Below are 230,686 nucleotides of genomic sequence, written 5' to 3'. Positions count from 1 at the left end.
TGCCGTAATGCGTGGCGGGTCGCCTGAACAGATTCATGAGCGGTCACTTTCGGAGAGGTTGACGGAAGAACCGGAGCCATGGCCGTCGCCGGAGCGCAGGGCGTGGGCGGCGGTCTGGACGGCATGGCTTGCATGGCCGGATCGGCGCGTTCGCTGCGCCCAGCCAGGCGGCGTCCCCGTGGCCTGTGAGGATGCGGAAGCACTGTCGTCCGTGCCGGCGACCGTGCCCATGGTCGATGAGCCGCCGGTTGCACCGAAGCCAGATTTGACGCCATCGGAGAAGCTGGATTTGACGCTTCCAGCGGCACGGCGAAGCGGCGATGTGGCCGCGCCGCCGGCAGCACGCGCAATGCCACCGAGACCGGAGGCAACACCGGACGCGCCGGACTGGCCGAACGAGCCGAGGCTGTAGGCGGCGGACGCAGCGCCGGCTGCGGTCGCGCCACCGCGCACGGCGGCTGCGCCTCCAGACAATGCGGCGGCTCCGCCTCGCGCGGCCAGCATTGCGCCGCCGCCGGCTGCAAAGGCTGCACCGCCAACGGCAAGGCCCGTTCCCATCACCGCGCCCGCGCCAAGCTGCGGGCCGCCCGAGACAAGGCCGGATGCGATGCCAGGTCCAAAGATGCCGAGTCCGACCAGCGAAAGTGCCGCCAGCACGATTGCCATGGCGTCGTCGATGGTCGGCGTGACGCCGCCAAAGCCGCGCGTGAACTCACTGAACAGCGTCGAGCCGATGCCGATGATGACGGCGAGCACCAGAACCTTGATGCCGGAAGAAATCACATTGCCAAGCACGCGCTCGGCCATGAAGGCGGTCTTGCCGAACAGGCCGAACGGGATGAGAACGAAGCCGGCCAGCGTGGACAGCTTGAACTCGATCAGCGTCACGAAAAGCTGGATCGCCAGAATGAAGAAGGCGAGGATGACCAGTGCCCAGGCGAACAGCAGGCACGCGATTTGGATGAAATTCTCGAAGAACGCGACCCAGCCCATCAGGTCGGATATGGATTCGAGCAGCGGCCGCGCCGCGTCGAGGCCGGTCTGTGCGACCTTGCCGGGGCGCATCAGATCCTGCACGGTGAAGCCCGTGCCGCTCGCCTTCAGGCCGAGACCGGCGAAGCTGTCGAAGATGATATGCGCCAGGTTGTTCCAGTTGCCGATCAGGTAAGCGAACACGCCGACGAACAGCGTCTTCTTGACCAGCCGCGCAATAATGTCGTCGTCCGCGCCCCAGCTCCAGAACAGCGCGGCCAAGGTCACGTCGATGACGATGAGCGTCGTGGCGACGAACGCAACCTCGCCGCCGAGTAGGCCGAACCCACTGTCGATGTAGCGCGTGAACGTGCCCAGAAAATTGTCGATGACGCCGGAGCCGCCCATCAGCGTGCCTCCGTCGTCGTGTTCGCCGCCGACGGCGCAGACGTGCGACCAAGAAAGCGGTCGCGCGTCTTTGCCCATGTGCGCAGGCATTCGGGATCGTCGGCCGCTTGCTGGCCAAGCTGCTGGCACCGGCGCTGGCTCTCGCGCAGCGGATCGCGTTCCGGCTCAAGGGCGTGCGCCGATGGCGATGCCGGCGCGTCTTCCTTGCGCGTCATCTCGACCACGGTTGCCGTGATCGCGATGGCGATGAACACGACAGCGCCGAGACGTGCCAGCATCTTGCCGTCCATGACGTTGCTCCCTTCTGGCCCTCAGTTGCCGAACATGCGGGCGTTGCCGGGCGTGTAGCCCGCGCCCGGCGTCAGGAAGCGGCGGCGCTGCTCGCGGCCCTGTTCGGCCGCAGCCGCGCGTTCGGCCTGTGTCAGCGCATCGGCGCGGCCGTTGGCGGAGACCAGCGCCACCAGATCGGAGAGCTGCTGCGATTGCAGGGCGAGCAACTGGTTGCCCGCCTGCGTCGCTTGCAGCGCGCCCGTTGCGCCCTGGCTCTGGCTGACGAGGTTCGATATTTGCGTGCGGTTCGTGTCGATGTTGCCGACGACACCGGCCTGCACGCGCATGGCGTCCTGCAAGCCGCCAACCGTGTTCTGCCAGCGCGAGCGCGCGTCAGCAACAAGCTGCCGGTCGCTCGCGGACATGGAGACGTTGGCGTATTTTTGGGCAAACATCTGGTCGATCTTCTGCACGTCGAAGCCGATGTTCTGCGCCTGATTCAAAAGCTGCTGCGTCTTCTGCACCGACTGCTGAAGCTGCTGGAGCGAGGAGAACGGCAGGCTCACCAGGTTGCGGGCCTGATTGATGAGCATCTGCGCTTCGTTCTGAAGCGAAGTGATCTGATGGGTGATCTGCTCCAGCGCCCGTGCCGCCTGAATGACGTTCTGCGCATAGTTCGACGGATCGAACACGATGAGGGCGTGAGCGGGCGTCGCCAGCATCGGTGACAATGCGATGGGCGCGGCAAGCATGGTCGCGGCCATGAGAATGGCGCGCGAACGGGAATGACGGATCATCATGGTTGAAGCTCCTCTTCTGTCAGGGGGGTGAGCGTTGAAAAGTTCGGAAGGAGATCGACCGCCCAACCGGCATCGCGGGCGGTGAGCCAGGCCGTCAGGAATCCCTCGCGGCCGTGTTCGGCAACGATTTGCGCAATCAACGTCTGGTCGGATTTGGAAGACGCGGCGCAGAGCGCGAGGCCCACTTCCGACAGGCCCAACTCGAACAGGCGATTGCCGCGACGGCTCTGGCAGTAATAGTCCCGCTTCGGCGTCGCCCGCGCCAAAATCTCGATCTGGCGGTCATTGAGGCCAAAACGGCGATAGATGGCCGTGATCTGCGGTTCGATCGCACGTTCGTTCGGCAACAGCAGCCGCGTCGGGCAGCTTTCGATGATCGCCGGCGCAATCGCGGAATTGTCGATGTCGGACAGGCTTTGCGTAGCGAAGATGACGGAGGCGTTCTTTTTTCTGAGCGTCTTCAGCCATTCGCGGAGCTGGCCGGCGAAACCATCGTCGTCCAGCGCAAGCCAGCCTTCGTCGATGATGAGCATCGTCGGGCGGCCGTCGAGCCGATCGCCGATGCGGTGGAACAGGTAGGCGAGCACGGCGGGCGCTGCACCCGTCCCGACAAGGCCCTCTATCTCGAACGCCTGCACTTCCGAACTGCCGAGGTGTTCGGATTCAGCGTCGAGCAAGCGGCCGTAAGGACCGCCAACGCAATACGGCCGCAGCGCCTGCTTGAGATCGTTCGACTGGAGCAGCACGCACAAGCCGGTGATGGTGCGTTCCTCAACTGGAGCCGACGCCAGCGAAGTCAGCGCCGTCCAAAGGTGCTCTTTCACCTCCGGCGTGATCGCGATGCCTTCACGCATGAGGATGGCGACGATCCAGTCGGCCGCCCAGGCGCGTTCATAGGTGTCGTGGATGCGGGCGAGCGGCTGGAGCGAAACGGAGAACTCGTCCCCTTCGGTCAGCCCGCCGCCGAGGTCGTGCCAATCGCCGCCCATGGCGAGCGCAGCGGCGCGGATCGAGCCGCCGAAGTCGAAGGCGAAGACCTGCGCATCGGCGTAGCGGCGGAATTGCAAGGCCATCAACGCCAGCAGCACGCTCTTACCCGCGCCGGTCGGGCCGACGACGAGCGTGTGGCCGACGTCGCCAACATGCAAAGATAACCGGAACGGGGTGCTTCCTTCGGTCTTGCCGTAAAGCAAGGGGGGCGCACCGAGATGTTCATCCCGTTCCGGCCCCGCCCACACGGCGCTCAAGGGGATCATGTGGGCGAGATTGAGTGTCGAGATCGGCGGTTGCCGGACATTGGCGTAGGCGTGTCCGGGCAGACTGCCGAGCCAGGCGTCCACCGCGTTGACGGTCTCGATCATCGCCGTGAAATCGCGGCCCTGAATGACCTTCTCGACTAAGCGCAATTTCTCCTGCGCCAGACGCGGATCGGCATCCCAGACCGTGATCGTCGCGGTGACGTAGGCCATGCCCGCTACGTCGGCCCCAAGCTCTTGAAGGGCCATGTCGGCATCCGCCGCCTTGTTCGCCGCATCCGTATCCACGAGAACGGATGCTTCGTTCGTCATCACTTCCTTGAGGATCGCGGCAACCGACTTTCGTTTCGCGAACCATTGCCGCCTGATCTTGGTCAGCAGTTTCGTCGCGTCGGTCTTGTCGAGCAGAATCGCCCGCGTGCTCCAGCGGTATGCGAACGCCAGCTTGTTCAAGTCGTCCAACAAGCCGGGCGTCGTCGCGGTCGGGAATCCGACGACGGTGAGGACGCGCACATGCTGGTCGCCAAGGCGCGGCTCCAGCCCGCCGGTCAGCGGCTGATCCGCCAGTAGCGCGTCAAGATAGACCGGCGTTTCCGGTACGCGCACGCGATGGTGCTTCGTGGAGATGCAGGAATGCAGATAGGTCAGCGTCTCGGCGTCATCGAGCCACGCGCATTCCGGCATGAAGCCGTCGAGCAGCGCCAGCACGCGGTCGGTGCGGTCGGTGAACGCACGCAGGATTTCATGCGGATCGACGCCGGATTGCTCGCGGCCCTCATAAAGCCAGGTTTCCGCGCGCGCGGCTTCCTCGGCCGGCGGGAGAAACAGGAAAGTCAGGAAGTAGCCCGACACGAAATGCGCGCCCGCTTGCTCGAAATCGGCTTTGCGCTCGGCATCGACGATGGCCGACGCCGGATCGGGAAAGATGCTGTTCGGATAGGTCGAAGCCTCATGCCGCTGCGCCTCGACAAAGATGCTCCAGCCGGAGCCGAGACGGCGGAAGGCGTTGTTGATGCGTCCGGCGACGGCGACCAGCTCGGCCGCGACGGCGGAATCCAGATCAGGACCGCGAAACCGCGCCGTGCGCTGGAATGAGCCGTCCTTGTTGAGCACGACGCCTTCGGCGACGAGCGCGACCCAGGGCAGATAATCCGCCAGCCGTTGAGCATTGCGACGATATTCGGCGAGGTTCAGCATGGCTTACGCTTCCCTCAGACCGACAGATGACCGGGAATGCGCAGATGCCTGCGCCCGACTTCGACAAAGAGCGGATCGCGCTTCGCCGCCCACACCGCCGCGAAATGACCGATCGCCCAGATCAGCAGCCCGACCAGCCAGAGACGAAGGCCAAGGCCCACGGCCCCGGCCAACGTGCCGTTCAGAATCGCGATGGAGCGCGGTGCGCCGCCAAGCAGGATGTGTTCCGTCAGCGCGCGATGCACCGGGATCGAATATCCCGGCACCGCGTCGAGCTGTTCAAAGGCGGTCGCCATCAGACCAACGCCCCGCCGCCGAACGAAAAGAAACTCAAGAAGAACGAGCTGGCCGCGAACGCGATCGACAGGCCGAACACGATCTGGATCAGGCGGCGGAAGCCGCCGGACGTGTCGCCGAAAGCGAGCGCAAGGCCGGTCGCGATGATGATGATAACGGCGACGATCTTGGCGACAGGCCCCTCGATCGACTGGAGGATTTGCTGAAGTGGCTGTTCCCACGGCATCGACGAGCCGGAGGCATGAGCGGCCGGCACCAGCATCATGCTGATGGATACGGTGGCGATGGTCGTGGTGATGTAATGGCGGATACGCAAGGCACGATGGCTCATTCGGGTTCTCCTGTCGGGTTCTCTGTTGCGGGGGTGATGCGGTAGTCGCCGTTCGGGCCGAGCCCTTCGACGCGGGCGAGTTCGGCCAGCCGGCGCGCGGAGCCGCGGCCGGAAAGGACGGCAACAAGGTCGATCGTCTCGGCGATCAGCGCGCGCGGGACGGTCACGACGGCCTCTTGGATGAGCTGTTCGAGCCGGCGCAGCGCGCCGATGCCGGTGCCCGCGTGAATGGTGCCGATGCCTCCGGGGTGCCCGGTCCCCCATGCTTTGAGAAGGTCGAGCGCTTCAGCGCCGCGCACCTCGCCGATGGGAATGCGGTCGGGCCGCAGTCGCAGCGAGGACCGCACAAGATCGGAGAGCGTCGCCACGCCGTCTTTCGTCCGCATGGCGACAAGGTTCGGCGCTGAACACTGAAGCTCGCGCGTGTCTTCGATGATGACGACGCGATCCGCGCCCTTCGCCACTTCGGCGAGCAGCGCGTTGGTCAGCGTGGTCTTGCCGGTCGATGTGCCGCCCGCGACGAGGATGTTGGCGCGCGAGGCGACGGCCGCGCGCAACGTCGCGGCCTGGTCGGCGGTCATGATGCCGGCCGTCACATAGTCGTCGAGTGTGAACACGGCGACGGCAGGCTTGCGAATGGCAAAGGCCGGTGCGGCGACAACCGGCGGCAACAGGCCCTCGAACCGTTCGCCGGTCTCGGGCAGTTCGGCCGAGACGCGCGGCGCGCGGGCGTGAACCTCCGCGCCGACATGGTGCGCGACCAGCCGCACGATGCGTTCGCCATCGGCGGCCGTCATCGTCTCGCCGGTGTCGGCCAACCCCTCCGACAGCCGGTCCACCCAAATCCGGCCATCGGGATTCAGCATCACCTCGACCACGGCCGGGTCTTCCAGAAAGCGCGCGATCGCCGCCCCCAGCGCGGTGCGCAACATGCGCGCGCCGCGCGCTATCGCTTCCGGTTTCTGGTGTGATGATGACATTCCGGCCCCGTTTCTTGGCGGGGCGCGACAGACGGTCCCCGCAGCGGGGTCGATTAAAAGAGCCCGAAAGCAGTCCGGTTCAACAAGTATTTAGGTGCGTGCGGGGAACGGTGGGGATCGGCGGCGAATAGGATGGGTCGAATACTCAGGCGAGATCGCCACTCGTCGTTGCATCATCACTGGCCTTGTTCTCGAACGAGTCGATGTCCCGCGATAGCTCCTTCAAGAACCTGTCTCCTGTCGCCAAACGCTTGCCAAGAGTGAGCATGAAGCCCTTGAACCGCTCCGCGCCTTTTGCCTTGGCGGATGCTTGCGCGCCATCCGGGACAGGCGGAGTGACCAAGAGCCAGAATTGAACGAACAGCGAGACGGTCTCGCCGAGCACGGCGAGATCTTCGTCGAGCGCATCGACCTGACGGCCGAGCTTGTCCAGGCGGCGCGACATGGCCGCCTCCAGCTTCTCAGCGGAATCGCCGGACAGGAAGGATGCAACAGCGGCTTCGACAATTGCCGACTTCGACACCTGCCGGCGAAGCGCCAGCGCCTCGACCTGGGCGAGCAATTCCGGAGTGAAATAGACGTTCATGCGGGCGCGGGCCGTCATGCGCGCCTCCTAAAGCTCGATGCCATCGCCAGGGTCGAGGGACGCTTGCCGTGCGACCAGACGGATATGCGAACGCAGCGCGCGGGCCTTCGCCGCGTCGATGTCGGGCTCGTCGTCCAGAAGATCGAACTCCTGCTCCGGCGGGCGCGGCGGCGCGACGATTTCCTCATGCTCAGGCAACTCTGGTTCGCGGCGAATGCCGGCATTGGCGGGATCGCCGTCACCGCCGACGGTAGCGCTTGTGGCCAAAGCGTTGGCGGCGGTGACGACACGGCGCGACCAGTCATCCGACCTTCCATGCACTGCTTCCGCTGGTCGAGTTGCGGGATCGGGCGGCGGCAGAATGCGTTCCTTGAAGCGCGCATCCTCATAGTAGCGGGCTTTGGTCGCGCGGATCGGCGGCGTGCCCGCCACCATGACGATTTCGTCGGCGGGCGGAAGTTGCATGATCTCGCCCGGCGTCAAAAGTGGCCGCGCCGTCTCCTGCCGCGACACCATGAGATGCCCCAGCCACGGCGACAATCTGTGCCCGGCGTAGTTGGTGGAATCGCGCAGCTCCGTCGCCGTGCCGAGCGAATCCGATACGCGCTTGGCGGTGCGCTCGTCGTTGGTCGCGAAGGCGACGCGGACGTGGCAGTTGTCGAGGATGGAATTGTTCGGGCCGTAAGCGCGCTCGATCTGGTTGAGGCTCTGCGCAATCAGGAAGCTTTTGATCCCATAGCCGGCCATGAAGGCAAGCGCCGATTCAAAGAAATCGAGCCGGCCGAGTGCGGGAAACTCGTCCAGCATCAGCAGCAGGCGGCGGCGCTTGCCGGAGGTTTTCAGTTCTTCGGTTAGTCTGCGGCCGATCTGGTTGAGGATCAGCCGAATCAAAGGTTTCGTGCGGTTGATGTCGGAAGGCGGGACCACGAGATAGAGGCTCACCGCCTCACCGCTTGCCACCAGATCGGCGATGCGCCAGTCGCAGCGCGCCGTGACGCGCGCCACGACGGGATCGCGGTAGAGGCCGAGAAAACTCATAGCTGTGCTCAGCACACCGGAGCGTTCGTTCTCGGACTTGTTCAACAGCTCGCGGGCCGATGACGCGATAGCAGGATGAACACCGGCCTCACCGAGATGCGGCGTGTCCATCATCGCGCGCAAGGTCGCCTCCACCGGCCGGCGCGGATCGGACAGGAAGTTTGCGACGCCCGCCAGCGTCTTATCCTTCTCCGCGTAGAGGACATGCAGGATCGCGCCAACCAGAAGGGAATGGCTGGTCTTTTCCCAGTGGTTGCGCTTGTCCAAGCTCCCTTCCGGATCGACCAGAATATCCGCGATGTTCTGCACGTCGCGAACTTCCCATTCGCCCTGCCGTACTTCCAGAAGCGGATTGTAGGCCGATGACTTAGCGTTGGTCGGATCGAACAGCAGCACGCGGCCGTGCTTCGCGCGGAAGCCGGCCGTGAGATTCCAGTTCTCGCCTTTGATGTCGTGAACGATGCAGCTTCCCGGCCAGGTCAGCAGCGTCGGCACAACGAGGCCGACGCCTTTACCCGATCGCGTCGGTGCGAAGCACAACACATGCTCGGGGCCGTCATGGCGCAGGTATTCGCGTTCAAACCGGCCAAGCACGACGCCATCGGGGTCGAGCAGTCCGGCGGCGCGGATTTCCCTGTTCTCCGCCCATCGGGCAGAACCGTAGGTCGCGACGTTGCGGGATTCGCGCGCGCGAATGACCGACATGGTGATGGCAGCAACGATGGCGATGAAGCCGCCGGACACCGCGATGAACGATCCTTCGGTGAAGATCGACGGCGCGTAGGCGTCGAAAGAGAACCACCACCAGAAGAAGGCCGGGGGATAATAGACGGGCCAGCCGACCAGTTCGAACCATGGATTGCCAAGCTGCGCCTGAAAGCCGAGCCGCCACGCCGTCCATTGCGTTGCCGCCCACGTCATCACCAGGGCAATGGCGAAGACGACGACGATCTGACCCCAAAGGATTCGGCCTCCGCGCATACGTGCTCCATTCGGCAAAAGGGATGGAGCCGCTCAGAGAGTAAGCGTTTGCATGATAGGCAACAGGAAAGAAGATGCGGGAGGGCTGCCGGATACTATCGGCGGCAAATAGGACCATTGCAGCCCTAGCTCAAGGCGTCAGTTCAGAAATCTCAAGTTTTGAGACAAAATCGGGAGAGCGTGACATCTCCCTTCACCTACATCGGAGTAATGGCGGGCTATTCCCACGGAAGAACTCATGGGGTGCGAGCACCTCGGCTCATCTGGTTTGCGAGATCGAGCAGATTCCTTAGAACCGCACTGCGATTGTGCGGCGACCAGACCCCTGAGAACGGCACCGGCTCCGGCTCATCGAGGAACGGCAGGAATACGACGCCGGGAGGTCGAATAAGTGTATGCGCGCTCCCAGCGATCGTCACGCCGTAGCCTTGCGCAATCATCGACAGCAGCGAGCCGCGCTCGACAGCAAGGCGAAGGATCGACGGAGAGAGCCAGCGCCCAGCCAAACGCAGCAGGATATGGTCATGTACCTGCGGTCCCGTGCCGCCATAGCGGACTAGAAAGGCTTCACCCGCCAGATCGGCCCAGGTGATACCATTGCGGTCGACGAGCGGATGGTTGGCCGGCAGCGCGACCACCAGCGGCTCGGTCCAGATGCATGTCGAGTGTAAATCGGGATATTCTGGCGTGCCGGCGACGAACGCCACGTCGAGACGACCGGCGCGCAGTTGGCTCACCACCTCGGATGCCGTCCCTTCGGCGATCTCCACGTCGACGTCGGGATACTGCGCGTGATACTGGCCGATCACCTCGGTCAGAAAGCTGCCGGGAATGAGCGCATGAACACCGATACGCAACCGGCCACGGTCGCCCCGCGCCATCATCCCGATCGTTTTCACGGCATGGTCGAGCTGCGCGACGCTTATCGCCACCCGCTCGACGAAACATCGTCCAGCATCGGTTAGCTTAACGCCGCGAGCATGACGCTCGAATAGCGGGATGCCAAACGTGTCTTCAAGAGCTTTGATGCGCTCGCTGATGCTCGACTGACTGACGCCCAGTGCATTCGCCGCATGGCGGAAATTCAGATACTCGGCGACTGCTAGAGTTTGAATTAGCGCCGTCAGCGTGATGCGCGACCCGAGCGGCGAACCACCCCGCGCGAAACTTTCCTGAATCGATATTCGATTCTGTTCTCGCGGATTTTGAGAGATCGAAGTTTCAGAGCGCTTGGCGGACTCATCACCGTCCGCGAGCCTCGACCGCTCATCGGCATCAATCCCTTTCCCTACCCACTCGTTGTTCGACGACGGAAAACCACCAGCACCGAAATTTGTCGTCGTCTCCGGTTTACGGGCATTGGAGACGTCAGTGAGGGCGACGGATATAGCGACGACAGCCTCGCCCATATTCTCGTAGACCGGATTCACCGATACGAGAAAGTCCCGTCCGCGAAACGTGATCTTGTGTTTTTGAATGCTTTTACCGGCATCGAACGCGCTGAAATCGCGACGAGCGTTGGCGACCAGTTCAGGTGAGCAAAAATCTAGCATTGATTTGCCGGCGACGGCATGAAGGGGTGCGCCGCAAAGTTTTGCGTAGCTGGGACTTGCCGCGAGATAGCGCGTCTCCCGGTCCAACACGCAAATTGGAAGCGGTGAAGGGTCAGCCTGGTTAGTCATCGAGCTTGTTTTGACGCGCTTGCTCACTTCGGACTCACACCCTCATGGAACGAGCACTAAGCTGCCGGTAGTCTTCCCGGAGAGCGCGTCGGCTGTAAGCGCAGCCATTCCCGCCTGGACCGGCGGACACGGCACCGACCCATACGAGCAGAACACACAGCAATCGCCCGTTTTTGGTTTCAGCCGTGCACCGCATCCCTTGCAAGGATAACAAAATTGACATGCATCTGTCGGCATCGCCTCGAGAGCCAGATGCCCGCACTCCGGGCAGGTGATCGTCGATTGCAATTCCATCGGACAAGACCTTCTTGATTTGCGCATCTCAACATCAGCTTTCGATGGTTTTGGCGATTTCGTCGGGCGCGGCAAAAATCACAGATGCACGATCGCCCATCGTGCTCCGCAGGCATGATGGCCGACGCGTCGGCTTCCCCCATGCTCGGCATTTGAGACCGGGTAATCCGCTCGGAGGCGGCTCCGGGCTTCGTTGTCTCTTTGAGGAATGATAGCCGCCTGCCTTGCGACCCCAAAGATCGGAGAGGGTCGGCCCTGTCATGTTGCGACCCGGTTCAAACGAGTGGTAGGCAACGCATGTCCTGAAGTCGCGCTGTCCCGATCGACGGCACCGGGTTGCGCAGTCGCACCGGAAGCGCCAACGACGCCAGCGAGCACCAGCTTCCACAGACGCTTCATCGATCTCTTTCCGCGTTGCGCGAGACTAGATATTTAACGAGCGCGGCCGCTGTGAGCAGCAGAATAATCACCACCAACAGCCCAACGAGCCCCATTTCCCACATTATCCCCGAGGCTATGTTGTGCATTACGGTTCACCCGTTCGGCGGGCTCCGGAATGCGCGGGCGTCGTTTTGCGAGCCAAATCTGGCACGTCGCGACCCTTAGCGAATTCAGCTTACCTACTCGCCTCCGGAACGTTCGATGCGCACGCCGCATAGAACTTCTTTTGAAATCAATTCAACGAAGGGTTCTGTTGTTAACGAAATCGGACGTTCGTTCGCACGACCACATGCCAGTTTTAGGTCCGCCGCGATAGTTGCAAGCTTTCGAGCCGATATGCCGAGCAGCGACCCAGTTCTCTGGCGAGACTGCGGGCGTCATCCGCTCTGCGGGCGTCGTCCGAGAAACAGAATCGATCTTGGCCACATGTGCGAAGCTTGGCGATGTGGAAGCGATTAGGAACAGCGACAGCAGTGCTACCCGGCTTGATTTACCCATTTTTCATCTCCCGCCTCGGCTTGAGGGTCATTGTATGGACCTCATGCAGATGAGTTCGAACGTAAGGTCCGGCAGGTTACAGGTCACGACGATGTGAGCGCGATTTTGCATACTTGCAGCCGAGTGGAGCGGTGATCGAGATATGTCCGGTTTTCGACCCTCCGCATTTTCCCGGCCTCCATGGTTGATTTGTCCCGCAACGCCCGACGACCGAGTCCGTCGCTGCATGGCCACCATCATCCGGAACGCCCAAGATACCCGATGGCGAAAGACGGAGTTGCGATACCGCAATTTGCCCCGACGAAAAGCACGCTATAATTGCGGGTGAGGTACCGAAGTGTTGAATGATTTGATCGATGCACCCATGTGCTCCTCTTTTGTGACTTCTCCTGAACTTCGCCCGTCGCAGCCGCCTACACTCACGATCTCGTGAGTCTGTAACCACGGGCATTATCCGTTCGAATCCAACGAGGGAGAGATGACAAAGGAATCGGACCTCAAAGCGCTCATGACGGCAGGTCTCGAAGGCGACTCCAATGCGCATCGATCGCTGCTGACGGCTTTGAGCGGCCATCTGCGGAGCTACTACAAGAGCAGACTTTTGCGATCCGGACGCACGGCCGAGGAAGCCGAAGACCTCGTGCAGGAGGCCTTGATCGTCATCCATACGCAACGTCACACCTACGATCCGGAGCAGCCGCTGACGCCGTGGGTATATGCCATTGCCCGCTACAAGCTTATCGACCATTTGCGACGCACTAGGACCACGACGGCGAACGTACCCTTGGAAAACGCCGACAACATCCTGGCATCGGACGACAATGCTGCTGCAGAAAGTCAATTCGACCTTTCCAAGCTCTTGGAAAGGTTGCCGGAACGAATGCGACTTTCGCTCCAATACGTGAAACTCGAAGGCTTGAGCGTGGCCGAAGCCGCCGATCGTAGCGGGATGTCGCAATCCGCCGTCAAAGTGAACGTTCACCGTGGGTTAAAAATCCTCACCGCGTTGATTACCCGGGAGACAAAGGCGTGAAAACCAACGAATTGATTTCCATGCTCAGCTCGCAGGTCGATCCGGTTGATACGCGGGAAGTCGTCCGGAACGTCCGGATTGCAATCTTGATCGGAGCCGCGGCATCCCTGCTGGCGGTGGTTTTTGTCCTCGGCGTTCGCACCGACCTCAGTGAGATGCACGCCCAAGTCTTCCTGGTCGCGAAACTGGCCTTCAGTTTGTCGGTCGTGATTTTGGCCTCGCATTATCTGGTCAAGTACATTCGCCCCGGCGGCGAATTCCGGGTCCGGTTCGCCCTCACCGTCCTGCCGTTTCTCGCGGCAATGATCATCGCAGCCATCAGTCTGGCAACGGCACCGCGATCACACTGGGAGACCATGGTATTCGGCAGTTACTGGCTCGAATGCCTAATCGCCATCCCCACGGTGGCGGTCGTGCCGTTCGCCGCAATCATGGCGGCAGTCCGCCTCGCGGCCCCGACGGATTTGATCCACACCGGTGCGCTGGCCGGGCTGGTCGCCGGCGGCGTCAGCGCGACCGCTTATGCTTTGCATTGCATGGATGACCTGCTTCCCTTCATTGCGCTCTGGTATGGGGGCACGATCGTGTTGTGCACGGTCGCCGGTGCCGTGCTCGGCCCCAAACTGCTGCGTTGGTAGGCTGGCATTGGGTGCACTCGGCATTGCCCGATGGAAAGACCAAATTCCTCTACACCAACATGAGTGCTGAAAGTCGCGGCGGCGCCAATGAGCGCAGCCACGATGGAAGACGGCACACCACCGGTTTGTCCGCGCCGAGAGAACCGCTCCTCCGGTCGATCTCACGAGGGCGTGAGCTTTTGTAACCGGCATGCGCCCCTTCGCGAACTAACGGATGACGCTCGCGCTCTCTGAAGCGGGCGCCCGAAGTGCAGGTGTCGTGCATGACAGGGAGACACGACCATGACGTGGTTGACGTCGGCGTTGGATCGACGAGATCTGCGCCGTTGGATTCCCGGCACGTTTGGCTTCCGCAGGCGCACGCCGTGGCTGGTTCTGGCCACGGCGACGTTGCTTGCCGGAGCCACGCTCGGCTGGCCGTGGCTCGTTGCATCGGGCATCGGACCGTTCCTGCTGCCCGCGCTCCCTTGTCTGGCGATGTGCGCCCTGCACCTGTGTTCTCGTGGCAATGCCTCGGGATGCGACCGACGTGAAGCGTCGCAGTCTGCACCAAACCGCACCTCGCGTTGACCATTGACGCGAGCCATTCTTTGGAAAGGCAACAACATGAAAATCCCCGCTCTCATCCCGCTCGCATTGATGGCGTCCGTGGCGGCGTCCGCCGCTGTCCAGGCGGACGAGACGTCGACGCCACCGAGAAACCCGACGGAAGCCAATCAACCCATGATGGGCAACGGCTCACAAGGAATGATGGGCATGATGAACATGATGGACCAAATGCAGCAAATGATGGAAAGCTGCAATCATATGATGAAATCCAGCAACGAGCGTCACGACAAACACAATGCGCCGCAACAGAAGGACGGTCGCGGATGAAAACAGCCGCGGTGGACGATTCGTCAGCCGCCCTATCGTTTCGCTGCACAAAGGACCACTTGGGCGAAGCTTTCACGTCGTCGTGACCCTGTAACCGGTTCGGCATGCGGCGCGAACTAATCGGTGGTTCGTCTGCAAGCTCGTCTTGCCTTGCCGACGAACCACCTCGAGTCCGGGCAATGGTTCGTCGGGATTGAAGGATCGTCAGATCATCCTAGGGGACGGCTCGCTCGCGATCTCCTTCCGAAGGCGATCTTTCGGCGAGCGGTCGCCAGAGGGTTCAATTGCATTCTTCCGCGCAAGCCGCGTCAGGGGCACACTATTGATGGACAAGTTGACGGATTACCGTCCATTCGAAAATGGACATATGACGCGCCGCGCCCGCACCGGAAGATCGACCGCGAAACGGATCGCGCTCCTTGCATTCGCAATCTGCGCGCTCGCTGCGACGCTGGGACTTGGCTATCGTCTCGGGCACTCCAATCCGGGATTGCCAGACTGGATCCCGCCGCGCCTCGCAGCCATGCTCGGATCCCATTCCAGCCACCCCGCGGGCACCGGTCCGGTCATTTACTACCGCGACCCCGACGGCAAGGCGCTTTATTCAAGGGACACCAGGACAACGCCGGACGGGCGTCCGTATGTCGCTGTCTATGCCAGCGAAGACGTCAGCTTCGACAATCCCCCGGAAACTGCGGCGCCAGCCCAGGACGCCAATTCCGGAGCCAAGCGAATCCTCTTCTATCGCAATCCAATGGGTCTTCCCGACACCTCTCCCGTGCCGAAAAAGGATTCAATGGGGATGGACTATATCCCCGTGTATGAAGGTGAGAACGACGCCTCCACGATCCAGATTCCACCGGGCAAACTGCAGCGCACCGGCGTTCGATCGGAACCAGCCTCCTTGCGGGTCGTGACGCGCCCTGTCCGCGCGCCCGGAACGATCAAACTTGATGAACGACGCGTGGCTGTGGTCTCGTTGCGGGCCCAGTCCTTCATCGAAAGCGTCGAGAACGTCACGACAGGCGATCACGTCACCAAGGGACAACCCTTGCTGAGACTTTATTCGCCAGATGTGGCATCTGCGGGCGCTCAGTATTTGTCCATCGTTGGGGACAACTCTGGTACAGCCAACCTCGCGGGGCGCAAACAACTGATCGACGGCGCGCGGCGGCGGCTCGAAAATCTGGCGGTGCCTGCCGACGTGATCGCCGACATCGAACGCACCAAAACGGTCCCGCTGACCGTGACCTGGACGGCCCCTCGCGACGGCGTGATCCTAGAGCGAACGGCGGTCGAAGGCATGCGGGCACAGCCCGGCGACGTCCTGTTTCGGCTGGCCGACACCTCCGTGATCTGGGTGATCGCCGACGTCGCCGAACAAGATATCGATGCGGTGAAAATCGGCGCAACGGCGACCATCAAGCTCCGCAGCCTATCCGGTCGGGAGTTCAAGGGATCCGTCGCCTTGATCTATCCCCAGGTCAACATCGAAACCCGCACCACCAAGGTGCGTATCGAACTTCCCAATCCGGACGGCGTGCTTCTTCCCGACATGTTCGCGGATGTCGAAATCGCGTCGGGGGCGGAAAAGCCCGTGGTTGCGGTACCCAATGGCGCGGTGATCGATACGGGAGCCCGGCAGATCGTTTTCATCGACAAGGGCGAAGGCCGTTTCGAGCCGCGTGACGTCAAGGTCGGTACGCGCGGCGAGGACTACACGGAGATCCGCGACGGCATCGGTGAAGGCGATCGCGTCGTTGTTGCCGCCAACTTCCTGATCGACGCCGAAAGCAACCTGAAATCCGCGTTGCGTGCGTTTACAGACGGAGAGAAATCGAAATGATCGCCCGCCTGATCGCCTGGTCGGCGCGGAATCTGATGCTCGTCCTGATCGGAACGGTATTCGCGGTCACGGCGGGCATTTATGCATTGCGCACCGTGCCGCTCGACGCCATTCCCGATCTCTCCGACGTACAGGTCATCGTCTACACCGAATATCCCGGGCAAGCGCCGCAGGTCGTCGAGGATCAAGTAACTTATCCGTTGACCACCGCGATGCTGACGGTGCCGAAATCGAAGGTGGTGCGGGGCTTCTCGTTTTTCGGCGTGTCCTTCGTCTACGTCATCTTCGAGGACGGCACGGATCCCTACTGGGCGCGCAGTCGCGTGTTGGAATATCTGAATGCGGCCGCGCGACGACTGCCGACCGGCGTAACCCCAAGCCTCGGCCCCGACGCTACCGGTGTGGGCTGGGTCTACCAATACGCCGTCGTGGCCAAGAACATGACCCTTGCCGAACTGCGGTCGGTGCAGGACTGGATCGTGCGGTACGGCATCTCCAAGGCCGGAGGCGTCGCGGAAGTGGCCAGCGTCGGCGGCTTCGTCAAGCAGTACAACATCGTCGTCGACCCGCAGAAACTGCGCGCCCAGGGTATCTCGCTGGACAAGCTCCGCAATGCCGTCCGGGCGAGCAACACGGACGTCGGCGGACGCACCGTGGAGCTGTCCGAGTTTGAATTCGTGGTCCGCGGCCGCGGGTATCTGAGAGGCATCGAAGATATCGAGAATATCGTCCTGAAGACCGACGCAGGTGCCCCGCTTCGGCTGCGGGACGTCGCACGCGTCGAACTCGGTCCGGACGAGCGGCGAGGAATTACCGAACTCAACGGCGACGGCGAGGTCGTCAGCGGCATCGCATTGCAGCGGTTCGGCGCCAACGCCCTCACCGTTATCGACAACGTCAAGGCGCGCCTCGCGGAGATCGCATCGAGCCTGCCCAAGGGCGTCGAGATCATCCCAGTCTACGATCGATCCGAACTGATCAAGGCGGCCATAGAGACGCTCAAGGGCACCCTGCTCGAAGAAAGCATCATCGTTGCGTTGGTCTGCTTTGTCTTCCTGCTTCACCTCCGCAGTGCCCTCGTCGCCATCCTCATGCTTCCCGTCGGCATCCTGATGGCCTTCGCCGCCATGAAGTTCATGGGATTGGGCGCCAACATCATGAGCCTTGGCGGCATCGCCATCGCGGTCGGCGCCATGATCGACGCGGCGATCGTCATGATCGAAAACGCCCACAAGCACCTAGAGCGCGCGGAGCCTGGAACGCCGCGGACGCAAATTCTCATCGATGCGGCGAGCGAGGTCGGACCGTCGTTGTTCTTCAGCCTGCTGGTGATCACCGTCTCGTTCCTGCCGATTTTTACCCTGGAGGCCCAGGAAGGCCGCATGTTCGGGCCGCTCGCCTACACCAAAACATTTTCAATGGCCGCGGCCGCCCTGCTCTCGATCACGTTGGTGCCTGCCTTGATGGTCCTCTTTGTTCGCGGGCGGATCATCTCAGAACACAAGAATCCCGTGAACCGGTTCCTGATCTGGGTGTACCGACCGGTGATCCGGTGGGTTCTCAACGCCAAGACATTGACGATCATGCTTGCGCTGGTTGCGCTTGCGGTCACGATCTGGCCCGTCCGCCAGCTCGGCAGCGAGTTCATGCCGAACCTCAATGAAGGCACCTTGATGTACATGCCGACGACGCTGCCCGGCCTGTCCGTCACCAAGGCGGCAGAGCTGTTGCAGACTCAGGATCGCATTATCAAGTCGTTTCCCGAAGTTGCATCGGTCTACGGCAAGGCGGGCCGCGCCTCGACAGCCACAGACCCGGCGCCGACCGAAATGTTCGAGACCATCATCAATCTGAAGCCGAAGTCGGAATGGCGGCCCGGCGTGACGATCGACAGCCTCAAGGCCGAGATGGACAAGGCGCTCCAATTTCCGGGAGTCTCGAACGCCTGGACGATGCCGATCCGCGCCCGCATCGACATGCTGTCGACCGGAATACGTACCCCCGTCGGGATCAAGATTTTCGGCAAGGATCTTGGGGAAATGGAGAAGATCGCCCGCGAAGTCGAAGGGGTGGTCAGATCGGTGCCCGGTACCTCGAGCGCCTACGCCGAGCGCGTGATCGGCGGATACTATTTGGAGATTATCCCTGATCGTTTAGCGTTGGGCCGCTATGGGCTGACGATCAGTGATATCCAGGACGTGATCTCGACGGCGCTCGGCGGTGAAACCGTCACCACGACGGTCGAGGGCCGGGAGCGTTATGCCGTCAACATCCGGTATCCGCGGGCGTTGCGCTCCAGCCCACAGACGATCAGCACCGATGTCCAGGTGCCGCTGGCATCCGGCGGCAGCGTCCCGCTCGGCCAAGTCGCCAGCGTGAAATTGACCCGCGGCGCCACGTCGATCCGTACCGAGAACGGTCAACTCGCGGTTTACATCTACGTCGACATTACCGGTCGGGACCTCGGAGGCTACGTCGCCGAGGCGCAACAGGCGGTCGCGCAGAAGGTCAAGTTTCCGCCGGGGTATTACGTCTCCTGGAGCGGACAGTTCGAGTATCTGCAACGTGCCGAAGCGCGGCTCAAGATCGTCGTGCCGGTGACCTTGCTGATCATCTTTCTGCTACTCTACCTCAATTTCCGGAAACTCGCCGAAACCCTGATCGTGATGCTGTCGTTGCCGTTCTCGCTGGTCGGCGGCATCTGGTTGATGTGGTGGCTGGGATTCAACATGTCGGTCGCGGTCGCCGTCGGTTTCATCGCGCTTGCGGGGGTCGCGGCCGAAACCGGCGTCGTCATGCTGATCTACCTCGAGCAGGCCATGGCCGAATTGAAGGCGGAACGCACGACCACGGGCGAGCCATTCACGCGCACCGACCTCTACGACGCGATCATGGTCGGCGCGGTGGACCGGGTGCGGCCCAAGATGATGACCGTCGTCGCGATCATGGCGGGCCTGGTGCCGATTCTCTGGAGTAACGGCACCGGTTCGGAGGTCATGCAGCGAATCGCCGTGCCGATGATCGGCGGAATGGTTTCGTCGACCGTGCTGACCCTGGTCGTCATTCCCGCGATCTTCGCGGTGGTCAAGGGTGTTGGATTGCCCGCCTCGCCTTGGCAGGACAGCGACGAAAAAGGTGCCGGACATCGCGGCCCGACGCGAACGCTCGAACTGCACCGTACCGAGAATGTGCAGTGATGGCGAAACAGTTTCACAAGAATTGCGCGCCGGAAACGGCGGCAATGGGTGCGAGGACGGTCCTAGTGGATCGGTTCATTCGCGCCAAACCTTGCGATCCACATCTGCCGTGGCGTCTACAAATCGTCATCCCAAACAGGAGAATATCTATGTATTCCGTCGATAAACACTACAGGGTCACGCGTGCCGGCGCTCTCGCCGCCGCGCTGCTCGGCGCGGCATTGACGCTGCAGGCGGGCGCCGCTTTCGCTCAGGGAAGCACGGGCATGTCGGACATGAAGGGTATGAAGGACATGCAAAAAACAGCGCCGATGAACGACACGAAGGCGGCAAAGACCGCGACCGCCTCCGGCACGGTCACGGCGCTAAACGCCGCGAATCACAAGATCACCTTTGATCACGGTCCGATTCCCGCCATCAACTGGCCCGCCATGAAGATGGAGTTCGCCGTTGCACCGTCCGTCGATCTCGCCAAGGTGAAGGCTGGCGACAAGGTCAATTTCACCCTGAGCGGCTCCGGCGACACCTATACCGTCCAGTCGATCACGCCGGCGCCCTGACGCACGCGGCGGACGGAATCGGATCGCACAAACCCATGGCCGCAACAGAGGCGACGTAATCGAGAAACTGCGGCCATGACTGCGGTTGTCGAAAACCTGCTTCGATTAGAGGCAGCAAATTGTGACGATCGCTCGAAGTCAGGAACGATGCTGGTGCTGGAAAGCCTAAAGTAAATATTTGGCAAATGACTACCTGAACAGGCGTGCCTTCAATTCAACCTTTCAGAAATGCCTGTCGGTTAAGGTTTCAGCGGCGCTCGGTCATCGCCTTTCCGACGAGAAAGGTCGGAGACCCGCTTCCGATCCGGTCTCCTAGCCTCGCTCGGTCCCCGTAGATTCATACCGTTGGCGCGCTCCTTGCTGATGATTGAAGCGGCAGTTCATGTCGTAACGATCCGGCACATCACGCCGCTCAAATAGGTGGGAAGATGGCACTAACCCGTGTCGGAGACATTCTTGACCCGAAACAGAACAACTTTACCCTGTTACGTCTCCTGGCCGCCTCGTGAAGCGGCCCCTTAATTGACCGGACACGTTCTCCCACTTCGATAAGAGGTAGGAGTAATGTCGTGTCTATGACTAGCAGCGATTTTAAGAGTGAGGTCCTACAGGGCCCGGAACGTCGTCGGCGCAGGACACCGGCCGAGAAGCTGGCGATCGTGGCAGAGACCCAGGAAGCCGGCGTCACGGTCAGCCTGGTGGCACGGCGACACGGTATTGCGCCGAACCAGCTGTTTCTTTGGCGGCGGCTCGCGTCCCAGGGTGCGTTGACGGCGACGCAATCCGAGGAGCCGGTGGTGCCGGCTTCTGAGTACCGTTCGCTGCAGGGCCAGGTTCGGGAGTTGCAGCGGCTGCTTGGCAAGAAGACGATGGAAGCGGAGATCCTCAAGGAGGCTCTCGAGTTCTCCTCGGGCTCAAAAAAACATCTGTTGCGGTCGCTGTCGTGGCCGAAGGACGGTTCCCAATGAAGACCGTCTGCGACGTGATAGGGGTCGCCCGATCGAACATCGCTGTCAGCGTCAGGGCGCCCATCGCCAAGCCCCTGGGGCGGCCGCCTCAGCCTGAGGCCGATCTGCTCGACGAGATCAAAGCCGTGATCGGAGAGATGCCTACCTATGGCTATCGTCGCGTCTGGGCTGTTCTGCGGCGCACCGCCGAGGCTCAGGGCCTTCAACCGCCCAACCACAAGCGCGTCTATCGGATCATGAAAGCCCACGGCCTGCTGCTACAACGTCATGCCGGCGGTGCTGAGGAGCGACGCCACGACGGGCGCATCGCTGTCGACCGCTCCAATCTGCGTTGGTGCTCGGACGGCTTCGAACTGGGCTGCGACAATGGTGAGAAGGTCCGGATCGCGTTCGCGCTCGATTGCTGCGACCGCGAGGCCATAGGCTTTGTCGCCACCACCGAAGGCATCAAGGGCGAGGACGTGCGCGACCTGATGGTTACGGCTGTCGAACACCGGTTCGGTCGGGTCAATCGACTGCCCGTCACCATCGAATGGCTGACCGACAACGGTTCCGGGTACGTCGCCCACGACCCCAGGCGCTTTGCTCGTGACATCGGTTTTGAGCCTCGCACGACTCCGGTCGAGAGCCCTCAATCAAATGGAATGGCAGAAGCGTTCGTGCGCACAATGAAGCGCGATTACGCCCGCGTCTCTCCGCTTCCTGACGCAGCCGCGGTGATGCGGCAGCTGCCCGCCTGGTTCGAGCACTACAATACGGTTCACCCGCATCGAGCTCTCAGCTATCGTTCACCGCGCGAGTTCATTGCCTCGCGCTCAAACCGGGAGAACATGTCCGATCTTTAAGGGGCAACAACACCTCGGCCGTGGTCATTTCTCATGCAGTCTTCTTACACTCTGGCCACAAGGCCGACGAAATCCTTTCCAGCATCACCTACTTCAATCTGGGTGATCACGCCGTAAATGTGTTTTTCGTTCTATCCGGCCTAACGGTTGCCGGAAGCCTCGCCAAATCGCCCTCCATCACTGAGTTTATGGTTGCGCGCGGCCTCAGAATATTTCCTGCACTCGCGGCCTGCGCACTGCTCCTGGTCCTCGTAGGAGCGATCGTTACGACTTGCACACCGACGCAATTTCTTTCGGACACCCGTGTTTGGCGATACGGCATGAGCACCCTGCTTCTGGGTTCCGCGGCCATAGGTTTGCCCGGCGTATTCGGCGAAAACCCTCATCCTTCCGTCATGAATGCGTCGATCTGGACACTGAAGTATGAAGCCGCGTGCTATGTGTTGCTCGCATTTGTTGGATGGCTTGGGTTTGTAACCGAACGTCGGTTTGCTTGGCTGCTCGGCCTCTCGTGGACCATTGCGGGGGGAATTCTGTTCGTTCATTTCGGACACGACACAACCCCACTCGATCAGGCGGCGCGCTTCTGGTTGTGTTTTTCTCTCGGCGTCGGGTTTTACGTTTTCCGGCGCCAGATCGTTTTGTCTGTCTTCGGCGTGGCCGCAGTATCTGTTTTATTTTGGTTCACGATTGGATCACCTCTCGAGCGCATCGTTTCGCTTTTTGCGACAGGGTACGCAATTGTCTGGCTTGGCAAGCTGCCCACCGGTCATCTGCGCGGTCTCACCAATCGCATCGATCTTTCCTATGGCATTTACATATTCGGCTGGCCAATCACACAAACATTGATGTTAGTGCAACCAAGTATCAGCGTTTGGTTACTAACACTGCTTTCGCTTATGTTGGCCATGGCTGTCGCACTTCCATCGTGGCTGCTAATTGAGCGGCCTGCCATGCGCGCGCGCAAAGTCATCTCGATCTCGATTGAAGCGCGCATTGACCGTCTGCGTCAGCGATTGAAATCAAAACCCATGCATGAGATGGCACAACATACAAGGTCGATGCAGCCAATTACCGACAAGTAGGTCAGCTTAGTTTTTGACAGCTCGCACCACTTCACCCGACCGGACGCACGCCTTCGAATTCCATGTAGGCGCGTCGACCGTCCGGCCCGAACAGAATGACGGCATATCGTTCGGGCGTGCCGTCCTCCATGCCGGGCGACCCCACCGGCATTCCCGGAACCGCCACGCCTGTGGCGACGGGACGCTCCTTCAGCAAGCGCTGAATGGCCGGCGCCGGAACATGTCCCTCAATGACGTATCCATCCGCCTCGGCCGTATGGCATGCGGCGAGATCGGTCGGGACGCCCAAGCGCTTTCGAACGCCCTGAAGGTTTCTCTCTTCTTGAACCGCGACGCCGAACCCCGCAGATTCAAGATGCCGCACCCAGCCTGAGCAGCAACCGCAACTCGGATCCTTGTGGACACGAATGACGGGGGTCTGTGCAGCCTCCGAAACCGTTGGAGCGATCACCGCCGCCGCGACAATTCCGAGTGCGCTCCGCCGCGATACGTTACCTGTGTTCATCTTGAGCCTCCTTCCAAGCCGATCATCCCTTTGCGTGATTCCATTGTCGCTACCCGGCGGCCGGCTGCATCGTGCCGAGGATGCTGACCGCCAGGAGAACCATCCATCCCAAGAACTGCTCTCCGAGCACATGGTTGCGCAGCCTTGCGGACGACCTCGCTAATCCCTCGGCCGCATCCGTTCGAATCCTGCCCAGCGACGGAACGAGCCAGAACCGGTTCGCGAGCGCGAGCGCGAGCATTCCACCGAACAGGGCAAGCTTTCCGAGAAGGATTTGGCCGTACGGCGTGTTCAACAACCCGGACGGCGATCCGACCAGGAACCAGCCGTTGACGAGGCCCGATCCGATCAACGCGGCGACCGCGAGATATCCCATGCCGGAGAACCGGATCAGAATCCGATCCACATCCTTCGATCCGACGTTCAGGTCGGTTCCGAGATAGCGATGCAGGATCAACGCCAATGGAATGAGGCCGCCAAGCCAGGCTCCGGCGGCAAGTAGGTGCACGGCATCGGCAACGATGTGCATGACGCCGGCCCAGCCTTGCTCGATCTGGGCGTGACCCGTGCCGGCCAACGACGCCAAAAGGATCGCGGCCAGGAGCGGCGTCATCCAATTCTGGTGATGCGCCGCCACCTTTGAACGGAGACCCCATGCCGCCACGCCAACCGTGAGGACCGCAAGGAGCATGCGCATCGTCCAAACGGTACCGAAATCCGTGTCATGGACGACCGCCCACGTCGTCTCCGCATCGACGAGATCGGTCATGCTGCCGCTCATGTTCGCGGCCGCAAACGCAAACCAGCATAGGCCGCTGAACAGCACCGCGACGGCGGTCCAGAAAAGCCAACGTTGCCGCCAGCAGCCCAAGACGTCCGGTTCGGCTCCCGCGTATGCATAGAGCGGAAACAACGATATCCCCGCGAGGGCCGTTGTCGCCAGATAGTGCAGGAACCGCGCGACGATCAGTCCAAACTCGATCATCAGCGGGTCACGCTGAACGAATAGGTCCCCTTGACGCGATGGGTATCGTCCGAGACAGCGTGCCAATCGACCTTGTACTCGCCGGGGACCAATTCCTCTTTCAGCGGCACCACCAATCGCTTCTTGTCGGCCGGATCCGTCTGGGATTTTCGGGTCGCAATCGGCCGGCCCGCCTGGTCCTTGATTTCGATTCCCGAGAATTTCGGTATCACCGCTTCATTGAAGGTGATCCTGATTTGCTTGGGCGAAGACGTCGCCGCGCCTGCGGCAGGTTCGGAGGTCTTGAGTTGCGGATGAGCGAGGGCTGCTCCGCTTGAAAAGATTGCTGCGGTCAATGCAATGACGATCGTTGAAGTCTTGGACATTTGTTTTCCTGTTTGCGGTGAAGCGGAAGCTCATTTCACGTCGAGGACGAGCATTAGGCCTCCGCCGCCCTGCTGCTCGACATTGTTGTTCGCCGTGTGATGCGGGATGTGGCAATGCACCAGCCATTTTCCCGGCTTGCGGGCGGTCCAGACGACGTCGTAACGCTGGCCCGGACCGAGGTTGACGGTGTCCGCCTGATACCGAGCGCTTTGGTTCAACGTCACGCCATCGACGGCCACGACTTCGAAAGGCCCACCATGGACATGCATCGGGTGCACGAAATTGTTGTTGGTGCCGATGAATCGCAGTTTGATCGTCTGGCCGACCTTCATGGCGACGGTGTCGGTGGACGGATATGCCTTGCCGTTGATGGTGAAGTAGTTGGGCAAGGCTCCCTCCATCAGCATGGCCGGATAGGTCAGCCACTCGCGTTTCAACCATTCCTGCAGCTGGATCGTATAGTCGAAGTCGGCCTTGACTTCCGCGCCGGGATCCTTGGGCGCGATCAACAGCGCACCGTAGAGTCCAAGCGCCTGCTGGCGATCCGGATGGTCGTGGCTGTGATAGAAATACGTACCGCTCTGCCCGACGGTGAATTCGTAAGTGTACGATCCGCCTGGCGGCACCGGCTTCTGGGTGATTTTCGCCGGGCCGTCCATTTCGTTCGGAAGGATCAGCCCGTGCCAATGAACGGTCGTGGTTTCCGGAAGCGCGTTATGGAAGTTGATGCGGACGTGATCACCCTCGGTCATTTGAAGTCGCGGTCCGGGCACCTGGCGATTGTAGGCATAAGCCTCGACCGCGACGTCTGGCAGAATGTTCCATTGGATGATGGAAGCTTCGATATCGAATACCTTGACCCCGTCTTCGATGCGCGGTTCGAGCACACGATCGCCCCTTGCATCGGGCGGCGCTTTGTAGAGGACCTGTCTCGGCTTGACCGCCGCCATGTCCTTCATGGCCTCTCCCGGAAGATCGAAAGTGTTGATCATGCCCGGAGGCATGATGGCACCGTCGACGTCGCGGGCGCTCAGACTCAAGTTCACCGAAAATCCCGGCACCACCATTCCGGAGATCAGAAGAAACGAAGTCACCCCGGCCAACGCGACCAACTGCGGGACGGTGGCCTCGCCGCCCATCCGGTGATCGCTCCCACGCTGGATTCCGCCGCCATGATGTCCCGTATCACCGTGTCCATGCTGATGCGATTGCGAGGCCCCGGCGGCCTTGCCTCCGGTCCGCTCGGTCATTAGGCCGTGCTTGATCTTCTTCTTCACCATCCAGACGTTGAAGGGGTATGCCGTTGCAAACCCGACCATGACGCCGAGCGACATCACGCCCCAGAAGACCAATTCGAGCGGGTCCATGGCGCGCATGTCGCGGCCCATCATCAGAAAGCTCATCGTCGGCGCCATGCCCGCCATCATGGCGTTCATGCTGATGAATTCGGGCATGAAACTCTTGCGCACGTTCTCCCAATACGTTCCGCCCATCATCTTCTTCATAAACAAAGACTGGAAGATGAACAGACCGAACGAGAATCCGGCAACATACTCCACGATCAGGTCGATCCACATCGGAAGGCCCATGAGCGCCGTCACCGCCGCCGCGAGGATGATCCCCGTGGCGTCGCCGGCGACGCAATGGATGGTACTTCCGATCCCCTGCTTCCACAGCGGCGACGTGAATTGCTCGTGCTCACCGGGACGCGGCTCCTTGTCCGCCAGCACGTAGAGCAGCAGACCGAACGGCCCCATATAAAGCGTGACGAGGATGAATCCCCATTTCATCACTGTTGGTTCGGGATTCCCGTTGAATTGGTCGAACGCAACGTAAGCCGTGGAGGCAGTCGCGAGCACGAACCAGACGATCAGGAAGTAGTCATAAGGAAGGGCAATCATGAAGACCTCGTTCAAGCCCGGTCGCCGTGCATACTAATCCGCATCGATCGCAGGCTTATTACCGGTTGCCCTTTAAACGACTGAGACGTCGCATCGTTCTTCCCGACAACGGCGCCGACGCCGAAAAACGCGATAGTCCGTCGGTTCGTCATTCATTCTCCCCTTTCGACCCGATTGCGACGGGCGTGACCGATGCCTTGGGGGCGCGGGCATCAAGCGTGCGGGACCATGTCCGATAGAGCGCGACGGCCGTCATCAGCACCACGCCGCCAACGCTCACCCCGATCTGGGTGATCAGGCGGTCTGAATACATCTCCAGAATGAAATGCCCAACGAACGACAGGAAAATCCCTATGCAGAACACCTCCAGCGATCTCTGACCGCAAACGATGACTGGACGAGCCAGTTTTGAATCGAGACCTTTCCAGTCTCGCGGAACGAGGTGAACAACGAACACAGCAAGCGCCAGAAAATGAACGATCCTGTAGGGTGCAAGATTGGTTTTCTCACTGAGAACATCGAACACGGGCGACAATGCGGTCGATAGACCAAAGCGAGCACCGATCGTTACGACGAATGCGAAAACCACGAATGCCACGCTCGCAATCAGGACCGTTCGGGACCGGGCCAACGCCTGTGCCCGGGCGGCGCCTCCCAACGCCGCCCATGCCCCCATCGTGAACAGAAGCTGCCATGCCAGCGGATTGAAATACCACCCGCCGGACGGATGTGCAGGGAAATTCGAGCCAAAATGACGCGCCAGCACGTAGACCATGATCGACGCGGCCAGCGCCGCATCCGGAGCTCTCATCATCAGGATTAGAAACGGGGCAAAACCCGCCATCAGCACGATGTACAAGGGCAGGACATCCAGATTGAGCGGCTTGAACTTGAGAAGGAGCCCTTGCGCGAGCGTTGCCACCGGTTGTTCGATCAGTCCGGCAACGTTGAACTCGTCCAGGAGGTGAGAATGTCCGTAGTTTTGCGCCACGTACCCGATGGCTACGGCGTAGAACACGAACAACAGAATATGCGCCACATAAAGTTGCCAGACCCGGCGGATCAGCAGGGCCGTCCCCGCGAGATATCCCTGTGCGACCATCTTGCGTGCGTAGATGAACGCGGCGGTGTAACCGGAAATAAACACGAAAACGTCCGCGGCATCGCTGAATCCGTAGTTTCGCGTGGTCACCCAGGCGACCGCATTGTTCGGGATGTGGTCCAGGAAGATCGCCCAGTTCGCCAGGCCGCGGAAAAAATCAAGCCGGAGGTCGCGCCTGGCGGGTGATGTTTCCTTTGCCATCGCTCTCTCCGTTACCGTCAGCACGGGCGGGTGGATTTGCATTGAACGATCATCCGGCATGGGAAGGCTCAATCGTGGCTCTTAGGACCTGCCGCGATTTCATTCTGTTTCGGCTCCGCTCCGGCGGAGCGAACGAACCGAACGATGCCGTCTCAAGGCTCATCACAAATTCAATCTGAAAAGGAGACTTCCGCCGACATGAGGAAGTTCCGGATGCCACGGTATCTTTGCCCTGCGGACGCTTCGGAAGCCGAGCGCGCGGTAGAAGGCGATGGCGCGCGCGTTGTCGGCCCAGACGTGAAGCGTGATCGACCGAAAACCTTGTAGCTTCGCCTCCGCGATGACGGCTTCGACCAGACGAATGCCGACGCCTTTCCGGCGCCAGGCCGGATCCACAGCGATATTGTTGAGCAAATAGCTTCGCGGATCGTTCAATCGGGTCCGCGCTTCCAAATATTCCTCGCGCGCCGTCGGTTTGGTGTGGCGCTGTTCATTCTCAATGGCACGCGCCGGAAATGCATTCGCAAGGCCAACTAGTTTGCCATTGGATTCGGCCGCGAAACAGTTTTGGTATGAAAAGAGACCGGTCGCGGTTGCGATCATCTTGCGATAGATCGCCCGGGCATCCGCCGTTGGATCGATCCCCCTCGCAATGAACGCCAGCGTCTCTCCTCCGGCGATATCCGCCAGGATGGCAAGTGCTTCGCTATCGGCTGCTTGCGCCTTCCGGACCACGAAACTGGAAACGTCCCCTGCCCCGCAACCTTCGACGGCGCCTTCGTTGAACGAACCTGCATTCAGTTCGCGCCGGATGTCGCCCTCAATCATCGGCAAATCCATCGCGCGGACTGCAATCGGTCTTCCCAGATCGGGCTTCGCGTGCCGAAAACGTTGTAGCCGACCCAACGATATCGCTTCACCCGATCCAATACCGCCGGGCCGTCGATCCGAACGAAACGCCAAGCGGCGGGGTCGAAGATGTAGAGGCTCAACGCCGCGTCTTTCATCAAATGACGAGAGACACCGTGGGTCGGATCCGATCCGTGATCCTCACAGATCAAAAGCGAATTGCCGGACAAACAGGCCTTGGCGCCTTCGATGGCTTCAATCTCGACGCCTTCGACATCCAGTTTGATGACCATCGGTGCTTGTGCATCGAGATCGTCCTTAAGAAGACCGTCGAGCGAAACGCGTCTCACCGCTCCAGGATCGTCATCCTTGACCGCATAAGTCGAGAACGCCTCGTGTCGTCGTCCCGCGACACGCACGAAACCGCCGGTTCGGCCGCCGATGGCTGCGTTCATGCAGCGATACCGGTTGCCGTTCAATCCGGCGTTCAACGCGAGCCGCGCGGCGTTGCCGGGCGAGGCTTCGATCGCCAGGGCGGTCTGGCGGCCGAACGGCGCGCTCGATGCGAGAACCGACCAGTAGCCGAAATTGGCCCCGCAATCGACGAAGGTGTATTTGATGTCGGCGACGCTTCTCAGAAACGTCTCGATCTCTTCTTCGTAGTAATAGCGGCTGTTGAGGATTCGGCTCCAGTACCGATCACAAAACGGTATCGCAAATTGAACGTCAGGATTCAATCGAACGACGATATCGCGTTGCGCGACGGCGCAGGAGACCATGTCGCAGCCCCATCCGCAGCCACGGTGTCCGAAGGGCTGCGTCACGACGGAGCCGACCTGCAGTGCGTAGACCGCCATTTGGTCGACCAGGCCCGCCCCGCTCAGCCTACCGCTCTGACGGTCGTAGAAAAACTCGGCATCGGCCGCATCGTTACGACGCAACGATCCCTCCATCCGAAACTCCTGCGTGCTACCTTTCTCGACGCCATCGAACGAGAATGTCCGACGGCGTCGAAAATCCGGGTGCTATTTCTGCTTTTCGATCTTGGTGACGGTGATGCCAGCCGTTGCCCGTTCGGCCTGGAATTGCACCTTGTCGCCGACCTTGACCTGTTTGAGCATCGCCGGATCCTGGACGCGGAACACCATCGTCATGCCCTCGTCCATGTCGAGGTTCTTGATCGGGCCGTGCTTCAAGGTGATCTTGCCAGCGGCCTCGTCGATCTTCTTGACCTCGCCCTTCGCCATATCGGCCTGCGCCATGGCAGCGGCAGACCACAAGGCGAAGGCGATTGCGAAAATTCCCGCCATAAAGTTGCGTGTCTTCATTTTCACTCCTCTTCAGTTACTGCGCCTTCCCTCGGAAGGCCTTCTTTCACGCTGCCAGCGCTGGATTCTGTTGCGCGCGTCGCGGAGGGCAAACAGTCCTCCCACAACCACGCGCGCGGTCACATCGGGGCAGTAGTGAAATTCCCGGACCGCAAGCAGAACGCCTCGTTTGCCCGCGAGTCCCTTTTTGAATTGCCGAATTCCCGGATCACCGGGACCGCCGAGTTCGTACCAACGCACCTTCGCGTTCTCCCGCAGCCAGCGCATAACGTGCCATTGCAGGACGTATCCGGCGTTCAGCGCCGTCGCCTCGTCGCTCGTCGCACCGAAAACGTAATAGGCGAGATCGCCCACCACGCTGAAGGCGATGCCGCCGATCGGCCTTCCCTCATGATGTGCCAAGGCGATGCGCATCTTCATTCGTTCCGGAAGCTCCATCAGGTTCGGAATAGATGCAGGCAGATCGACGCCGGGATAGTTCAGGTTTTTGCGCCGAACCATCTCGGCATAGATGTCCTGAAACGTCTTGACGTCGGCCGGAGCGTCGCCGATGCGAACGTCGAGACCATGCGCAAGGCCTTTGCGGAGATTGTAGCGCCATCGCTGATCCAGACTCTTCTGCTGCTCGGCCTCAGCGAGCGATGCGTCGACGAAGTAGCGGTCAAGCATCGATGACGCGGAGCCCGCGAGGCCCATCTCGGTCAGGATTTTCGCTTCGATCGGATAGAAGTCCGGATGCGGTCGCGGACGAAGGACGAGGTAAAGCTTTCGTCGACGGCAGTATTCGTCCACCAGCGCCGTCACCGCTGCCCGATAACGGTCCGGGTCGGGAGTAACGTCGAAGGGGCGCCAGAACGGCGCGAAGCGCACGAGCGCCATGCCGCGGCCGAGATAAGGCACGAGATAGAGACCGATCCGGGCCCCTGCGACAGGAGCGCTCTCGCGTCCCAGCAGAATATGGCTCGATCGTTCGCCCCGTTGTCCGGAGCCGTAAATCGCCGTCTGTTCGTAGTGGACGTCGGCAAACGCGCCCATCGCTGCGTGCCAGCCGTCGTCCGGCACGCAGTCGATCTGGCAGTCGTCCATGGCACCCACTTGCAGGGTAAATGTCATGAGTTCACTTGACGACGACCGTACCGATCATTCCGGCTTCGCGGTGGCCGGGGATCAGACAGGAATATTCAAACGTGCCGCGCTTGGTGAACTTCCACACGATCTCGCCGGTCTTCTTCGGCGCCAGGCGCGTGCTGTTCGGATCATCGTGTTCCATGTCCGGGTTTTTCTTCATCGCTTCGGCGTGCTTGAGGTTGTCGGCCGTGGTCGCGAGGATGAATTCGTGATCGAGTTCGCCGTTGTTGCGCAGGACAAACTTGATCTGCTCGTCCTTCCTGACCTCGACCTTGTCCGGCGTGAACGTCATCTTGCCGTCGGATTCACCCATCGTGACCTGCACGATCCGCGCAGGCTTCTTCGCATCGCCGGGTTCACCGGCGGAGAATGACTCGTCGTGGCTGTGCCCGGTCGGACCTGCGCCCGCCCATGCCGATGTGCAAATAGCGGTTGCGCTGATCACTGCGATTCCTACTTCGCGCCATTTCTTCATGTTTCGTCTCCTCGGGTTTGTTCGGACCAAATTTGAGGCTGATGCCTCGGGACCTTCGGCGGGGCTACATGCCCTTCATTCCCTTCATGTTCATTGGTTTCTTAGATTTCTTGTCTTCCGGCTTGTCCGTCGGCCTCGCGTCGCCTTGCCGGGGCGCTTGGCCGTTCGGGGCATCGACCTCGTAGGCGACGGTACCCGCGGGAAACTTGTACGGACCGGGATCGCTGTAGTCGTCGCGCGCCATGCCTTCGCGGATCTTCATCACCGTGAACATTCCGCCCATTTCGATCGGCCCGAATTGTCCGGTACCGGTCATCATCGGCAGCGTGTTGTCCGGCGCGGGCATTTCCATTTCGCCCATCGCCATGCCGGTCGAACCCATCACCATCGCGTCCGGAGCGAGTTTGCCGACCGCTTTCGCCAAATCCTTTTTCGACACACCGATCAAATTGCGCACGTCGTGCCCCATGGCATTCATGGTGTGGTGCGATTTATGGCAATGGAACGCCCAGTCGCCGGGATTGTCGGCGATGACGTCGAAGGCGCGGATGGCCCCGACCGGGACATCAATCGTCGTTTCGGGCCACTGCGCGCTCTCCGGCACCCAGCCGCCGTCGGTGCAACTCACCCCGAAATGGTGCCCGTGCAGGTGGATCGGATGATTGGTCATGGTGAGATTGCCGATCCGCACCCGGACCTTGTCTCCGAGCCGCACGGGCAACGGGTCGATTCCCGGAAACACCCGGCTGTTCCAGGTCCACATGTTGAAGTCGGTCATCTCGTTGACCTTCGGCAGATAGGTACCGGGGTCGATCAGGTATGTGCTCATGACGAAGACGAAGTCGCGATCGACCGGACGGAAGGATGGGTCGCGCGGATGCACCACGAACATCCCCATCATCCCCATCGCCATCTGCACCATTTCGTCGGAGTGCGGGTGGTACATGAATGTACCGCTGTGCTTCAGTTCGAATTCGTAGACGAAGGTCTTGCCCGGCGGGATGTGCGGCTGCGTGAGGCCGCCGACCCCGTCCATGCCACTGGGCAGGATCATGCCGTGCCAATGCACCGTCGTATGCTCAGGCAACTTGTTGGTGACGAAGATGCGGACCTTGTCGCCTTCAACCGCTTCGATCGTCGGTCCCGGGGATTGTCCGTTGTAGCCCCACAGGTTTGCCTTCATGCCTTCGGCGAACTCCCGCACCACGGGCTCGGCGACGAGATGAAATTCCTTCCAGTCGCCGTTCATCCGCCAAGGCAGCGACCAGCCGTTGAGGGTGACGACCGGGCGATAGTCCGGACCGCTGGTCGGATGCAGCGGCGGCTGCATCGTCACCTTGTCCATCATCGGCGCTTCCGGAATGTTCGCCGCCTGCACACGGCCGCTGACGGCGCTGGCGCCGACCAGCGCGGCCGTTCCCAGAAATCCTCTTCGCGATAGCATGTTGGTCTCCATCAATGGCCTCCGCCGCCGCCAGCTTGGGCGGTCGTCGTCGGACGGGACTCCGTTGGCGTTTCTCCCGAGCCGCCGCCGTTGACGGCGGTCTGCAGATCGGATTGGGCGAGCCAGAAGCTTCGTTTGGCGTCGATTCCGGCGCGCATCGACGCGATGCGCTGTCGTGCTTCGGTCAACAGTGCGAAGACGTCGACCTGCATGCTCGAGAAGCGCAGTTGCATTTCCTCGGTGATGATCTTCCGGAGCGGCAGCACCTCGCGCTCGTACTGCCGGGCGATCTCGTAGCTCGAACGATACGTCCGGTACGCGTCGCGTGCTTCCGAGCGTACGTTGATCGCCTTCTCGGTCAGGCGATTGAAGGCCTGGTTGTAGGTCTCGGCCGCTTGCCGCACCCGGACCTCGCCGCCATCGAAGATCGGGATCTGGAACTGGATGTCGAAGCCGCGTTCGCGAAACCGGGAGCCATCGGGGTCCTTGGTGGTCTTCGCAATGCCCGCGATATCGAGCAGCGTGACGAAACGGCTCGCTTCCGTGAGGTTGAGCGCCTTCGCCAGCGCCTCGAGTTCGATGCGAGCGATCTGAAGATCGATCCGGTGCGTCACCGCATCCACTTCGATCGACGGCAACGCAGAGGGCCGCCGTGGCAACTGCGGGAGCATGTTCGGAAGACGGAACGTGAGGTCGCCATCCCAAAGCCCCATCAATCGCGCGAGCCGTTCACGCGAACTGGTCGCCTCCTGACGCGCCGAAGCGAGGTCAGCCGTCATCTCCGCGTAGAACACTTGCTCGCGGGCCTGATCAAGCTTGTTGAGCGAACCGGTTTCACCCAGTTTCGAAGCAAGCTTGGCGGTCGCTTCCGCCGTGGACTTGGCGTCGGTCAGAAGGCCAACCATCTCGTTGGCGGCAACAGTACGGTAGTAGGATCGCCGCACATCGGACGCGAGCCTCAAGGTCTCCAATGCGGCCCGCAATTGCGCCTGATGGAATCGTTTTCGCGCGATCTCGGAGCGGAACGGCAACGTCGCCAACGCAAGAATGTCGCCGACGACCTGACGCTCGATTTCGACCGCGCCACCGCCCGCAATTCTCGAAATCGAAAAGGTCGGATTGGGCGGGAGGCTTTCCTGGACGAGGTCGGTTTCCGCCAACGCCAATTCATTGTAGGCGGCCTGCAAGCCACGATTGTTGAGCAGCGCGACCTGGACGGCGGTATCGACGTTGAGAGCGCGGCGCAGCAGTCGCTTGACGGCATCGTCCGCATGCTGGGCTTCATCCACGGAGCGGATCGCGACCACGTCCTTCTTGATCGTATGGCCGGCGATATCGGACACGACTCCCATTCCTCGATCCGGCGAGAACGTCGCACAACCGGAAAGAAGAAGGGAAACGGCGAGCATCAGCGCCGGCCGATGACGTCGGAGGGGACTCTGATGTGACGGCACGCCATTGATGATTTTCATGACGTGCTCCTAATGCTCATGTCCGGATTTCGGTGACGGCGTGACGCTCTGGTTCTGCTCCTTCCAGCTGGAGGGCGTCGTCGGGCGAAGGCTGGCATAAGGGGCGATGGTCGACCGATAGCCGACGCCCGCAACCTTGGCCCCGGGATCAGCGGGGTCCGTGCCGACGAGCGGCGCAAGCGGGACCGAGCAGCCGCCTAAGGTCATGACCGCCAAAGCCACCCCTGCGAATGTCCCAAGTTTTTTTCTGAATATTCCGCGCACCACCCAACCAACGGTGGCGACAGTCGCCCCAATTTGCGCTGACATAAAAATCCCCTGAACTGACGATGGACCACGGGCGCACGTGCCCGGCACGGGCACGGCACCGCGTCATGCTGTGGTCAGGTCAGGAATTGGGGGGACGATAGAGCCGAGAGGGCGCGTTGTCCGCCAGCTTCCGATGGTTGTCGGATACGCGGACGGCGTTCGGCACGGGCGGCTTTGCCACCGTGACGAGGGTTGCGGGAAGCGCGGTGACGCACGTCAGGCCACAGCACTTTCCATCCGCCGCATGCGGCGCTTTTACCGGACCGGCGTCGCTCTTCAGCGCAACCGGCTTCGCATCATGGTCCGCGGAGGAATCCGCGTGGACCTGGACGCCGGAATGATGATGGGCATGTCCATCCTTGTGGACGTGCATGGCGCCTTCATGATGGTCGTGGGCCATGCCCGGCACGTGATCCTCGTCGGTCAGGCAATAAGGCGTAGCCTGACTGCCGGGCAAGGCGATGGACAGCGTCGGCGCCAACACGCAAAACAGATACGCCAGGGCGACGAACCACCCTGCTCTCCGTCGTTGCGTTCTGGTAAGTCCGACCAACATCAATGCGTCAATGCTTTCGATTTGCCGCCCGAATTCGGAATCATAGTCGCGAATCTTCGTATCGCCAAGACGGAACCGGGACATTCATCGTTCCGCACGTCCCACCACTGCCATCAATTCCGCGATTTTGCGGCGCTGATCCGCCTTGTCGCCGCTCGCGATCGCGTGCTCGACGCAGTGGGCGACATGATCCTTCAAGACCTCCTCCTCGACGCGGCGCAGTGCGGCGCGAACGGCGGAGATCTGCGTTACGATATCGATGCAATAGCGGTCTTCCTCCACCATCCTGGCGAGGCCGCGCACCTGTCCCTCAATTCTGCTGAGGCGCTTCTGGCACGACGTCTTGATGTCTTTTCGCATCTGTCCTATATACCCCTACTGGGTATCGGTTACAAGCCTATGAGGAGACCTAGATGACCGGGGCGCGAAACGCAAGTTCCATGGGCCAGCCCATCCGTTCCTCGACGGCAACTCCGGGACATGAGACCGGATCGGCTTGCTGCGGCGGTCATGGCGGCCAGGCCCACGGCGATCATGAACATGATCAACCTCCTGCGGAAAGCGGCAAGGTTCTTGACCCGGTTTGCGGGATGACCGTCGACCCGGCAACGAGCAAGCACCGGTTCGATTACCAAGGTCGCACCTATCATTTCTGTTCGGCCGGCTGTCGCACGAAGTTCGCGGCCGCCCCGGAAACCTACCTCGACAAGTCCAAGACCGCACCGAAGGAGCCTGTTCCGGAAGGCACCGTCTACACATGCCCGATGCATCCAGAGATCAGGCGGATCGGTCCCGGCAGTTGCCCCATCTGCGGCATGGCGCTGGAGCCCGAAGTGGCAACGCTGGACGCTGCACCGAATCCCGAACTGGCGGACATGACCCGGCGGTTCTGGATCGGCCTCGTGTTCGCCTTGCCCGCGGTCGTCCTCGAGATGGGCGGGCATCTGGTCGGCGGCCATGGCTGGATCGACCCAACATTGTCGAACTGGATTCAGCTGGTCTCGGCGACACCGGTCGTGATCTGGGCGGGCTGGCCGTTCTTCGTGCGCGGCTGGCAGTCGCTGGTGACCCGCAACCTCAATATGTTCACCCTGATCGCGATGGGGACCGGCGTCGCTTACGTCTACAGCGTCGTCGCCACGGTCGCCCCGCAGGTCTTTCCGCCCGCGTTTCGCGGCCATGACGGCGCCGTCGCCGTCTATTTCGAAGCGGCCGCGGTGATCACCGTCCTGGTTCTGCTGGGCCAGGTGCTCGAATTGCGTGCCCGCGAGGCAACGTCGGGCGCGATCAAGGCTCTGCTCGACCTCGCGCCGAAGACGGCGCGCCTCGTTGCCGAGGACGGCACCGATCACGAAGTCCCGCTCGATGGTTTAGACGTCGGCGACAGATTGCGCGTCCGTCCCGGCGAAAAAGTCCCGGTCGACGGCGTCATTCTGGAGGGGCGTTCATCGGTCGATGAATCCCTGGTGACCGGAGAGTCCATGCCCGTCACCAAGGAAACCGGTGCCAAGGTGATCGCCGGAACGCTTAATCAATCCGGAAGTTTCGTGATGCAGGCCGAAAAGGTCGGCCGCGATACGGTGTTGTCGCAGATCGTGCAGATGGTTGCGCAGGCCCAACGGTCGCGGGCGCCGATCCAGCGCCTCGCCGATCAGGTCGCGGGCTGGTTCGTGCCCGCGGTGATCGTGGCCGCGCTCGTCGCCTTCGTGGTCTGGGCCATGGTCGGCCCCGAACCTCGTCTGGCGTTTGGTCTCGTCGCGGCCGTCAGCGTTCTGATCATCGCCTGTCCCTGCGCCCTCGGTCTGGCGACCCCGATGTCGATCATGGTCGGCGTCGGGCGTGGCGCGCAGGTCGGTGTCCTGATCAAGAACGCCGAAGCGATCGAACGCATGGAAAAGATCGATACGCTCGTCGTCGACAAGACGGGCACCCTGACCGAAGGCAAGCCAAAGGTCGTCTCCATCGTGACTTCTCCCGAATTCGGGGAAGAGGATCTGTTGCGTTTCGCAGCGAGCGTCGAGCGCGCCAGCGAGCATCCGCTGGCCGACGCCATCGTTCGCGCCGCCAAGGAGCGCAATCTGGTGCTGGCGAATGTGGAGGAATTCGACTCGCCGACGGGCAAGGGCGTGACGGGCAAAATCGACGGCAACAATGTGCTGCTCGGCAATGTCGGTTACCTGCAGTCGCTGGGCGTCGAAACCCGATCGATGGAAGCGCAGGCCGAAGCGCTCCGCGGCGACGGCGCCACCGTCATCAATATCGCGATCGACGGAAAGCTCGCTGGGCTCTTCGCCATCGCCGATCCCATCAAACCATCGACGCCCGATGCCTTGAGGGCGCTGGCCGCGGACGGCATCAAAGTCATCATGCTGACCGGAGACAACAGGACCACCGCCAATGCGGTCGCGAAGCGGCTCGGCATTTCGGAGGTCGAAGCGGAGGTTCTGCCGGACCAGAAGAGCGCGGTTGTAAGCAAGCTACAGAAGGCTGGCCGGATCGTCGCCATGGCAGGCGACGGCATCAACGACGCCCCTGCCCTCGCCGCGGCCGAAGTCGGGATTGCGATGGGCACCGGCACCGACGTCGCCATGGAGAGTGCCGGGGTAACCCTGTTGAAGGGTGATCTCGGCGGCATTGTTCGCGCGCGCCTCCTGTCGGAAGCGACGATGGCCAACATCCGCCAGAACCTGTTCTTCGCCTTCATCTACAACGCCGCCGGAATCCCGATCGCGGCGGGCGTGCTGTATCCGATGTTCGGGCTGTTGCTATCGCCAATCATCGCCGCGGCAGCCATGGCGCTGTCGTCGGTGAGCGTGGTCGGAAACGCGCTGCGCCTGCGAATGGCGAAACTGGAGGTTTGAACGATAGGCTCATCATTCTCGGGTAAATACCCTCCGTAATTTCCACGTCGATGTTGGTCGCGCCAGACCGATTCAGAACAGTTACCGGCCCGGCTACAGCCCCAAGCCCCGTTGCCGCCCGAGCTGCCACGACACCGATCCGCTCTGAACCACGCCCATGACCTCACGGCCAAGCTGACGGTCGATGACCGGCCGCCATGGGACAAGCGTAAACTCGTGGCTCTTTTCCACGATGGCGAACTTTCCACTGGATAGCTGGACGGTGCCTGTGAACTTGCCGCTGACAGTCTCGCCATCGGTGGCCGCGCGGAACGGCAGCGCCTTGGCCGTCGCCATGTCCGCCCCGGCGCGAGCGATCTCGCGCCCGCGCAGCGTGGCGAGCAGATTGCGGCGGTAGGCAATGCGCCCATCCGACTGTTGTGCTGCATCGCCGTGGTCGACATGATGCTCGCGCCGCCGCTCCATGGCCTCGCGCACCTGTTGGCCGAATCCTGCCGGCGCAAGGTCGGATGCGTCGGGGGACACCAGCCGCCGGTCTAGCCAGGTCGCGCCGTCCGCCGTGATCTGGCTTTCCAGATCGAAGGTGGTGATGATGCGGATATTGGCCTGACCGCCGCGCCCGGCGTCGAACGCCTTGCTGCGTTTCTCGAAGTCGTCGGGAATGCGCCATTGGTCAGCGTGGATCCGTTCGGCAATCCCGGCGCGGCGCAACGCCTCCAGCCGCCGCACATGGGCATCGACAAAACCCTCATAGTCGCCGCCGGGAACGCGGCCCTCGAACCTGGCCTGCTCCAGATGGCGGCTCGGCCGATAGATGCCGTCCTCGGCGATCGCGGCAATGGCGCGGTCGGATGGCCGGGCGCTCGCCTCGGCCCGGCCGATCTCGATGACGCTGCCGATCCGGGCATCATCCAACTGCCTCGGGTCGATGTTGGAAATGTGGTGCATCCGGCCGTCTATCCCGTCCACAACGACGGTGAGATTGTCGCCCAGCTCGTTGGCGAGATATTTGTCGAGCACCCGGCCGGTGACAGGCTCGGCGGGCACCGCCTTATGAATGTGGAAGGTCAGAGGATCACGCTCCAGCCCATCGGCGGCGAGCGACTTTTGCATGGTGCGGATGATGTCGCCGCGTTCGCCTAGTTCGCGCAGGGTCGGCTCCAGCCGCTCATTCAATTCCCAGACGCCCGGCGCATGTTCGGTGGCGAGGCCCATCCGGCCCAGCTTGGCGAGCCGGCGCAGGCGAAGCGTGCGCTCGAACTGCGGCTTCGGCTCTCCCGGTTCGTGGCGCAGGTCGAGGAATCGCGCATCGGCTTCCTCTGCCATGGCGCGGTCGATGCGGGTGAAACGGTCCTGATCTATCTCGGCGGTGAGCCTGCGGGTCTGCTCGATCTCGCTGACAGGGCCAAGCTCCAGCGTCGCCAAGGCGCTGGCGCGCTCGCGAACACCATGAACGATGTAGTCGCCGTTGATGACCAGATCCTCGCCCAGCTCGTCCTTGCCCCGGACGATGACATGCACATGGGGATGGCCGGTGTTGTAGTGGTTGACCGCGACCCAATCGAGCTTCGTGCCGAGATCGGCTTCCATCTGGCTCATCAGGTCGCGGGTGTAGGCCGTGAGGTCGGACAACTCCGCGCCGTCTTCCGGCGAGACGATGAATCGGAATTGGTGACGGTCGTCCTGGCCGCGCTCAAGGAAGGCGTCGCCATCGGCGCGGCCCTCGCCGGCCGAATAGAGCTGCCCGCGTTCGCCGTCGCGCGAGGTGCCGTCGCGCTGGATATAGCGCAGATGGGATTGTGCCTTCCGGTTTTGGCCGGGACGGAGAATGTAGCGCTGCTGGACCATGACGCGACGCGCGCCGGGTTGCCGGTGCTGCCATCCACCGCCGCCGAGATTGCGGGAGCAGACGAAGACCACGCCGCGCCCGCGCTTCACACCCTTGCCGCTCGATAGCACCAGATGGGGACCGGCCGGCGTTGCCGGCGTGAACGCCGCCGTTCCGAAATCGACACGGGGCGACGTGCGGCGCTGCTGGCGCGCGATCTTCTTCGCCTGCGTGAGAAAACTCTTGGTCTTGCCCGCGCGCGGCGTGTCGGAGCGGATGCGGCCCGGCTTCGGCCGGAAGCGGTTTTCGTCGTCGGCTCTCATGGATGCGCCTCCGGCCGAAACCGGCGAAAATCGTACAATCGGCGGCCATGGTGCCGGACGAAATCCAGCAACGCCAAGGCGTTGCGCGAAATCGCGGCACTCCACCCCTCAAAGCAAGAGTGCCGGAATCGGCCGCCCAACCAGTGTGCAGACAATGACAATTTCGGAAACCGGCCCGACATGGTGCCGGTTTCTTCAATCTTGCCCTCCGCTTTTTTCGCCCTTCCTGCCCTTCCTGCTCCGAATGCAGCCAGGCGCAAACCTCCCTGCCTGCACACCGGAAAGCGCGCTGCGGAACGCGGGAACGCCGTCCTCATGGCGTTCTTCCATCGCCCGCACGCGCGACGAACATGCTGCCGTCCTGTGGCTCCGCATCGCTGCGAGAGCGCGCCGGAACGGTCGCGCGACCGCTGCCCGAGGTATCGCCGCGCCGCACGGGATCGGCAGCGCGTGTGTCGATCGCGCGCCCCACGAACAACGGTGCCGCGCGCCAATCCGTCGGTGGTGCGGCAGTCTTTTGCAAATCGGCAGGAACAGCGCCGCCGATCAGCGGTGCGAGCGCGGCGACATAGGCGCGCGTTTCCGCCGGCAATGCTCTGCCCGTCGAACGGTATTCGTCATAGCGGTTCGGCCCGGCATTGTAGGCCGCGAGCATCGCGACGACATTGCCGTAGCGGTCCCACATCTCGCGCATGTAAGCCGTGCCCGCGAGGATATTGTCGCGCGGCTGATACGGATCGCGGCCGAGACCGTGGCGATCGCGCAGGGCCGCCCATGTCACGGGCATGATCTGCATCAGCCCGATCGCGCCCGCCGCCGAGATCGCGCGCACGTCGCCCGCGCTCTCCGCGCGCAGCACCGCCCGAATCCAGTGCTCGGGAATGCCGAAGCGCTGCGACGCCTCGGCAATGTGCGTTGCATAAGGATCAGCGACGACGCTGCGCGCGGCCGGCATGGATTGCGCGATCGACACGCCCGGTCCCGCGCAGAGCGCGAGCGTGCCGATGAGGACAAGAACAGCATGTCGCCATGCTTGCCTTTCTCCGCCACGCCGCCAGCCTGCCAGCGTGCTCGCTACGGTCAAGGGTACGCGCGAAGCGCCGGCCGATGGCCGCCCTTGACCTGCGCTGCGCGCGCCGGCCGTCCGGTCGACGAGCGGGACGAAGGGATGAGACGGCTTTTTCGCGAACAAAGGGATGGGGATTTTGAGCGCGATGATGGCGGGATCGCGCATGGCCTCAGTCCCGCTCGTCGCGCTGTTTCGGACGGCTCCAGTGCAGCGACCATGACGTCTTGTCGCTGCCGTTCTGGAACAGGTTGGCGCGGATCGGCTGCGGCAAGGCCGGATCGTCGAGCAGCACGGAAAGATACTCGCCGGCCTTCTCGCCGGTGCGTTTCCAGGCCGCGCCGACTTCCGGGCCATCGGCATCGCCGCGATGGACGCGGTAGTCCGGCGCGTTTTCGGTGTCGGATTCCTCTGCGGGAACGATGGTGAGTTCCTGCGCGAGCGTGAGCGTGTGAACGGAGCCGACGAAGTTCTTTTTCGCGGCGGTGAATTGACCGATCTGCGGCATGGATAGTCTCCTTCTGTTGCGGCGGTGATGAAGCGGACGACGCGCCATGCGCCGCCCGTCGCGCGCTCACCGCGTCGGCGCGCGCCATTCAAAGCGGCCGTCGCCTTCCTCGTCGGTCCACAACGGGACCGCGCGGCCGACGATTTGGTCGGTGGAGATCAGCCCGAAATACCGGCCGTCCAGGCTGTCGCGGACCTGCCAGTTCATCAGGAAGATTTCGCCGGTATGGATGCGCCGGCATCCCTGCCAGACGGGAAGCTCGCGACCGGCGCGGTCGCGCTCCAGCGCTGCGCCGGCAATGACGCCATCGACCGTGACGACGTGGCCGCCTCTGCAAACGGTCTGCCCGGAAACGGCGCGCACGCGCTTCAACAGCGGCACGCCCTTGGGCAGATAGCTGCGCTCGGCGAGGAAGGTGGCGAGCGGTTCGGGCGTGTCCACGGCGACCAGATCAGTCACCTCGAACGGGCCGGCGAAGTCGATCGTGTAGAAGCCGATCGGCGCGCTGGCGGATGCGTTCCAGATCAGCTTGACCGGCATCGGCGTGAGGCCGGGATAGCTGACGCCGAACGCGGCGAACGCGGTCGCGAGCATGAGACCGGCGCGCGTCATGGTGCGATCCTGCGGCGGCGCAGCCATGCCGCATGACGTTCCGGCGTGTAGGCGTGCGGCTCCTGACCGGCCACCAGACGGTTGTGGACGTGCCGCCAGTGATCGGGCGACACGTCGGACGCATCGAGACCGAGCGCTTCCACGGCGTCGATCGCCTGCAACACCCTCTCGACCTTCGCCCACGTGTCGAGCCGCAACAGGATGTCGCCGCCGGGACGCACGAACGGCAATGTCTGGAACGGCTCGCCGCGGCCGATGGCGCGCACGATGTCGATGCGCGAGATGATCGTGCCGTGTTCGCCGGCCGCCCAGCGCACGAACGCAAAGATGCTGTTCGGAGCGAAGCCGACGACGCTGCGGCGGCGGTCGAGAATCTTTTCGTAGCTCTTGCGGCCGAAGCGTATCCAGTGCTCGACCTTCTGTTTCTGGAAAGTCAGTTCGACCAATGTGGTGAAGGGCTGAGGCTCGTCCGGCAGCGGACGGCCGTGCGCGCGGCGTGCCGCGTTGCCGGTCATGGCTGGTCTCCTTCGGTGGTGGGAAATTCGCGGGCGAGCAGATCGCGCAGCATGTCGGCGACGGTGATGCCGCGCCGGAACGCTGCGACCTTGATGCGGCCGCGCAGCTCCGGCGTGATGTCGATAGTCAGACGCGCGGTGAATGAGCCGGCGTCGGTCTTGCCGTCCGGCTGTCGTTCGCCGGCCTTGATCCAGCCTTCGGCGTCGCCCGGCCGGGAAGCGAAGCGGCGTCCGTCGCGCCGGCTCATAGCGCGGCCCTCCCGACGCGAAGCCGCTCGATCTCGGCGGCAAGCGCCATGATCTCGCGCGCGGCCGGGCTGTCGCCGTCGATCTCGCTGGCGAGCCGGCCGGACTGCGCGGCATCGGCGAAGACGACGCGCTGGCCGACGGTGGCGGCGAGCACGGGCGGATCGTGATCGGCCAGCGTCTCGGCCGTCTCGCGCGCGATGACGGTGCGCGCGGCGCAACGGTTGAGCACGAAACGGGCGACCAGCTCCGGCCGGTAGATGCGCGCTTCGCTGAGAAGCGCCAGCATCTCGGCCGATGCCCAGCCGTCGAACGGCGACGGCTGCACCGGGATCAGCACCAGGTCGGCGGCGAGCAGCGCGGAGCGCATGAGACCGGCGACACGCGGCGGTCCGTCGATGACGACATGATCGGCATCACGGGCCAGCTCGGGCACTTCACGGTGCAGCGTGTCGCGCGCCAGACCGACGACGGTGAACAGCCGGGGCATGTTCTCGCGCGCCCGCTGCTGCGACCAGTCGAGCGCGGAGCCTTGCGGGTCGGCGTCGATCAGCGTGACGCGGTGGCCTCGCTGCACCCAAGCGCCGGCGAGGTGGAGCGCGAGCGTGGTCTTGCCGACGCCGCCGTTTTGGTTGAGCAGCGCGACGATCATGGCACGCGCCTCGATCGTTTCGCGGCACCATGCTCGTCATGTCCACGCGCATCAGAATCTAAGTTAGATACACTGTTAGATAAGTTAGGCGCGCGGCTTTCGTTTTGAGGCCAGAGATTTAGCTGCGGTTCGTGCGCCTGATGTGCCGATAGTTCTGCGCCTGATGTGCTGATACCCCGTGCGCCTGATGTGCCGATGGTTTGCACACCTTTATCAACAGGCACTGTGGACGAGTTAGCAGGCCGGATGCGCAGCAGCTCGCGGCCATGATTACGCTCGATCTGGAGCCGGTAGCCGGGCAATGGCTGACGCGCCGTGATGCGGCGCAGGTCGAGCGCGAAGTCAGAGACGCGCGCGAGACTGCCGGACTTCACATGCAGATGGGCAATCTCGAACAGCCAGCCGTGTCGCTGGTGGCCGGCGTGCTTGCGCGCGACGCGATAGAGCCAGCGTTCGATGCCGCCGGTCAGCCGGAAATACGTCGGGTCGATCGTCAGCACCAGCGAGCGATCGACGACGCTGTTGTAGAACCACTCGGGCAGCACGAATTCCATGCCCTCGACGCGGCCGGCGCGCGTTGTCATCTCCTCCCACTCGTTGATCCACGAGAATTGCCGACGCCGCCAATGCGGGCCGTTACGGATTGTCGTGGCGATGACGGTGGATTGCAGGCGCGCGAGCGCGGCCTTCAATAAGACGTACTGACGATTGCCGGTCGGCCGCCCGATGGCGCGCAACAGATGGTAAGGCGTAAAGCGGAAGAACCGCGACGTGGTGAGGCCGTTGTTCTCGGCCGCCACGATCTGCGAGGCGGCCCATATCAGCACGTCGGCGTCCCAAATGGTCGCCATGCCGTGCTCGGGCATTCCGAGCACCTGCACTTCGACGTCGGCGGTCTTGTAGAGAATCGGCTTGGTGCGCGGCGTCTTCGCGAGCGAGAAGAACGGTCGCTCCATCAAGTCGCGCTGGTCGCGCGGCGGAGCGTCGCCGGTCGCGACCACGAAGGGGGCGAGGCGGCTGCGCTCGCTGGCGGGCTCCGGGTGTCTGTTTTGGTTTTCGCGCAGCATTCAGCGCTCACCCCGTTCTTGCGGGGTCAGCGGGCGAGCGGGAAAGACCGTGCCGGCGTTCTCGTCGTGGGTGGATTTGCGGGCACCAATTGCGGACCAGTCGAGCAGGTCATCAACCGCATAGACGACCCGGCCGCCGATCTTGCGATAGGTCGGCCCGGTCCCATAGGTCCGGTGCTTCTCCAGGGTGCGTAGCGAAATGCCGAGGAAGCGCGCGGCTTCTGGCGTGCGCAAGAGTCGTGGCGGCAGACCCGCCAATGGGTCGCGCATGGGATCACCTCCGGTTCGCTGTTGCGTGAGGCTGTCGGTGGCGACAGCGGGCTACGGCGAACCATGGCGAGGGATCGGCACCTTGTAGCGTGCCGTATTTGCGCGTGCGCGCTGGCGGCACCCCTTTCAATTCGGGGGAAACGCTATCATCGGAGCGGCATTTGCCGCCCGAGATCAGATAGGCGAAGACATTCCCCGCTGTTCTGGCTAATACTAGACGCGGAACAGACGCGCTGTTCCGGGGCGTAGTAACCCCTCATGACTAGGCTGGTGCTGCCGAACCGGCACCACTCTTCGACCTATGGTCGGGGAGCCTGCGGCGTATGCAACAGGTTCTCCGAACTAAAGGCCGTGGGGCCGTGTCATGCGGTTACTAACTCCCCGATCACCAGAGTCAGAGAGCACCGTTTGCGGGGGCGCACCGCAGACAATCCCTCTCGGATACGGGGAGCGATCATGCAAGTACCCGTCGAACTCGATCCGGATGTGGCCGACGAAGCGCCAAGTGGGCCGACGATCACGGCCTACGACGAACAGCACTACGTCACCTACATGCGCCTGCTGGATGCCAGCCGCGACGAGGCAGATTGGACCGAAGCTGCTCGGATTATCCTGCACCGAGATCCAGCGACCGAAGAGGCGCGCACGCGGCATTGCTGGGAAAGCCATCTCGCGCGCGCGCAATGGCTGTCGAAGGGCGGCTATCGATGGATATTGGAGCAGGCTATTCGGAAAGGCTTATAAGCCGATGCTCAGTCCGACTTGATCGGATAGTGCAGTAGCACCCGGTAGCCGCTGCGCATCATTTTCAGGCCGTTGCTGACAAGACGGCGAACCTGATTCTTGCGCGGGTCGCCTTCCCAATCCTCTTTCGATCCACGGAAGCCGAGCAGGATTTCGGCCATGCCGCGATAGCTCTCGCCGCGCTGGCTCGCGTCGAGCGCGCGCAGCGACTGAACATGAAAGCGCCGGAGCTGCGCCGGCATAGCACGAAAATCGCGGCCAGGCGGACGGCCGCAGAGCGCGCGACGAAGCCTTTGGGCGGCATGACAGCGCAGATCGTGAAAAGCATCCATCACATCAAATGATCCGTAGAGTGCTGGCACATCGGGGGCGGCGTTGCGAAGCCAGAATTGGTGCGTGACGCCATCGACTTTCCAGACGCCGTGCCAGCCGTCTACGGCATGTCGAAGATCGACACCATCGAGACGAGCGAGTGTCACGATGGGCTCGGTCGCGCCGTCGCGGTGTTCGACAGGCTTCAGCTCGACAGCTCGCGGCTGGAGCGAAGGAATCCAGAACAGCGCTTGCCTATCGGGTTCGTTTTCGGGGTCGCAGGGGAAATCGCAACCCCCAACGCTTGGAAAATTCGTCCAGGCGCTCCGTCGAAAGGTTTTTGATGTTGGCGATGTTCTGGAAAGCGCGATGATAGTCGTCGTCGCGTCGGAGATATTCCCAGGCGAAGCCGGCGGCGGGAATGTGTTCCGTATACTCATACGCCGCAGGCGAACGCCAATCGATGCTTCTAAGCATGGCGTCACCCCACTATTCCGGGCAATGCAACACCCGGAAAGGGAGCTTGGCGGATACGGAATACTGCGAGTAGCCGGCAGATTCCGATATCTTGAACGGTTCGACCGATCGTTTTTAGTTACTTCATTCTTAACATTGCTGCTGTGTTTTCGCGAGCCGGGCGCAGCCCGGCGAGCGGCGGCCGTGTTCTGCGCACGGCCGCGCCGCCGATCCGCAACGCCGGATCGGCGCGAATTTTTCCGAATGTGCGAAACCTGAAAGGCGGAAAGCCGCGCAACCAGATTTCCCGGCTGCGCAGCTCTGCTGCTTATGCGGCCTTTTCCAGCAAGGTCTTTGCCTTCGCCTCCAGTTCAAGGCGGCTATCCTGATGCGCCTTGGTGCGGGCGTGCGCCGTCATGCCCTGCACGAAATCGAAGATGCTTTCCGGTGGGCGGCCTTCCTCGGAAAGCACGGTCTCGATGATCCTGCCGGTTTCGGCCTTGCTGAAACCGCGCTTGCGCAGGAAGGTTTCGCGGTCCTCATCGGTGCGGGCGACGATGCGCTCCCGCGCTGCCTTGATCCCGGCCACGAATGGGGCGGGCGAGGAATTGGCGAAGCTCGTCAACGCGGGCGCGGCCTCATGGACGAAACGCTGCGCGGCAAACTTGCTGTGCCGGATGCTGATTTCCTCGAAGTTTTCCACGCCCCAAAGATTGCGGTTCATGCAAACCGCCCGGAGATAGAAAGAGGCGATGCCCAGCGTCTTCGATCCCACTTCGCTATTCCAGCAATAGAAGCCCCGGAAATACAAATCCGGCTCTCCGTTCGGCAGGCGTCCGGCCTCGATGGGGTGCGTATCGTCCACAAGGAAAAGAAACACGTCGCGGTCGCTCGCATAAAGCGTGGTGGTGTCCTTGGTGATGTCCACGAATGGATTGTGCGTCATGGTCGCCCAGTCCAGAACGCCGGGCACCTTCCACATGGTATCGCCGACGCCATTGCCCGCGATCTTCATCACGGCGGCGACAAGCTCATGGTCCCAGATGCGGCCATAATCCGGGCCGGTGACGGCGCGCAATTCAATGCGCCCGTCTTCGGCCTCCAAAGTCTTCACAAGCTCGGCCCGGTGCGACAACAAACCATGCTGTAGATTGATGCCTGCGAGCGGCGCGGGAAGCTGGCGCATGTAGGTGGCCGGTGCGCCGACAAGGCTGCACAACTGGCCGAAACTCCAATGCGTCGGGGCGATGGGCTGCTCCTGTCCGGGCACGATCAGCGAAAGCCGCTCGGCATTGTCGCGGCTCGCTTCTACGCGGACGGCGCGGCTCTCCACCGTGCGGGCCTTGGCGCGATCCGCGCGCGTCTTCACGGCGTCGTAAAGCTCGGTGAGCGACAAATAACGCTCGTCGTCGGGCCGGGAAAACCATTCCGACGAAACGCGGCCGATATTCTGCCCGCGCGAAATGTCCACGCGATACCCCTTGGAAACCGGCTGGCTGGCGTTGATGGTCATGACGTTCATGGTCTTTCTCCTCATGGGCTTGGGTTGAAGCGCAGCGCTGCGCTGCAACCCTGCCCGTCGGCGAGACCGGGGTAGCAAGGTGCAAGGGCGGACGGGCCGGAGGGGGATCACCCGGCCTGCACAAGCGGATGGAGGTTTGGCGACAGTGCGCAAGCACGTATCCGCGCGGAAGGCTGGGGAGACCGGCCCGGCCGAGCGTCAGCGATCCCTTGCACCGCGCGAGGGCGGAGCCATTAGCAAAACTGTCCGGCGGGAGCGTCAGCGGATGCCGGGTGCAAGATCCGATCGGGATCATGCAAAACCTGAAAACCGGAAAGCCGTGCATCCCGATCTCCGTATTTCCTGAAAGGCGGCGGACATGAGCATGAAGAAGCCCCGCGCTCGGCGGGGCTCCTTGGGCTGAGCGGACCTCAGTCGCCGCTGCGGCGGGACCAGATGAGGTTGTGGCCGCTGCCGTCCTCGGCTTCGACCAGGCTGGCGTAGATCGGCGCCGGGAAGCTCGGATCGTCCAGCTTGACGGAGAGATATTCGCGCTGCGTCTCGCGAGCGGTCTTCTTCCACGCCGCACCGAATTCCGTCGCTGCGGCGAAGATGCGGAAGTCGGGACCGCGTTCGCTGTCCCCCTCGGTGGGGACGAACTTCACGGTCTTGACGTTGAGGGTCAGGGTTTTGACCGCGCCGGTGAAGCCCACGCCGTTTTCGTTCTTGGTGAAGGTGCCGATGGTCGCCATTGTCGTATTCCCTTTTCCTGTCGGGCCGCACCATTGCGACCTCGATGCGGGTCGTGAGACCGGGGGCGATCGGCCCTGCACCCATCGGGCTGGAACGAAGTGGAAGACGGCGGGCGACAGCTTTTTTGGATCGCGATGCAAAGCCGAAGGCGGCGGAAAAAAGCTGGCGACGGACGTTGCGGGAGACGGGCGAGGCGAAGCCGTCCTTCGGTCAGACCCATGCCGATCGAGGACGCGGATGGAGCGCCCGTCTCAGGAAATCGAGTGGAATACGGCGATAGTGACTATCCCTACGCATCACCATTCGATAACGGAACGTGCGCGCTCACGGGTTCATGCTCAACAGTCCTGACTGTCAATGTCAGTTCGGGCAAGTATTCCCATCGACGGCTACGAACATACGGTCCTGCTTCTGCTCTGTCGCTGCGCGACTCCGCTGACGTGGCCGAGGGACCGTTGCCGCGACGCTGCACGATCCTCGGCAAGCCGAATGCTATCCGTGTTTCACGGTGTTGATCGCGGCCTTGGTTGGAGCCGAGGACGGCAGCGGTCGCGCCTTCCGACTCCGCTTCTTGGCGTGATGGCCAATTGACTAAGGAGTCCCGCCCAGCGTGGGGCTATTGGCGAAATGTCCGCCGCCGCTCTTTGCGTTGGCGATCGAAGCCGAATGGCGGAAACATGTCGCAGGCGTGGTTCCGGCGAAGCCGAGAGCGCGGCCCGAAGGGCAACGCCATGCACCTATCTTGCAAACCGCGTAGCTGGCTGTCCCTTCGCCAGAGCTACGGCCGTTTCCTCAGTAGCCCCGAGAGTAGTCTGAACGTCAGGGCGGACGCCAACGCCACCCCAGTTGCCGTGCGTGATCGGATTTTCAGCCCTGCCGGTCGGCACAACAACAAAGAGATCGGAGCCAAGATCGTTCAAACCGCCCGGATTCGCTCCACCGCGCGTCGTTTCTCCAACAATCGTTGCGCGCTTGAGCACTTGAAGGTCGTAGGCAAATTCCTCTCCCGCCGAATAGGTCTTCGGACCAACCAGCACATAGACCGGCTTATCGAGATAGCGCACCGGCGTCGGCGAACTCCAAAACGATTCCGTTCTGAAAGTCGAAGTCCCCCGATTGCGCCAGATGAGGTCGTTGATATGGACACGCTTGCCCGGATCGAGAAAGAAACTGGCAAGGTAAGCGACGGATGCCGGATGCCCGCCGCCGTTGTCGCGCATGTCGATGATGAGCGCGGTGGTGTCCGAGAGCTTGCGCATGGCGTCGTCCGCCGCCGGATTGAAGACACCGGGTGGAACGAACCGCGCCAAGTGGATGTATCCGACATTGCCGTTCAGCCGCTTCACCTCAAAGCCAGCATCTTGTGGTGCGGATGGCGGAGGCTGGTTACGGAATGGCGATCCAAAGATCACCCTCATATGGCTGTCTTTGGTGATCGTCCGAAGTTGTTCGGTTAGTTGCGTCGCAAACTTGCTTGGGTCGGTGATGCCGGCATAGGCGTTCTCTGTCAGCGCCTTCTCCAGCGCATCCGCTGCCTGCACGCCCTTGTCAGGGAACACATAATCTTCGCGCAACTTAACGGCGATGCCGTCGATCACCTTCTTGACCGTTGACTGATCCAAAGAGACGTTCTGCGTCGTTCCAAGAGCCACCTCAGCTTTGGTTGCAGTTGGTCCGACTATCAGCGCGGAAATCGTCGCAAAGCAGACGCCTAGAAACTGTGCTCGATAGTGTGACATATGCCTCTTGGCCTTTTGGAGATCACGCACCCGACAAAACGATGCGTACTATGTCCATCCACTCTTGAGTTATACGCACCATAACCGTTGTGAATATCGCGGGCGGATTAATCCGCGCCCCGCTGTTTTTCCACGCCCAGCACTATCGAACAGGCGCAGCGCCGCCCGGCAAAGGTGCTGCCAGCCGCACCAAGGCGGAAATGCCGACGAAGCCGCCGCCGACGATGCAGAAGATTTGCCGCCAGATTTCGGACGGCACGGATTCCTTGGTGACGCCATGGACCAGTGCATATCCGGCGATGGCGGCAGGCGCGGCGAACACCAGCGCCACGATCAGGCGCAGGATCGGGGAGCGCAGCGAGTCGAACAGAAGCGCCAGAATACCGAACGCAGCGCCAGCGGCGACAAGGCCGACAAGCCCTGCGCCGATCAAACCGGAGCCGGTCTGGTAGGCGAATTGCGCGGCGGTCAATCCGAGCATGAACGGCAGCGCATAGACGGCGAGCGTGTAGGCCAGGACGCATAGTCCTGCGATCAACACCACACTCATCAACATCACCGTGACCATGATCCTGCTCCTTGACGGCTGATGGCCGTTCGCCGCTGTCTCCCTTGCCCCGATGCGATGTGCCGATAATGGGCTTCCAGTGCCACGTTGTCGATCATCGACATGGTTCCTGACCTGTTGACCAGTCGAGGTTCCGGCCGCGCGGTGAAGCCGCGCGGCCGCGATTTTTTCGGAAAGAGAAGCCGGGATCGCTGGTGCGATCCCGGCTCGCCGGTCATTCCGCCGCGACCGCGAAAGGCTCATCCGCCACGGCTTCGGCGCTGTCGGCCTTCGTCATATCTTCGGTCATGGCGGGAATTTCCGGCTGCGCCTCGATCAGCCATGCGGGCCGCTCGGTGCGCAGCAACGGCGGGAGCCAGCCGGTCCCGGCCAGAAGTTGCTCGGCAGCTTCCGCCATTTCCTGCTTCTTCTTGTCCGCGATCCGCTCGGCGGCCTCGTCGTCAACGGCCTCGCACACGGCGGCAAGGATTTGGGCTTTCGTGACGCGCCCGAGAAAAGCCCGCACGGTGGGCGTCCAGTGCGCCGTCATGTCGAGCGCAACCGCCGTCGCCAGCTTGTCGACGGTTGCGTGGGCATGGCGCTTGTTCTGCTCCCACGGCAGTTTGAGAGCATTGACGGTCTGCGAGGCGCAATGCGCAAACAGCGCCATGACGCTCGCATGGTCCAGCCCGGCGATGAAGCCCCACAAGTCAGCCACGTCGCGCGGTATGTCCGCCGCCCATCCCGCGTGACGATCCGCCAGCGCCTTCGCTTCCGCCGTGTCTTCGATGCCGTCCGCATGTCCGCCAAGGCTGGCGCTGATGGGACGGATTTCGAGGCAATGGGCTTCGCCGCCGCCGCGATAGAAGGTCTGCGAAGCGAGCGCATGGGTGACGGCGATCAAGGCCATGTCCGGCTGCTCGCCAAGGGCGAGACGCAGGGCAAGGGTGCGATGCGCGGTCAGGTCGCGGATGAGCGAGTCCGACAGCGGCTTGCCGTCTTCCTCCGCTTCCTCGTCCTCACGTTCGAGCACGGAAACATCGTCGTCGCTCTCGTCGCCATCCTCCATGACTTCGCCATCGCCGTTGACGCGAACGCCGTCGATGACAGTTTCTCCGTCCTCGGCTTCCTCCGGTTCGGGGGCCTCGTCCTCGGCCCGGATGAAACCGCGCTCGATGCGCACTTCCCCGTCATGGGACAGCACAACGAACACGCCACCGCGCGCAACCTCGTCGGGATCGTAGGCACGACGCTTTGCGTTGATGCGCTCGATCTCGGCTTCAAGCTCCGCGAAACGCTGGTCCACCTCGTCGGGAAGGTCAACGTCCGCGTCCTCCCATTCCGCCGACAGGCGCTCAAGCTCGTCCTGCGCGGCGTCGTAAGCGGCGGCGTCTCCCTCGGAAAGCTCTACCGGATGCGGATAGGCGCGGCGCATTCCGTGGGCATGGGGCCAGTCGATATAGGCCGAAACCCACTTCCAGCCCTCAGCCTGCTGAATCTCGGCGGCGACCTTTTCCAGCTTGTCGATGACAAGCCGGTCCAGCAATGCGGCATCCTCGTAGAAACCGCCGCGATCTTCCGTGAACAGGTCGCGGATGATATTGCCGCCTGCCTCGGTGTAGGCTTGTGCGCCAACAAAGATCGCGCGCCGATCCGTTGCCGCCACGTTGGCCTTGGTCAGATCGCGCCGGATGGTGGAAGCGTCACGGTTCCACGACAGGTTCGCGTAAACCTGCTCCTGCCGCGCGTGATCCTCGGTGATGGCGAAGGCCATCAATTGGTCGAGGGTCAGTTCGCCGTCACGATAGACCTGCATCAGCTTGGGGCTGACAGCGCCGAGGCGAAGGCGCTGCTTCACCACATGGGCGGTCACGCCGAACCGGGCGGCGATTTCCTCCGCACCCCATCCGCGATTTTCCGCAAGCTCGCGGAAGCGCTCGAACTCGTCAGCGGGGTGAAGGTTCTCGCGCGTCACGTTCTCATCAAGGCTGATCTCGGCGGCATCGTTCGCCGTGTCGATGACGCAGCGGATCGGCTCCGTCTTCTTGATCTTCTTGCGCTTCACGCGCAGCATCTGCGCCAGCCTGCGGCCTTCACCGATGCTGACCAGATAGCAGCCGGTCGGCTCGCCTTCACCGTCAAGCTCCGGCTCTACGACAAGATTTTGCAGGATGCCCTTGGCGGCGATGCTCGCCGCCTTCGCCTCGATTGACGCCTCGCTGTGCGGGGTCTTGCGGGCGTTCTTTGGGTGCTTCTTGAGCTTGTTGAGCGGGATGAAAACCGTTTCGCCATTTTCGGGAACGGTCGCGGTCTTCGCATTGGTCGTCATGATCTTTCTCCTAATGGGCTTGGGTTGAAGCGCAGCGCTGCGCTGCAACCCTGCCCGTCGGCGAGACCGGGGGGGGCAAGGTGCAAGGGCGGCCGGGACGGAGGGGGATCACCCGGCCTGCACAAGCGGATTGAAGCTGTCGGCGAGAATGAGAAACACGCAACCGCGCGGAAGGTCGGGGAGACCGTCCCGGTCGAGCGTCAGCGATCCCTTGCGCCGCGCCAGGGGGCAGCGCCCCCAAGCATCGACCCGGCTTGAGCGGAGCGGTGGCCGGGTGGAAGACCGGATCAGGATGTGTGAAGCCGGAGGAGTTGAAATCCTGGCATCCTGATCGCCGTAGCTGTTCCAAGTATATATTGCGCGGCCGTGCGCGTCGCCGTGGATAAACCAGCACTAGCGCTCGGCAATAAAGTCAAGTGTACCATGGTCCTGCTCACGCTTTGAACTCAAAGCGCAGCAGCCGTAAGGCGTTTGCAGTTACCAAAACGGTCGCACCAGTGTCGGCTAGGATCGCCATCCAGAGCGGTGTTGCGCCGAAAAGCGTGGTGACGAGAAAAATGCCCTTCAGGCTGAGCGCGAGCGTGATGTTCTGCCAGATATTGGCGAGCGTCGCGCGCGATAGCGCGATCAATTCGGCAACGCCGGTGACACGGTTTTTCAGAAGCGCCGCGTCCGCAGTCTCCAATGCCACGTCCGTGCCGCCTCCCATCGCGATGCCCACCGAGGACGCGGCAAGCGCGGGCGCATCGTTGATGCCGTCGCCGACCATGGCGATAGGGCCTTCGCTCTTATAAGCTGAGATCGCGTCGAGCTTGGCGTCCGGCAGCAGTTCGGCCCTGATATCAAGTCCGAGTGCGCCGCCGATCGCAGTCGCCGTGCGGGCATTGTCGCCGGTCAGCATGACGGCGCGTATGCCAAGAGTGCGGAGCTTCGCAAGGCCGTCAGCAGCATCCGGACGCGGCTCGTCACGCAGCGCGATCAGTCCGACAAGTTGCTTACCCTCGCTGACCACAACCACGGTCTTGCCTTGGCTTTCGAGCTCCTCGATCTGTTTCCTGACTTCCTCGGGCACCTCGCCTTGTTCGCTGGCGTGGCGTGGCGATCCGACCGAGACGAAACCAGATTTGAGTCGCGCCGTTACTGCTTTGCCGGGCGTCGCGATCCCGCCGCCGAAGGCTTTGGGGATATCGAGACCGCGCCTTTCGGCCTCGGCGACAATCGCCGCTCCCAGCGGATGGCTGGAGCCACGTTCGACGGCAGCGGACTTCGCCAGGATATCGGCTTCCGTGCCTTCGACCACGACAACATCGGTGACTTGCGGGTGACCCATGGTCAGCGTGCCGGTCTTGTCGAAGGCAACGGCTTTGACCTTGCCGAGCGTTTCCAGTGCCGCGCCCCCTTTGATGAGGAGACCGCGTCGTGCGCCACTGGCCAACCCTGAAGCGATCGCAGCCGGGGTGGATATCACCAGAGCACAGGGACACGCGATCAGCAGCACCGCCAGCCCACGATAGATCCAGGTGAACCAGTCGGCGCCGAACAGCAGCGGCGGAACGAGGACGACGAGCGCCGACACGGCCATGGCGGCCGGCGTGTACCAGCGACTGAAGCGGTCTATGAAACGAGCCGTCGGCGCCTTCGAGCCCTGCGCTTCCTCGACCATATGGACGATCCGGGCAATTGTGTTATCGGCGGCCGTCCGGGTGATCTCGACACGCAACTCGCCATTGGCGTTGATGCTGCCGGCATAGACCGTCGATCCGGGTTCCTTGCCGACCGGGACAGATTCGCCGGTCACCGGCGCCTCGTTGACCTCGGATACGCCCTCGATCACGGTCCCGTCGGAAGGTACTCGGTCGCCCGGCCGGACAACCACGGTATCGCCGATGGCCAGATCTTCGACTGGTATCGTTTCCACGTTGGAGCCGATCTGGCGGCGCGCAGTTCGCGGTACGAGATCGATCAACGCTTTGATGCCGGCGCGTGCCCGCCCGGCAGCGACGCCTTCCAGCAGTTCGCCGACCGCGAAGAGGAACACGACGACGGCGGCCTCTTCTGCCTCGCCGATAGCGACGGCGCCGACTGCGGCGATCGACATCAGCATCTCGATGCTGAATGGCGTGCCCGATAAGGCGCCGGTGAGCGCACGCCGGCCGATCGGAATTAGACTGACCAGAGTGGCGGCGATGTAGGCCCAGTTCGACCAGGCCGGCTCGACATACGACACCGCGAAAGCGAGCAGCAACAAGGCCCCGGTGCCGATGACCAGCCGTCCTTTCGACGATGACCACCACGTACCTTCCGCCGTATCGCGATCCCCATCACGATGACCCGCCGACATGACCTGCTCGGACGGATCCACAGGTGCATAGCCGAGCGCCCTGATCTTGGCCTCGATTGTGCCGCGGGATGTGCGGTCTTCGTCGACCGCCAAGGAGAGCGACTGCAGGCTGTAGTTGACGTCGATATCGCTGACACCCGGCAGCCGCTTCATCGCGTTCTCGATTTTCGCGGCGCAGGCACCGCAATCCATCCCTTCGATACGCAGCTTCAACGGACTCGCGGTTGCCATGGGTCACCTCGACAAGTTCGACATGACCACCCATATGGACCCTGTAGTAACTATAGGGTCAAGACGATGACAGGCGATTTTCTCGCCATCGGCGAGTTGGGGCGAAAGACGGACACCAAGGTCGAGACGATCCGCTATTACGAGCGGATTGGACTGCTTGCCGCGCCGCGCCGGACGCCGGGAAACTACCGGGCCTATGGTCCAGAGCACCTCAATCGGCTGAGCTTCATCCGGCGTTCGCGAGATCTTGGGTTTTCGCTCGACCAGGTGCGCGCATTGCTCGGCCTGGCCGACCAGCGCGATCGATCTTGCGACGCCGTCGATGCAATCGCCAAAGAGCACCGAGCCGAGGTTGATCGAAAGATTGCCGACTTGCGCGCGCTGCGTCGCGAACTCGACAGCATGATCGATCAGTGTCGCTGCGGCACGGTTGCCGACTGCCGGATCATCGAGGCGCTATCGCCGACGGCCCCAGCCGCTTCATAAGACAAGACTTAGGATCTGGTCCCGCAGCAGTCGGACTGATTTTCTTGAATCGGCGGGCAAGATACGTCTGCGTAAGAGCAGTAGACGCAACAATCTCCGGGCTTGGGCTTCAACACGACCCCACACGACCGACATTCGTAGAAATACTGGCAGGCATTTGTTGGCATTGTCTCCTTCGATGTTGTGCCGCATTGCGGGCAAGTGATGGTCGCCTCCAGGATAGCCATGGGCTTCCCTCCATTGGTGCCTTGAGATTAGAGAGCCTGTGATCCGCGATAGCGCGCGAACACGCGCTGTTGTCCCTGTCCGAACAGAACCACCTCGTAAGTCTCAGGCAGCGTCCCTGAAACCTCCATGCCCGGAGAACCGATGGGCATGCCGGCAACGGCCAAGCCCGTCGCTCGCGGACGCTCCACGAACAGCCGCTTGATCGCATTGGCCGGAACATGCCCCTCGACGACATAGCTGTCGATTTCTGCTGTATGGCAGGAGATCAGGGCATCGGGTACGCCGAGCCTGGCCTTGAGCGGCGCGAGGTCTGCCGCCTCGATCACCTCGACCGGAAATCCGGCTGCCTTCACATGAGTAACCCAACCGCCACAACAGCCGCAGTTCGGATCGCGGGTCACGGTCATCTTGGGCAGTGTCTCAGCCCATGAACGTCGCGGTAGCATGAGCGTGGCTGTTGCCTGTATGGCGCCAATCATCAGCGCCCGCCGCGTTGCGAACAGCTTCGTTGTCATGGTGTTTCTCCTTTCGTTGGCTGCTTCCTCGCGTCCGGCCTCCAATCGAAGTTGTGCCTAACGCACCTCACCGGAAGAAGACGTATTTCACGAGAGCAGCGATCATCAGCACCAGAACAACGAGGCCGATCACGCCGGCGAGACCCATGCCCCATCCCATGGCTCCCATCATGTCGTGCATCATTGGAATCTCCTCTCATTCGGCGGCTGCCTTGAGGCCAGCTAGCCCTTGTTCGATCGCTGTCTCCTCGGAGGAGATGCTTCGCGGCAGCCGCCATCCCTTAATCAACCCATAGACGGCTGGGATTACGACCAGCGTGAGTACGGTCGAGGAGACCATGCCGCCGATCATCGGCACTGCGATGCGCTGCATCACTTCCGAACCGGTTCCGGTGCTCCACAGGATCGGAACGAGGCCGGCTGTGATGGCGATGACGGTCATCATCTTCGGCCGCACGCGCTCGACGGCGCCGAGCATGATCGCTTCATAGAGATCTGTTCGGGTAAAGGACCGTCCTTCCGCCTCCCGCTCGGCCCTCAATTCCGCCATTGCCTGTTCGAGATAGATCAGCATGACGACGCCGGTCTCGGCGGCGACGCCGGCAAGCGCGATGAAGCCCACTGCCACGGCGACCGACATGTTGAAACCGAGCCACCACATCAGCCAGATACCACCGACCAAGGCGAACGGCAGCGACAGCATGACAATGAGTGTCTCGGTCAACGCCCGGAAGTTGAGGTAGAGCAGCAGGAAGATGACGAGCAGCGTCACCGGCACGACGATCTTCACTCGCGCCTCGGCGCGTTGCAGATACTCAAATTGGCCGCTCCACGAGACATAGGTGCCGGGTGGCAGCTTGACTTCGTTCGCCACCGCTTGCTGTGCCGCGGCGACATAGCCGCCGAGATCGCGGCCCGTAATATCGACGAAGACATAGACCGCGAGCTGGCCGTTCTCGGTGCGGATCGAAGTAGCGCCGCGCGTGAGTTCGACATTGGCGACTTCGCCGAGCGGCACCGTTCCGCCTCCCGGCAGCGGTACTTGCACGTCGCGAGCGATCGACTGCGGATCACTCCTGAAAGCGCGCGGATAGCGGATGGTGACGGCATAGCGTTCGCGGCCCTCGACGGTAGTGGTCACCGTCTCGGCCCCGAGCGCGCTTGCGATTACGGCCTGGACGTCGCCGATGGCTAAGCCGTAGCGACCGAGCGCGTCGCGATCCGGTACAATGTCGAGGTAGTAGCCGCCGATGACCCGCTCTGCATAGGCGCTTGATGTGCCCGGCACTGATCTCAGCACCCGCTCGATCTCACGAGCCGTCTGCTCCATCTGAGCGAGGTCCGTTCCGAACACTTTGACACCGACGGGCGTGCGAATGCCGGTCGCAAGCATGTCGATGCGAGCGCGGATCGGCATGGTCCAGGCATTGGAGACGCCAGGAAATTGCAATGCGCTATCCATTTCGGTCTTCAGGCTGTCGATGGTGACACCGGGCCGCCATTCGCTCTTCGGCTTCAGATTGATGATTGTCTCGAACATCTCCATCGGCGCCGGATCGGTGGCGGTGAGCGCACGCCCCGCCTTACCATAGACCGAAGCCACCTCCGGGAAGCTCTTGATGATTCGGTCCTGCACTTGCAGAAGCTCAGCCGCCTTGGTCACAGAGAGTCCCGGCAAGGTCGTCGGCATGTACATCAGCGTCCCCTCGTCGAGGCTTGGCATGAACTCCGAACCGAGTTGGCGTGCCGGCCAGACAGTCACGCCGAGGGCAATAAGTGCGACGAGGATGGTGAGAGTCTTCGCCTTCAGCACGCCGCGGATGATCGGGCGATAGACCCAGATCAGGAAGCGATTGATCGGATTGCGGTGCTCCGGGATGATCCGACCGCGCACGAAAACCACCATGAGTGCCGGCACCAGCGTCACCGACAGCAATGCCGCGGCTGCCATCGCGAAGGTCTTTGTGAAGGCGAGCGGACCAAACATCCGGCCCTCTTGCGACTCTAGTGTGAAGATCGGCAGGAAGGAGACGGTGATAACGAGCAGGCTGAAGAACAGCGCCGGACCAACCTGGCTCGCTGCTTCGATCAGAATTTCGACGCGCGGCTTGTCGGGCGGTGCGCGCTCCAAATGCTTGTGAGCATTTTCGATCATCACGATGGCGGCGTCGATCATGGCGCCAACGGCGATGGCGATGCCGCCGAGGCTCATGATGTTGGAACCAAGCCCGAACGCCTTCATCGCCGCGAAGGCGATGAGGATGCCGACCGGCAGCATCAGGATCGCGACCAGCGCGCTGCGCAAATGCAGGAGAAACACCACGCACACCAGCGCGACGATGATGCTCTCTTCGATCAGCGTGCTTTTCAGGGTTTTGATCGCCCGGCCGATCAATTCGGAACGGTCGTAGACCGGTACGATCTCGGCGCCCTTGGGCAAGCTCGACGCAATCTCTGCAAGTCGCGCCTTGACGTTCTCGATCACGGTCAGCGCGTTGGCGCCGAAGCGTTGCAAAACGATGCCGCTTGCGACCTCGCCTTCGCCATTGAGTTCGGTGATACCACGCCGTTCGTCTGGGACGATCTCGACGCGAGCAACATCTCTCACGCGCAGCGACACGCCGCGGTCGGTTTTCAGCACCACATTCTCGATGTCGGCGACGCTTCGGATATAGCCGCGACCACGTACCATAAACTCGAACTCGGAAAGTTCGACGGTGCGGCCGCCGACATCGGCGTTGCTGGCCTTGACGGCGTCTCGCACCCGGTCGAGCGAGATACCCAACGCCCGCAGCCGGTTCGGATCGACCACGATTGAGTACTGCTTCACGAAGCCACCGACGCTGGCGACTTCCGCGACACCCTCTGCCTTCGAGGCGCCGAAGCGGATGACCCAGTCCTGCAGCGAACGCAACTCGGCGAGCGTCATCTCCTTGGCGACGACGGCATATTGGTAGACCCAGCCGACGCCGGTCGCATCCGGTCCGAGGGTTGGCGTCACGCCCGGCGGCAACCGCTGGGCAGCAGCGTTGAGATATTCAAGTACGCGGCTTCGTGCCCAATAGGGATCGGTGCCATCCTCGAAGATCACATAGACGAAGGAGACGCCGAAGAAGGAGAAACCGCGCACGACTTTTGATTTCGGCACCGTCAGCATCGAGGTCGTCAGCGGATAGGTGACCTGGTCCTCGACCACCTGCGGCGCCTGGCCCGAATACTCAGTGTAGACGATGACCTGCACGTCGGAAAGGTCCGGAATGGCATCGAGCGGCAGGGTCTTCAGCGCATAGAGTCCGGCGGCAACGGCGAAGATCGTTCCGACGAACACGAGCACAAGATTGCGGGCCGACCAGCCAATGAGTCGGGCGATCATGGCCGGGCCTCCGGCGGTGTCAGGTCGCGGAGCGCCGCCTTTAAATTGCTCTCGGCGTCGATCAGGAAGTTCGCCGCGACAACGACACGATCGCCCTCCGCAATCCCCTCACGGATTTCGGTGAACCCTTCGCCACGCAAGCCGATCTTCACGTCGCGCGGTTCGAAGCGGCCCTCTCCACGATCTATGATCACGACCTGTCGTGTGCCGGTGTCGATCACCGCGCTGTCCGGAACGGCAACCACAGGCACGGCATTGCCGGTGCCGATCTCCACTTCGGCATACATATTGGAGAGCAAAACCCCGCTGGGATTGGCAATTTCGATCCGTACCCGCGTAGCTCGCGTCGCTTCACTAACCTGCGGATAGATCAGAGACACACGTCCCTCGAAGGTGCGACCCGGTAGGCTTCGGATTCGTATCGTTACCGGCGCTCCAATCCGAACGGCCGCAAGATCGAACTCCGGCACATCCGCCAACACCCAGACAGTCGAAATATCCGTGAGGCGGAACAGCACATCGCCCGGCGCCACCTTCATGCCTTCAACGACATTGCGTTCAAGCACGACGCCGTCGCGCGGAGCGCGCCAAGTGATCGATAGCGGAACCTTGCGGGTACGCTCGATCTCGGCGATGGCCTCGGGTGGCACTCCCAGATTTTCCAGGCGCTGGCGAGCACCGCCGATGGCGCTGTCGCGACCGCCACTATTGAGATCACTGAGAAACAGCGCACCCGCGGCAGCGATGTCAGGTGAGTAGAGTCGGACCAGTATCTGGCCTTTCGTGACCCGGTCTCCCGTCGTGACGTTCGCCACCTCGTTGACGAAGGCATCGCTCCGGGTTGCGACCACCGAGACTCGCCGCTCGTCGAGCTGAATGGTTCCCGGTACTCGAACAAGTCTGCCGACGGTCCGCCGCTTGACCAACTCGGATCGCACACCAGTTCGCTGCAATTTGCCGAGCGACACCTGCACGACTGAGCTGCCGTCGTCCTCTCCCTCGTAGACGGGGATATAGTCCATCCCCATCGAGTCTTTCTTTGGCACAGGCGAGGTGTCAGGCAGCCCCATCGGGTTGCGGTAGTAGAGAATGCGCTGCGTGCCAGTCTGCCCCGCCGGCTCGGCTGGTGTCGGCAACTTGTCTTCGAAAGTCACATCCTCGCTGGCGCGAACGGCGCGGAAAGCACGGCCGTCCGCGGTTTGGCGAGGTATTGCCGAGTAAGCTGGCTTACCGTCAGGATCCTGATAGTAAATCGCCGCTCCCGTGCCGAGTGGCTTCGACGCCGCCAAGGTTGCCTCGACATAAAACCATTTTGTAAGGCCGGTGAGCGGAAGACCCCGAACACCCGCCCAATAGCCTCCGACCCCCGCCGCCAAAATGGCGGCGAGGCCGAGGCCCATGAGAGCGAGCCGTTTCATGGTGTCGCTTTCAGGACCAGTTTGTTCTCGATCGTCCCGGTCTCACCCTGGATCTTGGCGCCCAGCGAAAGCCGCCAGCCACCAGCCATCGTCAGGTTGGTCTTGAAGCGATAGACACCCGGCTCGGTCGATGGCAAAGCCTCGATCGGCGCCGCCATCGTCTCCATGCCATCAGGCGCCATGTCGATCCGCGTCGCGAAGATGACCGCGTCCGGAACCGCCTTGCCGGATCGTTTTTCGACGAGCCGGACGGCGACGATGGCGCCCTTGCCGTGCTTGACCTCAGTTTGAACGAGTCGAAACTCATAGTCCGTGATATCGGCTTTAGCTGCCGAGAAGGCCGTCACAGAAAGCGCGGCCGCAAGCGCCGCCGTAACGGCGTGCTTCATAAGAGCGGTTGTCATAGTTTGATGTTCCCAGTTTCATCGGAGCCGCCGTGCGCATGGCCAGGCGTTGCGCGGCCTAGGCCACGCGCTTTCGACCGCCCGAGCACACGCTGGGGCGGCGCGAACCGGCACCGAAGTGCCGGCGATGTTCTAGGCTCTTGGAGGTCGAGCTGGAGGTTCTACAGCGAGCGCATCGCGCACGACGTCGTTGCCTGGAGAAAGGGAATCGCTTTGATCCCAAAAAATGAAGGCAAGGCTCGAAAGCGTCGGCGTGACTGAGAAGCACTTGGCCATACAGGTCGCCATCAACGGGCAGGACTTCTGGCAATCCGGGACAGCCGGCTTCTCATGCGGGCAGCAGGGCATATCGTCCGGCATTGATGCCATGGACATATCAGAGGCGGCCGCCACCATAGCTCCGCTCACCGATGCGGTGAACGGTCCGGCAATAAGCCCCACGATCGCAAGGATCGGGAGCAACCTGCGGAGCCAGATGCCTACCCTCATGATCGGAAAATGGCACAGGCTTCGCGTTCTGGGAAGGTGGGGGAAATGACCCTTTCGTGAAGAGTCGCGGAACGACAGATCCCGTGTCGGGTGGCTTTTTGGCTCATTTCAAGTCGTTGCATTCCATCTCAAGAGGACACCGCCGACAGGTTCATCCGCCGCATCGGAGCTTCTCCACTTTCCTTGCGCTCGAAGTAACGGTCGGTGAGATAAGCCGACACATCGCGCGTCAGCAGCGTGAACTTGACCAGTTCCTCCATCACATCGACCACGCGGTCATAATAGGACGAGGATTTCATCCGGCCTGCTTCGTCAAACTCGTGAAACGCTTTTGCGACGGACGACTGGTTGGGGATCGTCACCATCCGCATCCATCGGCCGAGCACGCGCATCTGGTTGACCGCGTTGAAGCTCTGCGAGCCGCCTGACACCTGCATGACGGCAAGCGTTCGCCCTTGCGTCGGCCGGAGGGCGCCGACCGACAGAGGAATCCAGTCGATTTGCGCCTTCATCACCGCGCTCATGGCGCCGTGCCGCTCCGGGCTTGTCCAGACCTGGCCCTCCGACCAGAGCGATAGCTCTCGCAGCTCTCGCACCTTCGGGTGATCGATTGCCGCTCCATCAGGTAACGGCAAATCATGCGGATCGAAGATGCGGGTCTCCGCGCCGAAGTGCTTCAGCAGGCGCTCCGCCTCTTGGGTCAGAAAGCGGCTGTATGACCGCTCGCGAAGCGAACCGTAAAGCAACAGAATGCGAGGCGGATGGGTCGAAGGTGTTGCCCGCAGTCGATCAATATGTGGCACAGCGATGCAATCCGCATCGACATTAGAGAGGTCTAGCAAGGTCAATGGTTGGCCTCCACGATAGCCGCGCCCTTACTGTCGCGCTCGTACCAACCCTTGGAGCGGTTCACGATCCAGACGACGGAGAGCATAACCGGCACTTCGATCAGCACCCCGACAACGGTCGCGAGCGCCGCGCCGGAGTGAAAGCCGAACAGACTGATGGCAGCCGCAACAGCCAGCTCGAAGAAATTGGACGCACCAATCAGAGCCGAGGGGCCAGCGACACAATGTTGCTCACCTGAGATCCGATTGAGCAGGTAGGCGAGCCCGGAATTGAAATAGACCTGGATCAGGATCGGCACGGCGAGCAGCACGATCACCATCGGCTGCGCGATGATCTGCTCGCCCTGGAAGCCGAACAGCAGCACCAGCGTCGCCAGCAGCGCCACCAGCGAGACCGGCCCGAGCTTCGCAAGCAGCCGGTCGAGTGCTGCTTGCCCGCCATTCGCCAGAAGGCTGCGGCGCACGATCTGCGCGACGATTACCGGGATGACGATGTAGAGCACGACCGACAGGATCAGCGTGCCCCACGGCACGGTGATCGCTGACAAGCCGAGCAGCAACCCGACGATAGGGGCGAAGGCGATAACCATGATCGCGTCGTTGAGCGCCACCTGACTCAACGTGAAATGCGGCTCGCCCTTCGTGAGATTCGACCAGACGAACACCATTGCCGTGCAAGGCGTGGCGGCGAGGATGATGAGACCGGCGATATAGCTGTCTATCTGTTCGGCGGGCAGCAGCGGCCGGAACAGCCAGCCGATAAGGAGCCAACCGAGCAGAGCCATGGAGAACGGCTTCACCGCCCAATTGACGAACAGCGTCACGCCGATGCCGCGCCAGTGACGGCCGACCTCGCCGAGCGCGGCGAAGTCGATCTTCAGGAGCATCGGAATGACCATGAGCCAGATCAGCACCGCCACCGGCAGGTTGACCTTGGCGATTTCCGCTGCGCCGATCGCGTGAAACACGCCCGGCATGACATGGCCGAGCGCGATGCCGACGACGATGCAAAGCGCGACCCAGAGGGTGAGATAGCGTTCGAAGGTGGACATGGTTTTCCTCAAGCCGTCGCGATGCGGCGGCCTTGTTCGTCGATGACGCGCTCGCCGTCTTCCTTGATGAACTCGCCTTGCTGCTGCGGCAGCAGGTCGAGAGCTTCTTCAGACGGCCGGCAGAGTTTCACACCCTTGGGACTGACGACAACCGGCCGATTGATAAGGATTGGATGCGCCATCATGGCGTCGAGAAGCTGGTCATCGGTTAGCTCTGAATCGGCAAGGCCAAGCTCTGCGTAGGGTGTGCCCTTTTCACGCAGGAGCGCCCGGACGGAGATGCCTATGCGCGCGATGAGTTGCGTCAGCAGCGCGCGCGACGGTGGCGTCTTGAGATATTCAATGACATGCGGCTCGACGCCGGCGTTGCGTATCATCGCCAACGTGTTACGCGAGGTGCCGCAGTCGGGATTGTGATAGATGATGACATCCATGGCCCTGCCTCACGCCGCGCTGTTGCGAGGCGAGGACGCGCCGTCCGATTGCCCGATTTCTACGAGCTTCGTGCGCAGCGATGCCTTGTCGAGGCTCGATATCGGCAACGCCGCAAAAACAGAGATGCGGTTCCTCATATAACGAAACGCGGCAACGAAGGCGGCTTCCTTCTGGATGTCGGAACCTTCCATCGCAGCGGGGTCTTCTATGCCCCAATGCGCCGTCATCGGCTGGCCCGGCCAGACCGGGCAAGTTTCGCCGGCGGCGTTGTCGCAAACCGTGAACACGAAATCCATGACCGGAGCGTCAGGCCCCGCAAACTCCTCCCAGCTTTTCGAGCGGAAGCCATCGACGGGATAATCGAAGCTCCTCAGCACCTTCAACGCGAAGGGATTGACCTCGCCCTTGGGCTGGCTGCCTGCGGAAAAGGCACGAAAGCGGCCGGCTCCATCCTTGGCGAGAATACTTTCGGCAAGGATCGAGCGAGCCGAATTGCCGGTGCAAAGGAAAAGGACATTGAAGATGCGGTCTGGCTGATCTGCATCAGACATCGGAAGCACCTTTCGCGGGTTCGCAACAGGAGGACAGCGCGGCGACGGCCGGATTGCACACCTCGGGATGGCCCTGGCAGCAATCGCGCATGAGGAATTCAATGAGGCTGGAGAGCGTCACCAGCGCCGCGCTGTAGATGATCGAGCGTCCTTCCCGCCGAGACTCGACAAGTCCGGCCTGCTCGAGATGGCCCAGGTGAAAGGACATCCGCGAGGAGGATGCGCTGTCCATGGCCTCGCCGATGGCGCCGGCCGACATCCCTTCGGGACCGGCCGTGACCAAATGACGGACGATACGGAGCCTTGTTTCCTGCGAAAGCGCGGCGAAGGCGTCGAGGGCCTGTTTTTCGTACATCAATATCTCAATATCTCAAGAATCATTGAGGTATTGAATACACCAAGAATTCGTCTCGCGCCAGTCCGCGAAAAGCGATTTTGGCGTCGAGCCCTCTATGACGGTCTTGCACGAAGGCGGTGCGCGACGAGATAACATTAATTGATGACGGCAAAAGATCAGTCAGCTTTACGCTGTAGTGTCATCAGCGCCCCATGCTTCGATTACGGTTTTCAAGGGGAACGGCGTGGTATCTTTTGCCCACTCGTAGAACGGTGCTGCGGTCTGGCTATATGGACCAGGCTCGGCTCGGTCGAGCTGCACCCGCGTCGGGATATGAAACGCACTCCCAAACACGATCGCTTCACCCGAGGACAGTATTGTTACCTGATCGAGCAGACGCCGCGCCTGCATGGGAATGATGCGGCGGAAATGGTCAATATCGTCCGGGTTCTGCAAGCGATGACTGATGAAGTTGGCGCATTGGCTGATGATAGTCTGGCTGATCTCGCTAGGCCGCTGGCTTGCGATCATAAGCGACAAACCGAACTTCCGCCCTTCCTTGGCGATACGTTCATAGGCTAAACGCGCCAGCCGATGGCCGCGATCTTCGTCCGTCCTCGCTGGTCGTGCATAGTTATGCGCCTCCTCCAAGACGAGCACCCATGGATGCTTGTAACGCGATGCCGCTGGCAATCGCTCTCTTGCCTCCAACAACAGCCGGCCAATGACAGCGCAGGCATAGGGAAGAATTTCATTGCCCAACATCGAGAGGTCGAGCACCGACACCTTCGGCCCAGTGGCTTTGCCGAGGCCGAAACGCGCAAACCAAGATTCCAGATTTGGAATTTTGGTCGCAGCATCTTCGTAGTTGAGGAACGAGTGCCACCGCCGGTCGTCGAGCCGCGTCTTCAATCTCAATTTCAGAGTTGTGAGATGTGCATCGACGCGGATGGTATCCTCTTTCGATACCGCGCGATTGATGAGAGACGGGTCTGTCAGCGTTGAACGCGATATGGGCAGCGGAGAATCGGCGGTTCGCGCGGCCTGCTCTCCGACGTAACTGCCTCCGACGATCTTTGCTCGGATTTCGTCCTGAATTTTTCGAGCCTCAGCCTGGATTTGGGCCGCGTTCGCTAGAACTTCCTGATTGAACCCCGTAATGGCTTTGTGGGATGCGAACAGTCCCTCAAAGGTGTTCGTGTCGATACCGGAGCCTACCAGATATCCAACGATCAGATCGCAATATGATCCTGCCGATTTCCGCTGTATCTTCTGAAGATCGGCAAGCAGTTTTTCGATAGAACTCAGCGCACTTTGAAGCGTGTTTAGGTTTGCTACCTGTCCCGCATCACCGCCTTTGGCGATCGCCCACCAATCTTTCAAGACTGGCTCCTGGGTCTGCTCCGCAGCGCTCAACCACGAGCAGATTTCCTCAGCGTTTAGGAACCAAAGCGGAAGTCCAAACTCCTCGCCGTTCAGATAAATGCGATCAGGTAAGCGAGCGGCAGTTTTTCCCGAAGGAAATGCCTTCTCGTACTCGCCGTTGATGTCGAGGATGAAAACATGGGGTTCCTCAGTGGCACCGTCGAGCGCTTTCATCGCCTTCTGAATAAGGCTGGAGACCGAATAGGATTTGCCGGAGCCAGTGTTCCCCACAATGGCGAGCGGGCGTGAGAACAGATCATTATAGGAAGCGCGAACGACGTTCCGGGCTTGCCCCGTTGGAAATCCGATCTTCAGATCGCAATCGAAGTCCTTTTCGTCATACCCTTCCGGTTTGTTCCGACGCGGCGGAATCTCGAAGACCGCTCTTAGCACGTCAGGCGACCCGATTTCCGCCGGCGTGTCGAGGGTCGGCAGGACCGATATGCCGGGGCTGAACGAGGGATCATCGTCCGAATGCTCGATCGTGCCCAACAACTGCACGCTAGCTACGCGGCGGGGCTTCATAAGTTCAAGACTCAGATCGTCCCCACTGGTCGGATCAAAACTTTCGCGCGCTTCAAGGTCTGTAATGATCCCGATGACGGTTTCGCCGGCCCCCAGCGAAAATGTTAGATAGGCGTTGATTGCGATAGCGGCCTGTACGCCGTCTAAAGTTGCACGCAATGCCGAACGAGTTTCAGGGAGGAGTTCGACTTTGACTCTGAACCCCTGAACGGCAACGATATGTCCAACGAGACGAGGGTTATCCATCTCATGCCGCCGGGTCGGGATCAGAAGAAGAAGCCGATGAAGCGATCTGCTTTTCAAACCGCCGCAAGCGCAAGAAGTCGTCGAGCCATTGAACGTCCGGCATCACTGATCGGGCAAAATCATCAAACGTCGCGTGCTTGAATTTGGCAGCGGCGAATGCGGCGTTCGTCGGGCACAACACAAAGGCACGCTTTCCGAGATCTTTGTAGTCACGGATTCGCTTAATAACCGAGCTGGCAGGATTCGGCTCGACCACAAGCATCACCAGCGAGGGATTCATCAGCGCGTTCTCGATAATGCGAGTGACGTGATCGTCACCAAAACCGTAGCCGAGAATGAGCAGAAAGGTTTGTGGAACGCCGAGCCGAACCTGAAATGAGCGGAAAAGATGCGCATAGGGCATCGTCAGGGTTTGGGCGAATTTATTGGCGGTTGGGAGAATGCCGACGGAGGGAACGGCACCAGATAGCTTGGTCAGCAATGCGGCTTTTTCGTCGGGCTTCAGGTCCGCATAACCTTGAAAGGGCGTGAGATTGGGATGGCGCGCGCGCATTTCGCCATCCCGTTCGAACCAATGGATGGACCCGTGCAGTTTGTAGAAATGCAGAAATTTATCGAAGCGACGGACACGGCCCTCGGCGACCTCGCCTGGGTAGTAGATATCCAATCCATAGACGGAGGGATCGAACCGCGCAGCCGCCCGACCAGTAAAGCCATCGAAATACTGGATGCCCAGCAACTCCAATGCCTGCTCGAAAAGGGTATCATAGTTGAGCGTGAAAAGGTGGGCACGCCCTAAATTGCTATCGCGCGCCACCAGCTTGGACAGGAACGCGAGTTGCGGAGCAATCTCACTCGCGGACTTCGCTACGGTCGTATTCGGAAGCGTTAGCGCGCACTCCGCAAAAATGGAGGTGCGCAGCCGGTCAACGAACCATTGAAGCTCTTTGACGCTTGGCGCGGGGGTCGTGGACCATGTTACGCCGGAAAACGGTGTCTCTTTCGAACCTGCAATGACGAAAGCGTTGGCGACAAACGAAAGCCACGCCTCAAACCCAATCCCATCGCCGAGCACATCAAGATCGACTGCATCCTTCCTTGCCTTGATGATCGCCGCTATCGACGGTGGAAGATCGGACAACGCTTCAATCGTCGCGAAGACGGCCTTTTCAAGATCGGCCATCGTCTTGCCCTTGGCCGAAACCGACGTTCCCGAGCCCGTCAGAACGACAAGGTTCTCCATCCGGAGCCATTCAGAAATCAACGCCTGAAGACGAATACGCCCGGCTTTCTGATCGAGATCTTGCAGGAGATCGCCAGCGCTGCCGTCTTCAGTTTGACCGATGAGCTGATATTCATTCGGCGGCGTGGATGCAGTTGTCATCATTTCTCCCCCAAGCCGCAGGATCCCCCATAGTATTTTCCCTTGCAATCAGGACTTTAACTATCTGCCACGGCATCGCTATTTCTTCGCAGTCTCAAACCGCTCCCGCATCGGATTGATTATCTGAAGGCCGACAAAATCTTTCTCGTTATCCGTCACCACGACGCATTCGTTGGCGGCAGCGACGGCAGCAATAATCATGTCCAACCCGCTTTTCGGTCGGCCGGCAATTTTCCCCTTCGCCATGAGGTCCGCCCAGATCAAGCCCGCCTTGTCGTCAAATGCCAGGATGCGACCGGCGAACAGGGCCCGCGGCCCTTCGGGCCCGTTAAACCAAGCGTCGAGCGTGTCGCGCTTCTTGCCCCGCGGCTTTTCCAGAATGCCGCGTCGGATTTCAGCTATTGTCAGGGAAGCAATGAACAGATCATCGTCCTGCTGCGCGGCCATCCACGTCAAAAGAGCCTCCGAAGGCTTCGGCTTGATGACGTTGCTGATGATGTTGGTGTCGAGCAGATAGCGGGTCAAAGATCGACCTTGCGCCCTTCCTCGCGCTGCCGGCTAAGGTCAAGGTCTGCACCGACAAGCGGCGATCGGCGGAGAGCGGCGAGGATGCCCCCCTTCTTGGGAGGCTCGCCAGCAACGGCTTCACCGACTATGGCGCGCAATTTCGATGCTTCGGCATCATCCTCGGCAAGCCGGCGTGCCAAGGACCGGATTAGATCGCGATCAGCGTCACGGGCAAGCACCTCGAAGCGCGCAAGGCCGCGCTCGCCCAAGCGGGTCCGGTAGTTCTGAATGGCTCGACGTTGTGAGTTTCCCATCGGGGTCTCCACGAGATTTCCAGTAATATATCCAGAGACAGGCGATTTGCAAGGCGTAGCCAGCGGTTTCGGTCAAAATGACGCCGGGTCATTGCGCCCTGAACGCCATACTCGTCCCGATTCCACGCTAAAGCATCCGATTTCTACGCTCCGCTTAGCGGCCGTCTTTCCAATGGCGCGACGCGCGACGATCTTCCTCCGTGAGACAGCATGAGGGAATGTGCGCGCTCGTGAGAGGTAAGCTGCCGATCTCGCAGCGCCACATCGATCGAAGGTCTCTTTCAGAAGTGCGGACGTTTGGAGCGCGCACGCCTAAATCGCGAGGAGCCGAAATGTCAGAATCAAAATTTCTAACACCAGAGGAAGTGTCCGAACGCTATCGCGGCGGCATCACGGTCGGCACGCTCCGGAATTGGCGGGGTATGCGGATCGGCCCTTCCTTCGTTAAGATTGGAAAGACGATCCTCTATCCGATAGAATCATTGGCTGAGTGGGACCGCGCAAACATCGTGACGTGCCGTGCGCCAAAAGGACTCACCATGAATGCCGGTGAAGATGCGGGTTGAACATGGAGATGCCCGTCATACACCTTGCCGCGACTACTGTGCGCGATAGCGATGCGACGCGTTGATCGCCGCGCGGACGCGTGTCCTCTACCCATCACGCGACCTTGACGCTTGGGACGAGAAGAACAAAGTGACGTGCCCTACGTCAGCGCGATTCATGGTGCAGCCAGATGACGCTAAATGAGCGACTGCCCTGGCCCGATCACGCGCATTCGGCCTCAAATTTCTCGAGCAAAGACGCCGCCAAATCTGGCCCTTCCAGGTACAGGCCGATTTCATCCAGCGGGTTGTCCTCGAGGCCTGACTGCGAACCCCAGTTCAAACTGCTGACCACGATATGATTGCTGTCCCAGACCAGAAACTTCGCATGTAGCTGCGGCTCGGGTACCCCGATGAGTTCGACTATTCCATGGAGCCGTTCTCGATGTTTCGTCACATGTCCGCGTTTCACCGGGCCAGAACGGCGCGAATAGTAGATCCGGACATCGCTCAGCCGCCTTCCTGCCACCTCAGCTGGATCGAACAGCGCCGGAACCATGTTAGCCCCGACCTTGTTTGTACAGCAAACGAAGCGTTGCTGCGCATCGTGAGCAGCAACTCGCAGCAGGCGCTCATGGTCGGCGGCATGCAGAATTGTCAGCTTGGCAGCTGGCGTCTCCTCTTCTTCCGAGTTCGACAGCATGTTTCGCTGACGACGCAGTTCGGATGCCATGAACTGTAGCGTTTCCACGGATCGGCTTGCACTGGCGAGTTTGGAGACAATCTCACGGAGCAAATCCAACCCTTCTGCGACCGCATTGGCCTCTCTGAATTCGGCCGAGACTTCAACTGCCGAGAAGGGGGAGTGGAGCCAATTGCACGAACCCATCAGCACAACCGCACCATCGTGACCGTCGTCGGCTGCTAGGAACTTGGCATGACTGCCAACAGGATCCCTTTGCACCTGCAGATAGCCCCTTGTTTGTCTCGCGGCGGACAAGCGAAGATACAGTTCTTGCATGGCCGCGGCGTGCTTGGCGCGATCGAGCGATGTGCCGAAAAAGAGGTGGCATCTGACACCCCGTTCGCACGCATTCTCCAATGCTCGCACGATGCGTTCCCGGCGATCCCTGCCTTTCTCGTCGGACTGCGCGGCCACGAAAGTAGATAGAACAAATACGTTGGATTTGGCGGCGCCCACAATCTGCTCGAAGCGCTGCAAATGCTGCTCGGCGCCGACGATAAGTTGATCGGCGTCAAAGCGCGTCTCGATTGATACGGGACGCTCCGGTGGCGGAGACGTGGTTCTTGGTAGAATCCCGGTCTTGATCGTCCCCTTGAGGGACTCAACGAGTTGATCGCTTGAACCTTGCGGAAACACACCGGCCGCGACTTCGTCGAGGTCAAGCACCAAAAATCTCTTCTCGAGAAAAGAGCTGTTGGCCTGAACGCCTCGCAGCCATTCACCCGGTCTGAGCATACCCACCATAAACTCGTTGACGCGCTGCATCATCGAATAGTGCGTCTCTGGCGGCTCTCCTTTGGGAAAGGTGATGATTGCACCTTTGGCGGGAAGTTTGGTGACGGGGATTGTGTCAACGTCCCTTGTCCTGAACACGGATAGTCCGACCTTCTCATAGACGACACTGATGCCGATCTCACGATCGGCAGTGCGTTCCGGAAGCGCATGCCCAGTGCGGATGAAGTCGTGACCGACGCTGCTTGTGGATAGGACCGGTTGCGGCGACAACCGGACTTCAGCAAGCCCGAATTGCATGAGTCGGGCGACAGTAGAGCCGACTAGCTGTCGGGGAATTTTCAGAATCTTGGAAACGTCCTCGATCGTTCCCGGACTTCGATCCAGTGACAGCAGGATCATTTCCTCGACCGGACTCCAGCCCCAGATCCGCTGGACGATGCCGGGCGCTCGATAGTGCCACGCCGGGATGTAGATGTTTTTCACCGGGAGAGCCTCCCCTGCTCATCGACAGGGACGACGCAGGCACCTTTGCCGACCGACGGAAAGTCAGCCTCGGACAAGCGCTCGACTTCGTTGAGCATGATCCGCAGAAAGTTGAGTTCATCACTGATCGCGTCGGGGTCGATACCCTCCACCGCATTGCGGATGAACTGACGGCTGGTTGCGAGAACCAGCTTATGCTTGGCGCGACTAAGCAATACGTTCAGGCGCTGAGGGTTCTTCATGAAGCCAAGAGCCCTTGATCCGACGAGGACGTTATTGCGAACAAGGCTAGCAAGGACAAGGTCGGCCTCGCCGCCCTGAAAGCTGTCGCTCGTGCAGACGAACTTTCCATCGCCCCGCGGGCTGGCGAAGCCAAACAGAGTGCCAGCGGACACATCAATCAGAGGCTTGATCAGTCGTTCGAGATGATTGACCTGCGCAAGATATGGAGACAGCACGATAAGGGTCGGCACCGGTTCGCCCTCACGAAGTATAGGGCGCAGCTTCGCCATAGCGGCCAGCAGGGCTGTCGCCTCGACCTCGTTGCGATAAGAGCGCCTTACCGTTTGTTCGAATGCCCGCCTCTTGACCACGCTAAGCGAGGGCACATCCAGAATGACGACTGGAGAACTAGAAAATCCCTCGGTGCATTCTACGGCTTGCTTGCGAGTCTTCGCTCTGTCCGAGGATGCAAGCTGTCGCTTGTAGAACGTGTTGGAAACCAGCTCGCATATCGCAGGATGCATACGGCTCTGCTCGCGTAGCATGTCGGCGATCATGCTGGGGCGCCCGGTCTCCCTAGCCCTGATCTCTTCTCTCTCGGCAATCGATTTGAATGGCTCTTCAAGCCGAGACGCGATGGCAAGGACGTCGCCGAGCAGAAATTGATCTGCCTTCAGTGCATTGAGGGCAACCTCCACCTCACCCGGCAGGTCAGGGATCGCGGACAGTTTCTCCTTTGCACCCCGCAGAAGCTCGCTAGCCCGGCTGGCATCGTAGAACTTCTGACGATCCGCCGCATCGAAGGGCGATAGCTGATTGTGATCGCCGATCATCACCCGCCGGTTTCCTAGGAGCAGGGCACCGATCAGTTCGGCACCGTTAGCCCGCGCCGCCTCCTCGATAAAGACCCAGTCGAACTGTTCGCCATCGGCAATCATCTCCTCAAGAATATGCGACGACGTAGTAGCCAGCGTCACATCCGATGATCGCAGCATCAAATTGTCGGTATCGCGGAGAGTGCGATCCGCAATCGACTGCTCCGAGGTATCTACAGGTCTGAGTGCCTGGATGATTTGATTGAGCTGATTGGCCATGATCGCGGCGCTAGCCGAGTCAGGTTTCGACACGGAGCGTAGCAGAGAATGTGAACTCCGCCTCAGCGTGCTCTCTTTTTCGCTGGAGCGAGATCGCTCGACGCGAACGACGATGGTGGAAGTTGCGGGGAGGAACTTGCGAAGCTCATCCTCCATGTGACCAAGCGTCTCGTGGTTCTGAGATGACACGAGGATTCTTGCATCAGGCGTTTTGTGCAGGATGCTCTTCACGAGGTGTGAGATCAAAAAGGTCTTGCCCACACCCGGTGGACCGACAACCACATTGATGGATCTGCCAGCGACGATTGATTCCCAGGCCTCGATCTTGGATCGTTCCATATCGGCATCGGCTGGTGGCGGGCTGGGCGAGGCGATGTCGCGCAACACTTCATCCATGGCAACCTGGGCCGGATCGTCCAGCGCCCTCAGCAGTTCGACATTGGACCTCGCGGCCACAACATTCTGCAGCCGTCGCCGGATGGCCCGCTCGGCACCAGTGTCCTTGCGAGGGCGCAGGAAAAGCCGTTGCCCTGCTTGGATCGACAGGTTGCTTCCGAAAGCAAACGCCGTCTTTCCCTTGACGAGGCCGTTGCCTTCATAGCTGAGTTCAGGCACACGCTCGCGGCCCATCGCGAGGCCCGCCGTTTGCGATAGTGTCCAGTTTGCTTTTCCGTCGTCATACTTCAGTTCGCGCCTTAGCGCCTCAGCTGCTGGGCGCAGCCCCACCGTTTCGCGTTGGGCATCACGCTCTGCGTCATCACTTGGCGCTAGCCAAACGACGTTCGCCTCTGCGTTAGTTGGAGCAAGTACATCGACGGGATAGAGGCGAAACTGCTCCCTCAGCAGAGTGAAGGCTTCGAGAAGGATGAGAGCGAACCATATTGGAACATCAGTGGTGCTGTCAGCAGACCGGACAGGCTCCAAGAGGTCGCGCCAACGCTTGGCGCCTGGCCCGAGATTTCGAACCCGCTCTTCGGCGTTCGCTCGATTTCTTGAGAGGTGCAGTCGATGAACGATGTCCACCGCGCCATTCATCCATTCGTTTGCGCGGCGCTGGTGCGCCCCTTCGATCATACCGACAGAGTCGCTCATGATTCGTATGTTGTAGATCGCGAGGTCGGTCATGAGGCGCGCCGTATCCTGTCCGGCTGGGACAAGGCGAGCGCCGGTCGAAAGCAAATCGTCGGCGACAAACTGCATGATCGCGGCACTGTCGGCTGCGGGTATGGTGCCCGAAGAGAGAGCCGGCAAATCACTCTGAGCGACACTCCTCGATGGATAGAGAATTAGTTCGCCGTCCGAACTTGAGCCAACCCTGTCAAGTTCGGTGACGACATTTCGCAGCTCGTCGAGGACAACCGCTCCATCAAAGAGCTGAAACTGCGGCGGACTGGCAAGCCGTTCAAGCATTCGGCGTTCGACGGACAGAAGCGCGGGAGGTGTGTCACCGTCTAGGCCAAGGAGCGCGCCGGCAACGGCAGCCAGATCGATCCAGTCCTGCCGGAAAGAGATCACGGCGGAAGCGCGCAGTAGGTGCCCGTTTGCTTCGAGATCGCCATCCGAGATATGGACGCAGGCCTCGACACCGCCGAGACGATAATCAGCGCTTTTGTCTCTATGCGAAAATATCGAATGCGGGCTGACGCCACCATGCACGATGCCGGCGTCGTGACACAGCGCTAGTGCTTCTGCGACGCGAACCATGTTTCGCCAGAAGACACCACGACTTGCGCTCGCCAGATAGCGCCCCTCGCTCGTGCTGCGACGGTGCAATGCTCTGGAGATCGGCCCCCCAGGGTCGACCATGACAATAGCCAGCTCATGCTGGTCTTCCGCGATTTCGAGAACCTCGACGAGAACGTCTCGAGCACGACGTGATGAGAGCACTCGTCGTATCCGTCGCAGTCCGCGGGCGACAATTGCCCGCAGATCATCGTCGAGCGCTGTGCCTGTTTTCTTGAACAAGCGCACAAGATACGCCTCGCCATCCGCGACGCCGATAGCAGTGCGCAGGTGAGAGTCCCACCCTCCCGACAACCGCGCAAAAGAGTCTTCTGCAAATTTGAAACGCGAATCTAGCGGCGCGGTACTCTTTTTCTTATCTACAGCCATTTGGTTCGAGTCCGTTGATACCTCGCGATTAGCAGATTCGCAGCCAGCTTGCCGCTCGAGTTGGCAACAAGGTGGGGATCAAACCAAAACACGGGCGTTGAGTTCGGCGTAGGGAGGTGGGGCGGCGGTATTGCGTCGGGCAGCATAGAGGCGTGCAACACCATCCCGTAGGGAATCGACCTGCGGCTCGAAGAGGTGGGGCATAATGTCGGTCAGCCTCGGCAATTCCGAAATGCGATGCCGATGCAGATAGGCGGCTGCCTTTTCCCGCGGCGGACCAGAGGCCCATATGGTGGTCCTAAGATCCGCGACGTGCGTTTCCTCCATGATACCTTTGATCCAAAGCCATGGCGCTAAGCGCTCGGCACGATCGTTCGAAATACGCCACAACGGCAAATAATCGCGCGAGAATGGGACTTCCGATCCGTCGCTCAACTTCCACACCCCGTAGGGTAACCAGATTCGCGAGGGCACGAAGTCTGGGAGTGGTGAACGTGGGGTGACCACCTCGAAGTCGGCACGCTCGCCAAATCCCGTGTCGAAAAGCAAATACGTCGGACGGCCGGGATAGCGAAGATAGGCCGGGGTATTCGAATTATAGGCTCTGTCTCTCACCACGGTTCCAGACTTGCCACGACCGGCGGTGCCGAAGACACGCTGCCTCCAGATAGAGGTACGCATTAACATGTGGTCATTAATGGTCCATGGCGTCGCTCGAAGCAGCCGGGCTTTCGACACCGCGTGCTGGACATCAGCTTCGGGGAGGACCAGCGCGTCGGCCAGATCGAGAATGATGTTCACGGCATCCTCGATACTCGGCTGTTCGGTTGCGGCGAGATTATTCAGCCGCGCAGTTATCGAGAGCTCATGCCAATCCCGGTAACCGAGCGCCCGCGCAAGCGCCTCATGCACGATAGCGAGGCTCAATTCAGCCCCAGCGCGGGTAAGATATTTCGCGGCCTGTTTCGGCCGATTGAGATCAGAAAACTGGATTCGCATGAAACCGCTCCGACGGTGCTCGCAACGGCGTGTCCACTTGGCCCGCGCACCTTGGGGAGAGGTTCATACGGGATGATTGCTCGTTCCTGCCCGCGGGCTTCACCAATGTGGACGGCAAGGCCGGATCAGCCTTTAGCCATTATAGGCGATTCGAATTGATCGGTAAGCCAAGGCAGCTCGGACATTACGAACGCCGCGGAAGGGATGCCGACAATGTGTGCATCAGCACGCAAACCTTCGCTTGAGGGACTGCGGGCTCCAGCGGTATTTTAAGGGTTTAGCGGGGGTTACAGATACCAGTTACCGGCACCACTTCATCCCGGACAAGAAATAAGATATTGAAATATCTCTGTTTTTCTATGGCTAGCAAGTTGATGCACAATCACCCCTCCGGCGACCCGACGCCCTCGCAGGCCGACATCCAGATGACGAAATCGATCGTCGCGATCTCGGCCCCGCTCGGCATTTCCGTACACGATCACATCATCGTCGGCAAGAACGGCCATTCGAGCCTCAAGGGCATGAGGCTGATGTAGGTGATGAACGTATCCCGGGCGCGATGCGGCGTTCTTCACGCCGCGTCGCAGATCCGGGATCATAACAAGCGTTCATCGTCGGAACGGTCCCGGATCTGCAGCGCAGCACTGCGTGCTGCACGGCATCCGGGACATGGAGCCACTACTGCCGCACCATGATGAACGGATCGGCGCTGTCGGGAATGCGTCGCCATTGCGCGTGATCGTCGGCACCGAAGCGCCAGACCTCGCCACTTGCGGAGATCAACAGCATCTCGCCACGCTCGATCCGCCACATGCTCGGCGCGAAGCGGCCGACGGTGGGGTCGCATTTCGGCTTGAGAAAGACCTGAAAATTCTCAGGGCCATCCGCTTCATTATTGGTCAGCGTCAGGCCGCAGATCGGGTTGCCGTTGCTGCGCACCATCACCCAATCGCCGATCATCTGATCGCTCGATTTCGACAAGGCCCGCGCCGCAACGAGATTCTGCAGAATGTAGACGCCCTCTCCGGTGCGCACGCCCTCGAGAATGCCGCCCTCCACCTCGGTGACATCGATCACCGGTTCGCCGCGCTCATCCTGAAAACGGACGAGATCGAGCCCCTTCACCGTCCATGATGCAATCGCGCCGGTGAACGGCAGCACCTCCTCGCAGCCTTTCTCAAATTCGACCTTCATGCCGAGCGGGACCGGATTGTTGCGCAGCGTCACCACGCAGGCGCGGTCACGCCCCGCCGTGGCAAGCTCCCATTGGCCGACCATCTCGTTTGCAAGCGACCGCGGAGTTTGCGCGGCCGCCTTTGCCGCAGGCCAAAGGCCCGCGACCAAACAAACGACAAAGAGGCCAAAAGGAAATTTCATTCGCGCTTTCCGAACGGCGTCTCGGCCACCGGAGTCAGCGCCGGCTGGCCGGAGAACCAGTTCAAGAGATTGTCGACGACGAGTTGATCCATCGCGTCACGCGTCGCGATCGAGGCCGAGGCGATATGGGGCAGCAGCACCACATTGTCCATCGTCCAGAACTCCTTCGGCACGTTCGGCTCATGGGCAAAAACATCAAGCCCCGCCGCGAGGATCGTTCCATCCTTCAAAGCCGCGATCAGTGCCTCTTCGTCGACCACCGAGCCGCGCGCGACGTTGATGAACACGCCACGCGGCCCGAGCGCCTTCAGCACCTCGGCGTTGATCATTTTCAGCGTCGATGCCCCGCCGGGCGTGATGGCGATCATCGTATCGACATCCTTCGCCATCTCGATGAGGTTCGGATAGTGGCGATACGATATGCCGGGGGCAGGATTGCGCGAATGATAGACAATCGGCACGCCGCAAGCCTCGACGCGACGCGCGATCGCTCTGCCGATGCGCCCCATGCCGACGATACCGACGGTGCGGTCTCGCAGCGAGCCCGGGCTCAGACGGTAATCCTTCTGCGGCCACTTCCCTTCGCGGACATAGCGGTCGGCGGTGATGAACTCGCGCAGCGTCGCAATCAGGAGGCCGATGGTGGTGTCGGCGACTTCCTCGGTCAGCACATCCGGTGTGTGGGTCACGACGATGTTATGCGCGGCCGCATAACGGAAATCGACGTGGTCGTAACCGACGCCAAAACTCGCGACGATCTCGAGTTTCGGGAAACGTGCCAGCATCGCGGCGTCGGTCTTGACGAGCCCGGTGACGGCGATACCGCGGATGTTGTCCACCACCGCGGGCGGAAGCTTCTCCAGCTCTTCCGGGCTGTGAATGACATGGACGTCGAAGCGCTCGGCAAGCCCCCGTTCGACCAAAGGCTTTTTCGGGCCATGTACCAGAATTCCGGGCTTTGCCGCCTCGTTCGCCATCGTTCTTATTCTCCTTCCAACGCGCTTTCGTGCCAGCGCCGCAGCACAAGCCGCGACAATGCCGACAGCCCGGCATAGATCACAATCCCCGCGGCCGACAAGAGCGCCAAGGCCGCAAACATCCGTGGAATATCGAGACGGTAACCCGCCTCGGCGATCCGGAACGCAAGGCCGGAGCCGGAGCCGGCCGATCCCGCCGCGATTTCCGCGACCACCGCGCCGATCAGCGACAAGCCGCCGGCAATCCGCAGGCCGCCCATGATGTAGGGCAGCGCCGAAGGCAGACGCAGCCGCCACAACTTCTGCGCGGGCGAAGCATCGTACAGCGCAAACAGCCCCGCGAGATTACGGTCGACCGATTTCAGCCCGAGCAGGGTATTCGACAGCACTGGAAAGAACGCAACGATCCATGCGCACGCCACCACCGCCAGATGCTGCGGAAGATAGACGAGAAGCAGCGGAGCAATGGCGATGACCGGCGTTACCTGCAGGATCACCGCATAGGGCAGGAACGCATCTTCAACCCATTTTGCGCGGCTGAAGAGAAGCGCCAACCCGATACCGCCGACAACGGCGGCGAGAAAACCTTCGAGCGTCGCCCGCAACGTCGCAAGGAGCGATGCGAACAGAAGCGCCCAATCCCTCACCAGCGTTTCGAGAATGAGGCTCGGGGCGGGCAGGATATAGGGTGGAATCTCGCGCAGACGGACCACCGCTTCCCAGATACCCGCCACGACCACGAAAACGACGAGCGGCATCAGAATGCGCAGCATCCTTTGGGGCGAGCGGCTGGGCATATCCATCGTCCCGACCCTTATCCAGCGACCATATCGTGTGGCGCCACGCTCGCTCGCGCTAACGCCGCGGAGACCTCCCGGCAATAGGCGGCATAGGGCGCAGAGGTGCGGAAACTCTCGTCCCGTGGTTCCGGCGCATCGATGCGGTGCTCTGAACTGATCTGGCCGGGGCGCGCGGTCAGCACGACCACGCGCTGGGACAAAAAGACGGATTCGAAAACCGAATGGGTGACGAACACCACGGTCTTGCCGAGGTCGCGCCACAGCGCCAGCAGATCGTTGTTGAGGCGAAAACGGGTGATCTCGTCGAGCGCGGCGAATGGCTCGTCGAGCAGCAAAATATCGGGGTCCGTCACCAGCGCCCGCGCGAGCGATACCCGCATCTTCATACCGCCGGAGAGTTCGCGCGGGTACGCCTCGGCGAATTCGGCCAGGCCGACGCGCGCGAGCAAATCATCCACCCGTGCAAGGCTTGCCGCACTCATGTCGTGCGTGAGCCGCAGCGGCAGGCGGACATTGTCGCGCACGCTCGCCCATGGCATCAGCGTCGGCTCCTGAAACACAAAGCCGATGCCGCCGGAGGACGGCCGCGTTCGCGTGCCGATAACGATCTCTCCCGCGCTCGGGCGCTCCAGCCCGGCGATGATCCGCAGCAAAGTAGACTTGCCGCATCCAGATGGGCCAAGCAGCGAGACGAACTCGCCCTCGTCAATCGTCAGGCTGACCGGCCCAAGCGCATCGACGCCGCGCGGATAAACCTTCCTGATTTCGCTGCAGCGGATCGCCGTCATGGCGCGGGCCGCAGATTGAGTCCGACACCCTTATTGACGAAGCGCAGCGTGTAGGCCTTGCGGAAATCGATGTCGCGGCGAACCACGCCCGCACGCACCATGGTCGAGAAGAAATCCGCCATCCGCTCGTCGCTCATTGCGCCGATTCCGTTTTTCACCGTATCGCCGGAATCGACGATGCCATGGTCCTTCATCCGGGCAACGGTATAATCGAGCAGCGCATCCGTCATTTCCGGATTCATTTTCTTGATAAGTGCATTGCCTGCGCTGTTGTCGCCATAGAGGTAACGATACCAGCCGACGATCGAGGCATCGACGAAACGCTGCACAAGATCGGGGTTTTTCTCGATGAGATCGGCGCGCGTCTCGATGAAGGTCGAATAGGCGTTGAAGCCGTAATCGGCGAGCAGGATCACGGTCGGCTTGAACTTCGCTTTCTGCTCGATGGCGAACGGCTCCGAGGTCACATAGCCCTGCATCGCGCTGTTTCGATCCGCAAGAAAGGGCTGCGCGTTGGAGGTGTAGGGTTTGACGTGATCCTCGCTGAAACCGTACTCGCTCTTGAGCCACTGGAAATAGGTCGGCATTCCCTCTTTCGAGACGAACAGCGTCAGCGGCTTCAGATCCTCGAGCTTGGTCACCTTGGCCTGCGGATGCGTGATGAACACCTGCGGGTCCTTCTGGAAGATCGCGGCGACAGCGACCACCGGCACCTTGTTTGCGACCGCATCGAGCGATTGCAGATTGTTGGCGGCGATGTCGAAATCGAGCTTCTTCGACAGCAGCATGATCCGGTTGTTGACGTTCGGCCCGCCCGGCACGATCGTCACATCGAGGCCGTAACTCTTGTAGGTGTCGTCGGCGAGCGCCTGGAAAAAGCCGCCATGCTCGCCCTCCGCGAGCCAGTTGGTGCCGAACGAAACCTTGTCGAGCTTTTGCGTGTCCTGTGCCTGCGATGGTACCCCGAAAGAAAGGACAAGGAGCCCCGCCGCCGTTAACGCTCGCAACGAAAGGGGGCACCGCATGATTGGACTCCGCTGGTCGTTCTGGCCCATGATGAGGGAGAAGGTTCCGAAAAGGTACCTTCGCCTTCTAATCGATCAGCCCGGCCTCATCCAAAGATATCTTCGCTCATGAGCTCATTGCCCCTCCGCGACTGGACCACGATCCATTGGCCGGACGTCGATCCCGCAACAGCATCGCAATGGATTGCCGTGCTGCCGCTCGCTGCGACCGAACAGCACGGGCCGCATCTGCCACTCGGCACCGACACGATGATCGCGGAGGCCTATCTCGCCGAGGTGCAAGCACAGCTTCCGCCAAATATTCCAGCATCGTTCCTGCCCGTTCAAAGCGTTGGGTTCTCGATCGAACATATCGATTATCCCGGCACGGTGACGCTGCCTTACCACGTTGCCATTCGCCACTGGATGTCGCTCGGCGAAAGCGTCGCCCGCAGCGGTGTCAAAAAGATCGTGATGGTGACAAGCCACGGCGGCAACAGTGCACCAATGGCGATTGTCGCGCAGGAGCTACGCTCGCGCGTCGGCATGCTCGCGGTCTCCACGAATTGGCACCGCTTCGGCACACCGGAAGGGCTTTTCCCGGAGGAGGAAGTCACTCACGGCGTGCATGGCGGCGCAATCGAAACGTCGATCATGCTTGCGGCGCGGCCGGACCTCGTGCGGAAAGACAAGATCGCAAAGTTCGAGCCATCCAGCGTCGCGATGGCCAACGAATTCCGCTGGCTGTCGCCCCACCGCCCCGCGCCCTTCGCATGGGCGGCTCAGGATCTGCATCCGAGCGGTGTTGCCGGCGATGCCACACTCGCCACCGCCGACAAAGGGCGGCAGCTTCTCACACACGGCGCAAAAGCCTTCTGCGAGCTTCTGGCTGATGTTCACGCGTTCGATATGGCCCGGCTGGCGAACAGACCCACACCCTGACGCTTCGCGTCTGCAGTTTTCATTTTCAAAAGTTCCGCCGATCCGCCTGCCCCGTCAGCGACATGGGGGGCAGTCTCATGCGTTCAGGCAGTTCTGCGGTCGCAAACGTAGCGACACCGAGCAGCCGAAAGATCTTCGGCCTCACATGCACATTCATCGGAAGGGAGCACCCATGCCTGGTTCGAATAATCCTAATGCTATTGACAATCATTTGCAATTAAGTTTGTTTGCGCAGCATGAAACGCCTCTGTCTTTTGCCCGCCCCTCATGACGGCCTCACGACAGTGAACGCCGCGACAGCACCGGTAGCGCCGCTACCAGCACCATGGCACCTGTGATTGCGATGACTGCGATTCGCCGCCCACATTCGCTCCGAAGGCCTGCGAGGTACACGCTCGCGGTGGTGATGACGGCCGCGTTTCCGGCGCTCAGCGCGCAAGCCGCGGATCTGCCGCTCAAAGCTCCCGCGATCCCCGCCTACGACTGGAACGGCGCTTATGTCGGTGCGCATATCGGCTACAGTTTCGGCACGGCCCATGGCGAAGTGATCGATGGGTCTGCGTTCCCGACTCACCATCATTTTGGCGGTGCGATGGCCGGCTTCCATGCCGGCTACAACGTGCTGCTGCCCTCGCGCATCCTGCTCGGCGCGGAAGCCGACATCAGCTTTCCGAGCTATTTCGAATCCAACGCTCTCATCGCCACGACGCCAACCGCTGGCAATATGCTGACCGAGCGGCTCGACTATGCGGGATCACTCCGTGCGCGGCTCGGCTACGCCACACCGCAATGGCTTCTTTACGTCACCGGCGGCTTTGCGTTCGCGGGCGAGCGTTTCGAAAACGAACTCGCACCGTTCAAGGACAAGAGAATCGCCTATCGCACCGGATGGACCGCGGGTGCCGGCATCGAATACGCCATCGCACCGCTATGGAGCGCACGGCTCGAATATCTCTACAGCGATTTCGGCCGCACCAGCGTCGTAATGAATTCCGGCCTGCAGGCGACAAGCGCTCTCGACATGCACAGCGTGCGGCTCGGGCTCAGCCGCAAGATCGATGCGGCCGGCTTTGGCGCGAACGGCGGCGAGCTTGGCGCAGGCGCGCCGGCAGGCTGGGAGATTTCCGGACAGTCCACCTACATCGCGCAGGCCTATCCGCAATTCCGCTCGCCCTACTCCGGCCCCAACAGCCTCGCGCCGACCGGACAGGCGAAATCGACCTGGAGCACCAGCCTCTACATCAACGCGCGCCTGTGGGACGGCGGCGAGGTGTATTTCAATCCCGAATTCGCGCAGGGCTTCGGCCTCAGCGACACCGCGGGGCTTGCCGGCTTCTCGAACGGTGAAGCACAGAAATCGAACTTCCCTTATCCGCGCTTCAATCCATCGCGCCTGTTCGTGCGCCAGACCTTCGGCTTCGGCGGCGAACAGGAGACGCTTGAAAGTGGCCCCACGCAACTCGGCGGCAAGGCCGACGTCTCGCGCCTCACTCTGCAGGCGGGCAAATTCGCGGTGCTCGACGTGTTCGACGGCAACAGCTACGCCAAGGACCCGCGCAAGGATTTCATGAACTGGTCGCTGTGGGCGCCAGGCGCATTCGACTACGCTGCCGACAAGGTGGGCCTCACCTACGGCGCCACCGCGGAGCTCAACCAGAAAAACTGGGCGGTGCGCTTCGGCTACTTCCTGATGGATGCCGAATCCAATTCGGACAATTTCGACATGCGGCTGTTCCGCCGCGGCGAATATGTCGCCGAACTCGAGCAGCGTTACAAGCTGTTCGGACTGCCGGGCAAGCTGAGGGCGATCGCATGGATCAACAGCGCATTCTCCGGCAGCTATCGCGCGACGCTCGACAATCCCGCACTCAACCTCGATATCGCGGCAACGCGACAGGGCCGCATCAAGTACGGTTATGTGATCAATCTTGAACAAGCATTGAGCGACACGGTCGGCCTGTTCGGACGCTGGAGTTGGAACGACGGGAAAACCGAAATCATGGCCTTCACCGACATCGACGCCAGCCTCTCCGGCGGGCTGTCGATCAAGGGCAAATCATGGGGCCGGCCCGACGACACCATCGGTCTCGGCGGCGCCATCAACGCGCTGTCGCGCGATCATCGCGATTTTATCGCAGCCGGCGGGCTCGGCGTTCTGGTCGGCGACGGCCGGCTGAACTATCGGCAGGAGCGGCTGATCGAGGCGTATTACGCCTATGCCATCACGCCAAAACTCACAGCGACGGCCGACTATCAGTTTATCGTCAATCCCGCCTACAACGCCGACCGCGGGCCAGTCTCGATCTTCTCCGCGCGGCTGCACGGCGAGTTTTAGAGTCTTGTTTTGACGCGCTTTGTTCACGCGAACCGGTTTCCACTTCGCTTGAAAACGCTCTCAACCTCACACTTTCGGTGCGAACGTCGCGGCCTGCGCCAACGCCCAGGCTTGTGCAAAGCGTGCATCTTGTGTGCCAGACAACAACTCGCCCGGTTCGAGCGGGGGATAAAGCTCGGCGAACGACACCACCTCGGTGCTCGAGATGCGGTGCGAGAAATGGATCGGCCTGATCTCGTTCGGATGTTCGAGCCCGGCAGCGGCGACGAGTTCGGCAAGCCCGCGCAAGGTCGCGTCGTGAAAATTCGCCACGCGCACGCGCTTGTCTTCCACTACCAACGCGCGGGCGCGGATCGGATCCTGCGTCGCGACGCCGGTCGGGCAGCGGCCCGTATGACAGCTCAACGACTGGATGCACCCCAGCGAGAACATAAAACCACGCGCCGAGTTGCACCAGTCCGCGCCGAGCGCCATCGCGCGCGCCATGTCGAAGGCGGTCGCGATCTTGCCCGCCGCGCCGATGCGAATGCGCTCGCGGGCGTTAATACCGATCAGCGCGTTGTGGACAAAATTGACGCCCTCACGCATCGGCACGCCGATATGATCGGCAAACTCGATTGGCGCTGCGCCGGTGCCTCCCTCCTTGCCATCGACCACGATGAAATCAGGATAGATGCCCGTCTCGAGCATCGCCTTGCAGATCGCGAGAAATTCCCAGCGATGACCGATGCACAACTTGAAGCCGGCGGGCTTGCCGCCCGACAGCCGCCGCATCTCGCCGATGAACTGCATCAGCCCCACGGGTGTTGAGAAGGCACGATGATAGGCGGGCGAGATGCAGTCCTCGCCCATCGCAACACCACGTGCGAGCGAGATTTCCTCGGAGACCTTTGCCGCCGGCAGAACACCGCCATGGCCGGGCTTCGCGCCCTGGCTGATCTTGAGTTCGACCATCTTGATCTGGTCCTCGGAGGCCACGCGCGCGAACGCGTCGGGATCGAACTGCCCGTCCGGCGTACGGCAGCCGAAATAGCCAGAGCCGATTTCCCAGATGAGATCGCCGCCGTTCTCGCGGTGATATGAACTCACACCGCCCTCGCCGGTGTCGTGCGCGAACTTGCCCTGTTTTGCGCCGGCGTTGAGCGCGCGGATCGCATTCGCGCTCAGGGCGCCGAAACTCATCGCCGAGACATTGAAGACGGAAGCCGAATACGGCCTGGTACATTCGGTACCGCCGATCACGATGCGAAAATCGGAATCGGCCGCGGGCTTCGGCACCACCGAATGGTGCATCCACTCATAGCCGTCCTCGTAGACATCCTTCTGGGTGCCGAACGGGCGCTTGTCGAGCGCCACCTTGGCGCGCTGGTAGACGACGGCGCGGGTGTCGCGGCTGAACGGCTTGCCGTCCTTCTCGCTCTCGAAGAAATACTGCCGCATCTCCGGGCGGATCTGTTCGAACAGAAAGCGGAAATGCCCGGAGATCGGATAGTTGCGCAGGATCGCATGGCGCGCCTGCAGCAGGTCTCTGATGCCAAGCCCGGTGAGCCAGCCGAACAGCGTGAGCGGCATCCACAGATAGGTCGGGCCTCCGGCCACGATCGCGGCCGCAAAGGCGAGCGCGGCAAGCGCGCACAAGGTCAGGACGATGAAACGCGGGCGGAAGAGCAGCAGCAGCGTCTGCATGAAAACCTCAGACAAATCGCCGGTATGCGGGGCAAGGAACGCTACCCCATCGCCGATCACAGCATCACGACAAACCTCAACTGAGGCGTACGACTGCACGGCCCATTTCTGCCGGGCCGTATGCGGAAGGCAGGGGTATGCCTCCGATTCGATGGCGATCCCGGGAAGACTCGAACTTCCGACCTACGGTTTAGGAAACCGTCGCTCTATCCGGCTGAGCTACGGGACCGACGGGGCTGTACATAGCAGAGCGGCGCCTGGGAGGCTATGGTGGCGGCCCGATGAGCTCGGCCTTCACGGCTAGGCTGGCCACCGCCGACCTTGCCATCCAGTCGTTTTTCGCCCTTCATTCCGGAGGTGACATGATACTCACTGTCGATGCGCTCGACCATCTCGTCGTCAATGTCTCGAACGCGGAAGCCTCTGCGCAGTGGTATGAGCGCGTGCTCGGTATGACCCGCGCCGTGTTCGACCCTGGTGCCGGCAAAGCCCCGCGCATTTCGATGCGGTTCGGTCAGCAGAAGCTCAACCTGCGCCCCGTTGCGACCGACAAGGTGGAGTGGTTCACCGCCGATCATGAAGCCGCGGGTAGCGACGACCTCTGCTTCCTCACCTCGGCGTCTCCGGAGACCGTTGTCGCTCATCTCAAGACTTGCGGGATCGCGATCGAGGAAGGGCCGGTGAAAAAGCAAGGCGCACGCGGCACCCTCACTTCGGTCTATTGCCGCGATCCGGATGGCAGTCTGATCGAAATCTCATCATACGACGGATAACGCCTGCGCAGCGATCGATTGACCCGGCCGCACGCCCGTATCTTCGCGGCGCGGCAGCGCCCTATGCAAAAAACTTGAAAATAATGCGACGAACTCCCCCCTTTCTCCGGGGTTGGCGCATCTGACATCCTCCCTATATTCTTGAGTTCTTGCACCGGAGCCGACCGAGGTTTTCCCGCTTTTGTTGCGGCCCGACGCAAGCCATATTGCCCCGCAGAATGGGGAAACCGCCCACAACCCGCTCATTGCAGGAACCTGTCATATGATTCGCTTTCCAAGAACTTTGCCGGGTGCCGCGGCCGCCGTCGTATTGGGTGCGATGATGTTGCTGCCGGCCTCGACCAGCCATGCACAGAGCGGAGGCGCGTTTGCCGACTACGCCGGCCAGTGGTCTGGCAGCGGCAGCATCACGATTGCCAACAACAACGGCACAGGCAGCGAGCGGATTCGCTGTCGGGGTAAATATACCACCAGCGGCGGCAATAACGTTCTGAACATCAATCTGCGCTGCGCGAGCGACAGCTACCGCTTCGATCTCGCAAGCGAGGTGCGTTCCACGGGCGGCGAGCTCAGCGGAAACTGGACGGAGGAGAGCCGCGGCGTCAACGGCACAGTGGAAGGCCGCGTCTCGGGCGGCCAGGTCACGGCCCTGGTGCAGACCGCCGGCTATGCTGCGACGTTCAACATCTCGACCCGCGGCAACAAGCAGACCGTCGCCATCGCCTCGAAGGGCGAACTGCGCGCCGTGAACATCTCGCTCAGCCGCTAAGCTCTGTCTCCGTGTCAAAAAACCTCCGGACATCTGGTCCGGAGGTTTTTTACATTCTCACAGAATCGATCTGACGCCCTTACTCAGCAGGCTTCGGATCGCGTCGCCACGCGCCGCGCAGCCGGTGCGAGAGGCTGATGAGGAACATCGCGGTCGGCCGCAGGATGAACAGGTCGGCGACCAGCGCTGCAATCATCGCGAACGCGCTGAGCCAGCCGAACAGCCGCAGCGACGGCAGGTCGGAGAACACCGTCACCACCAGACCGCAGGCCAGCACCACCGTCGTCAGAATAAGCGCCGGGCCGACCAGCACGGTCGCGCGCTCGACCGCAAGCCCCTCATCCACGCCGGGCTGTTCCTCGAGCCGCAATCGGTTGAGGAAGTGAATCGTCGCGCTGAGGCCGAGGCCGAATGAGACGGTGAGCGCCACCACGCTCGCAAACTGCAATCCCTCGCCCAACAGCCACAACACGGTGCCGGACAGCACCACCGGGAAGATGCCCGGCAGAATGCTCGCGAACATCACCGTCACCGAACGGAACGCCAGCCCGATGAACGCCGCGACGAGGCCGAACTCGATGGTCAGGCCGTGGTTCAGCTTGCTGATCATGCTCGCGCTGTTGCGGGCAGCGATCGCCGAGAGGCCGGTGACAGAAATCCGATAACCCGGATTCGCCTGCCGCACCGCGCCCATCGCCGCATCGAGTTTCTCGACCGTCGGCAGTATCTGACTGGAATCGAGGTCCGGCACGCGGCCCGAGACAACCACCGCATCCTGATCGGCGGAGATAAAGCGGCCGGACAGATGCTTGGGCAACATGTCGACATATTCCTTGAGCGTCGCGACATCGGTGCGCCCTGCCTTTTCCGCAAGCCAGCGCCGCAGCGTCTCCAGCGACCAGACGTTGCCGACGCCCGCCTGCTTCTCGATGATGCTGTGGACGTCCGCGATCACCTTCAGCGTCTCCGGCGAATAGAGGTTTTCGCCCTTGGGGAATTCGATCAGCACATCGATCGGATTCGCGCCGGTGAGCTTCGCATCGAGCCGCCCGCTCGCCTCGACCGCCTGCTTCTTGTCGGGCACCTGATCGGCGAGCCGATAGCGCGGCTGCAGATTGGCGTAGATCACGCCAAGCCCGACCACGATGAGCAATGCAATCAGGCTGAACAGCCCCGGATGGCCGACCATGCGCACCGCGATCCAGCGGCAGAACGCGCGTAGCGCCTCGACGCCCGCGTCCGCACCCTTGATCCTGGTGACGAACACGCTCTCCTTGCGCACGAGAAGCACGCCGAACACCGGCACCAGCGACAACACCGCGACGAGCGCGATGATGGTCGCCATCAGCCCCGCTTCGCCGAATTTCCGGATCAGATCCGAATCGGAAAACTGCAGCGCAATGAACGACAGTGCCGCCGTGCCGTGCGTCAGCACGCAGGCTGGACCGACGACGAGCACCGCATTGCGGAAGGCCGTGTATTTGTCCTCGCCAGCAATCAGGCGATCGCGCGCCGCGAACGTGAGCTGCATCGAATCGGCGAAACTGATGACCATGATCAGCGGCGTCATCACGTTCAGGAACATATTGAGGCTGAAGCCGAGCCAGCCGAGCGCACCAAGCGACATCAGAATCGCGAGCAGCGGCGGGAATGCCGCGGCAACCATGAACGAGATGCGCCGGAAGAACACGATGGCGATCAGACAGCCCGCAAGGATGCCAGCGATGTTGTAGGTGAGGCCGTCGCGCTCGACCGCGTTGCGGATTTCAAGCTGCATCACCGGCACGCCGGATAGCTGGCTCGTGAGGCCGGTGCCGGCGAGATCGTCCTTCATCAGGTCGCGGACTTCGCCGATCGTCTTGCCGAGCCCCTTGCTGCTGACAACCTCCGGATCGAGCGCGAGCACAACCAGCGCCAGCGTGCCGTCATCGGACAGGAGCTTGCCGCGGATCACCTCATTGCCACGGACCTTGGCGATAAAATCCTGATACGCCTGTCCCTGCGGCAGCGTCTCGGGAAAGAGCGGCGCCGGCAGGTTGCCGTTTTCGGGCGGCTGACGCGCCGAGAACAGCGAGATGATGCCGCGAGTACCGTCGACAAGTTGCAGGTCGGTGACGAGATCGCGCAGCTTCTCCAGCGAATTGCGCTCCAATAGCGTCTTGCCCTCGACCACCACCAGCACGTCGTATTCGGCGGACGGGAAGCGCTTCGTCACTTCCTCGTACTGCTTGTATTCGGGAGTCTCGGAACGAAAAAGCTGGCTCAGCGAATCATCGATCTTGATGTGCTGAAGCCCGAAGATCGCGATTACGCATAGCGTCATCAGCACCACGAGCGACACCACCGGCGCCCGAATCGCGATCAGGCCGATTCGCTCCAGCCCGAACGCAATCGAGAAATTGCGCTTGGGGTCGACCGGAACGGCAGAATCATTGGGCGGAGGAACTGTCATGAGCGATCCGGTGCGGTGAGATGATTTCAAACGCGGGCGATCGAGATTATGCGGGCGGCTCCGACCGCCGGAGGCGCGTCGCGAAGCACATCCAAACAATTATCAGAGCGGTTCCGCTCTCGCCAGCACGCCTCCCGTGCAACGGCCAACCTTATCTCCTGGTGAGGCCGCGGTGCGGCAACTTGGCGACCGAATCTGGAACCGAACGGACGCCCGCAGACTTTAACTCCACCAGAAGGGAGCTCACGATGGCGAGAAAGTATTCCAAGAGCGCCGGCCGCAAGGTTGAGCGCGCGATGAAGAAGCGCAAGGCCGGCACGCTCAAGAGCGGACGCAGCGGCAAGAAAGTGAAGAGCCGCAAACAGGCCATCGCGATCGGACTCTCCGAGGCGCGCCGCGAGGGCAAGAAGGTCCCGAAGAAAAAGACGAGCCGCACCAGCGCCGCCAAGAAGAAGACAGCGCGGAAAAAGACCGCGAAGAAGACCACGAGTTCACGGAAAACCACAAAGAAAACAACCAGAAAGACCTCCAAGACGACACGGACGAGAAAGACCGGCGCGCGCAAGGCAAAACGCAAGACGCGCCGCACCAAATCTCGCTCCTGACGCCTGCCAAAGCGCCAAGGCGGCTGTCATGACCCGCTGTCTTGAAGGCGTCACAGTGTCGTGACGCTGTAGTGAGGAAGTTGTGTTCACACGCTGCCTTGAGAGACGCGCCGCACGCGCTATTCTTGCAAGCGGATCGAGTACAAATGGAGGCTACCATGGGTTTGTTTGATGTTCTCAACGGGATGCAGAACGGGCCGCGCGGCCCGAAAGACGCCACCGCATCCGGCGGCATGTCTCCCATCACCATGGCGATCCTCGCGCTGCTCGCCTACAAGGCCGTCAAGCATCTCTCCGGCTCGACAGGAACGGCGACTGCGCCCACGGGCGGCAGCTCCACGCTGCCCGGAAGCACCACTGCACCGACCGGCGGTCTGCCGACAGGCGGCTTGAGCGGTGGCCTCGGTGGCCTGTTGCAGGGCAATCTCGGCGGCTTGCTGGGCGGCCTTCTCGCAGGCGGCGCAGCCGGCAGCGTGCTGAGCGGCGGTCTCAACGATCTCCTCAAGCAATTTCAGGAGGCGGGCCACGGCGATGCCGCAAACTCCTGGGTGAGCCCCGGCTCCAACAAGCCGATCACCTCCGATGATCTCGCAAGCGCGCTCGGCGCCGATCAGATCAACACCCTGACCTCGCAGACCGGACTGTCACGCAACGAACTGCTCGACGGGCTCGCGCAGCAACTGCCGGAATTCATCCACCAGCTCACGCCGGATGGGCGGCTGCCGAACGAGCAGGAAGCCTCGCGCTGGCTCTAAGAGCGAGCGCTTCATTTTCAAAAAGGATTTTTGCAATGCTCTATGTTCTGCTGGTCGGCTTCGTCGCCGGCATTCTTGCGCGCCTTCTGTCTCCGGGCCCGAACAATCCGAGCGGGTTCATCCTGACCACCGCGCTCGGCATCGCCGGTGCCTTCCTCGCAACATGGATCGGCCAGGCGATCGGCCATTACGGACCGAACCAGGGCGCGGGCTTCATCACCGCCACGATCGGCGCGCTGGTGGTGCTGTTCATCTGGAACAGGCTTGTCGCGCGCCGCGCAATCTCCGATCCCGGTAATCGGTGATGCACATCCGCGCCGGCGTATCCATGATTCGCCGGCGCGCTTTTCTGATCCTCCTCACGACATGGATCGTACCTCTTACCGCCAATGCGCAGGCGGCGTGCGAGCCGCCGACTGTTCTCGGTGAGAGCAAGATCGCGGCGATCCTCGATGCACGCACACTGCGACTTGTGGACGGACGCGAGATTCGCCTCACGGGAATCGAGATTCCAAAATCAGCGGAAGCAGACGGCGCCACCTGGCTGCGTGACCATGCACTCGACCGGACCGTCACGCTACGCGGCACGGACGAGACGCCGGACCGCTACGGCCGGCAACATGCTTTTGTGCTGATCGCAGGCAAGCCAGACACGCTTCAAAGCGCGCTTGCGGACGCAGGCTTCGCCGTCGCCTCGGGAACCGTACGGGATGAGTCTTGCGCGCGAGAGTTGAGAAGCGCGGAAAGCCGCGCCGAAAAATCAAAGCGCGGGGCGTGGGCGACGCCAAACTTTATTGAGAGCGGTTCCAACCCGAGTTCCATTTTGAAACATATCGGAAGGTTTACACTTGTGGACGGTACAATATTATCTGCACGGCAGGCCGGCAGTACGCTTTATCTCAATTTCGGCAGGCGGCGGATTCAGGGCTTTGCCGTGACCATTTCCCGTCGCATGATGCCGGCCTTCGCGGCGGCGGGAATAAATGCCGCGACACTAGAGGGCAGGCGCATTCGAGTCCGGGGATGGATCGAACGCCACGGGGGACCGCGCATCGAGGCGCGCGCTCCCGGTCAGATCGAATTCATCGGCGGGAAGGAAACGGCTGCGGCCGGGGACAAATAGCGCGTGAAGCAACAGGTGACGAGGGATCATCACGCGGCCGGGCGTTTCGCCGGGATTGTGGTGGTGTGCCTTGCGCTTGCCTGCGGCGCCTGTTCGGACATGAGCCGCTTCCAGTTGGCCGGTACGCCGCCCGCGCCGCCGACCATCAAGATGACGCGCCCCGCGCCGGCAACCAACGCGACCGACCGCGAGCATCAACGAATTCTCGCCTCCTATGGCGGCTCCTATGACGATCCGAAACTGCAGGCCTTGATCGTCAAGGCGGTGGACCGGCTGGTCGCCGCCTCCGACAGGCCGGATTTTTCCTATCGTGTCACGATTCTGAATTCGGGTGCGGTCAACGCATTTGCCCTGCCGACCGGCCAGCTTTACGTCACCCGCGGACTGCTTGCGCTTGCAAGCGATACCTCCGAACTCTCGAGCGTTCTCTCGCATGAAATGGCGCATGTGCTCGCCAAGCACGCCTCGATCCGCGAGGAGCAGGCGAAGCGCGCAGCACTTGTGAGCCATGTCATCACCGAGATGGGCGGCCAGGACGCCAACATGCAGGCGCTTGCGCTTGCAAAGACCAAGCTGACGATGGCGAGCTTCTCCCGTGCGCAAGAATTCGAGGCCGATGCGATCGGCGTCGCTCTTGCCGCGAAGGCGAATTTCGACCCCTATGGCGCGTCGCGTTTCCTGTCCGCGATGGAACGCAACGCTGCGCTGAAAACCTCGCCGGTCGGCGACCCGCGCTCGCAGGACTTTTTATCCTCGCACCCGGCAACGCCCGAGCGTGTCGAATCCGCCGAGAACAGCGCCCGGAAATTTGCGGCATCGGGAGCCAACGAGCGCGACCGCGAGGCCTATCTATCCGCCATCGACAACATTGTCTTTGGCGAAGACCCGAGCGAGGGCTTTGTGCGTGGGCGCCGCTTCCTGCATCCCAAGCTCGGCTTCACCTTCCTCGCGCCTGACAGCTATGTGCTGGAGAATACGGCGCAGGCCGTGGTCGGCGTGCGTGAAGGCGGCGCGCAGGCGCTGCGCTTCGATGTCGTGCGCGTACCGCAAGAGACTTCGCTGTCGAGCTATCTCAATTCCGGCTGGATGGAGAATGTCGACCAAGCCTCCGTCGAGGAGACCACCATCAACGGCACGCCTGCCGCGACCGCAACCGCGGGCAGCGATCAGTGGCAATTCCGCATTTATGCGCTGCGCGTCGGCGGCGATGTCTATCGTTTCATCTTCGCCGCGAAGAACAAGACAGCCGACGCCGAGAAGTCATTCCGCGACACCGTGCATTCTTTCCGTCGCCTGACGCTTGGCGAGATTCAGGCGGCGCGGCCGCTGCGCATTCGTGTCGTCACCGTCAAGCCCGGCGACACGGTGGAATCGATGGCACGTCGGATGCAGGGTATTGACCGTCCGCTGGAGCGCTTCCGGATTCTCAACGGTCTCGACCAGCACGCTGCGCTCAAGCCCAATGAGCGCGTCAAGATCGTGGTGGATTGAGCTGCGCGACGGTTCCTGCAGCACGCCAAAAACAAGCGCGTATTAAAATCATCCACGCATGAAAAAACCCGGCCGAGCCGGCCGGGTTTTGAAATCGATCGAAAGCTGGCAAGCGAAGATAGGTTGCTTACGCCGCCTCGTCTTCGCTCAGCGAATCGTCGTCTCCATCCTCATCATCGGATGCTTCACCGGTCGCATCCGCGGCCGCATCGGCATCCGCCTTGGCCGCACCACGGCGCGGGCTCTTGGCGAGGTTGGCTTCGACTTCCTTAATCGCTTCGGTCTCGGTGATGTGCTGCACCACCGCAATCTCGCGCGACAGGCGATCGAGCGCCGCTTCATAAAGCTGCCGCTCGCTGTAGGACTGCTCGGGCTGCGATTCGGAACGATAAAGGTCACGCACCACCTCGGCGATCGCAACGATGTCGCCGGAGTTGATCTTCGCCTCATACTCCTGCGCGCGGCGCGACCACATCGTGCGCTTGATGCGCGCGCGGCCCTTCAGCGTGTCGAGCGCGCGCTTCACGAGCGCCGGATCGGACAGCTTGCGCATGCCCACATTGATGACCTTCGCGGTCGGCACGCGGAGCGTCATCTTGTCCTTGATGAAGCTGATGACGAACAGCTCAAGCCGCGCACCCGCGATCTCCTGCTCCTCGATCGCCAGAATCTGACCGACACCGTGCGCCGGATAGACCACGAACTCGTTGGTCTTGAAGCCCTGACGCTGGGTCAACGGCTTCTTCGGCTCCTCCACCTTCGGCGCAGGCGCCTTGGCGAGGGGCTTGGTGGCCGGCTTCGCCGCTGCCTTCGCGACCGGTTTCACCGGCGCCTTGGCAGCCGGCTTAACAGGCGCCTTCGCGGCGGGCTTGGTCGTCGTCTTGGCGGCCTTGGCAGCGGGCTTCGCCGCTCCCTTCGCAGGTGATTTCGCGACGGGCTTGGTGCTCTTCTTTGCTGGCATTACACTTCTTTTGCTTTTCGAGGTGCCGGCGGCCGCAACGGCCGCCTTCTTGCCGGAAGTGCCGCGGACAGCGGCCTTGCCGGAGTTCTTATCCTTGGTGGATGCTTTGGTTTTGTTCTGACGCGATTTGTCTGCCACGGCGCCTTGCGTGGAACCGCCACGCCCCCTGATACGGGTTGTCGAATGGGTTGCCCTTCAACGCTCCTCATCCAGGAGCGGACGGAGCGTGAACAACCGACGGAATGTGCTCATAATAGCACATTTTCCGCAAAAATCAAAGGTTTATGGCCGTTTCAGGTGTTTCAGTACCGCCGCGAGCGGGCGCGCCGTCAACTACGGTTAAGAGGAATCCGAAATCCGCCTCAGTCGCCGGTGCCGGGGTTCGGTGAAAAATATTGATCGAACTTGCCCTCGGCGCCGTCGAACTCCTTGGCGTCGTCCGGCGGGTCCTTCTTCTGGGTAATGTTTGGCCAGGTTTTCGCGTATTCGGCATTCACGCCGAGCCACTTTTCCAGATCCGGCTCCGTGTCCGGCTTGATCGCTTCGGCGGGGCACTCGGGCTCGCAGACGCCACAATCGATGCATTCGTCCGGATGGATGACGAGCATGTTCTCGCCTTCATAGAAACAGTCGACGGGACACACCTCGACGCAGTCCATGTACTTGCACTTGATGCAATTCTCGGTGACGACGTAAGTCATCCATCTCTCCGGAAACGTTCTAAATTTGGGTGCTGGCCTAGCGCAGGATGCACAGCGCCGCAAGAGAAGCGGGCTTGTGCTGCCGCAGATAGTTACTCCGGATCGCCGTGCAACTCGTCATAGAGGGTCTGCGCAGATTGCGCATCACCCCGGCGCTCGCAGAAGGCCTTGACCCGCAGCACGCGGACCCGCGCATCAAGCGCGACGGTCAGCACATCGCCGGATTTCAGGCCATGTCCCGGTGCGCGCTGTCGCTCTCCATTGAGGCGAACCCGACCGCCGGCGACAAGCTTGGCGGCATCGGTGCGGGTGCGCACCACGCGCGCGTGCCACAGCCATTTGTCGAGGCGCTGCCGCTCCAACCGTCAATCTTTACGGGTGCCGAGCTGTTCCTTGAGCGCGGCCAATTTTGCGAACGGCGAATTCGGATCGGCAGTGCGTTCGCGTTCCCGCGGGGCGCTGGTTGCGAAGGTGCGGAACGCGGGACCACCATCCTTGCGGTCGCGGCCGTCACGCTTGCCTTCGAACTTGCCCCGGCGGCCCTTCGCGCGCTCGCGTCCTGCCTCGTTACGCTCGTCCTTCGGGCCGCGCGCCTGCGCACCCTCTCCCTCCGGCCGCTGGCGGCGATCCTCGCGGGAACGATCGTGCCGCCGCGCGGGGCGTTCCTTTTTCTCGCCGCCTTCAGCCGCTGCATCCGCTGCAGCAGCAGACGCTGCCGACCCATGGCGGTGATGCCGGCGATGGCGCTCATGCCGTCCGCGACGTTCATCGTGGCGGCCCGCAGGACGCCACACCTCGACAAGCTCGGGCTCCGCAGGCGCGGCAACAGCGTCTGCCGTTTCCGTCGCGGTGTTTGCCGATGCAGCTTCAGCGGAAGGAGCGTCGGTGGAAGCAGCCTCGTCTGGGGAAGAAGATTCGGCGGAAGGCGCGGGCTCAACACTGGAAGCCGCCTCCTGCGCAGGAGCCTCAGTCGGTGCGAACTCAACGTCAGGCAACTTCGCTGCGCTGGAAGCCTCAACGCTTTCAACGTGAGCATCCGCAGCCACCGCAGCCTCATCAGATGCAGCAGATTCACTTGCGGTAGCGGACTCGCCTGCGGCGGCTTCGGTCGAAGCTTCAACAGGTGGCGTGCTCTCGGATGCAGCCTCCGCAGAAGTCGTCTCAGTGGAAGCAACTTCGGTAGATGCTTCCGGCTTCGGTTCTTCCGGCAGCGGCGCACGGCGATCCATACGATAACCGAGCGAACGCAACACCGAGGCGAAGTCCTCACCCGCCGAACCGGTGAGCGAGGTCATCGCCTGCGTCACGGTGAACGAACGGCCGTCGAACGCACCTGCAGGCTTCTCCATGCCGGTGCCGGGCCGCCACGCCAAAGCGGGACGAATGAGATCGGCGAGACGCTCGAGAATATCGACGCGCACCACGCGCTCGCCCGCGAGCCTGTAACCCAGCACGCGATAGGCATCGTTCGACAATGTCTTGTCGGCTGGGAACGAGGTGCGGCCGCTCGCTGCGAGATGCTGCGCGCCGCCGAGCGCGTTCATATCGACATTGTCCTCTTTCAGCGCCCACAACAGCGAGGCGAGCGTGCGCGCGCCGGGCTTGAGCAGCGCCGGGAAGAAGATGTGATAGGCGCCGAAGCGCACGCCGTATTTACGCAAGACGGCGCGTGAGGGCTGATCGAGATCCTTCATCTCGGCCGCAATCTTTGGCCGCTCCAGAACGCCGAGCGCCTCGACGAGCTGGAAGGCAATGCCGCGCGCAATGCCGGTGACGTCCTCGGCCTTGGAGAGCTCGAACATCGGCCCGAGAATTTTTTCGATATGCGTCTTGAGCCAGAGATCGAGCCGCGCCTGCACGGCGTCACGCGAAGCACCGGTGAGGCGCTCATCGGCGATAATGCGGATGCGCGGATGCAGCACCTCGTCGGCGGCGACAAGCTTGCCGACCGCATCGCCGGTCCAGCGCAGCGTGCCGTCGGAGGCAAGCGCGAACTGATCGTCGGCGGCAGCAGAGAGCTTCTCCGCGCGCGCGTCGATTTCCCCGGCCAGCGCCTTCAGTGCAGTCGCCTGCAGCGCCTTCGCTTCCGAGCCTGCCTCAGCGGCATCGGGGGCGAACATAAATCCGTCGAGACGGCCGATGACATGGCCCTCAACAGTGACTTCGCCGGTCTTTCCAATTTCAGTCGTCAGCATCATGTTTTCCCGCAAGCGGCGCATCAATACACTGGTCCGGCGATCAACGAAACGCTCCGTTAGCCTCGAATGCAATGCATCCGACAATTTATCTTCCACCGCACGGGTCGTTTCCTGCCAATGGAGTGGGTCGGACAGCCAGTCCGGCCGGTTTGCGGCAAAGGTCCAGGTCCGGATCTGTGAAATCCGCGCGGACAGGGTGTCGATACCGCCATCCACCCGATCCGCCTGCGCCACCTGCGCCGCAAACCATTGATCCGGAATCCGGCCCTTTCGCATCAGGAACGAGAATAGCGTTGTAACCAGCTCAGCATGTGCCGCCGGTGACAGCTTGCGGTAATCGGGAACCAGGCAGGTTTCCCAGAGCCGTTCGACCGAGGCGGAATCCGTCGCCATATCGCGCACATCTGGGTCGCGCGCGGCGTGTTCCAGCACGCGCTGATCCTCACCAAGCGGCGCGCGCGTCAGCGCCTGATGCTCCGGCGCGAGCGCAAGCGACACCTGCAGCGCCGCGAGCGAGGAAAAGTCGAGCGCCGTATTGCGCCATTGCAGCATCTTCACGCTGTCGAACAGGTGGTTCTGCAGTGCGTTGACGAGTTCGGGCTCGAACGGCGCGCAGCGTCCCGTGGTACCGAACGTGCCGTTGCGCGTGGCACGGCCGGCGCGGCCTGCAATCTGCGCGAATTCTGCAGGCGTCAGGCGACGGAATTGATAACCGTCATATTTATAGTCGGATGCGAAGGCGACATGATCGACATCAAGGTTGAGGCCCATTCCGATGGCGTCGGTCGCGACGAGATAATCGACATCGCCGGACTGGAACATCTCCACCTGCGCATTGCGCGTGCGCGGCGACAACGAGCCCAGCACCACAGCCGCACCGCCGTGCTGGCGGCGGATCAATTCGGCGATTGCGTAAACCTCATCGGCAGAGAAGGCGACGATCGCCGTGCGGCGCGGCTGGCGCGTGATCTTGCGGTCGCCCGCAAATTCCAACAGCGACAGACGCGGCCGCGTCACGATATTGGCGCCGGGCAGAAGCCGCTCGATCAAAGGCCGCATCGTCGCGGCGCCGAGCAGCAGCGTCTCATCGCGGCCGCGCCGGTTGAGAATGCGGTCGGTGAAGACGTGACCCCGCTCAAGATCGGCGGCGATCTGGATTTCATCGACGGCGAGAAACGACACGTCGAGTTCGCGCGGCATCGCCTCGACGGTCGACACCCAGTAGCGCGCATTCGGTGGCTTGATCTTCTCCTCACCGGTGATCAGCGCGACCTGCTCCGCGCCCGCGCGGGCGACGATCTTGTTGTAGACCTCGCGCGCCAGAAGCCGCAGCGGCAAGCCAATCAGGCCGGAGGAATGCGCAAGCATCCGCTCGATCGCAAGATGCGTCTTGCCGGTGTTCGTCGGGCCGAGCACAGCAGTGACACCCGCACCCGGTGCACGATCGCTTCGACTGGAGATTGAAGGGAGCTGGTGTTTCACAATGCGACGCTTTTTCGCTCAGACTCTCTGCGCGATTTTAAGGATTGGAACGAGTCCGGAACGAAAGCGGCCCGAATCGCTGACTCATGTCGTATCTGGCTTCGTTCACCGCAAGATATCGTGCATGCTGACCTATCATGCCACCAGATCGCGGCTGTTGGTGGCGTTTTGAGACCGCTCTGACAAGCGAATTCTTTAATGCACGGAGGACTCCGTTTGGCTCGCGAGTCAAGCCGACCACCGCTCCGATCTAATTGCTTCGCCTCGCGGCCTGCGGCTGCGCGGTGGTGCTGAAATCGGTCGCCATTACCATGCCGAGCCCGAGCGGGGTCGGAATCCGCACCCGCAGCGGCACCAGCACGCGCGTTCCCGCGATCGGAGCGAGGGCAACGTCGATATCCTGCCGCGCGGTGAGATATTTGATCGCCACCCGAGACGGCACATAGCCCGACAGCGGCTTGAAGCTGACCGCGCAGACCACCGCGGGCACCCTGGCGCCGCTTGCAAGCGTCAGCGTCTCCATCGCCTTGAAGGCCAGTTCGAGGTCGTAGCGCATCCGGCCGTCGAAGATGGCCGCTTTGGTCCCGCACGCCTGCGGATTCGGCAGATCCTCGCGGCCGGGCGCAATAAACAGCACTCCGGACATCGGATCGCTGACGCTACGGCGGTGCGCATCCAGCACGGGTATCCGCCCCGCCGTCGGAGGCGGCTCCGGTTCGATGGAAGATGCCGTGATGCGCTCGCCGGTGAAGGCAATGCGGATCGTTTCGTTCTTTTTGCCGTAGAACACCGAGCTCAGATACGTCTCCGGGATGGGCTTCCCGGCCAGCACCCTGCCCTTCACCGAACCCGTGCCGTGGCCGCCACCGATGGCCTTGACGAGGCCCGTGGTGCCGCCGGAGGTGGCGCTCGAAAAGTCCTTATCGCCGACGGTGACGGTCCAATCCCCCTTGCCGATCACGAGCCCGCTGAGCGTTGCCTGATACTTGGCGTCCAGGTGCCCCTGCGCGGCGGCCGGGGCCGCGAGAAAGGAGCTCGCGAGGGACAACGGCAGGGCGCAGAGAAACCCGCCAAGCGCATGCTGGAGACCAAAATTCATCAAATGAAAAACCCCGATCGAAGCGGGCGGCGCGGCCTCAAAACTGGAACCGAGCGGAGCGCCGCGCTGTTTCAAGCCTGATTGTGCCGATTATATGTTGGGAGGCATTTTTACGAAGGGAAGCACTTGGCTTCGTTCATAAAATCGCTATTCTGCCGACGTTTTCGAGCTCTTTGACGGCCCCGCCGCCTTGACGCTTGGCCGCCCTCCGACTATACGTCCGCGGTTCCTGAAATGGACGGTAACAACCCCCGCGCGGGCCTTCTCGGCCCCGGGAGACACAAGGATTTCGCCATGTCACGGCGCTGCGAATTGACGGCCAAGGGGCCGCAGGTCGGCCACAAGGTCAGCCATTCCAACATCAAGTCCAAGCGCCGGTTCTTGCCGAACCTGTGCAACGTCACGTTGATGTCCGAGACCCTCGGCCAGTCGGTGCGGCTGCGCGTGTCCACCAACGCGCTGAAGAGCGTCGACCACAACGGCGGTCTCGATGCCTTCCTGCTCAAGGCCAATATTGCGAACCTTTCGCCCAAGGCGGCTGACCTCAAGCGCCAGATCGAGAAGAAGAAGCTCGCTGCTGCAAGCTAAAGCGCGAGCACGAGACCGGCGCTGACGCGCGGGTCATCACGCTTCACGAATAACAAGACAAATAAAAAGCCGGATCTTTCGATCCGGCTTTTTTGTTTTTCGAGTGAGCCGCCTGACCCACGCCACCCTGAGGCAGATGCCGCAAGCGGCGGCCTCAGGATGCGGCGGTCTGCTTGGGAGGACAGACAGCCGTTGCGGGTCGCGACGGTTAAGTCGCCATAGCGATCAGGTTGCCGCCTTCGCGGGCCGGCGCAGCTTGGAGATGCCCTCCGAGATCACGCCCCAGAACAGAGCGATGAGGCCGAGCACCATGATCGTCGACACGAGGCCGTTCGAGAAGAACACGCCGAGGTTGCCGCCCGAAGACAGCAGCGACTGACGGAACGCCTCTTCGGCCTGGTCGCCGAGCACGATGGCCAGAACCATCGGCGCCAACGGGTAGCCGGTCTTCTTCATCGCGTAACCGACAATACCGAACACCGCCATCAGGATGACGTCGAAGCTCGAGTTGTTGACGGTGTAAGCGCCGATCGCGCAGATCACGAGAATGATCGGAGCGATGATCGAGAACGGGATGCGCAGGATCGCGGCGAACAGAGGTACGCAGGTCAGCACCAGGATGAGGCCGACGAGGTTGCCCATGTACATCGAAGCGATCAGGCCCCAGACGAAGTCCGGCTGTTCGACGAACAACAGCGGTCCCGGCTGCAGACCCCAGATCAGGAGGCCGCCGAGAAGCACCGCAGCGGTCGGCGAACCGGGGACGCCCAGTGCGAGCATCGGCAGCAGCGCCGAGGTACCGGCGGCGTGAGCCGCGGTCTCCGGCGCCACCACGCCCTCGATCTCGCCGTTGCCGAAGTTATGGCCACGCTTCGAGATGCGCTGGGCGATACCGTAGCTCATGAACGACGCAGGCGTCGCACCGGCGGGCGAGATGCCCATCCAGCAGCCGATCAGGCAGGAGCGCAGCGACACCATCCAGTAGCGCGGCAGTTCGAGCCAGGTCTGCAGCACTACCTTCGGGTTGATGCCGGCCGCCTTGCCCTTGAACGCGAGGCCTTCTTCCATGGTGAGCAGAATTTCACCGATGCCGAACAGACCGATAACCGCGATCAGGAAGTCGAAGCCATTGAGGAGTTCGGTGAAGCCGAAGGTGAGACGCAACTGACCGGTGACGCTGTCGAGGCCGACGGCCGCGAGCACGAAGCCGATCATCATCGAGGCGAGGGTCTTGAACGGAGGCTCCTTGCCCATGCCGATGAAGCTGCAGAATGCGAGGAAGTACACTGCGAACTTTTCGGCCGGACCGAACTCAAGCGCGAAGTCTGCGACGAGCGGAGCGACGAGGGTGATGACGATAACGGCGAACAGCGCACCGACGAACGAGGACGTGAAGGCCGCTGTCAGCGCTTCACCGGCGCGACCCTGCTGAGCCATGGGATAGCCATCGAATGTCGTGGCCACTGACCATGGTTCTCCAGGTATGTTGAATAGCACCGACGTGATGGCGCCGCCGAACAACGCTCCCCAGTAAATACAGGAGAGCATGATGATCGCGCCCGTAGGCGACATGCTGAAGGTGAGCGGCAACAGAATGGCGATACCGTTGGCGCCACCCAGGCCGGGCAGCACGCCGACGATCACGCCGAGCAAAATGCCGATGACCATCAGCAAGATGTTGGAGGGCTGTAACACGACCGCGAAGCCGTGAAACAGATTGGCGATATCTGCGAGCATGGACGTTTTCCTACCTAAACTCTTTTATTTTCAGCTCTGGGTCTGGATGCGCAGACGCGTCACAGTCCGAGCCAATACTCGATCGGGCCCTTCGGCAGCGGGACCAGGAACCACTTCTCGAACATGACATAGAAGGCTGCCGGCACGGCGAAGCCGAGAAAGACGGCCTTGTACCAAGTGTACTTGCCGATCCAGATCATGAAGCCGGCGATCAGGACGACCGAGGCAACGTAGATGCCGGTGTACGGCAGCACGACCGTATAAATCGTGGTCGGCACGATCACCTTGAGAACCTGACCGAGCTGCGGCCAAGTCGCAAACTGACGGACCGTGTCGATCGACATGGCACTTTTCAGGTTCATCAGGCTCGACAGCACAATCAGGATGCCGAGATAAAACGGAAAGAATCCGGAAAGCGGACCGGAGGGGCCCCAGCCGATGCCGACCTGCAGGCTGCCGATAATCGTAATGATGCCAAACAGGGCGCAAGCAATAGCAACGCCCATTTCGACGGAACGGTGAGCCGGGCCGTCCGACTGCGCGTGTGATGCTTCTTCGGTCATTGAATTTGAATCCTTGCACGGAATGGACGTCACCCGGCGAACGGTGAACCGTTCGCCGGGCTTGTCGTCGTGTTACTTACTTGGCGGCTACGAAGCCGGCTTCCTTCATGAGGGTCTCGTGCGTCTTTTCAGCCGCATCGACCCACTTGAGGTACTCGTCACCGCTGATAGCGGTCTGGTTGAAGGCGCCGTCCTTCATGAGCTGTGCCCATTCCGGGGTCTCACGCACCTTCTTCATCAGATCGACGTAGTAGGCGACCTGGTCCGGCTTGGCGCCGGGAGCCATGAAGAAGCCACGCAGCATCAGGTACTCGACGTCCAGGCCCTGCGACTTGCAGGTCGGGATGTCGGCCCAGGTCTGATCACCGGCCACCTTGTCGGTGTAGGCGAGCTTCTTGCTGTCGAACACGCAGAGCGGACGCAGCTTGTTGCCACGCCACTGCGCCACAGCCTCGATCGGGTTGTTCACGCTGGAGTCGATGTGGTTGCCGACGAGCTGAACCGCGACTTCGCCACCGCCCTTGTAAGGGATGTAGGTGAGCTTCTTGCCGGTCGCCTTCTCGAGAGCGACGGTGATGATCTGGTCTTCCTGCTTGGAGCCCGTGCCGCCCATGCGGAACTGGCCATCAGGCGCAGCCTTGATCGCGTCGATATATTCCTTCGCGGTCTTGTACGGCTTCTCGGCATTCACCCAGAGGATGAATTCGTCGAGGGCCATCATCGTGACGGGGGTAAGATCCTTGTAGGAGAAAGGAATACCCGTCGCGAGCGGCGTGGTGAAAAGGTTCGACAGCGTGATGATCAGCTTGTGCGGATTGTTGCGCGAGCCTTTCACGTCGAGGAAGCCTTCGCCGCCTGCACCGCCGGACTTGTTCACGACGATCATCGGCTGCTTCATCAGATTGTGCTTGCTGATGATGCCCTGAACAACGCGCGCCATCTGGTCGGCGCCGCCGCCGGTGCCCGCCGGAACGATCAATTCAACAGGACGCGTCGGCTCCCAAGCAGCCGTCGCAGATACCGGAGCCAGCCCGAAAGCAGCAGCACCAAGAAATGCAGCAAAGGCATAACGCGTCTTCGTAGGTACACTCATGCATATCCTCCCTGAAACACCAATCCGGTCTTTAACGCCGGGTTATTATGAAGCGGCAGATCGTCACTACCGCGATAGGGATCGTGCAACGGCTCGGGGCGTTTGCACATATCGTCAAGGGGCTACTGAGACGATTTGACGCATGACGTCCTGTCGCACTTTGCGGAAATTATATTGCATTGCAATATTTTGTTGCAATTGCTCACTAGACGAGGTTACGGCTCGACGAGCGTGAACTGCAACGCCAGCGTCCGTTGCACAAGATTAAAATTATCATCTGATATCAATGTTATAACGGTATCGCCCGCAGCCGTTGTATGACTCGCAATACCCTCGAAGTTGTCAATTTCGTATCCGAGGTCGGCCGAAAAGATCACCGGGCCGTCGACCACGCGCCCAGGGGCAACTTCTGAAACTGGTATACGGCGTACTTGGATGCCAACTCCGCTGACGAAGGAAAACTTCCGTTCCAGCAACAGAAGATCCCCTGTTTTCAGCAACGTCGCATCGCTGATGTCGAAGCCGTTCGAGCGCTTGATACGAAGCATGCCGGGTGACGGGCCATCGATCAAGAACGCAAAAATATCGCCTTGCGTATCGAGCGCCCGCTCCGAGATAGCGAGCAATGTTCCCGCAAGTGGATGACCACTTCCGATATAAACCAGCGCTTCCAGACCAAGGTTGTAAGGCAGCTTTGCGATTTCCGCAGGAAGCGCGATTTCTTCGCCGCGCGCGAGAGCGCCGCCTTTGGCGAAGTCGAAACGCAGGATCTTGTTGACGCGTTCGATGCCGACATAGGCGATTGATCCATTGAAGGTGAGCGACTCCGTATCGAACCAGCCTTTCGCCGCGATCCGGTTGCCGCTGCGGTCGCGCATCGGAGCCGACTTCACATCGGCAAGACCGCGCAGCGCGGGTCCGTCATAGACAAAGCGGCCGGTGAACCAATCGCCCTTGTCGCTCGCCATCACGAAGTTCTCGCCGGCCGCATCGAGATGCAGCGACGAAAGTCCACCGAACTTGCGGAACGGCGAGGTCAGCATCAATCCGCTGCGGAACTGAAACGAACCGAACCGGACATGCGAGGGATCGCGCAAATCGAAAGACGAAAGCGCGCGTGCATTGACCTCGACTGCAACGGGCTCATCAGCCGTTGCCGCCGCACCTTGTGCAAAAGCGGAAATGGGTGGGGAGAGCGAGGCAAGGGCAAGGCCGCCGGCGGCCCCTTCTAGAAACGCACGGCGGGAAAGGGGCGCCGCCACGAGACGACTCAGTTGCGCTTGCGGCGACGGTCCACAGCCGGCGCGGTCCCATGCGTTTCGCTGAACAACTCGGCGAGCTTTTCGGTGATCGCGCCGCCGAGCTCCTCGGCATCCACGATCGTCACCGCGCGCTTGTAGTAGCGCGTCACGTCGTGACCGATGCCGATCGCGATCAGTTCGACCGGTGAGCGGGTTTCGATCTCCTCGATGATCCAGCGCAGGTGCCGCTCAAGATAATTGCCGCTGTTCACCGACAGCGTCGAATCATCGACCGGCGCACCGTCGGAAATCATCATCAGGATCTTGCGCTGCTCGGGACGCGCGAGCAGGCGCTTGTGCGCCCAATCGAGCGCCTCGCCGTCGATATTTTCCTTGAGAAGCCCCTCCCGCATCATCAGGCCGAGATTCTTGCGCGCGCGCCGCCAGGGCGCGTCCGCCGACTTGTAGACGATGTGGCGCAGGTCGTTGAGACGGCCGGGATTGGCCGGCTTGCCGGCCGCAAGCCACGCCTCGCGCGACTGGCCGCCCTTCCAGGCACGGGTGGTGAAACCGAGGATCTCGACCTTGACGCCGCAACGCTCCAGCGTGCGCGCCAGAATGTCGGCGCAGGTCGCCGCCACAGTGATGGGACGGCCGCGCATCGAGCCGGAATTGTCGAGGAGAAGCGTCACCACCGTGTCGCGGAAGGTCGCTTCCTTCTCGTTCATGAACGACAGCGGATGGAACGGATCGGTCACGACGCGGGAGAGCCGCGCCGGATCGAGCGTGCCTTCCTCGAGATCGAATTCCCACGCCCGGTTCTGCTGCGCCATCAGGCGGCGCTGCAGGCGATTGGCGAGCCGCGCAACGACGTGCTGCAGATGGGCCAGCTGCTTGTCGAGATAGCTCCGCAGCCGCGCGAGCTCCTCGGCATCGCACAGGTCCTCGGCAGAAATCACCTCGTCGAACTTCGGTGCGAAGGCGTGATATTCAGGGCCCTTCGGCTCGTTACGGCCGTGCGGGCTCGGCCGCGTGGCGTCACCGGGCGTATCATCCTCACCCATGTCGCCTTCGTCGTAATTCTCACTCGAGGAAATCTGGGAGGCGTCGATCGAATTGTCGGAGGCGATTTCCTCGCTCGAGGCCTGCGACTGATCGGCGGAGATTTCGTCGCTTTCGTCCTTGTCGGCCTCAGCCTCCTGGCCGGACTGACCCTTCTCGCCGCCGCGCTGATCTTCGTCCTCGTTATCGTCTTCGTCAGGCTCGGAAATCCGCTCGTCGCTGAGCTCCAGTGCCGTCAGCACTTCCTGAATCGATTCGCCGAACCGGGCCTGATCCTCGGCGAAACGCTCGAGTGAATCGAGCCGATGACCGACCTTCTCTTCCAGAATTGGACGCCACAGATCGACGATGCGGCGGGCAGCCGCCGGCGGCGCCTGCCCCGTCAGACGCTCGCGAACCAGCATGGCCAGCGCGTCCGACAGTGGCGCATCGGCGCGATCAGTGATCTCGTCGTATTTGCCGCGATGAAAATGATCGTCGAGCATGGCGTTGAGGTTCTTGGCCACACCCGACATGCGCTTTGAGCCGATCGCCTCGACACGAGCCTGCTCCATCGCCTCGAACACCGCGCGCGCCTGCTGGTTGCCCGGCACGAGCTTGCGGTGGACTTTCGGATCATGACAGGCGAGCCGCAGCGCGATCGAATCTGCATGGCCGCGCACGATCGCGGCATCCTTGCGGGTCAGCTTCCGCGACGGCTCCGGCAATCGCGCCTTGCCCGGCGCAAGGCCCGGCCGTTCCATCGAGAACGTCACGTCAAGCTCGCCGTTCTGGGCAATCGCCTTCAGGCACGACGTCACCGCCCGCTTGAACGGCTCCGTCGGCGATTCCTTCGACGACGTCTTCAACTTGACGGTCGGTGCGCTCATGCGGCTTAGCTCAGCGCGACGTTGACGGCGCTCTCCGGCAGATCGACATTGAAGCAGCGCTGATAGAACTCAGCCACCAGCGGCCGCTCGAGCTCGTCGCACTTGTTGAGGAACGTGACACGGAAGGCGAAGCCGAGATCGCCGAAAATCTCCGCGTTCTCCGCCCAGGTGATCACGGTGCGCGGGCTCATCACGGTGGAGAGATCGCCATTGGCAAAAGCATTACGCGTGAGGTCGGCGAGCCGCACCATCTTGTTGACGGTGTCACGCCCGGCCTCGTTGCGATAATGCTGCGCCTTGGCGAGCACGATTTCGACTTCCTCGTCGTGCGGCAGATAGTTCAGCGTGGTGACGATCGACCAGCGGTCCATCTGGCCCTGGTTGATCTGCTGGGTGCCGTGATAGAGGCCCGAGGTATCGCCGAGACCAATGGTATTCGCGGTCGCAAACAGGCGGAACGCCGGGTGCGGCTTGATGACCTTGTTCTGGTCGAGCAGCGTGAGGCGGCCGGAAACCTCCAGCACGCGCTGGATCACGAACATCACATCCGGGCGGCCGGCGTCGTATTCGTCGAACACCAGTGCGATGTTGTTCTGAAGCGCCCACGGCAGGATGCCGTCGCGGAATTCCGTGACCTGCTTGCCATCGCGCACCACGATCGAATCCTTGCCGACAAGGTCGATGCGGCTGATGTGGCTGTCGAGGTTGACGCGCACGCACGGCCAGTTCAGCCGTGAGGCGACCTGCTCGATATGGGTCGATTTTCCCGTGCCGTGATAGCCGGTGACCATGACGCGGCGGTTGCGGGCGAAGCCCGCGAGGATCGCCAGCGTGGTCGCGCGGTCGAAGCGGTAATCCGGATCGACGTCCGGCACATGGGGATCGACCTCGGAATAGGCAGGGACTTCGAGATCGCTGTCGATGCCGAAAACCTGGCGCACGGATACCTTCATATCCGGCAGTCGCGCAGTCTCCTGCGTTTGCAAAGTGGCGGCAGTCATCATTCCTCCGTGGTCTCGGATGCTCCCGAAACCAGACGTGCATTGTTCGCGCGGGTGGGATGCGGGGGAGAACCTAGCAGAGAGCCGCAGACGGCAGAAGCCTCGCGGCATGCTAAAAGTTCTATCGTAACATCAAAAAGATAGTCCATTTCCCGGGCTTGTTGAAGGGCTGTCGAGCGGCAACTTTGCCGCCCGTGGTCTGCAGATTTGCAGCCCGCGCGCTTCAGCCGCCCGCCTCCCTTACCTATAGCCGCCCGCCCCGCGTCTCAACCCCTATCGGAACCGATGTAGTGGCCCGGTGTGACAGGTCGTTTGGCGCTCGGCGGCTTTCCGGAAAACTTCTTCTTATTCGCGTGCTCATCAATCGTTGGACGAGATCGCCGCTCCGCCAAAACGCGCGCGGCACAAGCGTAAAAGCAGCCTACGACCGCACCACGGTCTTCAGATAATTGTAGGCCTTGATGATCTCGATCAGCCGATCCTCGGTCGAACGGTCGCCGCCATTGGCATCGGGATGATGCTGCTTCACCAGAAGCTTGTATTTCGCCTTCACCGTCTCGAGCGTGGCGTCGGTGCCGAGGCCCATCACCTCGAGCGCCCGGCGCTCGGCGTTGAAGACCTTTCGCGTCTCGGTCTTCGTCTTGGTGCTGGTGTCAGGTCCCGGGCGCCAGCGGCCACGGCCGTTCATTTCCTGGAACATCGCGAACGGATCGAGCGCGCCCTCGAACTCATCCTCGACACCGGGCTTACCCTTCCCCTTGGGGCCGGTGTTCGCACCCATTTTCCAGGTCGGGCGATGGCCGGTCTGCGCATCCTTCTGGTAGCGCGCGACCGCCTCGTCACTCATGCCCGAGAAGAAATTATAGGACTGGTTGTATTCGCGGACATGGTTGAGACAAAAATGCCAATACTCCCGCTCGCGGCCACGCCCCTTCGGCGCGCGATGCGGCGCGACGTTCTTGCAATCCGGCCATTCGCACATCACTGCTTCTTCCTTGACGCGGGGCTTCCCCTTCGCGGCAGGCTTGATGCGAATCTTGTCGAAGTATTTGTTGGAATCGAAGGACATCAGCTCGGACAACATGGCTTAAGAGGGCAAGGCAAATCGCGAATTTCGCGAACCGCGGAGTATACATCGCCGCAACCGCCGACCGCAAATCATAAGGGTCGCAGGTCGGGCGTGTTCATCCTGCAAATGGATTGACGGCAATCAATAACGCACGATATTGCGCATATCATGACCGCCAGAGACACCATTGAGAAAAAGCTGACCGACGCACTCCATCCGGAGAGCATCAGCGTCATCGACGAATCGCATCTGCACGAAGGGCACGCCGGACATCGACCCGGCGGCGAGACTCATTTCCGCATCCATATCGTGGCGCGCGCCTTCGAAGGGAAGAGCCGGATCGAGCGGCACCGGATGGTGAATGCTCTGCTCGCGGAAAGCTTCGCCGGCGGCCTTCATGCCCTCGCCTTGAAGGCGCAAGCGCCCGGCGAATAACGCGCAGAAACCACTGCGGCGGGACGCCTCTAGAAAAAGCTGAATGCCCGGCCCGCACGGCGCGGCAACGCTTCTTCCGCCGCTGGCGGAAGCGGGAAAATCCGCAACGCCGTGATGCGGTTGCGCTCGCGGCGAAGCACGCGGAAACGGAAGCCGTGGAAGGTGAAAACCTGGCCGCGATCGGGAATCGAACGTGCCTCGTGAATCACAAGGCCAGCAATCGTCGTTGCTTCCTCGTCAGGCAATTTCCAGTCCATCGCGCGGTTGAGGTCGCGAATCGGCACCGTGCCGTCGACGATCACCGAACCATCCGGCTGAACGCGCACGCCTGCGACGACAACGTCATGCTCGTCGGAGATGTCGCCGACGATCTCCTCCAGAATGTCCTCCAGCGTGACGAGGCCTTCCACCTCGCCGTATTCGTCCACCACCAGCGCGAAATGCGTCTTGCGGCGGCGGAACGCCTTGAGCTGTTCGGACAGCGGGCGCATTTCCGGCACGAACCACGGCGGCAGCACGATCGCGTTGACGTCGATCTTCGAGATGTCGCCCTCGCTCGCGCGGATCGCGCGCAGCAAATCCTTGGCGTGCAGCACGCCGATGATGTTTTCCGGCTTCTCGCGCCACAGCGGAATACGCGTGTATTCCGTGGCAAGCACCTCGCGCACGAGCTCTTCCGTCGGCAGATCAGCGTTGATCATCACCATTTCGGTGCGGTGGACCATGACGTCGGAGACGTCGAGGTCCTTGAGGTCGAGAAGACCCCCCAGCATGTCGCGGTCGAGCTTCTCCACACCCCCCTCATGATGCATAAGATCGACCGCACCGCGCAGCCGCTCGTACGGCGACAGCAGGTTCTGCTTGGTGCCAAGCGGAATATGAAGAAGCTTCAGCAGAAGTCGCACCACCACATCGATCACGGTGAGGATCGGGCTCAAGACCACGAGAACCCACCGCATCGGGCGCGCGACCAGAAGCGAAATACGATCCGGCGCGTTGATCGCGACCGTCTTCGGCAGCACCTCGGCGAACACGATGACGAGCACCGACATCACCGCCGTGGCATAGAGAACGCCAACATCACCGAACCAGGCTGTGAGCACACCGGTCGCAAGCGCCGATGCGCCGATATTGGCGAGGTTATTGCCGACCAGAAGCGCACCGATCATGCGCTCGCGCGTTTCCAGAAGCCGGGTGACGATGCTCGCCTGAGCGTTGCCCTGCGTCTTCAGCCGCAACATGTTCGCGCGCGACGAACCGGTGAGCGCGGTCTCGCTGGCCGAGAAGAAGGCCGAGACCACGAGGCAGGCAACTACGATCGAAAAAGTAAGCCAATCCATGTGCGGCTATCAGTTGGGTTTCTGCGACAGTTTCTCGCTCAGGAAATCGCGTACCGTCGCGGGATCGACATCATTGACGATCACCGCACGGCCGAGCTTTTCGAGAAGAATGAAGGTGAGCCTGCCGCGTTTCACCTTCTTGTCCTGAAACATCAGCGCCAGCAGCGAATCCGCGTCGCCCACGCCTTCCTGCGTGAAGCCCGCGATGTCCTGCAGCCGCGTCGGCAGACCGGCGGACACGAGATGCGCCTGCACCCGCGCCACATCATCCTGCGAAATCATTCCGCGCCGCGCGGAGAACTCCGCGGCGAGCGTCATGCCGATGGCGACACCCTCGCCGTGAAACAGCCGATCGGAAAATCCGGTCGCGGCTTCCAGCGCATGCCCGAAGGTGTGGCCGAGATTGAGAAGCGCGCGCTCGCCGGTCTCATACTCGTCGCGCGCGACGATGCCCGCCTTGGCCTGACAGCTTGTGGCGACCGCATGTTCGCGCGCGGCGTTGCCGGCAAAAATGCCCTGATGATTTTTTTCCAGCCACTCGAAGAACGACAGATCGCCGAGCAGGCCGTATTTCGCGACCTCCGCGTAGCCCGCGCGAAACTGGCGCGGCGACAGCGTGTCGAGCACGGCCGTGTCGGCAAGCACCAGAATCGGCTGGTGGAACGCGCCAATCAGATTCTTGCCCTTCGGCGAGTTGATACCGGTCTTGCCACCGACGGAAGAATCGACTTGCGCCAGCAGCGAGGTCGGCACCTGCACGAAATCCACGCCACGGCGCACGATCGCGCTCGCAAAGCCGGCGAGATCGCCAACGACCCCGCCGCCCAGCGCGACCACGAGATCGTTGCGTTCGATCTTCGCCGCGATCAGCGCTTCGCTGACCTCTTCGAGCACGCCGTAGCTTTTCGAGCCTTCGCCATCCTCGACGATGATCGGCTCGGCCGCGGCAACGCCGCCGGCATCAAGCGCCGCCATCGCAGGCTGCAGCCAATGCCGCGCCACGGTGCGGTCGGTGACGACAGCCACCCGCGCGTTCGGCCGCAGCGCCTTGATGCGCGCACCGAGCGAGGACAACAGCCCGCGGCCGATGGCAATCGGATAGGAGCGCGCGCCAAGGCCCACCTCGAGCATCGTCGGGGCGTCGGGTTGAGGCTTGGTTTCAGCGGCGGCTGGCATAGGAATCCTATTTAGGTCTTGTTTGCGAAAGCGACAGGCGCGGCGGCGCATAAAAATCCATGCAGCGCCTCGATACATTCATCGACGATGCGCTCATGTGGCACGTCGCGGGACACGATAGTGAGGTCGGCGAGGCTGTAGAACGGCTCACGCGCGGCAATCAGACGTTCGATCGTCGCCGCCGGGTCTTCGGTCTGCAGCAAGGGGCGATCGGAACGCCGCTTGACCCGGCGCAGCACGGTCGCGCCGTCCGCCTTCAGCCAGATCGACACCGCCTTGGAACGGATACGCTCGCGGGTATCGTCGCGCACGAACGCGCCGCCGCCGGTCGCGAGCACCTGCGCGCCGCCATCGAGCAGCGCCGAGATCACCTTGGCTTCGCCCTCACGGAAATACGGCTCGCCATGGGTCGCGAAAATCTCGGTGATGGTCATGCCGCCGTGGCGCGTCTCGATTTCCTGATCGGCATCGACGAACGGCAGCCGCAGCCGCGCCGCAAGCCGCCGGCCCACGGTCGACTTTCCGGAGCCCATCATGCCGACGAGCACGATCGCCCGCGTCCCGAGCGCCGCGAGGATGTCGGCAGTCTGGTTCTGGATAACACCTTGCCGGGCAAGGTTTTCGGGCATCTCGGCAGGCTCGTCGGGGCTCATAGGCCGCCATCTTACCGCCTTCGGCCGCCTTGCCATAGGGGTGAGGCGGGAAGGCTTGCTGAAACCGCCCGAACATGGTGGATGTCGTTAACGCCCCGCAGCCGGGGCGGTTGGGTTGGGACCAGCGGACGACGATGCCGAGCCTGTTTCGCTTCCTGAGCGTGATCGCGATCATCGGCGGCCTCGTTTACGGCGCCATCTATTCGCTTGCGAATTTCGTCAACCCCACGCCTCGCGAGATGTCGGTCAACATCTCCCCGGACAAGTTCCAGAAGAAGTAACGCAGGCCGAGGGCAGGCAATGGCCGCATCCTCCGACGCAACCACGATCGAGCTGTTTCTCGACATGCTCGCCGCCGAACAGGGTGCCGGCGACAACACGCTCAACGCCTATCGCAGCGACCTCGAGGATCTGTCTGCTTTTCTCGCACACGCCAAGACAGACTTTGCGCGCGCCGACACGCAGGCGCTGCGCGACTATCTCGCCGATCTCGACCGGCGCGGCTTCAAATCCTCCAGCGTTGCGCGGCGGCTATCATCGACGCGGCACCTGTTCCGCTTTCTCCTGAACGAGCGCAAGCGCAGCGACGATCCTGCTGCGATTCTCGCAGGTCCGAAACGCGGCCGCCCTTTGCCCAAGGTGTTGTCGATTGCCGACGTCGATCGCCTGCTCGGCAAGGCGCGCGAGTTCGCCGATCAGGAGCAGGCACCACTGCAAAAGCTGCGCGCGATGCGGCTGTGGTGCCTGCTCGAAGTGCTGTATGCAACCGGCCTGCGCGTCTCCGAACTGGTGGCGCTGCCGCTCTCGGCGGCCAAGCGCGATGCACGCATGATCGTGGTGCGCGGCAAGGGCGACAAGGAGCGTCTCGTTCCGCTCAATCAAAGTTCGCGCGAGGCGATGACCGCCTATCTCGCCGCAACTGAAGCCGCCAAAACCGACAAGACGAAATCCGAACCGCGCTCGAAATGGCTGTTTCCCTCGTCAGGCGAGAGTGGCCATCTGACGCGGCAGCATTTTGCCCGCGACCTCAAGGAACTGGCGATGGCAGCCGCCATCTCGCCGCGCCTCATCAGCCCGCATGTGCTGCGCCATGCCTTCGCAAGCCATCTGCTGCATAACGGCGCGGACCTGCGCATCGTGCAGACGCTGCTCGGCCACACCGATATCTCGACGACGCAGATCTATACCCATGTCGTCGAGGAGCGCTTAAAGAGCCTGGTGCGCGACCTGCACCCGCTCGCCGAAAAATAATAGCCCTGTCATTTCAGACGTTTATCTTTCGTTCCAGCGCGCTTGACTTGGACAGGCCCGGAGTCCAGTTTCCGGCCGCCGAGGCAAGCCTCCCAACCAGACCCTATATTTCCTTTCATGGCCGATCCGATCCGCAGCTATCTCGACTTCGAAAAACCTGTCGCCGAACTCGATTCGAAGATCGACGAATTGCGTGCCCTCGCTGCGAACGGCAGCGACATCAGCGAGGAAATCTCGCGGATCGAGGACAAGGCAAAGGCCGCGCTGCACGAGCTCTACGCCAACCTCACGCCGTGGCAGAAAACGCAGGTCGCGCGCCATCCGCAGCGGCCGCATTGCATCGATTATATCGCGGGCCTCATCACCGAATTCACCCCGCTCGCGGGCGACCGCAAGTTCAGCGACGACGACGCGATGATTGGTGGCTTCGGCCGTTTCCGCGGCGAAAGCGTTTGCATCATCGGGCAGGAAAAGGGCTCCACCACCGAGAGCCGTCTCAAGCATAATTTCGGCATGGCGCGCCCGGAAGGCTACCGCAAGGCCGTGCGCCTGATGGACATGGCCGATCGTTTCGGCATTCGCATTCTGTCGCTCGTCGACACCGCGGGCGCCTATCCCGGCATCGGCGCGGAAGAGCGTGGCCAAGCCGAAGCCATCGCGCGTTCGACGGAGGCGTGCCTCAACCTTACGGTGCCGAACGTCGCCGTCATTCTCGGCGAGGGCGGCTCGGGCGGCGCGATCGCGATTGCCACCGCGAATCGCGTCATGATGCTCGAGCACGCGGTCTACAGCGTGATCTCACCGGAAGGCGCGGCCTCGATCCTGTGGCGCGACGCCACCAAGGCGCAAGAAGCCGCAACCAACCTCAAGGTCACCGCGCAGGACCTCGCGCGGTTCGGCATCATCGACACCGTCCTCAAGGAACCGCCGGGCGGCGCCCATCGCGACCCCGCCGACATGATCGCGCGGACAGGCGATGCCATCGCACAGGCGTTCAGCGACCTCGCACCGCTCGATCCCAAAACCGTCCGCACCCAGCGGCGGCAAAAGTTCCTCGATATCGGTCGCCGTCTCGGCTGAGAGATGCCCGCCGCGATCGTGGCTTTTTCGTGAAATTTGATTTAACTTTGTTTTCACTATGGGGCGGGTTCTTGTGACCCGCTCACCTTGCGGCTGAGACTTCTTTAAGGATAATAATCGGGAATATCCGCTCGTTCAGGTTCCGTCTGCCGCGGCGGCGTGCCGTGGAATCCGAAGCGCAGGGTTTATCTTGATCAGTCGTCCCGTCATCCGCGCATTGATGGTCTCCGCCGCTCTCGCGACGAGCGTGCTTCTGGCCGGCTGCAATGGCGACACGCTCTCGCGCAGCGCCAAAGCCAACAAGCCGATTCCTGAAAAGCTTCTGTCCGATATGGAAGCGAAGAACATGGACAAGGGCTCACCGATGCTGGTGCGCCTGTTCAAGCAGGAAGCCGAACTCGAAGTCTGGAAGCAGGATCGCAGCGGGCGCTTCGCGCTTCTCAAGACCTATCCGATCTGTCGCTGGTCGGGCGATCTCGGGCCAAAAATTCGCGAAGGCGACCGTCAGGCGCCGGAGGGCTTCTACTCGATCACGCCCGCGCAGATGAACCCGGCCTCTGCCTACTATCTCTCCTTCAACATGGGCTATCCGAACGCCTATGACCGCGCCTGGGGCCGAACCGGCTCGCAGCTCATGGTCCACGGCGATTGCTCCTCACGCGGCTGCTATGCGATGACCGACGAGCAGATTTCGGAAATCTATTCGCTCGGCCGCGAATCGTTCTTCGGCGGGCAGACCGCTTTCCAGGTGCAGGCCTATCCGTTCCGGATGACGCCGCAGAACATGGCGCGCCATCGCGACAACCCGAACATGGCATTCTGGCGGATGCTCAAGGAAGGCAACGACATCTTCGAGGTGACGCGGACCGAGCCGAAGGTCGACGTCTGCGAGAAGAAGTACGTCTTCGACGCCGAGCCGGTTCCGGGCGGCAGGCCGCTGTCGTTCAGCCCCACCGGCAAGTGCCCGGCCTATCAGCTTAACCCCGCCGTCGCCGAAGCTCTGCAGGAGAAGGATCGCACCGACCGCTCCAAGCTCGCCGAGTTGATCTCCCGCGGTGCGCCGGTTGCGAAGTCGCGCGCCGGCATCGATGGCGGCATGCATCCGGTGTTCGCCACCAAGCTGCCGGATGCGCAGTCGATCGCGGTGAGCGACGTCAACGACTATGCCGTATCGGCGAACGCACCCGCGCCGGGCACGATCCCCTCTCACGTCAACCCGCCGAAGGCTCCGGAAGGTTTTGTCACGGCAAGCACGTCGTCGTCCGATTCCGACACGACGCCGGAAAGCGATACCACGGCACCGAAGACCAACATCTTCTCGACGCTCGCCCGCAAGGTCGGCATCGGCCGCGACGAGCCGCAGCCCGCTCCAGTGCGCGCTGCGCCGACACCGAAGCCCGCACCCAAGGCCAAGGCTGTCGCAAAGAACACCACCGTGACATCCACGCCGGAATCGAAACCGACCGCACCGCGGATCATCCCGCTGAGCCGCACGGCGCAGGCAGGGGCTGCCGCCAAGCCTGACGCGCCCGCATTCCCGACGCCGCCCGCCGCGATCGCTCCGGCGTCGCAGCAGACTATTGCCGGCGCACAGCCCGCCCCGTCGGCATCCTTCAACAGCCGCTGGTCGAGCTTCCAGTAAGAAGCGCACCGCGGGAGTTAAACAAACGCCGGTCGAAAGACCGGCTTTTTTATTTCAACTTCCTCAGGCCGCACCGCGCTTATGAGTTTTTTTGCGCGACGCTCCCTCATAGGCCTCGGCCGAAGGGAGAACAGGCGCGCGCCGAACGTCATGCCCACACAAGAGCATGCAGCGCCTTTCCATCCCTACCCGATACGAAGGCCGCCAAATACGACAGCCTCAGGCGCACACCGCCTCCAACAACACGCCATGCGTTTTTGAGATAACCGCCCTCCTCCACGCACAGGACAGGTCGACGCCAGATGCGAGCGCTAACGACAGATGCCTGCTCAGGAATCAGCCGCGAATTGCGCTTGATCAACGAAACGAGGTCCCGTCCAGGCTATCGTTTCTGGTCTTTTCAGCTCATCACCATTCTGATATATCATTGGTTGACTACGAATATATCTTGAACGCTGCGGAGGATGCCATGCACAACAACCTGTCTTTTTCGGCAGTCAAGTACTGGACCGACCATCTGCGCCGGTTTGGGGCACTTCACGAGATTCGCGACGACGTCGAAGCCGGCCGCATCGCGCACGACATCGGGCTGTCGGTCTCGGAGTTGCGCGCACTGGTCGCCAAGGGACCGGAGGCCGCGCAACTTCTGCATGCGCGCATGCACGAGCTCGGCCTCAACGAGGCCGATAAAACAAGCGCCGGCCCCAAGGCCATGAGCAACATGCAGTTCCTGTGCGCGACCTGCAAGAATCAGCGCCGTTGCCATGACGATCTGCAGGGCGCGATCCAGTCAGACGACTGGCTCCTTTACTGTCCGAACTCGATGACGCTGGAAGCGATGCGCAAGACGCACGCAGAGGCCGCTCCGGCTTCGGCCTGACCTTAAACAGGCGAGCCCAAATAAAAACGCCGGTCCTTCGACCGGCGTTTTGCATTTGAAGCTTAAGAGCCTGCCGTTCAAGCGTAACGGCCGTGGCAGTGCTTGAACTTCCGGCCCGAACCGCAGGGGCAATCCTCGTTGCGCCCGACCTTACCCCAAGTCGCAGGGTTTGCAGGATCGCGCTTGGCGGGTGCCACCGGTGCAAGACCGCTCTGCGCCTGCGCAACCTGATCCTCGCCCGTGTTGGGGTCGAGCTTATGCGCCTCCATTGCAGGCATCGGCGGCTGCTCGTCCGGCGGCACGATCTCGACCCGCATGAGCTGCGCTGTCACCGCCTCGCGCATATGCGAGATCAGCGATTCGAACAGCTCGAAGGCTTCGGACTTGTATTCCTGCAACGGATCACGCTGGCCGTAGCCACGCAGGCCGATCACCTGACGCAAATGATCGAGCATGATGAGGTGCTCGCGCCACAGGTGATCGAGCGTCTGCAGAAGAATGGTCTTCTCGACGTAGCGCATCACCTCGGGGCCCCACTGGGCGGACTTCGCGGCCATGTGCTCGTCGACGCGCTGCTGGAGACGCGACAACATCTCCTCGTCAGCAATGCCCTCTTCCTTCGCCCAGTCCTCGACCGGCAGGTCGAGACCGATCACGCGCTGCAGTTCCTCACGCAGGCCAGAGACGTCCCACTGCTCGGGGTAGGCATGTTCGGGAATGTGCTTGGCAACCAGCCCCTCGATCAGGGTGTGCCGCATATCGGTGACGGTTTCGCTGACGTTCTGGTCGCGCATCAGATCAATGCGCTGCTCGAAGATCACCTTGCGCTGATCGTTCTGCACGTCATCGTATTTCAAGAGGTTCTTGCGGATGTCGAAGTTGCGCGCTTCGACCTTCTGCTGCGCCTTCTCGAGCGCCTTGTTGATCCACGGATGGATGATCGCCTCGCCTTCCTTGAGGCCGAGGCGCTGCAGCATGCCTTCGAGACGATCCGAGCCGAAGATGCGCATCAGGTCGTCGTCGAGGGAGAGATAGAACTTGGTGCGGCCGGGGTCGCCCTGGCGGCCGGCGCGACCACGCAACTGATTGTCGATGCGGCGGGACTCGTGGCGCTCCGAACCGATGATGTAGAGACCGCCCGGCTTCTTGATCGTCTTGCCGCCAGGCTTGCCGGGCTCAAGCTCGACCGTCTCCTCGGCGGCGAGCACCATCTCCTTGAACTTCTCGATGTCGGCCTTGATGCCTTCAACGATCTTCTGCTTCTCGGCCTCGTCCTCGATGCCGGCAGTCGCGGCCGCCGCACGCATCTCGAGCGAGCCACCGAGCTTGATGTCGGTGCCGCGGCCCGCCATGTTGGTCGCGATCGTGATCGCGCCCGGCACGCCGGCTTCGGCGACGATATAGGCTTCCTGCTCGTGGAAACGCGCGTTCAGCACGGCGAACAGCTTCGACGGCTTACCGGCCCGCGCCGCGTCGTAAAGCTTTGCCATCGATTTCGGGTTGGCGAAGTCGATCTGCTTGTAGCCGTGCTCTTTCAGAAAATCGGCGAGCACTTCGGACTTCTCGATGGACGCCGTGCCGACCAGCACCGGCTGCATGCGCCCGTTGGCGCGCTCGATCTCGGCCAGGATCGCCGCATACTTCTCGCGGGAGGAGCGATAAACTTCGTCGTCCTCGTCGAGACGCGCGATCGGCAGGTTGGTCGGGATCTCGAGCACTTCAAGCTTGTAGATGTCGAAGAACTCGTCCGCCTCGGTCGCCGCGGTGCCGGTCATGCCGCCGAGCTTCTCGTACATGCGGAAGTAGTTCTGGAAGGTGATCGAGGCGAGCGTCTGGTTCTCAGGCTGCACCGGCTGGTGCTCCTTCGCCTCCAGCGCCTGATGCAAGCCTTCGGAATAGCGGCGGCCCGGCATCATGCGGCCGGTGAACTCGTCGATGATGACGACCTCGCCGTCACGCACGATGTAATCCTTGTCGCGCGTGAACAGCCGGTGCGCACGCAGCGCCTGATTGACGTGGTGCACGACCGAGACGTTCTCGATGTCGTAGAGCGACTCGCCCTTCAGCAGCCCGGCCTCGCGCAGCATCTGCTCGAGCTTTTCCATGCCGCCCTCAGTGAGGGTGACCGTGCGCTGTTTCTCGTCGATCTCGTAATCGGCGGGCTCGAGCTTCGGAATGAAGGTGTCGATGGTGTTGTAGAATTCCGAACGGTCATCGAGCGGGCCGGAAATGATAAGCGGCGTGCGGGCTTCGTCGATCAGAATCGAGTCGACTTCGTCGACGATCGCGAAGACATGATCGCGCTGGACCATGTCCTCCAGACGATACTTCATGTTGTCGCGCAGATAGTCGAAACCAAATTCGTTGTTGGTGCCGTAGGTGATGTCGCAGGCATAAGCCGCCTGACGCTCGGGATCATCGAGGCCGTGGATGATGATACCGGTGGTGAGGCCGAGGAAGCTATAGACCTGGGACATCCACTCGGCGTCGCGCTTGGCGAGGTAATCGTTGACGGTGACGACGTGGACACCACGGCCGGTCAATGCGTTGAGGTAGACGGCGAGCGTCGCAACGAGCGTCTTGCCTTCGCCGGTCTTCATCTCGGCGATGTCGCCCTCGTGCAGCACCATGCCGCCGATCAACTGAACGTCGAAATGGCGCTGGCCGAGGGTGCGCTTGGCAGCCTCGCGCACGGTGGCGAAGGCCGGGACCAGAATGTCGTCGAGGGTCTTGCCGCTCGCGAGTTGCTGCTTGAACTCGGCAGTGCGCGCCTTCAGCGCCTCGTCGGAGAGGGCGGCAATCTCGGGCTCCATCGCATTGATTGCATCGACCCGCGCCTGATATCCCTTGACCCGCCGGTCGTTGGCGGAACCGAATATTTTGCGGGCGAGCGCACCGATCATCGTTTAATCCCGTCCGTCAGTTTGGTTTGCGACCCCAAACCCGGATCGTTCACAAAGCCACTCGTCATCGAGACTGCACGCATGAAGACTGTGCACATGGCGTTTTTGCGACCGGTCCTCGCAGGCGGATGCCCGCGGGTGGATGAAGCAGCAAATGCTGAAAATGTCCGGCCGCGGACGCGCGGTAAAATACCCGCGCCAAAAGCCGGTCGCCGGCAGAGATATGAGCCCCCTCGGGCCTTGTCAACGCGCCAACCTCTCAAGGAATTCATGATTTTGACGGGTTTTCGCGTTGCCATCCGCGGGATGTTGAGCGAGTGTCCCGCACCCTCGCTACCTCCGCTTTTGACCAGAAAAGGACAATCCATGACCCTTTCGACCCGTGCGACGCCGGCCGTGCGCTCCAGCCGTGTGTTGGGCCTCCTCTCCGGCGCCGCCTGCTGCCTCGCGCTGACCCTGATGGCTGCCCCGCTGCGCGCCGACGACAACCAGGTCATCGCCAAGGTTAACGGGGCCGAGATCCGGCAAAGCGACGTCACCGCCGCGGAAAAGGACCTTGGCCCGAGCCTTGCGCAGCTCGACCCGGCCTCCCGCCAGGACAGCATCGTCCGGTTCCTGATCGACCTGAAGATCGTCTCCAAGGCCGCTGAGGACAAGAAAATCGCCGACAGCGCCGATTTCAAGCGCCGCCTCACCTTCAGCCGCGACCGTCTCCTGATGGACACCCTGCTCGATAACGAGGGCAAGGCCGCCCTGACCGACGAGGCCCTGAAGAAGGTCTATGAGGAAGCCTCGAAGCAGATCTCCGGCGAGCAGGAAGTTCACGCCCGTCACATTCTGGTCGAGACCGAGGATGAAGCGAAGGCGATCGTCGCCGAGTTGAAGAAGGGCGCGGACTTCGCCGAGCTTGCGAAGAAGAAATCCAAGGATCCCGGCGCCTCCGACGGCGGCGACCTCGGCTACTTCACCAAGGACCAGATGGTGCCGGAATTCTCGACCGCCGCTTTCGCACTCGAGACCGGCAAGATTTCCGACCCCGTGAAGTCACAATTCGGCTGGCACATCATTAAGGTCGAGGACAAGCGCGCCCGCAAGGCACCGCCCTTCGAACAGGTGAAGCCGCAGCTTGAGGCCTTCGTCATCCGCAAGGCACAGGCCGACTACGTCGCGAAACTGCGCTCCGAGGCGAAGGTCGAGCGACTCGATCAGAAGGACGATGCGGCCAAGCCCGCCGATCCGAAGGCCGCACCGGCAGCGCCCGCGAAGAAGTAACATTCTGATCTTCCTGCCCGCAGGGTAGGAAATCCAAATGCACCACGGGCGGACAACGTCTTTCGTTGCCCGCCCGTTTTGCGTGACGGCGTATTCATAGAGTTTGCCCTTTTCTTCCCTCTCCCCTTGTGGGAGAGGGTGGCAAGAATGAGCGAAGCGCATTCGAGCCGGGTGAGGGGTATTGTGACAAACACAAACCCCTCACCCGCTTCGCGGCGCCGCCGCTCAGCACCCTCTCCCACAAGGGGAGAGGGACAAGTTGAAGGCTCGCTCCGCATGTCCACCACCGTCTCTCCTCTCGCGCCCGCATCCGTTCCCACTCTGCCGGTCATTGCCGGCGTGAGGCTCGCCACCGCCGCCGCCGGTATCCGCTACAAGGGCCGCACCGACGTGCTGCTCGCTTTGTTCGACGAGGGCACCACGGTCGCTGGTGTCTTCACCAAGTCGAAATGCCCAAGCGCAGCCGTCGACTGGTGCCGTGAGCGGCTTGCAGGCGGCAAATCATCCAAGGGTGGGCTCGCCCGCGCTCTGGTCGTCAATTCCGGCAACGCCAACGCCTTCACCGGCAAGACCGGCAAAGCTGCGACAAAGCTCACTGCCGACATCGCCGCACGCGCCATCAAGGCAAACGCCGGGCAGATCTTCCTCGCCTCGACCGGCGTGATCGGCGAGCCGCTCGACGCCACCAAGTTCAATGGTGTGCTCGACGACCTCGCCTCGCGTGCGGCGCCGGAGAGCTGGGAGGAAGCCGCGCGTGCGATCATGACCACCGACACCTTCCCGAAGCTCGCGACCAAGACCGTGAAGCTCGGCAAGGCCCGCGTCACCATCAACGGCATCGCCAAGGGTGCCGGCATGATCGCACCCGATATGGCGACGATGCTCTCCTTCGTGTTCACCGACGCGCCGATCGCCGCACCCGCGCTGCAGGCGCTTCTGAAAAGCGGCGTCGAAGATACCTTCAACGCGGTGACGATCGACGGCGACACCTCGACCTCTGACACACTGCTCGCATTCGCAACCGGCGCCGCGAAGGATGCCCCGCGCATCAGCCGCGCCTCCGACCCGCGCCTCAAGGCGTTCGCCAAGGCGTTTCGTGAGGTGCTTGCCGATCTCGCCGAACAGGTCGCCCGCGATGGCGAAGGTGCACGCAAGCTCGTCGAAGTCTTGGTCGAGGGTGCGGTATCGAAGGCGTCTGCTCGCAGAGTCGCGATGTCGATTGCGAACTCGCCGCTGGTGAAAACCGCAATCGCCGGTGAGGACGCCAACTGGGGCCGCGTGGTGATGGCGGTGGGCAAGGCCGGCGAGCCGGCCGACCGTGACAAGCTCGCGATCTTCTTCAACGGCGTGCGCGTTGCCTACAAAGGCATGCGCGACCCCAGCTATGACGAGGCCGAAGTGTCGGCGCTGATGAAGCAGCCGAAGATTACCATCAAGGCCGCGCTCGGCCTTGGCAAGGGCCGCGACCGCGTGCTGACCTGCGACCTCACCAAGGAGTATGTCGCAATCAACGGCGATTACAGGTCGTGATCGTTGCAGCTTTCAATCCATCGTCATGGCCGGGCTTGATCCGGCCATCCACGCCTTCTCTTTCCTTATCACACGATTCAAAAGACGTGGATGCCCAGAACAAGGCCGGGCATGACAAGTCAGTTGTGTCACGTTGTCGGGAAACATCGTTATGAAACTCACCCTCGTCGTCGCCTGTGCGCTTGTCGACACCGACAACCGCGTACTGATCGCGCAGCGCCCGGAAGGCAAGCAACTGGCCGGGCTGTGGGAGTTTCCCGGCGGCAAGGTCGATGCTGGCGAGCGGCCGGAGCCTGCGCTGATCCGCGAGTTGAACGAGGAGCTTGGCATCACCGTGCGCGAGTCCTGCCTTGCGCCGCTCACGTTCGCGAGCCACGCCTATGAGACGTTTCATCTCCTGATGCCGCTCTACATCTGCCGGCGTTGGGAAGGCACCGTCAGCGGCCGCGAGGGCCAGCCGCTCGCCTGGGTGCGTGCCAACAAGCTGCGCGACTACCCGATGCCACCCGCCGACATTCCGCTGATCTCGCATCTGACGGATTTGCTGCTGTAAACTAACAACTCGTCATTGCGAGGAGCATCGCGACGAAGCAATCCAGTAACCGTCATGCCCGGCTTTATGCCGGGCATCCACGTCTTCCCTTTCAGCCAAGGCGTGGATGGCCGGGACAAGCCCGGCCATGACGAAGAGACTGGGGTGCTATTTCTTGCTTGCCTTCTTCACCGCTTCCTCAAGCGACATCTTCGCTGAGCCGGGCTTCAAAGGTTTCTGCTGGCTTTCATGCGGCGACCAGCCTGCCATCCAGACGATATCGAACGTCGCGCGGATGCGGCCATCCGCATCCGCAAAACGCTCTGCATAGACTTCGGCAGCACGCATCAGTGTCGTACGGCGCAGCGGCGCGCGGCGGCGCATCGCCAGCATGTTGGTCGCGCCCATCCGTCGCAGATCGCGCATCAACGCAAACATATTGTCGTATCGCACCGTGACACGATCGACATCCGTCACCGGCAGCGCAAAGCCCGCGCGCTGCAGCAACGCGCCTGCATCGCGCAGATCGAGCATCGGGATGACGCGCGGCGACAGCCCGCCGTCGAGTGCGACTTCCGCGTCCGCAAAACTCTGCCGCAGCTCGGTCAGCGTGTCGCCGCCCACTGTTGCAGCGAGGAAGTAGCCATCAGGCTGCAACGCCCGGCGCACCTGCGCCAGCACGCCCGGCAGATCGTTGACGAACTGCAGCGCGAGCGCGGAGATAACGAGATCGAACGAGTTTGCCGTGAGCGGCAGCGCCTCGCGCTCGCCCGTTGGCCAATCGACATGCCGCGCCTGCTTAGCCACGGCAGCAAGCCGCGCGAATGCGCTCTCACCCGGGGAGCCGAGATCGGCGGCATTCTGAAACTCGCGCACCACGGCGCGGAGCCGCTCGTCGAGTTCCTCGACCACCCGGTCGAGAAGAAATGTCTCCGCCCCGGCACGCGCCGCCCGCGTCTGGCGCTGGCGCAGCAATGCAAGGTCGAACACGATCGGCGGGGTGGGGGGTGTCGTCATGGCCGCTTGTTACGCCCAAGCCCGCTGCCGTTCAATCGCGCCACGCGAATGCCTTGAGCACGACCCGGTGCAGGGCTAGGGTCGTTCCATGGCGATGCAGCCTGTGCCGACGCAACCTTTGCCGCTGCCGAGGATTCGGGTGCATCTGCACGCCACCCTCCGCAACGTTAGGGCTGCGTGCTGCAAAGCCGGGCAACACACGGCCCGCCTCGCCCTCGACGTCGCGCTGCCGACCCAGTGCCTCGCCTGTCGCGAGCCGGTGGCGGGCGAAGGGCTGTGCCCCGCCTGCTGGTCGAAACTGTCGTTTATCGCCCCGCCCTACTGCGCCCGGCTCGGCATTCCCTTCGTCTACGATCCCGGCCCCGGCGTACTGTCGATGGAGGCGATCGCGGCACCGCCGGCCTATCATCGCGCGCGGGCGGCGGTGCGCTACGACGAAGTCGCCAAAACGCTCGTTCACGCGCTGAAGTACGAGGATCGCACCGATCTGGCGCCGACCATGGGCCGCTGGATGACGCGCGCCGGCACTGAGCTCTTCGCGGAAGCGGACGCGTTGATCCCGGTGCCGCTGCACTGGAAGCGCGGCTGGGCGCGGCGCTACAACCAGTCGGCGGCGCTCGCTGCCGTCATCAGCCGCGTGACTGGCATTGCGGTCGAGACCGACCTTCTGCGCCGCATCCGTCCCACTCCCCAACAGGTCGGGCTGTCGCGGGCCGAGCGCGCCCGCAACGTGCAGGGCGCGTTCGCGGTCGAGGCAGATCAACGGGCCGCAGTCAAAGGGCGGCGCTTCATCCTCATCGACGATGTGCTGACCTCGGGTGCGACCACACAGGCCTGTACCCGCGCGCTGCTGCGCGCCAAGGCCGCTTCCGTCGACGTGCTGGTGTTCGCGCGGGTTGTGGAGCCGTTCCGGCCTCCCATATAATCAGCCACACTTTTTCACGATGGAAGGCACGATGTCGGCGGCTGTCGAAATCTACACAAGGCCCGGCTGCGGCTACTGCTCGGCAGCGAAATCGCTGCTCGCGCAAAAGCAGGTCGCGTTCACCGAATTTGACGCGAGCAAGAATCCGGATTTCCGTCAGGAGATGCTGGCCCGCGCCAATGGCGGCATGACCTTTCCGCAGATCTTCATCGACGGCTTCCATGTCGGCGGCTGCGACGACCTCTACGCGCTCGAGCGCGCAGGCAGGCTGGATCCCCTGCTGAACGGACAGAAAGAACCGACATGACCACCGCTCCCGCCCCCTTCAAGGCGGCGCTCGTCCAGCTCCGCAGCGGGCTCATGCCTGCCGACAACCTTGTCGAGGCAACGCGGCTGATCCGCGAGGCGGCGGCGCAAGGCGCGCAGTACATTCAGACGCCCGAAGTCACCAACGTCATGCAGGAGAACCGCAAGGCGCTGTTCGAACTGCTGGCGTCGGAGGCCGACGACGCTTCGCTTGCGGCCTATCGCGCGCTCGCGGCGGAACTGAAGGTACATCTGCATATCGGCTCATTGGCGCTGAAGGCTTCGCCTGAGCGCGCCGCCAACCGCTCGTTCCTGATCGGGCCGGACGGCGACATCCTCGCGAGCTACGACAAGATCCACATGTTCGACATCGATCTTGAGAACGGCGAGAGCTATCGCGAATCCGCGAACTACCAGCCGGGCGAAACTGCGGTGCTTGCCGATCTGCCGTGGGGCACACTCGGCCTCACGATCTGCTACGACCTGCGTTTCCCCTCACTGTTCCGCGCGCTTGCCGAAGCCGGCGCGTCATTTATCGCAGCACCCGCCGCCTTCACCCGGCGCACTGGCGAGGCGCACTGGCACACGCTGCTGCGCGCCCGCGCAATCGAGAACGGCTGCTACATCTTCGCAGCCGCGCAGGGCGGCCTGCATCAGAACAAGCGCGAGACCTTCGGCCACTCGCTGATCGTCGATCCGTGGGGCACGATCATCGCCGAAGGCGGCACCGACCTCGGCGTCATCATGGCCGAGATCGATCCCGCGCGGGTCGAGGCCGTCCGTAAAAGCATTCCGTCGCTGCAGCATGGCCGCCGCTTCAGCATCCGCGACACCCGCCGCCAGCCGGGCCACCTGCACGCTGTGAGGGGCTCGGCATGATCCGCTATGCGCTCCGCTGCGAGTGTGGCCACAGCTTTGAAAGCTGGTTTCAAAGCTCCGCCACCTATGAGAGCCAGCGCAAGCGCCGCCTTGTGACCTGCCCGGCCTGCGACTCCGCCAAGGTGGAGAAGGCGATCATGGCACCGCGCCTTGCGGCCAAGGACAAGACAAGCGAGCCCGAGGTAAAGGCGAGCGAGACCTCCACGCCGACGCTGATGATGGCCCCGCAAGAACGCGAACTCGCCGCAAAGTTGCGTGAACTGCGCGAGCATGTCGAGAAGAATGCCGAGAATGTCGGGCGGAAATTTCCGAACGAGGCGCGCAAGATTCACTATGGCGATTCCGAGCATCGCGCGATCTACGGACAGGCCACCGCCGAGGAAGCCCACTCGCTGCTCGAGGAAGGCGTCGAGGTGATGCCGCTGCCACTCCTGCCGGGCGAGCGGAATTAAAAGCGCTTCACCAACAACCGCGTCTAAACTTCAAGCGCACGTTTCGCCGCGATTCTTTCGTTAGCCCAGAAGCAGCAGCCCGACCCCGAACAGGATCAGCACGATGCCGGCGGCCTCGCGCGCGGTGATCCGCTGCTTCATGCCGTAATGCGCAGCCCCTTGCGCGATCAGCACCTCGACGAGATTGAGCGTGCGCACATTCGCGACCGGCGTCAGCGCGAACGCGAGAAACAGGAAGAACGAACTGAACGCGCCGGTGAAGCCCGCGAACAGCGATGGCTTCCACAGGCCGAGAATCGTAGTCATCACGCCGGGCTTGCGTGCCACCAGATAGGCCGAGAGCACGATGGATTGCAGGAGAAGCGCGCACGTCAGCGTAAAGCCAGCAGCCGTTACGAACGAGACACCTTCGACATTGAGGATCGCGCCGCGATAGCCGACCGAGGATAGCGCCATAAACGCCGCCGCGCCGAGCCCGAACAGTATCGGGCGCAGCCGGCCAAAGCCGCGCACGCCGGGCTGCAGCGCCGTCAGCATTACACCGACGGTCGCGATCATAATGCCGGCAACCTTCATGACGGTCAGATGGTCGGCCAGAAAGACGAAGCCGAACGCCGCCGTCTGCAGCGGCTCGGTCTTGAGATAGGCGGTGGTGACGACGAAGGAGTGCTCGTTCATCGCCGCGAGCATCAAGGCCGTGCCTGCGATCTGTGTCAGACTACCGACGAGCAGCCACGGCAGAAATCCCGGCGCAGGCCAGCCGATGCGATCTCCGGTGACCAAAAGTATCGTCAGCAGAAACAGCGCCGCGAACGGAAAGCCGAACAGAAAGCGGATATGCGTGGCGCCGAGCGTGCCGAGCGGCCCGGTGAGGCCGCGCTGCATGGCATTGCGCGCAACCTGACCGACGGAGCCGACCAACGTCAGCGGAATCCAGAGCGATGTCAGATCGGTCATCGAGCGCTCGCGCTGCAGGAAAATCGCCGCCGCAGAGGCTCATGGAAGGGAGTGCCGGTCAAGTCTCCGACATGCAAGGCACGCCTGCATCCGGCAGCTACAGCGCCTCGGCGACCAGCATGTAGTTGACGTCCATGTCGGACGACAGGCTCCAGCGATCCGCTAGCGGGTTGTAGACGACGCCGGTCTGTTCGGTGACGCCGAGCTTGCTTGCTTCGAGATAGTTGGAAAGTTCTTCGGGCGTGACGAACTTGTCCCAGCTATGGGTGCCGCGCGGCAGCCAGCGCAGCACATATTCCGCGCCGACGATGGCGAGCGCAAAACTTTTCCAGGTGCGATTGAGCGTCGAGACGGTCATCAACCCGGACGGCTTCATCGCACTCGCGCAGCGCGCCAGAAATGCGCCGACATCGTTGACGTGCTCGACGACTTCCATCGCAAGCACGATATCGAAGCGCTCGCGCATGTCGATGGCCTCGACCGTGGTCGCCCGGTAATCGATGCTGAGATGGCCGCGTTCGGCATGCAGCTTCGCCACCGCGATGTTGGTTTCGGAGGGATCGATGCCGACCACCTCCGCGCCGAGGCGCGCCAGCGGCTCGCAGAGCAGCCCCGCACCACAACCGATATCGAGCACCCGCAACCCGGACAGGCAGGTGAGACTTTTCGGGTTGCGGCCGAATTTGCGGCAGGCAGCGTCGCGGATATAGGCCAGCCGCAACGGATTGATCCGGTGCAGCGGCTTCATCCGGCCGTTCGGGTCCCACCAGTCGGAAGACAGCTTCGAGAAGCGGGCGATCTCGGCGGGATCGACGCTCGGAGACGAGGTCTGGGCAGAGGTATCGGTTATAGGCGCGGTCACGGTTTTGGCTCGCTGTCAGTGCGCGGTGATGTGATTACGGAATTGCAGCGGCGCGGCGATCATCTTCATTCTCTTGTGTCCCTCGCCCACCCCTTTGACCGTGACATCGCCGAAGCCGAGAACCCGGCCCAGAATACTCTGGTCGACATCAACGCTCTCGACCTTATCAAGGCTCATCTCAAAGGTGTTGCGCTTGATGAAACCTTCCTTGTGGACGACGCGCAGGCTGGTGACATCGGTTTCCGTGGTCCAGCGGCGGAACCACGCACCCGCGAGCCAGAACAGCCCGATTGCCGCGCAGACCGCCGCAACCGCGATCAGGATCGCGACCCAGGCGCCGTCGAGCGTCGCCCACGCCCCGGCGAGCGCGGCCGCCGCCAGCGCGAGGCAGAAAAACCCCGGCGCATAGACGATGCCGTGGACGGTCGTCGAGTAGCGAAGCCGCTCGCCGGGCTGCAAAATCTCGTCCACATAACGGCCCATCGTGTCCCTTTGTCCGGCTTGCGGAACTCATGGCTTGCCCCCGGCGGCGCAGCTATGTATAGCCGCGTTTTCGGAGCGGCGCTGCGGTTTTGAGCGGAACCGCTCTCCACCCTGAACCAGCAACAGGACCGCGCCACTCCATGGGCCGCCTTGTCATGAAGTTCGGCGGCACCTCCGTCGCCAATATCGAGCGTATCCAGAACGTCGCGCGTCATGTCAAACGCGAGGTCGATGCCGGCCACGACGTTGCCGTCGTCGTTTCCGCCATGTCGGGCAAGACCAACGAGCTTGTCGGCTGGGCGAAGGAAGCCTCGTCCCTTCATGACGCCCGCGAATACGACGCGATTGTCGCTTCTGGCGAGCAAGTGACCTCGGGACTGCTTGCGATCGCGCTGCAGGCGCTCGGTATCCAGGCCCGCTCCTGGCAGGGCTGGCAGATTCCAATCCTCACCGACGACGCCCACGCCTCTGCCCGGATCGAGGGCATCGACGGCAGCGAACTCATCCGCCGCTTCGAAGCCAGCAAGGAAGTCGCGGTCGTTGCGGGCTTCCAGGGCCTGCATCAGGAAACAGGGCGCATCACCACGCTCGGCCGTGGCGGCTCGGATACCTCCGCAGTTGCCATCGCTGCGGCGATCCGTGCCGAGCGCTGCGATATCTATACCGACGTCGACGGCGTCTACACGACCGATCCGCGCGTTGTGCCGAAGGCAAAACGTCTCGACAAGGTTGCCTTTGAGGAAATGCTGGAGATGGCCTCGCAGGGCGCGAAGGTGTTGCAGGTCCGCTCGGTCGAGCTCGGCCTCGTGCACAACGTGCCGGTGTTTGTCCGCTCCAGTTTTGTCAAACCGGAAGATATCGACCCGCACGGCACGCCGCCGGGAACGCTGATCTGCAGCGAGGAGGAAATCGTGGAAAGCCAAGTCGTCACCGGCATCGCCTTCTCCAAGGACGAAGCGCAGATTTCCGTGCGCCGCATCGAAGACAAGCCAGGCGTCGCAGCCTCGATCTTCGGCCCGCTCGCCGACGCCAACATCAACGTCGACATGATCGTGCAGAACGTCTCCGAGGACGGCCGCTACACCGACCTCACCTTCACGGTCCCGGCATCCGAGTTCACCCGCGCCCAGGACGTGATCGCGAAGGCCAAGGACAAGATCGGCTACGAGCGGATCGACAGCGCAACCGACGTCGCCAAGATTTCTGCGATCGGCGTCGGCATGCGCAGCCATGCGGGCGTCGCCGCGCGCGCCTTCGCGGCGCTGTCGGAGCGGAACATCAATATCCGCGCGATCACGACCTCGGAAATCAAGTTCTCGATCCTGATCGACGCCGCCTATACCGAGCTTGCGGTCCGCACGTTGCATACTCTTTACGGACTCGACGCCAAGACCTGACCGGGCCAGACTCCGGGAAACCGGATTTGGCGAGAATCAAGGCGCGCCCAGCGTGAACAACATTGCAGAGATCGTGAATGCGTTCCTGCTGGTTTATGCGGCGCTCTTTCCCGTGATCAACCCGGTCGGCGGCGCGCCGATCTTCCTGCGTCTGACCAACCGCACCCCGAAAGCGCGCCTACCCTCGCTCGCGCGCGGCGTCGCGATCAACAGCTTCGTCCTGCTGCTGTGCTCGCTGTTCATCGGCTCGCATGTACTGGTGTTCTTCGGCATCACGCTGCCGGTCCTGCGCATCGCTGGCGGCCTCGTGGTCGCAGCGCTGGGCTGGAGGCTTCTGCATCAGGGCGACGATCTCGAGGGCCGCGACCAGCCCGCCCCACGGGAAAAAGAGGTCGACGCCTTCTACCCGCTCACCATGCCGCTCACGGTCGGTCCCGGCTCGATCTCGGTCGCAATCACGCTGGGCAGCCAGCGGCCATCGTCCGCGGTCGACCTTGCCCAACTCGCGGCATTGGGCGGCGGGGCCGCGACCGGACTCGCCGCGATCGCGGCGACGATCTATGTCTGTTATCGCTTTGCAGGAAACATCGTCACCGTGCTCGGCGAGCGCGGCACCAATGTGATGATGCGGTTGTCCGCGTTTCTTCTGTTCTGCATCGGCATTCAGATCATCTGGGGCGGGCTGCGCACCCTGCTGCCCCAGTTGCCAAGCTACGTGGCGCTCGCCCTGCCCTTATAACCCTTCCATACCCCCGACATGGCAGGCCTTTTGCTTGGCAAAGGGAGGGGCGATTCGCTATAGCCTGTAAGGGTGGGTGGAAACGCCCCCAAGCCATTGAGAAGCGAGGATCGAGCGGATGCGCAGCGCGCTGGGAGGCCCCCGCGTCTTGTTAAGGCGGCTGCGCGAAGTGATGGCCGAGCAGGTCAGCGCACAGGACCGCCTCGACAAGATCGTGGTGCTGATCGCTGCCAACATGGTGGCGGAGGTCTGCTCGACCTATGTGCTGCGCGTCGACAACACGCTCGAACTCTACGCCACCGAAGGCCTCAACAAGGACGCCGTCCACAAGACGGTGCTCGATGCGCATGAAGGCCTCGTCGGCCTCGTCGCAAGCGAGGCCCAGCCGCTGAACCTCTCCGACGCGCAGAGCCATCCGGCTTACTCGTATCGTCCAGAGACCGGCGAAGAAATCTATCACTCCTTCCTCGGCGTGCCGATCCTGCGCGCGGGCAACACGCTTGGCGTGCTGGTGGTGCAGAACCGCGCGCGGCGCACCTATGTCGAGGAGGAGGTCGAGGCGCTGCAGACCACCGCGATGGTGCTCGCGGAAATGATCGCGTCGGGCGAATTGTCCTCACTCGCCGAGCCCGGTGCCGAGCCCGCCGCCCGCATCGCCGTTCACAAGTCCGGCACCATTCTCTCCGACGGCATCGCGCTCGGCCATGTCGTGCTGCACGAGCCGCGCGTCGTCATCACCAACTATATCGCCGAGGACGTCGCCCGCGAAGTGAAGCGGCTCGACATGGCCGTCACCAAGCTGCGCGCCGACCTCGACAGCATGCTGGAACGCGGTGACGTTGCCGAGGGCGGCGACCATCGCGACGTGCTCGAAGCCTATCGCATGTTCGCGAACGACCAAGGCTGGCAACACCGGCTGCGCGAGGCGGTCGCGACCGGCCTTACCGCCGAAGCTGCCGTCGAGCGCGTCCAGTCCGACACCCGCGCGCGCATGCTGCGCTCGACCGACCCTTATCTGCGCGACCGTCTGCACGATCTCGAAGATCTCGGCCATCGCCTGATGCGCGAGCTCGTCGGGCGCGACCACGCGCCGTCACGCGAGCAACTGCCCGACAACGCCATTCTGGTCGCCCGCTCGATGGGGCCGGCGGCACTCCTCGACTACGACCGCAACAAATTGCGCGGCCTCGTGCTCGAGGAAGGCACCGCCAACTCTCATGTTTCGATCGTGGCGCGCGCGCTCGGCATTCCCGCGGTCGGCGAGGTTGCCAACGCTCCCGGCGTTGCCGACCCGGGCGATGCCATCATCGTCGATGGCACCTCGGGTTCGATCTATGTGCGACCCTCGCAGGAAATTCAGGCAGCCTATGCCGAGCGTGTGCGCTTCCGCGCCCGCCGGCAGGAGCAGTATCGCGAACTTCGCAACAAGCCGTGCGTGACCCGTGACGGCCAGCCGGTCGAGCTCATGCTCAACGCCGGCCTCGTCATCGACCTGCCACACATCGAAGACGCAGGCGCGGCCGGTATCGGCCTGTTTCGCACCGAACTGCAGTTCATGGTGAGCACGAGCCTGCCGCGCACCAGCGAGCAGCTTGCGCTCTATCGTACCGTGCTCGACGCCGCCGGCGGCAAGCCGGTAACGTTCCGTACGCTCGACATCGGCGGCGACAAGGCGCTGCCCTACATGGACACGATCGTCGAGGAGAATCCAGCGCTCGGCTGGCGTGCGATCCGGCTCGGCCTCGACCGTCCCGGCCTGTTGCGCGGCCAGATCCGTGCGCTGCTCCGCGCGGCGGCGGGACGCTCGCTGCGCATTATGTTTCCGATGGTCACGGTGGTGCGCGAGTTCGATCAGGCCAAGACCATGGTCGAGCGCGAACTCACTTATCTGCGCCAGCATGGCCACACGCTGCCCGAGCGCATCGACGTCGGCACCATGATCGAGGTTCCGGCGTTGCTCTATCAGCTCGATGACCTGTTTGAGCGCGTCGATTTCGTCTCGGTCGGCTCCAACGATCTGTTCCAGTTCCTGTATGCGGTCGATCGCGGCAATGCGCGCGTTACCGACCGCTTCGACACCATGTCGGCGCCAATCCTGCGGGCGCTTCGCCACATCGCGCGCAAGGGCAAGGAAGCCGGAAAGTCCGTCTCGCTGTGCGGCGAGATGGCGTCGCAGCCGCTCGGCGCGATGGCGCTGATCGCGCTCGGCTATCGTTCGATGTCGGTGAACGCCACCGCTCATGGCCCCGTCAAGGCGCTGATCCTCGATCTCGACGCCGCCAAGGCCGAGGCCGCGATGGCGCAGTGGCTCGATACGCCCTATGACCGTGTTCCGATCCGCGAGCGGCTCACCGCTTTTGCCGAAGCCGAAGGTCTGCCGTTGTAGGAAGGCACCTGCCCCGCCTGCACCGCCCTCCTGCTTTCGTGAGACGACCCAATGCTTCCCGACGCCAAACTCGACATTCTGCTTGCCCGCCACGCCGCCCTCGAAGCGGAGCTGCTCGGCCAACTTAATGCCGAGGCTTACGTGCGCGCGACACGTGAGCTTGCCGAACTCACGCCGGTGGTCGATGCCGTGAAGGCCTATCGCGCCGGCGCATCAGAGCTCTCCGATCTCGACGCCATGATCGACGATCCCACGACCGACGCAGAGATGCGGGCGATGGCCGAGAGCGAGCGGCCCGTGCTGCAGGAGCGGCAGGAAAATCTCGAGCAGCAGATTCGCATCGCCCTTCTGCCGAAGGACGCGATGGACGAGCGCAACGTCGTACTCGAAGTCCGCGCCGGCACCGGCGGTGACGAAGCCTCGCTGTTCGCGGGCGACCTGTTCCGCATGTACGAGCGCTTCGCCGCGCTGCAGGGCTGGAAGGTTGAGGTGATCTCCGCGAGCGAAGGCACCGTCGGCGGCTACAAGGAGATTGTTGCCCAGGTACAGGGCCGCGGCGCGTTCGCGAAACTGAAATTCGAATCCGGTGTGCATCGCGTGCAACGCGTGCCCGACACCGAAGCCTCCGGCCGCATCCACACCTCCGCCGCGACGGTGGCGGTGCTGCCCGAAGCCGAAGAGATTGATATCGACATCAAGGATACCGATCTGCGGATCGAAACCATGCGCGCGCAGGGCGCAGGTGGTCAGCACGTCAACAAGACTGAATCCGCGATCCGCATTACGCATATTCCGACCGGCATCGTCGTCATGATGCAGGACAGCCGCTCACAGCATAAGAACCGCGCCTCGGCGATGAACATCCTGCGCTCGCGCATTCTCGACGCCGAACGCCAGCGCGCCGCATCCGAGCGCTCCGCCGACCGGCGCGGACAGGTCGGCTCCGGCGACCGCTCCGAGCGCGTGCGCACTTACAACTTCCCGCAAGGCCGCGTCACCGACCACCGCATCAATCTCACGCTCTACAAGCTGCCGCAGGTGATCGCAGGCGAAGCGCTCAACGAACTGATCGACGCGCTGACAACCGAGCATCAGGCGGCACTGCTCGCCACCGAGACCTCGGCGTGAACCTCGCCGGGCACACCCTCGACGAAGCGCGGCGCGCCATTGCTACCCAGCTGCGCAAAGCTAAGATCGAATCACCCGAACTCGATGCACGGCTTCTTCTTGGCGACGTGCTGCAGCTCGATCTCACCGGGCTGATCACAGCGGCCACGCGCAGGCTCGATACGAGCGAGGCACAACGGCTCGAGGATGTCATACGACGTCGTATTGCGGGCGAGCCTGTTGCGCGCATTCTCGGCCGCCGGGAATTCTGGGGCCTTACCTTCGCACTCTCACCGGCAACGCTGGTGCCGCGCCCGGACACCGAGACGCTAATCGAGGCCGTGCTCGACATCCTGAAACGCGAAGGCCGCACGGCTGCGCCACTCCGCATCCTCGATATCGGCACTGGCTCGGGTGCGATCCTCCTCGCGCTGCTCTCGGAATTACCGAATACGACCGGCATCGGCACCGACATCAATCCCGCGGCAATCGCGACTGCGGCGGATAACGCTGCGACGCTTGGCCTCGCCTCACGCGCGACCTTTGTCGCCTGCGATTATGCGGGCGCGCTGCGCGGGCCGTTCGACATCGTCGTCTCCAACCCGCCCTACATTCCGACGGCCGACATCGACCATCTCGATCTCGAAGTGCGCGCGCACGATCCGCGCCTCGCACTCGACGGCGGCGCTGACGGGCTCACCGCCTATCGGACGATCGCTCCTCTCGCTTTTGCGTTGCTGGCACCAAGCGGAATTGCTGCGGTCGAGATCGGGCAGCGCCAGGCGCACGGCGTGGCGACCCTGATGGCCGAAGCAGGACTTGCCGTGCCCGCCCCCGCAAAGGCCGATCTGGGCGGCGTCCCGCGGGTCGTGACAGCCCGAAAAACCTGACTTTTTGAGGCCTGAGCCACGAAAAAATCAGCAAAAAACCCTTGGCGATTGGCCCCGGAGCGATTAGGTTTCAGGCACATCGGTCAGGCCCTCGGTTCCGTCAAGCGGATAGAGGGGCCAGCGTCCTCAAGGGAAAGAGGACCGCCGACAGGGGTTCCGAAAGCGGATTGTCGCTGATTGTCTTGGGCGCGAAGGACGACGAGCCGCGCTGCCCGCTTCCAGCCAATGAAAGCTGTGCGCTTGAACATTCAAACATGACATCGGCGCCTGCCCGTTCTGCGTTCCGGGCGGGAATTGGGGTCAATCGCCATTCGAGGTCATCCACCCTGGCGGCGCGTCAGGGCATTGAGAGGTATGGCGCACAAACGGTGTGCCGTTGAACGCGACGGACGCAGGATGAAAACCTGCACTCTGCAATTGACGCGACGGCGCACCGCTACCGGAACGGGACGAAACGCAGAAGAACTCACTTCGATTAATGGCTCCAATTCGATCAACACTATCGAGGATCGGTAAAAGGCACGACATGAGGAACGGTCAGAACAACAACAAGCGCATGCGCGGTCGTAGCGGCGGCAATCACGGCAACAACCGGCGCGGCCAGAATCCGATGACCCGGGTGTTCGAGTCCAACGGTCCTGACATCAAGATCCGCGGTACCGCCTCCCACATCGCCGAGAAATACGTCCAGCTTGCGCGCGATGCCCGTTCCTCCGGCGACCCGGTTGCAGCGGAAAACTACTACCAGCACGCCGAACATTACTTCCGCCTGATCGCGGCCGCGCAGGAACAGCTCCGCCAGAGCCAGCCGCAACAGCAGCAGCCTCCGCGCGCCGAGGGCGAATCCAGCGAGGATTTCAGCGAAGAAGATAACTACTCGAACTTCGGCGCCGAGCCGGGCTTCGCCCCGCAGCCGCAGCAGTTCACCCAGCGCGAGCAGTCGCAGCCCTACCCGCAACAGCGTGAGCAGCCGCGTGAATATCGCGAACCGCGCGAGAACACCCGCCAGCAGCAGACGCAACCGCAGGATAGCGGCGCGTCCGGACTGCCCTCCTTCATCACCGGCGGTGCACCGCAGCCTGCAGCCCCGTTCGAGGGTGGCGGAGCGCCGCAGGGCGAGCGTTTCGCCCATCGCCGCCGCCGTCCCCGCACACCGCGTCCTGAAGGACAGACGGCTGCCGTGCCGCAGGAGAGCGGCGATCTCGCAGGCGAGTAAGCCTCACGTAATATCGCCCGGCTGGTGATCAGGGGTCCTGCCGCTGCAGCGGCCTTGGCACCAGCGCAGGTTCGAGCGCCGGAATGAGGCGTGGCCGTTCGCGCTTCGCCGGCAGGCCGCGATAGACCTGCTTCGTCGCCTCAACGAGCAATACGCCCGGGAACGGCGACGACAGCGCCGATCCCACTTTCTCCCAGGCAGGGGCCGAGCGCAGCATCCAGCCCTTATCGACCGGCGGCATGAACAGCGCCTCGCTCCACGCCACCGGCGTGAACCACGTCTGCCGCAAAAGCTGAATCAGCTGCGTGCGCGAATAAGGCTGACCGTGGCCGAACGGCGTGTTGTCGCCGCGCGCCCAGACCCCGCGACGATTGGGCACCACGACCATCAACCGGCCTGACGGCGCGAGCACGCGCCAGATCTCACGCATGAAATTTTCCGGATCGTCCGACATCTCGAGCGCATGCACGAGCAGGATGCGATCGAGCGCCGCATCCGGCAGGGGCAATGACAGTTCATCGACGAGCGTGGAGAGCGTTGGCCGCGCGGTCGGCCATTTCAGCACGCCCTGCGTCGCCGGCATGAATGCAAGACAGCGCTCGCAGCTATCGCGGAACAAGCCGAGATACGGCGTCGGATAGCCGAAACCAAGCACGCGCTGCCCGGGCGCGTCCGGCCAGTGGTTCTGAATGCCGCGCCAGATCATACGCCGCACAACTGTGCCGATACGCTGGGAATAGAAGCCACGAAGATCGATGACGTCGACGGTCATGGGGCCTTTTACCACGCACGCAGCGTCTGCATAAGGCATCGCTGTCGCGGCGCGGGGTTTAACCCTGTCGCATGGACATGCTAAACAGCGAGCATTCTCGACAAAGTGGAGCGACCATGGCTGCTGAAATCCGTGTTTTCCCGTGCCTCAGCGACAATATCGGCTATCTCATCCACGACCCCGTGACCAAGGCGACGGCGGCCATCGACGCGCCGGACGCGAAGCCGATCATCGCCGCGCTGGAGCGCGAAGGCTGGCGGCTGACGGACCTTCTCATCACCCATCATCACGCCGATCATACCGACGGCATCGCCGAGCTGAAGGCGAAGTACAAATGCCGCGTCGTCGGCCCCTACGAGAAGGGTGTGCGGATCGACGGGCTCGATGTTCACGTCAAGGAGGGCGACACCGTCAAGGTCGGCAATCTCGTCGCGCGGGTGTTCGAGACGCCCGGCCATACGCTCGATCACATCAGCTACATGTTCGACGACGCGCATGCGCTGTTCTGCGCCGACGTCATCTTCTCGATCGGCTGTGGGCGCGTCATTGAAGGCACCTATCCGATGATGTGGGAGTCGCTCCTGAAACTGCGCGCGCTGCCGAACGACACCCGTGTCTATTGCGGCCACGAATACACCGCCTCGAACGTCAAATTCGCGCTGGGCATCGAGCCGAACAATCCGGCACTGAAGAAGCGCGCCGAGGAAGTGACGAAACTGCGGGCGGAAGGCAAGCTCACCATTCCCTCACTGATGCGCGACGAGAAGGAAGCCAACGTGTTCCTGCGTGCCGACGTGCCTGCCGTTGCCGCCGCGCTCGGCATGAACGGCAAGACGCCGGCAGAGGTGTTTGGCGAAATCCGCGAGCGCAAGAACCGCGCCTGATGAGCGGCGCATCGCTCACGGCGGCCGAGGTGATTGCCCGTCTCGGCCTGACGCCGCACCCGGAAGGCGGGCATTTCTGCGAGACCTTTCGCGACGCCCGCACCGATGCGAACGGGCGCGCTTTATCTACTGCGATCTACTTTCTGCTGGCCGAAGGCGAACATTCGCACTGGCACCGTGTCGATGCGGTCGAGAGCTGGCACTATTACGCGGGCGACCCGTTGACGCTCGGCATTGTCGAGAACGGCACCCGCCGCGACATCCTGCTGGGTGCGGACCTTGCGGCAGGCGAAATGCCGCAAGCCATCGTGCCGGCAGGTGCATGGCAGGCGGCGCGGCCGCTCGGGAAGTGGACGCTGGTCGGTTGCGTGGTCGCGCCGGGATTTACGTTCAACGGTTTTGAGTTAGCCACACCGGATTTCGATCCGCTCGCCTGACTCTGACGCACTTCCTGCACACCAGTCTCTAAAATTTATCTCGTATTACGACTTAATCGCGCATCCCATTTGGGCGGACCAAGGTACCAATCTTTCCGCTTGCCATGTCTTGTGAGCAAGGGTGCCTTGAGAAAAATTTGGTGCTGCAACGCGATTTCACTCACAATCGCGTGTGACGTTCGCGCTTTCCGACAACCGCCTTGCCACACACTTCACACGGCATGCAGACTTTTGACGTGGACACTCCACCGCAGGCTGGGGATGTACCGCGTTTCAAATACGTCGCACCATGTGAGGAGAACCAATGAAAAAAGGATTGGCTGTCTTGTCCATCATGGCCTTGGGTTGCGGGAGCGCAGCAGGCGCTCCATTCACGATCGAGGAAGCGTCGATTGCATCGATCCATAACGCCATCCAGACCAAGGAGACCACCTGCGCGGCGATTGTCGATCAGTATCTGGCGCGGATCGAAGCCTATAACAAGAAAGGTCCGGCGCTCAACGCCGTCATCACCATCAATCCGAAAGCGCGGGATATCGCCGCAAAGCAGGACGAGGAGTTTGCAAAGACCGGCAAGCTCGCGCCCTTGGCCTGCATCCCGGTGGCGGTGAAAGACAACTACAACACCACGGATTTGCCGACGACCGGCGGCAACCTTCTGTTCAAGGACACCATTCCGTCGCAGGAAAGCGCGGTCACCAGCAGGCTGCGCGCTGCAGGCGCGATCATCCTCATGAAGACCAATCTGCATGAATTCGCGTTATCCGGCACGACGGTGAGTTCGCTCGGCGGCCAGACGCTGAACCCTTATGATTTGACGCGCACGCCGGGTGGCTCGAGCGGCGGCACCGGCGCGGCCGTGGCAGCGAACTTCGCGGCCGTCGGCCTTGGCACCGATACGGTGAACTCGATCCGCTCGCCTTCGTCCGCCAACAGTCTTGTCGGATTCCGGACCACGAAAGGCCTTGTCAGCCGCGCGCATGTCATTCCGGTCTCCAGCACGCAGGATGTCGTCGGCCCGATCGCGCGCTCGGTTTCCGATGTCGCTGCGATGCTCGACGTACTTGTTGGCTACGATCCGGCTGATCCTGTCACGGCGCGAGCCATCGGCCATATCCCTTCCTCTTATACGGAAGCCCTCAACGCCGCCGGACTGAAAGGCGCGCGCATCGGCGTGCTGAAATCCTTCGTCGGCAAGGAGCCGATCCATGCCGAGGTGACGGCTGCTTTTGACAAGGCGGTCGAGGCCTTCAAGGCTGCCGGCGCAACGGTCGTGGAGATCGACGATTCGTTCTTCGATGCCGGTACCTTCAACCGCGATTACGACGTCCAGAAATGGGAGTTCAAACCGCTCTTCAATGCCTACCTCGCCTCCCTCGGCGATCGCGCGCCGGTGAAGAGCCTTACCGATCTGATCGCTTCCGGCCAATACGACAAGCAGACGCTGGAGAAATTTCTCACCGCAAGCAACGCGATCGAAAATCCCGGGCAGGAGAAGGATTATCTCGCGCGCCTTGCGAAGCTCGACGATCTGCGTGATCGCCTGCTCAACCACATGGCGAAGAACGAACTCGACGCTGTGATCTATCCTGAGCAGATGCGCCTTGTCGTTCCCATCACCGAGACCAATCAGGCCGACCGCACCGGCATTCTCGCGGCACTGACCGGATTTCCGGCGATCACGGTGCCGATGGGATTTTCCAAGCCCGGCCAGAACGCGCCAATCGGGGTGCCGATCGGTCTCGACATGATCGGGCGGCCGTTCACCGAACCGCTGTTGATCAAATACGCCTATGCTTTCGAGCAGGCGACCAAGGCGCGGCGCCCGCCACAGAGCACGCCGCCGCTTACGAAATAAGGTACGCAGGAATCTGAAGCCCTCGCCGCTCAGCCTCGCGGCGAGGGCTTCTTCCAGAGCGCATCCTTCGCTGCAAGAAGGCCGCCACCCGCAATCAGCAGCGCAGCAAGGCCGAGCGATGAGGTCGGCTTGGCATAGCCTACGACGACCAACAGCAGCGTCGACAGCAACGGTGTTGCATAAGACGCCGCACCGAGAAGACGGATGTCGCCGCGCTTCATGCCGATATCCCAGGCATAGAAAGCAAGGCCGACCGGGCCGAGACCTAACGCAAGAATCGCCAGCCACTGCGTGGCCGTCTCCGGCATTACTGTTTTCTCAATGACGATATGCGTGAGTGCGGCCAGCACCGCCGTCACCGCACAGAAGCCGGTGACGGCATCGGTCGGCACCTGGCCAAATTTACGCGACAGCACCGAATAGGCGGCCCAGACGAACGCTGCCCCAAGCGCGACGATAAAGCCCGGCGCATAGCGACCCTCCAATGCGCCGCTGAGATCGCCATCGAACAACATCACGACACCCGCGAATCCGAGAAGGGCGCCGGCCACGTGATGGAGCGCGAGCCGTTCGCCCGGCAGCCACGCCGACATCAGCACGATGAGAAGCGGCCATAGATAGTTCAGAAGGCCGGCTTCCGCCGGCGGCGCAAGGCGCAGCGCCAGAAAGTAGAGCGCGTGATAGCCGAACAACCCGCCGATGCCGACGAGCCATACCACCGGCCGCTGGCGCAGGGCGACGATCGCAGAAGGCCGCGCGATCCAGCCTGCCATGCTCGCAAGCGCACCGATTGCAAACGTCATGGCGAGGAGTTGAAACGGCGGGATCGTCCCGGTTGCCACCGTGAGCGCCGCGAGTGCCGACCACAGCACCAGCGCGACAAGGCCGATCAAAGTCGCAGTGGAAGAACGCATGTCTCACGCAGGCGGCATCGCCGCAGTTCAATCAGCAATGCCGCCGGTGGCGCGCTTTCATTATGCGAGATATTGCCCGCCGTTGACCGACAGTGTCGAGCCGGTAACAAAACCCGCATCGTCGGATGCGAGGAATACCACGGCGCGCGCAATCTCGCTTGGCTCACCGAGCCGGTTCGCCGGAATCAGCGGCAGGATCTTCTGTTCGAGCACATCCTTCGGCACCGCCTGCACCATCTCGGTGTTGATGTAGCCAGGGCAGATCGCATTGACAGTGATGCCGCCGCGCGCGGTCTCGAGCGCAAGCGCCTTGGTGAAGCCGATGTCGCCTGCCTTCGAGGCCGAATAGTTGACCTGGCCGAACTGCCCCTTCTGACCATTGATGGAGGAGATATTGATGATGCGTCCGAACTTGCGTGCACGCATGCCCTCGATCACCTGCCGCGACATATTGAACAGCGATCCGAGGTTGGTGTTGATCACGGCATTCCATTGATCGAGCGTCATCTTGTGAAACGGCACGTCACGCGTAATGCCGGCGTTATTGACGAGCACGTCGATCGGCCCAACTTCGCTTTCGACCTTCTTCACGCCGTCGGCGCAGGCATCGAACGACGCGACATCCCATTTGTAGACGGCGATCCCCGTCTCGGCCTTGAACTTCGCGGCCGCCTCGTCGTTGCCGGCATAGCTCGCCGCAACCTTGTAACCGGCCTCTTTCAGCGCCTTGCTGATAGCCGCTCCGATGCCGCGGGTCCCGCCCGTCACCAATGCCGTGCGCGTCATGACGTCCCTCCGAATCCAACTTGCGTTACGCTACCCGATCATCACGACAGCCCGGCGATCAAACGTCAAACCAAAAAAGAATGCCCGGCTGAAAAACCGGGCATCCTTTGGTCGACGCAATGCCGCGCAGACAGGCGGCATCTTGTATGCCAGAGATCAGTCGCGCTCCACGCACATGGCAATGCCCATGCCGCCGCCGATGCAAAGTGTCGCGAGCCCTTTCTTGGAATCGCGCTTCTGCATCTCGAACAGCAAGGTCGTCAGTACGCGCGCACCGGATGCACCGACCGGGTGGCCGATCGCGATGGCGCCGCCATTGACGTTGACCTTCGAGGTATCCCAGCCGAGATCCTTGTTGACCGCGCAGGCCTGTGCGGCAAACGCCTCGTTCGCCTCGATGAGGTCGAGGTCCTCGATCTTCCAGCCGGCTTTCTGCAGCGCACGGCGCGAGGACGGGATCGGCCCGGTGCCCATGATCGAAGGATCGACGCCGGCCTGCGCCCAGGAGACGATGCGGGCAAGCGGGGTCTTGCCTTCCTTCGCCGCCCGCGATGCCGTCATCAGGACAAGAGCGGCCGCGCCGTCATTGATGCCCGACGCATTGCCTGCGGTGACGGAGCCTTCCTTCTCGAAGGCCGGGCGCAGCTTCGCCATCGCCTCAAGGGTCGCGCCGTGGCGCGGATATTCGTCGGTGTCGACGGTGATCTCGCCCTTGCGCGACTTGACGATGAACGGCACGATCTCGTCCTTGAACCGGCCGGCTTTCTGCGCCGCTTCCGCCTTCTGCTGAGAGGAGACGGCGAATTCATCCTGCTGCTGGCGGGTGATCTGATATTGCTTGGCGACGTTCTCGGCGGTGGTACCCATGTGATAGCCGTTAAAGGCATCCCACAGTCCATCCTTGATCATGGTGTCGATCAGTTCGGTGTTGCCCATCTTCACGCCACCGCGCAGATACTGCGCATGCGGGGCCATGCTCATGGATTCCTGGCCACCGGCGACGGCAATTTCGGAATCGCCGTTCTTCAACGCCTGATAGCCGAGCGCGACCGCCCGCAAGCCTGAGCCGCAGAGCTGGTTGATGCCCCAGGCCGGGCTTCCGACCGGAATGCCAGCCCTGATCGACGCCTGACGCGCCGGATTCTGACCCTGCCCCGCCGTGAGAATCTGACCCATGATGACTTCTGAGACCTGCGAGGGGTCGACGCCCGCGCGCTCGAGAGCACCCTTGATTGCGACAGCGCCGAGTTCATGCGCCGGCACAGTGGCAAACGCACCGTTGAACGAGCCAACCGGAGTACGGGCGGCGCTGACGATGACGACATCGTCTGACATGGGCAATCTCCTTGACAATGAAGCACGAGGCTAGGACCGAACCGGCGCGGGCGCGCCGGGTTATCCCTTTAGCTTATCCCTTTCCGGCGGAACGGCCAGACGCCAGATCGCAACTTTGGTCGAGAATGAGCATTTGCGGGCCATGGCCCACATTAACCGGCGGGGAACAAAACGGTAGCCGAGCCTTTCCGAACGTGCTTACTTTCGGCCCGCATCCTTTAGCCCTGCGAGAGTTCCTGGCTTTCATTCCTGCAGCGTGTGAGTTCATGGCGAAATCCGACCACCCGATTACGATCAAAAAATACGCCAACCGGCGCCTCTACAACACCGGCACCAGCACTTACGTCACCCTCGAAGACCTCGCGAGCATGGTCAAGGACGGTGAAGACTTCCTCGTCTATGACGCCAAGACCGGCGAGGACATTACCCGCTCCGTGCTCGCCCAGATCATTTTCGAACAGGAAAACAAAGCGGGACAAAACCTTCTGCCGACCACCTTCCTGCGCCAGTTGATCCGCTTCTACGGCGACAGCATGCAGATGGTGGTGCCGAAATATCTCGAACAGTCGATCGAGACGCTGACGCGAGAGCAGGAAAAATTCCGCAAGCACATGACCGACACTTTCAGCGGCACGCCGTTTGCGCCGCTCGAAGAACACGTCCGCCGCAACATGGAAATGTTCGAGCGGACGTTTGCCATGTTCAAGCCGTTTGCCGCGCCGACCCGCAATGCGAGCGAGACACCGACCTCATCCTCGCCCGAGCAATCGTCGGACAATACCGACATCGATGAGCTCAAGCGCCAGATGAAGGAAATGCAGGAGCGGCTCGAGCGGATGTCGAAGCCCTCGGGCGAGTCGAGCTGACGCCTTTCTTTCACTTGCCGATATTTTCAAGATTGATGCAAAGGCCGGGACAACCCCGGCCTTTTTTTGCGCGGCGTAATAGCGGCCGAGGTGACGCTCGGCAAAGGGGCAGGCTAGTCTCGCTTTGAGCGATTCGCTCGATCACCCCTCCGGAGCCTCCGATGCACAACCCCGGCCGCAAGCTCGCCTTTGTTCTCGCCTCCTCGAGCCACGGCACGATGATCGTGAACCGGATGGACCGCCATATGGTCAGCGCCGATGCGGGCTACGGCGTCGGCTTTCAAATTCTGGAAACCGGCGCTTTCGATCCTGGGGAGGTCAACCTCGCGCTTCAGACCCTGGCTCTGCGGCGGCGCCATTACGGCGACGGCGTCGTTGCCCTCGATTGCGGCGCCAATATCGGCGTCCATACCATCGAGTGGGCGGCAGCGATGACCGGCTGGGGATCGGTGCTCGCGATCGAAGCCCAGGAGCGCATCTTCTATGCACTCGCCGGCAACATCGCGATCAACAACTGCTTCAACGCCATCGCCATCAATGCGGCCGTGTCGTCGGAGAGCGGCACAATGCAAGTCCCCAACCCGGACTATCTCACGGCGGCAAGTTTCGGCAGCCTCGAAATGCGCCAGAGCCCGACCAATGAATTCATCGGCCAGCCGATCGACTATTCACCAGACGCCACCGTCGAGGTGCGCAAGCTCGCGATCGACGGCTTCAACCTGCCGCGACTCGACTTCATCAAGATCGACATCGAAGGTATGGAGATGGAAGCGCTGGAGGGCGCCGCTCAGACGATCGGCCGGACACATCCGATCCTGTTGATCGAGTCGATCAAGACCGACGGCGCGCAGTTGCATGCATGGCTCGAGCGGCAGGGTTACGTCATCACGCCGGCAGGCATCAACGTGCTGGCGATTCACAGCTCGGATAAAACGCTCGGCGATCTTCGGCGGGAATAGCGCGCCGCGAAAGCTGCTGCGGGGAAACTTACGTCGTCTCCCACGGCCTCTGCGTCGAAGCGAGGCTGGTGAGCCGGCCCTGGATGTAATCGCAGCCCCAGCCCTGCAGCAGGGCAGCCGCCTCTTCATCTTGCACCCATTCGGCGACGGTCTTCAGCCCAAGCCGATGGGCAAGATCGACCATGGTCTGCACGAAGGCGCGATCGTCGGCCGAGCGTGCGATATTTTGCACAAACGCGCCGTCGATCTTGACGATATCGACGCCAAGCTTGCGCAGGTTGCGGAACGAGGTGTAACCCGCACCGAAATCGTCGATCGCAATGCGGCTTCCGAAATCCTTGAGGCGGGTGACAAACCCGCGGACGTCGTCGATATCCTGAATCGCGACCGTCTCGGTGATCTCGACGATCATCCGCTCGGCCACGCCGGGATGCGCATGAAACAGCGTATCGATGCTCGCCCACCAGTCCGGATCAGTCGTGGTGTCGGGCGAGATGTTGAGACTGAGCTCGACCTGAGGCGAGCGCGCCAGTTCGTCTACGACAAGTTCGAGCACCCGATGATCGACAAGCCGGATCAGACCGAGCTTTTCGGCGACCGGCACAATGTCGGGTGCGAGCGAAGCTTCGCCGCCGCTCTGGCGCAGACGCACCAGACACTCGTAAAAGGCCGGCTTGCGCGAGGCCGTCTCAACCACCGGCTCGAACGCCATGACGACACGGTTCTCGTTGAGCGCGGTGACGATTTCATCGGTGACGCGGATATTGGCGCGGCGCTGCGCATCGCGCTCGACATCGGGATGCCAGACGAGGAACGAGCCGTGGCGGCGCGCCTTCGCAGCCTCGAGTGCTTCCTGTGTTCGGCTCATCGCCTCATCCGCAGTACGGGCATAGCGCGGCGCGGAGATCGCGCCGATCGAAGCCGTAAGCGACACCGGGCCTGAGGCCGTCGGTACCACCTCGTTGCGGATGCCGGCAAGAAACCGCTCGGCCGCGATCTGCATTTCGTCGGCGCTGCAGTTCTTCAGGATGAGCCCGAACTTGTTGCCGGAAAAGCGTCCCAGCACATCGCCGCCACGCAACCGCGCGCGGAGCCGCTGCGAGACTTCGCAGATCACCTCGTCGGCGACATCGAAGCCGAACGCTTCATTGAGACGCGCAAGGTGATCGATGCCGAGCAGCATGAAAGCAAACGAGGTGCGAAACCGCGACGCCTCCTCCAACGCCTCGGCCAGCGCCGCGACCAGATGCGTGCGATTGAGATCACCCGTCAGCGGATCGTGCTGCGAGAGTTTGCGCAGTTGCTCATCATGGGCATGACGTTCGTTGTTGAGGCGCAGGATGCCCCGCACATAGGCCGGGCTGCCATCGGCGGCCGCGAACCACCGGCCGGTCTCCTCGACCCAGATCACCGGCGCCGACATCCGCGCCCGGATCCCATATTCGATCTGATAGTAGACGCCCTGCCCCTGATCCTGCCCCGAACCGCCCATCACCGCCTCGCGACGGACGTGCGGATGCGGCTCAATCAGTTTGGCGAATTCCGATCCCCACGCGAGCGCCTCCACCGGCACCCCCGGCAGGACCTCCTCGATGTTCGCGCTCCACGACAGCGAGTCTCCCACGATGTCCCAGGTGAACGTCGCCTGCCCCAGACACGAGAGAACCGTATCGACGGCATCAGACTGGCCGCGAGGGCCAGCCCCCGGCAGGGAGATCGCAGATGATGTTTGAGCTGCGGACACCGTGCTTCGATCCGGAACAACCTGAATGATTCGTTGAAGAGCATAGAACTTTAGGTGGGCCGGAGCCTAGGCGCCGTTCCTAAACAAGATGCAAAAACAAAGCCCGGCATCGTTCCTTCCCAGCCGGTACGACCATGATGCCCCGTCAGGCATAATCCTTGCGAGGCCCTGATCGAGGCGGCTTTCATGTCTCATAACGGGACAGGCCGCGCGATGGAATCGCAACAATGGTAGCGGGGATTTCACCACGACAGGAAATAGCGGGTGCCCCGCGCGCCGCAGCCCGCCCGTCGTCCGCGAATGCCCCGGCCGCATCGGCCACGACGGCGCTGGTGCCGACCACCCCGCCATCGCGTGAACTGCCTTCGCGTTATGCAAGGCCACGCCCTGAGGCGCCTTTCGTGATGCATCTGATCGCAACCGCAGACCACGCACCGCAGACGCGGCGACTGCGGCAGGCAACGCCAGGCGAGGGCATCGCACGATATACCGCCACGCGTGGCGCGCTGACGCCTGCCGCCGCGAATGGATCGCGGCTCAAGGATATCGTCTGACGTTTGCTGGGATCAGTCCCGGCGCGGGATGATCGGTGGCGGACTCGCCGACGTGTCCGGCTTCGGTGACGGCTCGACCTTCAACACCTCTCCGACATCGGAAAGCGTCGCCGTATCCAGTGACTCCGCCTGCGGTGCGCTGTCGATCGCGGGCGTAATGACTTCCATCTGCGGGTGATGCGAGGGCGACGTCTCGTCGCGTGACGGCGCCCGCGTCTCCACATGCACGGGAGCAGGCGCGGGTGCGGGCGGTGGTGAAGATGGTTTTGCGACCGGAGCCACCACCATGCCATCCGCTTCAGCGGCCCGCCGCATGGCACGTCGCGCCGCGCGATGGCGAAGCCCGAGCGTCAGACCACTCAGAAAGTCCACTGCGGCAAGCACAACCAGCAGGAAGAAGGCCGACGTGCCGAACGGCGCAAGCCAGAGGAATTCGGCGGCAGCGGCCACGAGCACGATCAGCGACAGAAGGTGATCCATCGCGTATTTCGCGCCGGGCCGCGAGGCACGCGCAAATTCGAACATCAGAAGGAAGATACCGAGCGTCAGCACGAGGTCGTTGAAGCTGACGTCCCACGCGACGCCGGACAACAGCGGCAACGTGAAAAGCGGCGCGGTGAAAACCGCGCCGGGCATCAGGAAAACAACGATGTTGTAGATCGCGATCGGGATGAGGAGCAGCGGGAAACCGATCGTCGGCATCGGCAAAGCCTTCTGTGGCGCAAGCGGCCCCAAAACGGGGCCCCGAAACCGGCCGCCTTACATCCCCACGGCCAACAACCGCGGCGCGTGCGCCGCGATTGGAATCCTAGCCTTAGTCTTCCTTCTTCACCTTCAAAACCTGACGGCCCTTGTACATGCCGGTCTTCAGGTCGAGGTGATGCGGACGACGCAATTCGCCGGAATCCTTGTCTTCAACGTAGGTCGGCTTCTTGAGCGCATCGGCCGAGCGGCGCATGCCGCGGCGGGATGGCGAGGTTTTTCTGCGGGGAACGGCCATTGTCGTCGTCCTTCAAGCGAAAGCAGACCCGCCCTCGGGTGCCTTCGGGAAATTTCGGTTGAGGCCGCGCTTATAGAGGATGCAGGCCGCGGATGCTAGGCCCGGAGCGGCTGAAAATGCTCGGAAATCAAGAATTCCGGCTCCAGCAGGCGGAAATCGCGGCCGAACGAGCCCGCGCCGTATAGGTACCCGCCAGACGGCGGATATGGGCGCTGGGCGCGCGGGCGCTCCGGGTTACCGGATTGGGCAAGGTCGCCGCGAGAAGCGCGGCCTGATGCGGCGAAAGCGCTCCCGCTCCCTTGCCGAAAGCATGGCGGGCGCCCGCCTCGGCGCCGAACTGCCCATTGGGTCCCCATTCGGCAACATTCAGATAAAGCTCAAGAATCCGCTTTTTCGGCAGAATAAAATCGATCCACAGCGCCAGCGGGAACTCAAGCGCCTTGCGCACGTAGCTGCGCCCCGGCCACAGAAATAGGTTCTTGGCGACCTGCTGGGTGATAGTCGAACCGCCGCGCGCTACCTCGCCGTCCTCGGCATCCTCCAGAATGTCGCTGATCGAGCCCCAATCGATACCGCGATGGCTGCAGAACCGCGCATCCTCCGCCGCCACCACGGAGCGCGGCAAGGCCGGCGAGATCGCCTCGATATCGACCCAGGTCCGCGTGACCGGCGCGCCGGTCAGATAGCGGCCGACCATCAGGAGCGACACCGGATGGCCCACCGAGTAGACCGGCACCAGAACATAGGGCAGCAGCAGGATGGCGAGAGCCAGCAGCAAGACCGCTCGGATCGGGTGTCTGATCGGGAATTTCATGGGCGGCTGCAGACCCTCAAAGCCGCGGAGGTGGGGACAGGCGGACCTTCCCCATAGCAGACGCGGCAGAGGGTGCCGAATCCCGCTCCTCCCCTATCCTCGGAATTGACGCGACCGCTTTCATGCAGGCATGGTCCCGCCAAATTTTGGAGTTTTCGATGACCACGGCCCCGACCCAGACCGCCCCAACCCAGGATTTCAGCAAGCTGCTCGACGCCACCGCAGCCGACACCGAGGCGCTGCTCGACCGGTTGCTGTCGGAGCGGCCCGAGCAAGGCGAGATCGAGCGGCCGCACCGGCTGATCGAGGCGATGCGCTATTCGAGCCTCAACGGCGGCAAGCGGCTGCGGCCATTTCTCGTGGTGGCAAGTGCTGCGATATTCAACGTCCCGCGCGAGGGTGCGCTGATGGCCGGCGCAGCGCTCGAGTGCATCCACTGCTACTCGCTGATCCACGACGATCTGCCCTCGATGGACAATTCCGATCTGCGGCGGGGACGGCCGACCTCGCACAAGAAGTTCGACGAGGCGACCGCGATCCTCGCTGGCGACTCGCTGCTCACACTCGCGTTCGACATCATCACCCGCGATGAGGTGCATCGTGACCCGACGGTGCGGCTGTTGTTGACACGCGCGCTCGCACGCGCCGCCGGCATCGGCGGCATGGCGGGCGGTCAGATCATGGATCTCGCGGGCGAAGGCCGCTTCGGTGACAAGGAGCCGCCGGATGTCGCGAAGCTCCAGCAGATGAAGACCGGCGCGCTCCTGAAATACGGCTGCATCGCCGGTGCGCTGCTCGGTCAGGCATCAAAAGACCAGTACGCGGCACTTGACGCCTATGGTCATGCGTTTGGCGAGGCCTTCCAGATTGCCGACGACCTTCTCGACGTCGAGGGCGATGCGGCCGCGCTCGGCAAGCCTGCCGGACAGGACGCGGCACTCGGCAAGACCACCTTCGTCACCCAACTCGGCATTGACGGTGCGAAGCGCCGCCTGCAGGACCTGCTAAGCCAAGCCGATGCGGCGCTGGCGCCGTTCGGTGCCAAGGGCGATACTCTGCGCGCCGCCGCGCGCTTCGTCGCGGAGCGTCAAAACTAAGGGTTATATGGCGCAAAACAAACCCGCCCCCGGCACCAGAAGCGCGCCTCGCGACGACGATCGCCTTGCCCGCTTCCGGCGCATGCCGAAGGTTGTGCGGATCGTTTATGCCCGGCCGCGCTTCTTCATCGCATTCGCCGTCGGCCTTCTCGCCGTATTTCTCCTGCCCGCCGCGCTGCCGTCGACCACGCGGCTGCTGATCGGCTGGGACATTGCACTCGCGCTCTATCTTGCGCTCGCCTACACCACGATCTGTCTTGGCGCGCACACCAACATTCGCCACATCGTCGCGAGACAGGACGACGGCCGCTTTCTCGTGCTGGCGCTCACCTCGATCGCCGCCTTCGCAAGCCTCGCCGCCATCGTGTTCGAGCTTGCCGCGCCCCATCGCGGGGCGATACAACTCGCGCTGGCGGTGACAACCATCCTGATGTCGTGGATCGCGATCCACACCACCTTCGCCTTGCATTACGCGCACGAATATTATCGTGGTGAGAAGCCCGGCGGCCTTGCGTTTCCGGGCGGGCACGATCCGGACTATTGGGATTTTGTCTATTTCTCGTTCGTGATCGGCATGACGGCGCAGGTCTCCGATGTCGGCATCACCGACAAGATGATTCGCCGTACGGCAACCGCACACGGGATTACATCGTTCTTGTTCAATACCGCGCTGCTTGCGTTGATGGTGAATATCGCCGCGAGCGCGCTCTGATCGGATAGCTGACTTCAGTGACCCACACCTTCCTGACGTTCCTTCTGGTCCTCAGCGTCCTTGCGGCCTCGGCGACGGTGGCGCGGCGCCTCGATCTCACGCCCGCGATCGTATTTCTTCTGGTCGGCATCGGGTTGGCGCTGGTGCCGGGATTTCCGCCGATCCAGATGGAGCCCGAAGGCGTGCTGCTTCTGGTGCTGCCGCCGCTGATCTATTCGGCCGGCGTGTCGATGAGCTGGCGTGAGTTCAAGTGGAATCTGCGCCCCATCGCGCTTCTCGCGATCGGCTGCGTGATCTTCACGACCTGCGCCGTCGCCATCGCTGTGCACTTCGCACTCGATCTGCCGTGGAGCATCGGCTTCCTGCTCGGCGCCATCGTCTCCCCGCCTGACGTGGTCGCGCCGCTCGCAATCGCCCGCAGGCTGCACCTGCCACACCGCATCCTCGTGGTGCTCGAAGGCGAAGGCCTCGCGAACGACGCCACCGCGCTCATCCTCTATCGCTTCGCGCTGCTTGCGGTTTCGACCGGCACGTTCTCATTGCCATCCGCCACTGTCGCCTTCGGCATGATTCTGGTCGGCGAGGTTCTGTTCGGCCTTCTCGTCGGCTGGCTCAGCCTGCGGCTGCGGCAACTGGCACACGATCCGCGTGTCGAGATCACGTTGTCGCTGCTCACGCCTTATCTTGCCTTCTGGGTGCCCGAGCACGCGGGCGGCTCCGGCGTGCTCGCGACGGTCGTCGCGGGCCTTTACGTGAGTTGGAACGGCCCGCTGCTGATTTCCGCAGCCACACGCCTACAGGGCATCTTCTTCTGGGATTTCGCGATCTGGCTGATCGAAGGCGTTCTCTTCCTCATCGTCGGCTTTCACACCCGCCTTCTGATGGAAACCTCGAAGACACTGCAGATCGGCACAGTTCTCTCCGCAATCGCGATCACGACCAGCATCGTCATTCTTGCCCGCTTCATCTGGGTGTTTCCGGGCGCCTATCTGCCGCACCTCCTGAGCTCGCGCATCCGCAAGCGCGAGGAAATCCCGCACTGGCGCGGCATCACCATCATTGGCTTCACCGGCATTCGCGGTGTGGTGTCGCTCGCAGTCGCGCTGGCGCTGCCGATGACGCTCGCCAATGGCGATCCGTTTCCGTATCGCGACCTCATCCTTCTGGTGTCGTTCGGTGTGATCTTCATCACTGTCGTCGGGATCGGCAGCACGCTGCCCTTCGTCGCGCGCACGCTCGGCGTCGCCGAATACGGACATTTCGAAGCGAAGCACGAACGCGAAAAGGAAATCGCCGCGCGGCGCGAGCTTGTTACGGCCTCGCGCAAGGAGCTTTCCCGGATCATCAAGGAGCGCGAGCTACCCGAGAGTCTCGCGCGCTTCCTTGAGGTGCGGCACGAAATGCGCGTGCGGGCCCTGCCCGATGCGCCGCCCAAGGAGGGAGAGTTCACACCTGCGACGCGAGGCGCAATTATGGTGCGGGAGATTATTGCGATCGAGCGCAAGCAACTGCACAAGCTGCTGCGCGAGGGGAAGATCACCGACGAAACGCGCCGGCGCATCGAGCGTGACCTCGATCTCGAAGAAGCCGTCGTCGATAATCGCGAGAACAATACGCCGCTATAGAGAGCCGGCGTCATTCCGGGGCGCGAGCCACGCGAGCGAACCCGGAATTTTTTGGCCCATTTACAGATTCCGGATCGGCGCGCGGCGCGAGCCATCCGGAACGACTGTGAGCGGCTTATTCCGCCGCGGTGACGGTCGATGGCTTGGCCGGCGCGCCGCCATAACGCTGCTCGATATAATCGATCACCAGCGCCTTGAAATCGGCGGCGATCGTAGCGCCGCGCAGCGTGCGGAATTTCTGACCATCGACGAACACCGGCGCTGCCGGCGTTTCGCCGGTGCCGGGCAGCGAGATGCCAATATCGGCGTGCTTGGATTCGCCGGGGCCGTTCACGATGCAGCCCATCACCGCAACGTTGAGCTGCTCGACGCCGGGATAGCGGTTACGCCACGCCGGCATTTCCTCGTTGATGAACGCCTGAATGTCGCGCGCGAGCTCCTGGAATACGGTCGAGGTGGTGCGGCCGCAGCCGGGGCAGGCCGCCACAAGCGGTACGAAGGTGCGGAAGCCCATGGTCTGCAAAATTTCCTGCGCGACCTTCACTTCCAGCGTGCGATCCCCGCCGGGCTCAGGCGTCAGCGAGACGCGGATGGTGTCGCCGATACCCTCCTGCAGCAGAATACCGAGCGCGGCTGAGGATGCGACAATACCTTTCGAACCCATGCCGGCCTCGGTGAGGCCAAGATGGATCGCGTAATCGGAACGCGCCGCGAGTTCGCGATAGACCGCGATCAGGTCCTGCACGTTCGAGACTTTCGCCGACAGGATCATCTTGTTCTTGGGCAGGCCGATCTCTTCGGCGCGTTGCGCCGACAACAACGCCGACTGCACCATGGCCTCGCGCGTCACCGCGCGGGCATCGATCGGGTTCGGCGACTTGGCGTTATCTTCCATCAGGCGCGTCAGCAGTTCCTGATCGAGCGAGCCCCAGTTGGCGCCGATACGCACCGCCTTGTTGTTCTTGAGCGCGATCTCGACGATCTCGGTAAACTGGGTATCGCGCTTGTTCTTGAAGCCGACATTGCCGGGATTGATGCGATACTTGGCGAGCGCGGCCGCGCAGGCCGGATATTCCGACAGAAGCTTATGGCCGATGTAATGGAAATCGCCGATCAGCGGCACGTCGACGCCAAGCTTGTCGAGCTTCTCACGAATGTGAGGCACGGCCGCCGCCGCCTCTTCGCGGTCGACCGTGATGCGAACCATTTCCGAACCGGCACGCGCGAGCGCCGCGACCTGCTTCACGGTCGAGTCGATATCGGCCGTATCGGTGTTGGTCATCGACTGCACGACGATGGGTGCGCCGCCGCCGACCTTGACGTTGCCGACCGTGACCTGAACGGTCTGGTGGCGGCCTTTCGGCCCGGCCGGGATTTCTTTCATGCCCTCCTGAGGGCGGGCTCGCAAATCGACATCGGTCATGGCGTTGAAATATCAGCTTTGTGTGACGGCCGGCCAAACGCCGGCGCAGAGGGATTGTCTATCAGAAAAGCCCCGGCGATGACCAGTGAAGGCCCTTTCAGGAGTCGGCCGGCTTTTTCTCCGATCTTTCCTAGATGGGCGCCAAAAACGGCTTTGCAAAGGAGGATTTGGCAAGCCTGGCGCGGTTTTCAGGCACGCGGCTGGCAATGGCCGCACAAACCGGTGATCTCCACCACTGAGAGTTTTGGTGAAAATCCGGTTCCCTCGACTACCTCGGCGACACCCTTGACGATCGGCGCCGCCGGAATCTCGCCCACCGCCCCGCATCGCTCGCAGATCAGGAGCGCCACCACGGGAGATGCCTCATGGTTATGGACGCAAGCGAGGAAGGCATTACGGCTCTCGATGCGATGGACAAGCCCATTGTCCATCAGGAATTCCAGCGCCCGGTAGATGGTGATCGGCGCCGGACGGGGCATCAGGCGGGCCAATTCGTCGATAATCTCATAGGCGCCGAGCGGTTTATGGCTCGCGAGCAGCGCCTGCAGCACCTGCCGGCGGATCGGGGTGAACTTCTGCCCCCGCGCAGCGCAGTGCTGCTCGGCATGGGCCATCGCGGTCGAGGCGCAGTGGTCGTGATCGTGATCGGGGGCCGGAAAGGCAGACTTGAGCGACATGGCGGCGCCTTTATTGCAGCCATGCTGCGCAGCATAGCTATATATTTCAATATGTTACGATAGCTCAGGCGCCCTCATCTGCGTCCCGACCAGAGGTTCCTATTGCATCGCAACATAGCGGACCTAGCTTTTCGCTGACGATCGCAACGCTGCGGTCATGTGGACCATATAGTACTCGCTCGGAACACAGGAAGCAGGCCCGTGACAACAACCCTGAAATCCTATCTCGACACCCTCGCCCCCTGGGTTATCGCCGGCGGCAAGCCTGCCGAGGCGACCACCAAGAAAATCAATCTCGCCCTACAGGGTGGCGGCGCGCACGGCGCCTTCACCTGGGGCGTGCTCGACCATCTTCTCGCAGACGGGCGACTGGAGATCACCGGGCTCTCCGGCGCATCGGCCGGCGCGGTCAACGCGGTGATGCTGGCTGATGGCCTCGCGCGGGGCGGGCCGGAGGAGGCACGCAAACGGCTCGGCGAGTTCTGGCGCGCGGCAAGCGTCGGCGGCGACCTGCCTCCGGTGCAGCGCGCCATCACCGACCGGCTGTTCTCGATCTTTCCGTTTGCGAGTTCGCCGGTGCAGAACTGGTTCGAGACCATGTCGCGCTATTTCTCGCCCTACGATTTCAACCCGCTCAACATCAATCCGTTGAGCGAACTGATCGCGCGCTTCGTCGATTTCGAGGCGATCCGAAAAAGCGGTATCGCCCTCTACGTCTCCGCAACCAACGTGCACACCGGGCGGCTCAAGGTGTTCTGCCGCGATTCGATCGACGCCGATGTGGTGATGGCCTCCGCCGCGCTGCCTTACCTGTTTCGTGCTGTCGAGATCGACGGCGTGCCGTACTGGGACGGCGGCTACATGGGCAATCCCGTGATCTTCCCGTTCCTGCAGGCGACCGACAGCGAGGACGTGCTGGTGGTGCAGATCAACCCGGTGTCGCAGGACTTCACGCCAAAGACCTCCGCCGAGATCGTCAAGCGGCTGAACGAGATCACCTTCAACTCGGCGCTAATTTCGGAATTGCGCACCATGGACTTCGTCAATCAGTTGATCGACGACGGCCGCCTGCCGCGCGGCAAGGGCCGCAACCAGTACCGGCGGCTCAACGTCCACCGCATCGACCTCGGCGCGTTTGCCGCCAATCTCGACGGGCAGAGCAAACTGAAGACCGACTACGATTTCTTTGAATCGCTGCACGAGGAAGGCGTTCGCGCCGCCAAGGCGTTTCTCGATGCTCATTTCGACGACATCGGAGAGCGCGGCACGCTCGATCTCACCGCGGAATCCGGCGTGGAATGGGCTTAAACGCCTGCGCGGAGCGGGGAAAACCCCGATTCCGCCGCCGTTCCGGGTGTGAAGCCAGCCTTCAATTTTGCTAGCGTGCGGCATCATGACGATGCACGCCCCATACCCCGACACGCCCGCAACACCAGAGCCGAAGGACACGGCGACCGCGCGCGTCACGCCGATGATGGAGCAGTACCTCGAGATCAAGGCCGCCAATCCGGGGTTGTTGCTGTTCTACCGGATGGGCGACTTCTACGAATTGTTCTTCGAGGACGCCGAGACCGCATCGCGCGCGCTCGGCATCATGCTCACCAAGCGCGGCAAGCATCAGGGTGAAGACATCCCGATGTGCGGCGTGCCGGTCGAGCGCTCCGACGACTACCTGCATCGCCTGATCGCACTCGGCCATCGCGTTGCGGTGTGCGAGCAGATGGAAGACCCAGCCGAAGCGCGCAAGCGTGGCGCGAAGAGCGTGGTGCGGCGCGACGTGGTGCGGCTCGTCACGCCCGGCACGTTGACAGAAGACAATCTTCTCGACGCCAAGACCAACAATTACCTGATGGCGATCGCACGCACCCGCGCCTCCAACGGCGACGATCGTCTCGGCCTCGCGTGGATTGACATCTCGACCTCGGAATTCACCGTCAGCGAATGCAGCGCGAGCGACCTTGCCACCACGCTTGCGCGCGTCAATCCCAACGAGATTATCGTGCCGGACGCGATCTTCGGCGACGAAACGCTCGGCCCGACCTTGCGCGAGCACACCGCGGTGACGCCGCTGACGCGCGACGTGTTCGACAGCGCAAGCGCCGAACAGCGACTGTGCGATTACTTCGCGGTCGCCACAATGGATGGGCTGGCCACCCTGTCGCGGCTCGAAGCGACTGCTGCGGCTGCGGCCGTGACCTATGTCGAGCGCACGCAGGTCGGCAAGCATCCGCCGCTCTCGCCGCCCGCACGCGAGGACGCCGGCACGACGCTTGCGATCGACCCCGCGACGCGCGCCAATCTCGAACTCACCCGCACGCTTGCGGGCGAGCGGCGCGGCTCATTGCTCGACACCATCGATCTCACCGTGACGGCTGCCGGCTCGCGCCTGCTTGCACAACGGCTTGCCACGCCTCTCACCGACATCGCCGCCATCACACGGTGCCACGATGCCGTCGCGGCGTTTGTCGCTGACACCGCCGCGACTCACGACTTGCGCACGATCCTGAATGCCGCGCCTGACATGTCGCGCGCGCTGGCGCGGCTTTCGGTTGGGCGCGGCGGCCCGCGCGATCTCGCAGGATTGCGCGACGGCATTCTCGCTGCCGATGCCGCGATTGCCCGGCTCGCCCAGATGAACTCGCCGCCGCAGGAAATCACAACGGCAATCGCCGCACTGAGGAAGCCTTCGCGCGATCTTGCTGAAATCCTCGCCCGCGCACTCGCCGAGCAATTGCCACTGTCAAAGCGCGACGGCGGTTTTGTGCGTGAGCGTTACGACGCGACCCTCGACGAGACCCGCTCGCTACGCGATGCCTCGCGCCTCGTCGTCGCATCGATGCAGGCGCGCTATGCCGAAGACACCGGCGTCAAGGGCCTCAAGATCAAGCACAACAATGTGCTTGGCTATTTCGTCGAGGTCACCGCGCAGCACGGCGACAAGCTGATGGCCGCGCCGCTTAACGCGACCTTCATCCACCGGCAGACACTGGCGGGGCAGGTCCGCTTCACCACCTCCGAGCTCGGCGAGATCGAGGCCCGCATCGCCAATGCGGGCGACCGTGCGCTCGGCCTCGAGCTTGAGATTTTCGAGCGGCTCTGTGCCGAGGCCATTGCCATCGGCGACGATCTGCGCGCCGCTGCTCACGCCTTCGCCGTGCTCGATGTTGCAACATCACTGGCGCGGCTTGCCGTGGAGCAGGATTACGTTCGCCCCGACGTCGACGACTCGCTTGCGTTCAGTATCGAAGGCGGCCGTCATCCCGTCGTCGAGCGCGCGCTGAAGCGCGACGGCCAACCGTTCATCGCCAATAGCTGCGATCTGTCGCCCGCGCCGTCGCAGGCCAATGGCCAGATCTGGGTCCTCACCGGCCCCAACATGGCGGGCAAATCGACCTTCCTGCGCCAGAACGCATTGATCGCCCTGCTCGCGCAGATCGGCAGTTTCGTGCCCGCGAAGCGCGCGCGGATCGGCGTTGTCGATCGCCTGTTCTCACGCGTGGGCGCGGCCGACGATCTGGCGCGCGGCCGTTCGACCTTCATGGTGGAGATGGTCGAGACCGCCGCGATCCTCAATCAGGCAGGTGAGCGCGCGCTGGTGATTCTCGACGAGATCGGGCGCGGCACCGCAACCTTCGATGGCCTGTCGATCGCCTGGGCCTCGATCGAGCATCTGCACGACGCCAACAAATGCCGCGCACTGTTTGCGACGCACTATCACGAACTCACCGCGCTCTCGGCAAAATTGCCGCGTCTGTTCAACGCCACAGTGCGAGTGAAGGAATGGCACGGCGATGTCGTGTTCCTGCACGAGGTATTGCCGGGCGCGGCGGATCGATCCTACGGCATTCAGGTTGCGAAGCTTGCAGGCCTGCCGCCTGCAGTGATCGCCCGCGCCAAGACGGTGCTTGCCAAACTCGAGGCGCAGGACCGTAGCTCCGGCGCACAGACCTTGATCGACGACCTGCCGCTGTTCGCAGTGACCGCACGGGCAAGCGAAAGCGAGGAAGTCTCCTCGCCCAAGGACACCGCGCTAATCGAAGCGCTCAATGCGATCGAGCCGGACGAGTTGACCCCGCGCGAAGCATTGGATGCGCTCTACGCGCTGAAAGGGAAGCTGCCGAAACAAGGCTAAAGCGTTTTCAAGCGAAGTGGGGACCGGTTCGCGTGAAGAAAACGCGTTGAAACAATAACTAGAGTCCCGCTTTGATTCCATCAAAGCGGAAAAGCCTCTAAAGCGGCACACCGGCGCGACGCAGCAACAACGTCGCCGCATTCCACGATATCGAAAACAGAAACGCGAGACACAGCGCGAGCGGTGGGCCGATCGGCACCGCCGCCAGATTCAGTACCGCCATGCACAGGCCGAAGCCAAGCAGGCCGACGAGGCTGTGCGCCATCACCGCCGCTGTCGCCTTGCCGCCAACCCGGCGGTGCAGGATTAGCATGGTGGCCGTGAAGGTCGCCGGGAACGACGCGAGGATTCCCGTCTTCTCAGGTCCGATAGTAAAGCTCAGCGTCACCACCGCCGCGATCAGTACACCGACCAAGACAGCGCGCAACAGAAGATCGGACCATCGCATCGGCAGGCGCGGCATCGGCGCCTCGCGAAACGCGCGCACGAGGAAGAAAAACGCCGCGACCACTACGACATTGGCCGCGATGGCCGGCGTCAGTGTCCATGCCGTCTGGCTGAAGAGATAAGTCATCATGAACCAGACCAGCAGACCGACAGCGACGCTAAGCCATGGGCCAAACCGTTGCGCCATGATGACGAAGGTCGCCGTGTAGAACGCGGTCGGGACGTTGTTGTAAACGCTGGTCAGCGCCGCCCGCGCCACGAAGGATGCCTCGTGATCGAGGGCGATGAAGATATAGGCTGGACCGGTCGAGACCGGCAGCGTCACGATCAGCGAGCCGATGAACGCCCCGGCACGCTCGGCAATCACCGTTGCCACGATGACAAATCCGGCGGCGACAACCACTTTCAGTGCGAGCGTTAAAAGGAAATACCCGTCGGCGGGCATTATGAAGCGCCCGTCACACCCTCTGCATCGAGACGTGGAAAGCCTTCGGTCCGCTCTTCACGGTTTGATACACGACGCAATAGCGCTCGGTGAGCTTGAGGAGTTGATCGAGCTTTTCCTGCGGCGCGTCGGTATCGACATCGAAGCGCAGGCGGATTTCAGCGAAGCCGACTGGAGCTTCCTTGTCGACGCCAAGCGTGCCGCGGAAATCGAGATCGCCCTCGGCGCTGACGAAGCCTGCCTTGAGCGGAATATCGATCGCGGTCGCAACCGACTTCAGCGTCACGCCGGCACAGGCGACCAGCGCCTCGAGCAGCATGTCGCCCGAGCATAACTCGAGACCAGAGCCGCCGGTCGCCGGATGCAGGCCAGCCACCGCCAGCGCACGCCCGGTCTCGACCTTGCAGGCGATGCCTTCATTGTCGATCGAGCCCTTCGCCTTCAGCGTGATGTAGGCGGACTTCGGATCGGCCTTGTAACGCTCCTTGATCGGCGCCTGCATGGCGCGCAACTGCGTCGAATCCATCTCTCGGTCTCCGGGATATGCGGGAATCGTCAAAGCGATGTTCGGAGGCGCTTTACCACCACATCGCAGCGCCTGTCACGGGCTGTTCGCCCGCCGGCGGTGCACGATCAAGCGAGCGGTCGAGCGCATTCAGAAGGTCACGCTTGACCGCCTCGAACAGCGGCGAGGCCCGGTCGCGCGGACGTGCCAGCTCGACCTTGACCTCCTCGAACAGGCGGCCGGGGTGCGGGCGCATCACCATCACCCGGTCGGCCAGCACCACGGCTTCCTCGACGTCATGCGTGACGAGAAGGAGGGTCGGCTTGGTGTCGGCCCACAGATCGAGCAGATGATCCTGCAGGTCGGTGCGGGTAAACGCATCGAGCGCAGAGAACGGCTCATCGAGCAGCAGCACCTCGGGGCGTGGCACCAGCGCGCGCGCGATCGCGACACGCTGCGCCTGCCCGCCTGACAGTTCGCGGGGCCAGGCGTCCGCCTTGTCGAGCAGGCCGACGCGGTCGAGCGCGGCCTCGGCGCGCTTGCGCCGCCGCGCTCGCGTCTCACCCTCGAGTCCGAAGGCGACATTCTCGATGACGCTGAGCCAGGGCAGAAGCCGCGGCTCCTGAAAGATGATGCCGATCTTCTCATGCGGCGCGGCAATAGTTTCGCCGTCGAGCGTGATGGTGCCGGAGGTCGCGGTACCGAGGCCCGCGATCGCCCGCAGCAGCGTGGACTTGCCGCAGCCGGAGCCGCCGATCACGGCCACGATCTCGCCGACCCCGATGCGCGCGGAGAAGCCCTGCAGCGCATCGACGCCGTTCGGATAAACCTTGCCGACGTGATCGAGGACGAGCATCGCTTACGCCTTTCCGCCCTGCGAGGAGAAGGCGTCCTGCCAGCGCAAGAGCGGCGCAAAACCAACCTGAATCAGCCAATCGGTGAATTTTCCAAGCAGCGCGAACACGATGATCGCAGCAAGAATTTCCGCGGGCTTGCCGAGTTGCTGGCCGTCGATCAGGAGATAGCCAAGGCCCTCCGAGGCGCCCATCAGCTCGGCCGCCACGACGAACATCCAGCCAAGACCAAGGCCGGAGCGCAGCGAGACGACATAAGACGGCAGCACCGCGGGCAGCAGGATGCGCCGGATCATCGCCGGGCCGGAAAGGCGGAAGGTGCGCCCGACCTCGACGATCTTGCGGTCAACACCGAGCACGGCACCCATCAGGCCGAGATAGATCGGGAAGAACACGCCGACCGCGATCAGCGCGACCTTCGACATCTCGAAGATGCCGAGCCACAGAATGAACAGCGGCACCCAGGCGATCGAGGGGATCGCCCGCAACGCCTGCAGCGTCGGATCGAGAAGCCGGCGCGCCAGGGCCGAATAACCGCACACCGCACCAAGCACGGTACCGAACAGCACGCCGAGCCCAAAGCCCGCGCCGACGCGCCAGGAGGTAATGAAGATGTGGCGCCACAGCTCGCCGCTGCGGGCAAGCTCCTCCATCATCTCGAAAATCTTGCTCGGCGGCGGAACGAGGCGGCCGTTCGAAAGGCCGACAGCAACCGCAAGCTCCCAGCCGACCGCGATCACGACCGGTACGATCAGGCCGAGCGCCGGCTTCGCCCAGCGCGACCACCGTCGCGAAGGGGCCGCAGCCACGTCAATGGCCGGAGCCGAGGAGGTTTCGAGTGTCATGGCCATAGCTAAGATCGTGTCTCTGCCCAAAATGCAAGGCAGTTTGCGCTGCGCGGGCCTCCTTTATAGAGGTCGCGCAACGCCCGTTTCGTCGAGGGGCTTAAAAATCCGCGTGCGGCCCTGCCCATCGAGCCACGGCGGAAAGACGCTTACTCCGGAAGCGGGACTTCGACGAGCAGGTCGTCGACGTTCTTCTTCACGTCGGCGCTGGCGGCGATCACACCGGCCTTCTGCAGCGCAAAGCCGGCTTCGAGGATCGCCTCACGCTGCTGTGCGCCGATCTTGCTGAACGACAGATCGGTACGCTCCTTCAACTGCTTGTCGACCACGACGTCGGGCAGCTTGGTGACGCCGATAAAGTCGGCCTTCAGCTCGTCGTAGTGAGCGATGGAATATTTCCGCGCCACCTCATAGGTCGCGAGCACACGGCGGACGATCTCCGGATTGTCCTTCAGGAACTGTTCGCGGACGTTGAGGATGCCGAAAGTGTTGGCCTCGGGCTTGCGATAGAACAGCCGCGCACCGTCCTCGATCTCGGCCTGCGCCATCATCGGATCGAGGCCCGCCCACGCATCGACGTCGCCACGAACAAGCGCGGTCTTGCCATCGGGATGCTGCAGCAGCACCGGCACGATATCTTTCTCGGTCAGGCCTGCATCGAGAAGCGCGCGGACGAGAAAGATGTGCGGATCGGTGCCGCGGGTGACCGCGACGCGCTTGCCCTTGAGATCGGCGACGGTCTTGATCGCGGTATCCTTGCCGGTGACGAGCGCCGTCCATTCAGGACGCGAATAGGTGTAGATCGACTTGATCGGGTTGCCGTTGATGCGCGCAACGAGCGCCGCCGAGCCCGCGGTGGAGCCGAAATCGAGCGAGCCTGCGTTGAGGAACTCAAGCGCCTTGTTGGAGCCGAGCGTCTGCACCCAGACGATCTTGATGCCGTCCTTGGCGAATTCCTTTTCGAGAAGGCCCTGCTTCTTCAGGACGATGGCGACGGGGTTATAGGTCGCCCAGTCGATGGCGATCTGCGTCGGCTTGTCGGCGGCGCTTGCCGCTCCCGACGCCACGATCGCAACCGCAGCGCCGAGGGTGAAAGCGCGCCGAGACAAGGTGGTCATGAGTCACTCCAATGCGATGATTTGTGCAAATGGCTAAGGATTGCGCTTGTTCTTCAAGGCGTTATCATCAAGAGTCAATCGGAAAAATATTTGCTTCGGTCCCTGGCCGGATGGGAGAATGTTCTTGTCCTTGTTGCGGCTTCGCCAGTTCAATTGTTTTGCAGTGACACGCTCATGAGCACGATGCCGCCTCCCGTCCCCGCAACCGCTTCTCCTGACGAGGCTCGCGAACGAAGCAGCGAAGTCATCCTCGGCTTCGATGCCGCCAAGGTAATGGTCCGGATCGGAACGCTTGCTGAAAAGCACAGCGGGCGGGACGAAGCCTTCCGCTCGGCGATGGCGCAGCTTCTCAAGAGCGAGCTCGTCCACGCCCGCGAGGTGGCACAGACTGAACTCCTTGCCGAGCGGCATGGCCGACGCACCGCCGAACGGCTCTGCGCCTTGCACGATGCAATCATCCGTATCCTCTACAACGCCGCGACCTGGTATCTCTATCGTTCTCCGACACCATCGGATTCCGAGCGGATGTCGATCGTCGCGACCGGCGGTTACGGCCGCGGCCTGATGGCGCCGGAGTCCGACATCGATCTGTTGTTCGTGCTGCCCTACAAGCAGACAGCGTGGGGCGAGCAAGTCGCCGAAGTCATCCTGTATTGCCTCTGGGATATGGGGCTCAAGGTCGGTCACGCGACACGCACCGTCAGCGAATGCATCCGTCATGCGCTCGGCGACATGACGATCCGCACCGCGATTCTCGAAAGCCGCTATCTGATCGGCGACCTTGCTCTCTACACTGAGCTAATCGAGCGCTTCGACAAGGAGGTCGTACAGGGCACGGCATCCGAATTCGTCGCCGCCAAGCTCGCCGAGCGCGAGGAACGCCTTACCCGCGCGGGACAGTCGCGCTATCTCGTCGAGCCCAACATCAAGGATGGCAAGGGCGGCCTGCGCGATCTTCATACGCTGTTCTGGATCGCGAAATACGTCTATCGCGTCCGCGATACGCGTGAACTCGTCAAGCGCAACGTGTTCGACGCTGCGGAGTATCGGACCTTCCGCCGCTGCGAGGATTTTCTCTGGTCGGTCCGCTGCAACATGCACTTCCTGACCGGCCGCGCGGAAGAGCGGCTGTCGTTCGACATCCAGCGCGAGATTGCACAGCGGCTCGGCTACACCTCACACCCCGGCATGCAGGACGTCGAGCGCTTCATGAAGCACTATTTCATGGTGGCGCGGCAGGTCGGCGGCCTCACCGCCATTCTCTGCGCCAAGCTCGAGGAGCAGGAGGCAAAGCCTGCCCCGATGCTCAACCGTGTGATGGAAAGGCTGCGGCCACACAAGCGGCGCGGCAAGATTGCAGGCACCGAAGATTTCATCGTCGACAATGCACGCATCAACCTCGCAGCACCGAACGTCTTCAAACATGATCCAGTCTCGCTGATCCGCATCTTCCGCCTCGCACAGAAGAACAATCTCGATTTCCATCCCGACGCGATGCGCGCGGTGACGCGTTCGCTCAACCTCATCACACCGCAAGTGCGCGAGAATGCGGAAGCAAACCGCCTGTTCGTCGAAATCCTGACCTCGCCAAATGCGGAGACGGTGCTGCGGCGCATGAACGAGACCGGTGTGCTCGGCCAGTTCATCCGCACCTTCGGCAAGATCGTGTCGATGATGCAGTTCAACATGTATCACCACTACACCGTGGACGAGCATCTGATCCGCTGCGTCGGCATCCTGCAGGAGATCGAAGCCGGCACCAACGAGGAGTTCGTGCTCGCCAACGATCTCTTCAGGAAGATCCGGCTCGATCACCGCGCCGCGCTCTACATGGCGGTGTTCCTACACGACATCGCCAAGGGCCGGCCCGAAGATCATTCGATCGCGGGCGCCAAGGCCGCGCGGCGGCTGTGCCCGCGCTTCGGATTCAACTCCGCCGATACCGAGCTCATCGCCTGGCTGATCCGCGAGCATCTCACCATGTCCACGGTCGCGCAGTCACGCGACCTCTCCGACCGCAAGACCATCGAGAATTTTGCTGCCGTCGTGCAGTCGGTCGAGCAGATGAAGCTGCTTACGATTCTCACCACCGCCGACATTCGCGGCGTCGGCCCCGGCGTGTGGAACGGCTGGAAGGCGCAACTGCTGCGCACGCTCTATTACGAGACCGAGCCTGCGCTTACCGGCGGGTTCTCCGAAGTGAACCGCGCCCGCCGCGTCGATGCTGCACTGGCCGAATTCCGCAACGCCTTCACCGAATGGCCAGAGGCGGATGTCGAGGCTTATCTCGGCCGGCAATATCCGGCCTACTGGCTCAAGGTCGAGCTGCCGCAGAAAATCCGCCACGCCCGTTTCATCAAGAACGCCGATATGAGCGGCAAGAAGATCGCGATCGAAGTCGGCTTCGACGAGAGCCGCGCCGTCACCGAACTCACCGTGCTCGCACCCGATCACCCCTGGTTGCTTTCGATCGTGGCCGGTGCGTGCGCCGCCAATGGCGCGAACATCGTGGACGCACAGATCTACACCACGACCGATGGCCTCGCGCTCGACACCATCGCGATCTCGCGCGAGTACGACCGCAACGAGGACGAAGCCCGGCGCGCGGCGCGTATTGGCGAACTGATCGAGCAGGTGCTCGAAGGCAAGGTGCGCCTGCCGGAGGTGATGGCACGCCGCACCCAGTCACGGGCCAAGACCAAGGTATTCGTGGTCGAGCCGGAGGTCGTCGTCAACAACCAGTGGTCGGAGGTCTACACCGTGATCGAGGTGTCCGGCCTCGACCGCCCCGGCCTGCTCTATCAGCTCACCACCGCGATCTCGAAGCTCAGCCTCAACATCGGCTCGGCCCACGTCGCAACCTTCGGCGAGCGCGTCCGCGACGTGTTCTACGTCACCGACCTGATGGGGGCGCAGATCACCGCGCCGACCCGGCAGGCCGCGATCAAACGGGCGCTGGTGCATCTCCTCTCAAACGCAGACCCCACGCGGGGCGCGGCCTAGCGGTCCGGCCCAGCAGAGAGTGAATGTCAAATTCGCTCCACCAGGGCGGAACCGCTAACGCGCGTTAACCAGTCGGTAACCTGCCCTTAAATCGCCGCCGTTAGCTTCCACCCCGGCAGCGAAGGAAGGCACGGGCTTTAAGCGGATGGCGCGGAAGAAATCAGGCGGGCGCCGCGAACCGAAATTCGAGGGGCGATCGTCCCTCGACGGCTTGCGCCTGAGCCGCACCGACCGTGTCGGCGATTCCAACGATTATGAAGACGAGGACGAGCCGCCGGTGCGCACCAGCCGCCGTGAGAAATCCGAGCCGTCGCGTAAAGGCAGGCCTCGCAAGGGTCGCGCCGCTGCCAAGACCTCGCTCCGCAAGCGCTTTGGCCGCGTCGCCTATTGGAGCGTTGTGCTTGGCCTGTGGGCGATGATCGCCGCCGTCGGCGTGGTGGTATGGGTCGGCGCGCATCTTCCCTCAATTCAGTCGCTGGAAATTCCGAAGCGTCCGCCGACCATCCAGATCGTCGGTACTGACGGCTCGGTGATCGCAACGCGCGGCGAGATGCCGGGCGCCAACGTCGCGCTGAGAGATCTGCCGTCCTATCTGCCGAACGCCTTCATCGCCATCGAGGACCGCCGCTTCTATTCGCATTTCGGCATCGATCCGATCGGCATCGCGCGCGCTGCGCTCGCCAACGTCCTTCACCGCAGTGTCGCACAGGGTGGCTCGACGCTGACGCAACAACTCGCGAAAAACCTGTTCCTGACGCAGGAGCGCACGCTGCAACGCAAATTGCAGGAGGCCGAGCTCGCGCTGTGGCTTGAGCGCAAATACAGCAAGCAGGATATTCTCGAACTCTATCTCAACCGCGTCTATTTTGGCTCCGGCGCTTACGGAGTCGAAGCCGCCGCGCAGAAGTACTTCGGCAAGCCCGCGAAGAATGTGACGCTGTTCGAGGCGGCGATGCTGGCGGGCCTCGTCAAATCGCCATCGCGGCTTGCGCCGAACCGCAATCCCGAAGGCGCGGAGAAGCGCGCCGATACCGTGCTCGCGGCGATGGTGGATGCGAAATTCATCACGCCCGCACAGCAGAAGACCGCCGCCGCGCATCCGTCGTTCGCGGTGAAGCCGACCGGCGCCGGCACCATCAATTACGTGGCGGACTGGATCGGCGAAGTGCTCGATGATCTGATCGGTCAGGTCGACCAGAATATCGTGGTGGAAACCACGATCGATCCGAAGCTGCAGAGCGTCGCCGAAGCCGCGATCATCGATGAACTCGCGGCCAAGAGCGTGAAGTTCAATGTGAGCCAGGGCGCGCTCGTTGCGATGACGCCGCGTGGCGCGGTGCGCGCCATGGTCGGCGGGCGCAACTATGCCGAAAGCCAGTTCAACCGCGCGGTGACGGCGAAGCGCCAGCCCGGCTCGGCGTTCAAGCCGTTTGTCTATCTCACCGCACTCGAAGCAGGACTGACGCCGGACACCGTGCGCCAGGATGCGCCGATCGACATCAAGGGCTGGAAGCCCGAGAACTATAGTCATCAGTATTTCGGTCCGGTGACGCTGACGCAGGCGCTCGCGATGTCGCTCAACACGGTCGCGGTGCGGCTCGGCGTTGAAGTCGGCCCGCAGAACGTGGCACGCACCGCGCATCGCCTCGGCATTGCCTCGAAGCTTGCGCCGAATGCAACGATCGCGCTCGGCACGTCGGAAGTCTCGCCCACCGAACTCGTCAGTGCTTACGCGACCTTTGCCAATAACGGCGGCGCCGTGTCGCCGCATGTCATCCTGCGCATTCGTGCGGCGGATACCGGCAAGGTGCTCTATGTGCGTCTGCCCGATCCCGGCTCGCAGGTCATCGACCCGCGCTATGTCGCGATGATGAACGCAATGATGCACGAGACGCTGGTGATCGGCACCGCGAAGAAGGCGGACATTCCCGGCTGGTATGCCGCAGGCAAAACCGGCACCAGTCAGGATTTCCGTGACGCCTGGTTCATCGGCTACACCGCACACCTCGTCACGGGTGTGTGGCTCGGCAACGACGACAGTTCGCCAACGAAGAAGGCAACCGGCGGCGGGTTGCCGGTCGAGGTGTGGACGCGCTTCATGAAAACGGCACACGAGGGCGTGGCGGTTGCAAACCTCTCGGTGCCGCAGGCGAGCAATCCGATCAGCGACTTTTTCCAGTCGTTCTCGCGCGAGACGCCATCAGCGCAACCGCTGGGCCCGGCTGCGTCGGATCAGGCGACCTATGCGAGGGAACCGTCTCCGGGTGCGGGCCGCTACGGCCAGCCCGCCTATCCGGCGCGTAGCGGCAATACGCGACCGCCTCCAACCCAAGCCTCCGGACGCCCGGAAGCCGATGCAGGCCTTTCCGGCGGCGGCTGGCTGATGGATCGCTTGTTCGGGCGATAGAGCGCTTCTTATTGAAGGCGCTGTCTCGAAGCGAACCGGTCCCGCTTCGCTCGCTCGAAAACGCTTTAATCCCTCACGCCGTAGCGGTGCAGGTTGTTGCCGTGGACATCGAGCCATTTCTTGGCGCGCTCGGTGTGCGGGCAGATTCTCCCGACCACCCTCCAGAACCGCGGCGAGTGGTTCATCTCGACGAGATGTGCAACCTCATGGGCGGCGAGATAATCGAGCACATAGGGCGGCGCGAGGATCAGCCGCCACGAGAACGACAGCGCGCCCGCCGAGGTGCATGATCCCCACCGGCTCGACTGGTCGCGGATCGAAATGCGCGTCACCTTGACGCCAAGCATTTCGGCGTAATGGTTCGACACGCGGGTCAGTTCGCGCCTTGCCTCGCGCTTGAGGAAATCGAGCACGCGGCGCTCGACATGCTCAACGCCGCCCGCCACGCACAAAATCTTCTCGCCGCTGTCGCGCGTCTCGGCCCAGACCGTCCCGCGCTCACCGGCGCGATGCACGATCTTGTGTGACACATGACGGAGCGGCAGCAACGTACCGGCCGCAAACGGCACCGCCTTCGGCAGACCGCCGAGGCGCGCTGCAATCCACGCGCCATGACGCTCCGCAAACTCCCGTGCATCCGAGAGATTGCCGCGCGGCGGCATTGTCAGGATGGCTTCACGGCGGCTCGGATGGATGCGCAGGGTGTATCGCCTCGCGCGCCGATGCCTTCGCAATTGAACCGCATAAATCGCGGAGCCGATTTTGACGGCCAGCGTGCGGGGTTCGGTGGGACGGCGATAAAGAAGGGCGCGAAAAGCCATGGCAGAGGACCCAAGGGCGAGAAGGAGGCCCGGATTTTGCCATATCCGCCGCCCTGGAAATCCATCCTGGCTAAAACAAATCATTTGCCCAATATCTCGTGGGGCTTAGCTGCAGTCAGCCTAGATAAGGCGTGCTGGAACAGAGATTCGCAATTCATTTCTATCACAAAATGTCTCGCGCTTCAGAGGTACTTTCGTCACTTTGATGCCACAAAATTTATTGTCGAAAACAATAAATTTTCCAACGGTTTAGCCCAGACCTGGCATGACTGACGATACTCCGGCCGCAGAAAGGTCGAAGATTCAGGCACTTGTTGCGAATCCTGCTCGCAAGTCGGCTATTCAGCCGCCGCGCTGGTCTCCCCGGCCGCCTCGACGGAAGCGATGAAATCCGAGATGCGCGGCAGGATCTCGGCACGAAACCGCGAGCCGTTGAAAACGCCGTAATGGCCGACGCCTTTCTGCATGTAATGCACCTTCCGCTCGGCCGGAATCGAGGTGCAGAGGTCATGCGCGGCCTCGGTCTGGCCGATGCCGGAGATATCGTCGTTCTCTCCTTCGACCGTCATCAGTGCGACGCGGCGGATCTTCGAGGGGTCGACCAGAGCGTCGCGATGCTTCAGTTCGCCTTTCGGCAGCGCATGCTTCACGAACACCTCGTCGACCGTCTGCAGGTAGAACTCTGCCGTGAGGTCCATAACCGCGAGATATTCGTCGTAGAATTCGCGATGCTTCTCGACGAGGTCGCCGTCGCCTTTCACGAGGTTATCGAACAGCTTGCGGTGCGCCTCGAGGTGACGCTCGAAGTTCATGCTGACGAAACCGGTCAGCTGCAGGAAGCCGGGGTACACATCGCGCATGAAGCCCGGATGCGGAAACGGCACCTTGCTGATCACGTTGTTGCGGAACCAGTCCATCCCCTTCTCGGCCGCGAGCGTGTTCACCGCGGTCGGATTGCGCCGCGTATCGATCGGCCCGCCCATCAGGATCATCGATGCGGGCACGAACGGATCATGGCGCGCCTCCATCACCGAGACTGCGGCAAGAACCGGCACCGATGGCTGGCAAACGCCAACAACATGAACGTGGCCGCCAAGCGCATGCAGCATTTCAATGACGTAATCGACGTAATCGTCGAGATCGAAACGCCCCATCGCGACCGGCACCATGCGGGCATCAACCCAGTCGGTAACGTAAACTTCGTGATTGGGAAGGAAGGCTTCGACCGTACCGCGCAACAGCGTCGCGTAGTGACCGGACATCGGCGCCACGATCAGCACGCGAGGCTGCGTCTCGCGCAGCGGGCGCAGGAATTTGCGACGGAAGTGCAGGAGCTTGCAGAATGGTTTCTCCCAGACCGTTCTCACTTCTACCGGGGTCGAGACGCCGTTTACATCGGTGCGGTCGATGCGCCATTCGGGCTTGCCGTAGCGACGAGTGGTGCGCTCGAACACCTCGCAGCTCGCCGCAACCGATTTGCCGAACTCGGTGGTGGTGAACGGGTTGAGCGGGCTCTGGAACATCAGCCGCGTGGCATCGGCGAACGCACGGGCCGGCGTAAGCGAGGCTTGCCCCAGTTCATACATCCAGTACATCGGGGAAACGACAGGCGCGCCCTCGTGATCTGGTAAGGACGGCGGCCGTCCAAATTCCCCAATCGGCGGCATTCGCGAATCCCCCTTTAGATTTTGCACTGCGGCAGCATGAGGGCAGCATTGCGCTGCGTCAATCCGCCCTATGGAGTGGAGATAGGGTTTCTCAACGGCGGCATCATCGTAAGCTATCGGAATATTCTGCAATTTAAGGTTGACGTATACATGCTGGTCATGGGCGACACGCTCCACTCCGATTTCCGCCACCCGAGGCCGGATGTGCGTCTGCACACCATCCTGCGACTTCGGTGGCTCGCGGTGCTGGGGCAACTCACCGCCATCTTCGTGGTGGCGCAGGGATTCGATTTCGAAGTTCCCATTCTGGCCTGCCTCACCGTCATCGGCTTATCGGCAGGTCTGAACCTCGCGCTGCAGATTGCGTTCGCACCAACCCATCGGCTCGACCCGGTATTCGCGGCGGCGCTGCTCGCGATGAACATCATCGAACTCGCCGCGCTGCTGCTGCTGACCGGCGGACTGCAGAACCCGTTCTCGTTCCTGTTTCTCGCTCCGGTACTGATCTCCGCGACAGCACTGCCGACCCGCTACACCATCGCGCTCGGCCTGCTCGCCGCCACCTGTGCGACGATCCTCGGCTTCTTTCACATGCCGCTGCCCTGGAACGGCGACGAGCCTCTGGTGCTGCCACCGACCTACATGATCGGCGTCTGGCTCTCGATCATCATGGTGCTTGTGGTGACGAGCCTCTATGCCTTCCAGGTCACCGAAGAAGCGCGCAAGCTCTCGGACGCGCTCGCCGCCGCCGAACTCATTCTCACGCGCGAGCAGCACCTCACCCAGATCGACGGGCTCGCCGCCGCCGCCGCGCACGAACTCGGCACGCCGCTCTCAACCATCGTTCTTATCTCCAATGAATTGCAGAAGGCCGCCCAGAGCCGCTCGCCGGACGATCCGCTGATCGGCGATCTCACCGCGATCCGCGAACAAGCGATGCGCTGCCGCGACATCCTCGCCAAGATCACGCAATTGTCCTCCGGCGGCGCGCCGTTCGACCGGATGCCGCTGACCAGCCTGATCGAGGAGGTGGTCGCCCCCCATCGCGAATTCGGCGTCGCCATCCACATTCGTATCGCGGCCGGCAACCCGCCCGAGCCGGTCGGGTTGCGGAACCCGGCGGTGCTCTACGGCATCGGCAATATCGTCGAGAACGCCGTCGACTTCGCGGGGGAGACCGTGGCGGTGCAGGCGGGGTGGAACTCCGAGCGCGTCGATATCGTCATCTCGGACGACGGCCCCGGCATTCCGCCCGACCTCCTGAAACGGATCGGCGAGCCTTACCTTTCGCGCCGCGTCGGCAGGGACAGCCGCAGCGACCATCGCGGCCTCGGCCTCGGCGTGTTCATCGCCCGCACGCTCCTGGAACGTACGGGGGCCAAAGTGAGTTTTGCCAACCGGCCGTTCCCGAACCATGGCGCGGTGGTCACCATTTCCTGGCCACGCGGACGCTTTGAAACCGGCATCAGCGGCCCCACTTAAGGAGAGATCATGCGGAAAGTCCTTTAAGGAAAAACCGCAGTGAGGCACTCTGCCGCATAGGCCCGACATATTGCCGGATCAATTTGGAATAGGATGAACATGGACAAAGGAAAAGCCATGTACGCAGCCACCCAGTCATCGTCTTATCAATTGCCTGTTGAACCCGCGCCCCGCACCTTGCTGATCGTCGAGGACGACAAAGCCTTCCTCGAACGCCTGTCGCGCGCGATGGAAACCCGCGGCTTCACGGTTACGAGCTGTGACAACGTCCCCGAGGGCCTCGCCTGCATCGAGCAGTCGCCGCCGGCTTTCGCCGTGGTCGATCTGCGGGTCGGTGACGGCAACGGGCTCGACGTCGTCGCTGCGCTGCAAAGCAAGCGGCCGGGCGCTCGCGCAATCGTGCTGACAGGCTATGGCAACATCGCCACCGCCGTGACGGCGGTGAAGCTCGGCGCGGTGGACTATCTTGCGAAGCCCGCCGACGCCGACGAAGTCGCGGCCGCATTACTCGCGGTTGGCGGCGCCAAGTCGGAACTGCCGCAGAACCCGATGTCGGCCGATCGCGTACGCTGGGAACACATCCAGCGCATCTACGAGATGTGCGACCGCAATGTTTCGGAGACGGCGCGGCGGCTCAACATGCATCGCCGCACGCTTCAGCGCATTCTCGCCAAGCGCGCGCCGCGCTAAGCAAAGCGGCAACCGATAAAATATCGTTCCGGCTCGCCTCAAGCGGGCCGGAACTTTTTTGTGCGGCCCTGCGTTTCTCAGGCAAGAGTTAACAGACGCAAACAGGAGGCGCGGCCACGCCGCGCACGATATGAGAAAAGCACGGCACATCGACATTTCGACGCGGCTCGAAGCCACCAAGCGCCTTGGTCTGCTTGAGGATTATCGCGTGGATTGGGACAAGCCACTCGGCGCGCCGCGCGTTACTGTCCGCGGACGTCCCGCCTATCCCGCCCAGATCACCAAGAATTATATCGCCGACCTTCTCGGCGAACTCGTGCCGGCGCGCGAGATTGTGGTGACGCGGGCGCGATCAGGCGCCTGAGATTTTGCGAGCGGGTCATGATCATCGATCTCATCCGCGATGCCACCCGAACCTCCCACCGGCGGCTTGACCTTGCCTTGTCGTGGCTCGACCTCAGCAAGCCGCGTTATTACGCGGCCTTCCTGCGCGGGCAGGCAGAGGCACTATTTCCGCTTGAAGCAGCACTTGAGCGCGCCGGCATCACGCACATCCTGCCGGACTGGCCGCAGCGGGCGCGCACGGCCGCGCTTGAGGACGATCTGATCGCGATGGATATCGGTTGTGCGCCATTAGCTGAGCCACAATTCGATGGTGCCGCCGAAATGCTCGGCGCAGTGTATGTGCTGGAAGCAACCCGCGTGAGTGCGCGCGCGATGCTGTCGCGCCTCGCGGAATATCCCGATTCAGATTCGATCGACGCAACGAAATATCTGCGCCACGGCTTCGGCAAGAGACTATGGCCGAGCTTTCTCGATGTGCTCGAAACGCATCCGGCCACGCTCGCCGATCCGCCCGCCGCGGTGCGAGGTGCCAAGATCGCTTTCGGCATGTTCGAGAATGCGCTGGTGCCGATCGTCAGCACCGCCGCCGAATAATCACTCGTCGATCAGACCGTGGCCCTGTGGATCGATTAGCCGGCTCATCCGCCCCGCGGCGGCCAGACCAAAGCGGATCATCATCACCTTGCGCGTCGGCGCCGCCAGGCGATGCTCGGGCGCCTCGCAATGCAGGAACGCGCCATAGCCGTCCGCAACGATGAGGCCGGTTTCCGGCGGAAATAGCTCGCATGGCAGTTCGCTCGGAAAAGCAAAAAACAGCCGGTCGCAATGGGCGCGGTAGCTTTCCCATTTGCCGTCGGCCCGCAGATCCGCGCGCGAGGACTTGATCTCGACGATCCAGATCTCGCCCTTCGGATTCATCGCCACGAGGTCGGCGCGGCCGCCCGAGGGCAACGGCAATTCCGCGACGCAGGAAAATCCAAGTGAGGCAAGAAACCGCGACGTGCCGCGCGCAATTTCGCGCGCCGTCTCCGACTGACGGCCATCGGCGGGACAGATCACGATATCAAGGGACGATTGAGGCATCGCGCTATCCTAAAACAGACCGGCCGCGCCGCCCAGTGAAGATCGACTTTCGCGCGGTCTTTCTGCGGAGGCCCTTCCACTCCACCTGAAAATTCACTTGGCCCCGGCAGAAAAATGCGCTTTCTGGGCGCGCATGAGCGAAGAGACGAGCCCTGAGGCGCCGAAAGCAGGCGCCAGCATCATTCCCGTAACGCCGTTCCAGCAGAACTGCACGCTGCTGTGGTGCGAGACGACCAAGAAGGCCGCGGTCATCGATCCCGGCGGGGACGTGCTCGACATCCTCAATGCGATCAAACAGGCAGGCGTCAAGGTCGAGCACATCTGGCTCACCCATGGCCATGTCGATCATGTCGGCGGCGCGGCGGAGCTGCGCGATCACCTCAAGGTGCCGATCACCGGCCCGCACATCGCCGACAAATTCCTGCTCGACAACGTCGTCGAAACTGCCCGCAACTACGGCCTCACGGGCTTGCGTGACGTGACGCCCGATAACTGGCTCAATGAGGGCGACACGGTGAGCGTCGGCGAACTGACGTTCGATCTCTTGCACTGCCCCGGCCACTCGCCGGGCAGCATGGTGTTCTTCAGCAAGGCGCTGAAATTCGCGATCATGGGCGACGTGCTGTTCAACGGCTCGATCGGCCGCACCGATCTGCCCGGTGGCGATCACGCCACGCTACTTGCCTCGATCCGCGACAAGGTACTGCCGCTCGGCGACGATGTCGGCTTCATCTGCGGCCACGGCGCTGGCTCGACTATCGGCCACGAGCGGCGGACCAACCCGTTCCTCAACGGCTTGGCCTGACGCTTCACACTATCGGCGTCTTGCGTGCGGCGGCGCGGAGACGTCAAATCGGCGGCACCAAATCGTGCAGCTTTCTCTCCGGCCACTCCATCCCATCAACGATAGCGAGACCACGCGTGAGTGAACTGTTCACACCTTGGCAGCTTGGATCGCTTGCCCTTTCCAACCGCATCGTCGTCGCGCCGATGTGCCAATACTCTGCCGAGGACGGCAGTGCCACCGACTGGCACATGATCCATCTCGGCCAGCTTGCACTGTCGGGCGCCGGCCTTCTCGTTCTGGAAGCTTCGGCAGTCAATCCGCAGGGACGCATTTCGCCGCGCGATCTCGGCCTCTATTCTGACGCCAACGAAGCGGCGCTCGCGCGCGTGCTACGCGCCATCCGCACCTACTCGCCGATCAAGGTCGCCATCCAGTTGGCACATGCCGGGCGCAAAGCCTCGACGAACGTGCCGTGGGAAGGCGGCGGCCAGATCGCGCCCAACGCGCCGACCGGCTGGCAGACCGAAGCGCCGTCCGCGCTTCCTTTCGAGACCAGCGATCATCCGCCACTCGCACTCGATGCGCAGGGCCTCTCGCGCGTGCGCGATGAGTTTGTTCGCGCAGCCCGACGCGCCGCCACTCTCGGGTTCGAGGGCATCGAGCTGCACGGTGCGCACGGCTATCTGCTGCACCAGTTTCTCTCGCCTCTGTCCAACACCCGTACTGATGCCTATGGCGGCAGCCTCGAGAACCGGATGCGATTTCCGCTCGAAATCTACGACGCGGTGCGCGCTGCATACCCGCAGGACAAGCCTGTCTGGATTCGTGTCTCGGCGACCGACTGGGCGGACGGCGGATGGGACCTCGAAAGTTCGATTGCTTTCGCAAAGGAATTGAAGGCCCGCGGCTGCCCGGCCATCCACGTCTCGAGCGGCGGGCTCACGCCAGCGCAGCAGATCAAGGTCGGGCCGGGCTATCAGGTGGAATTTGCCGCGCGGATTCGCGCCGAGGCTGAAATTCCGACCATCGCGGTTGGGCTCATCACGGGGGCGCAGCAGGCCGAGGACATCCTCGTTAAAGGACAGGCGGATGCGATCGCGCTCGCGCGCGGCATTCTGTACGATCCGCGCTGGCCGTGGCACGCCGCGGCCGAACTCGGTGATCATGTCCACGCCGCGCCACAATATCTGCGCTGCACGCCGCACGGCCATTCCGACTTGTTCAAGGCAGAGTGAGCGGCCTCATCGCGGACCACAACGAAGCCGCAGGAGCGAGCTTCATGACGAGCAAAACCTATCGCCTGCTCGGGCCTGACGGCGCATTCTATGACAGCGCCACACCAGGCCTGTTCGGCGGCCATGCGAAGCAACGCATTTACGGCCGCCTCGACTGCCGCGCCGCTGCTCGCGCACTGGCGAAAGGCGACACCTATCGCAGACACCGCGTGTTCTTCGCCAATGAGGCCAGCGCGATCGGAGCGGGCTATCGTCCTTGCGCGGTCTGCCTGCCGACCCAATATCGAGCGTGGCGCATCACCGCGGGGTGACGCGTGCCCGCGCTCACTCGAGCCGGGGCAACGCAGACCACGAGAGCAGCACGCATGGCTCCGGTTTCGCTTTTCCTGAATATTCTCTGGATCGTGCTTGGCGGCTTCTGGATGGCGGTCGGCTGGATGATCGCGGCCGTGCTGATGGCCATCACCATCATCGGCATTCCGTGGGCGCGCGCCGCGATGACGATCGCCGGCTACACGCTGTTTCCGTTCGGCCAGCGCGCCGTTTCGCGCGAACTTGCCTACGGCCGCGGCGACATCGGCACCGGACCGCTTGGCATGATCGGCAACATCGTCTGGTTCATCCTCGCAGGCTGGTGGCTGGCGCTCGGCCACCTCGGCACCGCGCTTCTGATGGCGATCACCATTATCGGCCTGCCATTCGCCTGGGCCCACCTCAAGCTCGCCGGCATCGCGCTGTGGCCGATCGGCAAGACCATCGTCCCGGCGTGAGCCTCAGGTTCGCGTTGCCGGACGCCGCGCGATCCGATAAAGGGACAGGAGGCACCCGTAGCTCAGCTGGATAGAGCGTTGCCCTCCGAAGGCAAAGGTCACACGTTCGAATCGTGTCGGGTGCGCCAGTAATAACATGCTGGAATTACTAACTTCTCGGCTCGAAGGCGACTGTTTCCTGAATCTCCGCAAGGCCAATTCGTCACAGCATTGTCACAGCTGGACGGAAAAGCATGCCAACTATCAGAAAACGAGGCGCGACATGGCAAGTCCAAGTTCGCCGCTCAGGATACCCCTCTATCTCCAAATCATTCCCTACTCGCGCGGACGCTCTCGCTTGGGCGCGAGAGAAGGAGCGAGCCGTTGATCGGTCGGAACTGCCACTCAACGTGAGGCAGTTGAAGCTAACCACTGTCGCTGACCTCCTTACGCGCTATGCAAGTGAGATTACACCCGCAAAGCGAGGGGCCGTCTCCGAACGCTCGCGAATAAGAACGATGCTCACCCACAAGCTTGCGCAGATGAGCTTGAATAACATGTCTGGGGCTATCGTCGCGCGGTACAGAGATGATCGATTGAAGCACGTGCAGTCGGCGTCTGTGCGGCGAGAGCTGATAATTCTCCGACATGTATTCGAAGTAGCCATACGTGAGTGGGCAATACCTTTGGCGAAGAATCCATGCAGCCAATTGCGCTTTCCTCAAGATGCCCGGGCGCGCGAACGTCGCTTGCTCGGCTATGAGGAGAAGCAATTATTCGATGCGATTGGTCCTCGTACCGCGTGTTACATGCGAGCCTTGTTGACGTTATTGGTAGAAACCGGGATGCGACGTGGCGAGTTACTATCTATCTGCTGGAACGATGTTGATCTGGTCAATCGTACTGTTCGGATACTCAATACAAAGAACGGGCATCCCCGCCGCATCCCGCTTACTCCTGTAGCCACCAGCACTCTCGCCGCATTGACAAGAGCGAGTGACGACAGACGGGTTTTTCCTCTCAGCTCAAACGCTGTGCGACTAGCTTGGGAGCGGCTTAGGAAGAGAGCGAGTCTTCCGGACTTGCGGCTTCACGATCTACGCCATGAAGCTGTATCGCGGTTTTTTGAGTACGGCCTTTCCGTGCCAGAGGTGGCTCTCATCAGCGGTCACCGTGAACTCAAGATGCTTAGCCGCTACACGCATCTGCAACCTGAAAGAATAGCAAACAAGCTAGCGCAAATTAGCCAGTTGGATGCGAGCCATGTTGCCTGAAAAACAGCGCCCTAACGGAGAGTCGGGTTTGGATTTGCTCTCTGTTACAATGGGCTGGGGTCTAATGCTGCTTTGTATGGTTCAAGTCGTCCTGCCGCCCCTATTCCCAATCGTTGTGGTGGCTATCGCTATTAGGTGTGCCTTCATAGTGGTTGGCTGTCTCTATCAACTAGCGACAACGATTAAATCGAAGGTCCGATTTCGTAAGCAGTAGATCAGAAATTGCAGTGGGCTACGGCTCGGCAAAGAAGCTGCTCCTGCTATGAGCGGCCACGGTCGTTCCCCGGACCTTGAACCCGGGAACGACTACCATCTGCAATGGCGAATGCCGAAGCAGCGGAAGTTAACGACTGCGCCAATCTGCGAAAGCCAACGGTCCCATCCCGGAGGTAATTATGCCATCGGCAACCCCAGAACTTGCCTGAATCTGAGTGACCGCCCCCATCTGCAATAGCAAAGCCTAAAAGCACATCCAAAAATAGCAGAAACGAGTTCTGCAACCTTAAGGATGACCCCTCCCATCTGCAATAGCCGAACGTCATCGGCATTGAAGGGGCAACTACGTCCATCTGCAATCATAAAAGCAGCCGGTCGGAGCTGCGCGTTCGTGTGATGGTGGGTATTTGTCAGGTCTACCATTGCACATCCCGTACACCTACCGATCAGTATTAAGCGGCACCCACAACCATGAAAGGACCCCATGAACGACCACGCCCGGAGCAACCGGGTTCACTACCGTGAACGCACGACCGACCCGACTACCAAGAAGGGACATATCCTCTCAGTCCGTGTCGACGAAGAAACTTTTCAGAAGCTGACCCACCTCAGGAAGTTGCTTGCCAGCAGGATCGGTGTTCGTGAGACCACCATGTCTACCGCGGTAGCCTACTGCATCACCACGGCCAAGGCAGACTGAACCGAACCATAAACGTCCTTGGAATGCTGGTCTCTTATAGCATTCCAAGGCGGTTTTTAAACGACTTCCACTGACTGCATCTGTCCCGCCGCGTCAGGGAGGTCACATTCCCCACACCCAAGTCACCTGCATCCTGGCTCACAAGTGAGACCGGGCAAATGGTGCTTGAATCAACATCAATAGAACCGGTCATGAATGAACAACTCAAAGATGCCTACTTCGACGCTCTCAAGGAACAGATCGAGTGGCGAAAATTCGAACACGACCAGAAGAAGGGCGCTCAAGACTTTCACAAGATTAAGCACCGCCTGACCCCGTTCGACAACGAGGTCGCTGAATGCATATTCAACGCTGGCACCCTCGCCATGCAGGACAGCGAACAAGGTATAGCGCAATATCGAGTCGTCTCCGCGCCCACGGGAAGCGGTAAGTCGAGCTTCGCTCAAGCCTTCATCAAGGGCTATCTCGCAACAAACTACGACGCCTCCGTTCTATATCTAGTAGAAACAATCGATCAAGCCGAGGATGTCTTCAATGAAATGAGTAACCTACTTGACGAAGATAGCGTTGCTGTCTGGACGTCGGCCCACGATTGGAACGCCAACACTTCCGAAGACCTTATGGAGGAGTACGGGTTCATCCCAACGATGCGTTTTAAGCTCGAAGAACTGGGCAGTTATCCTGTAGCGATCGTCACCCACAACTTCTATCGAGGATCTCGCGCCGATCAGGCCGTTGTCTACAAGGGACGAGATCGGAAGCTGATCTTTGTCGATGAGAAGATGGCGGACGTCTCGCTTTATGATGTCGATACCGGCCTAGTGAAAACCGTGCGAGATGGCTTTGCTGAAAGCTATTCAGCAAACATCGAAGGAGTTGCCCAACTTACAAGGCTGCATAACCATTTAGAAAACATCTGGCAATCGGCTGACAACAAACGACCGTACGATGTAATAGCCCCAGCGGAACTGAGCTGGTTTCTGTCCGACGCGGCCAAGAGATACCTTCTATCACCGGATGATCGAGTAAAGAGCGTGTTTGGGTTCGGCAGAGCTTTGGCGCAGGGCTTCGCATTTCTCTCCCGTTACGATCAGAACGGAAAAGGTGCTCGTTTCATCGGTTATGAAATGACGATGCCGTTGAGGCCCGGCACCATTCTGTTAGACGCGACAGCAGACATCGACGGGGTTTCACTTATCGCAAACAACCGCGAGCCAGTGCCTGTCCCACAAGTCGATTTTCGCAACCTCTCGATTACACATATTGATCCGCCATTCTCAAAGAATGCGAGGATCAGTCAAATCGTCAAGGACGCCACAAAAGCGAAGGCCTATGCGGAATGGATTTGGAACACCGTTATTGAGAACACTGAAGTTGGTGAGAGGGTTCTCGTTGTCGTTCACAAAGCCATGCTCGACTTGGAGTTCTTACCTCATCTCGATCTTGGATTTGACGAGGCCCCACTAATAACTCACGGCGCTCGGCAAGTGCGGCTCATAAACTGGGGGAGCGGCATCGGATCAAATAGATGGAAGGACGCCGATGCCGTGTTCTTGTTTGGTGATTTTCATCTACCGAAGCGGGCAATCATCGGAACTGCACTCGGCCTAAAGGAGCAGCGAGCCGACAACGAAGCCTTGGCTCAGTTCCAGAGTCCGAAGTCGCAAGCCAGCGAACTACTCATGCTTGGTGATGGCCACCTCTGTCGCCATCAGAAGCAGCTGGCTATGCGCGGCAACGCTCGCAACATCAGCTGGGACGGCACGTGCGGCGTTCAACGCCTCTACATTACAGGTGCACTAAAGCGCCTCATTCGCTACAAGGACGTACTGTTTCCTGGGGCCACAGTAAAGGTACGTGAACCTGAGAAACGCTTAAACCGAGGCGGGAGGGACGCACTCGTAGCGCTTCTCTACGGATCGACGAATGACGTCATCACCACGATCGATGTGAAATATTTGACCGGAATTGATCTAAGAAAGAACAAGAACTGGTATCTGGAATCGGCCGAGGTGGTGGAAGCAATGAGACAGCAAAACTGGCACTTCCAGCCTGGAAAAGGCGGCAGAGGCAAGACGGGACAGTTCGTGCGCCTGACAAAAAACGCAGCATGATCGAGGCATAACCTCACATAAATCGGGAGCAGGGATTTTCTCTCTGCTCCCGTAGCGGGCTATTTGGCTCAGTCCTAGGCCACCAACATCGTGCTTTTCTGGCTAAGTAGTGAAACTGACTGCTATGACCTGCTCATTCAGCTCAGATGTCGCGCGAGGTTTATAATATTGATTTCCGATAAACTCATTCACGATCGAGCCAATAGTCAGACCTGCCACAATACGTGAAGAGTTACGCTCAAGTTTGCCGATGCCCACAACCTTACGTACGCGTCTCCCGTAACGCTCTAGAATAGCCTTATTCACCAGCATCGAGCAGATACCGGCATGGCTTGTCAAAATCTCCGAGAGTTCCGCGCCCGCAGCATCAACACAGTCGAGCAACTCGAATGGATGGGTTTTACCTCGCGCCTTATGACTCCATACCTTCTGCATATTTTGCAAATCAGCCGTTGCTAAAAATTTGGAGACACGCAAGCAGACTGCCTTTACATCCTTTCCAACGGAACTAGGAAGATTTTTGATTACATCCCGCTCGAAGCCTTGACCTAACCTCAGATCATGAATCGACTTAGAGCTTCCGAAATAAAAATTTATGAGCCAGTTTGTACCGCGAACACTGTGCGCGTTCACAAGCTCAAATCTAACACCGCTTTTCAACCGAAGACTTGGTACTGCAAAGCGAAACGTTCTCGACGACGGGTATTTCGATCCAGGCTTTTCTGGTCGAGCACTCGGAGCCTCCACCGGCTTTTTGAGTAAGAGCTTTGCTCTAGCCGCTATTGATGGAATCCTTCGAACAGACGTTCTCTTGATCGTATGACCAACATAGAAGGAAAATAGCGGCGGAAGCGCATTACCCACCAATTTTAACTTCTGCGCATGGGTTCTGCCGCAGAACTGATAGGTTATTGGGAATCCTTGAAGGCAAGCCCTCTCCCTCACTGTAAGACGCCGCACTGCATCAGGCGTCACGGAATCAGGGATTACGATACTTTCCCGCGATACACGGGTGCAGGTAGCGGTAATCGTTCTAACGCTACGATTAAGCGAATCCGGGAATGGCATCTGATTGTAGACTGGATGCGCAGTCTTATTCGCTCGATTGATTCGAGTTTCTTCGTCGTTGAGACAATCTTCGATAACGTGGTCGGTCAGCGATGCTTTTGAAAGTTGAATTTTATATATTGGATCTATCACACTATCATTCGCGAGCGCTTCAACAATCTCTCCCAGAGTTCGCTTGGTTGCGTTAGCGGAAAACGCGTGAAGCAGATCAAAATCGAAATTCCCTGCAATACACCGCAATCTCCGTTGCGGGAGTCCAAATTCTTCCATGTTAACGACGCGCGCTTTGATGCCGAGGTGATGGAAACGTCGCAAACGCCCACCGGGTCTCAGCTCTGCTTCGATTATCTGAGCTACGCGCGGAACGTTTTCCATAGCCCACACTTTCGGCTTCACATAATCAACGATCTTTAAAAAGCAGACGATGTCTTTCAAGCCATCTTCAATATCACCCTTGCCACCACGATTCGCATACGAGAACTGAGTACAGGGCGGACTACCAACCACGACGTCAACATTTTTGGGAAGGCTCTTAAGATCGATCTTCCGAATGTCTACGGTCGATGTCGGATGAGAATTATTGAGGTCATTCGTTTTATTGGCAAACTCCGACAACTCGTAAGATGCGATGACGTCGATCCCCGCCAACCTAAGCCCAAGAGACCATCCGCCAACCCCGGAATAAAGGTCAATTGCCGTAATCCTCTTAGCCGCTTTCCGCATGGCCGCACTTTCGAAGAATGGATCGCCTACCCTACAGAGACTCCTTGAGTAGATCTACAGAACGTTTGAGATTTCAACTCGATTTTTGATAAGGTTGGCTTAGCCACTAACGTGGGTGATCAAATGAGCTCTTTTATCGATTTCAGGAACGAAGAAGATGCGAAATACGCTGCGGCGGAACGCTTTGTTTGCTGGCTTGAGCAGAAGGCAATAAAGGATGCCAGAGGCGATGATTTGTTCGCATCGGAGGTCAATCCAACGGGCCGATTTTGGCTCGGCCGGCTGGGTCCTAAAGATGAAGTAACTAGGCTTGACGGTCGAGCGGATCGACTAGAGCCGTGCGCTATCGGCCTCCGCGTCAGGCCAAAGGAATTCTCTGGTAATTTTTCAGTCCGCGTGAGCTGTGTTCTTTGGCTCCGCGACCGCGCCACAGAAGGCGACCATCGCTGGAAATGGACCAAAACGAATCCGATAGTCAGTGAGATACAAGTAACAATTCCGGAAGATTCCACTGAAAAAATATTTGGGCAGGAAACGATCAGCGCCTCCCTTTCTGCTGCATCTGGACAATCATTAAGCGGTGAGGTGCGAATCCGACGGACAACTCGTTCCGTTCCCGGGGTCGAAATCACTTTCGTGAATTCCACTACTCCTGCTGACGAGCTGGTCGCAGTTGCGGAAGGAAGATTTTTCGAATGCTCCTTAACCGTGCAAAATCTGGAGAGAGAATACTTTGAACTCGACTCGCTACCCGATAGCTTCCGGTATGATCGCAAAGTTGAGGCATTCGGAATCAACTGTGGAATTCATGTATCGGGTCTGGAGATAAGCACTTGCGATAGTCTTTCTCGATCTCGTTTAAGGCCAAGCTATTGGGCGGGGGAAAATGCCTGCCCGGATATGGAGTTTACAGAGCTCGCGAAGAACCCGCTGCCTACTTGCAATCAGCTTGCTGCTGAATTTGAAAAATGGGCGATATCGTCATGGTCCGAAGAAGCACTTTCCGCCCGCGCCAGCGCTGAGGGCTGGTCCGCAGCAATGCAACAAGAAGCCAGCACAGCCGCATCTGACTTCAACGAGGAACTCCAGCGTGTAAAGCGGGGTGTTGAAACTTTAGAGAGCAATTCTCAACTTTTGTACGCGTTCAAACTAATGAATCGGGCAATGAAAATATCCGCCCGGGGAAAATACAGCAGTTGGCGTCCCTTTCAGCTAGCTTTCTTACTTTCGAATATCGACTGCCTTGTCGATCCTAAGAAAGAATCTGAAGTTGTAGATATAGTATGGTTCGCAACAGGTGGTGGAAAGACTGAGACTTACCTTGGACTGTTGATCACCGCTGCGCTTCTCGATCGCATTCGAGGCAAGCTGTCGGGGATTACGGCGTGGTCAAGATTTCCTCTAAGACTTCTGTCCCTTCAGCAAACTCAAAGATTCGCCAATGCGCTTGCCGCCGCAGAAATTGTTCGGCGGGAAGAAACCATAGAAGGCGATCCTTTTTCACTCGGATTTCTTGTGGGTGGAGCAGCAACGCCTAATCGAATTTTAAAAGAGAATAAGCGGGAAACAGACTGGGATGCTGATCGCGTAGAGGATTTACAAAATCCATTTCGTCTTTTGGACGTCTGCCCATTTTGTAGAGAGCGATCGGTGTCCACTAATTTCGATCGTAGAAATTGGCGACTAATACATACTTGCTCGACCTCAGGATGTGAGAGTCAGGGTGAGCCGCTTCCCCTCTTCGTAATCGATGACGAAATTTGGCGCTTTCTTCCAACCATTGTGGTCGGCACATTGGATAAAGCCGCCAATATAGCGCGACAGCCTGGCATGCGAGGACTTGTCGGTTCGCCTTGGGGCATTTGTAGCCGACCGGGTCATGGCTACACCTATGCGAAACGCTACAATTTTCCAAATGGGTGCCTCGTTCCAGATTGCAAAGGAGGCAATCCCTCGCCGCTTCCAATCGAAGCGAATCTTTATGCGCCGTCCTTTCGCTTACAAGACGAACTTCATCTCTTGCGTGACAGTCTCGGCGCAGTGGACGCCCATTATGAAGCTATTCTTGACGGACTCCAGCACGAGCTTACTGGATCGAAGCCGAAAATACTTGCTTCGTCTGCAACCCTCGCGGGCTATCAAAAGCAAACGTCGGTCTTGTACAGGCGGTCTGCTCGCGTGTTCCCGCAACCAGCTCCTCGCGAAGGCGCGGGATTCTGGGCAAAAGACTCTGAGCTCCTTATGCGACGTTATATTGCGCTTGCGCCGCGACGTTTGACCGTCGAATTTGTAGTAGATCGCCTAATTGTGACTCTTCAACAAGCCATTCGTTCTCTCAACAACACACCGGCGCTTGTTTGCGAAGAGCTAAATATCGATGTTCGTTTTGCATCCTTCCTAATCAATATTTACGGAACAAACGTAATTTATGGAAATACTTTGCAAGACTTAGATGCAGTGGTCCGGTCATCTGAAACCCAATACACCGGCATTAATCCCCCGCCCAATATCGAGACGCTAACAGGGCGAACCGAATTTGAAGACGTCCGTGCAACGCTCGATCGCTTGGAGCATCCAGAGGAGAACTTCGATGAACGAATACATTTAATTGCCGCATCATCCATGATGTCTCATGGGGTTGATATAGATAGGCTCAATATTATGGTGATGCTTGCTTTCCCGCTAGGTGTCTCGGAATTCATTCAAGCTACTGCGCGCGTGGGTAGACGATGGCCCGCCCTAGTTATTGTCGTTCCGAAAATGACTAGAGAACGTGACGCAAGTCTCTATAGAGCCTTTCCGGAATTTGTCTCTCAGGGCGACCGGTTCATTGACGCTATCCCTATCACCCGAAAGAGCCGAAGAGTTTTGGAACGGACAATTGCGGGGATGGAACTCGCACGGCTTGCTAATATTCATGAGCCAAATTCAACACTACCTCTCACAACTCCGCGCAACTTGAACGCCTATGTGCGAGATAATCCTGACGTGCTTGAGTCGGATCGTCAGGCTATTTCGCGGAATCTTGAACTCGACGAAATCGACGAGTTTTTGCTTGAAGAAATGGCACTTTGGTTCGAGGGCTTTCGCCGAAATCTTCGTGAGCCAACAAGTGACGCTAAATTTGTCTCGGATTTGTCACCTACAGGACAACCGATGCTTTCACTGCGCGATGTAGAAGAACAAGCACCCGTGAACGGGGACAACGCTTCATGAAAGAGCGGCGAAGCACATCTCAAATTTTATTTGGCCACCTTCCGGAGCAGACCGTTGACGTTGGAGGAGGCATTTGGAAAGTCCGCCGATGGACCGATCCCATCACCCAGAATGCGATCGACTCGGACGCATTACGAGAAGAACTCATTCGCGCAACTATGCCGTGGTCGGAGCAGAACGAGGATGGAGGATTTGTCTCTGATCTGATGCGAAATAGGCCGGTGAGAGTTAAATCTTTAAATCGCGAGCGAGGGATATGGTGCGAGCCATTTCCTCGGCTGTACATGTGTAACCGCTGCAACCGATTGCACGACGAGCAACGCAGCAGATGCCAGTGCGGATCCACTGCTCGTCGCGGGCAGTTACCATTTGTGGGCTTTCACCAAGCTTGTGGATCGATAAAGACGCCGTTTGTGCGGAAGTGCCCTACACATCAACAGCGAGCTGTCAAATTACCTGGAACGGCGTCGGCCGTCGAAATCGTATTTTATTGCCCCGTCTGTAACGTGACCATTCAGAGGGGATTCGGCGCGAACTGTGATTGCGATCAAGGAGGGGTGTTATCCTTCACCGTTCACAGATCGGGGTCGGTCTTTAAGCCGCGCGGCGTTGTACTAATCAATCCACCTCGTCGCGAAATCCTCCGACAAGTGGAGGCTGCTGGCGGAGGTGAACGAGCTTTAAACTGGATAGTCAATGGAATGCAGGGCCGCAGATTGACCGACGCGCCCACCAATGCAGGGGCAGACTCCATCCGAATGGTGTTGGCGGAACGGGGTTTTGATCAAGCGACCATTGATGCGATGGTAGCAGCAATGCCACCTCAATCGATACCTGACTCTGGTTTCCATAACGTAGATGATCAGGTCCTGACGAAAGCAAAACAGCAAGCTCGCCAAATTGCGTTAGCTAACTTCGAAAGTCGGCGGACGATCTCTGATCTTGAAATCGCGGCATCAGGCGAGCGCGCAAGAGCGCTTTATCAAATCCATTATCCAGAGTCTCTTCGACTCGCGGGCATCGAACGTGTTGAGCTAGTAGACAGATTCCCGGTACTCACGGCGCAATACGGATACACTAGAGGCGATGCGGTTCCAGGCAGTAGCCGACTAAGAACGTACCGGGAGAAAAACGGCGAATACACCGCCTACGGTGAGTTGATCGAAACCGAGGCGCTATTCATCCGTCTCAATCCTGCGATGGTCCATCGTTGGCTGAGTATGAACGGGATCGATTTAGCGCCCGCGTCGGACGCTCGCGCCGCCTCGGCGGCTATCTTGGAGGCACTAGCGGTCCACCCAGACGGAACCGAAGACGAAGCAACTAAGCAGCTGATCACCCTTATTCATTCATACTCACATGCATTTATTCGCAGAGCTGCCGTATACGCGGGCATTGAACGTAGCGCTCTATCGGAACTCGTACTGCCCTACTGTCTAGGCTTCTTTGTCTACGCCGCCGCTAAGGGAGACTTTGTCTTAGGCGGCCTTCAGGCTCTCTTCGAATCGGACCTGCACAGCTTGATCGATGGCTTAGTGCAAGATGAACACCGTTGCGCTTTAGATCCAGGGTGCACCGATCACGGAGCAGCTTGTGGCGTGTGTTTGCATCTTGGAGAGCCCTCTTGCAGGATGTTCAATATGCATCTCTCTCGTCTATCGCTTGCGGGACGCGCTGGATATTTTGACCTTTGTTCCAACTGAATCTAGCCCCAGTTCAAAGCTGATCGTAAGCGGCTGTTTGCTACTACGACCAACACGCTTCTAGCTCGGCTAATTCCGACGTAGGCTAAGGTCTTTTGAAAATCTTCGTCGCCCTGTTCTTCTAAAACAACCACTGCTGCTTCAGCTTCAAGCCCTTTGAAGCGACCGATTGTCTCGACAGGAATGCCGCGGCTTCCCCATTTACCAAAAGAGAACGCACCCACAGTTGCTTGTCTTAATCTTTCAACGAGCGCTGGTGAGCTGCAAAGCACGGCCAAATTACTGGGCCCGAAGCCATCCTCGACAAGGCGCTCCACTACCGCCATCGCGTCAATATCGGGACGCTTGACGTCTCGAATATCACGCCACATAGGCGCAGGTCCGCCAATTTTATGGGAAATATCTCGCTCGTTGAAGATTGCTAGAACTCTTTTCGCAATAGGCTCAGTGTTTCGAAGATTTTTGCTAAGCGCATACTGAAACGGCCATTTTTCTTCACTCAACCACTCTCGGCCATACAGTTCCTGCCTGGGATCTGCAAACGCATAGAAGGGAGCATCACTACGATTACTCATCAAGCACCGTAACGATTCTATCCAGGATGGTTCAAAGTCTTGCGCCTCGTCGACAACGATAGCGTCAAACTCGACCCCACTCTCAGCGCAAGCAGACACTAATAATTCCGGCGCATCGGTGGACCACCAAGAGCTCGTCAGCTGGTTAGGAATCTGCAGCTTGGCTCGCCGAGCCTGGCGAAAGCAAAGCGAATGATACGTTCCAGCCACTAGTGATGGGTGTTCAGCAAATTGCTGCGACAACGAAGAACCCAACAACTCGTTGAAACAGACAAATATTGTGCGAAACCCATCTGCCGCAAGCTGCTGAGCTCTAGCAAGAGCGAGCACAGTCTTCCCGGTTCCTGCTCCGCCAAGGATCAGCCCACCTCGACTTGACCTTAGACCCGAAAATGCTTCGATTTGATCTGCCGTCAAATGTAAAAGGGCTTCACTGGCAACAGTCGACGACCTAAAAAGAGCTCTTCTGACGCTGACAGTCGGAGCCAACAGAGAACAAATCCGAGTGATTTCTTCGGACGAAAGGCTGCACTTCATTTTCCAGTGCTGAGCAATTCGCTTAATGTTCTCTAATGGCGTTAGTAAGTCCGACTTAGTCCAAGTAATTTCCGGTACTGCCGACAAACCAAGATGCGGCATTTCATCGATGTGAGGGAACACAACCGCATGGCCTACCGGCACACGCGCGAGAGCGGCGTCCTTCTCTAACCATTTATGCAAGGCATGCTTGGATGCAACAGCTTGGTCGTAGGGGTTTTTTATCGAGTGCACCTCGTTATGACGATCAGTTGAGTACCACCGCCCGTCGACGAGATGGACACCCCCTCCTTTCACCTCGAATACTATGATTCCAATTTCAGGATGGAGAACGATAAAATCCGCCTCTCCATCGCCTTCGCGCCCCTTACGTTTTGACTGCCAAGTAACGTGATGAAAAACGACATATCCATCCGGTAGATGACGGAGACGCGCCGCCACGATTCGTTCAGAATCCTCACGTGGCTCATCATCACCGAGTCCATAGTACTTTGCCATTAAAGAGAGTCGCTCTCTAAGAATGTCCGAAGGGCCCGCGACCGTGAAGGATGTTTCAATTTTCTGAGCGCTTTAGCCTCAATCTGACGTATACGCTCCCGGGTCACACCAAAAACATTTCCGATTGCTTCTAGAGTTTGTTCTCCGCTTCCATCTAACCCGAAACGCATCCTGATAATTCTCTCTTCCCGCGGCACTAATGTAGCGAGGACACGAGCAACCATTGTGCGAAGCTGTTGAAGGGCAACCAAATCTAATATGGATGGCGATTCGTCCGCCTTGTAAGAGAGCACAGTCGTATCCTCACCTATCGGCGCATCAGCCTCGACACATTCTGTTACGTGCAGCCGCCAAAGAAGTTTGGCCAACCGCTCCCTCTCTAAGCCTAATTCGGTCGCGAGCTCATTAAGGGTGGGCTCCCGTCCCAATTCAAATGTTAGCTTTGCAGTTTTTCTTTTTATCTTCCTAAAATACTCGTGACGATGAACAGGCAATCGAATGGTTCGATCGCCATCGTCCAGAGCACGGCTCATGTATTGTTGAATCCACCACGTGGCATATGTCTTGAATCGAAAGCCAAGCTCCGGGTCGAATAGCTCGGTTGCTTTCAACAAGCCCATCAAACCTTCTTGGAATAGGTCGTCGGCAGTTAAGTGCTTAAGGTTCCGCTTTCGATTTGCGAGCTTTCGAACATAAAGTAGATTCGATTCCACAAACCTTGCTTTGGCCTTTTCGGCCCTATGCACCAATTGACGTTCGTATTGATTTAAATCCTCTAAGGCGGCGTACTGAATATCTTTGGCTAGCCGAATGGTTCGTCCAAGCTCACGCTCTTCCATCTCATTAAGGTATTTTTTCTTTTGTGAATTGGAAGGTTCAGTTTGGTTGTCTTCGTCTTCATCGTCTTCAACGATCCGAACGCCTAACGCACGGAGCTGCTGCTCTACCGTTGCACATTCTGCAATAGTAAGCTTCCTGCGAAGATATACTCGGTCAATGTCGCTTCTTAATAACTCACCCTCTGCCCGTTCACTATCTGCGGACAAAGTGCGGAAAGCCCGCTCAACAGACTCGCTACGGACCTCGCTGTTATCCTCTAGCTCGGTAACGAGAAAGGGATTTGGAAGCTGATCTGCCGCTCGTGACGGTTCGGTAGTCTCCAACACTGCTTCCCCCCAAAAGCATCTTGATTGGAACGTTAAATCTGCACAAGTAAGTAATCTGAAAGACGATCTGACAATAAGATTGTTCGTTCTCAGGCCAGCTTTGCTAGACCGATAATTACTTCTCAGCTCAAAATGACAGAAAAATCTGTTATCACATCGTTTTAGATTAGCTGGCTCTTTACCCCCTGCGGCCTTTGAGAAACTCGCACATTTGGCACAGCTGTGTCACACCCGCATTTTAGATCGGGCGCTTCTCGCATCGCAACGTAATCCGGAAGAGTTGAATAACTGCTCGCACATGCTAAGCTGTATGGACTGTAACGTTTTGGTTTTTTGCGGGTTTTGCTGTTACCTGGATGATCAGCGGGGAGTTGCTTATCAGGCACCCGTAGCTCAGCTGGATAGAGCGTTGCCCTCCGAAGGCAAGGCTAAGTCAAGCGTGTTGTGGGCGAGGGTCAAAAAAGACGAGGGAAACCAAGCGATTGGCGAAACTCGAAGGAAGCAGAGAAACTGCTTCCGTGGTCACGGAAGCGCCGCGGAAGCAAACTGAAGGAAGCTGTAGAGTACGAACGACCACAATCGGCAGTGCCTCGGGCTCGCACCGTTTGCGATCGTTTGAAAGTTGAAATCGAGATTGACCCTGGTCGACCTCGGACACTATTTGAAGATAGATGCACCCATAGCTCAGCTGGATAGAGCGCTACCCTCCGAAGGTAGAGGCCTCAGGTTCGAATCCTGATGGGTGCGCCATCTCCCCGTGAACGATTCCAAATGTGCTGGTCTGTGCAGACAGCACTCCCGCGACGGGGCGCTGCAAACTAGGGTGCCTGGCGCTCGCGTCGGTGATGCGCCCTTCGCTCATGACCATTGCGAAACCTTCGAAATCGTATCGAACATTCCCGCCGCGCCCTGACGAAGAGGATCGAGCGCCTCGACACGTTCTTTTGCCCATGCGATCCAAGCGCTCAAGGCGCTGTCGCCGACGATGATATCGCCTTCGTCGAAGGCACGCTTTTCCACTTCGGCTAGAAGCACAAGAAGCCTGTCGCGCTGTTCCCAATTCGCCGCAAATTCGCAGAGCTTATTCCAGCGTTTGTCGTCGATTTCCTTGAGACGCCTTGCCTCGTACCGCCGCGCCTCTTCCTTGCGATACTGTTTCTGCCATTCCTCTTGCTCGCGCTTCTTCTGTTCTAAGATCGGCCCCGCCGCCATGATGGTGCCGACGATCTCAGGCAGCATGTCGCCAATCTTTGTCTTCTGGCTTTCGATCCATTGAGGCTGCCGGCCATCCAGGTACGTAGTGATCGACACGCGCAGGAAGCCTGACGAGTCGAGGCCGGATTGATGGTGGTCGGGATAGGCTGTCCACTTCCGTGTTTCGTCGCGCTGCTTAAGCGACTTCACCAACTTCTCCACGATCGAGCATTCAACGGCGTGGTTCGCAATCTCGAAGGTCACTCTTCCTGTCATCGGTGACTTCTCAATTTTGCCGCCCGCTTTCTCGACGCCCGTAAAAATCGCACTCGTGACCCGGAAACGATATAGGTCGCGTTCGGTCAGATCGGGGAGCACTCGGGGTGTCCACCAGGTTTCGTATCTTCGCCGTTTGCTCTCTTGTTCGCGTTCTCTCTGCTGCTTCTTGTGCTCCACAATCCACGCTTTCACGCGCGGATGAAGATTATCCAGGCCATCCGGCACGGCAATGGCTTCTACCTTGGCGGCGGCGACCGTCGCGGACCTCTCGGCTTCCGGCAACGGCGCTGGCTTGGGGAGCGTGGGATGGATATCAGTTACCTGCGGAATGCCGTCCCTGCGAGGTGGTAGCTTGAATACAACTACCGGCTTGCCCGCCTCCTTTTTGGCCCAATAGCCGCGTGGTGGATATGGCACGTCCATCCTGTCGCATATCTTGGCAAGTCCATTGCCGCTAATCCCGAACTTTTCCGCGAGACGGGTCATCGGCTTTTGCCAGACCAGCGTGTACAGTTCCTCTCGGCTCACATGCCGCGCTTTTTGATGCACTGGTAAGTCCGCCATAGCTATCCCCCGCTTCAGTAATCGGTTGATGGAAGGATACGACGGAAGGTGTGAAGGACGATAACTCCCGCGCGCCATCACTTGAGCTCAGCGAGTCTGATCGCTGCTCCGTCCACGGATGCTCTCTCTTATAAGCCGGGATTTCTGATCGTGGCGCGAATCCGGCCGATCAAACTTCCATTCGCCCATGAAGTGCTACGTGGACTGCTGGTCCTCGCCGCCCCCCCATAAGTACACGACGGCCTCTGTCCAGTCATTCGTCCGAAATATACATAAAAACTTCGGACAGACTCTGGAGTCCTACTCTCGCCGCGAATACGAGCAATATCTATATGAGTAGAATGACGGATGGCCTAAATTCCGAACGCTATTCGTCGCCGCGAGCTGGCCAATTGAGCGGAATAAGGGCCTGTCCCGAGGCCCGTGTCCACCGCTCCCGTGTGGCGTTCACATAGCGGGGGTCGTCCGCGAAATAGGCGTGCTCGATGAGCAAGACCTGTAGCCCCTTCCGCCGAGCCGTCTCGGAAAATAGGAAGTCGATGTGTTTGCGCATCGCTTGCACGTCCTCGTCTTCCTCATCGCCGGAAATTTCTGCCTCGTCCTCGTCCTCGCCGCTTGTCGGGAAATAGGGTCGACTGATCTGGTCGAGCACGAGCAGACCTGGCACCGGCGCATTCACGGTCTGGAAGTAGCGCTGTAACGCAAAGGAGAGCGCGATGTGGATCGCTAGGTAGTTTTGATCAGATCCAACGTCAGGAAGCCGCAGAACAGCACCGCTCTCCTCCTCAATGACCGTAACTTCCGGCTGCCGCGACGAGAAGTCGAGCTCTGACCCGATGCAGGGCGCCACAGTCGGCAGCGCGACAAATGCCTCAGACGCAAACTGCGAGATTCTCGCCTCCGCCCGCCGCAGCTTGATCTCCTTCGCCTCCTTATCGACTCGGGCCTCCAACTCGGCGATCTCAGCTCGCAATACGCTAAGATCGCGCGTGGCCTGACGTGGTTCGTCGACACTCGCTTCAAGAAAGAAAGAGATCCGGCCAAGCAGATGTGCTCGGAGTTGGCCAAGATCGGCCAACCGGCGGGTCTCCTCGCTTTGGCGCAGCCAAGTTTGAATCTGATCGTCGATGCGGCGCAGCTCGATATTGAGCTGGCCTATCTCCTCCTCAAGTGCACGATCATGCTCGACAAGCCGGGGCCTCACGCGCTCCACCGCTACGCTCTCCGCACGCACTTTCGTCAGAGTGGTCCGCAGGGCCCGGGCTGCCTCGCGTCCGCGCTCGGACGGTGCCTCGCAAACCGGACAAACTTCGGCGATACCGTCGAGATGCAGATGCTCGGCTAGCATGAGCTTGTCACGCTGACGCAAAACAGCGCCTTGGAAGCCCGTCGCCTCACGCAGCGCCGTCCGGGTCGCCTGCAAGTGCCGACGTAGCGCACTGACTTCGGCCAGGATCTCTCGACGTCGCCGATTGAGGGCTCCTAGTTCACCCTCGTCCGGGTAGGTATTCGCCTGAAGCGGCGTCTCACCTATCGTCTTCAATTCGGCGAGAAGCGTGGCTTCCGGCGCGTCCAGCGAGGGCGACTTGGCCAGCCCTATTCGGTGAGCTTCGGTAAGAAGATTGGTTGCGCGCTGCTTGAGCGCTGTCTCGGCAGCCGCGCGCGAGCGCGCTTTCGCCTCCTCTTTTTCGAGCGCCCGCTGCAGCTGCCGCAGCCGCCGCTCGTCAATCGCGCTCGCCTCGTCGGTTGCGCGAAGGAAGTATGGCATGGCCGCGATGATGTCGCGCGCTTTGTCCGCTTTCTCCAAGCCGTGGAGCAGGGTTGACTCGCTATAGATGACCTCCTTGGTCACAAACAGATAGGGTGTGACGTGGCGCACGGTGGCGCGCCCACGCGCGGCAGCGGCATCTGGCTCCGAAATAACATCGCCAATCCCGAACGCCCGCTCGATGAAGGCCTTCGCGGCCTCAACTGTCGTCGTACCCTCGAACTCGTCTACCGTCTCAGGTAGCGGCAAATTTCGACCGGTGGAGGTGAACATACGCGTGCTGGTTGCCTGACCTACCGGCGGGATCACGCGCCCGATGATCATCTCCGCATCGCCTGCGACCCATTTTACGCCAACCGCGATGCTGCGCCGACGAACATGGGCGGGCAACTCGCACTTGCTCGAGCCGAGGCAGTAGTCGATCGCCTTGATAAGGGTCGATTTGCCGGTACCGGAAGCGCCTGTAATGATATTCAGTTCGTCAGCCGCGAAAGTCACCTCTCGGCGCTGCCCAGACACGCCCAGGAAGAAAATCGTAGCGATGTTCCAGCGTGTCATGCCGTTATCCCCATCATGTCGAAAACCGTCCGGGTCGAGCCGGCAGTTGCAAACCAATGCCCGAGCCGCCCGGCACGCTTAATCGTCTGCGCCGGCTCATCGCCGAGAGCGCTGATCGCGCTCGGCTTCAACTTCTTGTCTCCAAGTCTAAGGAAGGCCCCTTCGCCAAAAATCAGCAACTGCGTGAAGCACCCAAATCGAATCGCCTCAGTAACGATGTCCAGTGAAGCGTTCACCCGCTTGGCGAGTCCGACCTGGACCTGTGGACTGCGCTCCAACCATTCGAGCAAGCCGGTATTCTTATTGGTTCCGGTGAAAGTACTGGCGAGCTCGCCCGAAAGCGCGATAGGCAGCGCCAGATACGCGGCTGGCGTCTCCGGCCCGTCGGGCCGGACCGACGCATACGTTTTGGTGAACTCGACGAGGGCGGAAGCGCAGAACGCGGGATTTGTCTCGGCATAGACGTCGTGGGCGATCCTCATTTCTCACCACCGAGCACGTTTTCATATTCAGGATGCCACCCTACCTTCAGGTTGATCGCGAGCACCTGATAGCTCCCGCGCACATAGTAGGCCGCGCCCCAGCCTTCGGCGATAGGGCGAACGGTCGTCGGCGCGTCGTTGTGAGTCCAGCGCAGAAGATTCAGCCCCGACGCGCATTTCTCGTCATCTTGTAACGCAGCGCAGCTGTCTACCATTTCAGCGTGCCTATCGGCCCAGTGCTCTCGCAGAATATGGTCGTATTCGGTGATCCTCGTCGCCATGGCAGGGTTGCTAGCGAGCCACCGAGCCCGTTGTTCGCGTGCCTTCCACTCCTCCCGAATGGCGCGCTCGAGATCAAAGGACTTGCCCTTCACCAGCTCGATTTGCCGCGCCAGCATACTATCCGGTTGGTAGTCCTCGGGTTGGCTGACCGTCTCGAATTCGGGAACGAGCTTGCCCTGCTCAAGGTCGGCAACAATCGCCATGATCTGTGCCTGCAGCTCAGCCCGTGTGATGACGCGCTCGCGTTCGCCGCACAGAGCATAAACGATCTGCCGGTCCCACCACTCGATGAGACGCGTCGCCACGGCCGGGCGATGCGCGGGGAGTACGATGTGAAAGTGGCCTGCGATCTCCTGCTCGACTTCCGCGACCGTCGGACTGTCGGGCCGTATCTGGACACGACGAAGCAGGTTCAGCCGTTCGGGCTCTGAGAGACCGAGAAAGGCGGCACAACCGTGAACGCGGTCGGCGTAGGGCAGTGCCTTGTTAGCCTTCGCGGCGGCTTGACGCGCTTCTATGACGCGATTGGCCTCCGCCGTCATCGCTGCGACTAAATCGGAGCGATCGGCCTCAAGATCTGTCAACGCACTAAGGGAGCTCTCTGCGGAAATCCCTCCAACGGTAACGAGGTGCAGCGTAGTCTCGGCCAAGTTCAGAGACGGTAGCGCATCGATCCAGACCTTCATTGTTCGCCAGAGGGACGTCGACTTGATGGTGATGGATACTGGCACAGCGCTGATCGAGTGCTTGAGCTGATAGAGCAGCGTCTGCCCGTCAGCCTTGAGCTCCACGTCATCGAGCTGCTCGACGCCGATCGCCGCGTCGTCAGTGGTCAGCATCACCAGAGTGCGGAGCGCGTAGAAGGACTGATACCAAAAGCCGAGCGCCGCACCCTCGGCCGAGTGCTCTTTGCTTGTGTGATCTTTGCCCATACCGTCGACCTCATCGATTTATCCAAGGAGCGCTGTGCTTCATCCCGATCATCGCGTCGAAGGCAGCAAGCTTCGCCTGATCTTGCGTTTGGTAGGGAAGCTTAGACGTTCTCTGGTAGCCGCTCCCACGGTGCTGAACTCGCGCTCCCCAAATTGCGCCTTTGGGATAGACCACGACGTTGAAGCCATCGTTGGTGTTCAGGAACTCGTTGCCAACCGATGAGACGAGCCACTCACGCGACAGCCAGCGTTTACGCCGGTTCCGCTCGCCCTTAAATCCAGCTTCGCGCTTACGCGCTCCGACAAGATCCTCTTCCATATGGCCCGCGCAGACGCATCCGACCCTGAGCGTCTCGCCATGGTCGGAATGCTCCATCACATGGACGAAGCGGATGTGTCGGGCCTCGCACATCTCGCAGAGATGATCCTGTTCTTCCAATTCCTCGATATCGATGCAGGTCCAGCCCTTGTGGGGGACGCCCGCTTGCGTCCATTTCCCAGTGCCTGTCGTCTCGGTCACTATAGGTCCTCCTAGTCGACCAGTGGCCGCGCGTTTTGTGGCCGTACGATCGTCACTAGGGCCCTGGCGCGCGTCAGACCAACACGCAGCAGCCGCCGGCTCGGCTCGAAAGGCGGCTTCTCACGTTCGTTGAAGAAGCCGGACTTGAACGCGCCTTCGACGAGAACGACGCCGTCAAATTCTTTGCCCTTGGATTTGTGCATATTCATCAGCACGCACCCTTGGGGGTCGCGCTCCACAGCGATGAGCCGCTCTTGCTCGAGAATGCGCTTCACGAGATCGCTCACACCGGCGTAGCTGCCCAAAGCCAACCATTGCTCGCCCAAGCCAGAGGCAAGCGCGTCGGTCGCCCTGAAGAGGCGAACCAACCGCACCTCGCGGAACAGTTCGGCCAGCGCGGGAACATCCTGCAGAACGGTACGAGCGGCCTTCCAGTCGGCTACGGGTTCGCCGATCAGATCGATGCCGTTGGCATGGGCTGTTACCAGCGCTTTGGCTGCATTGATCCTCGGCGCTTCCCCCTTCTCCACCTTTCCTGCGGCCTCGTCGTACTTGCGCGCGTGATCGGCCGCTGCCTTTGTTGGGTCCTCAGCGTTCTTCAGCTTGTAGTAGGCGCAGATGAGCCGGAGGGTCCGGACTAGGCTCTCATTGGCCGGGCTTGTCGGCCATTCGAGTATCGATGCAACGACAAGCGCGGCGGCGGCGGAGAGCTCTGCATCCCACACGACGTCGTGCTCTATGACCGGGAGCGGCTGATTGTTGTAGGTATGCGGCTCGGACAGGATCGTCGACAGGTCGGAAATCAGCGCGTTACTACGCGACAGCACCGCTACGCTCGGATTCGTCACGCCCTTCTTGCGGAGCACAGAGAACGTCCAGATCACAGCAGCATGCGCTGTGGCGGCGAACGCGTTTGGCCAGTAGGCCACCTGTTTGACGTCGGGTGTTGCCGGCAACGGGGCTTGATTACGTAGCACCGCATCCGCGAACTTCAGGATGCCGGCGTTCGGACTGCGATGGTTTTCTCCCCCAAGGTCGAATTCCGAGACCTTGGTCGTCTCGCGCAGAATCTCGAGCCTTCGCGGGTCGATATCGTCGCGATAGTCAAAGATGCGCTGCTCGGGATCGGCAAGGCAGAAAACGTCGGTTACGCCGGAAAGCGCCTGCACTATCCGCCACTGATTGTCGTCCGTGTCCTGGAACTCATCCACGATGATCATCGGAAAGCGATCGGCGATGAGGTCGCGCAACGCCCCGCACCGCTCGAACAACTCGGCCGTTCCAGCCGCGAAGAGATCGAAGCTGTAGAGGCCCATCTCAGCCGCCTGCCGCCGACGCTCTACACTCCAGTCGCCTTCAAACGCCGACTTCTGCAGCCGCTCATCTCCTGGGTAGAGGAAGCGGATAGGCTTCCCGCCGAGTAACCGCCCGTGAGCCTCAAGCATTTCCATACAGAAGGCGTGATAGGTCTGTACGGTCACCGTGCGCCGTTCAGCTGGGGTCAGGATTTCCTTGCAACGGAGGAGAACTTGGCGGATCGCCGCGCGCGAGAAACTCAGGAACAAGATCTCTTGGCCTGGCTTCAGATCAGCGAACCGCTTCTGCGCCTTGAACAACGCGATCGTCGTCTTGCCGGAACCCGGGCCGCCCAAAACCAGCAGGTGGCCCTGCTGTGCGATGATCGCCTTGCGCTTCTCGCACAGTTCGATCTTCATCCAAGAAGACCCTCAAGTTCGTCCATCGGAGGTGCTGCGATGTCTTCAGGCACAGCACTCAGCGCTTTGTGGATCGTTTCCAGAATTTCGCGGATTGTCGCGGGCAGTTCGTCAGCGTTCTGACATTGGGCCACGAGCATGGCGGCATAGCCATGGGCGTCACCCTTGCGCGCCTTCAGTACTTTGCTCGCTAGCGCGACGACGTCTGCATCCACGGCCGCTGGGTCATAGGTGCCCACAGCCGGATAGTCCGATCGATCCTTCACCTCGTCGAGGAACCGACGCACCACAGCGACGGGCATCTGCTTCACTAGGACGGTCTCGATGCCCTTCTCCGGCGACTCCCAGAATTGGGTGTACTCTTTCAGCTTTTCGGTGGCCGCCGGTGTCAGTGCCGCATTCGGTTTGTCGTAGAAGCCGAAGGAGAGCTTGCCGAGCGCCGAAAAGACCGACCCGTGGCGCGGCACCGATCCATCTCCACCGGCGTTAAAGATGCTGACGCCGGCGAGGTCGAGGTGGGTATAAGCGTCGGCGCCGAGACTCGCCTCCATGATCGATGATGCAACGGGGAACAGCGATGCTTCGGTCGATCCCTCTACGACCAGCACCGCGCGGCTGAGGATCGCCTCAGCGAACTGCCGCCGCTCAGTCCTGAAGGTCTTTGGCTTCACTGCATCGACATTGATCGGCTGTCCGGTGAGCGCGCCGGTTTCATTCCGATTGAGAATGACAATCTGCTCCGGGTCGAACTGTTCGATCACATAGGGCGAGTGCGAGGTGACGATCGACTGTCCCATCTCCGCCAGAATGAAGCGGGTGACGCGGCGCTGAGTGTGCGGCGGCAGTGCGATTTCCGGCTCCTCCATCGCGAAGATCACCGACTGCTTGTCCTTCAACTCCGCTATGAACGTCAGCAGCGCGAAGACCAGTAGATTGATCGACCCAGTGCCAAGCCGGCCGAATGGCACGAGATGCTGACCAGGCTGCGCGGCAACGAACAACCGCACGACCTCGCGCAAATGCTCCCGTGTTAAGTCGGAGGCAAAGAACCCGGTCGACTCGTCGCCCGGCGCCAGATTGATGAAACGTCCCATCCGCGCGCGAATTTCGTCGCGTATGTGCTTCAGCTGCGTGATCTCACCAATGGCGGGATCAAGGCTCTGAAGCCTGGCAAGAGTGTCCTGCCACATCTCGACAGCGCCTGTGCCGCCAAGCTTCAGCACCGAGTCGAGCAGCGACCCTCGCTGGAGACTCAGTGCCCGTGATCCGGTTCGTAGCGTTCTGAGGAAGACAAAGCCGCACAGCCGCTTGTGCATTCGCGTGAACGGCACACGTCCCTGCCCAAGCCTAATTTCGGTTTCCTCGTCGAGGGGGTCGACGTCCTTCGAGGGATGATCGAAGAACGTGTTGCCGATGAAGTCGTCCTCATCACGGTCATAACGTCCCACGAACAGCAGCGGCAGCGCCCACATCGCATCTGCTGCATCAGCGTGGTCAAGCGCGTCGTCGGCGTCGTCGATAAATACGCAGGCCGTGTCGTTCCAACGCCTGAGATGGCCGCAGAATCGGCGCTTGGCCTCGTCCGATAGATCGACCAGAATGGCTTCGATCCGAACCTCGATCGGCGCACCGTCGTCGTCGAGATACTTGCCACAGTGAAAGTCGTGTTCGTCGATAACGGGGCGGCGAAACAATCTCTCAGGCCCGAGAACGAGATCGAGCGCCTCACAGATCGTTGATTTTCCGATGTTATTTCCCCCAACGAGCAATGTATGCCCGTCGAAATCGACGCTGCCTTGAGAGATCCCGCGAAAATTGGTGATCTTAAGTCGACGAACACGCACCCCGAACCGCCCCCCCCAGCGATTATTGGTTTTGCACAATCATAGCCTAACGTTCCACCGAATCTACCGAGGATTCGTCCTAGTCGAGAGGCAGGCGTTGCTGTGAGCAGACCCGAAGTCTCCGCGGACTTCTATAACCGTCCACAGATCACAAGTTTTGACGTCCTTAACTCGCGACATCGACCGCCACGAAATACGAAATTATGATTCGACCTACCGTCCGGATGGAGTGCTTCGGCCCCTCCAACTTCTCCTTGGAGTCAGAAAGGGCGCATACCCACTATAAAGCTCACACGAACCCACTGTCAGCCTCCCTCGATCTGCATGGGCCTGCCGCTGAACACCATGAGACTGTCTGGCTCCGATGCGAACCAGGCATAACTACCCCAGGCTAGGCTGCTGACAGTTTTACGGAATGTCGGTGAGGCTCGATCGAGATAAGCGGTCACGAACGCAACGTGCTGTGGCGCAAAACCAGCCCCTTCTGCAATTTGTAAAAGGCTCGTCTTGCGCGCATCGTTGACCGGGCCATCCGTGTGCACAACTTCGACAAAGATCAGCAATGGATGCGCCGGGCCGAGATCGACCAGCACAATGTCAGGTAGACTCTTGTCCGCCGGGATTGTCAGACTGATCGCCTTGGCCAGCTCATCATCGCGGGCCACTACCTTATTGCCGCTCTCGCTCAGGGTGATGACTCCCGGCTTCTGCAGGAATTTCGGCGCAAAGACTTCAATCACCGCCTTTGAAATATCGGCGCTCGGCCCCGTCGACATGCGGCGGGTTTCGCCGTTAGGAAACGTCACGAGCTCATAAGCGCCGCCACCGGCCGCGCCCCTGCGAACGATCGCAATTCGGGCGAGCGCGCCCGCATTGAGATGCTTGTCCCGCCAAGCGGCCGCTTTCGCAATGAACGTTGCTTCATCAAGCCCGGGCGCCAGCAGATCCGCGAAGTCAGTCTGCAGAGCATAGCGTCCGGCCGGCGACGTAGTGGAAAGGCCGGGACGCTCGATCACAGCGCCATTTTGGATCAGAGCATATCGGATCGTGTCATCGCGGATAGATTCTCGTGTATTAACCGCGTACCAGCGACCGGGGACGTCCGCCTTGCTTGGCTTGATGGAAGCCTTTGCCCATGCGTGGCGTGCATCGTCATCCGACAGCGCCGCTTGCTCGTCAGTCATGCGCGTGACCTGATCAGGGCGAATCCATCGGTCTGCGCCTTCGACTGCGCCCGCGTAGAGCATGACAAAAATGGTCTTGGCCGCGATTTCCCAGATTGAATGCTCGCGGTTCTGTAAGCCTTCCGGGAATATTTCCGGCAAGCGTGCGTGGATGGCCTTCCACGATAGGACCTGGGGGAGCGTCATGCTTTGAGGCCATAGAGGCTGCGTAGGGCCTTTTCGATGACCGCACGCGGAGAGTCCTTCGCGACAAGTCGCTCGATTTGCGTCATGGCCGAGGCAGGCGGCAGCGGAATGGCCTCCAATTCAAACGCCGACACGGCGACGCTCCCGCTGATGCAACGGAACATCTGATCGACCACGTCGCTGTTGAGCACGGCGGCAACGGTCGCGGGGGAGACTTTCGGCTTTCCGATCGCGCGCACCATGTTCAGGTGGTTTTCGACGATGACGCCACCATGCGTGTCGATGAAGGTCTGCGGCAATTCGGCAGCTATCAGGCGGCGCAATTGCTCCTTGGCAGTCGTGCGCTGCACCAGGACGCACCCTTTCTCTACCACAAGCCATTCGTCGCCGGCTTCCGTCTTGAAGTAGGGTGCGTGGTTCTTCTTCTGTGCTCGGAATTCAAAGCGCCCATCAGCCGTTACCGCCTCCGCCCAAATCAGTGGGTGCAGTCCGTGCGCCGCGCGGGTGCGCATCCGAGGCTTGAACCTGTTCCACACAAGCGGCCCAGTCGAAACGCCATATCCCCAATCCGACAAGCGGGCGGCCATGCCTTCGGCCGACTTGATCAACCCGACATGGCCCGGCTCGCGGGGCGCGAGCCACGGTGCGCTGGCGTCGAGCGGCAGGCCAACTTTGCCGTTCTTAGTTAGACGCGCCTCGCGCTCGTTATCGACATTGAGATAATGCACTTGGAAACGATCCCGCTTTCCGCCCTTGCGATAGAGCGCAAGTAGGGTTTCCTGCAGGACATCCTCGAAGACGCCACGGCGGGCATGGACAAAATCAATCGCGATGGGTGGAGCCTGGTCCGCGAGAAGCTGGCGCAAAGCAGTGTAATACTGCCCACCTAGAACGCTCGTGGGCGTGAGGTAGGCAATGACGCCGCCCGGTCGTGTCCATCTCAGCGCAACGTCAGTGAACACGCCATAGAGGTTGGCATGGCCGTACAGACTGCGTGCATAGCGGGCGCGTTGTGCAGCCGAGAGGGTCACGCGCCCGTAAGGTGGATTGCCGATCACCAGGTCATATTGCGCCACGGGCGTCTCTTCGAGCGTGTCACAGACTTTCACGAAGACTGGTGTAGTGCGGCCGCTCGCCATACTGAGATCGGATAGGAAGATTTCGAGCGCGGCCTGTGAGAGGGACGCCGCATGCGGATCAAGCTCGAGGCCCGAAAGACGGGTGCCTAGCTGGGCAAGGACAAAAGCCGGCTCGCTGCCTTCAAGTGCTAGGCGCATGCGCGCGGCGACTTCCAAAAGGAAGGCGCCACCGCCGCTCGCCGGGTCGAGCACTCGCGCAGTTGACCAGTCAACGCCCCCTTCATCGGCGAGATCGAGCAGGCGTTGGGTTAACGCCGGAGGCGTGTAAAATGCGCCGAGGGCGCTGCGCTCCCTCCCTGGCAATAAGGTCGTGTAGAGGCTGGTCAAGAAGTGGCCGCCTTCCAAGATGGGCAGTATCGACGCCTCACGCCCAATAGATGTGGCGAGCTGGCGCGCGGTCGCATCGAGCTTTCCGCGGACAGTCACAAAGGGTGAGCTGAGGGTCAGCCGAGGAGCCACACACGCGGCAAATGCCTCTATTGCCGCCCTTGCGAAAAGGGCGGCTTGGCTGGTGCGGCGTGTCTCCGGAATCGTTTCTGCCCAAGCCCTTGCCATGACGCGGGCGCGCGCCAATTCGACGCGCTTGAAGTCTATGGCAACGGCCGCGTCGGCTGTCGCTGGGCTTTCCAAGCGTGCGGTCGATCTAGAACTTGTCATCTCTTACCCCATCCCGCGCCTTAGCCGCCTTCGGCTTGTAAGGCGCTACCTTGATTTCGCCCGCCCGCTTACGGACTTCCGCGATGTCAAAGCTGGTCTGCATCTCCATCAACTGTTCGATAGACACGCCAAAGGCTTTCTCTATGCGAACCGCCATTTGGGGCGTCAAATCCGAACGGCCGTTAAGCAGGGCCGAGAGCGCCGGCCGGGTCACGCCTAGTACCTGTGCGGCATCCGTCACCGATAGACCGTTGGCCTCGACAATTTCGCTTTTGACGAACTCGCCAGGATGGCCAGGCTCTGTTGTCCGGACTGCAGCTCGCATGTGGCCGCCTCCCTACCTTTGCGACTTTATGGACTGTGCCCTGTAAAGAGTCGCTTTACAAGTCCTTTGTTCCATTTTTGTTCGCAAGAGGAATGCAGCCGAAATTGCGCTATCAGAAGGTACGCGGCCTAGCCCGCGGTTGATATTGCCCACGACGCTGGCGTTCCCAAGACCCTGATCAGTCCGCCCTCGTTCACCAACGGGCATATATCGCGGATCTAGAACAGGTGCATGAAGTGATGGCGCAAGCTAGACGCCCCGGGAGCTGGATGGTGAACGCTACGCAGGACACATTCTATGGTGGACATACCGGATTCCGGTCGGCATCTCGGACCTGTTGAGGTCTGTCACATGGGTATGCCGACGGCTCTTGAACAGCCAATCCACTGAACTAAATCTTAAATCGCCGGCCGCTCATTTCGGGGTCGGAAAGCCGAGCCGATGCAACAGCGTCCAACGGCAGAACAACTTGTATCCATGTTGCTTCACAAGGAGGATGTGGCTATGAGAACCACTTTCGACTTTACTCCCCTGTTCCGGTCGAGCATCGGCTTCGACCGAATATTGAGCGCGCTCGAAGCTGCGAGCCGCGTCGAGACCATCGACAACTGGCCTCCTTATGACATAGCCAAGACCGGCGAGGACGACTACCGCATCACCATGGCGGTGGCCGGTTTCGCGCAGGACGAACTGACCATCACCCAGGAGCAGAACATGCTCGTGGTGTCCGGTCAGAAGGCTGGCGAGGATAACAGCCAGTATCTGCATCGCGGAATTGCCGCCCGCACATTCCAGCGCCGCTTTGAACTGGCCGACCACGTGAAGGTCGTGGGCGCCAGCCTGGTCAATGGTCTGCTGACGATTGATCTCAAGCGCGAGGTTCCCGAAGAGATGAAGCCGCGCAAGATCCAGATTGCGGCCGGCGAGGCGCTGCCCAAGGTTGGGACCAGGCAGATCGAGGCCGACAAGCAGGCCGCCTGAGGTAGCTCTCCCAGCGTAATTTGCGCAAGGCGCCGGGCACTTCCCGGCGCCGACGGGAAAGCATTGTCAGTCGAACGAACAGAAAGGAGAAGAATAATGAGTGTCCGTGATCTGATCCCCTGGGGCCGCAGCAACGGCAATCAGGTTCCCAGTATCTTGCGCGAGGGCGAACGTGATCCGTTTCTCTCGTTGCATCGCGAGGTGAACAGGCTGTTCGACGACGTCTTCCGCGGCTTCGGGCCGAACCTACCCTCTCTCGTTAGCGCGTCCGCCTTCAGCGGCGGTTGGCCGAGCGTGGAGATCTCCGACGGCGAGAAGGAGATCAAAGTGACCGCCGAAGTGCCCGGCTTGGAAGAGAAGGACATCGAAGTCCTGCTCCACGATGGCGTGCTGACGTTGAAGGGCGAGAAGCGCTCCGAAACGGAGGACAAAGACAGGCATTTCACCGAGCGTTTCTATGGCCGCTTCGAGCGTCGTATCCCGCTCGGCTACGAGGTCAAGGACGACCAAGTCGACGCGCGGTTCAAAAACGGCGTGCTGACCGTGACCTTGCCCAAGAGCGAAGAGGCGCAGTCGCAGGTCAAGCGCATCGCCATCAAGAGTTGACGCATGGCAGGCGCCGGCGGCGGGCCATCTGGCCGCCGTCGGCTGCATCGCCAGAGAGGGAGGGATGAACAATGGAGATGACGAGACAGATCAGCAGATCAACTGGAAATTCAATTTCGCAAGCGTGGCCGTCGAACGACAACCGGCACAAGCCCCTTTCGATGGGGCGCTCAGTATTCCCGGATGACGCGGTTGCGCGCATCTACAAGCCGTCCCGCGCGGTGACGACCTCCGGCAAGGCCCGCACGAAGGGCTGGCGGCTGATCTTCGAGCGGCGCACAGCGCCCTTCATTGAACCGCTGATGGGCTATACCGGCGGCGACGATACGCTGACCCAGGTCGAGCTAGCCTTCCCGACACCGGAATCGGCCATCCGCTACGCCGAGCGGCAGGGGCTTACTTATATTGTCCAAAGGCCGACCGGGCAAATCGGCAACGCCAGCAGTCGCCGCGTCAATGAAAAGCCTCCGCGAGTGGAGAGGTCGAAGCACTCGTTCTCAGACGCGACGCTGGATCGACTAGGGCTGGCTGCCCTTCAGGAAAGATACGGGCACGTCCTCGACGACGCAGCGAATCGAAACGACCGGTCCGGTCCGGAGAGTTGGCCATCGCCATGGGCGTGGTCGGCGATCCTACGCTAACGGTGGAAGCCAAACGGTCGATCCTGATGAACTGGGCTTGGACCGAATACCTGATCGACCAGGCAACCAATGAAGGGATGCCTGAGAACAACCGGCCGTCGCGCCTCGACGAGGTCGAGCAGGCGCTGCTGGCGCTCGAACGCGAGCTTGCGGCCGACCGGGGTAATTCAGGCACGCGAAAGGCGGCATGAGGTGCAGCGATTGACCCACGTGTCGTTTTCGATTGCCAGAAGGTTCTGCCGGGCCGGTTCGCGCTGACGCTTGCCGTCCCCGCAGAAATGGCACCATCTGGCCACTCTCTTGATTTGTCCAACGACGCGAGAGCCGTTCCGCTCTCGGCCAGCCAATCACGGCGTCCGCCGCGTCCTGGCCATCAAAGGAGCGGCGAGCCCAACGTACACTCTCCTCCCAAGCCATATCGCCGGAGACGGGACAGAAAGACGGATATGAATCGGGGCATCCAACGCTCAACAGGTTATCGTCTCTTACATGCAAGTCTTTAGGTCGCAGCTTGTGGGCCAATGGCAGCTAAAGCGGTTGCTGCCCGTCATCGGCGCCGGCCTGGGTTTATCGTTGAGAGCGTCCGCGTATAAAATTTGACTATATAGCCTGAAGGTTATCCCTCTCGAATTCCTATGCAGTGACACCCTAGAAATGGCTGCGCACTGGAGCGCCGAGAGAGCGCTCATCGGAAATGGCTGGGAATGATTGGGGCAGGAAGAATCAGAACGAGGCGCCGCGCCCTCAGAACGAGCCAGGTGGGGGTGGGCTTGGCTTGTTGCTTGTCCTTGCAATTACGGCGATCGGCGTCGGGTATGTTGGCTACCGGCTGACTCTCGTCTTCGGCCTGATCTAAATAACGATCCTAGCGTGTTATGCGGTTAGACGAGCAGTCGCGAGAGCACGTTGGACGCTATTGCATCAAGCTGGTCGTCGCTGCGGCAATCGCTTACATTCTGAAGAGCGAAAATTTCCTTGCAACCTTTGCGTTGTGGACCGGCATATACGGCGTAATGGCCGTCGCTTACGCAGTTCATCGCGGCGAACGACTCGGCAAGACCAGCTTCACCTATTGGGATGAAGCTCTATGGTTGGCGGCGACGGCGTTAGGTCTCTACATTTTCAGTGGTCATCAACTGGCCGTTTGATCGGCTAAATCTGTTGGCTCAAAGAAAGCTTGCGGCTGCGTCGCCTACGCCTGACAACTCAACCTTCAGTTCCTGACCAGGAAGGATTTGCAGCAGCATCGGGATGATCGATCCGGTTGCTACGATATCGCCGGCACTGAGATAATTGCTTCTAGCGATCAGGTCATTCACGAGCCAGAGCGCAGAGTTGATCGGATCAACCAGCCCCTCTCCCGATGCCGACTGAAACACCGGAACGTTGTTGATCGACGCTCGCATGTCGATCCTGTCCATGGCGTCCAGGCCTGTTGGCTCATGATATCTGTCGACGATCGTCGAAACATGGAACGCATAGTCCGCGATGGCGGCCAGGTGTGGTTGCCCAGTCAGGTGACCACGTCGCCCGACAAGACCGATAGCCGGTTGGTAGCTCAGGATCGCCTTGCAAAATTGATCGCGAGTGATGGGCCAATGGTCCGCCCCCAAGGGACCTCCTATCGTAAAGACGATTTCGCATTGTGCCCCGATGAAACCTTGGGGAAGCCGGAACGGCCCGTGGGAGTCTTGAAGCACTGTTCCCACAGGAATCGGGCAGTAGATCGGACTAGCAAGGCCAAGCGAGCCGCGAATGGCCGGGCAAGTCCCTATGAGGGCGTAGCCTACCGCGTCATTGGCGAAGGCTGAGATTGCTGCTGACTGCACCGCCCAAGCATCGTCTTCGCTTCGAAGCAGATCGAAAGGGATGTCTGAGGTTAGTCCCTGCCGACGGTTTCGGCAAAGCAAGTTAGCGAGATAATCGAGATTCTGGTCAATCATAGAAGCACACTCCCGCGCGAGAGAGGGCGCAAAGTCGTGCTCAGTCAAATAAAAATCCGGCTATATGAGTGCGTATATTTTTGTCGGAGCTTTTCTTATGAAAATACTATCGCAGCGCGGCTGAGCTCCCGTCGAAATAATATGCGGCTCTATCTAGCTTGATGATCCCGCCAAACCGGAAGGATCTGAAGGCATGAAGCCGCTTAAACCGTCCCTCCCGCCCGCCTTCCCAGGAGCCTGGGAGGGCGCTCGTTCACCGAGATCGGGTTCAGGACACCGGCGGGTGCTTTCCCGGAGCGCGGTCGGCGCGGTCGCGATCATGGCCGGTTCGATGATGGGTCTTGGCCAAGCAGCGGCGGAACCCCTGAGCGCGCCGAGTTTTGGTGGTCCTCTGCGCCCTAACCCCCATCCGATGAGTACGGATGCAGGCATGTTTGGTCGTCTTCATATCACCGGCCAGCTCACAGGCATCGGCAATGCGCAGACGAACGGCATTCCGGGCGTCGATCCCCAGACGAGGGATCCCCTCGTCGATGTCGGCAATGCCCAAATACAGGTGCAGACGACCGGGGCGCCTTTGACGTTCTTCGTCCAGGGCGGCGTCTACTCACTGCCCGCGTTGGGCTCGGCCTACACCCGCGCAACCGACGTGACCGACCAGTTATACGGGCCCGTGCCGGTTGCTTATGGCAAGCTCGAGCTGTCGCCGAACTTCTCGATTCAGGCCGGTTTGCTGCCGACGTTGATCGGTGCGGAATCGACCTTCACGTTCCAGAATATGAATATCGCGCGCGGACTGCTCTGGAACCAGGAGCCGGCCATTAGCCGCGGTGTTCAGGTGAACTATAGCAATGGACCGCTGAACGCCTCCGTGTCGGTCAACGATGGTTTCTACTCAGGGAATTACAACTGGGTATCCGGTCTGTTGTCTTATGCGGCGACGCCGTCGAGCACGATCACGCTGGTCGCCGCAGGCAGTTTTGCAGAGTCCGGCAAGACCGGCGCGGCGACGCCTTTGGCGCAGAACAACAGCAGCATCTTCAATGTGATCTACACCTATGTCAACGGCCCGCTGACGCTCCAGCCCTACCTGCAATACACAACGGTCCGCTCGAACAGGGACATCGGGATTGATCGCTCGGCCGAAACATTCGGCGGCGCGCTGTTGGCTCGATATGCCATCGATGAGAATTTCTCGATCGCTGGACGCGCCGAGTACATCGCTTCAAGCGGAGGAGATTGCGGCGTCGCCGCAGACTGCGCCCCCACTAATCTGTTCTACGGGCCGAAAAGCAGGGCGTGGTCGCTGACGGTGACGCCGACCTACCAGCGCGGGATCTTCTTCGCGCGCACCGAGCTCTCGTACACCCGCATTGACCGGGTCACCGAAGGCTACGGCTTTGGGTCCAATTTCGACAAGCGCGACCAGGTTCGCGGGATGTTTGAAGCTGGGGTGCTTTTCTAGGACGGGCGCGGGCGGAAATGCGGAGCCGCCGGCTCCGCAGATGCTCTGCGGACTTAGGTGAAACATGGGTTTAGAACGGATCATATCGAAATTGGAGGCTCCTCAGGCCACAGCGACTGTGTATCCGGTCCTGCCCGTTCTCTGGGTCTATCGGAACTATGATGATCACTGGACTGTGCATCTTGAAGGTGAAGACTCCGAGTGGTGCCACCCCACGCGCAATGATGCGGTCGGTGCCGCGAGGCTGATAGGCGAGAGTTACGGCTGCTATCGTCTCTTTCTGCAACTGTCAGACGGCCGCTTCTGCCTGGAGATGATGAACCTTAGTCGACGGCGCGAACCGCGCCAGGTTGACCCAAGTGAGGGCGAAAATTGAGCCAGGCTGTACCAAGCAAGCGCCAAGTCTCCCGACACCTCATCCGCTGCGGCGTGGAGATCATCGTTCTGGTGGTGATCGCCGGTTGCGCTGTTCTTGCTGCCGCAGGCCCCAGCATCTATCTGGTGCTCAGCAATGGCGGTTGAATGCAGAGTTGCAGGCCGTCCTGCTCACCCCCGGTTGCCGCGGTCGAAACCGAAGTTCACTAAACGCGAGCGACGCCGTAGATCGGAATACCTGCTCCTGATGTTTGCGGCGAGCTGTGCCGCTGTGCAAGTCGTCGCCATAGTTTTTCTGAGAGCGGTATGACAAGCCCTGCTGCTCCCGCCCTCCAACTCGACGACCGAAGGCGCGCTATCGGTGAAAGCCGTCTGGCTGAGTTGCCAAGCCTGAGGACGCAGTTGGAAATGGCCAGGGTCATCAAGGAGTACCACATCTGGCTGGCGGTGAGGATTATCGAGGAGCGCGAAGACCAGCCGCAGTTTCGACGGCACCGCCGGCTCCGGGATCTGCTCGAAGCGAATGCCTTGCTTGAAGCGGTGATCGAACTCGGAGCTCATCTGCAGCCAACACGGCAGCCTTGGTCGATGGAGCGGTCAGGAGATCGTTGGCGTTGTCGCGTGGCGTGGAACGATCGCGGTAATTTGCGCAGGTGCGCAGGCCGACACGATGACTTGGCGGCTGCCCTGATGATCGCGTTGCTAAGCTCCCTCGGTCGTCGCCGAGAGCGGCCAAAAGAACTCTCGAAAGATGGAGAACAGGCAGCATGACGCCCAGAGGCGACTCTCCGTTATTCGGCGGTCTGATGACCGCACTTGTCACTCCGTTTAGGGGTGAGGCTATCGATTTCGACGCCTTGGCGGAGCTCGCCAACTGGCAGATCGACCAGGGCGTACGGGGGCTTGTCGCCTGCGGCACCACGGGCGAGGCGCCGACCCTGTCTCATCCGGAATGGGCGGCGGTGGTCCGGTTGTGCGTCGAGGTTTCCAATGGCCGTGTGCCGGTGATCGCCGGCTCGGGGACAAACGACACCCAGCGCACCGTTGAACTAACCTGCGAGGCGGCTCGGCTTGGCGCGGATGGAGCTCTGGTCGTCACGCCTTATTATAGTCGGCCGAGCCAGTAGGGCCTGTTCCGGCATTTCGAGAGTGTCGCGCAAGCTGCGGAGCTGCCGATCATCATCTACAATGTGCCTTCGCGGACGGCCGTCGATATCAGAGTCGAAACGCTGGACCGCCTTGCGCGCCTGCCCGGCCTTGTCGGCATCAAGGACGCAAGCGGAGATCCGACGCGGGTAAGCGCGATGGCTTTCCGCTTTGGCGATCGCTTCACCCAGCTTTCCGGACAAGACCGTTCGATGCTCGCCTTCATGACGACAGGAGGAGATGGTGCGATCTCGGTCGTCTCCAACGTCGCCCCGATGTTGACCGCGGCGATGGTCGGCGCAGTACGCAAAAGCGCCTATCTGGAAGCACGGCGCATCAACGCCCATCTTTTCCCCCTGATCGAAGCGCTGGAGCTTGAAAGCAATCCATGCCCGATCAAGTGCGCGTTGCATTGCGCGCGCGGATACTCGCCCGCCGTCCGCCTCCCGCTGGTCGAGGTCACTGAAGCCACCCTGGCAAGAGTTCGCGCGGCCGTTGCGGAGATCGACACTTTGGCGATCGACACGTGCCTGCTCGCCGAGCGGTCTCTCGTCCCCCTCTCGGTCTGATCGGGCCGCCTTTATAACAGCAGCATCGTGCTGCTGTGTTCTCTAATGAAAATACTATGAAATGCGTTCTTCCGAGAAATGGAGAACAAATCCCGAAATCCTTAGATTCAAGGTATCGGCAAAAAGCATCATCTTACTCGACGAGTAGAAGCTCCTGCCGATATCGAGAAAGGATGTCGACGATGTACCCTCGTGGTTACTATTTCTATGCGATGCATCAGCAGAACAAAGCCAATGTCGGGCGCACGGATGGCGAGGTCAAGGTTGCCGTGGGCTCGGATGAGCCGATGGCCGACGTTGGAATGTTCCTGCGGCTCGGAGTCGTGATAGCCCTCGTAATCGCGGCTGTCGCCATGGTGACGTCGCTGGCCGGCTAGCGCCCATCGACGTCCACAGCTCAGTCTTCAACGAACAATCAGGATTATCCACCATGGCAAGCGCCATTCCGCCGAAAGAGCCTCCTCAACCTCTGAACCATTTCTTTGTCGGCCAGGACAACCGAGGATGCTGGACCGTCCGCGATGAGCGTAACCTCGTCGGCGGCTGCTTCGTGAGCAAGGATGCGGCGATTCACTTCGCCCGTCAGGAAACCAACAATGCGCCGGGCGCCGTGATCTGTATGGGCGAAAACCAGCGTCTGACCCTGGACCCGCTGTTTGGACATTGGGAAGCCGCGTAGCCGGTCGCCGTCGATCCGGAAGCCCCGCCTTTGCACTCGCTGCCCTTCTCGCGACGTTGGAAATGGGGAAGAAAATCTTCGGCTTGAGATAAGCAAAGCCCGCCGACTCTACCGAGTCGGCGGGCTTTTTAGTTACCACCGCGCTTCCAGCGAGAGATTCCTATGAAATTTTTATGAGTGAGGCCAAAAAAACTATTAGATTCCTATTTTTTGAGGCCTCGTCCTCTCTCGAACCTATATGCGGTTCGCGTCCATATTTCCGCCAAATTCCTCCTCCGGCACCCGTGTGTACGCAAGGGCGCGCTGGAAGAGTTCAAACTGTGGCTGGTCAGGACAATCCATCTTTGGCGGGCCATTTGTACCAACAGCGGTGCCGGAGGCGAAAGCAATGGATGTTCTTGTACTAGCGATAGGGTTCGGATTTTTCGCTTTGATGTTTGGCTACATCAAGCTTTGCGAAAACCTCTGACCCAGGAGGCGGCAACATGACCTTAGAATATTTCCTTGGGGCGGCAATCGCGGTGTTTATCACCGCCTACCTGCTTTACGCCCTCGCTCGTCCCGAGCGGTTCTGATCAAGGCAACAGCTCGGAAAGAAACGACCAATGACAATAAACGGATGGATACAGATCCTGGTCTTTCTCGGGATCGTTATCGCGCTGGTGAAGCCGCTCGGCGGCTATATCACGCGTGTCATGAACGGCGAGAGAACCTTCCTTTCGCCGGTTCTCGGGCCGGTGGAACGTGGCCTCTATGGCATGGCCGGAACCAGTGAAAAGGAAGAGCAGCACTGGACGACCTATCTGGGCGCCATGCTGCTGTTCAACCTGGCCGGTTTTGCGTTGCTCTATTTGCTGCAGCGCGTTCAGGGCGGATTGCCCTTCAACCCGGCCGGGATGGGAGCGGTGAGCGCGGACTCTTCGTTCAACACGGCGGTCAGCTTCATGACCAACACCAACTGGCAGGGCTACGGTGGCGAAACCACCATGAGCTACCTGACACAGATGGCCGGCATCACGGTGCAGAACTTTGTGTCGGCGGCTGTGGGCGTGGCCGGCGCGATGGCGATCATCCGCGGCTTCTCGCGCGCTTCCGCCAAGACCGTCGGCAATTTCTGGGTCGATCTGACGCGGGCCACGCTCTATATTCTGATGCCTATCTGCATCGTCGGCAGCCTCGTCCTGGTGTGGCAAGGCGTCCCCCAGAACCTGAACCCCTACACAGTCGCCACGACGGTTGAAGGCGCGCAGCAGACGATCGCGCAAGGCCCTGTCGCTTCGCAGATGATCATCAAGCATCTGGGAACGAATGGCGGCGGCTTCTTCAATGCCAACTCCTCTCATCCGTTCGAGAACCCGACGGCGCTGACGAATCTCATTCACATCCTGGCGATCTACTCGATCTCCTTTGCGATGCTTAATGTGTTCGGCCGCATGACAGGCAACCAGAAGCAGGGTTGGGCGCTGCTTGCCGCCGTCCTCACCATCGTCATCGCCGGCATCGGCGTCATCTACTGGGCGGAATCGGCAGGCAACCCGCTGCTCCATGCGCTCGGCCTCGAGGGCGGCAACATGGAAGGCAAGGAGACGCGGTTCGGTATCGCGCTGTCTTCGCTCTTCGCTGTGGTGACGACGTCGGCTTCGACGGGCGCCGTCAACACTATGCATGACAGCCTGATGCCGCTGGGCGGCCTTGTGCCCTTGTTCAACATGCAGATCCCGCCGCTCGGCGGCATCGGCGCCGGTGTCTACGGCACCTTGATCTTCGCGATCCTGGCCGTCTTCATCGCCGGTCTGATGGTCGGTCGCACGCCGGAATATATCGGCAAGAAGATCGAGGCGAAGGAAGTGAAGATGAGCATCCTTGCGATGCTTGGACCGTCGCTCGCCATTCTGGCTCTGACCGCGATCGCCGTCGTTCTTCCTGTCGGCTTGTCTAGCATCCAGGACGCTGGGCCGCATGGACTGAGCGAGGTGCTGTACGCCTATACCTCCGGCGCCAACAACAACGGCAGCGCGTTTGCCGGTCTCAACGCGAACACGCCCTTCTTTAATATCACCGTCGGACTCGCGATGTTGATGGGGCGCTTCCTGCTCATCGTGCCGGTCCTGGCGATCGCGGGGTCGCTTGCAGCCAAGAAGAGCGTGCCGGCATCGACGGGAACGCTGCCGACCACGGGCCCACTGTTCATCGGCCTTGTCGTTGGAGTGACGCTCATCGTCGGCGGGTTGACGTTCTTCCCGGTCCTAGCGCTGGGTCCGATCGTCGAACACTTCGCCATGTTGGCGGGTCAGGTGTTCTGAGGAGCGCGATGACAGCCAAATGGCTGAGATCGATCCGATTTGTCGTGAACCCTCGCTCCTGGTTTCAGGAGCGAGGGGCGGCCAGACCGCCCAGGGCATCGACGATCATTCTCGGCATGACACTGGCTTTGGGGGGCGTAGTGCTCCTCGCCAAACTTATCGCTGAATTGCTCGCGGCGGCGTGACCGAGTGGTTGGCCCCCAAGAACAAACTCGCTGGAGTTTCTTATGAACCAGTCCAAATCCGCGAGCATGCTGGACGCTCGCATACTCGTACCGGCCATTGGCGATGCTTTCAGGAAACTGAATCCGAAGAGCCTCGCCAAGAACCCCGTTATGTTCGTAGTCGCCGTGGTGTCAGTCCTCACGACGGCGCTGCTCTTGAAAGACATCATGACCGGGGCCGAAAATGTCGGCTTCTCGCTGCAGATCGTGTTGTGGCTGTGGTTCACGGTTCTCTTCGCCAACTTTGCCGAAGCCGTCGCCGAAGGGCGCGGCAAGGCGCAGGCGGAATCGCTTCGGCGCACCCGCAGCGAGACCCAGGCCAAGCTGCTCTCGAACGGCGGTTCCGACTACAAAATGGTGCCTGGCGCAACGCTGAAGGTCGGTGACGTTGTTCTGGTGGAACCCGGCGACATCATCCCCTCTGATGGCGAAGTCATCGAGGGTGTCTCCTCGGTGAACGAAGCCGCGATCACCGGCGAATCGGCCCCGGTGATCCGCGAATCTGGCGGCGACCGCTCTGCTGTCACGGGCGGCACGCAGGTGCTTTCCGACTGGATCAAGGTCCGGATCACGGCCGCGGCGGGTTCGACCTTCATCGACAAGATGATCGCTCTCGTCGAAGGCGCCGAGCGCCAGAAGACGCCGAACGAAATCGCGCTCAATATCCTGCTCGCGGGCATGACGTTGATCTTCGTGCTGGCGGTCGTGACCATTCCGAGCTTTGCTGCCTATTCCGGCGGCGTGGTTCCGGTGATCGTGCTCGTTGCCCTGTTCGTCACCCTCATCCCCACGACCATCGGCGCGCTGCTGTCTGCTATCGGCATCGCGGGTATGGACCGGCTGGTGCGCTTCAATGTCCTGGCCATGTCCGGCCGTGCTGTGGAAGCCGCCGGCGACGTCGACACGTTGCTGCTCGATAAGACCGGCACCATCACGCTCGGCAACCGCCAGGCAAGCGAGTTCCGGCCGGTCCGCGGCGTCACCGAGAAGGAGCTGGCCGACGCGGCGCAGCTAGCCTCGCTGGCTGACGAGACGCCGGAAGGCCGATCGATCGTCGTGCTCGCCAAGGAAAAATACGGCATCCGCGCACGCGACATGGCGAGCCTCAAAGCGACTTTCGTTCCGTTCACGGCGCAGACCCGTATGAGCGGCGTCGACCTGGACGGTTCGACCATCCGCAAGGGCGCGGTCGATGCGGTTCTGAAGCACGTGGAACTCGCCACGGTCGCAACCGGCACCCCGCGTGCGTCCACTGAAAGCGTTCGTGAGCTTCAGGGCATCGCCGACCAGATCGCCAAGGCAGGCGGCACGCCGCTCGCTGTGGTGAAGGATGGCCGCCTGCTCGGGGTCATCTATCTCAAGGACATCGTCAAGGGCGGCATCAAGGAGCGGTTCGCCGAGCTGCGCCGCATGGGCATTCGCACGGTGATGATCACCGGCGACAACCCGATGACCGCGGCGGCTATCGCTGCCGAAGCCGGTGTCGACGACTTCCTGGCGCAAGCGACGCCCGAGAACAAGCTGGCGCTAATCCGCGAGGAACAGGCCAAGGGCAAGCTGGTCGCCATGTGCGGCGACGGCACCAATGACGCCCCGGCGCTCGCCCAGGCGGATGTCGGCGTCGCCATGAACACCGGCACGGTCGCCGCCCGCGAGGCTGGCAACATGGTGGATCTCGACAGCGATCCGACCAAGCTGATCGAAATCGTGGAAATCGGTAAGCAGTTGCTGATGACGCGCGGCGCGCTGACGACGTTCTCGATCGCCAACGATATTGCGAAGTATTTCGCGATCATCCCGGCGATGTTCCTCGTCTTCTATCCGCAGCTCGGTGCGCTTAACATCATGGGCCTCGCTTCGCCCCAGAGCGCGATCCTGTCGGCGATCATTTTCAACGCTCTCATCATCGTGGCGCTGATCCCGCTGTCGTTGAAAGGCGTCAAGTATCGCGCCATCGGAGCGGGTTCGCTGTTGTCCCGAAACCTCCTGATTTACGGCCTGGGCGGCATCCTTGTCCCCTTCGCCGGCATCAAACTCATCGACATGGCGATCACCGCCGTCGGTCTCGCCTAAGGCGAGACCGACGACCACGAAATCATTCCGCGTTCTTGCTGGTGTCCAGCGGCGGATCATTCGGGACAAACAAAGATGCTCAAGCAAATCCGACCTGCGATTTTCATGATCGTAGCCTTCACCATCATCACCGGGCTTCTCTATCCGCTCGGCATCACCGGGATCGCGCAAGCGATCCTGCCCTTCCAGGCCAACGGCAGCCTGATCGAGCGCAACGGCACGCTCGTCGGCTCCGAGCTCATCGGCCAGCGGTTCACCGGCGAGCGCTACTTCCATCCGCGCCCGTCGGCGGCCGGCTCGGACGGCTATGACGCGGGCGCTTCGAGTGGCTCCAACCTTGGCCCCACCAGCCAGGAGCTTCGCGATCGCGTCGCCGCCGATACAGAAGCTCTGCGCGCGGCGAACGGTGGTGATGCGACCGTTCCGATGAACCTCGTGACCGCCTCGGGCAGCGGACTTGACCCGCACATCACGCCCGAAGCCGCCTACTTCCAAGTAGGTCGCGTCGCTAAAGCGCGCGGTATCGACGAGGCCGTCGTGCGCGCATTGGTCGATCAGCATGTCGAGCCGCGCATGCTCGGCTTCATGGGCGAGCCCGTGGTCAACGTTCTCAAGCTGAACTTGGCGCTCGACGACGCTAATCGAGGCTGAATGAAGGTGCCAGACGGCTATAATAGCCGTCCTGACCGTTGATCCGGAGCGATTAAGTGTCTGACGATCCGATAAGAGAGCACAGCCGGCCATCGCCCGACGCGTTACTGGAAAGCGCGCAGCGGGAGACGCGGGGCCACCTCAAGATCTTTCTTGGGGCGGCTCCGGGTGTAGGCAAGACGTATGAGATGCTCATGTCGGGCCGGGCTCAGCGGGCGGATGGCGTCGACGTGGTCATCGGGGTGGTCGAGACCCACGGGCGGGCCGAGACCGAGGCTCTGGTCGACGGGTTCGAGATCGTTCCGCGTCGCACAGTGCCCTATCGAGGGCATGTGCTCGATGAAATGGACATCGACGCGATTCTGGCGCGCAAGCCGGCGCTCGTTCTGGTGGATGAACTCGCCCATACCAACGCCCCTGGCAGTCGCCACCCCAAGCGCTATCTCGATGTCGAGGAACTGCTCGCCAACGGCATAGACGTCTACAGCACGCTCAACATCCAGCACGTCGAGAGCCTCAACGACGTCGTGGCCCAAATCACGCGCATCCGGGTGCGAGAAACCGTTCCGGATTCGATCATCGATCGTGCCGACGACATCGAGATCATCGACATCACGCCGGGCGACCTGATCAAGCGCTTGAACGAGGGCAAGGTTTACCTGCCCAAGACCGCAAAGCGCGCAACGCAGAACTATTTCTCGCCAAGCAATCTGACGGCCCTTCGTGAGTTGGCTCTGCGGCGCACGGCGCAGCGGGTCGATGACCAGTTAGTCACCCATATGCAGGCGCACGCCATCACCGGCCCGTGGTCGGCCGGCGAGCGTGTCCTGGTATGTATCAACGAACGGCCCGGGGCGACGGCGCTCGTGCGCTATGGCCGCCGTCAGGCCGACCGGCTTCGTGCGCCTTGGGCTGCGGTTCATGTCGAAACGAGCAAGGATGCCCGGCTTTCCGAGCACCAAAAGGACAAGATCGCCAGTGCATTGCGACTTGCCGAGCAACTCGGCGCTGAGGCCGTTACCCTGCCCGGCGAGAACGTTGCGCAAGAAATTCTGACCTACGCATCGACCAACAACTATACGCATGTCATCGTCGGCATGCCGACCTCGCCCAGGTGGCGGGAGCTTTTCGCGGGCTCCGTTTCGCATGATCTGATCCGCGCCAAGACGGATGTGAGCGTGCACGTCATCTCGCCGGGCAATGGCGAGGATACGCGACGTCCGGCGACCGTGAGCGCACGATCTAAGAAGCGCCCAGACGTCGGTCACTATCTGTGGAGCACGCTTTACGTTGCCGTGGCATTGGGCCTCGGGACGGCGCTCTCCCGCTTTCTGGATGTGCGCAATATCGCGCTTGTCTTCCTGATGGCGGTTCTCGCCTCGGCGATGGGCGGCGGTTTGTGGCCGGCATTGTTTGCGTCTGTGCTAAGCGCGCTTGCCTTCAATTTTTTCTTTCTCGACCCTCTTTACACTCTTGTCATCGGCGATCCTGAAAGCGTGGTGGCCTTTGCCTTTTTCTTGGTGGTTGCGGTTATCGCAAGCAACCTTGCCAGCCGCGTTCAGCGGCAGGCCGTGACTGCGCGTGAGCGCGCGAAGACAACTGAAGGTCTCTATCAGTTCAGCAAGAAGCTCGCCGGCGCTGGGACGTTGGGAGACGTTCTGTGGGCGACGGTCTATCAGATCGCTTCCATGCTGCACGTTAGGGTGGTTGCGCTTCTGCCAGAGAATGGCCGCATCGCGGTCCAAGCAGGATATCCGCCGGACGATACGCTTGACGATGCGGATATCGCCGCTGCGCATTGGGCCTGGGAGCATGACAAGCCCGCGGGCCGTGGGGCGGATACACTACCGGGAGCGAAGCGCCTCTACTTGCCTTTGAAGACGGGGCGAACACAGGTCGGTGTGATCGGGCTGGACAATGACAAGCAGGGGCCAGTCCTGACACCTGCCGAGCAACGGCTTTTCGACTCCCTGGCGGATCAGGCCGCTCTGGCGATCGAGCGCATCCAACTGGTCGCCGATGTCGACAATGCGCGCCTCGCGGCCGAGGCGGACAAGCTGCGCTCCGCGCTTCTCACATCGCTCTCGCATGATCTCAAGACGCCTTTGGCGTCGATCCTCGGGTCTGCAGGAGCGTTGAGAGACTATTCGACCTCTCTGACGGACTCCGGCCGGGTCGAACTGCTGACGACAATTGTCGAAGAGGCCGAGAGGCTGAACCGGTTCATCGCGAACCTTCTCGACATGACCCGATTGGAATCGGGCGCGGCGGCGGTATCGCTGACGCCGCTGTTCATCGGCGACAGCGTCGGCAGCGCCCTGCGTCGCGCTGAGAAGATACTGGCTTGCCATAGGGTCGATCTCGCGGTGCCGCCCGATCTGCCGATGGTCCGCCTCGATCCGGTCCTGTTCGAGCAGGTGCTGTTCAATCTCCTCGACAACGCGCGCAAATATGCGCCTGCGGGCTCGCTGATCTTGATCAGGGCCTGGGCGGAAGAGGACCATGTTGTTTTGCAGATCGTCGATGAAGGGCCCGGCATTCCCTCTGACGACCTGACGAGAATTTTCGACAGTTTCCACCGCGTCCGGAAGAAGGACCACGTCCAGGCTGGGACGGGGCTTGGTCTGTCTATCTGCAAGGGATTTGTCGAGGCGATGGGCGGGACGATTTTCGCAACTAATCGGGCTGACAGACCCGGCGCCATTTTCACGCTGCGGTTTTCGATCGGACCGGAGCCATCGCCTATGGAAGGAAGGATATGAATACGTCAGTAGTCAAGATTCTCGTCGTAGATGACGAGCCGCCGATCAGGAAACTCCTGCGCGTTGGGCTGACGGCCGAGGGCTACGCTATGGTCGAGGCTGTAAACGGCGAGGAAGCCGCCGCGCTCATCACAGAGGAGAAGCCCGATCTGATCCTGCTCGATCTTGGGCTGCCAGATATCTCAGGACATGACCTTCTTGAGAGGTGGCGTGCCGAACTTGTCGAGCTGCCGATAGTCGTCCTCTCCAGCCGGACCGATGAAACGGGCATCGTAAAGGCGCTGGAACTGGGCGCCGACGATTATCTCACCAAACCATTCGGGATGCGCGAGCTGGCGGCGCGCATTCGGGTGGCGCTGAGGCACAAGCTTCAGCAACAGGGCGAACGCCCGATATTCCAGGTCGGCGACCTCTCGGTCGACCTGGTGAAGCGGATTGTCAAGGTCGCAGACAAGGAGGTGAAGCTCTCACCCAAGGAATACGAAATCTTGCGCGTCCTCGTGCAGCACGCGGGCAAGGTCATCACGCACCAGCATATCCTCAAGCATGTGTGGGGCGGCTCGACCGATGTCCAATATCTGCGGGTCTATGTCCGCCAGTTGCGGCAGAAGATAGAGGCCACGCCCGATCAGCCGCAATACATCCTGACTGAAACAGGTGTCGGTTACCGCCTCCGTGAACCGGAGCAGTGACCGCGCACGCTCGCCTGGAAGCGGGCGACTTTAACGCGAGTACTCTTATGAACCTGTCATCTGCCATCGCACCAGAGGACGTGATCCTTGATCTATCCATCTCCACGAAAGCCGTCCTGATCAAAAAGCTGGCGGCGCATGCCGCCGCTCGCACAGGGTTGACCGAGGAAGCGATCCATACAGCCTTGCTGGGACGCGAGCGTCTGGGCTCAACCGGCATCGGCCATGGCGTCGCCATGCCTCATGCGCCTGTACCCGGACTCCGAACATCATTCGCCGCGCTGATGGTGTTGAAGAAACCGATCGATTTCGAGGCGGTGGACGACCTTCCGGTCGACGTTGTCTTTCTGCTTCTGTCGGCCCCCGAAGGCAGCAACGAGTATCTGAAGATTCTCGCGGCAGTCGCCCGTAAGATGCGCGATGAGCGGGTCATGAAAGTGCTGCGCGGCGCCAAGTCGGAGCATGCCGCTTATTCTATTCTAGTTGAGCAGCCAGTATGAGGGCCTCCTATGAGAACTATTTTTGGCTTTTCGCCCCTGTTCCGGTCGAGCATCGGCTACGACCGAATGTTGAATGCGCTCAAAGCTGCGAGCGCGCCGGGAGTATCGACAACTGGCCTCCTTATGTTATCGCCGGGCTTGGCGAGGACGACTACCGCATCACCATCGCGGTGGCCGGCGTCTCACAGGACAAGCTGACGATCCCGCAGGAGCAGAACATGCTCATGGTGTCGGGTCAGAAGCCGGGCGAGGACAACAGCCTATATTTGCATCTCGGCGTTGCCGGGCGTCGCTTTGAGTTGGCCGCCCAAGTCAAGGTCGCACGCGCCCGCCTCGTCGGTGAAAAACATCCGCGAGCGGAAAGGTCGGGCTCCCATCAAGCGGAAACGGCGGCACCTCAAATGCAGCGCAATCAACCAGCGAATGATCTTATGCCGAATTAGGAACTTGCTTAGGCGCTGAGACGCAAAAGAGCAGTCACCGGGGGTAAGTAGATATGCAGCGGCGCTCCCAATTAGGCCTTTGGCAATCGCTGTCGAGCCGAGTCGTGCGAGTTTGCTTGGTAACTCACTGTATTGGGCAGCAGGTGCCAACGGCCCAAAACAGGGAACGGGCGGGTGTGTAACGATGGCTGCGGAAAGAACGCGTACCATAGAGCTTCGGCATCTTCGTTATTTCGTGTCGGCCGCGGAGCATGGCAGCTTCCGCAAAGCCAGCGCCGATACTAGGATTCAACACTCCGCGATTAGTCGCCGCATCCGTGATCTCGAACATCGGCTGGGTACGACATTGTTTCTTCGCCATAGCGGAGGCGTGTGTTTGACCTTCGCGGGGCAGCGTTTTCTTCGCCGTGCACGTCAGATTTTGCGGAACTTTGAAGATGGCGCCGAGGAAATCGCCTCGATCAAGCGCTCGGACTTTGGTCGGATCAAAATCGGCATCTACTCGTCAATCGCGTCGGGTTTCCTCGCGGAGCTGCTCGGTCTCTATGCCGATTGCCATCCGAAGGTTCAGATCGACCTGATTGAAGACAACCCTGCGGATCAAGCCTCAGCAATTCGTCGAATGCAGCTGGACGCCGCGTTCCTGACAGGAGAGCGGAATTGGCGCGACTGCGAAACACTTCCGCTATGGTCGGAGCGCGTATTCGCTGTGCTTCCTGTCGATCACCTCTTGGCGGGTCGCGACGAGTTGGAGTGGCAGCACCTGGCAGATGAGAACTTCATCATCAATGAGGCAGGTCCGGGCCAGGAGATCCATGACTATCTGGTACAGCGCCTCGCCGCGTTCGGCTATCATCCTCAGATTAGCGTGCACCAGATCGGCAGGGAAAACCTTCTGCCGCTCGTGGCCTTGAAGCGTGGTTTGACGGTCGTCAGTGAGGCAATGACGGCCGCACACTTTCCGGGTCTCGCCTATCGGCCGATTGTCGGCGAGGTTCTACCCTTTAGTGCCGTTTGGTCTCCGAAGAACGACAATCCGGCCCTAGGACAGCTTCTTGATCTCGCCCGCTCAATGTCCGGCCTGCGTGAAGCAGACGCTGTCACGCCTCCGGCGATGCCGATTGATGTGAACGCCGTGCCTTCGCAAAGCCCCGATCGGTTGCAATGAAGCGTTCGAGCATCGGTACAATCAGCTTCGTCGGTTCGGTGATTGGCTGGCCCGTTTCACGGGCCAGAGCATCGGCATAGGCGACCAGATCGCGGTGCAGCGTCGCCGGCAGCTCCACAGTTGTCTTTACCGGCTTCTCGTCGACGATCGGACCTAGCTTCAACTTACTCACATCAGCCTCCATAAGGTTCGAGAACGAGATCGCGGGTGACGATGACACGCACCGGGAATCCCGGCCTGATCGTCAAAGTCGGCGTCACTTGGAGTTGTCGACGGACGATCTGCTGGCCGGCTTCGTGGATGGTGTCTTGGCCGCCATCGCGAATTGCGCGCATGAGGCGGTTTTCGTCGCTGACCGCAAGTTCCGCGCCAACGGCCAGCAAGGTCGAGAGGCCGGCGGCCTTGGCGAGATCCCACCAGTGATAGTCCACGCCGTCCTGCAGGCCGGCATGGCCCTGCGGATCAGCTCCGGGCTGGCGTTCGAGCACGATGGATCGTCCATTGGGGAAGATCAGGCGGCTCCAGACGAGCAGGACGCGCTTCTGGCCGAATTGAACACTGTTGTCATACTGGCCGACGAGTCGTGTGCCTTGCGGCACGATAAGGATGCGACCCGTCGGGCTATCGTAGATATTCTCGGTCACTTGGGCCGTGATCTGCCCAGGGAGGTCGGACCGGATGCCTGTAATGAGCGCGGCCGAGATAACCGAGCCAGCTTGAAGGACATAGGGTGATGCCGGCGCCATGACCCGGTCGCCTGCCACCGTGCGCCGGTCAACGGGCGCGTTGAGGAAGGCCAGTTGACGATCCTGGGCCGTGGCGACGCCCGGCTGCACTCCGGCGCCGAGGCCCGGCAGACCCGGTGTGCCGAGGCCTGCGGGGGCGGTAGCCGCGGTAGGACCATTCTGGAAGAAGACACGGCTGGTGCGAGCCGCCTCGATCTCCGCGAGACGACGCTGCTCTTCCGGATCGACCTGCGGCGCGGACATCGTGGGAGGAACGACCGGCTGGCCGCGATTCTGCGCGTCGAGGATTGAGCGTCCGAGGTCGCCAGGCAGCGCCGGCCCGAGAACAGGGCCGGTATAGTCGCGGGGCAGCCCGGCCAGACCATCGGCCGTCGAACGGTTCTCAGTCGAATAGAGTTCCTCGTTGTTGCCGCCGCCATCCCTGGTTTGAAGGGCGTAGATGAGCGCGCCGCCAATGCCGATGCTGACGACGACGCTCGCGGTCGCCAGGACCTTGCGGGACAGGCGTGTGACGCGGGGCGGCTCGGCACGCAAGCGCATAGGCGCGACGGACTCGGCCGGCGTCGCCGAGAGATTCTCCGGCTGTTGGTTGTTGGTGTCGTTGTCGATCATGATGCGGGCCTCCCGTCAGTACGGACGATCCTGACGGTCTGCTGACGATCGCCGCCTCCGAGACGCAGTTCGGCTGCACCAAAGATGCGATCGACGATCAGGATGTTCTGGTAGATGCGGCTGTTGACGATTTGCGGCTCGCCGTCGGAGCCGATGACGAAGATCGGCGGCATCTCGCCCTGGACGATGCCGCGCGGGAATTCGACGTAGACGCGCCGCCCATCGTCATAGACCGAGACCGGACGCCATGGGGGCGTATCGCCCATCAGGCCATAGCGATAGTTGCGCGCAGTCGCGGCAGGAACGACGGGCCTCGCCGGGACGTTGGCGCGTTGGCTGGCTGGGGGCTCGGGATAGGCCCATGCCACGGCGGGCATATAGGGGTTCGTGCCCGCGCGCAGTTCGATCATGTAGACGCGCCGATCGGTCGTGATGACGAGATTGGTCGTGATGTCGGTCCTGGTCGGCTTCACGAGCACATGGACGCGGCGGGTCACGCCCGAGCCGCTTTCGGTGTCGCCGATAATCCACCTGGCCGTGTCACCGGCGGCGATCGGACCTGCTCCGGTCAGGTTTTCGCCCGGCTCAAGCGCGATATTCGTGATCTGCCCGGGCGCGGCATAGACCTGATAGAGGGCCCCTTCACTCCAGGGATAGATCTGGATGGAGTTGTAATAGCCGTCTCGCCGCGGCTCGACACGCGCGGCGGCGTTGGCGTTCTCGACGCGCGCGGTCGGCGTGCTCGCGGAATTGCCGCCCCGGGCCGGGATCCAGGCCGGAGGCGTATGCAGCGGACGTGGCCGCTGATCCGTGATGACTGCCGGGACCGACGGAAGTGGTGGAACAGTGCTATCGTAGCTGATCTGCGGCGGTTTCGGCGCGGTGGCGCAACCGGCGAGGACGGTTGCGGACAGCAGGGCAGCCGCAAAGGCGGATTTACGGAAAACAGGAAACGCGGACCTGCGGAAAGACGGGTTCATGGCGTCATCTCCCGCGACCAGGAAATTGCATTGACGTAAATCCCCAGCGGATTGGCGCGCAGACGGTCCGCGTCGCGCGGCGTCTGGATCACAATGGTCAGGATCGCGGTCCAGCGTTCGGTCACGGCAAGCTGGCCATTCTCGTAGTGTCTTTCCGTCCAAGCGACGCGGAACGAGTCCGGAGAGGCGCGGATGACGCTGGAGACCTCGACGGCGACCTGGCGGCGGCCGACTTTGGTGAAGGGGTCGTTGGCGCGAGCGTAGTCGTTGAGAGCCGCCGCGCCGCGATCGGTCGTCCATTCATAGGCTCGCAGCCAATTCTGCCGGACGATGATCGCGTCGGCCGGAATGGAGCGGACCTGTTCGATGAAGCGACCAAGATGCCAGGCGATCTGGGGATCGGAAGGGCGATAGTCGGCAGTCGCGGGAGCGACGGATTGGGCCTGGCCCAGGCGGTCGACCTGAACAACCCAAGGCACGACCGTTCCGCGTGCGGACTGCCAAACCAATGCGGCGGCAAAGCCGGCCGAGAGGATCAATGACCCGAAGGCCATATAGCGCCAGTTCTTGGCCTGGACACGGGCCGAGCCGATGCGCTCGTCCCAGACTTGCGCGGCCTTCTGATAGGGCGTGACGGGTTCGGGTGTCTTGCCATAGTGGGCGGCGGGTCGCTTGAAAACGCTCATGAGCGGTCACTTTCAGAAAGATTGAT

The 230,686-nt window shown here is 61.3% G+C and carries 211 protein-coding genes, 3 tRNA genes and 4 pseudogenes (2 of these 218 only partly in view); 92 read left to right on the top strand and 126 right to left on the bottom strand.

Annotated features, from left to right (window positions below; translation table 11 throughout):
• From trbF (OCA5_RS02715) to OCA5_RS19440, 12 genes are all read right to left on the bottom strand, one after another.
• Positions 1-37, bottom strand: partial view of a conjugal transfer protein TrbF gene (gene trbF, locus OCA5_RS02715; protein WP_012564725.1) — the start only. 653 nt of this gene lie to the left of the window's left edge; the window shows 37 of its 690 coding nt (coding positions 1-37); it begins with the start codon at positions 35-37; its stop codon lies beyond the left edge, outside the window.
• Positions 34-1,380 carry a P-type conjugative transfer protein TrbL gene (gene trbL / locus OCA5_RS02710; RefSeq protein WP_012564726.1) on the bottom strand — a complete coding sequence of 449 codons (1,347 nt, stop codon included), beginning with the start codon at positions 1,378-1,380 and terminating at the stop codon, positions 34-36. Before trbL (OCA5_RS02710) ends, trbF (OCA5_RS02715) begins: the two co-directional genes overlap by 4 nt.
• Positions 1,380-1,670 carry a putative entry exclusion protein TrbK-alt gene (gene trbK-alt, locus OCA5_RS02705; RefSeq protein ID WP_012564727.1) on the bottom strand — a complete coding sequence of 97 codons (291 nt, stop codon included), beginning with the start codon at positions 1,668-1,670 and terminating at the stop codon, positions 1,380-1,382. The genes trbL (OCA5_RS02710) and trbK-alt overlap by 1 nt, the downstream gene beginning before the upstream one ends.
• A 21-nt stretch (positions 1,671-1,691) precedes the next feature.
• A complete protein-coding gene (gene trbJ, locus OCA5_RS02700) occupies positions 1,692-2,450 on the bottom strand; it encodes a P-type conjugative transfer protein TrbJ (RefSeq protein WP_012564728.1) in 759 nt (252 codons plus the stop codon).
• Entirely contained in the window at positions 2,447-4,903 is a 2,457-nt protein-coding gene (trbE, locus tag OCA5_RS02695; RefSeq protein ID WP_012564729.1) for a conjugal transfer protein TrbE, read from the bottom strand. Before trbE ends, trbJ begins: the two co-directional genes overlap by 4 nt.
• A gap of 14 nt (positions 4,904-4,917) precedes the next feature.
• Positions 4,918-5,199 carry a VirB3 family type IV secretion system protein gene (locus OCA5_RS02690; RefSeq protein ID WP_012564730.1) on the bottom strand — a complete coding sequence of 94 codons (282 nt, stop codon included), beginning with the start codon at positions 5,197-5,199 and terminating at the stop codon, positions 4,918-4,920.
• Positions 5,199-5,531: a TrbC/VirB2 family type IV secretion system protein gene (locus OCA5_RS02685; RefSeq protein ID WP_012564731.1), complete on the bottom strand. Its 333-nt coding sequence runs from the start codon at positions 5,529-5,531 to the stop codon at positions 5,199-5,201. Before OCA5_RS02685 ends, OCA5_RS02690 begins: the two co-directional genes overlap by 1 nt.
• Positions 5,528-6,511, bottom strand: coding sequence for a P-type conjugative transfer ATPase TrbB (trbB, locus tag OCA5_RS02680; protein WP_012564732.1), 984 nt, complete (start codon positions 6,509-6,511; stop codon positions 5,528-5,530). The genes OCA5_RS02685 and trbB overlap by 4 nt, the downstream gene beginning before the upstream one ends.
• A gap of 145 nt (positions 6,512-6,656) precedes the next feature.
• Entirely contained in the window at positions 6,657-7,115 is a 459-nt protein-coding gene (locus tag OCA5_RS02675; RefSeq protein WP_012564733.1) for a ribbon-helix-helix protein, CopG family, read from the bottom strand.
• A 9-nt stretch (positions 7,116-7,124) separates the two neighbouring features.
• Positions 7,125-9,116, bottom strand: coding sequence for a conjugal transfer protein TraG (locus OCA5_RS02670; protein WP_012564734.1), 1,992 nt, complete (start codon positions 9,114-9,116; stop codon positions 7,125-7,127).
• 236 nt (positions 9,117-9,352) lie between these two features.
• Positions 9,353-10,825 carry a LysR substrate-binding domain-containing protein gene (locus OCA5_RS02665; RefSeq protein ID WP_151202194.1) on the bottom strand — a complete coding sequence of 491 codons (1,473 nt, stop codon included), beginning with the start codon at positions 10,823-10,825 and terminating at the stop codon, positions 9,353-9,355.
• Between the two features lie 15 nt (positions 10,826-10,840).
• Entirely contained in the window at positions 10,841-11,092 is a 252-nt protein-coding gene (locus OCA5_RS19440; RefSeq protein ID WP_081434680.1) for a GDCCVxC domain-containing (seleno)protein, read from the bottom strand.
• A gap of 1,417 nt (positions 11,093-12,509) precedes the next feature.
• Between OCA5_RS19440 and OCA5_RS02655 the strand changes: the two genes are divergently transcribed.
• The 9 genes from OCA5_RS02655 (at position 12,510) to OCA5_RS02615 (ending at position 23,079) form a co-directional block, all read left to right on the top strand.
• Positions 12,510-13,064: a sigma-70 family RNA polymerase sigma factor gene (locus OCA5_RS02655; RefSeq protein ID WP_012564737.1), complete on the top strand. Its 555-nt coding sequence runs from the start codon at positions 12,510-12,512 to the stop codon at positions 13,062-13,064.
• Positions 13,061-13,702, top strand: coding sequence for an NrsF family protein (locus OCA5_RS02650; RefSeq protein ID WP_012564738.1), 642 nt, complete (start codon positions 13,061-13,063; stop codon positions 13,700-13,702). Before OCA5_RS02655 ends, OCA5_RS02650 begins: the two co-directional genes overlap by 4 nt.
• Positions 13,703-13,984: 282 nt before the next feature.
• Positions 13,985-14,272: a hypothetical protein gene (locus OCA5_RS18635; protein ID WP_012564739.1), complete on the top strand. Its 288-nt coding sequence runs from the start codon at positions 13,985-13,987 to the stop codon at positions 14,270-14,272.
• Between the two features lie 36 nt (positions 14,273-14,308).
• Positions 14,309-14,578, top strand: a complete 270-nt coding sequence (locus OCA5_RS02645; RefSeq protein WP_012564740.1) for a hypothetical protein — start codon at positions 14,309-14,311, stop codon at positions 14,576-14,578.
• 325 nt (positions 14,579-14,903) lie between these two features.
• Complete coding sequence (locus OCA5_RS02640; RefSeq protein ID WP_013912814.1) at positions 14,904-16,424, top strand: efflux RND transporter periplasmic adaptor subunit; 1,521 nt, start codon at positions 14,904-14,906, stop codon at positions 16,422-16,424.
• Positions 16,421-19,621, top strand: coding sequence for an efflux RND transporter permease subunit (locus OCA5_RS02635; RefSeq protein ID WP_013912813.1), 3,201 nt, complete (start codon positions 16,421-16,423; stop codon positions 19,619-19,621). The genes OCA5_RS02640 and OCA5_RS02635 overlap by 4 nt, the downstream gene beginning before the upstream one ends.
• Positions 19,622-19,770: 149 nt before the next feature.
• Positions 19,771-20,181, top strand: coding sequence for a copper-binding protein (locus OCA5_RS02630; protein ID WP_012564742.1), 411 nt, complete (start codon positions 19,771-19,773; stop codon positions 20,179-20,181).
• 575 nt (positions 20,182-20,756) lie between these two features.
• Positions 20,757-21,994 (top strand): IS3 family transposase gene (locus OCA5_RS02620; protein WP_148261417.1). Its coding sequence is split into 2 segments (ribosomal slippage): positions 20,757-21,096 and positions 21,096-21,994, totalling 1,239 coding nucleotides; the frame shifts between segments, so codons are not numbered across the junction.
• A 20-nt stretch (positions 21,995-22,014) separates the two neighbouring features.
• Complete coding sequence (locus OCA5_RS02615) at positions 22,015-23,079, top strand: acyltransferase family protein (RefSeq protein WP_013912810.1); 1,065 nt, start codon at positions 22,015-22,017, stop codon at positions 23,077-23,079.
• 31 nt (positions 23,080-23,110) lie between these two features.
• Here OCA5_RS02615 and OCA5_RS02610 read toward each other — a convergent pair whose 3' ends face one another.
• From OCA5_RS02610 to OCA5_RS02540, 15 genes are all read right to left on the bottom strand, one after another.
• The gene (locus tag OCA5_RS02610; protein ID WP_013912809.1) at positions 23,111-23,584 is read right to left on the bottom strand and encodes a DUF411 domain-containing protein; all 474 of its coding nucleotides are present in this window, start codon (positions 23,582-23,584) and stop codon (positions 23,111-23,113) included.
• Positions 23,585-23,633: 49 nt separating this feature from the next.
• Positions 23,634-24,569, bottom strand: a complete 936-nt coding sequence (copD, locus tag OCA5_RS02605; protein ID WP_013912808.1) for a copper homeostasis membrane protein CopD — start codon at positions 24,567-24,569, stop codon at positions 23,634-23,636.
• A complete protein-coding gene (gene copC / locus OCA5_RS02600) occupies positions 24,569-24,934 on the bottom strand; it encodes a copper homeostasis periplasmic binding protein CopC (protein ID WP_013912807.1) in 366 nt (121 codons plus the stop codon). The genes copD and copC overlap by 1 nt, the downstream gene beginning before the upstream one ends.
• Before the next feature lie 30 nt (positions 24,935-24,964).
• On the bottom strand, positions 24,965-26,836 hold the full coding sequence (locus tag OCA5_RS02595; RefSeq protein ID WP_012564747.1) for a multicopper oxidase domain-containing protein: 1,872 nt from the start codon (positions 26,834-26,836) through the stop codon (positions 24,965-24,967).
• 148 nt (positions 26,837-26,984) lie between these two features.
• Complete coding sequence (locus tag OCA5_RS02590) at positions 26,985-28,139, bottom strand: OpgC family protein (protein WP_012564748.1); 1,155 nt, start codon at positions 28,137-28,139, stop codon at positions 26,985-26,987.
• A gap of 162 nt (positions 28,140-28,301) precedes the next feature.
• Positions 28,302-28,979 (bottom strand): GNAT family N-acetyltransferase, encoded by a 678-nt coding sequence (locus tag OCA5_RS02585; RefSeq protein ID WP_244396098.1) that lies wholly within the window; start codon positions 28,977-28,979, stop codon positions 28,302-28,304.
• Positions 28,964-29,941, bottom strand: a complete 978-nt coding sequence (locus OCA5_RS02580; protein ID WP_012564750.1) for an FkbM family methyltransferase — start codon at positions 29,939-29,941, stop codon at positions 28,964-28,966. Before OCA5_RS02580 ends, OCA5_RS02585 begins: the two co-directional genes overlap by 16 nt.
• A gap of 72 nt (positions 29,942-30,013) precedes the next feature.
• Positions 30,014-30,316: a copper-binding protein gene (locus tag OCA5_RS02575; RefSeq protein ID WP_012564751.1), complete on the bottom strand. Its 303-nt coding sequence runs from the start codon at positions 30,314-30,316 to the stop codon at positions 30,014-30,016.
• Between the two features lie 12 nt (positions 30,317-30,328).
• On the bottom strand, positions 30,329-31,429 hold the full coding sequence (locus OCA5_RS02570; protein ID WP_013912805.1) for a lipid II:glycine glycyltransferase FemX: 1,101 nt from the start codon (positions 31,427-31,429) through the stop codon (positions 30,329-30,331).
• Between the two features lie 4 nt (positions 31,430-31,433).
• Entirely contained in the window at positions 31,434-31,919 is a 486-nt protein-coding gene (locus OCA5_RS02565; protein ID WP_013912804.1) for a cupredoxin domain-containing protein, read from the bottom strand.
• A 64-nt stretch (positions 31,920-31,983) separates the two neighbouring features.
• Positions 31,984-33,363: a multicopper oxidase family protein gene (locus OCA5_RS02560; protein WP_013912803.1), complete on the bottom strand. Its 1,380-nt coding sequence runs from the start codon at positions 33,361-33,363 to the stop codon at positions 31,984-31,986.
• Between the two features lie 11 nt (positions 33,364-33,374).
• The gene (locus OCA5_RS02555; RefSeq protein WP_012564755.1) at positions 33,375-34,835 is read right to left on the bottom strand and encodes a TolC family protein; all 1,461 of its coding nucleotides are present in this window, start codon (positions 34,833-34,835) and stop codon (positions 33,375-33,377) included.
• 9 nt (positions 34,836-34,844) lie between these two features.
• A complete protein-coding gene (locus tag OCA5_RS02550) occupies positions 34,845-35,144 on the bottom strand; it encodes a hypothetical protein (protein WP_013912802.1) in 300 nt (99 codons plus the stop codon).
• Positions 35,145-35,223: 79 nt separating this feature from the next.
• Positions 35,224-35,700 carry a hypothetical protein gene (locus tag OCA5_RS02545; protein WP_013912801.1) on the bottom strand — a complete coding sequence of 159 codons (477 nt, stop codon included), beginning with the start codon at positions 35,698-35,700 and terminating at the stop codon, positions 35,224-35,226.
• Positions 35,701-35,784: 84 nt separating this feature from the next.
• Entirely contained in the window at positions 35,785-36,060 is a 276-nt protein-coding gene (locus OCA5_RS02540) for a metal-sensitive transcriptional regulator (RefSeq protein ID WP_012564758.1), read from the bottom strand.
• A 53-nt stretch (positions 36,061-36,113) separates the two neighbouring features.
• On the opposite strand from OCA5_RS02540, the gene OCA5_RS02535 reads away from it, so the two are divergent.
• Complete coding sequence (locus OCA5_RS02535; RefSeq protein WP_013912800.1) at positions 36,114-38,561, top strand: heavy metal translocating P-type ATPase; 2,448 nt, start codon at positions 36,114-36,116, stop codon at positions 38,559-38,561.
• Positions 38,562-38,654: 93 nt separating this feature from the next.
• On the opposite strand, the gene OCA5_RS19435 is transcribed toward OCA5_RS02535, so the two are convergent.
• From OCA5_RS19435 to OCA5_RS02490, 9 genes are all read right to left on the bottom strand, one after another.
• On the bottom strand, positions 38,655-39,887 hold the full coding sequence (locus OCA5_RS19435) for a DUF3363 domain-containing protein (protein ID WP_277996272.1): 1,233 nt from the start codon (positions 39,885-39,887) through the stop codon (positions 38,655-38,657).
• Positions 39,888-41,025: 1,138 nt separating this feature from the next.
• Positions 41,026-41,946: a lytic transglycosylase domain-containing protein gene (locus OCA5_RS02525; RefSeq protein WP_012561186.1), complete on the bottom strand. Its 921-nt coding sequence runs from the start codon at positions 41,944-41,946 to the stop codon at positions 41,026-41,028.
• Positions 41,947-41,950: 4 nt separating this feature from the next.
• Positions 41,951-42,286 carry a DUF736 domain-containing protein gene (locus OCA5_RS02520; RefSeq protein ID WP_012561187.1) on the bottom strand — a complete coding sequence of 112 codons (336 nt, stop codon included), beginning with the start codon at positions 42,284-42,286 and terminating at the stop codon, positions 41,951-41,953.
• Positions 42,287-42,352: 66 nt separating this feature from the next.
• The gene (locus tag OCA5_RS02515) at positions 42,353-42,898 is read right to left on the bottom strand and encodes a S26 family signal peptidase (protein WP_013912799.1); all 546 of its coding nucleotides are present in this window, start codon (positions 42,896-42,898) and stop codon (positions 42,353-42,355) included.
• Complete coding sequence (locus OCA5_RS02510; protein ID WP_012561189.1) at positions 42,895-43,413, bottom strand: DUF2840 domain-containing protein; 519 nt, start codon at positions 43,411-43,413, stop codon at positions 42,895-42,897. Before OCA5_RS02510 ends, OCA5_RS02515 begins: the two co-directional genes overlap by 4 nt.
• Positions 43,410-43,661, bottom strand: a complete 252-nt coding sequence (locus OCA5_RS02505) for a hypothetical protein (RefSeq protein ID WP_012561190.1) — start codon at positions 43,659-43,661, stop codon at positions 43,410-43,412. Before OCA5_RS02505 ends, OCA5_RS02510 begins: the two co-directional genes overlap by 4 nt.
• A complete protein-coding gene (gene parA / locus OCA5_RS02500) occupies positions 43,658-44,311 on the bottom strand; it encodes a ParA family partition ATPase (protein WP_012561191.1) in 654 nt (217 codons plus the stop codon). Before parA ends, OCA5_RS02505 begins: the two co-directional genes overlap by 4 nt.
• Entirely contained in the window at positions 44,308-45,378 is a 1,071-nt protein-coding gene (locus OCA5_RS02495) for a replication initiator protein A (RefSeq protein ID WP_012561192.1), read from the bottom strand. Before OCA5_RS02495 ends, parA begins: the two co-directional genes overlap by 4 nt.
• Positions 45,379-45,648: a helix-turn-helix transcriptional regulator gene (locus tag OCA5_RS02490; protein WP_012561193.1), complete on the bottom strand. Its 270-nt coding sequence runs from the start codon at positions 45,646-45,648 to the stop codon at positions 45,379-45,381.
• 456 nt (positions 45,649-46,104) lie between these two features.
• On the opposite strand from OCA5_RS02490, the gene OCA5_RS02485 reads away from it, so the two are divergent.
• A complete protein-coding gene (locus tag OCA5_RS02485) occupies positions 46,105-46,392 on the top strand; it encodes a DUF2285 domain-containing protein (protein ID WP_012561194.1) in 288 nt (95 codons plus the stop codon).
• An 8-nt stretch (positions 46,393-46,400) separates the two neighbouring features.
• Here the strand turns inward: OCA5_RS02485 and OCA5_RS19430 are convergent, their stop codons facing one another.
• The 8 genes from OCA5_RS19430 to OCA5_RS02450 form a co-directional block, all read right to left on the bottom strand.
• Positions 46,401-46,871 carry a DUF2285 domain-containing protein gene (locus tag OCA5_RS19430; protein ID WP_244396115.1) on the bottom strand — a complete coding sequence of 157 codons (471 nt, stop codon included), beginning with the start codon at positions 46,869-46,871 and terminating at the stop codon, positions 46,401-46,403.
• An 88-nt stretch (positions 46,872-46,959) separates the two neighbouring features.
• Entirely contained in the window at positions 46,960-47,181 is a 222-nt protein-coding gene (locus tag OCA5_RS19425; RefSeq protein WP_244396116.1) for a transcriptional regulator domain-containing protein, read from the bottom strand.
• A 307-nt stretch (positions 47,182-47,488) separates the two neighbouring features.
• On the bottom strand, positions 47,489-48,682 hold the full coding sequence (locus OCA5_RS02475) for a hypothetical protein (RefSeq protein WP_012561197.1): 1,194 nt from the start codon (positions 48,680-48,682) through the stop codon (positions 47,489-47,491).
• Positions 48,683-49,092: 410 nt separating this feature from the next.
• Positions 49,093-49,413, bottom strand: a complete 321-nt coding sequence (locus tag OCA5_RS02470) for a DUF736 domain-containing protein (RefSeq protein WP_012561198.1) — start codon at positions 49,411-49,413, stop codon at positions 49,093-49,095.
• 738 nt (positions 49,414-50,151) lie between these two features.
• Positions 50,152-51,153, bottom strand: a complete 1,002-nt coding sequence (locus tag OCA5_RS02465) for a S41 family peptidase (RefSeq protein ID WP_013912796.1) — start codon at positions 51,151-51,153, stop codon at positions 50,152-50,154.
• 142 nt (positions 51,154-51,295) lie between these two features.
• Positions 51,296-51,721: a hypothetical protein gene (locus tag OCA5_RS02460; RefSeq protein WP_012561201.1), complete on the bottom strand. Its 426-nt coding sequence runs from the start codon at positions 51,719-51,721 to the stop codon at positions 51,296-51,298.
• Positions 51,722-51,935: 214 nt separating this feature from the next.
• Positions 51,936-54,029, bottom strand: a complete 2,094-nt coding sequence (locus tag OCA5_RS02455) for a ParB/RepB/Spo0J family partition protein (protein WP_012561202.1) — start codon at positions 54,027-54,029, stop codon at positions 51,936-51,938.
• A 433-nt stretch (positions 54,030-54,462) separates the two neighbouring features.
• Positions 54,463-56,601, bottom strand: a complete 2,139-nt coding sequence (locus OCA5_RS02450) for a heavy metal translocating P-type ATPase (RefSeq protein ID WP_012561203.1) — start codon at positions 56,599-56,601, stop codon at positions 54,463-54,465.
• A gap of 66 nt (positions 56,602-56,667) precedes the next feature.
• Here OCA5_RS02450 and OCA5_RS02445 point away from each other — a divergent pair, with 66 nt between their 5' ends.
• The gene (locus OCA5_RS02445) at positions 56,668-57,087 is read left to right on the top strand and encodes a MerR family transcriptional regulator (protein ID WP_012561204.1); all 420 of its coding nucleotides are present in this window, start codon (positions 56,668-56,670) and stop codon (positions 57,085-57,087) included.
• Positions 57,088-57,095: 8 nt separating this feature from the next.
• On the opposite strand, the gene OCA5_RS19420 is transcribed toward OCA5_RS02445, so the two are convergent.
• From OCA5_RS19420 to OCA5_RS02425, 5 genes are all read right to left on the bottom strand, one after another.
• Complete coding sequence (locus OCA5_RS19420) at positions 57,096-57,314, bottom strand: GDCCVxC domain-containing (seleno)protein (RefSeq protein WP_081434660.1); 219 nt, start codon at positions 57,312-57,314, stop codon at positions 57,096-57,098.
• 27 nt (positions 57,315-57,341) lie between these two features.
• Positions 57,342-57,830: a DUF411 domain-containing protein gene (locus tag OCA5_RS02440; RefSeq protein ID WP_013912795.1), complete on the bottom strand. Its 489-nt coding sequence runs from the start codon at positions 57,828-57,830 to the stop codon at positions 57,342-57,344.
• A 196-nt stretch (positions 57,831-58,026) separates the two neighbouring features.
• Positions 58,027-61,203 carry an efflux RND transporter permease subunit gene (locus OCA5_RS02435; protein WP_012561208.1) on the bottom strand — a complete coding sequence of 1,059 codons (3,177 nt, stop codon included), beginning with the start codon at positions 61,201-61,203 and terminating at the stop codon, positions 58,027-58,029.
• The gene (locus OCA5_RS02430; protein ID WP_012561209.1) at positions 61,200-62,621 is read right to left on the bottom strand and encodes an efflux RND transporter periplasmic adaptor subunit; all 1,422 of its coding nucleotides are present in this window, start codon (positions 62,619-62,621) and stop codon (positions 61,200-61,202) included. The genes OCA5_RS02435 and OCA5_RS02430 overlap by 4 nt, the downstream gene beginning before the upstream one ends.
• The gene (locus OCA5_RS02425) at positions 62,618-63,025 is read right to left on the bottom strand and encodes a FixH family protein (RefSeq protein ID WP_013912794.1); all 408 of its coding nucleotides are present in this window, start codon (positions 63,023-63,025) and stop codon (positions 62,618-62,620) included. The genes OCA5_RS02430 and OCA5_RS02425 overlap by 4 nt, the downstream gene beginning before the upstream one ends.
• Positions 63,026-63,251: 226 nt before the next feature.
• Between OCA5_RS02425 and OCA5_RS19360 the strand changes: the two genes are divergently transcribed.
• Positions 63,252-63,563 (top strand): hypothetical protein, encoded by a 312-nt coding sequence (locus OCA5_RS19360; RefSeq protein WP_041559534.1) that lies wholly within the window; start codon positions 63,252-63,254, stop codon positions 63,561-63,563.
• 79 nt (positions 63,564-63,642) lie between these two features.
• Here the strand turns inward: OCA5_RS19360 and arsH are convergent, their stop codons facing one another.
• The 9 genes from arsH to OCA5_RS02375 form a co-directional block, all read right to left on the bottom strand.
• Entirely contained in the window at positions 63,643-64,362 is a 720-nt protein-coding gene (gene arsH, locus OCA5_RS02415; protein WP_012561211.1) for an arsenical resistance protein ArsH, read from the bottom strand.
• Complete coding sequence (gene arsB / locus OCA5_RS02410; RefSeq protein WP_012561212.1) at positions 64,359-65,414, bottom strand: ACR3 family arsenite efflux transporter; 1,056 nt, start codon at positions 65,412-65,414, stop codon at positions 64,359-64,361. The genes arsH and arsB overlap by 4 nt, the downstream gene beginning before the upstream one ends.
• Before the next feature lie 8 nt (positions 65,415-65,422).
• Positions 65,423-65,848 (bottom strand): arsenate reductase (glutaredoxin), encoded by a 426-nt coding sequence (gene arsC, locus OCA5_RS02405; RefSeq protein ID WP_012561213.1) that lies wholly within the window; start codon positions 65,846-65,848, stop codon positions 65,423-65,425.
• Positions 65,849-65,857: 9 nt separating this feature from the next.
• The gene (locus OCA5_RS02400) at positions 65,858-66,400 is read right to left on the bottom strand and encodes an arsenate reductase ArsC (protein ID WP_012561214.1); all 543 of its coding nucleotides are present in this window, start codon (positions 66,398-66,400) and stop codon (positions 65,858-65,860) included.
• Complete coding sequence (locus OCA5_RS02395) at positions 66,393-66,755, bottom strand: ArsR/SmtB family transcription factor (RefSeq protein ID WP_012561215.1); 363 nt, start codon at positions 66,753-66,755, stop codon at positions 66,393-66,395. The genes OCA5_RS02400 and OCA5_RS02395 overlap by 8 nt, the downstream gene beginning before the upstream one ends.
• A gap of 168 nt (positions 66,756-66,923) precedes the next feature.
• Positions 66,924-68,933, bottom strand: a complete 2,010-nt coding sequence (locus OCA5_RS02390; RefSeq protein ID WP_012561216.1) for an ATP-binding protein — start codon at positions 68,931-68,933, stop codon at positions 66,924-66,926.
• A 1-nt stretch (position 68,934) separates the two neighbouring features.
• Positions 68,935-70,317 (bottom strand): SIR2 family protein, encoded by a 1,383-nt coding sequence (locus OCA5_RS02385; RefSeq protein WP_012561217.1) that lies wholly within the window; start codon positions 70,315-70,317, stop codon positions 68,935-68,937.
• A 78-nt stretch (positions 70,318-70,395) separates the two neighbouring features.
• Positions 70,396-70,842 carry a PIN domain-containing protein gene (locus OCA5_RS02380; RefSeq protein ID WP_012561218.1) on the bottom strand — a complete coding sequence of 149 codons (447 nt, stop codon included), beginning with the start codon at positions 70,840-70,842 and terminating at the stop codon, positions 70,396-70,398.
• Complete coding sequence (locus OCA5_RS02375; protein ID WP_013912792.1) at positions 70,839-71,138, bottom strand: hypothetical protein; 300 nt, start codon at positions 71,136-71,138, stop codon at positions 70,839-70,841. The genes OCA5_RS02380 and OCA5_RS02375 overlap by 4 nt, the downstream gene beginning before the upstream one ends.
• Before the next feature lie 332 nt (positions 71,139-71,470).
• Here OCA5_RS02375 and OCA5_RS02370 point away from each other — a divergent pair, with 332 nt between their 5' ends.
• The gene (locus tag OCA5_RS02370; protein WP_012561220.1) at positions 71,471-71,704 is read left to right on the top strand and encodes a helix-turn-helix domain-containing protein; all 234 of its coding nucleotides are present in this window, start codon (positions 71,471-71,473) and stop codon (positions 71,702-71,704) included.
• A gap of 202 nt (positions 71,705-71,906) precedes the next feature.
• Here the strand turns inward: OCA5_RS02370 and OCA5_RS02365 are convergent, their stop codons facing one another.
• From OCA5_RS02365 to OCA5_RS02355, 3 genes are all read right to left on the bottom strand, one after another.
• On the bottom strand, positions 71,907-73,646 hold the full coding sequence (locus OCA5_RS02365) for a phospholipase D-like domain-containing protein (RefSeq protein WP_012561221.1): 1,740 nt from the start codon (positions 73,644-73,646) through the stop codon (positions 71,907-71,909).
• Positions 73,643-76,933 (bottom strand): AAA domain-containing protein, encoded by a 3,291-nt coding sequence (locus tag OCA5_RS02360; protein ID WP_012561222.1) that lies wholly within the window; start codon positions 76,931-76,933, stop codon positions 73,643-73,645. The genes OCA5_RS02365 and OCA5_RS02360 overlap by 4 nt, the downstream gene beginning before the upstream one ends.
• A gap of 219 nt (positions 76,934-77,152) precedes the next feature.
• Positions 77,153-78,073 (bottom strand): hypothetical protein, encoded by a 921-nt coding sequence (locus OCA5_RS02355; RefSeq protein ID WP_012561223.1) that lies wholly within the window; start codon positions 78,071-78,073, stop codon positions 77,153-77,155.
• A 371-nt stretch (positions 78,074-78,444) separates the two neighbouring features.
• Between OCA5_RS02355 and OCA5_RS18615 the strand changes: the two are divergent.
• A pseudogene (locus OCA5_RS18615) lies at positions 78,445-78,609 on the top strand (JAB domain-containing protein); the annotation flags it as partial.
• Positions 78,610-78,751: 142 nt separating this feature from the next.
• On the opposite strand, the gene OCA5_RS02350 reads toward OCA5_RS18615, so the two are convergent.
• Genes OCA5_RS02350 through OCA5_RS02330 form a run of 5 tightly spaced genes read right to left on the bottom strand, consistent with a single transcriptional unit; the run spans position 78,752 to position 83,040 of the window.
• Positions 78,752-79,450: an AprI/Inh family metalloprotease inhibitor gene (locus OCA5_RS02350; protein WP_012561225.1), complete on the bottom strand. Its 699-nt coding sequence runs from the start codon at positions 79,448-79,450 to the stop codon at positions 78,752-78,754.
• Positions 79,447-80,427, bottom strand: coding sequence for a 2-hydroxyacid dehydrogenase (locus tag OCA5_RS02345; protein ID WP_012561226.1), 981 nt, complete (start codon positions 80,425-80,427; stop codon positions 79,447-79,449). The genes OCA5_RS02350 and OCA5_RS02345 overlap by 4 nt, the downstream gene beginning before the upstream one ends.
• A gap of 5 nt (positions 80,428-80,432) precedes the next feature.
• Positions 80,433-81,230: an ABC transporter permease gene (locus tag OCA5_RS02340; protein WP_013912790.1), complete on the bottom strand. Its 798-nt coding sequence runs from the start codon at positions 81,228-81,230 to the stop codon at positions 80,433-80,435.
• An 11-nt stretch (positions 81,231-81,241) separates the two neighbouring features.
• Complete coding sequence (locus OCA5_RS02335) at positions 81,242-82,015, bottom strand: ABC transporter ATP-binding protein (RefSeq protein WP_012561228.1); 774 nt, start codon at positions 82,013-82,015, stop codon at positions 81,242-81,244.
• A complete protein-coding gene (locus tag OCA5_RS02330) occupies positions 82,012-83,040 on the bottom strand; it encodes an ABC transporter substrate-binding protein (protein WP_013912789.1) in 1,029 nt (342 codons plus the stop codon). The genes OCA5_RS02335 and OCA5_RS02330 overlap by 4 nt, the downstream gene beginning before the upstream one ends.
• Before the next feature lie 108 nt (positions 83,041-83,148).
• Here OCA5_RS02330 and OCA5_RS02325 point away from each other — a divergent pair, with 108 nt between their 5' ends.
• Together OCA5_RS02325 and OCA5_RS02315 are read left to right on the top strand one after the other, a co-directional pair.
• A complete protein-coding gene (locus tag OCA5_RS02325; protein WP_013912788.1) occupies positions 83,149-83,961 on the top strand; it encodes a creatininase family protein in 813 nt (270 codons plus the stop codon).
• Positions 83,962-84,304: 343 nt separating this feature from the next.
• Positions 84,305-86,296, top strand: coding sequence for a carbohydrate porin (locus OCA5_RS02315; protein WP_013912786.1), 1,992 nt, complete (start codon positions 84,305-84,307; stop codon positions 86,294-86,296).
• Positions 86,297-86,362: 66 nt separating this feature from the next.
• Here OCA5_RS02315 and OCA5_RS02310 read toward each other — a convergent pair whose 3' ends face one another.
• Both OCA5_RS02310 and OCA5_RS02305 read right to left on the bottom strand, forming a co-directional pair.
• The gene (locus tag OCA5_RS02310) at positions 86,363-87,982 is read right to left on the bottom strand and encodes an FMN-binding glutamate synthase family protein (RefSeq protein WP_012561232.1); all 1,620 of its coding nucleotides are present in this window, start codon (positions 87,980-87,982) and stop codon (positions 86,363-86,365) included.
• Positions 87,983-88,134: 152 nt separating this feature from the next.
• Positions 88,135-88,211 (bottom strand) — tRNA-Arg (locus OCA5_RS02305).
• Positions 88,212-88,344: 133 nt separating this feature from the next.
• Between OCA5_RS02305 and OCA5_RS02300 the strand changes: the two genes are divergently transcribed.
• The gene (locus tag OCA5_RS02300; protein WP_012561233.1) at positions 88,345-88,755 is read left to right on the top strand and encodes a VOC family protein; all 411 of its coding nucleotides are present in this window, start codon (positions 88,345-88,347) and stop codon (positions 88,753-88,755) included.
• Between the two features lie 262 nt (positions 88,756-89,017).
• Positions 89,018-89,524 carry a hypothetical protein gene (locus tag OCA5_RS02295; protein WP_012561234.1) on the top strand — a complete coding sequence of 169 codons (507 nt, stop codon included), beginning with the start codon at positions 89,018-89,020 and terminating at the stop codon, positions 89,522-89,524.
• 79 nt (positions 89,525-89,603) lie between these two features.
• Here the strand turns inward: OCA5_RS02295 and OCA5_RS02290 are convergent, their stop codons facing one another.
• Positions 89,604-91,976: an efflux RND transporter permease subunit gene (locus OCA5_RS02290; RefSeq protein WP_012561235.1), complete on the bottom strand. Its 2,373-nt coding sequence runs from the start codon at positions 91,974-91,976 to the stop codon at positions 89,604-89,606.
• A gap of 248 nt (positions 91,977-92,224) precedes the next feature.
• Between OCA5_RS02290 and OCA5_RS02285 the strand changes: the two genes are divergently transcribed.
• The 5 genes from OCA5_RS02285 to OCA5_RS02265 all read left to right on the top strand — a co-directional run bounded on the left by OCA5_RS02285 (position 92,225) and on the right by OCA5_RS02265 (position 95,950).
• A complete protein-coding gene (locus OCA5_RS02285) occupies positions 92,225-92,581 on the top strand; it encodes a DUF6496 domain-containing protein (protein WP_012561236.1) in 357 nt (118 codons plus the stop codon).
• A gap of 158 nt (positions 92,582-92,739) precedes the next feature.
• Positions 92,740-93,336, top strand: coding sequence for a YidB family protein (locus OCA5_RS02280; RefSeq protein ID WP_012561237.1), 597 nt, complete (start codon positions 92,740-92,742; stop codon positions 93,334-93,336).
• 35 nt (positions 93,337-93,371) lie between these two features.
• Positions 93,372-93,641 carry a GlsB/YeaQ/YmgE family stress response membrane protein gene (locus OCA5_RS02275; RefSeq protein WP_012561238.1) on the top strand — a complete coding sequence of 90 codons (270 nt, stop codon included), beginning with the start codon at positions 93,372-93,374 and terminating at the stop codon, positions 93,639-93,641.
• 23 nt (positions 93,642-93,664) lie between these two features.
• Complete coding sequence (locus OCA5_RS02270) at positions 93,665-94,459, top strand: thermonuclease family protein (RefSeq protein ID WP_244396117.1); 795 nt, start codon at positions 93,665-93,667, stop codon at positions 94,457-94,459.
• 3 nt (positions 94,460-94,462) lie between these two features.
• On the top strand, positions 94,463-95,950 hold the full coding sequence (locus OCA5_RS02265; RefSeq protein WP_012561240.1) for a M48 family metalloprotease: 1,488 nt from the start codon (positions 94,463-94,465) through the stop codon (positions 95,948-95,950).
• Positions 95,951-96,077: 127 nt separating this feature from the next.
• On the opposite strand, the gene OCA5_RS18610 is transcribed toward OCA5_RS02265, so the two are convergent.
• The 5 genes from OCA5_RS18610 to OCA5_RS02240 form a co-directional block, all read right to left on the bottom strand.
• Positions 96,078-97,049, bottom strand: coding sequence for a CarD family transcriptional regulator (locus OCA5_RS18610; protein WP_012561241.1), 972 nt, complete (start codon positions 97,047-97,049; stop codon positions 96,078-96,080).
• Positions 97,050-97,273: 224 nt separating this feature from the next.
• Complete coding sequence (fdxA, locus tag OCA5_RS02255; protein WP_012561242.1) at positions 97,274-97,612, bottom strand: ferredoxin FdxA; 339 nt, start codon at positions 97,610-97,612, stop codon at positions 97,274-97,276.
• A gap of 92 nt (positions 97,613-97,704) precedes the next feature.
• A complete protein-coding gene (locus OCA5_RS02250) occupies positions 97,705-97,974 on the bottom strand; it encodes an RNA-binding S4 domain-containing protein (RefSeq protein WP_012561243.1) in 270 nt (89 codons plus the stop codon).
• Between the two features lie 3 nt (positions 97,975-97,977).
• Entirely contained in the window at positions 97,978-101,292 is a 3,315-nt protein-coding gene (locus tag OCA5_RS02245) for a helicase-related protein (RefSeq protein ID WP_013912784.1), read from the bottom strand.
• A gap of 250 nt (positions 101,293-101,542) precedes the next feature.
• On the bottom strand, positions 101,543-102,391 hold the full coding sequence (locus OCA5_RS02240) for a DUF3108 domain-containing protein (RefSeq protein ID WP_013912783.1): 849 nt from the start codon (positions 102,389-102,391) through the stop codon (positions 101,543-101,545).
• Between the two features lie 294 nt (positions 102,392-102,685).
• Between OCA5_RS02240 and rpmB the strand changes: the two genes are divergently transcribed.
• Complete coding sequence (gene rpmB / locus OCA5_RS02235) at positions 102,686-102,979, top strand: 50S ribosomal protein L28 (protein WP_012561246.1); 294 nt, start codon at positions 102,686-102,688, stop codon at positions 102,977-102,979.
• A 225-nt stretch (positions 102,980-103,204) separates the two neighbouring features.
• On the opposite strand, the gene OCA5_RS02230 is transcribed toward rpmB, so the two are convergent.
• The 7 genes from OCA5_RS02230 to OCA5_RS02200 all read right to left on the bottom strand — a co-directional run bounded on the left by OCA5_RS02230 (position 103,205) and on the right by OCA5_RS02200 (position 111,614).
• On the bottom strand, positions 103,205-104,716 hold the full coding sequence (locus OCA5_RS02230; RefSeq protein ID WP_012561247.1) for a tripartite tricarboxylate transporter permease: 1,512 nt from the start codon (positions 104,714-104,716) through the stop codon (positions 103,205-103,207).
• A gap of 59 nt (positions 104,717-104,775) precedes the next feature.
• Entirely contained in the window at positions 104,776-105,279 is a 504-nt protein-coding gene (locus OCA5_RS02225; RefSeq protein ID WP_012561248.1) for a tripartite tricarboxylate transporter TctB family protein, read from the bottom strand.
• A gap of 76 nt (positions 105,280-105,355) precedes the next feature.
• Positions 105,356-106,372, bottom strand: coding sequence for a Bug family tripartite tricarboxylate transporter substrate binding protein (locus OCA5_RS02220; protein ID WP_012561249.1), 1,017 nt, complete (start codon positions 106,370-106,372; stop codon positions 105,356-105,358).
• A 215-nt stretch (positions 106,373-106,587) separates the two neighbouring features.
• Positions 106,588-107,634 carry an esterase-like activity of phytase family protein gene (locus OCA5_RS02215; protein ID WP_012561251.1) on the bottom strand — a complete coding sequence of 349 codons (1,047 nt, stop codon included), beginning with the start codon at positions 107,632-107,634 and terminating at the stop codon, positions 106,588-106,590.
• Between the two features lie 8 nt (positions 107,635-107,642).
• Positions 107,643-109,544: a cobaltochelatase subunit CobT gene (cobT, locus tag OCA5_RS02210; RefSeq protein WP_012561252.1), complete on the bottom strand. Its 1,902-nt coding sequence runs from the start codon at positions 109,542-109,544 to the stop codon at positions 107,643-107,645.
• 5 nt (positions 109,545-109,549) lie between these two features.
• Positions 109,550-110,548, bottom strand: coding sequence for a cobaltochelatase subunit CobS (gene cobS, locus OCA5_RS02205; RefSeq protein WP_422388679.1), 999 nt, complete (start codon positions 110,546-110,548; stop codon positions 109,550-109,552).
• Between the two features lie 418 nt (positions 110,549-110,966).
• Complete coding sequence (locus OCA5_RS02200; RefSeq protein WP_193372363.1) at positions 110,967-111,614, bottom strand: J domain-containing protein; 648 nt, start codon at positions 111,612-111,614, stop codon at positions 110,967-110,969.
• A 168-nt stretch (positions 111,615-111,782) separates the two neighbouring features.
• On the opposite strand from OCA5_RS02200, the gene OCA5_RS02195 reads away from it, so the two are divergent.
• The gene (locus OCA5_RS02195; RefSeq protein ID WP_012561255.1) at positions 111,783-112,049 is read left to right on the top strand and encodes a BolA family protein; all 267 of its coding nucleotides are present in this window, start codon (positions 111,783-111,785) and stop codon (positions 112,047-112,049) included.
• A 29-nt stretch (positions 112,050-112,078) separates the two neighbouring features.
• On the opposite strand, the gene OCA5_RS02190 is transcribed toward OCA5_RS02195, so the two are convergent.
• Genes OCA5_RS02190 through OCA5_RS02180 form a run of 3 tightly spaced genes read right to left on the bottom strand, consistent with a single transcriptional unit; the run spans position 112,079 to position 115,194 of the window.
• Positions 112,079-113,389: an HlyC/CorC family transporter gene (locus OCA5_RS02190; RefSeq protein ID WP_013912782.1), complete on the bottom strand. Its 1,311-nt coding sequence runs from the start codon at positions 113,387-113,389 to the stop codon at positions 112,079-112,081.
• 9 nt (positions 113,390-113,398) lie between these two features.
• Positions 113,399-114,565: a 3-dehydroquinate synthase gene (aroB, locus tag OCA5_RS02185; RefSeq protein WP_013912781.1), complete on the bottom strand. Its 1,167-nt coding sequence runs from the start codon at positions 114,563-114,565 to the stop codon at positions 113,399-113,401.
• 11 nt (positions 114,566-114,576) lie between these two features.
• Positions 114,577-115,194 carry a shikimate kinase gene (locus OCA5_RS02180; RefSeq protein ID WP_193372373.1) on the bottom strand — a complete coding sequence of 206 codons (618 nt, stop codon included), beginning with the start codon at positions 115,192-115,194 and terminating at the stop codon, positions 114,577-114,579.
• A gap of 158 nt (positions 115,195-115,352) precedes the next feature.
• Here OCA5_RS02180 and OCA5_RS02175 point away from each other — a divergent pair, with 158 nt between their 5' ends.
• The 5 genes from OCA5_RS02175 to OCA5_RS02155 all read left to right on the top strand — a co-directional run bounded on the left by OCA5_RS02175 (position 115,353) and on the right by OCA5_RS02155 (position 120,071).
• Positions 115,353-115,499 (top strand): hypothetical protein, encoded by a 147-nt coding sequence (locus tag OCA5_RS02175; RefSeq protein ID WP_013912780.1) that lies wholly within the window; start codon positions 115,353-115,355, stop codon positions 115,497-115,499.
• Between the two features lie 19 nt (positions 115,500-115,518).
• Positions 115,519-116,469: a site-specific tyrosine recombinase XerD gene (gene xerD, locus OCA5_RS02170; RefSeq protein ID WP_012561261.1), complete on the top strand. Its 951-nt coding sequence runs from the start codon at positions 115,519-115,521 to the stop codon at positions 116,467-116,469.
• A gap of 117 nt (positions 116,470-116,586) precedes the next feature.
• Positions 116,587-117,549 carry an acetyl-CoA carboxylase carboxyltransferase subunit alpha gene (locus OCA5_RS02165; RefSeq protein ID WP_012561262.1) on the top strand — a complete coding sequence of 321 codons (963 nt, stop codon included), beginning with the start codon at positions 116,587-116,589 and terminating at the stop codon, positions 117,547-117,549.
• Positions 117,550-117,739: 190 nt separating this feature from the next.
• Positions 117,740-119,191, top strand: a complete 1,452-nt coding sequence (locus OCA5_RS02160; protein ID WP_012561263.1) for a L,D-transpeptidase family protein — start codon at positions 117,740-117,742, stop codon at positions 119,189-119,191.
• 469 nt (positions 119,192-119,660) lie between these two features.
• Positions 119,661-120,071: a hypothetical protein gene (locus tag OCA5_RS02155; protein ID WP_012561264.1), complete on the top strand. Its 411-nt coding sequence runs from the start codon at positions 119,661-119,663 to the stop codon at positions 120,069-120,071.
• A gap of 77 nt (positions 120,072-120,148) precedes the next feature.
• Here OCA5_RS02155 and secA read toward each other — a convergent pair whose 3' ends face one another.
• Complete coding sequence (gene secA, locus OCA5_RS02150) at positions 120,149-122,974, bottom strand: preprotein translocase subunit SecA (protein ID WP_012561265.1); 2,826 nt, start codon at positions 122,972-122,974, stop codon at positions 120,149-120,151.
• Between the two features lie 366 nt (positions 122,975-123,340).
• Between secA and OCA5_RS02145 the strand changes: the two genes are divergently transcribed.
• The 3 genes from OCA5_RS02145 to mutT all read left to right on the top strand — a co-directional run bounded on the left by OCA5_RS02145 (position 123,341) and on the right by mutT (position 126,329).
• Entirely contained in the window at positions 123,341-124,246 is a 906-nt protein-coding gene (locus tag OCA5_RS02145) for a peptidylprolyl isomerase (RefSeq protein WP_012561266.1), read from the top strand.
• A gap of 276 nt (positions 124,247-124,522) precedes the next feature.
• On the top strand, positions 124,523-125,776 hold the full coding sequence (gene argJ, locus OCA5_RS02140; RefSeq protein ID WP_012561267.1) for a bifunctional glutamate N-acetyltransferase/amino-acid acetyltransferase ArgJ: 1,254 nt from the start codon (positions 124,523-124,525) through the stop codon (positions 125,774-125,776).
• Between the two features lie 151 nt (positions 125,777-125,927).
• Positions 125,928-126,329 carry an 8-oxo-dGTP diphosphatase MutT gene (mutT, locus tag OCA5_RS02135; protein WP_012561269.1) on the top strand — a complete coding sequence of 134 codons (402 nt, stop codon included), beginning with the start codon at positions 125,928-125,930 and terminating at the stop codon, positions 126,327-126,329.
• A gap of 147 nt (positions 126,330-126,476) precedes the next feature.
• On the opposite strand, the gene OCA5_RS02130 is transcribed toward mutT, so the two are convergent.
• Positions 126,477-127,325: a methyltransferase domain-containing protein gene (locus OCA5_RS02130; RefSeq protein WP_012561270.1), complete on the bottom strand. Its 849-nt coding sequence runs from the start codon at positions 127,323-127,325 to the stop codon at positions 126,477-126,479.
• 88 nt (positions 127,326-127,413) lie between these two features.
• Between OCA5_RS02130 and OCA5_RS02125 the strand changes: the two genes are divergently transcribed.
• Genes OCA5_RS02125 through OCA5_RS02110 form a run of 4 tightly spaced genes read left to right on the top strand, consistent with a single transcriptional unit; the run spans position 127,414 to position 129,887 of the window.
• Positions 127,414-128,250 carry a ComF family protein gene (locus OCA5_RS02125; protein WP_012561271.1) on the top strand — a complete coding sequence of 279 codons (837 nt, stop codon included), beginning with the start codon at positions 127,414-127,416 and terminating at the stop codon, positions 128,248-128,250.
• Between the two features lie 31 nt (positions 128,251-128,281).
• A complete protein-coding gene (gene grxC, locus OCA5_RS02120) occupies positions 128,282-128,557 on the top strand; it encodes a glutaredoxin 3 (RefSeq protein WP_012561272.1) in 276 nt (91 codons plus the stop codon).
• Complete coding sequence (locus OCA5_RS02115; protein ID WP_012561273.1) at positions 128,554-129,435, top strand: carbon-nitrogen hydrolase family protein; 882 nt, start codon at positions 128,554-128,556, stop codon at positions 129,433-129,435. The genes grxC and OCA5_RS02115 overlap by 4 nt, the downstream gene beginning before the upstream one ends.
• Positions 129,432-129,887 carry a DUF1178 family protein gene (locus OCA5_RS02110; protein ID WP_012561274.1) on the top strand — a complete coding sequence of 152 codons (456 nt, stop codon included), beginning with the start codon at positions 129,432-129,434 and terminating at the stop codon, positions 129,885-129,887. Before OCA5_RS02115 ends, OCA5_RS02110 begins: the two co-directional genes overlap by 4 nt.
• 60 nt (positions 129,888-129,947) lie before the next feature.
• On the opposite strand, the gene OCA5_RS02105 is transcribed toward OCA5_RS02110, so the two are convergent.
• From OCA5_RS02105 to OCA5_RS02095, 3 genes are all read right to left on the bottom strand, one after another.
• A complete protein-coding gene (locus tag OCA5_RS02105) occupies positions 129,948-130,844 on the bottom strand; it encodes an EamA family transporter (protein ID WP_012561275.1) in 897 nt (298 codons plus the stop codon).
• 97 nt (positions 130,845-130,941) lie between these two features.
• On the bottom strand, positions 130,942-131,706 hold the full coding sequence (ubiG, locus tag OCA5_RS02100; protein WP_012561276.1) for a bifunctional 2-polyprenyl-6-hydroxyphenol methylase/3-demethylubiquinol 3-O-methyltransferase UbiG: 765 nt from the start codon (positions 131,704-131,706) through the stop codon (positions 130,942-130,944).
• Positions 131,707-131,721: 15 nt separating this feature from the next.
• Positions 131,722-132,189 (bottom strand): PH domain-containing protein, encoded by a 468-nt coding sequence (locus tag OCA5_RS02095; RefSeq protein WP_012561277.1) that lies wholly within the window; start codon positions 132,187-132,189, stop codon positions 131,722-131,724.
• A gap of 140 nt (positions 132,190-132,329) precedes the next feature.
• Between OCA5_RS02095 and OCA5_RS02090 the strand changes: the two genes are divergently transcribed.
• The 6 genes from OCA5_RS02090 (at position 132,330) to OCA5_RS02065 (ending at position 139,924) form a co-directional block, all read left to right on the top strand.
• A complete protein-coding gene (locus OCA5_RS02090) occupies positions 132,330-133,586 on the top strand; it encodes an aspartate kinase (RefSeq protein ID WP_012561278.1) in 1,257 nt (418 codons plus the stop codon).
• A gap of 52 nt (positions 133,587-133,638) precedes the next feature.
• Complete coding sequence (locus OCA5_RS02085) at positions 133,639-134,325, top strand: MarC family protein (protein WP_012561279.1); 687 nt, start codon at positions 133,639-133,641, stop codon at positions 134,323-134,325.
• A gap of 118 nt (positions 134,326-134,443) precedes the next feature.
• Positions 134,444-136,711, top strand: coding sequence for a phosphoenolpyruvate--protein phosphotransferase (ptsP, locus tag OCA5_RS02080; RefSeq protein ID WP_013912779.1), 2,268 nt, complete (start codon positions 134,444-134,446; stop codon positions 136,709-136,711).
• Between the two features lie 51 nt (positions 136,712-136,762).
• Positions 136,763-137,839: a peptide chain release factor 1 gene (gene prfA / locus OCA5_RS02075; protein WP_012561281.1), complete on the top strand. Its 1,077-nt coding sequence runs from the start codon at positions 136,763-136,765 to the stop codon at positions 137,837-137,839.
• Positions 137,836-138,708, top strand: a complete 873-nt coding sequence (gene prmC / locus OCA5_RS02070) for a peptide chain release factor N(5)-glutamine methyltransferase (RefSeq protein WP_012561282.1) — start codon at positions 137,836-137,838, stop codon at positions 138,706-138,708. The genes prfA and prmC overlap by 4 nt, the downstream gene beginning before the upstream one ends.
• A 526-nt stretch (positions 138,709-139,234) precedes the next feature.
• Positions 139,235-139,924 carry a DUF4167 domain-containing protein gene (locus OCA5_RS02065; protein ID WP_012561283.1) on the top strand — a complete coding sequence of 230 codons (690 nt, stop codon included), beginning with the start codon at positions 139,235-139,237 and terminating at the stop codon, positions 139,922-139,924.
• Positions 139,925-139,952: 28 nt separating this feature from the next.
• On the opposite strand, the gene OCA5_RS02060 is transcribed toward OCA5_RS02065, so the two are convergent.
• A complete protein-coding gene (locus tag OCA5_RS02060) occupies positions 139,953-140,696 on the bottom strand; it encodes a class I SAM-dependent methyltransferase (protein ID WP_012561284.1) in 744 nt (247 codons plus the stop codon).
• 116 nt (positions 140,697-140,812) lie between these two features.
• Here OCA5_RS02060 and gloB point away from each other — a divergent pair, with 116 nt between their 5' ends.
• From gloB to OCA5_RS02045, 3 genes are all read left to right on the top strand, one after another.
• Positions 140,813-141,580, top strand: a complete 768-nt coding sequence (gene gloB, locus OCA5_RS02055) for a hydroxyacylglutathione hydrolase (protein WP_012561285.1) — start codon at positions 140,813-140,815, stop codon at positions 141,578-141,580.
• Positions 141,580-142,017: a cupin domain-containing protein gene (locus tag OCA5_RS02050; protein WP_012561286.1), complete on the top strand. Its 438-nt coding sequence runs from the start codon at positions 141,580-141,582 to the stop codon at positions 142,015-142,017. Before gloB ends, OCA5_RS02050 begins: the two co-directional genes overlap by 1 nt.
• A gap of 304 nt (positions 142,018-142,321) precedes the next feature.
• Positions 142,322-143,875: an amidase gene (locus OCA5_RS02045; RefSeq protein WP_012561287.1), complete on the top strand. Its 1,554-nt coding sequence runs from the start codon at positions 142,322-142,324 to the stop codon at positions 143,873-143,875.
• 29 nt (positions 143,876-143,904) lie between these two features.
• On the opposite strand, the gene yddG is transcribed toward OCA5_RS02045, so the two are convergent.
• From yddG to OCA5_RS02030, 3 genes are all read right to left on the bottom strand, one after another.
• A complete protein-coding gene (gene yddG / locus OCA5_RS02040; protein ID WP_012561288.1) occupies positions 143,905-144,789 on the bottom strand; it encodes an aromatic amino acid exporter YddG in 885 nt (294 codons plus the stop codon).
• Between the two features lie 60 nt (positions 144,790-144,849).
• The gene (phbB, locus tag OCA5_RS02035) at positions 144,850-145,575 is read right to left on the bottom strand and encodes an acetoacetyl-CoA reductase (protein WP_012561289.1); all 726 of its coding nucleotides are present in this window, start codon (positions 145,573-145,575) and stop codon (positions 144,850-144,852) included.
• Positions 145,576-145,731: 156 nt separating this feature from the next.
• The gene (locus OCA5_RS02030) at positions 145,732-146,910 is read right to left on the bottom strand and encodes an acetyl-CoA C-acetyltransferase (RefSeq protein ID WP_012561290.1); all 1,179 of its coding nucleotides are present in this window, start codon (positions 146,908-146,910) and stop codon (positions 145,732-145,734) included.
• 266 nt (positions 146,911-147,176) lie between these two features.
• Here OCA5_RS02030 and phaR point away from each other — a divergent pair, with 266 nt between their 5' ends.
• Positions 147,177-147,776 carry a polyhydroxyalkanoate synthesis repressor PhaR gene (gene phaR / locus OCA5_RS02025; RefSeq protein ID WP_012561291.1) on the top strand — a complete coding sequence of 200 codons (600 nt, stop codon included), beginning with the start codon at positions 147,177-147,179 and terminating at the stop codon, positions 147,774-147,776.
• Between the two features lie 161 nt (positions 147,777-147,937).
• Positions 147,938-148,735 carry an FkbM family methyltransferase gene (locus OCA5_RS02020; RefSeq protein ID WP_012561292.1) on the top strand — a complete coding sequence of 266 codons (798 nt, stop codon included), beginning with the start codon at positions 147,938-147,940 and terminating at the stop codon, positions 148,733-148,735.
• Positions 148,736-148,763: 28 nt separating this feature from the next.
• Here OCA5_RS02020 and OCA5_RS02015 read toward each other — a convergent pair whose 3' ends face one another.
• Positions 148,764-150,479: a bifunctional diguanylate cyclase/phosphodiesterase gene (locus OCA5_RS02015; protein ID WP_012561293.1), complete on the bottom strand. Its 1,716-nt coding sequence runs from the start codon at positions 150,477-150,479 to the stop codon at positions 148,764-148,766.
• 401 nt (positions 150,480-150,880) lie between these two features.
• On the opposite strand from OCA5_RS02015, the gene OCA5_RS02010 reads away from it, so the two are divergent.
• Positions 150,881-151,033, top strand: a complete 153-nt coding sequence (locus OCA5_RS02010; protein WP_244396118.1) for a hypothetical protein — start codon at positions 150,881-150,883, stop codon at positions 151,031-151,033.
• A gap of 12 nt (positions 151,034-151,045) precedes the next feature.
• Here OCA5_RS02010 and OCA5_RS02005 read toward each other — a convergent pair whose 3' ends face one another.
• From OCA5_RS02005 to mtgA, 3 genes are all read right to left on the bottom strand, one after another.
• Positions 151,046-151,735: a hypothetical protein gene (locus tag OCA5_RS02005; RefSeq protein WP_013912777.1), complete on the bottom strand. Its 690-nt coding sequence runs from the start codon at positions 151,733-151,735 to the stop codon at positions 151,046-151,048.
• Positions 151,736-151,847: 112 nt separating this feature from the next.
• Positions 151,848-152,033, bottom strand: a complete 186-nt coding sequence (gene rpmF / locus OCA5_RS02000; protein WP_002718196.1) for a 50S ribosomal protein L32 — start codon at positions 152,031-152,033, stop codon at positions 151,848-151,850.
• Positions 152,034-152,160: 127 nt separating this feature from the next.
• On the bottom strand, positions 152,161-152,847 hold the full coding sequence (gene mtgA / locus OCA5_RS01995) for a monofunctional biosynthetic peptidoglycan transglycosylase (RefSeq protein WP_012561297.1): 687 nt from the start codon (positions 152,845-152,847) through the stop codon (positions 152,161-152,163).
• A gap of 158 nt (positions 152,848-153,005) precedes the next feature.
• Between mtgA and OCA5_RS01990 the strand changes: the two genes are divergently transcribed.
• From OCA5_RS01990 to OCA5_RS01980, 3 genes are read left to right on the top strand one after another with little or no spacing between them, the layout of a single operon-like run.
• The gene (locus OCA5_RS01990) at positions 153,006-153,944 is read left to right on the top strand and encodes a polyprenyl synthetase family protein (RefSeq protein WP_012561298.1); all 939 of its coding nucleotides are present in this window, start codon (positions 153,006-153,008) and stop codon (positions 153,942-153,944) included.
• A gap of 7 nt (positions 153,945-153,951) precedes the next feature.
• The gene (locus OCA5_RS01985; RefSeq protein WP_012561299.1) at positions 153,952-154,656 is read left to right on the top strand and encodes a DUF1345 domain-containing protein; all 705 of its coding nucleotides are present in this window, start codon (positions 153,952-153,954) and stop codon (positions 154,654-154,656) included.
• A 17-nt stretch (positions 154,657-154,673) separates the two neighbouring features.
• On the top strand, positions 154,674-156,281 hold the full coding sequence (locus OCA5_RS01980) for a Na+/H+ antiporter (RefSeq protein ID WP_012561300.1): 1,608 nt from the start codon (positions 154,674-154,676) through the stop codon (positions 156,279-156,281).
• A 115-nt stretch (positions 156,282-156,396) separates the two neighbouring features.
• Here OCA5_RS01980 and ispG read toward each other — a convergent pair whose 3' ends face one another.
• The gene (gene ispG / locus OCA5_RS01975) at positions 156,397-157,704 is read right to left on the bottom strand and encodes a flavodoxin-dependent (E)-4-hydroxy-3-methylbut-2-enyl-diphosphate synthase (RefSeq protein ID WP_012561301.1); all 1,308 of its coding nucleotides are present in this window, start codon (positions 157,702-157,704) and stop codon (positions 156,397-156,399) included.
• Positions 157,705-157,892: 188 nt separating this feature from the next.
• Positions 157,893-158,381, bottom strand: a complete 489-nt coding sequence (locus tag OCA5_RS01970) for a Fur family transcriptional regulator (protein WP_012561302.1) — start codon at positions 158,379-158,381, stop codon at positions 157,893-157,895.
• A gap of 201 nt (positions 158,382-158,582) precedes the next feature.
• Here OCA5_RS01970 and OCA5_RS01965 point away from each other — a divergent pair, with 201 nt between their 5' ends.
• The gene (locus OCA5_RS01965; RefSeq protein WP_012561303.1) at positions 158,583-159,689 is read left to right on the top strand and encodes a patatin-like phospholipase family protein; all 1,107 of its coding nucleotides are present in this window, start codon (positions 158,583-158,585) and stop codon (positions 159,687-159,689) included.
• 85 nt (positions 159,690-159,774) lie between these two features.
• Positions 159,775-162,513, top strand: a complete 2,739-nt coding sequence (gene mutS, locus OCA5_RS01960) for a DNA mismatch repair protein MutS (RefSeq protein ID WP_012561304.1) — start codon at positions 159,775-159,777, stop codon at positions 162,511-162,513.
• Between the two features lie 97 nt (positions 162,514-162,610).
• Here mutS and OCA5_RS01955 read toward each other — a convergent pair whose 3' ends face one another.
• From OCA5_RS01955 to OCA5_RS01935, 5 genes are all read right to left on the bottom strand, one after another.
• Positions 162,611-163,405, bottom strand: coding sequence for a hypothetical protein (locus tag OCA5_RS01955; RefSeq protein WP_012561305.1), 795 nt, complete (start codon positions 163,403-163,405; stop codon positions 162,611-162,613).
• A 13-nt stretch (positions 163,406-163,418) separates the two neighbouring features.
• Positions 163,419-163,931 carry an OsmC family protein gene (locus OCA5_RS01950; RefSeq protein WP_012561306.1) on the bottom strand — a complete coding sequence of 171 codons (513 nt, stop codon included), beginning with the start codon at positions 163,929-163,931 and terminating at the stop codon, positions 163,419-163,421.
• Positions 163,932-163,983: 52 nt separating this feature from the next.
• A complete protein-coding gene (locus OCA5_RS01945; RefSeq protein WP_012561307.1) occupies positions 163,984-164,766 on the bottom strand; it encodes an ABC transporter ATP-binding protein in 783 nt (260 codons plus the stop codon).
• 3 nt (positions 164,767-164,769) lie between these two features.
• Entirely contained in the window at positions 164,770-165,615 is an 846-nt protein-coding gene (locus tag OCA5_RS01940) for an ABC transporter permease (protein WP_012561308.1), read from the bottom strand.
• A gap of 143 nt (positions 165,616-165,758) precedes the next feature.
• Positions 165,759-166,727, bottom strand: a complete 969-nt coding sequence (locus OCA5_RS01935; protein ID WP_012561309.1) for an aliphatic sulfonate ABC transporter substrate-binding protein — start codon at positions 166,725-166,727, stop codon at positions 165,759-165,761.
• A gap of 183 nt (positions 166,728-166,910) precedes the next feature.
• On the opposite strand from OCA5_RS01935, the gene OCA5_RS01930 reads away from it, so the two are divergent.
• Together OCA5_RS01930 and OCA5_RS01925 are read left to right on the top strand one after the other, a co-directional pair.
• Positions 166,911-169,730 (top strand): [protein-PII] uridylyltransferase, encoded by a 2,820-nt coding sequence (locus tag OCA5_RS01930; RefSeq protein WP_013912775.1) that lies wholly within the window; start codon positions 166,911-166,913, stop codon positions 169,728-169,730.
• 145 nt (positions 169,731-169,875) lie between these two features.
• The gene (locus OCA5_RS01925; RefSeq protein WP_012561312.1) at positions 169,876-172,137 is read left to right on the top strand and encodes a transglycosylase domain-containing protein; all 2,262 of its coding nucleotides are present in this window, start codon (positions 169,876-169,878) and stop codon (positions 172,135-172,137) included.
• Between the two features lie 65 nt (positions 172,138-172,202).
• Here the strand turns inward: OCA5_RS01925 and OCA5_RS01920 are convergent, their stop codons facing one another.
• Entirely contained in the window at positions 172,203-172,898 is a 696-nt protein-coding gene (locus tag OCA5_RS01920; protein ID WP_244405986.1) for a M48 family metallopeptidase, read from the bottom strand.
• On the opposite strand from OCA5_RS01920, the gene OCA5_RS19415 reads away from it, so the two are divergent.
• A complete protein-coding gene (locus tag OCA5_RS19415; RefSeq protein ID WP_244396217.1) occupies positions 172,827-173,231 on the top strand; it encodes a hypothetical protein in 405 nt (134 codons plus the stop codon). The genes OCA5_RS01920 and OCA5_RS19415 overlap by 72 nt on opposite strands.
• A gap of 65 nt (positions 173,232-173,296) precedes the next feature.
• Here the strand turns inward: OCA5_RS19415 and OCA5_RS01915 are convergent, their stop codons facing one another.
• Complete coding sequence (locus tag OCA5_RS01915; RefSeq protein WP_013912772.1) at positions 173,297-174,625, bottom strand: polyhydroxyalkanoate depolymerase; 1,329 nt, start codon at positions 174,623-174,625, stop codon at positions 173,297-173,299.
• Between the two features lie 150 nt (positions 174,626-174,775).
• On the opposite strand from OCA5_RS01915, the gene OCA5_RS01910 reads away from it, so the two are divergent.
• The 4 genes from OCA5_RS01910 (at position 174,776) to OCA5_RS01895 (ending at position 177,736) form a co-directional block, all read left to right on the top strand.
• A complete protein-coding gene (locus OCA5_RS01910) occupies positions 174,776-176,107 on the top strand; it encodes an ActS/PrrB/RegB family redox-sensitive histidine kinase (RefSeq protein WP_193372362.1) in 1,332 nt (443 codons plus the stop codon).
• Between the two features lie 117 nt (positions 176,108-176,224).
• Complete coding sequence (locus OCA5_RS01905) at positions 176,225-176,797, top strand: ActR/PrrA/RegA family redox response regulator transcription factor (protein ID WP_041559621.1); 573 nt, start codon at positions 176,225-176,227, stop codon at positions 176,795-176,797.
• 130 nt (positions 176,798-176,927) lie between these two features.
• Entirely contained in the window at positions 176,928-177,161 is a 234-nt protein-coding gene (locus OCA5_RS01900; protein WP_012561317.1) for a hypothetical protein, read from the top strand.
• A gap of 17 nt (positions 177,162-177,178) precedes the next feature.
• The gene (locus tag OCA5_RS01895; protein WP_012561318.1) at positions 177,179-177,736 is read left to right on the top strand and encodes a biliverdin-producing heme oxygenase; all 558 of its coding nucleotides are present in this window, start codon (positions 177,179-177,181) and stop codon (positions 177,734-177,736) included.
• Here the strand turns inward: OCA5_RS01895 and OCA5_RS01890 are convergent, their stop codons facing one another.
• The gene (locus tag OCA5_RS01890; protein WP_012561319.1) at positions 177,737-178,225 is read right to left on the bottom strand and encodes an MmcB family DNA repair protein; all 489 of its coding nucleotides are present in this window, start codon (positions 178,223-178,225) and stop codon (positions 177,737-177,739) included.
• 133 nt (positions 178,226-178,358) lie between these two features.
• Between OCA5_RS01890 and OCA5_RS01885 the strand changes: the two genes are divergently transcribed.
• From OCA5_RS01885 to OCA5_RS01850, 8 genes are all read left to right on the top strand, one after another.
• On the top strand, positions 178,359-179,030 hold the full coding sequence (locus OCA5_RS01885; RefSeq protein WP_013912768.1) for an MBL fold metallo-hydrolase: 672 nt from the start codon (positions 178,359-178,361) through the stop codon (positions 179,028-179,030).
• A gap of 116 nt (positions 179,031-179,146) precedes the next feature.
• Positions 179,147-180,247 carry an NADH:flavin oxidoreductase/NADH oxidase gene (locus OCA5_RS01880; RefSeq protein ID WP_012561321.1) on the top strand — a complete coding sequence of 367 codons (1,101 nt, stop codon included), beginning with the start codon at positions 179,147-179,149 and terminating at the stop codon, positions 180,245-180,247.
• 44 nt (positions 180,248-180,291) lie between these two features.
• Complete coding sequence (locus OCA5_RS01875) at positions 180,292-180,558, top strand: Ada metal-binding domain-containing protein (RefSeq protein ID WP_012561322.1); 267 nt, start codon at positions 180,292-180,294, stop codon at positions 180,556-180,558.
• A 54-nt stretch (positions 180,559-180,612) separates the two neighbouring features.
• Positions 180,613-181,017, top strand: a complete 405-nt coding sequence (locus OCA5_RS01870; RefSeq protein WP_012561323.1) for a YccF domain-containing protein — start codon at positions 180,613-180,615, stop codon at positions 181,015-181,017.
• A 51-nt stretch (positions 181,018-181,068) separates the two neighbouring features.
• Positions 181,069-181,145 (top strand) — tRNA-Arg (locus tag OCA5_RS01865).
• A gap of 369 nt (positions 181,146-181,514) precedes the next feature.
• Entirely contained in the window at positions 181,515-182,270 is a 756-nt protein-coding gene (locus OCA5_RS01860; protein WP_244396119.1) for a tyrosine-type recombinase/integrase, read from the top strand.
• A 700-nt stretch (positions 182,271-182,970) separates the two neighbouring features.
• Positions 182,971-183,186, top strand: coding sequence for a hypothetical protein (locus OCA5_RS01855; protein ID WP_041559535.1), 216 nt, complete (start codon positions 182,971-182,973; stop codon positions 183,184-183,186).
• Positions 183,187-183,344: 158 nt separating this feature from the next.
• Entirely contained in the window at positions 183,345-185,300 is a 1,956-nt protein-coding gene (locus OCA5_RS01850; RefSeq protein WP_012561325.1) for a DEAD/DEAH box helicase family protein, read from the top strand.
• Positions 185,301-185,402: 102 nt separating this feature from the next.
• Here the strand turns inward: OCA5_RS01850 and OCA5_RS01845 are convergent, their stop codons facing one another.
• The gene (locus OCA5_RS01845; protein ID WP_012561326.1) at positions 185,403-187,091 is read right to left on the bottom strand and encodes a DNA cytosine methyltransferase; all 1,689 of its coding nucleotides are present in this window, start codon (positions 187,089-187,091) and stop codon (positions 185,403-185,405) included.
• Positions 187,092-187,214: 123 nt separating this feature from the next.
• Here OCA5_RS01845 and OCA5_RS18600 point away from each other — a divergent pair, with 123 nt between their 5' ends.
• Together OCA5_RS18600 and OCA5_RS01835 are read left to right on the top strand one after the other, a co-directional pair.
• Complete coding sequence (locus tag OCA5_RS18600) at positions 187,215-190,307, top strand: helicase-related protein (RefSeq protein WP_012561327.1); 3,093 nt, start codon at positions 187,215-187,217, stop codon at positions 190,305-190,307.
• Positions 190,308-191,023: 716 nt separating this feature from the next.
• Complete coding sequence (locus OCA5_RS01835; RefSeq protein WP_208430543.1) at positions 191,024-192,010, top strand: hypothetical protein; 987 nt, start codon at positions 191,024-191,026, stop codon at positions 192,008-192,010.
• Positions 192,011-192,012: 2 nt separating this feature from the next.
• Here OCA5_RS01835 and OCA5_RS18590 read toward each other — a convergent pair whose 3' ends face one another.
• Positions 192,013-193,620, bottom strand: coding sequence for a nuclease-related domain-containing DEAD/DEAH box helicase (locus OCA5_RS18590; RefSeq protein ID WP_012561329.1), 1,608 nt, complete (start codon positions 193,618-193,620; stop codon positions 192,013-192,015).
• A complete protein-coding gene (locus tag OCA5_RS01825) occupies positions 193,620-194,786 on the bottom strand; it encodes a sigma-70 family RNA polymerase sigma factor (RefSeq protein WP_049766879.1) in 1,167 nt (388 codons plus the stop codon). Before OCA5_RS01825 ends, OCA5_RS18590 begins: the two co-directional genes overlap by 1 nt.
• A 673-nt stretch (positions 194,787-195,459) precedes the next feature.
• Between OCA5_RS01825 and OCA5_RS01815 the strand changes: the two genes are divergently transcribed.
• Positions 195,460-195,536 (top strand) — tRNA-Arg (locus tag OCA5_RS01815).
• Positions 195,537-195,644: 108 nt separating this feature from the next.
• On the opposite strand, the gene OCA5_RS01810 is transcribed toward OCA5_RS01815, so the two are convergent.
• The 10 genes from OCA5_RS01810 to OCA5_RS01765 all read right to left on the bottom strand — a co-directional run bounded on the left by OCA5_RS01810 (position 195,645) and on the right by OCA5_RS01765 (position 208,415).
• On the bottom strand, positions 195,645-196,823 hold the full coding sequence (locus tag OCA5_RS01810) for a hypothetical protein (RefSeq protein ID WP_013912763.1): 1,179 nt from the start codon (positions 196,821-196,823) through the stop codon (positions 195,645-195,647).
• A gap of 367 nt (positions 196,824-197,190) precedes the next feature.
• Positions 197,191-199,149, bottom strand: a complete 1,959-nt coding sequence (locus OCA5_RS01805; RefSeq protein WP_012561332.1) for a DUF3732 domain-containing protein — start codon at positions 199,147-199,149, stop codon at positions 197,191-197,193.
• Entirely contained in the window at positions 199,146-199,631 is a 486-nt protein-coding gene (locus OCA5_RS01800; RefSeq protein WP_013912762.1) for a three component ABC system middle component, read from the bottom strand. The genes OCA5_RS01805 and OCA5_RS01800 overlap by 4 nt, the downstream gene beginning before the upstream one ends.
• Positions 199,628-200,845: an ABC-three component system protein gene (locus tag OCA5_RS01795; RefSeq protein WP_012561334.1), complete on the bottom strand. Its 1,218-nt coding sequence runs from the start codon at positions 200,843-200,845 to the stop codon at positions 199,628-199,630. Before OCA5_RS01795 ends, OCA5_RS01800 begins: the two co-directional genes overlap by 4 nt.
• A 10-nt stretch (positions 200,846-200,855) precedes the next feature.
• On the bottom strand, positions 200,856-201,365 hold the full coding sequence (locus tag OCA5_RS01790) for a hypothetical protein (RefSeq protein ID WP_012561335.1): 510 nt from the start codon (positions 201,363-201,365) through the stop codon (positions 200,856-200,858).
• Positions 201,366-201,376: 11 nt separating this feature from the next.
• Positions 201,377-203,080 (bottom strand): UvrD-helicase domain-containing protein, encoded by a 1,704-nt coding sequence (locus tag OCA5_RS01785; protein ID WP_012561336.1) that lies wholly within the window; start codon positions 203,078-203,080, stop codon positions 201,377-201,379.
• The gene (locus OCA5_RS01780) at positions 203,077-204,924 is read right to left on the bottom strand and encodes an ATP-dependent nuclease (protein WP_012561337.1); all 1,848 of its coding nucleotides are present in this window, start codon (positions 204,922-204,924) and stop codon (positions 203,077-203,079) included. The genes OCA5_RS01785 and OCA5_RS01780 overlap by 4 nt, the downstream gene beginning before the upstream one ends.
• A gap of 305 nt (positions 204,925-205,229) precedes the next feature.
• Positions 205,230-206,294: a BsuBI/PstI family type II restriction endonuclease gene (locus OCA5_RS01775; protein WP_012561338.1), complete on the bottom strand. Its 1,065-nt coding sequence runs from the start codon at positions 206,292-206,294 to the stop codon at positions 205,230-205,232.
• Positions 206,291-207,760, bottom strand: a complete 1,470-nt coding sequence (locus OCA5_RS01770) for an HsdM family class I SAM-dependent methyltransferase (protein ID WP_244396121.1) — start codon at positions 207,758-207,760, stop codon at positions 206,291-206,293. Before OCA5_RS01770 ends, OCA5_RS01775 begins: the two co-directional genes overlap by 4 nt.
• 316 nt (positions 207,761-208,076) lie before the next feature.
• Complete coding sequence (locus OCA5_RS01765; protein WP_012561340.1) at positions 208,077-208,415, bottom strand: HigA family addiction module antitoxin; 339 nt, start codon at positions 208,413-208,415, stop codon at positions 208,077-208,079.
• A 504-nt stretch (positions 208,416-208,919) separates the two neighbouring features.
• Between OCA5_RS01765 and OCA5_RS01760 the strand changes: the two genes are divergently transcribed.
• The 4 genes and pseudogenes from OCA5_RS01760 (at position 208,920) to OCA5_RS01740 (ending at position 211,791) form a co-directional block, all read left to right on the top strand.
• The gene (locus OCA5_RS01760; RefSeq protein WP_012561341.1) at positions 208,920-209,396 is read left to right on the top strand and encodes an Hsp20 family protein; all 477 of its coding nucleotides are present in this window, start codon (positions 208,920-208,922) and stop codon (positions 209,394-209,396) included.
• Between the two features lie 96 nt (positions 209,397-209,492).
• A complete protein-coding gene (locus tag OCA5_RS01755; protein ID WP_012561342.1) occupies positions 209,493-210,002 on the top strand; it encodes an Hsp20/alpha crystallin family protein in 510 nt (169 codons plus the stop codon).
• A gap of 71 nt (positions 210,003-210,073) precedes the next feature.
• Positions 210,074-210,834: pseudogene (locus tag OCA5_RS01750) on the top strand (NADH dehydrogenase ubiquinone Fe-S protein 4).
• 684 nt (positions 210,835-211,518) lie between these two features.
• Positions 211,519-211,791 carry a hypothetical protein gene (locus OCA5_RS01740; protein WP_012561347.1) on the top strand — a complete coding sequence of 91 codons (273 nt, stop codon included), beginning with the start codon at positions 211,519-211,521 and terminating at the stop codon, positions 211,789-211,791.
• A gap of 18 nt (positions 211,792-211,809) precedes the next feature.
• Here the strand turns inward: OCA5_RS01740 and OCA5_RS01735 are convergent, their stop codons facing one another.
• Positions 211,810-212,586 (bottom strand): 2-keto-4-pentenoate hydratase, encoded by a 777-nt coding sequence (locus OCA5_RS01735; protein ID WP_013912760.1) that lies wholly within the window; start codon positions 212,584-212,586, stop codon positions 211,810-211,812.
• 283 nt (positions 212,587-212,869) lie between these two features.
• Between OCA5_RS01735 and OCA5_RS01730 the strand changes: the two genes are divergently transcribed.
• From OCA5_RS01730 to OCA5_RS01665, 15 genes and pseudogenes are all read left to right on the top strand, one after another.
• The gene (locus tag OCA5_RS01730) at positions 212,870-214,051 is read left to right on the top strand and encodes a porin (RefSeq protein ID WP_244396122.1); all 1,182 of its coding nucleotides are present in this window, start codon (positions 212,870-212,872) and stop codon (positions 214,049-214,051) included.
• 372 nt (positions 214,052-214,423) lie between these two features.
• Complete coding sequence (locus tag OCA5_RS19240) at positions 214,424-214,573, top strand: hypothetical protein (protein ID WP_012561350.1); 150 nt, start codon at positions 214,424-214,426, stop codon at positions 214,571-214,573.
• 159 nt (positions 214,574-214,732) lie between these two features.
• Positions 214,733-215,197: a hypothetical protein gene (locus tag OCA5_RS01720; protein WP_244396123.1), complete on the top strand. Its 465-nt coding sequence runs from the start codon at positions 214,733-214,735 to the stop codon at positions 215,195-215,197.
• Positions 215,194-216,141: pseudogene (dapA, locus tag OCA5_RS01715) on the top strand (4-hydroxy-tetrahydrodipicolinate synthase). The gene OCA5_RS01720 and the pseudogene dapA overlap by 4 nt, the downstream one beginning before the upstream one ends.
• Before the next feature lie 182 nt (positions 216,142-216,323).
• Complete coding sequence (locus OCA5_RS01710) at positions 216,324-216,518, top strand: hypothetical protein (RefSeq protein ID WP_013912757.1); 195 nt, start codon at positions 216,324-216,326, stop codon at positions 216,516-216,518.
• A gap of 53 nt (positions 216,519-216,571) precedes the next feature.
• Complete coding sequence (locus OCA5_RS01705; protein WP_012561354.1) at positions 216,572-216,820, top strand: hypothetical protein; 249 nt, start codon at positions 216,572-216,574, stop codon at positions 216,818-216,820.
• Positions 216,821-217,305: 485 nt separating this feature from the next.
• Positions 217,306-217,395 carry a K(+)-transporting ATPase subunit F gene (gene kdpF, locus OCA5_RS18585; protein WP_081434661.1) on the top strand — a complete coding sequence of 30 codons (90 nt, stop codon included), beginning with the start codon at positions 217,306-217,308 and terminating at the stop codon, positions 217,393-217,395.
• Positions 217,396-217,425: 30 nt separating this feature from the next.
• Complete coding sequence (gene kdpA, locus OCA5_RS01700) at positions 217,426-219,123, top strand: potassium-transporting ATPase subunit KdpA (RefSeq protein WP_012561355.1); 1,698 nt, start codon at positions 217,426-217,428, stop codon at positions 219,121-219,123.
• Positions 219,124-219,350: 227 nt separating this feature from the next.
• The gene (gene kdpB, locus OCA5_RS01695; RefSeq protein WP_012561356.1) at positions 219,351-221,420 is read left to right on the top strand and encodes a potassium-transporting ATPase subunit KdpB; all 2,070 of its coding nucleotides are present in this window, start codon (positions 219,351-219,353) and stop codon (positions 221,418-221,420) included.
• 75 nt (positions 221,421-221,495) lie between these two features.
• Positions 221,496-222,071 (top strand): potassium-transporting ATPase subunit KdpC, encoded by a 576-nt coding sequence (gene kdpC / locus OCA5_RS01690; RefSeq protein WP_012561357.1) that lies wholly within the window; start codon positions 221,496-221,498, stop codon positions 222,069-222,071.
• Between the two features lie 56 nt (positions 222,072-222,127).
• Positions 222,128-224,833, top strand: coding sequence for a sensor histidine kinase (locus OCA5_RS01685; protein WP_012561358.1), 2,706 nt, complete (start codon positions 222,128-222,130; stop codon positions 224,831-224,833).
• Positions 224,830-225,525 (top strand): response regulator transcription factor, encoded by a 696-nt coding sequence (locus tag OCA5_RS01680; protein WP_012561359.1) that lies wholly within the window; start codon positions 224,830-224,832, stop codon positions 225,523-225,525. The genes OCA5_RS01685 and OCA5_RS01680 overlap by 4 nt, the downstream gene beginning before the upstream one ends.
• Before the next feature lie 47 nt (positions 225,526-225,572).
• Positions 225,573-226,025 (top strand): PTS sugar transporter subunit IIA, encoded by a 453-nt coding sequence (locus OCA5_RS01675; RefSeq protein ID WP_012561360.1) that lies wholly within the window; start codon positions 225,573-225,575, stop codon positions 226,023-226,025.
• Between the two features lie 9 nt (positions 226,026-226,034).
• Positions 226,035-226,363, top strand: a pseudogene (locus tag OCA5_RS01670) (Hsp20 family protein); the annotation flags it as partial.
• A gap of 289 nt (positions 226,364-226,652) precedes the next feature.
• On the top strand, positions 226,653-227,636 hold the full coding sequence (locus OCA5_RS01665; RefSeq protein ID WP_013912756.1) for a LysR family transcriptional regulator: 984 nt from the start codon (positions 226,653-226,655) through the stop codon (positions 227,634-227,636).
• Here OCA5_RS01665 and OCA5_RS01660 read toward each other — a convergent pair.
• The 5 genes in view from OCA5_RS01660 to trbL (OCA5_RS01640) are tightly spaced (at most 1 nt apart) and all read right to left on the bottom strand, a layout consistent with a single transcriptional unit that may run on beyond the window.
• Positions 227,569-227,808 carry a DUF2274 domain-containing protein gene (locus tag OCA5_RS01660; protein WP_013912755.1) on the bottom strand — a complete coding sequence of 80 codons (240 nt, stop codon included), beginning with the start codon at positions 227,806-227,808 and terminating at the stop codon, positions 227,569-227,571. The genes OCA5_RS01665 and OCA5_RS01660 overlap by 68 nt on opposite strands.
• A gap of 1 nt (position 227,809) precedes the next feature.
• On the bottom strand, positions 227,810-228,994 hold the full coding sequence (locus tag OCA5_RS01655; RefSeq protein WP_012561363.1) for a TraB/TrbI/VirB10 family type IV secretion system protein: 1,185 nt from the start codon (positions 228,992-228,994) through the stop codon (positions 227,810-227,812).
• Positions 228,991-229,974 carry a P-type conjugative transfer protein TrbG gene (trbG, locus tag OCA5_RS01650; protein ID WP_012561364.1) on the bottom strand — a complete coding sequence of 328 codons (984 nt, stop codon included), beginning with the start codon at positions 229,972-229,974 and terminating at the stop codon, positions 228,991-228,993. Before trbG ends, OCA5_RS01655 begins: the two co-directional genes overlap by 4 nt.
• Positions 229,971-230,660: a conjugal transfer protein TrbF gene (gene trbF / locus OCA5_RS01645; RefSeq protein WP_012561365.1), complete on the bottom strand. Its 690-nt coding sequence runs from the start codon at positions 230,658-230,660 to the stop codon at positions 229,971-229,973. The genes trbG and trbF (OCA5_RS01645) overlap by 4 nt, the downstream gene beginning before the upstream one ends.
• Positions 230,657-230,686 carry the final stretch of a P-type conjugative transfer protein TrbL gene (gene trbL / locus OCA5_RS01640; protein WP_012561366.1) on the bottom strand. Its footprint extends 1,335 nt past the window's final position, so the window shows 30 of its 1,365 coding nt (coding positions 1,336-1,365); the start codon falls outside the window, past its right edge; it ends in the stop codon at positions 230,657-230,659. The genes trbF (OCA5_RS01645) and trbL (OCA5_RS01640) overlap by 4 nt, the downstream gene beginning before the upstream one ends.

This window comes from Afipia carboxidovorans OM5, from assembly GCF_000218565.1.
In the GTDB taxonomy this organism is placed as follows: Bacteria; Pseudomonadota; Alphaproteobacteria; order Rhizobiales; family Xanthobacteraceae; genus Afipia; species Afipia carboxidovorans.
This window is presented reverse-complemented; position numbering and strand designations above follow the sequence as displayed.

Excerpts from the sequence above, each read along its gene's own strand:
- OCA5_RS01950 (WP_012561306.1), bottom strand. The coding sequence starts at position 163,931 with ATGGATTCGACGCAGTTGCGCGCCATGCAGGCGCCGATCAAGGAGCGT.
- OCA5_RS02460 (WP_012561201.1), bottom strand. The coding sequence starts at position 51,721 with ATGGTCACGGTGATGTTGATGAGTGTGGTGTTGATCGCAGGACTATGC.
- OCA5_RS02330 (WP_013912789.1), bottom strand. The coding sequence starts at position 83,040 with ATGCGGTGCCCCCTTTCGTTGCGAGCGTTAACGGCGGCGGGGCTCCTT.
- OCA5_RS02050 (WP_012561286.1), top strand. The coding sequence starts at position 141,580 with ATGAGCGGCGCATCGCTCACGGCGGCCGAGGTGATTGCCCGTCTCGGC.
- OCA5_RS02565 (WP_013912804.1), bottom strand. The coding sequence starts at position 31,919 with ATGAAGAAATGGCGCGAAGTAGGAATCGCAGTGATCAGCGCAACCGCT.
- gloB (WP_012561285.1), top strand. The coding sequence starts at position 140,813 with ATGGCTGCTGAAATCCGTGTTTTCCCGTGCCTCAGCGACAATATCGGC.
- aroB (WP_013912781.1), bottom strand. The coding sequence starts at position 114,565 with ATGCCAGCCGCCGCTGAAACCAAGCCTCAACCCGACGCCCCGACGATG.
- OCA5_RS02190 (WP_013912782.1), bottom strand. The coding sequence starts at position 113,389 with ATGGATTGGCTTACTTTTTCGATCGTAGTTGCCTGCCTCGTGGTCTCG.
- OCA5_RS01740 (WP_012561347.1), top strand. The coding sequence starts at position 211,519 with ATGCGGTTAGACGAGCAGTCGCGAGAGCACGTTGGACGCTATTGCATC.
- OCA5_RS01990 (WP_012561298.1), top strand. The coding sequence starts at position 153,006 with ATGACCACGGCCCCGACCCAGACCGCCCCAACCCAGGATTTCAGCAAG.
- OCA5_RS02470 (WP_012561198.1), bottom strand. The coding sequence starts at position 49,413 with ATGGCGACCATCGGCACCTTCACCAAGAACGAAAACGGCGTGGGCTTC.
- OCA5_RS01795 (WP_012561334.1), bottom strand. The coding sequence starts at position 200,845 with ATGGGCAAAGATCACACAAGCAAAGAGCACTCGGCCGAGGGTGCGGCG.
- OCA5_RS02030 (WP_012561290.1), bottom strand. The coding sequence starts at position 146,910 with ATGTCAGACGATGTCGTCATCGTCAGCGCCGCCCGTACTCCGGTTGGC.
- fdxA (WP_012561242.1), bottom strand. The coding sequence starts at position 97,612 with ATGACTTACGTCGTCACCGAGAATTGCATCAAGTGCAAGTACATGGAC.
- OCA5_RS02485 (WP_012561194.1), top strand. The coding sequence starts at position 46,105 with ATGCAAGTACCCGTCGAACTCGATCCGGATGTGGCCGACGAAGCGCCA.
- OCA5_RS02095 (WP_012561277.1), bottom strand. The coding sequence starts at position 132,189 with ATGGGCCGTTATGTGGACGAGATTTTGCAGCCCGGCGAGCGGCTTCGC.
- OCA5_RS02045 (WP_012561287.1), top strand. The coding sequence starts at position 142,322 with ATGAAAAAAGGATTGGCTGTCTTGTCCATCATGGCCTTGGGTTGCGGG.
- OCA5_RS02295 (WP_012561234.1), top strand. The coding sequence starts at position 89,018 with ATGATTCGCTTTCCAAGAACTTTGCCGGGTGCCGCGGCCGCCGTCGTA.
- OCA5_RS02585 (WP_244396098.1), bottom strand. The coding sequence starts at position 28,979 with ATGGATTTGCCGATGATTGAGGGCGACATCCGGCGCGAACTGAATGCA.
- OCA5_RS02670 (WP_012564734.1), bottom strand. The coding sequence starts at position 9,116 with ATGCGCGGAGGCCGAATCCTTTGGGGTCAGATCGTCGTCGTCTTCGCC.
- OCA5_RS02370 (WP_012561220.1), top strand. The coding sequence starts at position 71,471 with ATGTCAGAATCAAAATTTCTAACACCAGAGGAAGTGTCCGAACGCTAT.
- arsB (WP_012561212.1), bottom strand. The coding sequence starts at position 65,414 with ATGTCCACCTTCGAACGCTATCTCACCCTCTGGGTCGCGCTTTGCATC.
- OCA5_RS02105 (WP_012561275.1), bottom strand. The coding sequence starts at position 130,844 with ATGACCGATCTGACATCGCTCTGGATTCCGCTGACGTTGGTCGGCTCC.
- phaR (WP_012561291.1), top strand. The coding sequence starts at position 147,177 with ATGGCGAAATCCGACCACCCGATTACGATCAAAAAATACGCCAACCGG.
- rpmF (WP_002718196.1), bottom strand. The coding sequence starts at position 152,033 with ATGGCCGTTCCCCGCAGAAAAACCTCGCCATCCCGCCGCGGCATGCGC.
- OCA5_RS02520 (WP_012561187.1), bottom strand. The coding sequence starts at position 42,286 with ATGCCGCAGATCGGTCAATTCACCGCCGCGAAAAAGAACTTCGTCGGC.
- parA (WP_012561191.1), bottom strand. The coding sequence starts at position 44,311 with ATGATCGTCGCGCTGCTCAACCAAAACGGCGGCGTCGGCAAGACCACG.
- OCA5_RS02455 (WP_012561202.1), bottom strand. The coding sequence starts at position 54,029 with ATGACGACCAATGCGAAGACCGCGACCGTTCCCGAAAATGGCGAAACG.
- kdpC (WP_012561357.1), top strand. The coding sequence starts at position 221,496 with ATGCTCAAGCAAATCCGACCTGCGATTTTCATGATCGTAGCCTTCACC.
- OCA5_RS02195 (WP_012561255.1), top strand. The coding sequence starts at position 111,783 with ATGACCGCCAGAGACACCATTGAGAAAAAGCTGACCGACGCACTCCAT.
- OCA5_RS01935 (WP_012561309.1), bottom strand. The coding sequence starts at position 166,727 with ATGACCACCTTGTCTCGGCGCGCTTTCACCCTCGGCGCTGCGGTTGCG.
- OCA5_RS01705 (WP_012561354.1), top strand. The coding sequence starts at position 216,572 with ATGGCAAGCGCCATTCCGCCGAAAGAGCCTCCTCAACCTCTGAACCAT.
- OCA5_RS01775 (WP_012561338.1), bottom strand. The coding sequence starts at position 206,294 with ATGACGCTCCCCCAGGTCCTATCGTGGAAGGCCATCCACGCACGCTTG.
- OCA5_RS02180 (WP_193372373.1), bottom strand. The coding sequence starts at position 115,194 with ATGCCCGAAAACCTTGCCCGGCAAGGTGTTATCCAGAACCAGACTGCC.
- OCA5_RS19425 (WP_244396116.1), bottom strand. The coding sequence starts at position 47,181 with ATGCTTAGAAGCATCGATTGGCGTTCGCCTGCGGCGTATGAGTATACG.
- OCA5_RS02280 (WP_012561237.1), top strand. The coding sequence starts at position 92,740 with ATGGGTTTGTTTGATGTTCTCAACGGGATGCAGAACGGGCCGCGCGGC.
- OCA5_RS01805 (WP_012561332.1), bottom strand. The coding sequence starts at position 199,149 with ATGACACGCTGGAACATCGCTACGATTTTCTTCCTGGGCGTGTCTGGG.
- OCA5_RS02515 (WP_013912799.1), bottom strand. The coding sequence starts at position 42,898 with ATGACGCGCGCCGGTCTCATGCTCGCGACCGCGTTCGCCGCGTTCGGC.
- OCA5_RS02310 (WP_012561232.1), bottom strand. The coding sequence starts at position 87,982 with ATGCAGACGCTGCTGCTGCTCTTCCGCCCGCGTTTCATCGTCCTGACC.
- OCA5_RS02165 (WP_012561262.1), top strand. The coding sequence starts at position 116,587 with ATGGCCGATCCGATCCGCAGCTATCTCGACTTCGAAAAACCTGTCGCC.
- rpmB (WP_012561246.1), top strand. The coding sequence starts at position 102,686 with ATGTCACGGCGCTGCGAATTGACGGCCAAGGGGCCGCAGGTCGGCCAC.
- OCA5_RS01755 (WP_012561342.1), top strand. The coding sequence starts at position 209,493 with ATGAGTGTCCGTGATCTGATCCCCTGGGGCCGCAGCAACGGCAATCAG.
- OCA5_RS02130 (WP_012561270.1), bottom strand. The coding sequence starts at position 127,325 with ATGACGACACCCCCCACCCCGCCGATCGTGTTCGACCTTGCATTGCTG.
- OCA5_RS02435 (WP_012561208.1), bottom strand. The coding sequence starts at position 61,203 with ATGATCGCCCGACTCATTGGCTGGTCGGCCCGCAATCTTGTGCTCGTG.
- OCA5_RS02315 (WP_013912786.1), top strand. The coding sequence starts at position 84,305 with ATGACTGCGATTCGCCGCCCACATTCGCTCCGAAGGCCTGCGAGGTAC.
- OCA5_RS01855 (WP_041559535.1), top strand. The coding sequence starts at position 182,971 with ATGAACGACCACGCCCGGAGCAACCGGGTTCACTACCGTGAACGCACG.
- OCA5_RS02575 (WP_012564751.1), bottom strand. The coding sequence starts at position 30,316 with ATGAAGACACGCAACTTTATGGCGGGAATTTTCGCAATCGCCTTCGCC.
- OCA5_RS02220 (WP_012561249.1), bottom strand. The coding sequence starts at position 106,372 with ATGAGTGTACCTACGAAGACGCGTTATGCCTTTGCTGCATTTCTTGGT.
- OCA5_RS02325 (WP_013912788.1), top strand. The coding sequence starts at position 83,149 with ATGAGCTCATTGCCCCTCCGCGACTGGACCACGATCCATTGGCCGGAC.
- OCA5_RS02065 (WP_012561283.1), top strand. The coding sequence starts at position 139,235 with ATGAGGAACGGTCAGAACAACAACAAGCGCATGCGCGGTCGTAGCGGC.
- OCA5_RS02155 (WP_012561264.1), top strand. The coding sequence starts at position 119,661 with ATGCACAACAACCTGTCTTTTTCGGCAGTCAAGTACTGGACCGACCAT.
- OCA5_RS02495 (WP_012561192.1), bottom strand. The coding sequence starts at position 45,378 with ATGCTGCGCGAAAACCAAAACAGACACCCGGAGCCCGCCAGCGAGCGC.
- OCA5_RS01895 (WP_012561318.1), top strand. The coding sequence starts at position 177,179 with ATGATCATCGATCTCATCCGCGATGCCACCCGAACCTCCCACCGGCGG.
- OCA5_RS01735 (WP_013912760.1), bottom strand. The coding sequence starts at position 212,586 with ATGATTGACCAGAATCTCGATTATCTCGCTAACTTGCTTTGCCGAAAC.
- OCA5_RS02440 (WP_013912795.1), bottom strand. The coding sequence starts at position 57,830 with ATGACAACGAAGCTGTTCGCAACGCGGCGGGCGCTGATGATTGGCGCC.
- OCA5_RS01925 (WP_012561312.1), top strand. The coding sequence starts at position 169,876 with ATGGCGCGGAAGAAATCAGGCGGGCGCCGCGAACCGAAATTCGAGGGG.
- OCA5_RS02390 (WP_012561216.1), bottom strand. The coding sequence starts at position 68,933 with ATGGATAACCCTCGTCTCGTTGGACATATCGTTGCCGTTCAGGGGTTC.
- OCA5_RS02685 (WP_012564731.1), bottom strand. The coding sequence starts at position 5,531 with ATGAGCCATCGTGCCTTGCGTATCCGCCATTACATCACCACGACCATC.
- OCA5_RS01655 (WP_012561363.1), bottom strand. The coding sequence starts at position 228,994 with ATGATCGACAACGACACCAACAACCAACAGCCGGAGAATCTCTCGGCG.
- OCA5_RS02555 (WP_012564755.1), bottom strand. The coding sequence starts at position 34,835 with ATGAAAATCATCAATGGCGTGCCGTCACATCAGAGTCCCCTCCGACGT.
- OCA5_RS18635 (WP_012564739.1), top strand. The coding sequence starts at position 13,985 with ATGACGTGGTTGACGTCGGCGTTGGATCGACGAGATCTGCGCCGTTGG.
- OCA5_RS02580 (WP_012564750.1), bottom strand. The coding sequence starts at position 29,941 with ATGGAGGGATCGTTGCGTCGTAACGATGCGGCCGATGCCGAGTTTTTC.
- OCA5_RS01970 (WP_012561302.1), bottom strand. The coding sequence starts at position 158,381 with ATGTCGCTCAAGTCTGCCTTTCCGGCCCCCGATCACGATCACGACCAC.
- trbK-alt (WP_012564727.1), bottom strand. The coding sequence starts at position 1,670 with ATGGACGGCAAGATGCTGGCACGTCTCGGCGCTGTCGTGTTCATCGCC.
- OCA5_RS01675 (WP_012561360.1), top strand. The coding sequence starts at position 225,573 with ATGAACCTGTCATCTGCCATCGCACCAGAGGACGTGATCCTTGATCTA.
- OCA5_RS02640 (WP_013912814.1), top strand. The coding sequence starts at position 14,904 with ATGGACAAGTTGACGGATTACCGTCCATTCGAAAATGGACATATGACG.
- OCA5_RS02550 (WP_013912802.1), bottom strand. The coding sequence starts at position 35,144 with ATGTCAGCGCAAATTGGGGCGACTGTCGCCACCGTTGGTTGGGTGGTG.
- OCA5_RS02450 (WP_012561203.1), bottom strand. The coding sequence starts at position 56,601 with ATGGCAACCGCGAGTCCGTTGAAGCTGCGTATCGAAGGGATGGATTGC.
- OCA5_RS02675 (WP_012564733.1), bottom strand. The coding sequence starts at position 7,115 with ATGACGGCCCGCGCCCGCATGAACGTCTATTTCACTCCGGAATTGCTC.
- OCA5_RS02225 (WP_012561248.1), bottom strand. The coding sequence starts at position 105,279 with ATGACCGAAGAAGCATCACACGCGCAGTCGGACGGCCCGGCTCACCGT.
- OCA5_RS02240 (WP_013912783.1), bottom strand. The coding sequence starts at position 102,391 with ATGAATTTTGGTCTCCAGCATGCGCTTGGCGGGTTTCTCTGCGCCCTG.
- OCA5_RS19435 (WP_277996272.1), bottom strand. The coding sequence starts at position 39,887 with ATGGCAGAGGAAGCCGATGCGCGATTCCTCGACCTGCGCCACGAACCG.
- OCA5_RS02510 (WP_012561189.1), bottom strand. The coding sequence starts at position 43,413 with ATGACCGGCAACGCGGCACGCCGCGCGCACGGCCGTCCGCTGCCGGAC.
- OCA5_RS02060 (WP_012561284.1), bottom strand. The coding sequence starts at position 140,696 with ATGACCGTCGACGTCATCGATCTTCGTGGCTTCTATTCCCAGCGTATC.
- OCA5_RS02275 (WP_012561238.1), top strand. The coding sequence starts at position 93,372 with ATGCTCTATGTTCTGCTGGTCGGCTTCGTCGCCGGCATTCTTGCGCGC.
- OCA5_RS02375 (WP_013912792.1), bottom strand. The coding sequence starts at position 71,138 with ATGGGAAACTCACAACGTCGAGCCATTCAGAACTACCGGACCCGCTTG.
- OCA5_RS02570 (WP_013912805.1), bottom strand. The coding sequence starts at position 31,429 with ATGACATTTACCCTGCAAGTGGGTGCCATGGACGACTGCCAGATCGAC.
- OCA5_RS02115 (WP_012561273.1), top strand. The coding sequence starts at position 128,554 with ATGACCACCGCTCCCGCCCCCTTCAAGGCGGCGCTCGTCCAGCTCCGC.
- OCA5_RS02400 (WP_012561214.1), bottom strand. The coding sequence starts at position 66,400 with ATGTCTGATGCAGATCAGCCAGACCGCATCTTCAATGTCCTTTTCCTT.
- kdpA (WP_012561355.1), top strand. The coding sequence starts at position 217,426 with ATGACAATAAACGGATGGATACAGATCCTGGTCTTTCTCGGGATCGTT.
- OCA5_RS02505 (WP_012561190.1), bottom strand. The coding sequence starts at position 43,661 with ATGAGCCGGCGCGACGGACGCCGCTTCGCTTCCCGGCCGGGCGACGCC.
- argJ (WP_012561267.1), top strand. The coding sequence starts at position 124,523 with ATGTCCACCACCGTCTCTCCTCTCGCGCCCGCATCCGTTCCCACTCTG.
- mtgA (WP_012561297.1), bottom strand. The coding sequence starts at position 152,847 with ATGAAATTCCCGATCAGACACCCGATCCGAGCGGTCTTGCTGCTGGCT.
- OCA5_RS01870 (WP_012561323.1), top strand. The coding sequence starts at position 180,613 with ATGGCTCCGGTTTCGCTTTTCCTGAATATTCTCTGGATCGTGCTTGGC.
- OCA5_RS02475 (WP_012561197.1), bottom strand. The coding sequence starts at position 48,682 with ATGAACGTCATGACCATCAACGCCAGCCAGCCGGTTTCCAAGGGGTAT.
- OCA5_RS02270 (WP_244396117.1), top strand. The coding sequence starts at position 93,665 with ATGATTCGCCGGCGCGCTTTTCTGATCCTCCTCACGACATGGATCGTA.
- ispG (WP_012561301.1), bottom strand. The coding sequence starts at position 157,704 with ATGACCGATGTCGATTTGCGAGCCCGCCCTCAGGAGGGCATGAAAGAA.
- OCA5_RS01945 (WP_012561307.1), bottom strand. The coding sequence starts at position 164,766 with ATGCTCGTCCTCGATCACGTCGGCAAGGTTTATCCGAACGGCGTCGAT.
- OCA5_RS02340 (WP_013912790.1), bottom strand. The coding sequence starts at position 81,230 with ATGGATATGCCCAGCCGCTCGCCCCAAAGGATGCTGCGCATTCTGATG.
- OCA5_RS02690 (WP_012564730.1), bottom strand. The coding sequence starts at position 5,199 with ATGGCGACCGCCTTTGAACAGCTCGACGCGGTGCCGGGATATTCGATC.
- OCA5_RS01860 (WP_244396119.1), top strand. The coding sequence starts at position 181,515 with ATGCTCACCCACAAGCTTGCGCAGATGAGCTTGAATAACATGTCTGGG.
- OCA5_RS01885 (WP_013912768.1), top strand. The coding sequence starts at position 178,359 with ATGAGCGAAGAGACGAGCCCTGAGGCGCCGAAAGCAGGCGCCAGCATC.
- OCA5_RS18600 (WP_012561327.1), top strand. The coding sequence starts at position 187,215 with ATGAGCTCTTTTATCGATTTCAGGAACGAAGAAGATGCGAAATACGCT.
- mutT (WP_012561269.1), top strand. The coding sequence starts at position 125,928 with ATGAAACTCACCCTCGTCGTCGCCTGTGCGCTTGTCGACACCGACAAC.
- OCA5_RS02465 (WP_013912796.1), bottom strand. The coding sequence starts at position 51,153 with ATGTCACACTATCGAGCACAGTTTCTAGGCGTCTGCTTTGCGACGATT.
- trbF (WP_012561365.1), bottom strand. The coding sequence starts at position 230,660 with ATGAGCGTTTTCAAGCGACCCGCCGCCCACTATGGCAAGACACCCGAA.
- OCA5_RS02285 (WP_012561236.1), top strand. The coding sequence starts at position 92,225 with ATGGCGAGAAAGTATTCCAAGAGCGCCGGCCGCAAGGTTGAGCGCGCG.
- OCA5_RS02350 (WP_012561225.1), bottom strand. The coding sequence starts at position 79,450 with ATGAAATTTCCTTTTGGCCTCTTTGTCGTTTGTTTGGTCGCGGGCCTT.
- OCA5_RS02560 (WP_013912803.1), bottom strand. The coding sequence starts at position 33,363 with ATGCTATCGCGAAGAGGATTTCTGGGAACGGCCGCGCTGGTCGGCGCC.
- OCA5_RS01850 (WP_012561325.1), top strand. The coding sequence starts at position 183,345 with ATGGTGCTTGAATCAACATCAATAGAACCGGTCATGAATGAACAACTC.
- OCA5_RS18590 (WP_012561329.1), bottom strand. The coding sequence starts at position 193,620 with ATGGCAAAGTACTATGGACTCGGTGATGATGAGCCACGTGAGGATTCT.
- OCA5_RS01720 (WP_244396123.1), top strand. The coding sequence starts at position 214,733 with ATGACAAGCCCTGCTGCTCCCGCCCTCCAACTCGACGACCGAAGGCGC.
- OCA5_RS02355 (WP_012561223.1), bottom strand. The coding sequence starts at position 78,073 with ATGCGAATCCAGTTTTCTGATCTCAATCGGCCGAAACAGGCCGCGAAA.
- OCA5_RS01765 (WP_012561340.1), bottom strand. The coding sequence starts at position 208,415 with ATGCGAGCTGCAGTCCGGACAACAGAGCCTGGCCATCCTGGCGAGTTC.
- OCA5_RS01680 (WP_012561359.1), top strand. The coding sequence starts at position 224,830 with ATGAATACGTCAGTAGTCAAGATTCTCGTCGTAGATGACGAGCCGCCG.
- yddG (WP_012561288.1), bottom strand. The coding sequence starts at position 144,789 with ATGCGTTCTTCCACTGCGACTTTGATCGGCCTTGTCGCGCTGGTGCTG.
- OCA5_RS02595 (WP_012564747.1), bottom strand. The coding sequence starts at position 26,836 with ATGATTGCCCTTCCTTATGACTACTTCCTGATCGTCTGGTTCGTGCTC.
- OCA5_RS01665 (WP_013912756.1), top strand. The coding sequence starts at position 226,653 with ATGGCTGCGGAAAGAACGCGTACCATAGAGCTTCGGCATCTTCGTTAT.
- arsC (WP_012561213.1), bottom strand. The coding sequence starts at position 65,848 with ATGGATGTCATCATCTATCACAATCCCGACTGCGGCACCTCGCGTAAC.
- cobS (WP_422388679.1), bottom strand. The coding sequence starts at position 110,548 with ATGATGACTGCCGCCACTTTGCAAACGCAGGAGACTGCGCGACTGCCG.
- OCA5_RS01710 (WP_013912757.1), top strand. The coding sequence starts at position 216,324 with ATGTACCCTCGTGGTTACTATTTCTATGCGATGCATCAGCAGAACAAA.
- OCA5_RS02125 (WP_012561271.1), top strand. The coding sequence starts at position 127,414 with ATGGCGATGCAGCCTGTGCCGACGCAACCTTTGCCGCTGCCGAGGATT.
- OCA5_RS02425 (WP_013912794.1), bottom strand. The coding sequence starts at position 63,025 with ATGACAACCGCTCTTATGAAGCACGCCGTTACGGCGGCGCTTGCGGCC.
- OCA5_RS02535 (WP_013912800.1), top strand. The coding sequence starts at position 36,114 with ATGACCGGGGCGCGAAACGCAAGTTCCATGGGCCAGCCCATCCGTTCC.
- OCA5_RS01890 (WP_012561319.1), bottom strand. The coding sequence starts at position 178,225 with ATGCCTCAATCGTCCCTTGATATCGTGATCTGTCCCGCCGATGGCCGT.
- secA (WP_012561265.1), bottom strand. The coding sequence starts at position 122,974 with ATGATCGGTGCGCTCGCCCGCAAAATATTCGGTTCCGCCAACGACCGG.
- OCA5_RS01845 (WP_012561326.1), bottom strand. The coding sequence starts at position 187,091 with ATGCGGAAAGCGGCTAAGAGGATTACGGCAATTGACCTTTATTCCGGG.
- OCA5_RS02385 (WP_012561217.1), bottom strand. The coding sequence starts at position 70,317 with ATGACAACTGCATCCACGCCGCCGAATGAATATCAGCTCATCGGTCAA.
- OCA5_RS02005 (WP_013912777.1), bottom strand. The coding sequence starts at position 151,735 with ATGCCGACGATCGGTTTCCCGCTGCTCCTCATCCCGATCGCGATCTAC.
- OCA5_RS01810 (WP_013912763.1), bottom strand. The coding sequence starts at position 196,823 with ATGGCGGACTTACCAGTGCATCAAAAAGCGCGGCATGTGAGCCGAGAG.
- OCA5_RS02335 (WP_012561228.1), bottom strand. The coding sequence starts at position 82,015 with ATGACGGCGATCCGCTGCAGCGAAATCAGGAAGGTTTATCCGCGCGGC.
- OCA5_RS02590 (WP_012564748.1), bottom strand. The coding sequence starts at position 28,139 with ATGGCAAAGGAAACATCACCCGCCAGGCGCGACCTCCGGCTTGATTTT.
- OCA5_RS02230 (WP_012561247.1), bottom strand. The coding sequence starts at position 104,716 with ATGCTCGCAGATATCGCCAATCTGTTTCACGGCTTCGCGGTCGTGTTA.
- OCA5_RS01915 (WP_013912772.1), bottom strand. The coding sequence starts at position 174,625 with ATGCCGCCGATTGGGGAATTTGGACGGCCGCCGTCCTTACCAGATCAC.
- OCA5_RS02635 (WP_013912813.1), top strand. The coding sequence starts at position 16,421 with ATGATCGCCCGCCTGATCGCCTGGTCGGCGCGGAATCTGATGCTCGTC.
- prfA (WP_012561281.1), top strand. The coding sequence starts at position 136,763 with ATGCTTCCCGACGCCAAACTCGACATTCTGCTTGCCCGCCACGCCGCC.
- OCA5_RS02540 (WP_012564758.1), bottom strand. The coding sequence starts at position 36,060 with ATGCGAAAAGACATCAAGACGTCGTGCCAGAAGCGCCTCAGCAGAATT.
- OCA5_RS01785 (WP_012561336.1), bottom strand. The coding sequence starts at position 203,080 with ATGAAGATCGAACTGTGCGAGAAGCGCAAGGCGATCATCGCACAGCAG.
- xerD (WP_012561261.1), top strand. The coding sequence starts at position 115,519 with ATGGCCGCATCCTCCGACGCAACCACGATCGAGCTGTTTCTCGACATG.
- grxC (WP_012561272.1), top strand. The coding sequence starts at position 128,282 with ATGTCGGCGGCTGTCGAAATCTACACAAGGCCCGGCTGCGGCTACTGC.
- OCA5_RS01955 (WP_012561305.1), bottom strand. The coding sequence starts at position 163,405 with ATGCCCGCCGACGGGTATTTCCTTTTAACGCTCGCACTGAAAGTGGTT.
- OCA5_RS02430 (WP_012561209.1), bottom strand. The coding sequence starts at position 62,621 with ATGAAACGGCTCGCTCTCATGGGCCTCGGCCTCGCCGCCATTTTGGCG.
- OCA5_RS02490 (WP_012561193.1), bottom strand. The coding sequence starts at position 45,648 with ATGCGCGACCCATTGGCGGGTCTGCCGCCACGACTCTTGCGCACGCCA.
- OCA5_RS02200 (WP_193372363.1), bottom strand. The coding sequence starts at position 111,614 with ATGTCCTTCGATTCCAACAAATACTTCGACAAGATTCGCATCAAGCCT.
- OCA5_RS02525 (WP_012561186.1), bottom strand. The coding sequence starts at position 41,946 with ATGCGCGATCCCGCCATCATCGCGCTCAAAATCCCCATCCCTTTGTTC.
- OCA5_RS01930 (WP_013912775.1), top strand. The coding sequence starts at position 166,911 with ATGCCGCCTCCCGTCCCCGCAACCGCTTCTCCTGACGAGGCTCGCGAA.
- OCA5_RS01900 (WP_012561317.1), top strand. The coding sequence starts at position 176,928 with ATGAGAAAAGCACGGCACATCGACATTTCGACGCGGCTCGAAGCCACC.
- trbJ (WP_012564728.1), bottom strand. The coding sequence starts at position 2,450 with ATGATGATCCGTCATTCCCGTTCGCGCGCCATTCTCATGGCCGCGACC.
- OCA5_RS02630 (WP_012564742.1), top strand. The coding sequence starts at position 19,771 with ATGTATTCCGTCGATAAACACTACAGGGTCACGCGTGCCGGCGCTCTC.
- OCA5_RS02300 (WP_012561233.1), top strand. The coding sequence starts at position 88,345 with ATGATACTCACTGTCGATGCGCTCGACCATCTCGTCGTCAATGTCTCG.
- OCA5_RS02345 (WP_012561226.1), bottom strand. The coding sequence starts at position 80,427 with ATGGCGAACGAGGCGGCAAAGCCCGGAATTCTGGTACATGGCCCGAAA.
- kdpF (WP_081434661.1), top strand. The coding sequence starts at position 217,306 with ATGACCTTAGAATATTTCCTTGGGGCGGCAATCGCGGTGTTTATCACC.
- OCA5_RS02145 (WP_012561266.1), top strand. The coding sequence starts at position 123,341 with ATGACCCTTTCGACCCGTGCGACGCCGGCCGTGCGCTCCAGCCGTGTG.
- OCA5_RS19360 (WP_041559534.1), top strand. The coding sequence starts at position 63,252 with ATGAAGGCAAGGCTCGAAAGCGTCGGCGTGACTGAGAAGCACTTGGCC.
- OCA5_RS02445 (WP_012561204.1), top strand. The coding sequence starts at position 56,668 with ATGACAGGCGATTTTCTCGCCATCGGCGAGTTGGGGCGAAAGACGGAC.
- OCA5_RS02610 (WP_013912809.1), bottom strand. The coding sequence starts at position 23,584 with ATGAACACAGGTAACGTATCGCGGCGGAGCGCACTCGGAATTGTCGCG.
- OCA5_RS02020 (WP_012561292.1), top strand. The coding sequence starts at position 147,938 with ATGCACAACCCCGGCCGCAAGCTCGCCTTTGTTCTCGCCTCCTCGAGC.
- trbE (WP_012564729.1), bottom strand. The coding sequence starts at position 4,903 with ATGCTGAACCTCGCCGAATATCGTCGCAATGCTCAACGGCTGGCGGAT.
- OCA5_RS01760 (WP_012561341.1), top strand. The coding sequence starts at position 208,920 with ATGAGAACCACTTTCGACTTTACTCCCCTGTTCCGGTCGAGCATCGGC.
- OCA5_RS01910 (WP_193372362.1), top strand. The coding sequence starts at position 174,776 with ATGCTGGTCATGGGCGACACGCTCCACTCCGATTTCCGCCACCCGAGG.
- ptsP (WP_013912779.1), top strand. The coding sequence starts at position 134,444 with ATGCGCAGCGCGCTGGGAGGCCCCCGCGTCTTGTTAAGGCGGCTGCGC.
- kdpB (WP_012561356.1), top strand. The coding sequence starts at position 219,351 with ATGAACCAGTCCAAATCCGCGAGCATGCTGGACGCTCGCATACTCGTA.
- OCA5_RS01940 (WP_012561308.1), bottom strand. The coding sequence starts at position 165,615 with ATGGCCATGACACTCGAAACCTCCTCGGCTCCGGCCATTGACGTGGCT.
- OCA5_RS19440 (WP_081434680.1), bottom strand. The coding sequence starts at position 11,092 with ATGGAATTGCAATCGACGATCACCTGCCCGGAGTGCGGGCATCTGGCT.
- OCA5_RS02175 (WP_013912780.1), top strand. The coding sequence starts at position 115,353 with ATGCCGAGCCTGTTTCGCTTCCTGAGCGTGATCGCGATCATCGGCGGC.
- OCA5_RS02395 (WP_012561215.1), bottom strand. The coding sequence starts at position 66,755 with ATGTACGAAAAACAGGCCCTCGACGCCTTCGCCGCGCTTTCGCAGGAA.
- OCA5_RS19415 (WP_244396217.1), top strand. The coding sequence starts at position 172,827 with ATGGATGCGCAGGGTGTATCGCCTCGCGCGCCGATGCCTTCGCAATTG.
- OCA5_RS02655 (WP_012564737.1), top strand. The coding sequence starts at position 12,510 with ATGACAAAGGAATCGGACCTCAAAGCGCTCATGACGGCAGGTCTCGAA.
- OCA5_RS01985 (WP_012561299.1), top strand. The coding sequence starts at position 153,952 with ATGGCGCAAAACAAACCCGCCCCCGGCACCAGAAGCGCGCCTCGCGAC.
- cobT (WP_012561252.1), bottom strand. The coding sequence starts at position 109,544 with ATGAGCGCACCGACCGTCAAGTTGAAGACGTCGTCGAAGGAATCGCCG.
- OCA5_RS01875 (WP_012561322.1), top strand. The coding sequence starts at position 180,292 with ATGACGAGCAAAACCTATCGCCTGCTCGGGCCTGACGGCGCATTCTAT.
- OCA5_RS02110 (WP_012561274.1), top strand. The coding sequence starts at position 129,432 with ATGATCCGCTATGCGCTCCGCTGCGAGTGTGGCCACAGCTTTGAAAGC.
- OCA5_RS01800 (WP_013912762.1), bottom strand. The coding sequence starts at position 199,631 with ATGAGGATCGCCCACGACGTCTATGCCGAGACAAATCCCGCGTTCTGC.
- OCA5_RS02645 (WP_012564740.1), top strand. The coding sequence starts at position 14,309 with ATGAAAATCCCCGCTCTCATCCCGCTCGCATTGATGGCGTCCGTGGCG.
- copC (WP_013912807.1), bottom strand. The coding sequence starts at position 24,934 with ATGTCCAAGACTTCAACGATCGTCATTGCATTGACCGCAGCAATCTTT.
- mutS (WP_012561304.1), top strand. The coding sequence starts at position 159,775 with ATGACGATGCACGCCCCATACCCCGACACGCCCGCAACACCAGAGCCG.
- OCA5_RS02090 (WP_012561278.1), top strand. The coding sequence starts at position 132,330 with ATGGGCCGCCTTGTCATGAAGTTCGGCGGCACCTCCGTCGCCAATATC.
- OCA5_RS02290 (WP_012561235.1), bottom strand. The coding sequence starts at position 91,976 with ATGACAGTTCCTCCGCCCAATGATTCTGCCGTTCCGGTCGACCCCAAG.
- OCA5_RS19420 (WP_081434660.1), bottom strand. The coding sequence starts at position 57,314 with ATGGCTATCCTGGAGGCGACCATCACTTGCCCGCAATGCGGCACAACA.
- OCA5_RS02545 (WP_013912801.1), bottom strand. The coding sequence starts at position 35,700 with ATGTTGGTCGGACTTACCAGAACGCAACGACGGAGAGCAGGGTGGTTC.
- trbL (WP_012564726.1), bottom strand. The coding sequence starts at position 1,380 with ATGGGCGGCTCCGGCGTCATCGACAATTTTCTGGGCACGTTCACGCGC.
- OCA5_RS01905 (WP_041559621.1), top strand. The coding sequence starts at position 176,225 with ATGTACGCAGCCACCCAGTCATCGTCTTATCAATTGCCTGTTGAACCC.
- phbB (WP_012561289.1), bottom strand. The coding sequence starts at position 145,575 with ATGACGCGCACGGCATTGGTGACGGGCGGGACCCGCGGCATCGGAGCG.
- copD (WP_013912808.1), bottom strand. The coding sequence starts at position 24,569 with ATGATCGAGTTTGGACTGATCGTCGCGCGGTTCCTGCACTATCTGGCG.
- trbB (WP_012564732.1), bottom strand. The coding sequence starts at position 6,511 with ATGTCATCATCACACCAGAAACCGGAAGCGATAGCGCGCGGCGCGCGC.
- trbG (WP_012561364.1), bottom strand. The coding sequence starts at position 229,974 with ATGAACCCGTCTTTCCGCAGGTCCGCGTTTCCTGTTTTCCGTAAATCC.